The organism is Intrasporangium sp. Soil_C_50 (assembly GCF_057656595.1).
In genome coordinates this window covers 113,893-344,578 of sequence record NZ_JBDGKB010000003.1, presented here as the reverse complement: position 1 = coordinate 344,578, position 230,686 = coordinate 113,893, and the positions used below count along the sequence as shown (strand labels likewise).

Sequence of the window (230,686 nt, the reverse complement as noted above, 5' to 3'; positions counted from 1 at the left end):
CCAGCGCCTCGACCGCCGCCTTGCTGGCGCCGTAGTAGGTGTCCGGCGCCGGCAGCGGCATCCCCACGGGGGTGGCCGGGTCGCCGACGGGCACGTAGCCGGCGGCGTGGACCGAGCTCGCGAGCAGGACGCGTCCGACGCCGGCCCGAACCACCGCGTCGAGCACCGCGCGCGTGCCGTCGACGTTCACGGCGAGCAGGTCGTCCCACGGCCGCTCGTCGGACAGGCCGCCCAGGTGCACCACCAGCTCGGCGCCGGCGAACGCCTCGGCGTGCGCCTCGACATCGCGCAGGTCCGCCTCGACGACCCGCTCACCGGGCCCCGCATCGGGCACGGGCACGGCGTCGAGCAGGACGAGGTCGTGCCCCGCGGCGTGCAGGCGCGGCCGCAGCGACGTCGCGATGCGTCCGGCGGCTCCGGTCAGCGCGATCCGGGCCATGGCACCGGCATACCCGACGACCGCACCACAGACGCGACGACGCGCCCGCACCCAGCCGGGGGACGGACGCGTCGGGCGACGATCAGGCGACGACCGGGTGTCAGAGGCCGTCGACGACGACCGCGGCCATCTCCATGCAGGCGTCGTGCGTCTTCTTGCTGATCTTGAGCGGGTCGAGGTGCAGGCCCGGGGCGAGCATCGGGTCGTAGGGGATGTCGACGACGCCTCGCACCCACTGCTCGAAGTGCTCGCGCGTGTGGACGCCGGCGCCGATGTCGTTGCCCTTGGCCGACGTGTGCGAGATGACGCAGACGGCGTTGCGCACGAGGTCGCCGCGGCCCATCGCGACGAGCGCGTCGAGGTTCTTGGCAGCGACGACGGAGGTGTCGTCCTTGAGGGAGGTGGCGAAGACGAGCATGTCGGCGCGGGCGGCCGCCGCGAGCCAGTTCGGCGCGAGGCGGTTGTTGCCGGTGTCGACGATGATCATCCGGTAGAAGCGCGAGAGCTGCGTGTGGAGGTCCTCGAACTCCTGCTCGCCGATGATGCGCATCGCCTCGTCGTCGTCGGCCGAGGCCAGCACGTCGAACGAGAGGCCCCGCTGCTCGCGCACCCAGTGCTCGAGCTCGGACGTGCCGGCGTTCGGGTCGCCGGCGATGGTCGGCAGCGCACCGAGCAGGTCGACGACCGTGCGGTGGTGGCTCTGCGACGGCGCGCGCATGCCGAGCGTGCCCTCGGTCTCGTTGTTGTCCCACGCGAGGACCGAGCCGGAGCGGTACCGGCCGAGGTAGCTGGCCAGCATGAGGGTGACGAGGGTCTTGCCGCCACCGCCCTTGGTGTTGATGACCATGATCGTCTTGCGGCCGTTGAGGGGCCGGGCGATGCGGTCGATGCGGTCGCGCTCGAGCAGCTCCTTGCTGCTCGGGCCGAGGCCGAAGGCCTTGCGCAGGCCCGAGTTGGCCTTGACCTTCTGGCGCTCACCCTTGGAGCGGGCCGTGATGAGGTCCTCGGCGCTCGGGCGGTCGGAGTTTCCGGCGCGGTCGACCGGCGTGAGGTCGTAGCTGTGCCCCAGTTCCTCGGCCGCCGCGGCGACGTCGGGGTCGACGGCCGGCGTGGCCGCGAACGCGTCTCGGGCGCTCGAGTGGTCGGTGGAGAAGCGGCTGGTCGGCGCGTCGGTGTCGGTCGAGGTGCTCGAGCGGTCAGAGGACGACCCCGCCGGGACCCAACCGGAGTACTCCTCCTGCGAGGCGTCGGCCACCTCGGCGTCGTGCTGCAGGGACTGCCAGTGGCGCGTCGACTCGTCGGCCTCGGTGCTGCCGCTGCCGGAGTCCCACGTGGACCAGCCGTTCTGCGTCGACCCGTTCGGCGCGTATCCGCCGGAGTAGGAGGAGTCGTACTCACCCTCGTAGGCGCTGAAGTCGCCGGCCGTGCCGGTCGAGCCACCCGAGCCCGACGCGTCGTCGGCCGCCGAAGACGTGCCCTCGCCCGCGGCGTAGGGGTCGCTCCACGTGTTGCCGCCCGACGCCTCCGGTGCGGTCTGCTCGGACGCGGCCTCCTCCGACTGCCACGAGTCGTCGTCCCACGTGGTGGACCACGGGTCGCTCGAGGGCTGGTCCTCGGGCGAACCCGTCGCGACGGGAATGGGCAGCGCGAACCCCCCAGGGACCCGGTTGTTCGAGGAGAAGCCGGGGATGCCCTGGCCCTCGGTGTTGCCGGTCTCGTCGTTGCTCATCGAGCGCTCCTTGCTGGCCTGCCACGTGCGGGGCCCGCTCACGGACCCTCCGCGATGGTCCCATGCTTCCGCGACACATCAAACCTGCTGACCACGCGTGGCGTGGGGCGAAACGGTCTTTCCGGACCCTTACCCACCGCCCGTCGGTTGGGGCCTTGCACGGGTGACCCGGTTACGATGAAGCGCCCAGCGGCAAGCGCGCATGACGAAGGAGGAGACGGCGTGGGACTCATCAACCGTGTCGAGCACGGTCTGGCCAAGGCTGTCCATGGTGCCTTCGCGAAGGCGTTCAAGTCTGAGGTCCAGCCCGTCGAGATCGCCTCGGCCATCCGGCGCGCGATGGACGACCGCGCCGCGATCGTCGGTCACGGCCGGGCCATGGTGCCCAACCTCTACACGATCGAGCTCAGCCCGACCGACTACGAGCGCCTCGGTGACTACGAGGACGACCTCACCGACGACCTTGTTGCGGCCGCCCAGGAGCACGCCGACTCCCAGGGGTACCAGCCCGGCGGCCCGCTCGAGGTCGACCTCGTCGAGGGCGAGGGCCTCGAGACCGGCGTCTTTCGCGTCCGTCCCGCCACGGCCAAGCGAGCCGGCGGCGCAGCCGGGTCGTCCGGGGCTCCCGGGGCTCCGGCGCGCGAGCCCGCCCCCGCCCCTCGGCCGCAGACGCCGAGCGGCACGATGGTCGACGAGCCGCCAGGGCCGCGTCCGGGTGCCCGGAGCAACCCCTCGGCCCGCCCGTGGCTCGACATCAGCGGCGACCGCTACCCGCTCCTCGGCGCGCTGACGACGCTCGGGCGCGACGACTCCGCCGACATCGTCGTCGACGACCCCGGGGTGTCCCGGCGCCACAGCGAGATCCGCGTCACCACCGATGGCCCGCACCTCGTCACCTCGATCCGCGACCTCAACTCCACGAACGGCACGTTCGTCAACGGCGAGCGCATCGCGAGCCAGCGGCTGCAGGACGGGGACCGCCTCACCCTCGGGCGCACCACCGCCACCTTCCGGGCCGGGCGGCGATGACCCACGTGACCACCCCGACGACACCTGGTGATGCATGAGTGAACTCACCCTGACCCTGCTGCGGCTGGGTCTGCTCGCGCTGCTGTGGATCTTCATCTTCAGCGTCGTCGCCGTGCTGCGCACCGACATCTACGGCACGTCGGTGAGCCGCCGGACCAAGCGCAAGGCCGCCAAGGCCCAGGAGAAGGCGCAGGAGAAGGAGCGGGCGCGCGCCAGGCGCCAGCCCGCCGCCGTCGGGGGCGCGGCAGCCGGTGCCGCGGGTGCGGCCGGCGCTGCGGGTGCGGCCGCAGGTGGCGCGGCCGGTGCCGCGTCACGTCGGCCCCGGGGGCGCAAGACGATCCCGACCACCCTCGTCGTCACGGAGGGACCGCTCACCGGCACCTCGCTGCCGTTGCGCAGCAGCGGCATCCTCATCGGCCGCAACCCCGAGTGCGCGCTCGTGCTCGACGACGACTACGCGTCGGGCCGGCACTGCCGCATCTACCCCGACCCGGGCCGCGACGGCTGGCTCGTCGAGGACCTCGGCTCGACCAACGGCACGTTCATCGGCCGCGACAAGCTGACCGGCTCACGCCCGGTCGAGGTGGGCACGACGCTGCGCATCGGCAAGACGGTCCTCGAGCTGCGGGGCTGACCGGATGGCCATCGCCCTGCGCTACGCCGCGCGCTCCGACCTCGGTCTGGGACCCAAGTCCCGGAACGAGGACTCCGGCTACGCCGGCCCCAACCTGCTCGTGCTCGCCGACGGCATGGGCGGCCACGCCGCCGGCGACGTCGCCAGCTCGATGATCGTGGGCGAGCTCGCCCCCCTCGACGAGGAGGACGTCACCGCCGACCAGGCCGTGCCGCTGCTCGAGGAGGCACTGCACTCGGCCAACGCCAAGCTGACCCGCGCCATGCGCGAGAACGCCGACCTCGCCGGCATGGGCAGCACGACCATCGTCATGCTCCGCACCGGCAACAAGCTGGCCATGGCGCACATCGGCGACTCCCGCGCCTTCATGCTCCGCGGCGACACGTTCTCCCAGATCACGAAGGACCACTCCTTCGTCCAGCAGCTCATCGACGAGGGCCGGATCTCCCGCGAGGAGGCCGGCACCCACCCGCAGCGCTCCGTCGTCACACGCGTCATGACGGGCCAGCCCGACGACGAGCCGGACACCTCGCTGCGCGAGGCGAAGATCGGCGACCGCTTCCTCCTGTGCTCCGACGGCCTGTCCGACTTCGTCGGCGCCGACGTCATCGAGGAGATCCTCCGCGAGGCCCGCACGCCCGACGACGCCGCCGACCGCTGCATCGAGGTGGCGCTCAAGGCCAGCACCCGCGACAACGTCACGGTCATCGTCGCCGAGGTCGTCGACGCCGACGGGGACGACCTGCCGGTCACCGTGCCGCAGGTCGTCGGGGCGGCGGCCAAGCGCCTTCCGAACCGCACCCGCGCCATCCCGACCTCGCCGGCCGAGAAGGCTGCGGCGCTCTCGCGCGCCGCCACGGGCCGCGACAAGGCCACCGACGACGACGAGTCCCACGTCGAGCTCGCCGAGGGCCCGGCCCGCTCGCGCCGGGCGAAGGTGGCCCGACGCTCGGTCGGCGCCGTGGTCGTCGCGGCGATCCTCGGCGCCGGCGGCTACGCCGCGTACGCGTGGTCGCAGAAGCAGTTCTACGTCGCGGCGAGCAACGGGCACGTCGCGATCTTCCGGGGCGTCTCGGCCGACCTCGGCCCGGTCGCGCTGTCCAGGGTCGAGACCGAGTCTGAGGTCCTGGTCAGCGACCTGCCCTCCGACGTGCAGGGCTCGGTGGACAACACGATCCCGGCCCGCGACCTGCCCGACGCCGAGGGCAAGGTCGACCGTCTCCGCGACGAGGCGATGCGCTGCCAGCACCTCGCCATCACCGGCACGCCGTGCGGCACCACCCCGCAGCCGACGCCGACACCGACGCCGAGCACGCCCTCCCCGACGACGCCGGCGCCCACGACGCCGGCCCCGTCCACGCCCACGCCGCGTCCGTCGACGACCGCGAAGCCGGCCGCGCTTCCGACGCTGCCCTCGACGGGCTCCGTGACACTCTCCACGGCGGTGACGACGGGGGTGCCGGCATGACGACGACCGTCGAGCCCCTGACGTCGCGCACGCGCCGCAACGCCGAGCTGGGGCTGCTGATCCTGGCCATCGGCATCGTCCTGCTCGCGTGGGTCACCACCGACCTCAACCGCAACGGCACGGTGCCGGCGAACATCATCCCGGTGGCCGGCGGCTTCACGCTGCTCACCGTCGCCGTGCACCTCGTGCTCCGGTGGAAGGCCGCCTACGCCGATCCGGTGCTGCTGCCGATCGCCACGGTCCTCAACGGCCTCGGCCTCGTCATGATCCACCGCCTCGACCTCGCCCGCGGCAAGCTCGGCACCGACGGCGACGCCTACCGCCAGATCATCTGGACGACGCTCGCCGTCGTGCTCGCCGTCGCCGTCATCGTCGCGCTGCGCGACCACCGGCTGCTGCGCCGGTACACGTACGTGTCGATGGCGGCCGGGCTCGTGCTGCTCCTGGCGCCCCTGGTGCCGGGCCTCGGCCGGTCGATCAACGGCTCGCAGATCTGGATCTCCATCGGCCCGATGAACTTCCAGCCGGGCGAGTTCGCCAAGATCGCCTTCGCCGTCTTCTTCGCCGGCTACCTCGTGCAGACGCGCGACGTCCTGTCACTGGCCGGCAAGAAGGTCCTCGGCTTCACCTTCCCGCGTGGACGCGACCTCGGACCGATCGTCGTGGCCTGGGTGATGTGCCTGCTCATCCTCGTCTTCCAGAGCGACCTCGGCACGGCGCTGCTCTTCTTCGGCCTCTTCGTCGCCATGCTCTACGTCGCCACCGAGCGCACGTCGTGGATCGTCATCGGCCTGCTGCTGTTCGCGGCGGCCGTCGCGTTCGCGCTGTCGGCGTTCTCGCACTTCACCAAGCGCGTCGACCTCTGGATGGACCCGTTCTCCCAGCAGAGCCTCGACATCTCGAACCAGCTGGCCAACGGCCTGTGGGGCATGGCGGCCGGTGGCCTCACCGGCACCGGGCTCGGCGCGGGACGCCCGTGGCTCACCTCCTTCGCCGAGAGCGACTTCATCTTCCCGAGCCTCGGCGAGGAGCTCGGCCTCTTCGGCACCCTCGGCATCCTCGTGCTCTACATCATCTTCTGCGAGCGCGGCGTCCGCACGGCTCTCGGTGTGCGCGACGGCTTCGGCAAGCTCCTGGCCATCGGACTCGCCTTCTCCGTCGCCTTCCAGGTGTTCATCGTCATCGGCGGCGTCACCCGGGTCATCCCGCTGACCGGCCTGACGACGCCCTTCATGTCCCTCGGTGGTTCCTCGCTGCTCGCGAACTGGGTCATCACCGCGCTGCTGCTGCGCATCTCCGACCAGGCCCGACGCCCGATGCCGGAGATCCCGGTCGGCGTCGCGGTCGACGACCCCGCCCCGGCCGAGGTCACCCAGGTGGTGAGGATGCCGTGAACACCCCGATCCGACGCCTCTCGCTGCTCATGGCGGTGCTCTTCACGGCACTGCTCGTGTCGGCGACGGTCATCCAGTTCGTCCAGGCCAAGTCGCTCGGCTCGATGGCCGCCAACAAGCGCTCGCTGCTGGACAGCTACTCGCGCGAGCGGGGCTCGATCATCGTCGGCGGGCAGGCCGTGGCGAAGTCGATCCCCGTCGACGACCAGTACAAGTTCCTGCGCCAGTACCCGCAGGGCGAGCTGTACTCGCAGGTCACCGGGTTCTACAGCTACGTCGTGGGGGCGCCATACGGCCTCGAGCACGCTGCCGACGACCTCCTGACGGGCGACTCGGACTCGCTCTTCGTCCGGCGCGTCACCGACCTCATCACCGGGCGCAAGACCGCCGGCGCGACGCTCGAGCTGACCATCGACCCCAAGGCGCAGAAGGCCGCCGACCAGGCCCTCGGCAAGAGCAAGGGCGCCGTCGTCGCGCTCGACCCGAAGACCGGCGCGATCCTCGCGATGGTGAGCCACCCGCAGTACGACCCGAACCCGCTCTCGAGCCACGACCTCACCAAGGCCTCCAGGGCCTGGCAGAAGCTCGCCGGCGACCCCGACAAGGCGTACGTCAACCGGGCGCTGAGCAGCCTCTACCCGCCCGGCTCGACGTTCAAGGTGGTCACGGCGGCCGCGGCCCTCGAGAACGGTGTCGTCACCGACGAGAACTCCAAGGTGCCGGGGCCGGCCGAGCTCAACCTGCCGCTCACGAGCACCAACCTGCCGAACGAGACCGGCCAGCCGTGCGGGCCGAACAACCAGACGACGCTCATCCACGCGCTCGAGATCTCGTGCAACACCGCGTTCGGCTCGCTCGGGCTCGACCTCGGTGGCGAGAAGCTGCGCGCCCAGGCGGCCAAGTTCGGCTTCGGCGACTCCATCCAGGTGCCACTGCGCGCCGCCTCGAGCTCGGTCCCGGCCGACATGAACGCGCCGCAGTCGGCGCAGGCCGCCATCGGCCAGTACGACGTCAAGACGACCCCGCTGCAGATGGCCATGGTCGCGGCGGGCATCGCGAACAAGGGCCGCGTCATGACGCCCTACATCATCGACTCGGTCCGCAGCGCCAACCTCGACGTCATCTCCTCGACGCCCGACCCGACCGAGCTGTCGCAGGCCGTGTCGGAGCAGACCGCCTCGATCCTGACGAAGATGATGGTCTCGGTCGTCGACAACGGCAGCGGTGCCCGCGCGCAGATCAACGGCGTCCAGGTGGCCGGCAAGACCGGCACCGCGCAGCACGAGAAGGGCAAGCCGCCGCACGCCTGGTTCATCAGCTTCGCCCCGGCCGACGACCCGAAGGTCGCCGTTGCCGTCGTCGTCGAGGACGGCGGCGTCACCGGCAGCGAGGTCGGCGGCGGACGCGTCGCGGCGCCGATCGCCAAGGACGTCATGGAGGCGGTGCTCGGCCGATGAGCCTCCTCGAGCCCGGCACGACGCTCGGGCAGCGCTACACCCTCGACACGAGCATCGCGTCGGGCGGGATGGGCGACGTCTGGGAGGCCACCGACACCGTCCTCGAGCGTCCGGTGGCGGTCAAGGTGCTGCGTCCGGCCGACCCCGACGACACGACGTTCATCGACCGGTTCCGCGACGAGGCGCGCGGCAGCGCCGGCCTGCACCACCCGAACATCGCCGCCGTGTACGACTACGGCGAGGAGGCCGACGTCGCCTACATCGTCATGGAGCTCGTGCCGGGGCGCACCCTCGGCACCCTGATCCGCGAGAGCGACGGCGGGATGGCGCCCGACGACGTCCGTTCGATCCTCGGCCAGGCCGCCCTCGCCCTGTCGGCGGCCCACGAGGCCGGCGTCGTGCACCGCGACGTCAAGCCCGCCAACATCATCGTCACCGGTGAGGGGCAGGCCAAGCTCACCGACTTCGGCATCGCCCGCATCGGCGACGGCTCGGGCCACACCCGCGCCGGCGAGGTCCTCGGCACCCCCGACTACATCAGTCCCGAGCAGGCGCTCGGCGAGCCCGCGACGGCAGCCAGCGACATCTACTCCCTCGGCATCGTGGCCCACGAGATGCTGACCGGCGTCAAGCCGTTCGACATGGGCACGCCGGTGGCCACGGCTCTCGCGCAGGTCAACGAGCCACCACCGCCGCTGCCCGACACCGTGCCGCAGGACCTCCGCGACATCGCCGAGGCCTGTCTGGCCAAGACCGCCGCCGATCGTCCGCGCGCCGTGAGCGAGGTGGCCGCTGCCGTCGGCATGCCGCTCGGCGCCCTTCCCGGCGTCACCCCGGCACCGCTCGGCGCGAGCGACGCCACGGCGCCCCTCGCCGCCCTGGACCCGACGCGCGCCTTCACCGCAGCCCACCCCCGCACCGATGCGTCGGCCCGGGTCGGCGCGGCGGGCGCGGCGGGCGCCGCAGGAGTTGCGGGGGCAGCGGGAGTCGCGGGGGCAGCGAGAGCCGCCGTGGCGGGACTGCCCGAGGCCCCGACGCACCGGGGCGACACCCCCAGCTTCGGCGACCCGGGCGGCGCCGGACGCGGCAGCGACCGCGAGCGCCGTGCCGTCCCGCCGCGCTGGGCCTGGCTCGCCGTCCCGCTCGTCCTGCTCGTCGCGTGGGGCTCCTTCGCCCTCGGTGGCCGGATGGGCGCCGCGCCCGACCCGGCCCCGTCGACGCCGGCGGTGACGAGCCCGGGCGGCGCGGGCGCGTCGACGAGCACCTCGACCCCGACGACACCCACGAGCACGCCCACCGCATCCGCCAGCACGTCCACCACGGACCAGTCGCCCACCCCGCCCGGCAAGAAGAAGGGCAAGGGGAAGGGCAAGGGCCACGGCGAGGACCAGGGGAACTGACATGACCGACCGGCCCGACGAGATGGCACGACGAGCGGACGACGATGACGCAGCATTCGACGAGGCAGCACCCGACCGAACGAGGGCCAGCGACGTGACCACTTCCCCCCGGATCCTCGGCGGACGCTACGAGGTGGGCGAGCTCATCGGCCGTGGCGGGATGGCCGACGTCCACATCGGCCACGACACCCGCCTCGGGCGCACCGTCGCCATCAAGATGCTGCGCTCGGACCTCGCGCGCGACCAGAACTTCCTCATGCGGTTCCGTCGCGAGGCGCAGTCGGCTGCCGGCCTCAACCACCCCTCGATCGTCGCGATCTTCGACTCCGGCGAGGACGACACCTTCATCGACGGCCCGAACGGCACGCGGACGCACCTGCCGTACATGGTCATGGAGCACGTCGACGGCCTGACGCTGCGACAGAAGCTGACCGAGCACCAGCAGCTCGACCCCGCGGAGGCGATCCGGGTCACCGAGGGCGTCCTCGACGCGCTGGCCTACAGCCACCGCATGGGCATCGTCCACCGCGACATCAAGCCGGCCAACGTCATGATCACCGACGACGGCACGGTCAAGGTCATGGACTTCGGCATCGCCCGGGCCATCGCCGACACCGCGGCGACGATGACCCAGACCCAGTCGGTGGTCGGCACGGCGCAGTACCTGTCGCCCGAGCAGGCCCAGGGCCAGACGGTCGACGCCCGCTCCGACCTCTACTCGACCGGGTGCATGCTCTTCGAGCTGCTCACCGGCCGCCCGCCCTTCACCGGCGACTCGCCGGTGGCCATCGCCTACCAGCACGTCGGCGAGCTGCCGCAGCCGCCGAGCGTCTGGAACGACGCCGTGGGCGGCGACCTCGACGCCGTGACCCTGCACGCGCTGGAGAAGGACCGCGACGCCCGCTACCAGGACGCCGCCGCGTTCCGAGCCGACCTCGAGAACGTCCGGCTCGGACGTCCGATCAGCGCGGCCGCCCTCGGCACCGGCGCGGCCGTCGGCGCCGCGGCGACCCAGACGCTCCCGGCGTCCTACGCCGCCGCGGGCGCGCCCACGGCGGTGCAGCCGGTGACGCGTCGGTCCCAGTACGGCAACACCGCCGGGCTGCCGGCCGTCGGCCACGACGAGGACGAGGAGCGCAAGGGCAACAAGGGGCGGGCCGCGCTCGTGACCGTCCTCGCGCTCGTGCTGCTCGGCCTCATCGGCTGGCTCGCGGTCACGTGGTTCGGCAACCAGACCCCCGACGTCAAGATGGTCGCGGTGCCCTCGATCGTCAACATGCAGGAGGCCCAGGCCACCCAGACGCTCGCGGCGAACAACCTGCGCGGGGAGAAGTCGACCGCCCCGAGCACGACCGTGCCCAAGGACAGCGTCATCAGCCAGGACCCCAAGCCCGGTGGGCAGGTCGCGGAGCAGTCCGTCATCCGGTTCGTCGTCTCGACCGGCCCGGACAGCGTGCAGATGCCCGACGTCACGGGGATGAACAAGGACGACGCCCGGACCGAGCTGGAGAAGCAGGGCTTCAAGGTCGTCAAGTTCGTCCAGGAGAACACCCCCGACCAGGACAAGAACAAGGTGACCAAGACCGACCCGGCGGCCAACTCGACGGTCGCGGCCGGCTCGGACGTCACCATCTTCTACGCCACCGGCAACGTGAAGGTGCCGGACGACCTCGTCGGCAAGGACTGGACGCAGGCCGTCATCTCCCTGCAGAACGCGGGCCTCAACCCGAAGAAGGAGCCGGTCGACTCCGACAAGCCGGCCGACCAGGTGCTCGACGTCGAGAACGCGGGCAACGTCGTCAAGGCCGGGTCGACGATCACCGTCAAGGTCGCCAGGACCCCGACGCCCCAGCCGTCGACGACGACGGTCACGGTGCCGCCGCCCTCGCCCACCACGACCGAGACGACGACGCCCCCGCCGATCCTGCCCTGACCGTGGCACCCTGAGCCGCCGCCCGGCGCGCCGACGAGAGGGCCCGTCCGACCGCATGGTCGGACGGGCCCTCTCTCGTGTGTTCAGACGGCGGCGGTGACGAGCGGGCTCAGGCCCGCCGACCGGGCGACCGCCCCGGTGTCGCCGCACATGGCGAGGAAGTTCGCGAGCATCCGGTGACCGCCCTCGGTGAGGACGCTCTCGGGGTGGAACTGGACCCCGTGCAGGGGCAGGTCGCGGTGGCGCACCGCCATGACGACACCGGAGTCGGTGTGGCCGGTGGCGACGAGCTCGTCGGGGAGCGTCGCCGGGTCGATGGTCAGCGAGTGGTAGCGCGTCGCGGTGAACGGCGAGGGAAGGCCCTCGAGGACGCCGGTGCCGTCGTGGTGCACGAGGGAGGTCTTGCCGTGGAGCAGCTCGGGGGCCCGGTCGACGGTCGCGCCGGCGACGACACCGAGCGCCTGGTGGCCGAGGCAGACGCCGAACATCGGGGTGCCGAGACGCGCGCACTCGCGGATGACGTCCATCGAGATCCCCGCGGCCTCGGGCGTGCCCGGGCCGGGGGAGACGAGGACGCCGTCGTACTCGGCGACGGCGCCAGGTTCCACGGCGTCGTTGCGCACGACGACGCACTCGGCGCCGAGCTGCTCGAGGTAGCCGACGATCGTGTAGACGAAGCTGTCGTAGTTGTCGACGACGAGGATGCGGGTCATGCGGGCCTCACGGGTGCTGCGGGTCGGTGGTCGGGTCTCGGGCGGGGTGGCCGGTCAGCGGATCGGGGCCGCGTACTGGAGGTCGACCGTGCCCGAGTATGCCGGGAACTCCAGGGAGGAGTGGGTCTGCACCCCGTAGCCGAGACCCACGGCGTCGACGTACTGCTTGTAGATCTGCACGGTCTGGTCGTTGTCGAGGCCGAGCTGCAGCGACTGGACGTCGCCGATCGCCTTGATGCGGTAGGGCGGCGAGTAGACGCGGCCCTGGAGGATCAGGGTGTTGCCGACGCACCGCACGGCGCTCGTGGAGATGATGCGCTGGTCCTGGATCATCATCGCCTCGGCGCCGGACTGCCACAGGGCGTTGACGACGCCCTGCACGTCCTGCTGGTGCACGACGATGTCGTCGGCGGTGAACCCGTCGGGCAGCGAGTCGGCGCTGCGGTGCGCGTCGTCGAGGGTGACCTCGACGGCCGGGCCGGAGACCTTGGTGTCGGCGGCGGTGTCGGCGAGCGCGTCGCCCTTGGCGGCGAGGGTCGAGAGCCGCTTGTCGTAGGGCGCGTTGGCCTTCGACAGGGCGTCGACCTCCTTCTGGAGGGTGTCGAGCTGTGCGGCCTTGTCGGCGACGCGCGCGTCGCCGTCCATGATGAGCTGCGGCAGGTCGCGGTCGGCGCGGAGGTCCTGGCCCTGCGCGGCCACGAAGCTCATCGAGAACATGATGCCGGCCACGGCGGTGATGACGGGCACGAGCGCTCGCCACGTGAGGCGCGGCCGCCGGCGCGGCTCGGGGGCAGCGGCATCCGGCCCACCGTCGGGGGCGGGCTCGTGCACCTGTGCCTCGTCGGCCCTCGGCTCGTCCGTCATGCCTGCGTCCTCCACGGGCGCGGCCGTTCCGCGCCCACCGCCATTCTGCCCTGACTCACGCCGGACTCCTGACTCGCTCACCCCGAGCGTGCGAGCGAGCGTGGCTCGAGGAGGGCGCGTTCACGGCGTCACGCACTACGCTGGGCCGCACACGACGCAAGGAGAGAGCAAGTGCCCGAGTCCAGAGGCCGCGACCACAAGGCCACCGCCTACACCCCGCCGCAGAAGAGCAAGGCGGCCGAGCCCAACCCGACGTGGTGGGCCCCGGTCTTCATCACGCTGCTCGTCGTCGGGCTGCTGTGGATCGTCGTCTACTACGTGACGGAGTACAAGTACCCGATCGGCTCGATCGGCGTCTGGAACCTCGGCGTGGGCTTCGTCCTGCTCATGGCCGGCTTCATCATGACGATGCGCTGGCGCTGACCTCGTCGTGCCGCGGCCGCCGGCCGCGCTCGGACCGCTCACGGCCCGTCCCTGATCCCGGGGGCGGGCCGTTCGTCGTCCCGGGGATCGACGACGGCCTCCGTCCGTCGTCGGGGGACCGTTCGTCCACACGCGCCCACACGGTGTTGACATCTTTTCCACACGGTTGTCCCCAGCTGGGGATGAATGACATGCGTGTAACTACATCCACAGGTTTATCCACACCGGTGGACAACTCGAGGTGGGGATACTTGTGGAATCCGTGCTCAGTCGGCATGTGGAACCGGTTGTCCACAGGATGTGGATCCTGTGTGCAGGACCGGCGCCCGGGAGCAATCCGGCCCTGATCGCGGACTGGCTCGTCGACGAGCGCCCGGAGCTGTGGACAAACCAGTCGAGCGCCAGTGGACAACCGTGCGCCGTGCGGCGTCAGCGGCCGAAGGCGCTCGAGTCGATCATCCGGACGGCCTCCGGGAGCGATAGGTACTTGACCACCGCTGCGGCCACGACGACGGCGAGGACCGCGCCGAGGGCCAGCCAGACGAGGTGGCGAATGCCCTGGCGTCGGAACGCGATGATGACGGCGGCGCAGGCGAGCCCGGTCACGAGACCGCCGAGGTGGGCCTGCCAGGCGATGCCGGGGTAGATGAAGCCGAAGGCGGCGTTGATGGCGATCGTCGCGTACATGAAGGCCGACGAGCGGCCGAGGTGCCGGTTGAGCACGAGGAGGGCGCCGAAGAGGCCGAAGATCGCTCCGGAGGCACCGACGACGGGGGTCAGCCACCCGACATCCTGGCCGGCGACCAGCCCGGACATCGTGGGGGACCCGGCCAGCAGGACGACGCCGACCTGCCCACCGATGCCGCTGATGAGGTAGAGCGCGGCGAAGCGGGCCCGACCGAGCAGCGGCTCGAGGTACTGCCCGAGGCTCCACAGCGCGAACATGTTGAGCAGGATGTGGAAGATCGTCTCCGGCGAGTGGAGGAAGGCCGCCGTGACGAAGCGGTACGGCTCGGTCCAGCCGAGGGCGGGGCGAAAGGCGAACTGGTCGGTCAGGGGCGGGTAGGCCCGCTGGAGCAGGTAGACGACGGCGCAGATCGCGATGATCGTGTAGGTGACGACGGGGGTGCCGGCGGTGGCACGGCCACCGAAGACGGTGCGCGCGCCAGGCATGGCGCGCGACGCCTCGCGCACGCAGTCGACGCACTGGATGCCGACGGCCGCGGGCCGCTGGCACTCGGGGCACGCGGGGCGTCCGCAGCGCTGGCAGCGCACGTACGCCTCCCGATCGGGGTGACGCGGGCACACGGACGGACCGGCAGCAGGCTGCGGCACCCCCGGCTCAGCGGGGGGTGGAGCGGTCGGGTTGTCGGACAACGGGATTCCCCCTGCCGGTCTCGTCCGTGCGTACGGGTTGAGCTGGTGGAGCGGGGCGCTCAGGCCTCGATCGTCACCGAGTTGATGACGACGTCCTCGACCGGCTTGTCGTTCGGGCCGGTGGCGACGGCACCGATCTTGTCGACGACGTCGCGCGAGGACTGGTCGGCGACCTCACCGAAGATGGTGTGCTTGCCCTGGAGCCACGTGGTGGGCGCCGTGGTGATGAAGAACTGCGAGCCGTTGGTGCCCTTGCCCATGCGCTTGCCGGCGTTGGCCATGGCGAGCACGTACGGCTTGGTGAAGTCCTTGTCGGGGCTGATCTCGTCGTCGAACGTGAAGCCCGGGCCACCGAAGCCCTGACCGAGCGGGCAGCCGCCCTGGATCATGAAGTTGGGGATGATGCGGTGGAAGATCAGGCCGTCGTAGAACGGGGTCGGGTTGGTGCGGCCCGCCTCGTCCTTGTACTCCTTCTCGCCCTTGGCGAGGCCGACGAAGTTCTCCACCGTCTTCGGGGCCTGGTGCTCGAAGAGGTCGACGACGATGTCGCCGTGGTTCGTGTGCAGGGTTGCCTTCATGGGCCCAATCCTCGCACGACGCGTGAGCCCGTCCGCTGTGTGGCGACCGTGCGACCGATGTGCCCTCGGGGTACGTGGCCCGCACGGACGGGGAACGCCGGTGCCGGACCCACCGTTGGCCAAGAAGACACGAGACGAAGGGCGGTGCAGCGATGTCGTTCCTGGACAAGCTGAAGCAGAAGGCCGAGGAGCTCGACCTCGAGACCAAGGCCCGGCAGCTGCAGGAGGCTGCGACGCTGGCGGCGAAGCAGGCCCAGCAGAAGGCCGGTGAGTTCACGACCGAGAACCGCGAGAAGATCGACGGCTACGTCGACGCCGCGAGCAGCACGATCGACGAGAAGACCCACGGCAAGTACACCGAGAAGGTGGCCAAGGTGCGCGCCGGCGTCGAGAAGGGCATCGACAAGGTCGCCGAGGGCGGCTCGGCCGCGGGAGCGACCGGTGCGGCCGCGGCCGCCGGGGCCACCGACGCCGGCCCGTTCCCCGCTGACCCGGAGGCGCCGGCGCCCGACACGATGGGCCGACCGTGACCGACGTGCCGCCACCCACCCACGAGGCCGTCGCCGACTCGACGCTCGAGGACACCGTCCTCGGCCTCGACACCGCGGCACCCGTCGAGCAGTCGACCGAGCAGCCGACCGAGCCGGCCGTCGAGCCGTCCAACGACGCCGACCCGACGCGTCCGGCCCGTACGGCGGGCTGAATCGGGACACACCCACCGACCCGTCCCGACCCTCCTGTCCCCGGTTCTGCGGGGCGGGTGCGGCTCGTGCCCGATGTTGGCAGGATGGGTAAGGACGACAGGACTTAGGAGGACGCATGTTCCGCACCAAGCAGTCCCGCGCCGAGGCCGCGGTCGACCAGGCGCGCGCCGCCGCCGTCGACCTCGGGTCGACGGCCGGCGACCAGTTCGAGACCGTCAGGGACGGTGCCGCCGACGCGGCCGCCCAGGCGTCGAAGGCGGCCCGCAAGCAGGCCGAGCACGCGTCGCAGGTGGCTCGCCAGCAGGCGGCCGAGGCCTCAGCGGCGGCCCGCAAGCAGTTCGAAGCCGCCCGTGAGGCCGCGGCACCCGCGGTCCAGGACGCCGCAGAAGCCACCCGGGAGCGGCTCGTCGAGGCCGCGGCCGCGGCCCGCGACGTCGCCGGCGAGGCTTTCCACGAGGCCACCGAGCGGGCCCGGCCGAAGATCGAGCACGCCCAGGACACGCTCGTCGACACGGTGCTGCCGAAGGTCGGGGCGGCAATCGCCACGGCGGCGGCGGCCCTCGCCGCGGGCGCCGAGCAGGCCCGTGAGTCCGCGGCTCCGCACCTCGAGTCGGCCGCGGCGCAGGCTCGTGAGGCGGCGACCGTCGGCGGGCACCGGGCCCACGATGCGTACTCCGTGCTCAAGGGCGACGCGGTCGCGAAGAAGCGGGGCGGCAAGGGCAAGTGGCTCATCGTCATCGGCCTCACGGCCGCCGGCGTCGCCGCGGTCGCCGCCTACCGCAAGCAGAAGCAGGCCGACGACCCGTGGGCCACGCCCCTCGACACGAGCGCCGGCACGCCGGGCACCTCGTTCAAGGACAAGGCGAGCACCCAGGTCGAACACGCCAAGGAGGCCGTCTCCGAGGCTGCCACGAAGGCCAAGGAGAAGGGCTCCGAGCTCGCCGACGCTGCCAAGGACAAGGCCGGTGACCTCGCCGCCAAGGGGCAGGCCGCCATCGCCGATGCCAAGGACCGCTCCGACGATGCCGTCGCCACGGACGTCACCACAGACGCCCCCACCACCGGCGCGGCCGACCCGCTGAGCGGCACCAGCGCCGCCGAGGGCCAGGTGACCGACGCCGAGCAGGCCCCCGGTGCCGACGCCATCAGTGACGACGCGCTCGAGGGCGGCGCGGTCAACGGCGCCTCGACGAAGACCTCGCCGCGTGGCTCGTCGCGCCCGAGGAGCTCCAAGGAGGAGACCGGCAAGGGCTGAGCACCGCGCCCCGAAGGGGAACGCCGCAAAGAGAAGGACCCGGATGCCATCGGCATCCGGGTCCTTCTCTGCTTGAGCTGGCTCGCACCGACAGGGGGACAGTGCGAGCCAGCACATGCAGAAGGGCTGGGCGCGGTTCGTGCGGGCCCAACCCTTCGCTCCTCCCAGTCTAACCCCGGACCGGGGGACTGCGCGAGGGGTTGGGTGAAGTTTCTATTACGCCCTCGAGCTCGAGTTCGCCCTTTCCACGCCATTCGCCCGAGCCTCCGCCTCGTCGACCCGCTGGCCGACGACCCGGAGAACTACTGCTCCACCGAGCATGGCACCAGTCGGCCCGGCGCGCCAGAGGAACGCACGGTGGATTGCAGGTGGGCTTGCGCGGGGGCCTGGCGACCACCCGCCGCGCCCGCCGCGCCCGCCGCGGTGCCCGCTCCGGATGTCCTGGCCGATGCGTCCCTTTCGCCCCGATCTGTTGACGCTCACGACACGAGCCCCTACGGTCCTCACCAAGAGCGTGACTGATTGTGATCGAAAGGATGCCTTAATGCGCAGTTTCAGACACACAGTCCGACGATGGGTGGCCGCCGCCGGAATCGGTGCGGTCGCCCTCTCGGGACTCGTCGCCCACGCCGGCCCCGCGGCCGCGGCCGACGGACACCTCGGTGACGTCACCGGCTTCGGCCGCAGCGGCGACACCTACACCTTCGCCTCCGGCACCGCGAAGGTGCGCGTCGAGGTCGACGACGCCTCCCTCGTCCGGGTGCAGCTGGCGCCGGACGGCACGTTCACCGACCCGGCCAACGACGACCCGGCCGACGCGTCGGTGCCCGATGCCGACATCGTCGTCGGGCGGCACCGCGTCGCGGGCAGCTCGAGCGTCACCGAGACGCCGGACGCCTACGTCCTCAGCACCGCCAAGGCCCGGCTCACCGTCAACAAGCACCCGTTGACGATGCGCCTGCAGGACGCGTCGGGCCGCGACCTCTGGCGCGAGACGGCGCCGCTCTCCTGGAGCAGCGCCGGCACGACGCAGACGCTCGCCCAGGGCGCGCAGGAGCAGTTCTTCGGCGGCGGTATGCAGAACGGCCGCTTCAGCCACCGCGACACCTCGATCACCATCAGCCGCGACTACAACTGGGACGACGGAGGCAACCCCAACGCCGCCCCCTTCTACCTCTCGAGCGCCGGCTACGGCGCCCTGCGCAACACCTTCGCCCCCGGGACCTACGACTTCCACGCCCCGGTGCGCACGACCCACCAGGAGCAGCGCTTCGACGCGTACTACTTCGTCGGCGACACGCGTCAGGTCCTCGACGGGTACACGCGCCTCACCGGGCGCCCACTCATGCTGCCGATGTACGCGCTCGAGGTCGGTGACGCCGACTGCTACCTCCACAACGCCAACCGCGGCGAGCGCCGCACGCTACGCGACTCGACGACCGTCGCCGACGGCTACACCGCGGCGGACATGCCGCTCGGCTGGATGCTCGTCAACGACGGCTACGGCTGCGGCTACGAGCAGCTGCCCGAGACCCACGAGATGCTCCAGGGCCACGGCTCCGAGCTCGGCCTGTGGACCCAGGCCGACCTCACGAGCCAGCCCTCCGAGGTGGCCGCCGGCGTCCGCGTCCGCAAGACCGACGTCGCGTGGGTCGGCCCCGGCTACCGCTTCGCGCTCGACGCCTGCGAGAAGGCCCGCGACGGCATCGAGTCCAACAGCACCGACCGCGCGACCGTCCTGACGATCGAGGGCTGGGCCGGCACGCAGCGCTGCGGCGCGATGTGGAGTGGTGACCAGTCGGGGTCGTGGGACTACATCAAGTGGCAGATCCCGACGTACGCCGGCTCGACGCTGTCGGGCCAGCCGGTGACGACGGGCGACATCGACGGCATCTTCGGCGGCAGCGCGGACACCTACACGCGTGACCTCCAGTGGAAGATGTTCCTGCCGATGACGTACGCGATGAGCGGGTGGGCGGCGAAGGACAAGCAGCCCTACCGCTACGGCGAGCCGTACACGTCCATCAACCGCAGCTACCTCCAGCTGCACGAGCGGCTGCTGCCCTACCTCTACACGCACACCGTGAACGGGTCGAAGAACGGCCTCGGCCCGACGCGTCCGCTCTACGTCAACTACCCGGACGACCCGGCGACATGGGGCGACCAGGCGAAGTACGAGTTCCTCGCGGGCGACGACTTCCTCGTGGCGCCGGTCTACTCCGACACGACGGTCCGCGACGGGATCTACCTCCCCGCGGGGACGTGGGTGGACTACTGGACCGGGCGGCTCTACTCCGGCAAGCAGACGCTGAACGGCTACAAGGCGCCGCTCGACCGGCTGCCGCTGTTCGTCCGGGCCGGTGCCGTGGTGCCCCAGTTCCCGAAGGGCACCCTCGACTGGACGGCGGGCAAGGCCTCCGGCCGTCTCGACCTCGACGTCTACCCCTCGGGCACCTCGACCTTCACCAACTACGAGGACGACGGCCGCTCGCAGGAGTGGGCCGCGGGGCGCAGCGCGACCCAGCGGTTCGACGTCGCCGCCCCTGTGTCGGGCAAGGGCCCGGTCACCGTGACCCTCGGGTCGGTCGACGGCGCCTACGCCGGCAAGGCGGCCACTCGTGGCTACGGGCTCAGCGTCCACACGAACACGGCGCCCTCCGAGGTCGCCGTCGACGGAACCGTTGTGTCGCAGGCGAGCTCGCAGGCTGCGCTCGACGCAGCGACCGACGGGTGGTTCTACGACGCCGCCACGGGCGTCGTCCGCGTCAAGACCCGGTCGGTGCCGACGGCGTCGACGCACACGGTGCGCCTCACCGGCGCCGGCGCGGTCGGTGGTGCCCAGCCGGGCGAGCTCGACGCGACCCTGGACGTCAAGGCGCCCGTCATCTCGGTGCCGGGCGAGGCCCGCGAGGTGGCGGCGACGTTCACGAACTCGACCGGCAAGCCGGTCCAGGTGACCGCGACGTCGGTCGGCGTCCCGGCCGGCTGGACGGCCACGGCGTCGGGTCCGACGACGGCCACCGACCTCAAGGTCGGCGCGTCGTTCACGGCCCGCTTCGCCGTGACCCCGCCCGCGGGAGCCAAGCCGGGGTCGTACCCGATCACGGCGTCCGCTGCCTACACGGTGCGCGACGTGTCGCACACCCTGACCGACGCGACGACGACGCGGCTGGCGTTCCCCTCGCTGGCGAGCGCCTTCAGCAACGTCGGCGTCACGGCGCTGGCTGATCCAGCGAAGGGCAACATCGACGGTGGGGGGTCCAGCTTCATCGCCGAACGCCTGGCCGCACAAGGTGTCTCGCCCGGTGCGAAGGTCTCGGCCAACGGGTTCGACTTCACCTGGCCCTCGTCGCAACCGGGCACGAAGGACAACGTCGCCGCCGCCGGTGAGACGATCCAGGTGTCGGGCAAGGGCAACGCCCTCGCCTTCCTCGGCACGGGCACGAGCGGGTCTGCCGGTGGCGCGGCGACGGTGCACTACGCCGACGGCTCGTCCACGGCGGTGACGGTCGGCTTCCCCAACTGGTGCTGCCTCGCCACCGACACGTACGGCGCGAAGACGGCGGTCACGACGATGGGCAAGAACACGCCGACCGGCGCGGCCTACCCGACGACCGCGTACCGCCTCTACACCAAGACGGTGCGGATCGACCCGACCAAGGAGGTGGCCGCGGTGACCCTGCCGGCCAACTCGGCGGTGCACGTCTTCGCGCTGACCGTCGGCACCGAGGACGTCGTGCCGCCGCCGGTCGCGGACGGGCAGTACTCGATCGGCAACGTCGGCTCGGGGCTCGCCCTCGAGGCCCCGGGGTCCGACTCCTCGCAGCTGGGGACGGCGCCGGTCAGCTCGTCGGCGTCGCAGAAGTGGGTCGTCACGCTGCAGGACTCGGGCGCCTACGAGGTGAAGAACGCCCAGAGCGGGCAGTGCATGGACGTCTTCTACAGCTCGCAGACCTCGGGAGCGGTCGTCGGGCAGTACACGTGCACGGGCACGACGAACCAGCAGTGGACCGTCACCCGGTCCGGCACGCAGCTGACGCTCAAGGCCAAGCACAGCGGGCTCTCACTCGCGGTCGACGCGTCCGGCAAGGTCGTGCAGGTGACCGACACCGGCGCGGCGACCCAACGCTGGACGGCCACGGCCAACTAGGCCGCACCGCCCGGGCCACCAGCCCGGTCCGCACCGGTCGAGGCCGGCCGCACACCGTACGCGGTGTGCGGCCGGCCTTCGCGCGCTGCGCCGTGTGGTGGCGGCGCTGCATGAACCTGCAGCGCCAACGGCGGATTCGGCCCTTGCCAACCCTGCTTGCTGTCGCTCCGCGCTGCTACGTTCTGCTCGCCTCGGTAGCAGCCGCGGCACAGGGGACTCACAGAGAGCACTCACATGCGTTCAGCACTGAAGCGCGTGGGCGTCGCACTGGCCGGGGCGCTGCTCGCGTCGTCGGTCGTCGTCGCGCCCGCCCAGGCCGAGCCGGCCACGCTGTCCGGAACCGTCGTCGACGCGTCGGGCGCGCCCGTCTCGGCCTGCGTCATCGCGTACGGACTCGACTACGGCTACGTCGACCAGGCGTGCACCGACGAGACCGGCGCCTGGTCGATGTCCGCCGTCGAGAGCGGCACCACCTACAAGCTGGAGATCCAGCCCTCGGACGGGGTGCACCTGTCCGAGTGGGCCACCGACGCCGACTCCTTCGACACCGCCGCCGAGATCGTCGCGCCTGCGACCGTCCCGGTGCAGGTCGCACAGGGCGCGGTCGTCACCGGGCACCTGACGAAGGCCGACGGCTCACCGGCCGACGGCGTCTCGGTGGCGCTGTGGCCCGAGAACGGCTCCGCCGCAACGGGATCCGCCTACGTGTCAGACGGTGCATGGCAGGCCCTCGTGGCCCCGGGCAGCTACCAGGTCGAGTTCTCGCAGCCCCCGTTCCACCAGTGGGCCACCGGCTCCGCCGACCGGGCCGGCGCCGCGACCTTCTCCGCCACGGTGGGGAAGGAGACCGTCGTCGACGACGTGCTCACGGTCGAGGAGCCGATGTCACTGCACGGCACGATCACCGACGCGCGCACCGGTGACCCGGTCGACGGGTGCGTCAACGTCTACACCGCCGACACCTACGACTACGCGGCGTCGGCCTGCTCCGGCTGGGAGGAGTCGGACAGGGGACGGTGGAGCGTCTACGGCCTGCCGGCCGGTGCCACCTACAAGGTCGAGGTCACCTCCTACGACGGCGTCCACCTCGGTCGGTGGGCACGCGACGCCAGCGACTTCGACTCCGCCGACGTGTACACGACCCCCGCGACCGTCGACGTCACGCTGCCCACCGGCAGCACCCTGACCGGGACGCTGCGGGGCACGGACGGTCGGCCCGTCGACAACGGCTACGTGTTCATCGAGCCGGTCGACGGCTCGCCGGCCGCGTACGCGTCGATCGACCCCGACGGGACGTGGCGTTCGACCGTCGCTCCCGGCGACTACCGCGTCCAGCTCCTGTCCGGTGGCGCCAGCCAGTGGGCGGTCGGCGCGTCGACGCGCGAGGAAGCCACCGTCTTCTCCGTCGCCGAGGGTGAGACCGTCGACGCCTCCGACCAACTGCTCCCCGGGGCCAGCGTCACCGGAACGGTCACGAGCTCGGCGACCGGCAAACCCGTCGCCGGCGCCTGCGTCGACATCATCCGGATGCCGGTCGTCGACTGGGCCGAGACCGTCGCGCAGAGCTGCACCGACGCGAGCGGCCACTACACGGCGGACCTCTACGAAGGTGGGGGCAGCTTCACCGCGCGCATCTCCGACCCCGAGGGCCGCTTCGTCCAGGAGTACTACGACGACCGCGCCAGCCTGGACACCGCCGACGCGTTCACGGTGACCCGGGGCCTGCCGACGGTCGTCGACGCCGCCCTCGCCCCCGGTGCGACGATCACCGGCCTCGCCGTCGACGCGAAGCTCGGCACGCCCCTGCAGGGCGCCTGCCCCGACGCGTACGTCGGTCACGCCGGCGCGCGGGTCGACGGACAGGTGGCGACCTGCAGCGACGCCTCGGGCCGCTGGACGATCGCCGGGCTCCCGGCCGGGTCGTACGCCGTGCACCTGGGCATGGGGTACGGCCCCTACCCGTCGGGCGACGTCTGGGCGTTCAAGGCCGACACGCAGGCGCAGGCCGACCTCGTCACCGTCAAGACGGGCACGACGAAGACGATCCGCAACGTCAAGATCGACCCGCCGGTGACGATCTCGGGCCGGATCACCGACCCCTTCGGCAACCCGGTCGAGGGCGCCACGGTCAACCCACGCGGGCAGCTCATGGACCGCAGCGGCGAGTGCTTCGACTGCGCCACGACCGACGCCGACGGCCGGTACACCGTGGGCCCGCTGGCCGCCGGCAGCTACCGGCCGGTCGTCTACGCGGGCTACGGCGACGCCCTCGCGCCGCAGTGGTCGGGCCACTCGACGACCTTCGAGGGCGCGACGCCGATCACCATCAAGCCCGCGAAGTCCGCGTCGTTCTCGGCGCAGCTCGTTCCGGCGAGCACCATCGAGCCCGCGCTCGTGGCGCGCGACGGCTCGCCCGTCGACGGCTACTGGACCGGGTTCATCGAGAGCCCGACCGGCGTGCACATGGGTGACTTCGACATCCACGACGGCGCCAGCTACGGCCGTCCGGCCCTCCCGGCGGGCGAGTTCGTCGTCCACCTGGAGAACTCCGAGACCGGTCAGGAGGTCTGGTTCGACGGCGCGTCGTCCGCAGCGGACGCCACCCGGGTCGTCCTCGCCGAAGGTGAGCACCGGACGCTGACGATCCACCTGCCCTGACGGGCGTTCCGGCTCGAGGCCGGCCGCACACCGTACGCGGTGTGCGGCCGGCCTTCGTACGTGTGCCGGGCCGGACGAACCTGCAAAGACCCTGTATCGGACGGGCCGCCCGCGCGTACTGTTCTGGAAACGGCATGTGCGAGGTGGCGAGATGCGCGCGACGGTCGTTCTGGCCTTGTCGGAGTCGGGGGCGGATGACCTGCGCCTCGACTCCCTCCACCGGCAGCTGCGCACCGAGCTGGGCGACCTCGACGAGGTGGAGCCGTTGCCGAGCACCGGGTCCACGCCGGCCGCGGTCGAGCCCGGTTCGCGCGCCGTCGACCCGGCCACCGTGAGCGCCCTGGCCGTGGCGGTGTTCGGCTCCGGCGGCCTCACGGCCCTCCTCGCGTCACTGCGGGGCTGGCTGCGGCGCGGCAGCGGCGATGCCCGGTCGGTGCGGATCGAGGTCGGCGGCGACGTGTTCGAGCTGACCGACGCGTCGGCCGAGGAGCAGGACCGGCTCCTCCAGGTGTTCCTGCGGCACGTGGACGGTACGGAGGCCCCGGCGTGACCGGGCGACGCCGCGCACTCGTCGTGGCGACCGACACCTACGACCACGCGGCACTCGGCCAGCTGCGGTCCGCGGCCGCCGACGCCGTGGCCCTGAGCGAGGTGCTCGGCGACCCCGAGGTCGGCGGCTTCGAGGTCGACGTGGTGCAGAACGCTGCCTCGCACGAGGTGCAGGCCCACATCGAGGACCTCTTCGCCGACAGCGGCCCCGAGGACCTCGTCCTGCTGCACTTCTCCGGGCACGGGCTCAAGAGCGACTCCGGCGAGCTGTTCATCGCGGCCCGCAACACGCGTCCGGACCGGCTCGCGTCGTCGTCGGTTCCGGCCGACTTCGTCCAGCGGTGCATGCGCGGCTCCCGTGCCCACAGCATCGTGCTGTTCCTCGACTGCTGCTACGGCGGGGCGTTCGGCGAGGGCGTCACGGTGCGCGCCGCCGGCCCGGTCAACGTCATGGACGCGTTCCCGAAGGGACGCCTCGGCGGCGGGCGCGGGCGGGCGGTCATCAGCGCGTCGAGCGCCATCGAGTACGCCTTCGAGGGCACGACGCTGACGGCCGAGCACGAGGCGCCGCCGTCGGTGTTCACCTCGGCCGTCGTCCACGGCCTGCGCACCGGCGACGCCGACCGCGACGAGGACGGGCTCGTGTCGCTCGACGAGCTCTACGACTACGTGTTCGACCGCGTCCGGGAGGCCAACCCGAAGCAGACGCCCGGTCGCGACATCGAGATGTCGGGGGAGATCTACGTCGCCCGCACCCGCCGACGACGCCTCAAGGCCGCACCGCTGCCCGACGCGCTGGCCACGGCCCTGCGCAACCCCGACCCGACCTACCGCCGCGGCGCCGTGCTCGAGCTGCGCGACCGACTAGGCCATCACGATCTTGCCGTCGCCCTCGGTGCGCTCGAGGCGCTGCGGGCCGTGGCTGCGGGTGACGTGCGCGCCGTCGCCGACGATGCCCAGGCGGCGATCGACGCCGCCCGCCCGTCGGTGACGCCGGCCTCCCTCGACCTCGGAGAGGTGGACGCCGACGCCTCGGTCGACGTCGAGCGCACCCTGGAGCTCGGTGGTCTCCCGCTCGCGCGCGAGGTGTCGGTCGAGGCCGACCCACCGCTGTCCGCCGAGGTCGACGACGGCGCGGTCGTCGTGACGTTCTCGCCCACCGGGCGGCCCTTCAGCGGGACGCTCGTCCTGACCGCCCCCACGGGAGCCGTCACCGTGCCCGTGACGGCACGTGTCGCCGGCGCGCCGCTGCCCGATGCCGCCCCCGCCGAGGCACACGTCTCACCGGGCGCCAGGCGGCTCGTCCCGGCGCCGCCGGAGGTCGCCCACGAGCAGGTGACCACTGACGCGTCCCCGGCCGCCGACCACGCCGGTCCGCCCGCCGTAGACGTTCCCGCGACTCCCGCCGCAGCCGAGCCCACTACAGCGGGTCCTGCAGCAACGACCGACGGATCGACGAGCGGGGATCCTGTGGCACGGGTACGGGGGGTCCTCGGCTGGCTCGCGATCACGGCGGGGCTGCTCGGGCTCGTCGGCGGCCTGCTGCTGCCGTGGGGGGCCGACGACTCCACCGCCAACCCGCAGGACGACCTGGTCGTGCAGGTGGTGTGCTTCCTCATCCTGGCCCTCGCCTCGGGGATCGCCTTCCTCGCCCGCAGGGCCTCACCGGCGGTCGGCCTGGGGCTCACCCCTCCGACCGCCGCCCTCGGCGTCCTTCTCGCGCTCGGTGAGATCGGCCTTCTCCGGGACGGCACGACGTCGGCGCCCGGGCCCGGGTGGTGGACCAGCTTCATCGCGGCCGCCTGCATGGCCGTCGTCGCCGTCGTCTCGCTCGCCTGGCGGCCGCTGCGGTCGAACCTCGTCCGCGCCGAGATGCGCTGGACCGACCCGGCCGTTCTCCTCGTCATCGTCGCCACCGCCGTGGGGGTCCTCGTCCTGCTCGACTACGCGATCTACATCCAGCAGGACTCGAGCCTCGCGAGGTTCTGGGTGGCCTGGTTCTGGGCGTGGGCGCTCGTCGCGGCCGCCCTCGTCGCCGTCGGGCTGGTGCTCGGGCCGCTGGTCGCCGGTCGGGCCTGGCTGATCGCCTCCGGCGTCGTCCTGCTGGACCGACCGCTCTCCTCGGGGCTCTTCGCGAGCAACCACGGCACTGACCCGCGGTATCTCGCACTCGGTGTCATCGCAGCGATCGTCGTCATCGTCGCCGCACCGCTCGTCGGCCGGTGGCCTCGTCCGGCCCCCGACGCCGAAGCGCCCCGACCGACCGCGCAGAGCAGTCACCCGGATTGACCACCCAACCGACCACGCCCGAGCACCGACGATCGACGAGGAGAACGCATGGGCATCGTGACGCCGGGCTTCCGCGGACGAGGACGCGATGAGGCCGTCGAGCTGCCACCGGGGCAGTACCTGACGCACGACTTCCCGGTGCTGCAGGCGGGACCGACCCCACCCGTCGAGGTCGACGACTGGTCGTTCACCGTGACGACCGAGGGCGGGCAGCAGCACGCCTGGTCGTGGCCGGACATGCAGGCGCTCCCGCAGGAGACGCCGACCGTCGACATCCACTGCGTGACGAAGTGGTCCAAGCTCGGCACGTCGTGGCGCGGCGTCTCGCTCGACACGTTCCTCGAGGACGTCGAGACGGCAGCGGACTTCGCACTCGTGCGCTGCTACGACGGGTACACCACGAACCTCCCGCTCGAGGACCTGCTCGACGGGCAGGCCTGGGTCGTCCACGAGTTCGACGGCGAGGCCCTCGAGCCGTGGCACGGTGGCCCGGCCCGGCTCCTCGTCCCCCACCTGTACTTCTGGAAGTCGGCCAAGTGGGTCAGCGGCATCGACCTGCTCCTCGAGGACGAGCCCGGCTTCTGGGAACAGCTGGGCTACCACGAGTACGGCGACCCGTGGCGCGAGCAGCGCTATGCCGGCGACTGACGGCGCCGAGAGGACCAGGATGGCGCGCGTGACGTGGCAGGTGGCCTACCTCGTGTCCCGCAGGGACGAGACGCCCGACGCGGTGACCCTCGTCCTCGGGGTGCCCGAGTGGCCCGGGCACCTGCCGGGTCAGCACGTCGACGTCCGCCTCACGGCACCCGACGGGTACTCGGCGCAGCGCTCCTACTCCCTCGCCGCTCCCGACCACGGCGCCCAGGTGGAGCTGACGGTGCAGGTGGTGGCGGACGGGGAGGTCTCCTCGTTCCTCGCCCGCGACTACGCCGTCGGCGACCCCATCGAGGTGCGCGGACCGGTGGGAGGCTGGTTCGTGTGGCGTCCGGACGCCGGTGCGCCCGCCGACCCGGTGCTGCTCGTCGGTGGCGGGTCGGGGGTCGTCCCCCTCATGGCCATGGTGCGGGCCCGGCACGAGTCGGGCAGCGTGGCGCCGATGCACCTCGTGTACTCCGTGCGCACGCCGGCCGACGTGCTGTACGCCGCGGAGCTCGAACGCCGCGCCCGCCTCGACGACGGGCTCACGGTGACCCTCGCGTACACGCGGTCCGCCGTCGAGGGCGATCCGCGGGGAGCGCACCGCATCACGCCCGACGAGCTGGCGGCCTGGGCGCCGGTCCGAGCGGGTCAACGGGTCTACGTCTGCGGTCCCACGGGATTCGTCGACGCGGTCGCCGACTCGCTCGTCGACCTCGGTCACGACGAGCACACGATCAGGACCGAACGCTTCGGCCCGAGTGGAGGGTGACATGACGGTTCACGACGACGGCCGGGCCACACCGGCCCTCGACGGCAACGTGCTGGCGGGACAGCTCGGGGAGGTGTTCGGCGTCGACGTCACGAGCGCGACGGTGCTGTGCGTCGGGTGCGGGCGAGCGCAGTGCGTCGCCGAGCTCGTCCTCTACGAGACCGGCATGGGGTCGACGGCCCGCTGTCGCGGATGCGGAGCGGTCGTGCTGCGAGCGACCGTGATCCGCGACGAGGTCGTCCTGGACCTCCGGGGCACGCGCACCCTCCGCGTCCCACTGCCCGCGAGGGACTGACGCCGGTCAGGACCCTGCGCGGGGCAGGAGCAAGCGGTAACGCATAGCGGTCGCGGCACCGTTCGGTGGGCCTCGCTCGTGACGGTCGAGCTCGAGCCGGCCACCGGGGAGGACGACGGCGAGGCGACCGAGCTGACGTGGACCGAGCAGGTGGCCCTGCTCGTCCCGAGCGAGGGCGACGGCAGCGTCGACCTCGCCCACTTGCGCGGCGGCATTCAGCTCCGCCTCAAGCCCTGGCCCTCGCGGTGACCTGACCGCGCCCGGTGTGTGGTCGGCCGCAACAGGCGCCTGCACCGGGCAGGCGAGGCTGAATGAACAGGCACGGGCCGGGTGACCAGCCATGACTCGGCATTTCCCGGACTGGTGGGCTCACTCCTGGCAAGCTGCGTCGGTGACCACAGGGGACGGCAGTCTGCTTGAGGGGCTCTACGAGAGCCTCATCACCAAGGCCCTCGAAGCGCGGCTCGAGAGCGCTACGGCCCTCGACGTGCGACGGGGGTCCATCGACGACGCCGACCAGCCTGAGGTCTTAGCACGGCACATCGGTGAGGTGGCCCTCCGAGCTCTGCGCGAAGAGAGGCGGCCCGAGCGTCGCCTGGACCTCGTCAACCGGCTCGTCGAGACGGTGGGTGCCGTGGAGTACTCCTTGTCCGCTGCGCACCAGCTGCTGGCGGTCTCCACGCCCCCGGGGCCTGACCACCGGACGCGAAGCACCGAGCGCCCCTCGACACCGTTGTCGGACGCAGCGCTTCTGACCAACGCTTCGGGCGAGCCAGGGCTCGGTCACGAGGTAAGGGCGGAGTTGGCGAGCGCGGACCACGTCGATGTGATCATGGCCTTCGTCAAGTGGTACGGCCTGCGACTGTTCGAGACGCAGCTGGTGGCTCTGCGAGCCAGGGGAGTGCCCCTGCGCGTCATCACCACCACCTACATGGGGGCGACGGAGCGGGCAGCCGTGGACCGGCTGGTCCGGGACTTCGGCGCCGAGGTCAAGATCCAGTACGACGCCCAGCGCACGAGGCTGCACGCCAAGGCGTGGCTCTTCCGGCGCAACACCGGCTTCGACACGGCCTACGTGGGCTCGAGCAATCTGTCGCGCGCCGCGATGCTCGACGGCGTGGAATGGAATGTCCGGCTCTCGGCCATCTCCACCCCCGCTCCGCTCGCGAAGTTCCGCGCCACGTTCGACAGCTACTGGAACGACCCGTCGTTCGAGGCCTACGACCCGGATGTCAACCGCGATCGGCTGGACGACGCCCTTGCCGAGGCGGCCGGCAGACGCGTGCACGATCGCGTGACGCTGACGCTGTCCGGCTTGGAGGTTCGACCGTACGCCTACCAGCAGGAGATGCTCGATCAGCTGGACGTCGAACGCGTCGTCCACGACCGTCATCGAAACCTGGTCGTCGCGGCCACCGGCACGGGCAAGACCGTCGTGGCCGCACTTGACTACCGCCGGCTCGCGTCATGCTCCGCCGCGCCGCCCCGCCTCCTGTTCGTCGCACACCGGCGCGAAATCCTCCAACAGTCGCTTCGCACGTATCGCGAAGTACTGAATGACGCCGGATTCGGAGAGCTGTACGTCGACGGGCTCCGCCCCGAACGGTGGGACCACGTCTTCGCCTCCATCCAGTCGCTGTCGTCCTACGGAGTCGGCAATGTGCCGCCGCACGCGTACGAGATCGTGGTCATCGACGAGTTCCACCACGCCCAAGCGCAGACCTACCGACGCCTCCTCGAGCATCTACAGCCACGGGAGCTGCTCGGCCTGACTGCTACCCCCGAGCGCGGCGATGGCCTCGACGTCCGCACGTTCTTCGAGGGCCGAACGGCCGCCGAACTGCGCCTGTGGGACGCCCTCAAGGCTGACCTGCTGACCCCGTTCCACTACTTCGCGATCGCGGATGGCGTGGATCTCACCGGCGTGGACTGGAAGGCCGGGGCCTACGACGCCGCCAACCTGTCGAACCTCTTCACCGGCAATGACGCCCGCGCGCGCATCGTGCTCAAGGCGGTCCGGGACAAGATCGCCGATCTGAGCACGATGAAGGCGCTGGCCTTCTGCGTCTCCCGGGACCACGCCCGGTACATGGCCCGAGTCTTCAACGCGGCCGGCATTGCCTCCGCCGCAGTCCTGGGTGACACTGCGACGCCCGAGCGGGACGCGGCCGTGCAGGGACTGAGGGACGGCAGTGTTCAGGTCCTGTTCGCTGTGGACGTCTTCAACGAGGGCGTCGACGTGCCGGCCATCAACACCGTCCTGTTCCTCCGCCCGACCGAAAGCTCCACCGTCTTCCTTCAACAGCTGGGGCGAGGGCTGCGACGTGCCAGGGACAAGGCGGTCCTGACAGCCTTCGACTTCGTCGGCCACCACCGCAAGGAGTTCCGATTCGATCGGCGATTCCGCGCGATGACCGGCAGTACGCGCGCCGCTCTTCAGCGCGACATCGAGCACGGCTTTCCCTTCCTGCCTTCAGGCACGCAGATCGTGCTCGACCAGCAGAGCCAAGATCTCGTGCTCGAGAACATTCGTAGTCAGGTCACGACCCGCTGGACTGCGATCGCGGCTGAACTCCGTGCGCATCCGACGGAGGACCTAGGCACCTTCCTCGCGGAGTCCGGAGTCGAACTGTCCGACGTCGTACGGGCGGACCGCTCATGGACTCGGCTGCGGCGTGAGGCCGGCATGGACGTCCCTCGCGGTGGTGCCTACGAGAAACATTTGCTCAAGCGGGTGCGCACTCTCTGCCACGTCGATGACCCCGAACGCGCCGCTGCCTATCTCGTCTGGCTCGGCCCAGAGGCACCCCGCTACGACGACGCCGACGCGGCGCTGCAGGCGTACGGACGCATGCTGTTCTTCTCGTTGTGGCCCGACGGAGGGGACTTCGATTCGTACCAGGCGGGCCTGACGGCCCTGCGCAGCGAGCGCGCGGTTGTTCAGGACCTCGAGGCTGTCATCGCGCTGGGTCTGCGCTCCGCGGAGCGGATCACTTCGGGGCTGAGCGGGAAGCTGGCGCCACGGCCACTTCGGGTGCACGCCCGTTACACGCGTGAAGAGTTGGTTGCTGCCCTTGACTACGTGGCCATCGACGGCCGTAAGCCAAACAGCTTCCGCGAAGGGGTGCTCTTCGCTCCCGAGGCGAGGTCTGACGCCTTCCTGGTCACCCTCAACAAGTCCGAGGCCGACTACTCCCCGACCACCATGTATCAGGACTACGCCATCAGCCCTGAACTGTTCCACTGGGAATCCCAATCGGGGACGAGGGTGGCGTCCGCCACCGGGCAGCGGTACCTGCACCACAAGGCACGTGGCAGTCATGTGCTGCTCTTCACGCGTCCACGGAAGGTCACCGCCCTCGGCACCGGCGCGCCATACCTGTTCCTGGGCGAGGCCGACTACGTGGAACACCGAGGGGAGCGCCCGATCGCGATCACCTGGCGGCTACGCACGCCGATGCCGGCGGCAGACTTCGCGACGGCTAGCGTCGTCGTGTAGCCGCCACTACACCTGCGGCGGATAGACGTCGCCGCGGGGCCCGGGGACGCAGACGAGGCCTGCCCCGGCGGCGGGACAGGCCTCAAGATGGTGGAGCCAAGGGGACTCGAACCCCTAACCCCCTGCTTGCAAAGCAGGTGCGCTACCAATTGCGCCATGGCCCCTGGCGCGCCGGACGCGTCCGGCGGGTGAAGCAGGGAGGATCAGGACGACGTGGTCACCTCGTCGCGGCTGACCGGGGCGTCGGGCGTGACCGGTGACGCTGCCGGAGCCGAGACGTCGTCGGTGGCCTGCGTCCACAGGTCCTGCTCGGCCTGCTGCTGCTTGGCCTTGCGTCGCACGAACACGATGCCGGCGACGACACCAGCGATGAGGGCGAGACGCTTGAGCATTCGGTGGATCCTCTCCGTGGTGACGGTGATGGTGGGCCTAGGAGGACTTGAACCTCCGACCTCTTCCTTATCAGGGAAGCGCTCTAACCGTCTGAGCTATAGGCCCATCGTCACCTTCGCGCGCCTGGTAGAACCCGTCGGGATCCGACGTCTGGGCTGATGTCCGGGCGCGATGGGAAACGTTACCGGATGCCCCCAGCTGTCTCCAAAACGGCCCCCACCCAAGCGGGCGGGGGCCGTCAGGACGGGCTGGCTACGAGCTCGATCCGACGCGTCAGTCGTCGGTCAGCGTCAGCTGCACGCCGCCGACGAGGGCGGAGCAGATGTTGTAGAGGAAGGCCATGACGGTCGCGATCGCCGTCATGAGGATGACGTCGATGACGCCGATGACGATCGACAGCGACACGACGCGGCCGAAGCCGACGTAGTCCTTGATCGAGAACGGGTCGGACGTCGTGGTCTGCAGCGACTGGAGCACGCCTTCGATGTCGGTGAAGACGTTCATCGTCGACAGGATCATCCACAGCACGGCCGTGAGGACGACGCCGGCGATGCCGAGCGCCACCGAGAGCAGGAAGCTCATCTTCATGACCGACCACGGGTCGACGCGGGCCACCGCCAGGCGGACGCGTCGGGGACCCTTTGCCTTGCGGGCGGCACCCGTGGGGCGCACCGCGGCGGTGGCGGCCGTGGCCGGACCCGTGCCCGAGGTACCCGAGGCACCGGACGCGCCGGCTCCACCCACGCGCGGCTGCGGGCTGGTGCGCGTCGTGACCGCGCCCCGCGACAGTGACGTGTCGTTCGCGCCGGCGGAGCGAGCCGCGCCCGAGGCGCCGCTGGAACCGGAGGAGCCACTCGTGCTGCTGAAGGCGGTCGTCGATCCGGAAGAGTACGGCGCACCGCTGCCGTAGTAGTCGGCGCCCGAACTCATCGTCGCGTCGTTCGTGCCCGCGGATGCGGCCGGCGACGCCGACGAGACCGAGGGCTGCGAGGCCGACGAGGACCCCGAGGAGCCGGCCGCAGAGGGCGTCGAGCCGCCCGAGGTCGGGCTGCCGTTGCTCATGGACGGACCCGCGCCGTACCCCGTCGCCCCGAGCGGGCGGTCAGAGCTCGTCGCGCTCATGCGTCACCTCCGTTGTCACCATCGGACGAACCATCCTCGTCACCCGAGGTTTCGTCCGACGGTACGCCATCGGGGCCTGGAACCGTAGCGGGCGCACTGGGAGCGGTCGCTCCTGGCACGCCGCCGGTGCCCGATCCGTCGTCTTCGCCCGACGCGTCCGCTTCGCCCACCACCGCGGCCTCCTCCTTCTCCGGGTTGCGGGCGATCGCGACGACGCGGTCGTTCTTGCCCGGCTTGACGAGGATGACGCCCTGGGTGTTGCGGCCCTTGCGTGCGATGCCGGCCGTCGTGGCGCGCACGAGGTTGCCGCGCTCGAACACGACGAGCAGCTCGTCGTCACCGGTCGTCGTCAGCGCCCCGGCGAGGTCGCCGTTGCGGTCGGTGATCTTGGCGACGGCGACGCCGAGCGTGGCCCGGCCCTTCGGGTTCCACTCCGAGGCTGCGGTGCGCTTGGCCATGCCGTTCTCGAAGACGACGAAGACGTCGGGCTCGGTGCCGGCCTCGATGACCGCCATCGCGAGCAGCTCGTCGTCGCCGCGGAACTTCATGCCCGTGACGCCGGAGGTGGAGCGGCCCATGGGGCGCAGCTGGCCGTCGGTGGCGTGGAAGCGCACCGACATGCCCTTGCGGGACACGAGGAGCAGGTCGTCCTCGGCGCTGACGAGCGAGGCACCGACGAGCTCGTCCTCGTCGCGCAGGTTGATGGCGATGAGACCACCCGAGCGCGGCGAGTCGTAGTCGGACAACCGCGTCTTCTTGACGAGGCCCGCCTTCGTCGCGAGGACGAGGTAGGGGGCCGCCTCGTAAGAGCGCAGCGCCATGACCTGCGCGATCTGCTCACCCGGCTGGAAGGCGAGGATGTTGGCGACGTGCTGGCCCTTGCTGTCGCGGCTGCCCTCGGGCAGCTCGTAGGCCTTGGCCCGGTACACGCGTCCGAGGTTGGTGAAGAAGAGCAGCCAGTGGTGCGAGGTGGTCGCGAAGAAGTGCTCGACCATGTCCTCGCCGCGCAGCGACGCGCCCCGGACGCCCTTGCCGCCCGGCTTCTGCGCGCGGTACTGGTCGACGCGCGTCCGCTTGGCGTAGCCGCCGCGCGTGATCGTGACGACGACGTCCTCCTCGGGGATGAGGTCCTCCATCGACATGTCGCCGTCGAACGGGATGATCTCGGTGCGCCGGTCGTCGCCGTACTTGTCGACGATCGCTGCGAGCTCCTCGGACACGATCTGCCGCTGCCGCTCGGGCGAGGCGAGGATCGCGTTGTACTCGTCGATGAGGGCCTGCAGCTCGTCGTGGTCGGACTGCAGCTTCTCGCGCTCCAGGGCGGCGAGGCGGCGCAACTGCATGTTGAGGATCGCGTTGGCCTGGATCTCGTCGATCGAGAGCAGCTCGATGAGCCCCTCGCGGGCGATGTCGACGGTGCGCGACCCGCGGATGAGCGCGATGACCTCGTCGAGCATGTCGAGGGCCTTGAGCAGCCCACGCAGGATGTGGATGTCGGCCTCGGCCTTGTTGAGCCGGAACTGCGTGCGCCGGACGATGACCTCGATCTGGTGGTCGACCCAGTGCCGGATGAACCCGTCGAGCGGCAGCGTGCGCGGTACGTCGTCGACAAGGGCCAGCATGTTGGCGCCGAACGTCGTCTGCAGCTGGGTGTGCTTGTAGAGGTTGTTGAGCACGACCTTCGCGACGGCGTCACGCTTGAGCACGATGACGATGCGCAGACCGGTGCGTCCCGACGTCTCGTCGCGGATGTCGGAGATGCCCGCGATCTTGCCGTCCTTGACGAGGTCGGCGATCTTCAGGGCGAGCATGTCCGGGTTGACCTGGTAGGGCAGCTCGGTGACGACGAGGCACTGGCGGTTCTGGATCTCCTCGACGTTGACGACCGCGCGCATGATGATCGAGCCGCGGCCCGTGCGGTAGGCGTCCTCGATGCCGCGGTGTCCCATGATGAGCGCACCGGTCGGGAAGTCCGGGCCCTTGATGATCCCGAGCAGCGCCTCGAGCAGGTCCTCGCGGGTGATCTCCGGGTGCTCGAGGTAGTACTGCGCGCCGGCCGCGACCTCGCGCAGGTTGTGCGACGGGATCTGCGTGGCCATGCCGACCGCGATGCCGGCCGAGCCGTTGACGAGCAGGTTGGGGAAGCGGCTCGGCAGGACCGACGGCTGCATCGTCTTGCCGTCGTAGTTCGGGACGAAGTCGACGGTGTCCTGCTCGATGTCCCGCACCATCTCCATGGCGATCGGGGCCATCCGGCACTCCGTGTACCGCGGGGCGGCCGCGCCGTCGTTGCCGCGCGAGCCGAAGTTGCCCTGGCCCTGCACGAGCGGGTAGCGCAGCGACCAGTCCTGCACGAGACGGACGAGGGCGTCGTAGATCGCCGAGTCGCCGTGCGGGTGGTAGTGACCCATGACGTCGCCGACGACGCGGGCGCACTTGTTGAAGCCGCGGTCGGGGCGGTAGCCGCCGTCGTACATGGCGTAGACGATGCGGCGGTGCACCGGCTTGAGGCCGTCGCGCACGTCCGGCAGCGCGCGCGACACGATGACCGACATCGCGTACTCGATGTAGCTGCGCTGCATCTCGGTGTTGAGGTCCACCGGCTCGACACGGTCGTGCTGACCCGGCTCGCGGGAGACGACCGCGCGGGCGTCGGCGTTCTCCTCGGGTGTCTGGGTGACGTCGTCCCCGTCGGCGGGCGGCTCGTTCGGCGGCTCGGTGGGGGGCAGGTCGTCGCTCACGTCAGATCCTTTTGTCTGTCAGTGGGATTGGGATGCGTGTGGGAGGCCGAGGGGCGGACAGCCTGACGTTTCACGTGGAACGTCGTGGGTGAGGTCCGCCGACCGTCGGCCTGCAGGTCAGATGTCGAGGAACTTCACGTCGTGCGCGTTCTTCTGGATGAACGTGCGGCGCGACTCGACGTCCTCGCCCATGAGGACGGCGAAGACCTCGTCGGCCTTGGCCGCGTCGTCGAGCGTGACCTGGAGCAGGGTGCGGGTGCTCTGGTCCATCGTCGTCTCGCCGAGCTCCTGGTAGTTCATCTCGCCGAGGCCCTTGTAGCGCTGGATCGGGTTGTCCTTCGGCAGGCGCCAGCCCTTCTCCTCGCCGAGCTTCTTCAGGCCGTCGCGCTCCTTGTCGGAGTAGGCGAACTGGTGGTCGACGCCGCCGCTCCAGCGCAGGCGGAACAGGGGCGGCTGCGCGAGGTAGACGTAACCGGCCTCGATGAGCGGGCGCATGAACCGGAACAGCAGCGTCAGCAGCAGGGTGCGGATGTGCATGCCGTCGACGTCGGCGTCGGCCATGAGGACGATCTTGTGGTAGCGCGCCTTGGCGATGTCGAAGTCCTCGCCGATGCCGGTGCCGAACGCCGAGATGAGTGCCTGGACCTCGTTGTTGGCGAGGATCTTGTCGATGCGCGCCTTCTCGACGTTGAGGATCTTGCCGCGGATCGGCAGGATCGCCTGGGTGTGCGGGTTGCGAGCCTGCGTGGCCGAGCCGCCGGCGCTGTCGCCCTCGACGATGAACACCTCGGAAATGCTCGGGTCCTTGCTCTGGCAGTCCTTGAGCTTGCCCGGCAGGCCGCCCGACTCGAGCAGGCCCTTGCGGCGCGTCGCCTCGCGGGCCTTGCGCGCGGCCATGCGGGCCGCCGCGGCCTGGACCGACTTGCGGACGATGTCCTTGCCCTCGCTCGGGTGCGCCTCGAGCCAGTGGCCGAACTCGTCGGTCATGGCCCGCTGGACGAAGCCCTTGACCTCGGAGTTGCCGAGCTTGGTCTTGGTCTGGCCCTCGAACTGGGGCTCGCCGAGCTTGACCGAGATGACGGCGGTCAGGCCCTCGCGGATGTCGTCGCCGGTGAGGTTCTCCTCCTTCTCCTTGAGGAGGTTCTGCCGGCGCGCGAAGTCGTTGACGAGCTTGGTCAGCGCCGCACGGAAGCCCTCCTCGTGGGTGCCGCCCTCGTGGGTGTTGATGTTGTTGGCGTAGGTGTGGACCGACTCGGAGTAGGCCGTGGTCCACTGCATCGCCAGCTCGAGGGAGAGCATCCGCTCGGAGTCCTCGGTCTCGAGCGAGATGACATCGGGGTGCACCGGCTCGCTGCGCTTGCTGCTGTTGATGTGGTTGACGTAGTCGACGAGGCCACCGTCGTAGCGGTAGGTGACCTTCTTGGCCGTGACCTTCTTCTTCTCGCCGGCGCCGCCCGACGCGTCGGCCGCGGTGTCGTCCTCGTCGCTCGCCTCGACCTCGGTGAGGTCGGACTCGAGCTGGTCGAGGTCGACCTCGCCCTCGCCGGACGCGTCGACGCGCTCGTCGGTGAGGCTGATCGTCAGCCCCTTGTTGAGGAACGCCGTCTGCTGGAAGCGCGCCCGGAGCGTCTCGTAGTCGTAGACCGTCGTGTCGAAGATGTCGGCGTTGGCCCAGAACGTGATCGTCGTGCCGGTCTCGTCGGTGGCCTCCTCCTGGCGAAGCGGCCCGTCGGGCACGCCCATGGAGAAGCTCATCCGGTGCACGTGGCCCTTCTGGCGCACGGCGGCCTTGAGCGTCGTCGACAGCGCGTTGACGACCGAGGACCCGACGCCGTGCAGGCCGCCGGACACCTTGTAGCCGCCGCCGCCGAACTTGCCGCCGGCGTGCAGCTGGGTCAGGACGAGCTCGACGGCGCTGATCTTCTCGACCGGGTGGATGTCGGTGGGGATGCCGCGGCCGTTGTCCTTGACGCGGACGCCGCCGTCGGCGAGGAGCGTGACGTCGATCTGCGTGGCGTAGCCGGCGAGGGCCTCGTCGACCGAGTTGTCGACGATCTCGTAGACGAGGTGGTGCAGGCCGCGCTCACCGGTGGAGCCGATGTACATGCCCGGACGCTTGCGGACCGCCTCGAGCCCCTCGAGTACCGTGATCGCGCTCGCGTCGTAGTCGACGCCGTTGGGCCTGAGGTCGGCCGGCGCCGCCACCACTGCGTCGGCCGAGCCGGCCGAGCCGGCCGACTCGGCCGGGGTGATTGCCGAGGCCGCGGGGTCGATGGGATTCTGGGGCGTCTGGTCGGCCTCGGACACGTCTCTCCTCTTCACACGTCGACGCGGGTGCGCCACGTCACGCCGGCGACCCGCGTCGTGCCACCGGTCGGTGACATCGGGACGGCCCGCCCGTGTCAGACGGCACGGTCGAGCCGAGTCACTCTCATTCTACCGGTCCGAGCCCTCCGACTGTGCCCCGCAAACGCCCGGGAGGGCACTTTTCCGGCCCGAAACCCCGCCGATCCGGGGGGAGGATCACGACCCGGCCCCCCAGCGCGCCTCAGGTGCCTTCTCACGACTCGGCACCCCCGACCGGTCCGCGTCTGCCCCCGACCCGCGGAATCACGCCGAATCGGCCAGACTCCGGTGACAACGCCGACGGCGTCGCGGGCGTCATGACAGGTGCCGGCAGCCGCCGGCGCCGTGACCCGGCAGGCACCTCCGCAGCGCCGTCGGGTCGGACGACAGGGGACAGCATCCGATGGACGACGCCGACCGGCGCGACGACTTCACGGCCTGGGTCAGGTCGCGCGAGCAGGCCCTGGGCCGGCTCGCGTACCTGCTGACCGGCGACCGCGACGCCGCCGAGGACCTCCTGCAGAACGCCCTCGCCAAGGTGTACCGCCACTGGGAGCGTGTCCGGGCCGCCGATCTGCCCGACGCGTACGTACGCCGGCTCATGGTCAACGAGAACAACTCGCGCTGGCGCCGGCTGCTGCGCCGGCCCGAGTCGCCGGGCAGCCACGTGCTCGAGGTCATCGCGCCGCCGGCGCCGGCCGGGCTCGACGCCTCGGAGGCGCTCGACCTGTGGCGCCACGTGCAGGCGCTGCCCACCCGGCAGCGGGCCGCCGTCGTGCTGCGCTACTACGAGGACCTCACCGAGGCCCAGACCGCCGACGTCCTCGGCTGCTCGGTCGGGACGGTCAAGAGCCACACCAGCCGCGCCATCAGTGCGCTGCGCGCGAGGATGAGCGAGGTCACGGCATGAGCCACTTCGACCCGGAGCTGAAGGACGTGCTCGACCGCCGGAGCGAGGGCGTGCAGGTCGTCGCCGACCTCGCCGAGCGCGCGATCCGCAGAGACGCCCGGCTGCGCCGCCGTCGCACGGCAGCGGTGGGTGTCGCCGCCGCCCTCGTGCTGGCCGTCGGCGTCCCGGTCGGGTGGGCGGCGCTGGCCCCGACGCCGGACCGGACCGTCCCGGTCGGCCCCTCGACGACGAGGCCCACCGACCTGCCGACGCCGTCCCTGCCGGTCACGCCCCCGGCCTCCACGGCGCCGAGGCCGACCTCGACGCCGACGCTCACGGCGGACGGCTCTCCCGTGCCCGCGAACCTGCGGCCCGCGACCGGCGGCCCGACCGCCACGACCGAGATCCCGTACCTCGTCGACGGCGTCATCCACGACGGGACGAAGGAGCACCCGCTCGGCAGCTCCGTCTCCCGCGAGAACCTCGCGAACCTGCCCGGAGGACGCTGGCTCGTGCAGCAGGCGAAGACCGGCGTCTACGAGGTGCTGCAGCCGCTCGGCCTGCCGACCATGCACCTCGGCAGCGGCAAGGCCACCGTCGCCGCCGACGGCCAGCTCATCGTGGTCGAGAGGCTCGGCACGTTGCGCGTCTACGACGGCAGTGGCACGTGGGTCCGGACGCTGCCGGCGGCGGCCTGCGACTGCGCCGAATCCGGCTCCGGCGCGTCCTCGCCCGGTTTCGAGGCCGTCGGCGTCATCGGCTCCGTCGTCTATGCCAATCGCGGGTCCCGCGGTGACGCCGTGGCCTGGGACGTCCTCGACGGTGACATCAGGCCCGTGGCTCACCGGCTCGCGCTCGTCGACGCGGCGACCGGCACGGCGCTCGTGGCCCCGGACCCGACCAAGCCGACGGCGCGGATTTGCCACGCCCTCGTCGACCTCGCCAACGACCGCACCCGGTGGCGGCTGTGCGGCCCCCTGCTGTTCCGATCCTTCTCTGCGGACGGTCGCTACCTCCTCGCGACCGGCGAGATGGATGGCCTCGACAGCTCCCAGCTCAACCCCGACCGGTCCTTCAGGTACGGCGGGCTCGTCGTCGTGCGCACCAGCGACGCCGCGCTCGTGCTCGAGGGCCGCGGCGACGTGGCCACCGGGGTCGGCTCCCCGGTCAGCTACCGGATGGGCGCGGACGACACGATCACCGTGCAGGTCGGGTCGACCGGCGGAACCCGCAGCCTGCAGCGGTGCACCCTCGATGGGTCCTGCGAGGTGGTGGGCCGAGCACGACCGAGGGACCAGGTCGACATCCCCGAGGGCGACGACCCGTACCACCTCTCCACCAACTGAGCCCTGCCGACAGGGCCGGGGCCGACGTGGCCCCGGCCCGCCACGCCGGTCAGCTCTCGGGGTCGGACAGGGTGCGCTCGAAGAGGGAGTGGATCGCCTCGGGCAGGTGCGGCTCCTGGATCGTCACGTCGCAGCCGGCCTCGTCGCACACGACGGAGTAGATGAACGCGTCGGGGTGGGTGCCCTCGGTCGAGTCCGCGATCTTCTGGAGAGTCGGAGCCGCGAGCAGGTGCTGCCAGTCCTTCTGGTCGCGCTCGGACAGCTGGCCGATCGTCACCCGCCGCTCGCGGACCTGCCCGGCGAACCCACCGGTGCGCCGCAGCACCACCTGCGCGTCGGCACTCGGGGGCGTGGTGGTGCCGGTGTCGCCTCCCGCCTGTCCTCCCGCCTGTCCTCCCGCCGACCCGGAGCCACCGGACGCCGGAGCCTGGCCGCCGGCGGCGAGCACGCCGACCTGCTGCCACGCGTCGCGCACCGCGGTGTGCTGCGTCGAACCGTCACCGTGGGTGGTCGCGGCCGCGTCGACGGTGAGGGTCGCGAACGTCTCGAAGTCGCAGGTCGGCTTGATCGCGTCGCCCGACACGACCGCGTACCAGATGTGCCCGGCGTCCTCCCACGCGTTGCCGCCGATGGCGAGGGCGGCGAGGGTGAAGGCCCGGTTCGGGATGCCGGAGTTGATGTGGACGCCGCCGTTGTCGTCCTGGGTGTCGACGTAGTGGGCCATGTCGGCGGGCTGCGGGTCCTTGCCGAGGCGCGGGTCGTCGTACGCGGTGCCCGGGTTGCGCATGTCGCGCAGCGCCCGCCCCTTGACCGAGCTGTTGAGCAGGTCGGCGCCGACGAGCCAGTCGGCCTGGTCGGCGCTCTGCCCGAGCTGGTGCTGCTTGACGAGAACCCCGAACACGTCGGAGATCGACTCGTTGAGCGCGCCCGACTGGCCCTGGTAGTTCAGGCCCGCCGTGAGCTCGGTGACGCCGTGCGCGAGCTCGTGCCCGATGACGTCGACGCTCTTGGTGAACCGCTCGAAGATGACGCCGTCGCCGTCGCCGAACACCATCTGGGTGCCGTCCCAGAACGCGTTATCGTAGTTGCGGCCGTAGTGGACGGTCGCGAGCAGCGGCAGGCCCTGGCCGTCGAGCGAGTTGCGCTGGTAGGCCTGCCACCACAGCTCCCAGGTGGCGCCGAGCCCGTCGTAGGCCTCGTTCACCGCCGGGTCGGACGAAGCAGCCTCGCCCTCGCGCCGCACCGTGGTGCCGGGGGTCGTCTGGGCACCCTTCGCGTCGGCGATGGTGCGCTCGGGCGCGGGCGTCGACGGCGTCGAGGTGTCGGGCGTACCGGCCGGTGTCGAGCCGGGCCGGTGGTGCCGACGCTTCTTCGCCCCGCCCGTCGGTGCGCTGCGCAGCTCGCGGACCGACGCGTCGTGGCGCAGCGCCTGGCGCGCCTGGGCCGCGACCGCGGGCTCGCCGCTGCGCGCCAGCTCCTCGAGCATGTAGGGCGGGACGATCATGCAGCGGTGGGTCGGCGTCGCGGTCATAGAGCTAGTGTGCGACGGGTCGCTGACAGTCGCCCGGTGAGCGGGGCGGCGGGCGGGTCCGACGGTCAGCCGTAGGTGTCGCGCGGGCCACGGGAGTCGGGGGAGCGCCGGGCGCCGCGGTTCCACGACGGCGCGCTCGGGCCGACGACCCGCAGCTCGCTCACGGCGCCGACGCCGACCTCCTCCTCGATCCGGGCGAGCAGCGACGACGCGAGCAGGCGCATCTGCGTGGCCCAGGCCGTCGAGTCGGCCCGCACGGTCAGCACGCCGTCGACGAAGGTGGCCGGCTCGACGTGCGCGGCGATGTCTGGCCCGACGATCTCGGGCCAGCGCCCCATGACCGACCCGACGGCGACGTCGACGCGCCAGCCCCGGTCGAGCAGCAGTCGGTCGAGCTGGTCGCCGAGCAGCGTCGGGTCGCGCCCGTCGCGGCTCGACCCCGACAGCGTCGGTTCGCCCATGGGCCGTCGCCGCTTGCGCGGCTTCATCCCCGGCCGGAGCCCCTTCTCCGCCGCGGCGGCCCGGGCTCGCGCCAGCGCCGAGGCGGCGGCGTCGGCGATCCGGGTGTCGGTGTCCGACGGGGTGGCGTCCTCGAGCGTGCCGGCCGAGCCGGCGTCTCCCTCGGTCCCTCCCGCCGGAGGGTTCGCGTCGTCGGCACCCGGTGCCGCCCGGTCGTGGTCCGAGGCCCCGACGTCCGGCCTGCTGTCGTCAGCCATCGGTCGCCGGCTCCCCGTCCGTGGTGGCCGGAGCCCCTGCTCCCGTTGACGCGCCGGCATCGGGGGGTGGATCGGCGGCGTCCGCGTCGGGGACCTCGGCGTCGGGGACCTCGGCGTCGACCAGCACCTCGCCCGACGCGTCGGCATCGGACACAGCCCCACCCGGCGAGGCGACGGCGCCGAGCTCGACGGCGAAGGTCGCCCCCCGCTCGCGGAGCCGGTCGGGCACGTCGGCCCCGACCGCCGCGGTGATGAGCACCTGCTCGCAGTCGTCGACGAGCGCGGCCAGGCGCTCCCGCCGGCCGGAGTCGAGCTCGGCGAAGACGTCGTCGAGCACGAGCACCGGGTCATCGCCCAGGTCGCGCCGCAGCAGCCGGTAGGCCGCGAGGCGCAACCCGAGCGCGAACGACCACGACTCGCCGTGGCTCGCGTACCCCTTGGCCGGCAGCTCGCCGAGCGACAGGACGAGGTCGTCGCGGTGCGGCCCGACGAGTGTCACGCCCCGCTCGACCTCGTTGCCGCGCACCTGCGCCAGGGTCTCGAGCATCCCCAGGCGCAGCTCGTCGACCTCCGGCACCTCGCCCGCCGCCAGGCGCGCGGCAAGGTCCTCGTGCAGCGAGCTGCGGTACACGGCCCTGGCGTTCGAGGCCGCCGCGCTCACCGCGTCGTAGCACTCGGCGAGGTCGGGGACGAGGTCGCGCAGCAGCCGCAGGCGGGCGTAGACGAGCTGGGAACCGACGCTCGCGAGGTGGTCGTTCCACACGTCGAGCGTGTGCAAGGCCGCCTCCCGAGCCTCGTCGCTGCTCGGGTCGCCGGGCCGCGGCCGGTAGCGGGCGCCCTTGCGCAGCACCGGCGCCGCCGACTTCAGCAGGGCGTTGCGCTGCCGCAGGATCTTGTCGTAGTCCGAACGCACCCCGGCCCATCGCGGCTGGCGCTGCACGAGGAGGTCGTCGAGGAACCGACGCCGCTCCGACGGGTCACCCTTGACGAGAGCGAGGTCCTCCGGTGCGAAGAGCACGGTGCGCACCGTGCCGAGGACGTCGCGCGGCTTGACCGGCGCCCGGCCGAGACGCGCGCGGTTGGCCCGGCCCGGCGTGATCTCCAGCTCGACGAGTGTCTCGCGGTCGTCGCGCACGACGGCCCCGCGGATGATCGCCTGGCTCGCCCCGAACCGCACGAGCGGCTGGTCCGTGGCGACCCGGTGCGACCCGAGCGTCGCGAGGTAACCGACCGCCTCGACGAGGTTCGTCTTGCCCTGACCGTTGAGACCGACGAGCGTCGTGACCCCCGGCGACAGCGCGAGCTCGGCGCTCGGGTAGCTGCGGAAGTCCTTGAGGGTCAGGTGCCGGACATGCAACGAACCGGGCCTTGCGCTCAGGCCTTCTTGGCGGCGCGCTTCTGGCCGCGCACCGTGTCAGCCGTGTCGGTGGCCTTCGAGGCCGCCTTGCGCCCGGACTTCGCCGACGTCCTCGCCGTCGCGACGTTCGCCTTGGACGCCGTCGCGGCGGCACGCTTGCTCGCGGCCTTGGTGGCGGCGCGCTTCGTCGCACCCTTCTTCGCGGCCGCCTTCTTGGCCGGGGCCGCGGGCGTGGACCCGGTGCGCAGGGCCTCGCCCTCGGCGATCGTCATGACCTGGTGGCCCCCGAACTGGCCGCGCAGCGCCGCGACGGCCTGCATCGTCGGCGAGCTCTCCTGGCGGGAGGCGAAGCGGGCGAAGAGCGAGGCCGAGATGACCGGCATCGGCACCGACAGCGCGATGGCCTCCTCGACGGTCCACCGACCCTCGCCGGAGTCGTTGGTGTAGTCCGAGACGTCGTCGAGGTGCGGGTTCTCCTCGAGCGCCTTGACCATGAGGTCGAGCAGCCAGGACCGTACGACCGTGCCACGGCTCCACGCCTTGAAGGCGCCGGGGACGTCGGTGACGATGTCCTTCTTCTCCAGCAGCTCGTAGCCCTCGGCGTAGGCGGCCATGAGGCCGTACTCGATGCCGTTGTGGACCATCTTCGTGTAGTGCCCGGCGCCGACCTTGCCGGCGTGGACGAAGCCCTCCTCGCGGGGGCCCTCGGGGCGCAGCGCGTCGAAGATGGGCATCGCCTTGTTGACCCACTTCTTGTCGCCACCGCACATCAGGCCGTAGCCGTTCTCCAGACCCCAGATGCCGCCGCTGACGCCGCAGTCGACGTAGCCGATCTTCTTGCCGGCGAGCAGCTTGGCGTTCTCGAAGTCGTCGGTGAAGCGCGAGTTGCCGCCGTCGATGACGAGGTCACCCGGCTCGAGCAGCTCGGCGAGCTTGGCGACGGTTTCACGCGTCGGGTCGCCGGCCGGGACCATGACCCACACGACGCGGGGCGCCTCGAGCTTCCTGACGAGGGCCGCCATCGTCGGGACGTCGCGCACGGCCGGGTTGAAGTCGAACCCGACGACCTCGTGGCCCGCGCGACGCACCCGCTCCCGCATGTTGCCGCCCATCTTGCCAAGACCGATCAGACCGAGCTGCATGTCGGGAGCCTTTCTGGGGGAGTGCAGGGAGCGAGGTGCGGCAGGGAGTGCCGGTGGAGCACGAGCGGTTCGAGGCTACGCCTGCCGGAGCATCGGGTGCACCGCCGGGCTCGCCCGTGGTCGGACGGCGCCGGGCCCGTCACCCCGGACCGTCTTCCCGTGGGTGGGCGACGGCGCAGGACAGCGGGTGAGTCAGCTGGCGAAGCGGACCGGCATGAGGACGTACCGGTACGTGCCGTCGGGCTCGCCGTCGACCTCCTCCTGGCCGGACAGCACCGCGGGGCGGCTCGGCTGGGTGAACGACAGCCGACTGAAAGCGGTGCCGACGGCGTGGAGTCCGTCGAGGAGGAACTGCGGGTTGAACGCGATCTGGATCTCGGGGCCGGTGAGGGTGGCCTCGACCGCCTCGGAGGCCTGGGCGTCGTCGCCCGTGCCGGCCTCGATGGCCACCTGCCCGTCGGTGAACTTCAGCAGCACCGGGGTGTTGCGCTCGGCGACGAGGGCCACGCGCTTGACCGCCTCCTCGAGCGCGGCGGTCTCGACGACGGCCTCGGTGTCGACGCTCGTCGGGAAGATCGAGGTGACCTTCGGGTACTCGCCGTCGAGCAGACGGGTCGTGGCGCGTCGCTGGCCGGCCTCGAAGCCGATGAGGCCGTCGCCGCCCGCGCCGAACGCGAGCGACACCGAGCCGGACGCGCCGAGCGCCTTCGCGGTGTCGGACAGCTGCCGGGCGGGCACCAGCGCCACGTGGCTGGCGTCTGACTCGCTCGGGGTCCACGTCAGCTCACGCATCGCGAGGCGGTAGCGGTCGGTGGCGAGCAGCGTGACCTTGTCGCCCTCGATCTCGACGCGGACGCCGGTGAGGATCGGGAGCGTGTCGCCGCGGTCGGCGGCGATGGAGACCTGCGCGACCGCCTGGGTGAAGGTGTCGCCGGCGATGGTGCCGCTGGTCTCGGGGGCCGCCGGGAGCGTCGGGTAGTCGGCCACCGGCATCTCACGCAGGCTGAAGCGCGACGAGCCGCACGCGACGTTGACCTTCGTGCCATCGGTGCTGACGTCGATCGGCTTGTTCGGCAGGTTGCGCGAGATGTCGGCAAGGAGGCGGCCGAGCACCAGCACCTGACCGGACTCGGCGACGTCGGCCGGCACGGTGATCTTCGCGGAGACCTCGTAGTCGAAGGCCGACAGCGTCAGCGAGCCCTCCTCGCTGGCCTCGAGGAGCACGCCCGCGAGCACGGGCACAGGAGGGCGCGCCGGCAGACCGCGCGCCACCCAGGTCACGGCCTCGGCCAGGACGTCTCGCTCAACCCGAAACTTCACGGTGCTCTCACTTCGACAGGTTGGACATGGGGGCTCAGACACTAGTCCCTGCGCCCGAGGTGGCACCACAAACACGCCACAAACGGTCGGGGGCCCGGCACCTGCCGGCGGGCCGTGTCGGGGGGAGTCTTCCACCGGCCCTCCCCGGCGCAGCCGTCGGGTCGCTCGAGACCCTCGTTGTCGGGGCATCTCTCGTCATCGGGGTACTCGTCATCGTCATAGGTGCTGTGGATCCTGTGGACAACCCGCGTCGACGCAGGTCAACGCGTCGTTTCGCGTGTGCAGGGGGTGTGGGTGGTCGACGTGGCCGGCCAGGGGGCGCTGTGGACGCGTTCTCGTCGTTCACACGGCGCTCACAACCTCGGTGCAGTTTTTCCGCAAGATTTCCGGTCTCGTCCACACCTGTCCACAGTGCCTTGTGGAAACAGCCGGAGGCCATGTCCGTTTTGTGTGCATTGGTGGCTAGTCACCTGTGGATGACGGATCACGCCACTTCCACAGAGTTGTCCACAGGAGTGGATAACCACAGCTGGGGGTAGAGCCTGTGGGTTGCGGACGACCCGGTCACGAGCGGGTCTCGCTGTGCACACAGCTGTGGACGCCGATGTGGACAGCTGTGGACGTCCGTGTTGCTGCGGGGCTCCTGCGCCGTCGCAGCGCAGTCCGGTCTGTGATGACTAGTCACGACTGCCCGTTTCGTTCGGCTCGTCGGACCGCGCCCGCCACCCTGCCCCAGCGGGTCAGTCCGTGACGACGAGGCGTCGCGACACGGCGACGTGCCAGGCGAAGAGGGCCTCGGCGTCCGGCACCGGGCCGAGCTGGTCGAACACCTCGCTCGTCACGGCACCGAGGACCAACGTCCACGCGCTGAGTCCCTGCGCCAACACCGACGCGTCGATCGCCGTGCCCGCGAAGAAGGCGTCGTCGAGGAAGGCCCCGACCGCCGGCCCGGCGAGGTGACCGAGCGCCGGCGTCGGCACGGGGTCGCGCCCGGTGCGGGCGGCCGCGTCGACGATGCGTGTCACGAGGGCGAGGACGGCGGTGCCGGGTTCGGTCGTGCGGTCCGCGGGTGCGGTGTAGTCCGGTACGGGTGAGCCGTACAGGAGGGCGAAGTCGTGCGGGTTCTCGAGCGCCCAGGCGCGAAGGGCGTGCGCGACCGCCTCCCACCGGCCCCCGAGGTCGTCGGGGTCGACGTCGTCGTGGGCGGTGGTGACCGCCGCGGCGAGAGAGGTGTAGCCGTCGACGATGAGCCGGGTCAGCAGCTCGTCGCGGCTCTCGACGTACCGGTAGATGCCCGAGCTGACCATCCCCAGGTCACGGGCGACGGCCCGCAGGCTGAGCGCTGCGGCCCCCGAGGTGGCCAGATGCTGGCGTGCGACGCGGAGGATGTCGGCCTCGACGGCGATCCGGTTGCGGGCGCGTCGGCCCAGCGGCTGCGCGGCGGTCGGCTCGGCGGTCGGCTCCGTGGTGCTCATAGACCGAGCCTGACACAGCGGGGGAGAAAATGTGAGCAGTGCTCTTGCTTTTTCGGTGGCACAGCGCGCATCCTTGAAACGTGAGCACCGCTCACATTCGCGGCACGGTCACGACCCTCGACCCACGATCGCCCTTCAGGAGTCCCCATGTCCCACCACCTCGTCCTCGGGGCCGGCGGCGTCGGTCGCACGACGACCGCAGCCCTCGTTGCCGCCGGCCACACCGTCACCCTCGCGTCGCGCTCGGGCCGGGTCACCGAGAGGCCTTGGGAGAACGCGCACCCCGACGCCGTCGAGGTCGTCGCGGCCGACGCCGCAGACGCATCCCGGCTCACCGAACTCGCCCGCGGCGCCGCGAGCATCGTCAACGCCGTCAACCCGCCCAGCTACACGACGTGGGACACCGACTGGCCGCCCGTCGCCGCGGCGACCCTGGCTGCCGCCGAGGCCACCGGCGCTGGCCTCGTCATCATCGGCAACCTCTACGGCTACGGCCGGGTGGAGGGCCCGATGAAGGAGGACGACCCGATGCGCCCCGCCGGTCACAAGGGCGCCCTGCGCGCCGACATGTGGACCGAGGCCCTCGCGCGCCACCGGGCGGGCCGGATCCGGGTCACCGAGCTGCGGTCGAGCGACTACTTCGGCCCCGGTACGACCCCGCGCACGAGCTACCTCAACGACGTCGTCGTCGACGCGCTCCTCGCCGGCCGGACACCCCTGGTCCCCGCGGGACGTTCGGACGTGCCGCACTCGTGGACGTACGTGCCCGACGTCGGTGCCCTTGCCGCCCGCGTCGCGACGAGTGACCCTGGCGGCGACACATGGGGTCGGGCCTGGCACGTGCCGACCTCGGCGCCACGGACGTTCGACGAGGCAGCCCGAGACGTGGCGCGACTGGCCGGCGTCAAGGCGCGCAGGGTGCGGGTGATGCCGCGGCCGCTCGGGACCGCGGCTGGGCTCGTCGTGCCGTTCATGCGTGAGCTGCGCGAGACGCGTCACCAGTTCGAGCGGTCGTTCGTGCTCGACACGACGCTGACCGAGCGCACCTTCGGGCTCGCGCCGACGCCGTGGGACGACGCGCTCGAGGCCACCATCGCGGCCCGTCGCCGCTGACGCGCCGGTCAGCGGGACGCGTCGGTCAACGACCTCGGTCAGTGGGACTGCTGGCGGATCCGGTTCGTCAGCTCGGTGACCTGGTTGTAGATGGCGCGCCGCTCGCCCATGAGCTCACGGATCTTGCGGTCGGCGTGCATGACCGTCGTGTGGTCGCGGCCGCCGAAGTGCTGGCCGATCTTCGGCAGGGACAGGTCGGTCATCTCGCGGCACAGGTACATCGCGATCTGACGGGCCGTGACGAGCTGGCGCGAGCGGCTCGAGCCGCAGAGGTCTTCGAGCGTCACGGCGTAGTACGCAGCGGTGACCGCCATGATCGTCGCCGCCGTCACCTGGTTCGGCGTCTCGTTCGGCAGGACGTCCTTGAGGACGATCTCGGCGAGCGGGAGGTCGACCGGCTGGCGGTTGAGGTTGCTGAAGGCCGTGACGCGGATCAGCGCGCCCTCGAGCTCGCGGATGTTGGTGCTGAAGTTCGTCGCGATGTACTCGAGGACGTCGTCCGGCACCTTCATCCGGTCCTGGATCGCCTTCTTGCGCAGGATCGCGATGCGGGTCTCGAGGTCGGGCGGCTGGACGTCGGTCAGCAGTCCCGACTCGAAGCGGGTGCGCATCCGGTCCTCGAAGCCCGACAGCTCTCGCGGGGGCAGGTCGCTGGTGATGACGATCTGCTTGTTCGCGTTGTGCAGCGTGTTGAACGTGTGGAAGAACTCCTCCTGGGTCTGCAGCTTGCCCTGGAGGAACTGGATGTCGTCGATGAGCAGGACGTCGACGCTGCGGTAGCGGGCCTGGAACGCGCTCGCCTTGTCGTCGCGGATGCTGTTGATGAAGTCGTTGGTGAACTCCTCTGAGTTCACGTACCGCACCCGGACTCCGGGGAACATCGTGCGGGCGTAGTGCCCGATGGCGTGCAGCAGGTGGGTCTTGCCGAGACCGGACTCCCCGTAGACGAAGAGCGGGTTGTACGCCTTGGCCGGCGCCTCGGCCACGGCGACGGCGGCCGCGTGGGCGAAGCGGTTGCTCGCGCCGATGACGAAGGTGTCGAACGTGTACTTCGGGTTCAGACGCGTGTCGCCGACGACCGGGGGCTCGGGCCGCTGCTGGCGCAGCGGGCCGCTCTCGCCGCCCGCGCGGAGCGGGTCGATGCCGCCGTGGTCCGGGGCCCGATAGGTCTGCGGGCGCGGCTCGTCGAGGTCGGCGCCGTCGAGCGCGGGGGCGCTCTCGGCGAGGTCACGCAGCGGGTTGGGGTTCGCCGCCGCCGGGTGCACCTGCGAGTACGGGCTGCCGAGCGGCGGCTGGACCGGGGCGGTGTGCCCGTTCGAGCCGGCGTGCGCGACCGGCGCGCCGGACATCCCGCCGGGCATCGGGGCGCCGGAGGTACCGGTGCCGTGGTTGATGCCGTGGTGCGGCAGCTGACCCATCTGGCCCTGGTGCCCCTGTGGTCCCGGGTGCCCCTGGCTGCCCGGCGTCGAGGCGAAGGGGTTCGACGAACGGGCGCCGTCCGAGAGCGCGGGCTGGCCGGTGGGCTCGTCGCTGATGAGGCCGAGGTCGGTCTCGAGGGTCTCGTCGACGGAGACGGCGAGCTGCACCGGGTGACCCAGCTGAGCGCCGAGCGCCGCGTGCACCTGCTCGCGCATGCGCGTCTCGAGGAAGTCCTTGGTGAAGTTGTTCGGCACGCGCACGAGCGCCACCTGGTCGAGGACGCCGATGAGCCGGCAGAGCCGCACGAACGCGCGCTCGCGGTTGGTCAGTCCGACCGAGTCGAGCGTGCGGAGCGTCTCCTGCCAGATCTGTGCGTAGTCGACGCCTGCCTCGGCCACCTGGTCCCACCTACCCCTGAGTCAAGTCCTCGGGCCCGTCGGTCGGGCACGTTCCGGTACACACCCCGGGGCGGCTGGCGTGCCGCACTTCCGGGCTGGACGGCCCTCCGCCGTCCGCTGTCCGGGTGAACGATGCCTTGTTGTCCACATGTTTGTCCACAGCCTGTGCATGGGTGGACCAGGACCGTAAGCACCGAAACCTACAACTCGAGGGCTGCTCTGACAATCGTCAGGTGCACGGATTCGGCCAACTCCCGGCGTGTCGGCTTGAATCCGTCCTGGAACGCCCGAAGATCGGTCGGTTCGGCAGGACGCATGCTGCGCGACTCCCTCGGTTTGACCCTCCTTCCGGCGCTCCCGTATCGTTGACCGAGCGTGTCTGCGACCTCTTTCGCATGCCCATGGCGCTCCGCGCCGCGCCCGGTCCGCCGGGTCGACGCCGAGGCACCATGGGCTTGCCGATTGCGGTCGCCGAGACCACGCCCTGCCCCATCACCACGGGACGCGGGTCGACGAGAGTCGCCCGGCCCCGCGACCAACGGAGAACCTCGTGAGCAAGCGCACCTTCCAGCCGAACAACCGTCGCCGCGCCAAGACGCACGGCTTCCGCCTGCGCATGCGCACCCGCGCGGGTCGCGCCATTCTCGCCGCCCGCCGTCGCAAGGGCCGCGCCGAGCTCTCGGCCTGAGCCGCCGAAGGCCTCGGCGTGCTGCCGGCACGTCACCGTCTGCGTGAGAGCGCAGACTTCGCGTCGGCAGTCCGCGGGCCTGGCGCCAGCAGAGCGGGCGGGCGACTCTTCGTCGTGCATGCCAACCGGACCGATGCGCGTGCGGACCTTCCGCCGCGCGTCGGTTTTGTTGTCTCCAAGGCCGTCGGCAACGCCGTCGTGCGCAACCGCACCAAGCGTCGGCTGCGGGCCAGCATGGCCGGTCACCTCGACCGTGTCCCGGCCGGCTGGGACCTCGTCGTCCGTGCGAATCCCGCTGCGGCACAGGCGTCCTGGGTCGATCTCGATGCCGCTCTGGGTCGCCAGCTCGAGAAGGTGACCTGCCGGTGAGTGTCACGGTCAACCAGGTGCTCGCGGCCCCACTCGTGCTCGCGGTCCGCATCTACCAGCGCTTCATCTCCCCGCTCACCCCGCCGAGCTGCCGCTTCTACCCGAGCTGCTCGTCCTACGCGGTCACCGCGTTGATGCGCTTCGGCCCCCTGCGTGGCGGCTGGCTGGCGGCGCGGCGCATCGGCCGGTGCCACCCGTGGAACCCGGGTGGCGTCGACGACGTTCCGCTCACGTGGGCCAGCCGCAACGACGTCCGTCCCGAGGACTTCCGCCCGAGGGACGCCGAGGCCGACGCGGACGCCGGGCCCGACGTCGCAGCTGACGTCACGCCCGGGCCCGACCCGGCGCTCGGCACCGCGACGCGGCATCGGCACCACCACGGAGCACCCACCACCTGACCACGCGGCATATCGTTGCCGACCAGTGGTGACCGGACCGAAGGCATGGCCGGCTCACCGGACGACAGAGGACACACGTTGAGCGAGTTCTTCAACACCCTGCTCTACCCGATCAAGCTGGGTGAGGCATGGGTCATGTACGCCTGGCACTGGCTGTTCGACGCGATCGGTCTCAACGGTGACCTCGCCGGCTGGGCCTGGGCCTTCTCGATCGTCGGTCTGACCGTCGTCGTCCGGCTCCTGCTCATCCCGCTGTTCGTGCGCCAGATCCACTCCTCCCGCCGGATGCAGCTCATCCAGCCGGAGATGCAGAAGATCCAGAAGAAGTACAAGGGCAAGCGCGACCCGGAGAGCCAGAAGGCTCAGCAGGCCGAGATCATGGATCTCTACCGCCGCACGGGCACCAACCCGTTCAGCAGCTGCCTGCCGATCCTCATCCAGAGCCCCTTCTTCTTCGCGCTCTTCCAGCTGCTCAACAACCTCAAGGCCCAGGCCGAGGGCAAGCAGCCCGGCATCGGCCCGATCACCAACGAGGTCGCCCGCGCCATCGAGAGCTCGACGATCTTCGGCGCCAAGCTGTCCGACTCCTTCGTCTCGAGCGACCAGCTCAGCGTCAAGATCCTCACCGCGGTGCTCATCGTGCTCATGTCGGCGACGACCTTCACGACGCAGTACCAGCTGATGCGCAAGAACATGCCGTCCGCGGCGCTCGACAACCCGTTCGCGAAGCAGCAGAAGGTGCTGCTGTACCTGATGCCGATCTTCTTCGCGATCTCCGGCATCAACTTCCCGATCGGTGTCCTCATCTACTGGCTCACGACGAACCTCTGGACGATGGGGCAGCAGTTCTACGTCATCCGGAACATGCCCGCGCCGGGGTCCGAGGCCGAGGCCAACCGCCGCAAGCGGCTCGAGCGCAAGGGAAAGACGTTCGAGGAGCTGACGGTGCCCGGGCTCGACGGCGCCGACGCTGCCGAGGATGCCCCGAAGGCCGGCCAGCGCCAGCAGCCGAAGAGCAAGAAGCGCTCGAAGACGACCGCTCCGAAGAACCGCCGCTGAGGCGTCCGTCCACACTCTTGTCCATACCTGCTGAGCCCCTGACCTGCAACGACGCGAGTTGTCCACAGGCCTGGGCCGGTGAACGAAGGAGCATCCCATGAGCGACACCCAGGCGACCGGCGACGTGGCCGTCGAGACCACCGTCGACAGCGCTGAGACCACGACGGCCGCAACCACCGACACCACCGACGCGACCGGCACGAGCGACGCCGCCACGAACGACGTGGCGGCCGAGGGCACGGCCCCTGTCACCGAGCAGGCCGAGTCCGCAACCGAGGCGGGCGACGCCGACGCGGCATCGGACGACGACGCCGACGACGCCGACGACTCGGCGGAGAAGTCGGACAAGCCGTCGCGCGTGCGCCAGCTCGAGCGGGAGGGCGAGGTCGCCGCGGACTTCCTCGAGACGCTCCTCGACATCGCCGACCTCGACGGGGACATCGACGTGGACGTCGACGGCGACCGCGCAGCGGTCGCGATCGTCGACTCCGAGGACGGACGCGTGCCGCGCCGTCTCGTCGGCCCCGGCGGCAAGGTGCTCGAGGCCCTCCAGGAGCTGACTCGCCTCGCGGTCCAGGTCGAGACGGGTGAGCGCAGCCGCCTCATGCTCGACATCGCCGGCCACCGGGCCGAGCGTCGCTCCACCCTGGTCGACCTCGCCCAGACGGCGATCGACCAGGTCAAGACGACGGGTGAGAAGTCGTCGCTCGAGCCGATGTCGGCGTTCGAGCGCAAGGTCGTCCACGACGAGGTCGCCGCCGCCGGTCTCGTGTCCGAGTCCGAGGGTGTCGAGCCGAACCGCCACGTCGTCATCCTGCCGGCCTGATCGCCCACGCGTTTCACGTGAAACGGGGCGGCCCGAGTCCGGCGGCCGCCGCTGACGACGCAGGACTAGGAGCACGGCGTGGCTGACGAGGAGAGCGGGTCGAGCGGACCCCCGGTCGTCCCGGCCACCCCGGATCTCGCCGCTTCGGTGTTCGGGGAGCGGCTCCCGCTCGCGGAAGAGTTCGTCGCGGTGCTCGCCGACACGGGCATCAGCCACGGGCTCATCGGTCCGCGTGAAGCCCCTCGTCTCTGGGACCGACACGTGCTCAACTGTGCCGTCGTGCACACCGCGATCCCGGTGGCGCAGGACGGCCAGCAGGTCATCGACGTCGGGTCCGGCGCGGGGTTGCCGGGCCTCGCCATCGCCATCGCGCGACCGGACCTGCACGTCCACCTCGTCGAACCCCTGGCGCGCCGGACGGGATGGCTGTCGGGCGCGATCGCGCAGCTCGGCCTCGGGAACGTCACCGTGCACACCGCGCGGGCCGAGGCGCTGTGGGACACCGTGCACGCGCCGTGGGTCACGGCCCGCGCGGTGTCCGGCATCGTCCAGCTCGCCGAGTGGACGCTTCCCCTGCTCACGCCGAACGGGAACCTCCTCGCGCTCAAGGGGTCCCGCGCTCGGGACGAGCTGGAGGAGAACCGCACTGCCCTCACTCGTCTCGGTGTCGTGGACGCGTCGGTCGAGGAGTACGGCACCGACGTCCTCGCCGACCCGACGATCGTCCTGCGTCTGACGATCGGTGAGGCGGTGGACCGCCGCCGGTTCCGCTCCCGTGCGCCCAGCAGCGCAGGATCGGCGCGACGACGTGCGGATCGACCGCGTGGTTCGCGGCGCACCGGCCCGGCGTCCGACAGACGTCGGCCGCATCAGACATGATCGTGTCGAGACCTTTTCGGCGGTGGATGCGACGGGCCGCCCGTTCCGCGCCACCGCCACCCTCGCCCGCGATCCCCGGAGGTGCACTCCCCGTGACGATGTCGACGAACCTGGGGTGGCCCAGCGAACCCGAACCGTCGCCGGAGCACCGTCGTCTGGGCTGGCTCGCCCGCATGCTCGGCGGTGTTTCACGTGAAACCGCGCAGGCGCCGGGCCCGGCAGAGCCGGCCGCAGCCTCGGTCACGCCGGGCGGCGAGGCCCCTGAGGCCGCGGTCGTCGATGCAACCCTCGTCGCCGACACGAGCGTGGTGACGGACGGCCGGGTGGAGGGCGGCACCGCTGACCCGGGGGAGCGCCGGCCCACGGTTGCCGATGAGCCCGGGCGCAGCGACGTGGACCGCGCAGAGCCGGGTGCGGTGGAGGCACTAGCCGACGCCGGCGAGGGCGCATCCGAGAGCGTGGCTCGGGACGCGAGCGAGGCGCAGAGCGGTGGCTCCGCCCCGGGGGTGCTCGCCTCCGAACCCGCTCCGGTCGACGAGGATCCGGATCACCAGGGCGACCAGGCGGACGAGACAGACGAGGCGGTCGACGACGACCGCGAGGCGGCCTCAGGGCCCGACGACAACACGGATGATGAGGAAGAACGACCTGTGGACAACACGGTGGACGACGCGCCCGAGATCACGCTCTCCACGCAGGAACCGGGGGTGTCAGCGGCTGGGGACAACGTTGTGGACGACGAGGCCCGCCGCCGCGCGTACGCCGATGGACATGCCGACCGCGAGGCGATCGTCGCCGCCCTGCCGAAGGCCGACGACGACACCCCGCTGGCTCGCGAGCTCGCCGAGAACGCCCGTCGTCGTATCCAGCTCACCGGGCGGCCCTTCCCCAAGCCGGCCGCCCCCCGGGTCCTCACCGTCGCGAACCAGAAGGGGGGCGTCGGCAAGACGACGACCACGGTCAACGTCGCCGCCGCCCTGGCACAGTCAGGACTGACGGTCCTCGTCATCGACCTCGACCCGCAGGGCAACGCGAGCACCGCCCTCGGCATCGATCACCACGCCGAGGTGCCGTCCATCTACGACGTCCTCGTCGACGGGACGCCGCTGCTCGACGTCGTCCAGCCGTGCACCACCGTCGACAGCCTCTACTGCGCGCCCGCGACCATCGACCTCGCCGGCGCCGAGATCGAGCTCGTCTCGTTGGTGGCCCGTGAGACGCGGCTGCAGAAGGCGATCGCCGCAGCAGGGGAGGCGGGCCACAGCTACGACTACATCCTCATCGACTGCCCGCCGAGCCTCGGGCTGCTGACGGTCAACGCGATGGTGGCCGCGAGCGAGGTCTTCATCCCCATCCAGTGCGAGTACTACGCCCTTGAGGGCCTGTCGCAGCTGCTGAAGAACATCGAGCTGGTCCGAGCTCACCTCAACCCGCCGCTGCACGTCTCGACGATCCTGCTGACGATGTACGACGGTCGCACCCGGCTGTCGGCACAGGTGGCCGAGGAGGTGCGCGAGCACTTCCCGGAGCAGGTCCTCAGGACGACGGTGCCGCGTTCCGTGCGGATCTCCGAGGCCCCGAGCTTCGGGGAGACGGTCATGACGTACGACTCGACGAGCAGTGGCGCCCTGGCGTACCTCGAGGCCGCCGGCGAGATGGCCGATCGGGGTGCCGTCGGGGTTGCCTGACGGATCCTTGTTCACGTCCGATGACGGCGCCGCCCCGGAGGGGCGGCGCCGTTTCACGTGAAACGGGCTGGGCGGCCGCGGCGGGTGGCGGAGCGCTTGCGACGGCGAATCGGTTTCACGTGAAACGACGCGGCGGGTCGGAGCACCTGCGACGGCGAATCGGTTTCACGTGAAACGACGCCGCGCCTCAGATGCTGCGCCTCCGCCGCCGTGTCTCCGAGCCGCGCTCCCGTGACCTCGGGGAGCCGACCGGCGCGACCCGAACGAGCCCTCGAGCGGACACGCGCCACCGTCGATGCTCGAGCAGCCCGCCGCCAGGGGGCATGGTCTGACGGTGCACCATCTCACCGAACGACAGGCTGAGGCCCCACGGGGTCGTGGCGCCGGCATCGAGCAGATGCTCAGCCGCGACCTCGACGGCGGCATCGTCGAATGGCTCTCCGCCCGACGGGGGCCCGGCAGCCTCGAGCTCCACCGGTTCGCCGTCGTCGACGAGGGCGCCGATGCCCTCGTCGACGTCAACGAGTTCCGACCCCCCGACGCCGGCGAGGACCCGGGGAGGGCGTCGTCATCGCCAGCTTCGAAGGGACGCGGGATCCGCTCGAGGCTGTGACGAGCGAGGGGGCTCGTCCTGATCACTGGGTCAACGAAGGCGTGAAACAGGACGAGTACGCAACGCTCCGCAGCAACTGGCGGTAGGTCGCCGGGAGCGCCGCCCGATGCATCCAGCACGTCGCACCTGTTGTGCCGGGTCTCGGTGGTCGGCGCCCGGTACCGGTTTCACGTGAAACGAGCCCCCGCACCGGAGCAGCCGCACCCTCACGTAGCTCATCGCCGTTTCACGTGAAACGAGGCCGAAGCACGCCTGCCGTGATCAGGGGCAGGCGTGCGTGGCGTTTCACGTGAAACGCCCACTGCCGCAACGGGGGTTGCCTGCGCGTCTCACCGGTGACGAGCACCTAGACTGAGCGCCGGACGCGAGGGTCGCGCCGGACATGGGCAGAGGATGTTGAATGGCGGAGAAGCGTCGCGCACTGGGTCGGGGTCTCGGAGCGCTCATCCCGAGCGCACCGAGTGGGGGAGCGGGTCGACCGGTCGACGTCTTCTTCCCGGAGCAGAAGCGCGAGGAGGACGGCGGTGGCATTGCCCTCGCCACCGAGGAGTCACCCGAGGCCCCCGTCGCGCCGGTCGGCGGAGCCGACGCTGCCCCCGCCGCATCGCAGCCGGCCCCGCCTGCGGACGGTTCCCAGCTCGCGGTCGTCCCCGGCGCGGAGTTCGCCGAGCTGGACATCGACTCGATCCGGCCCAACCCGCGCCAGCCGCGCACGGTCTTCGACGAGGACCACATGGGCGAGCTCGTCCACTCGATCCGCGAGATCGGCGTCCTGCAGCCCATCGTCGTGCGTCGCATCCCGGACGACCAGCTGGGCGAGGCCGAGGGCAAGCGCTACGAGCTCATCATGGGAGAGCGGCGCTGGCGGGCGTCGCAGCAGGCCGAGCAGGCCACGATCCCGGCGATCATCAAGGACACGAGCGACGACGACCTCCTGCGCGACGCGCTCCTGGAGAACCTGCACCGCAGCCAGCTCAACCCGCTCGAGGAGGCGGCCGCCTACCAGCAGCTGCTCGACGACTTCGGGTGCTCGCACGAGGAGCTCGCGACGCGCATCGGGCGGTCACGTCCGCAGATCTCGAACACGCTGCGCCTGCTCAAGCTGCCCCCGCTCGTCCAGCGGCGCGTCGCAGCGGGCGTCCTGAGCGCCGGCCACGCCCGGGCACTGCTCGGCCTGCCGGATGGTGCCTCCATGGAGCGGATGGCTCAGCGCATCGTCGCCGAGGGGCTGTCCGTCCGCACGGTCGAAGAGCTCGTCGCCCTCGGTGAAGGGGGCCAGGCCCCCAAGCCGCGCCGCCCGCGGGCGGGATCGCGCCATCCTCAGCTCGAGGAGTACACGTCGGGGCTCGCCGACCACCTCGAGACGCGGGTGGCCATCGCCCTCGGGCAGCGCAAGGGCAAGATCACGGTCGAGTTCGCCTCGGTCGAGGACCTGCGGCGCATCCTCGGCCTCATGGGCGTCGACGGTCAGAACCGCTGACCGCGAGAACGAGCTCCCCAACGGCAGAGCGGCGTTCGGCAGGCGCGCGACTCAGAGCCAGGCCGGTGGCCCCGGCACCCTGACACCGATCGCGCCACTGACGCGCACCACCGGACCGGCCGGCGTCCGGGCCTTCAGCTCGCTGCACTGTGCCGGGGAGCACCAGTGCGTGACGATGCCGCCGTACTCGTAGAACATCATCTGGATCGCACCGGCGACCGCGTCACCCCTGATGGTGCGGCGCACTGAAGGGTCCTGGTAGAGCACGACGTCGCGGATGCCGGTGCGCTGCTGAGCGGTCACGGCGGCGTCGATGATCGCGGCATACTCGCGGCGGGTCTGCTGGTGGGCCGCGACGTCGGTACGCCACTGGAAGAGACCCGTCACCGACAGGGCCACGAGCGCGGCGACGCCCACCCACCGGGCCCACCCGTCGCTCGCGAGGAGCAGTCCGGCCGGGACGACGGCCAGCAGCCAGCCCCAGAGCAGGCCGCGCGGGTTGGTCGCGACACCGGTGACGACGGTCTGCGCGCCGTCCAGGGCGACGATGACGGTGAAGCCGGTGAGGACGCGCAACCACGGTGCCCGCGTCCGCCGGTCGAGGAGTGCCACGACGCCGAGCACCCCGATCGCACAGAGGGCGGCCCAGCCCAGGGCCTTGGCGAGCGAACGCATGTCCCCGACGTACCGGCGGGTGTTGACCACGAGATCGTGCAGGTTGTGAGCCGTGTTGGGGTGGCGCCAGGCGGCGATCCGGATCCCGAAGTGGCGGAACGCGATCCAGTTCAAGAGGTAGATGGCCAGGATGCCGAGCCCGTAGCCCACGACGAAGACCACGCAGACTCCGATGGTCGTGCGCCACGAGGGAACCCTCAGGTGGACCAGCGCCGCCACGAGCAGCACCGGCGCCATCGGCGGATACGTCAGCACGCACAGCACCGTGGCGAGGCCCATCCAGATCCCCAGGCGGGCGCGCGTCGTCGAGGCGCGGGGGAGGGACCACACGGCGAGGGCCGCCACGACGACCGACGGGGTCAGCGTGGCCGGCCAGTAGACCAGCCGCTCCCACAGCGGCGAGGCGAACACCGCCAGGGCCATCAGCCCGGTCGCGAGCCGGCCGCGAACCGCGAAGAGCCGCACGAACCCGACGACGAAGAAGCCATAGGCCAGCGCGTAGAGCAGCGAGGCCACGAGAGGCGTCTCGTGCTGACCCACGACGAGCCACCACGCATAGTTGAGCCAGCGGCCCTCCGTGAGGTTCTTGTGCCAGACATCGGACCCGCCCGGGGCGTGCGCCGGCAGCATGTAGGGCCAGTCGTCGCGCCGGATGAACGGCGTGACCACCTGAGCCGCGTAGCCGCTACCCAGCACGCCGAGGACGACGGCGAGCACCGACACCCACACGGGCACCCGACCGTCCGTGACCTCGCGGATCTCGGCCGCGGGATGTTCGTCGGTGTCGTCCTGCACCCGCCTGACATGCACGGAGCCAGTCGCCATGTGCTCTCCTTCTCGGAAGCCGCCGGCGACTGCTGTTCCCCCTTCGGCAACGATACGGTAGCCGCGGGCAGGAGGAGACCCTGACGTGACGGGCCGCCGATGGACCGATCACCCGACCGATGCGCGGAGGAGAGCAGTGCCCGAGGGCCACACGATCCATGCCTTGGCGGCTCGACTCGAGCGGGCGTTCTCCGGCCGCGTCGTGGGGGCGTCGAGCCCGCAGGGACGGTTCGCGGCCGACGCGGCACGTCTCGACGGCCACGAGCTGCAGGGCGCGCGGGCGCACGGCAAGCACCTCTTCGTCGACATCGGACCGTCGACGCTCCACGTGCACCTGGGGCTCATCGGCAGCTTCCCGGTGCGCCAGGCTCCGGGCGGCGTCGTCCCGGTGCCGTTGCCGACCGTGCGTCTGCGACTCGAGACCGAGTCCCACTACGCCGACCTGCGCGGCCCGATGACCTGCACGCTCGTCGACGCCGATCGAGAGCGTGAGATCGTGGGCACCCTGGGGCCCGACCCGCTGCGCAGACGTCAACGACCGGAACGCGCCCGGCTACGAATCAGCAAGAGCCGCAAAGGAATCGGCGAGCTGCTCATGGACCAGTCCGTGGTCGCCGGCGTCGGGAACGTGTACCGCAGCGAGGTGCTGCATCGCCAGGCCGTCGATCCGCTCACCGCCGGTCGAGACCTCTCGCCCGAGGCGTGGACGGCCCTGTGGGACGACCTGGTCCTGCTCATGCCGCTCGGCGCGACGTTCTCGCAGATCCTGACCATGCCCGACCAGGTCGAGGCTGCGCGACGGCTCCGCCGCAGCGGCGCGCCCGGGTCGTCACCGAGTCCCTGACGGGCGAGCGTCTCGGCGACCACTTCGAGCGTCGGTTTCTCGTGTACAAGCGCACCGGCCTGGCCTGTCCGCGCTGTGCGGCCACGGTGCAGGACCGTGCCGTCGCCGGACGCACGCTCTACTGGTGCCCTTCCTGCCAGGTGCGCCGCTGAGACAGCCACGGACTCGTGCTCACGCCTGCGACGTTCCCTGGGTTCACCACGTGCTGAAGGGAGCTCGTGCCCGGACGGGGATCTCGACGAAGTCGTGACAGCCGAGCACCGGCAGCATCGCGCGCGGTGGCTGCGGCATGCGTCGCAGCCCCTCCGACTCGTCGAGGAAGGTGGGGGTGCCGAGCGTCAGCAGCTCGTGGCGCAGGTGCATCCGGCCGCCGTGGGCGGCACGGAGGTTGGCCAGCCAGTCGACGCCACGGCCGTAGGTGAGCGCCACCGTGACGTGGTCACCGCCGTCGAAAGCCATGATCGGCACGCGGAAGACGCGTCCCGAGCGGCGGCCGACGTGCTCGAGCTCGACGAACCAGCCGTGTCCGGCCAGGTGTCGCATCGCCTTGTTGAGCACATCGCGGTTCACCGTGGTGACGGCTCGGGGAAGGGGCACTCTCGGTCTCCTCAGTCGGCGACGCCGTCGGTGACGAGGTCGAGGCGCAACCGCACGACATCGCCGAGGTCGACGCCCTCGGCCGTGCGCACGTGCGCCTTGATCGGGACGACGAAGCCGCCGTCCTTGGGGAACAACGACGTCCGGAACTCGGTGCGGCCGAGCCGACCGTGCACGGGCAGGCAACCCCAGCCATAGCTCGCGAACGACCACGAGGACACCTCGTCGAGCTCGGGCTCGGGAACGACGACGAAGTGGTATGGCGAGGGCCCGCGCCAGTAGACGACCTCGCCCGTGAAGTCGACGCGGAAGAGCCCTGGGGCGGTGGGTGCCACGACACCCAGCATCCAACGCACCGACCCCCATCACAACGAGGCGCACGGTCGTAGATTGACGTCATGGTCTTCACGGGGAGCCGACCGGCGCCGACGCACGTCCTCGCCCACCTGTCCGACACGCACCTCATCGCGGGTGACGGACTGCTCCAGGGGCACATCGACACGGTCACCCAGCTGCGCCAGGCGCTGGAGAAGGTCGAGGCCTCGGGCGAGCGGTTCGACGCCATCGTGCTGTCCGGCGACCTCACCGACAGCGCGCAGCCGGAGGCGTACGCGCGTCTCCGCGAGCTCGTCGAGCCCGTGGCCGAGCGGCTGGGCGCCACCGTCGTCGTGACGGGAGGCAACCACGACGAGCGGCGCCCCCTCGCACTCGGGTGGTTCGGACGCGACACGGACGAGCCCCAGGACACCGTGACGGACGTGGGCGGCTTGCGGATCGTCGCGGTCGACTCGGCCCTGCCCGGCTTCCACCACGGCGGCTTCTCGGACAGCCAGTACGCGTGGCTCGCCGATGTCCTCTCGACGCCGGCCGAGCACGGGACCGTGCTCGTCATGCACCACCCGCCCATCACCTACCGGTCCCCGGTCATGCAGCTGCTCGACTTCGACGACCCCGGCCGGCTGCGCCGCGCGCTGGCGGGCTCGGACGTGCGTGCCATCCTCAGCGGTCACCTGCACGTCACGAGCTTCGGCACGCTCGGCACCGTCCCGGTGTTCGTCGCGGGCGGCGTGTCATACGTCGACGACGTCGGCGCCCCGCGCGAGCTGCTCATGGGGGTCGACGGCCCGCAGTCGTGGAACCTCGTCGAGGTGCACGGCGACCACGTCGTCGCCACGGTGGCCCCGGTGGCGCAGCACCCGACCTGGCCCAGCCTCAGCGACGCCGTGGTCGACTACATGGCCACGGTCCCCGAGGAGGACCGGCGCACCGTCTTCTCGACGAAACACTGACCTTTTGACAATCGAAATGTCGAGGCCGGCCGATCCAGATCGACATGGGGGTGACGGCCACCGGGACCACCCGGAACCACCAGCACCCGCCACCCCGCTGACAAGGAGCACGACATGTCCTTCCAGGCCTACCTCGACGCGATCGAGACGAAGACCGGCCTCGCCCCGCAGGAGCTGCTCGAGCAGGCGGCCGCGAAGGGCTACGGCCCCGACACCAAGGCCGCGGTCGTCGTCAGCTGGCTCGCCGCCGACCACGGACTGGGTCGGGGTCACGCCATGGCCCTGTTCCACGTCGTCAAGAACGGCGCGGAGATCAGCGACAGGCACGTCGGCACGACAGGCACCCACCGCGACGCCTCGACACGGCTGCACCTCGACGGCATCGCGCACCGCTAGCGCAGACATGCTCGACATCCAGCACACGAAAACGACCATGCGACAAAGAGTTTCGACAGGAGACCAACGATGAGCACAACCCCGACCACTCCCACCACGGTCCGCACCGCTCAGTCCGCCGACGGCACGACGATCGCCTTCGAGGCGTACGGCAGCGGCCCCGTCGTCGCGGTCGTCGGCGGCGCGTTCTGCGACCGGGGCGCGTTCCGGGACCTCGCCCAGGCGCTCGGCGACCTCGGCTTCACCGGCGTCACCTACGACCGACGCGGCAGGGGAGACAGCGGTGACACCTTGCCCTACGCCGTGGCGCGTGAGGTCGAGGACGTCACGGCTGTCATCGAGGCGGCAGGCGAATCCGGCTCTGCTGCCTACGCGTTCGGCATCTCGTCCGGAGGCGCTCTCGTCATCGAGGCCGCCGCCGGAGGGGCACCGCTGGCCAAGGCTGCGGCCATGGAGGTGCCCTACCGCACCGCTTCCTGGCCGCCACCGCCCGCCGACTACATCGAACGCCTCGAGGCGTACGAGGAGGCCGGCGACCGCGAGGGGATCCTGCGCTTCTTCAACCGCGAGGCGGTGGGAATGCCGGACGAGATGGTCGACGGGCTCAAGGGAACCCCGATGTGGGAGCCGATGCTGTCGATGACCTACACGGTGAAGTACGACGGGTTCTGCCTCGGTGGCGACGATCAGGACATCCCCGCGGAAACCTTTGCCCGCGTTGGGATCCCGTTCCTGTCAGTGTGCAGCAGCGGCACGCAGATGCCGTGGCTCCACGACGCCGCCCAGGTCGTCGCCGACGCCCTGCCGAACGCCACGGCCGTGGAGCTGCCGGGAGAGTTCCACCAGGTCCCGGCGTCGACACTCGCGCCGGCCCTCGCCGAGTTCTTCACGGGCTGAACGGATCCCGAACTGCGGTAGGTGGGTTCCTCTGGCAGGCAAAGGGGCCCACCTACCTGAGCGTCACAGCAGGGACAGCGCCGGATTGTGGTCGGGTCGCACGGGCTCACGCACCGGGCCGGGTGGCGTGCCGTCGCCGAACGGCGTGCCACCGAGCGCCTCGCGCCCGTGCGGCGCGGCCCAGCCCTCCAGGGCGGGCCCGAGTGGCACGATCCCCGTGGGGTTCACGTCACGGTGCACGAGGTAGTAGTGCCGCTTGATGTGCGCGAAGTCGACGGTGTCGCCGAACCCGGGCGTCTGGAACAGGTCGCGGGCGTACGCCCAGAGGACCGGCATCTCGGCGAGCTTGTTGCGGTTGCACTTGAAGTGCCCGTGGTACACCGGGTCGAATCGCACGAGCGTGGTGAAGAGGCGCACGTCGGCCTCGGTCACGTGGTCCCCGACGAGGTAGCGGCGCGTGGACAGGCGCTCCTCGAGCAGGTCGAGGTGCCGCCACAACCGCGTGTAGGCCTTCTCGTACGCCTCCTGCGTGCCGGCGAAGCCGCAGCGGTACACGCCGTTGTTGACGAAGCGGTAGATCGGCTCGCTCACCGCCTCGATCTCGTCGGCCAGCGCGTCGGGGTAGAGGTCCGGGGCGCCCTCGCGGTGCAGGTCACGCCACTGCGTCTCGAGGTCGACGGTGATCTGCTTGAAGTCGTTCGTCACGACCTGACCCGTGGGCACGTCGACGATGGCGGGCACCGTGATGCCGCGCGGGTACTCGGGATCACGACGAAGGTAGGCGTCCTGGATGCGCGGGATCCCCAGCACGGGGTCGCGGCCACCGGGGTCGAGGTCGAAGGTCCAGCTGCGGCTGTCGTGGGTCGGCCCGCAGATCCCCATCGACAGCGCGTCCTCGAGGCCCAGGAGCCGGCGCACGATGGTCGCGCGGTTGGCCCATGGGCACGCCCGCGACACCACGAGCCGGTACCGGCCGGCCTCGACCGGCCAGCCGTCACGCGCGTCACGGGTGATGCGCGTCGTGATGTAGTTCGTGTCGCGCTTGAAGCTCTTCTCGACGTATGTGCCGGGTTCGCTCATGCCCTTCACCCTAGGTGCGCCGACGCGTGGCCCGGCGACGTGGCCGACGCAACGCCAGCGCGTCCGGCGGGCACGACGCGTCGCGGTCGGGTCAGAATGGGGCCATGCCCGGAACGAGGACGCGTGAGCTGCTCCCGCTCACGCCCGAGCGCGTCGGGGACCTCGTCGGTCCGTGCGCGCCGTGCACGTTCTGGCAGACCGTCCCCCACAACGGGCACGGCCGGCCGACCGACCCTCTGGACCTCCTGACGGGCTGGGTCGAGCAGGTCACGGCGGACTGGGGGCCCCCAGGACGCGTCGCCTACGTCGACGGCCACGCGGTCGGGCACGTCATCGTGGCCCCGGCCCGACACGTGCCCCGCCTCGCCGCCTTCCCCACCTCACCCTCGGACCCGGCGACGCTCATGCTCGTCACCGCGATGACGGCGAATCCCCGCAGCGCGGTCGACGGCGTCGCCCGCGGCGGCAAGGCGCTGCGCAAGACGCTCGTGCAGGCGGCGGCGAAGGAAGCACTGAACCACCGGGTGCGCTCCCTCGACGTCGTCGCGGCGCGACCCCTGGCTGTGCACCGGCACACCTGCGTGCTCGAGGCGTACCTGCTCGAGGAGGCCGGCTTCCGGGTCGAGCGGGACCACCCGACCTACCCCCGGCTGCGCATCGACCTGCGCACCCTCGTGACGATCCGCGACGAGGCGGCCGAGGCGGTGCGCCGAGCGCTGGCCAAGGTGCCCGGGGTGCGCCCGGTGCCGGAGACGCACCCGAACGGCTCGAGCCACGCCTGACGCGTCAGGTGCCGGTGCGCGGCGGTGAGGCGTCGGACCCGACCTGCTGGCGTCGCATCGCCTCGAGGTGGCGGCGCAGGTCGTCGAGGCGCAGGACGCCGGTGCGGGTCGTGTCGGCCTCGCCGAAGTACATCCGCTGGAGCGCGACGACGACGGCCTCGGCGATGGCGTCGAGGGTGCGCGCGTCGGACAGCGCCGTCGCGTCGGCCTCGTTGTTGAGGTAGCCGAAGTCGAGGCGCACGGCGGGCATCCGCGTGCGGCGCAGCAGCGACCAGGTGCGGGCGTGGGTGCGGCAGTCGGTGAGACCGGTGCGGGCCACGATCTCGCGCAGCAGCAGGTCGGCGAAGTGCTCGCCGGTGGTCGACCAGCCGGCGCCGTCCGCGTGGCCGTAGAAGAACGTGGCGACGCCGTGCGCCGAGCCGGTGGCGCTGTGGTCGGCGTGCAGCGACAGGACGAGATCGGCGTCGCAGGAGTTGGCGAAGGCGGCGCGCTCCTCGTCGGTGCCTGCGTCGGTGGCCGCCGTGCGGGTGAACACGACGCTGACGCCGTGCGCCGAGAGGCGACCCTCGATGCGCCGGGCGAGGTCGAGGGCCACCTGGGCCTCGACGAGTCCGCCGTGTCCGGTGGCACCGGCGTCGCGGCCGCCGTGGCCCGGGTCCAGCACGATGGTGCGCCCGCCCAGGGAGAACCCGCTGCGGCGGATGTGCTCGCGCTCGCGCAGGGCGTTCGCGGAACCGCCGACGACCGAGCGGCGCAGGCCGGCAAAGGCGCGCATCGTCTCCGGGCCGACGACACCGTCGGGCACGAGCCCGACCGCGGCCTGGAAGGCTCGCACGGCGGCGTCGGTGTCGGGGCCGTGGAGGCCGTCGACCTTGCCGGCTGTGAAGCCGAGCTCGGCGAGCCGGGCCTGCAGCGCCACGACGTCATCGCCCTCGAGGAAGTGCTCGGGCAGGTAGCGAAGGACGCGGTCGCCCAGGGCCCAGCGGGCACCGTCGAGCGCTGCGAAGGTCGAGAGCCCGACGACGCCGTCGACGAGCAGCCCGCGCCGCTGCTGGAAGGACTTGACCGCCTTCTCGACGCTCTCGTCGTAGATCGGGTCGCCGAACCGGTCGACGTGGCCGGCGCCCCCGGGCAGGTCGCCGGTGACGACGAGCCGCTCGCACACGGCCGCTACGGCGGGACCGGAGTCACCGCGTCGGAGCACGACGATCGGGAGAGGGGTCATGACGGCTCCTTCCGGTGGAGGAGGCCCGAGCACGGGACGCTGAGGTGACGCGAGCGGGCGGGGTGAGGTGGCCTGGAGGGCACGTGTCTCGACCCAAGGGCAGCGTAGTACGCGAAGGGGGTGGGGCCACACGGCCGACCACCCCCGACAACGTACCCGATCAGGCGATGAACTCCTCGAGCTCACGCAGCAGCTTCGGCTTCGGGTGGGCACCGACGATCGTCTTGACGACCTCGCCCTTGACGTACACGTTGAGCGTCGGGATGGACACGACGCCGTAGCGGGCGGCCGTGTCGACGTTGGCGTCGGTGTCGAGCTTGACGATCTCGATCTTGTCGCCGTACTGCTCGTTGATCTCCTCGAGGATCGGGGCCACCTTGCGGCACGGGCCGCACCACGTCGCCCAGAAGTCGACGAGCACGGGCTTCTCGCTCATGAGGACGTCGTCGGCGAAGGTGGCGTCGGTCGTGTTCTTCAGTGCCATGGAGATTCCTTCTCGGGTGCGGGTGGCGAGGTGGGTGGAGCGCTGGGTCGGGCTGGCGCGGGGCCGGTCAGGCGTCGTGCAGGTCAGGCGTCGGCGCCGACGGTGGCGCGCGGGTCGGGGATCGCGCCGGAGTCGGTGTCGTCGATGGCGGCGGCCTCCGCGGCGGCATCGGCGCTCGAGGAGGTGTCCTCGAGCGCGGCGAGGTAGTGCTCGGCGTCCAGGGCGGCCGCACAGCCGGAGCCGGCCGCGGTGATGGCCTGGCGGTAGGTGTGGTCGACGAGGTCGCCCGAGGCGAAGACGCCGGGCAGGTTGGTGCGGGTGGAACGGCCCTGGACGAGCACGTAGCCGGCGTCGTCGGTGTCGACGATGCCCTTGACGAGCTCGTTGCGCGGGTCGTGGCCGATGGCGACGAACAGACCGGTGACCGCGAGCTCGCGGGTGTCGCCGGTGACGGTGTCGCGGAGCGTGACGCCGGACAGCTTGCCCTCGCCGTGGATCTGCGCGACCTCGGAGTTCCACGCGAAGCGGATCTTGTCGTTGGCGAAGGCGCGGTCGGCCATGATCTTGCTGGCGCGCAGCTCCTCGCGGCGGTGGACGATCGTGACGGTCCGGGCGAACTTCGTCAGGAAGGTGGCCTCTTCGATGGCGGAGTCACCGCCGCCGACGACCGCGATGTCCTGGTCGCGGAAGAAGAAGCCGTCACAGGTGGCACACCACGAGACGCCGTGGCCCGACAGCTCCTTCTCGCGGGGCAGGCCGAGCTCGCGGTAGGCCGACCCCATCGAGAGGATGACGGCCTTGGCGCGGTGCACGTTGCCCTCGCCGTCGGTGACGGTCTTGACGTCGCCAGTGAGGTCGACGGCCGTGACGTCGTCGGTGACGAGCTCGGCGCCGAAGCGCTCGGCCTGGGCGCGCATGTTCTCCATGAGGTCCGGGCCCATGATGCCGTCCTGGAAGCCCGGGAAGTTCTCGACGTCGGTCGTGTTCATGAGCGCGCCGCCGGCGGTGACGGCGCCCTCGAAGACGAGGGGGGCCAGGTTCGCCCGTGCGGCGTAGACGGCGGCCGTGTACCCGGCCGGGCCGGAGCCGATGATGATGACGTTGCGCACGTCGGACATGTCGGACACTGGAACTGCTCCTCGATGACGCTCGATGACACTCTCGCTGGCACAGGTGAGGCGCCGGACGCCCCGTCGTGTGCCCACGGGTCCGCGCACCGAGTCGGCGCCGCGGGCCTCATGGGCCTCAACCGATCCTAGGCGGTCCTTGTTCCCGCGCCTCCCAGCACGCCGACGCGTCAGGGCACGGGGGTCGCAGGGTGCAGCACACCCGGTGCCTGCGCCGAGCACGAGCGCTCGACCGCCCACACGCTGCTCACGCCGTCGCGCGTCACGACGACGACCGCGGCCGGACGCCCCTCGAACGTCGCGAGGTCGGCCGACACGGCGCTAGGGGCCGAGGGGGCGACGCCCAGGCCCTCGAGGCACGACGCGAGACCCACCTCGGTGCCGATCGGGCCGATGGCGGGTGCCTCGGCGGCACCCGGGCGCAGCGGGGCGCCCGGGTGGTCGAGCAGGTCGCGGGCCTGGGCACCGAGGGTGGCAGCCGCGTAGGCGGTGCTGCCGAGCTGGATGTGGACGCCCGAAGCGGCGGGCCCCGGCGACGCCGACGTGGCGGCAGGGGTCGAGGAGCTGAACCCGCCGCCGATGACGGCGGTGCTGTTCGGGCGCTTCGTCAGGTGCAGCGCCGACGCACCCGCCGCGACCACGAGGGCGGCTGCGGCGACCGCAGCGGCCAGGTAGTACGGACCGCGGCGACGCTGCGGCCGGCGCAGCTCGAGGACGGTGGCGTGCTCGTCGTGCGGGCCAGCCGGCGCCGACGCGTCGGCGAGCGGACCCCGGTCGACGCGGAGCCGGGCCTCCTGCGCGAGGGCGACCGCGATGCGTTCGGCGACGGCGTCCGGCATCGGGCCGGGATCGGGGTCGGGCGCCGCGAGCAGGACACGGACGCGGTCGTCGAGCTCGGCGTCCGCTCCGTACGGGCCGTACGCGTCGAGCTCGGTGTCCTCGTCATGGGCGTCGTGCACGTGGTCGGGCGCGGGCTCGGTCGGTTCGTCGGGGTCGAGGTGCGGCTCAGGGGAATGCCTGGACTCGTCCACGGGGTGGGTCCTTCGTCAGGTGCGTGCAGGGTGGTGCCGGGGGCCGTGCAGAGCGTGCTGGTGCACGGTTCCGTACCCGGCAGGGACCGGGCGTGGATAGCCGTACGCCGGGGTTTCGACGCCCTGACACCGCCCCCCGGTTCCACCCGGATTCAACCATCGTGGCCTGAAGGGGGGATCCGGCCGACCGCCGTGGCAGCGAGCCGGGCGGTGACCGGACGGCGGGCTCAGGCGTCGGCGGTGGGCCGCCGGCCCGGCGTCAGCCCGAGGTGCTGGGCCAGGGCGGTGCGCCCGCGGGCGCAGCGCGACTTGATGGTGCCCTCGGCGACGCCGAGGATCTCGGCGGCCTCCGCCACGGGCACGGCGTGCATGTCGACGAGGACCAGGGCCGCCCGCTGGCCCTCGGGGAGCCGCTCGAGGGCCTCCCGGATGTCGAGGCGGACCTCGGTGGAGGCGTGGTCGTCGTGCCGGTCGGCGAGCTCGTACTCGGGCAGCTCGCTCGTGGGCTTGCGGCGCCGGAGCCGGTCGAGGCAGGCGTTGACGACGATGCGGTGCAGCCACGTCGTGACGGCGGCCTCGCCCCGGAAGGAGTCGGCGCGTCGGAACGCGGCGATGAAGCCGTCCTGGACGCAGTCGGCCGCGAGCTCGGGGTCGCGCACCGTGCGCAGCGCGACGGCCCACATCCGGTCCTTGTGGCGGCGAAAGAGCTCACCGAAGGCGTGGTCGTCACCCTCGACGTGCAGCCGGAGCAGATCCCGGTCGCTCAGCTCGGCGAACGGGGCGCCAGGGCCCCCGTCCACCTCAGCGCACCGTCACTTCGTTGATCTGGGCGCGGAAGTGCTTGGGCGCCTCGTCGGGGGCCGCCTTGGTGATGAAGACGATGATCTTCGTGGCCGGCTGGAGGTCGCCGGACGCCTTGATCGTCACAGTGCCCTGCGCGCCGGACTTGGAGCCGACCTCCTGGGCGCCGGTGCGTGAGTCGCCGCTGGTCGCGTAGACCGTGACGTCCTGCTGGGCCGGGAGGACGAGCGTGACCTCCTTGACCTGCGTCGGCTGGTTGAGGGTCAGGATGAGGCCGAGGCCGTCCTTGCCGCCGTTGTAGTCGGCGCTGCCGTACCAGCGGGAGCGCCAGCCGGTGCTCGGGTCGCCGTCGAAGGCCTTGCCGGCGTTCTGGTCGGCCTCGTTGCCGTCCTGTTCGTCGTAGCCCTTGCCGCTCGTGATCGAGACAGCCGTCGCCGGTGGCGCCTGGTTGCTCGTGCTAGGCGGCGCCTGCGTCGTGGAGCCTCCCTGGCTCTGCGACAGCTTGCGGGTCTGGGTGACCGTGACGGTGCCCCCGGCGCCGCTCGGACCGTCGTGCTGGCCGATCATGGCGACGTTCTTGATCCCGACGAAGAGCCCGATGAGCACGAGGATCCCGACGACGGCGAGGGCGATGCGCGACTGGGCGCCGCTGGGCCGCTCGGGGGTGTCGCGGCCGAAGACCGGCACCGGCGGCTCGAGACGGCCGGTGGGCGCCTCCTCGAGGGCGTCGGACAGGTGGATGTCCTCGCCGTCGAAGTCGTCGTGGCCGCCCCGCCGCTCGGCGGCCTTGGCGGCGGCCTTGTCGGCGGCGGCCCGGGCGAACGAGCCGACCTTGTCGCCGATCGTCCCGGCGACTCCCACGGCGGCCGCACCGGCGGCGGCGATCCCGGCCTGGGCGCGGGCGCTCGCCGAGTCCTCGCGGACCGTGGCGGGTGAGCCGCTCGAAGCCCCGTTGGCCGGGCGCTCCAGGAACTGGGTGTGGGCGTTCGAGGGTGCGGACGTGGCACCGGCGACGGCCTGCGGCATCTCCTCGGTGCGCTCACCGGTGCCGAGTGCGTCGTGCGTGGTGGTGGGGTCGCCCGCGTACGACTGGACGTCGGCGGCTCGCTCGGCAGTCCGCTCGGCGGTCGGGTCGGAGCCGAACGGGCTGAACGCGGCGGTGTCCTCGCCCGAGCCCGAGCCCGACGCGGCAGCTATGCCGTAGCCGGCTCCGGCTGCCGCACCGACGGCCATGGCGCCGGCGCCGAGGTCGGAGACCGCGGGGAGCACGCGCGTCGGCTCGAAGTCCTCCGGCGTCGGTGTGAGCCGGATGCCCGAGGCGCCGTCGGAGGCCGGCGGCTGCGAGGGCCAGGGCGCGATCTGCAGGGCGAGGTCGCCCGGCGACACGGGGCCCCGGTGGCCGCCGCCGAGCGTCATGCGGCAGATGAGGTCGAGATCGTTCGGGACGCCGACGGCGATCTCGGACGGCGCCGCCACGCCGCCGACGATCGTCGGGGCGGTCTCGAGGCCGACGGAACCGCCGGCCGGGATGAGCCCGCCGTCGACGGCGACGAGGGGCCAGCGCCCGGTGAGGCCGGCGTAGGCGATCTTGACGAGGCCCACGGCGTCGGCGCGCGACGCACGGTCGTCGGACAGTCGGTCGGCCCCGGTGAGGGCGGCCTCGGTGGCCAGGCCACGGACCTTGACCTCGCCGTCGGGCATCCGCAGGACCGCGCTCGGCGTCAGCGCGAGGTGGTGCAGGCCACGGTGGCCGGCCTTGTCGAGCGCCGTGGCGGCCTCGCCGGTGAGGCGCCGCACCTCGTCGGCCGACAGGCCGCCCATCTGGAGCAGGTGCGACAGCGGGAGCGCGCCGGTGAGCGGCTCCTCGACGATGAAGCCGACGCCCTGGTCGGTGCCGACGTCGAGGACGCGCACGAGGCGAGGGTCCTCGATGCCCGCGGCGCGGCGTGCGGCGTCGAGCGCCGGCGCGGCGACGGGCGAACCGCCGGGGAAGACGACGACCACGACCTCGCGCTCGAGCGTGTGGTCACTGGCGCGCCACCGTTCGTGGTGCTCGCCCTCGGAGGTGCGCAGCGTTACCGCGTAGCGACCGCCGAGGACCGTCCCGGGTCCAACTCCCTGCACGTGCGTCACCCTCCCTCGTCGTCGTCCGGATTGTCTGGTGTCGTCGCGTTCTGGTGCCTGCTCGTCGGTCGCGACAGCGCGCAACCTGCCCACATCCTAGGCGGAGTCAGTCGCGATCCCCGTCCTCGACAGCCTCGTGCGCCGCGGTGACGGCCTCGATGTCGGGGATCTCGTCGACGCGCGAGGTGCCCTTGAGCACGGCCCGGACGATGCCGGCGAGCAGGACCAGGCCCACGAGGATGCCACCGACCCAGTAGATCGCGCCGTCGATGGGGTTGGCCGACACGGCGATCTGGGCCGGCGTGCCGATGACGGTGCCGTCCGCCGTCGTGAGCCAGGCCCGGATCTCGGCCTTGCCGGCGGCGACGGCCGCCACCTCGACCTGCACGTTGGTCCGCGACGAGGGACCGATGGTGATCGGACCGGGGTCGCTGACGACCTGGACGCGCGGGTTGGTCGGGGCGAGCCGGAGCCGCAGGTCGGTGACCTCGTAGTCGAGGCCGTTCTCGACGGTGACCCGCAGCGTGCCGTTCTCGGCGAGGAGGTTGACGGTGCCGCGCGGCTGCACGACCTTGAGGGCCTGGGTGGCCGCCCGGACGTCGGCCGTCACCGACGCCGACAGCACGACCCAGCCCTTGGGGTTGTAGCGCCACCGCGCGCTCGCGAGCTCGTCGAGCACCTCGCGGTAGACCCGCTCGAACTCGGCCCCGTCGGCGAGCACGGCCGCCACCGACAGCAGCGTGTCGCGCTGCTCGGCCATGTAGTCGAGGCGTCGGGCGTCGAGCACCGGGCGCGGGGCGGCCGGGGCGACGGGGCCGGCGGGCTTCTGCTGGGCGGTGGCCTTGTCGCTCGCGGTGTCGGTGAGCAGGGACGCGGCGTCGACGCCGTCGAGCCACGGCGCGTCGGCGACGGCACCGAGGAACGCGGAGAGGTCGTCCGGGTCCGGGTCGTAGGTGCGTGGCGCCGTGACGAGGACCGACCGGGCCATGCCGGGACGCTCACCGAGCAGGACGAGGGACTCGGCCAGGAAACGCTGCGTCGGTAGGACTGCGCTCGCGTCGGTGCGTTGCGGCAGCAGGACCGACAGCCGCGGGTCGTAGGTGAGCAGGCGCGTGCCGCCGGTGGCGATGCGTGCGGCGCTCGGCGTGTACGGCGAGGCGGCGGTGACCGCGTTGCGGTTGACCACGATGCCGGCGGCCTTCTTCACCGTCGTCCCGGCCAGCAGGGTGCGGATGCCGGTCTCGCGACCGGGGGGCAGGAGCCCGTCGATGGGCCAGACGACATCGCCCCGGACCGGCTGGTGGACCCGGGCTGCGACGGCGGCGCTGCGGCTGACGAGGTCACGGATGAGGGCGTTGGCCGGGTCGGTGCCGACCGCGGCCGCGATGTCGGCGTCCGTGTAGGGCAGCGCCCAGAGGCTGCGACCGGCGAGGCCCGCCGCGAGGGTGTCGCCGAGACGGGAGATGTCGCGGGCCGCGGCCGAGACGGCCGCCGGCTGGCCACCGCTGTCGGTGGGCTGGTCGGTGGGCGTCGGCGTGCCGCTCGTACCGGTCGAGCCCGTGGCCGGTGGGGTCGGGGTCGTCCCGCTCGGGGTGCCGGTGCTCGTGCTCGTGGCCGTCCCCGTCGGGGAGCCGGAGGGCGCGCCGGCCGGTGAGGCGTCGGGGCCGAAGACGGACGGGTCGACGGCGAGGGTCACCGGGTGCCCCGCGGTGCCCGACACGATGCGGTCGACGCGGGAGCCGGGGCCGATCGTGCGTTGCCACGCCGCGAGGCGCACGTCGTCGTCACGTGAGAACAGGGCGGTGTCGGGGTTGAGCGTCAGCGGCACCACCGTCGCGAGGCGCAGCGGCACGTACTCCTTGCGGTTGTTCCACGCGAGGAACGTGCGGGTGGCGCCGGCGGGCGCCGAGGCACCGTCCTGCACCACCTCGACGGCGATCGGGAGCGCGGCGAAGGCCGCCTTGTCGTACAGCTTCACCGAGGGGAGCGTGATGCTGAAGCTCCGGGTGCTTCCCGACGCGACGTCGGGCAGCGTGCGCGTCGCGACCGTGGGGCCGTCGGCGGGCGTGCGGCCGGAGGCCCAGTCGTCGAGGGCGGTGCGCTGGTTGACGGTCACGCCACCGCGAACGACGCGCACCGTCGGCCCGGTCAGTGGCCCGGTCAGTGGCGCCGTGACCGTGCCGGTGATCCTGACGTCGGTGCCGGCTCGCACGACGCTGGGGCTCAGCGAGTCGAGGACGATGACGGCACGGTCGCGCGCGGGCGTGACGCGGGGCGTCGTGTCGGAGGTCCCGCGCTCACCGACGGCCGGGTCGGCGGTGTCCGACGTCGCCGGGGCAGACGCGGCCTGCTGCGCAGCGGCCGTGCCGAGGGGTGCGACGGTGGCGCCGAGGATGGCCGCGACGCCGAGGGGCACCGCCATTCTGCGCACGAGCCGGGTCGCGCGGCGTCCGTTGGTGCCCGGACGTCGCGACCCCCACCGGGTCACGCGGTGCCTGCCAGCCGGTTCCACGCCGCCTGTGCGATGCGGCGCTCGTTGGGGAAGGTCAGCCGGCGGTGGACCTCGTCGAGGCGCATCCACGCGACGTCGATGGCCTCGTGGTCGGGGTCGTTCTCGATGGACAGCTCACCCCCGAGGGCCTCGAGCAGGTAGTGGTGCACGAACTTGTGCACCCGTTTGGTCGATGTGGCGAACCAGTAGTCGATGGTGCCGAGCTCGACGAGCACGCGGCCGATGATGCCGGTCTCCTCGGCGACCTCGCGCATCGCGGTCTCGACGAGGGTCTCGCCGGGCTCGACGTGGCCCTTGGGCAGGCACCACTCGACGCGCCCGGCCCGGTTGCGGCGGGCGATGATGGCGATGATCGCCTGGCCGTCGCGGACGTCGACGACGATGCCTCCGGCAGAACGCTCCTCGACCGCGGGCAGTCGACGGCCAGGAACCTGGCTCGGGATCGGCTGCGCGCTCACATCGTCACCATAACGGGCACGGGGCCGGGGGTCCTCGTCGTCGGGACCGACGCGGCCGACGAGCCCGACGAGTCCCAGTGCCGCGCTCACCTAGGCTGGTCCGGTGCTCGAACGACCTGACCCCACCCCCGCCCGGCCGGCCGCCGACGCCGGGCCGGCCCTGCTCGAGGCGGCCGTCGCGCGCCTCGCGCCGGTCCTGCCGATGCTCACCGAGCTCGGCGAGCGGTTCGTGGCCGCGGGACACGAGCTGGCCCTCGTCGGTGGCCCGGTCCGCGACGCCTTCCTCGGGCGCGTCTCGCCCGACCTCGACCTGACGACCGACGCGCGCCCCGACGCCATCCTCGGCGTCGTCCGCGGCTGGGCCGACGCGCACTGGGACATCGGCCGCGACTTCGGCACCATCGGCGTCCGCAAGGGCAGCCACACCATCGAGATCACGACGTACCGCGCCGACACCTACGACCGCACGAGCCGCAAGCCGGAGGTGATGTTCGGCGACGCCCTCGACGGCGACCTCGTGCGCCGCGACTTCACCGTGAACGCCATGGCGATCCGGCTGCCGAGCCTCGAGTTCGTCGACGTGCACGGCGGCCTGCCCGACCTCGTGGGCCGCCGCCTCATGACGCCGGCCGCCCCGGAGGAGTCCTTCGCCGACGACCCGCTCCGGATGATGCGCGCCGCGAGGTTCGCCGCCCAGCTCGGCTTCGACGTGGCGCCGGAGGTGCGGGCGGCGATGGAGGAGCGGGCCGAGACGCTGACGATGATCTCGGCCGAGCGCGTCCGTGACGAGTTCTCCAAGCTCGTCCTGTCGCCCGACCCGCGTCTCGGGCTCACCCTGCTCGTCGACACCGGCCTGGCGTCGGTGTTCGTGCCCGAGCTGCCGGCGCTGCGCCTCGAGGTCGACGAGCACCACCGCCACAAGGACGTCTACGAGCACACGCTGACCGTCCTAGAGCAGGCGATCGCCCTCGAGGGCCCGGCCGACGGCCCGCCCGAGTCGGTGCCGGGCCCCGACCTCGTGCTGCGCCTCGCGGCGCTCTTCCACGACATCGGCAAGCCGCCGACGCGTCGGTTCGAGAAGGGCGGCGGCGTCTCCTTCCACCACCACGAGGTCGTCGGCGCCAAGCTGACGAGCAAGCGGATGAAGGCGATGCGCTTCGACAAGGACACGACCAAGCAGGTGTCCCGCCTCGTCGAGCTGCACCTGCGCTTCCACGGCTACGGCGACGGGCAGTGGACCGACTCCGCGGTGCGTCGCTACGCCACAGACGCGGGGGCGCTGCTGCAGCGGCTGCACCGGCTGACCCGCTCCGACTGCACGACCCGCAACGTCCGAAAGGCCCAGCGGCTCTCCCGCGCCTACGACGACCTCGAGGTGCGCATCGACCGGCTCGCCGCCGAAGAGGAGCTGGGCCGGGTACGGCCCGAGCTCAACGGCAACGAGATCGCCGAGGCGCTGGGGATCCGGCCGGGCCCGGTGCTCGGCGAGGCCTACGACTACCTGTTGTCGGTGCGCCTCGACGACGGTCCGATCGGCAAGGACGCCGCCCGCGAGAAGCTCCTCGCGTGGTGGGCGGCCCGCGCCGACGCCTGACCCGACGCGAGAGCCGCCGCCTGACCGGAGCGCCTGACCGGAGGTGACCGGAGGCCCGACCACGGGCACCCGGCGATCTGCCCGTGGCGGGGAGTTCTCCCCATCGCGGCGTCGCCCGGCCAGGCCTAGGCTGGGGCGGTCCGGAGCCGGTCCCGGTGGCTCGGCTCCGGTCCGGTCCGACCCGTCCGTCGGTTCCGAGCTCCGGCGCTGCAACGGCTCGCCCACGGTTCGCGGGTCGCCGACGACCGATCTGACACCCTTCGCGGTGTTTGATTGACTGACCGCGCCGTCCCCGTCCCCTGCGGGAACGACCGAAAGGAACCGTGCATGACCATCCTCGCCTACCCGAGCGCCGACTTCCCGGGCCTGCCGGCCGTGGCCCTCGAGGTTCCCGAGGAGTGGGAGCCGGTGCACGCACCCGGCACGACGATGGCCGCGCGGCTGCCGCGCGACGGTGCCTTCGCGCCGAACGTCGTCGTCAGCATCGAGCAGTGCGGCCCGGCGTTCCGGGTCGAGGAGTCGCTCGAGCAGGTCGCCGCGATGGCACGCTCGCGCGGCGGTGACGTCTCCGAGCCGTACGCCGCCGAGCTCGCCGGCGCGGCGTTCGTCGGGTGCGACGCGACGTGGCCCGACGCCGACGTCGACACCGTCCTGCAGGCCAACCTCTTCCACGTCGTCCCGTCCGGTACCGACGCCGGGCGCCCCGCCTTCCTCGTCCAGCTGACCGGTGCGGTCGGCGGCGCGTCCGCCGAGACCGACTACGAGCTGATCCGCGAGGTCATCACCTCCGTCCGCGTCACGCCCTGGTCGGGTGCCGGAGAGGCGCCGGTCGCGACCGGCGTCCGCAAGGCCGGGGAGTGACCGCCGTGCTGCCGACCATCTCCGTCGGCGTCCGCACCGACGTCGGACGCGTCCGCAAGCACAACGAGGACAGCGCGGGCGCCGAGGGCACGGTCTTCGTCGTCGCCGACGGCATGGGCGGCCACGCCGCCGGCGAGGTCGCGAGCCGCATCGCCGCCGAGGCGGTCGTCGAGCTGTCCAGCCGCCCGGTGCTGCAGGTCCGCGACATCGTCGCGCAGGTCGCCGAGGCCAACCGGCGCATCCTCGAGTCGGCGGCGCGGCATCCCGAGCAGACCGGGATGGGCACCACCGTCGCCGGGCTCGCGGTCGTGTCGGTCGGCGGCCAGCGGCACTGGGCCGTCTTCAACATCGGCGACTCGCGCGTCTACCGACTCCTCGACGGCTCGCTCAACCAGGTGACCGTCGACCACTCCGAGGTGTGGGAGCTCGTCGAGCGCGGCCTCATCACGCCGGAGGAGGCGCACCGCCACCCGGCCCGCAACATCGTCACCCGGTCCCTCGGCCGCGACCCGATGGGCGTCGTCGACACGTGGGTGTTCCCGCCCTACCCGGGCGAGGTCTTCGTCATCTGCTCCGACGGTCTGAGCAACGAGCTGTCGCAGGAGCGCATCGAGGCCATCCTGCTCGCGCACCCCGACGCCGATGCCGCCGCCGCCGCGCTCGTCGCGGCGGCCGTCGAGGCCGGTGGCCGCGACAACGTCACTGCTATCGTCGTCGGGTTGCTGGGGCAGGAGTCCGACGACGACGTCGACGAGGACACCACCCCGCGCGAGACCGTGAACGGCTCATCAGGGGAGAGCAGGTCGTAGACGTGAGTGGCCCGACCGTCGTCGTGGACTGGGCCCCCGAAGGCTGGACGCACATCGGGGGCCCTGGCATGCACCTGCTCATCGGCCTGCACGAGGAGGACGAGCAGACGCTCCACGCGAGCGACGCCGCCGACGGCGGCGACCTCGATGACGTCCTCGAGGTGCTCACCGCGGGTGGCATGCGCCGCGCCCGCCACTTCGTCGGCGTGCACACCGGCGACACGACCCGCATCGTCGCGTTCGGGCCGGTGGCGGCCGTCGTCACGCTTGCCGACGGCTCGGAGCACGACGTGCGCGCGACGAGCGCCCGCGTCTGGGCCGACGTCGACCTCGCGGACGCGCCCGAGCGCATCGTGCTGCGGGTGCTCGAGGAGTCCGAGCGCGAGCAGCCCGCGCCGCCGCAGACGCTGACCTCGGCCGGTCCCCTGGAGGCCGCGGCTCCGGCCGCGCCTGGCGGCACGCCCCGGCCGGACGCGTCACCCACGGAGGGTTCCGGCGCCGACGCCGCCTCGGGCACGGCCTCGCCGTCGACCCCCTCTGCCGTACCGCCCACCCCGGCTCCCGACGCCGAGACCCGCGGACCCGAGTTGCTCGACGAGCCTGCCGAGCCCGGCGAGGCGGACGCTCGCGGCGCGGGTGCCGACCGCGCGCCTTCTCCTGCCGTGCCGACGTTCGGGTCACCCGCTGCGGCGAACGAGCCGGGGCGGGCGACCTCGTCCTGGGGCCGCAGCTGGGCCCACCGCGACGACCCGGCCGCCGGCACCGATGAGCCCACGCTCGTCGAGGCCACGCCCGACGTCGCGCAGCCCGGCGCGACGCCGCCCACACCGCCCGCTCCTCTAGGCGGAGCCCAGAGCGAACCGCCCGACGCTCCGGACTTGCCTGTGGCGCAGAGCGACTCGACCTCCTCCGTCGGATCCGAGCCGGACGCCGGGACGAACGGCCTTGCAGCACAGGCGGGCCCGCTGTCCGCGATGCCGTCCCTCCGCTCCTGGGCCTCGGCACGACCCGCGGTGCCGGTCCGTGGTCAGAGTGCGCCGAGTGCGGATGCCCCCGCCCCCGCACCGATGGTGACGCCGCCTCCTGTAGCGCCGGCCGACGCCGCGTCGAACTCGGATCCCGTTGCCCCCCAAGCGTCGTCGGATCGTGCACCTACGGCGTCCGCGGCTCCGACGCCACCCGAGCCGGTCTTCGAGGTCCCGGTCTCGCAGGCACCCGCCGCTCCCCAGGTTCCGGAGCCACAGTCAACGACGGCTGCCCCTGTCGCAGGCGACCTCCCCACTGCCGACGCCGGCCGCGACTTCGAGTCCACATGGGCCTCGCGGCCCGAGGCTCCCGAAGAGCCGAAGCCCGCTGCCGCGAACGCGACGCCCCAGCCCGTCGTTCCGCAGCCGTCGCCGCCGAGTACCGTCGGCGCGCCGGATGCCGACGACGACGTGTCGCCTGCGGCGCCGAGCTACGACTACCTCTTCGGCCACACGACCGCCGTCGACGAGCACCGGCGAGTCCTCGCCGAGCTGACGAAGGTCGACCGGGGCGACGACCACCACGACGACCACCACGACGGCCACCCAGACGACCAGCCCGAGAACTCCCCCAACCCCGGGAGCCCCGACGCGGCGGCCGCAGCCCCGCACCTGGCCGACGCGGCGCCCGCGCCGGTGACCAACCCGGTCCCGGACGCCCCGGTCGCGCCCGCCCAGCCGGTCCCCGGCAGCTCCGGCGGCCTCATCTCGGCGGTGCCGTGGGCGACGTCCTCGCCCGCACCGACGGCACCCGGCGGCACGACCCCGTCGACACCGTCGGCCGCGCCGGTCGACACCCCGACGTTCGCGGGCCGTCACACGCCCCCGCCTGCACCGAGCCTCCTGCCGCCGGTGCACACCCCGCCGCCCGGCGTCCGTGCGCCACAGGCCACCCCGCTCATCTCCACCGGCCCGCCACCCGCCGCACCAGCGGTGCCCACCGCACCGGCCGCGGCTCCGCCGGCCGCGCCGACGCCGTCCTCCGCGCCCGCGCCTGTCCCACCTCCCGCGTCCGTGGCGCCGGTTGCGACGGACCACCCGGCGCCGGCCGTCCCGCCGACCCAGCCGATCCCGACCAGCGACCCGGGCCACGCGGCCCCGCACGACACCCCGAGGCTCGAGCAGCACCACACCCCGCGCCTGGCCGCCGCCACCGAGGACCTCGACGAGGTCGACGAGGCGGAGCAGACCGTCGACCGCAGCGCCCTCCTCGAGGCGCGCCAAGCCGCCCAGCTGGCCAACCCGACCGGCCCCAGCGTGCTCGCGGTGCTCTGCGCCTCCGGCCACCCGACCCCGCCGCACGGTGACGCGTGCCGCGTCTGCGGTACGTCCATCCCGCCGCAGGAGCCGTTCACCATGCCGCGGCCGCCGCTCGGCGTCCTGCGCCTGTCCACCGGAGACGTCGTGACCCTCGACCGCAGCGTCCTGCTCGGCCGCTCGCCCAAGCTCGGCGACGGTGTCGCCGCCACCGACCGGCCGCACGTCGTCAAGGTGCCGAGCCCCGAGCGCGACGTGTCCCGCAACCACGTCGAGGTGCTCCTCGAGGGCTGGCACGTCCTCGTCCGCGACCTCGGCACGACGAACGGCACGACGATGGCGCTGCCCGGCGAGGCACCGGTGCGCCTGCGCGCCAACGACCAGCAGGTGCTCGAGCCGGGATCGGTCGTGTCGATGGCCGACGAGGTCTCCTTCACCTTCGAGGCCGCGCTCTGATGGCATCGCGCAAGGGAGCGCCCCCGAAGATCCCGGGTCTCGTCTTCGTCCAGCCCCTCGGCTCCGGTGGTTACGCCGACGTGTTCCTCTACGAGCAGCAGAGCCCGCGCATGCCGGTCGCGGTCAAGGTGCTCAAGCCCGAGGGCCTCACCGACGCGCTGCGCCGCCAGTTCGTCGAGGAGGCCGACACGATGGCGGCCCTCGGCGACCACCCCTACATCGTGCAGGTCTTCCGTTCCGGAACCTCCGACGACGGCCGCCCCTACCTCGTCATGAAGTACTACCCGCCGCCCAACCTCGCGATGCGGGCCCGGGCCGAGCGGTTCTCCGTCGAGGAGGTCCTGCGCACCGGCATCCAGATCGCCAGTGCCGTCGAGACCGCGCACCGTGCCTCCATCACCCACCGCGACATCAAGCCGGCCAACGTCCTCGTCAGCGCCTACGGCGCCCCTGGGCTCACCGACTTCGGCATCGCCGGACGTGGTGCCCGCGAGGGTGACGTCGAGCCCGAAGCCACCGATGACGTCGGCGTCTCCGTGCCGTGGGCGCCGCCCGAGGTGCTCTACGGCCAGAGCAACGGCGACGTGCGCTCGGACGTGTACTCCCTGGCCGCGACGCTGTGGCAGCTGCTCGTCGGGCGCTCGCCCTTCGAGGTGCCGGGCGGCGACAACTCGGCGTACGCCCTCATGCCGCGCATCCGCAACACACCGGTGCCTGCGACCGGGCGCACCGACGTGCCGGGCGGCCTCGAGCGGCTGCTCGCCCAGTCGATGGCCAAGGACCCTTCGCACCGGCCGGCCTCCGCCCTCGAGCTGGCCCGCGCGCTCCAGGCCGTCGAGCAGCAGCAACGGCTCGCCCGCACCCCGATCGTCGTCCTCGACGAGCAGGGCCACACGACGCTGGTGAGCCAGACCCACGGCTCGCCCTCCGGTCGCGGCGGCGAGGAGGAGGACCGCACCCGCGTCAAGGCCCCGCAGACCGTCATCGCCCAGCCGGCCGCGCCTGCCGCCCCGAGTGCGCCCACGGCGTACTCCGCACCCTCGTCCGCACCGGTGGAGGACGAGACGCGCCGGCGTGACCACGGCCACGGGCATCCTTCTCCCGCAGCGGTTCCCGGCGGTCAGCCGGGCTACTCCTACGGTGCTCACGCGCCGGCGAGACCCGCGTCCGCCACCGACGTCGTCGCGTCACCGGCCACGTCACCGCTCACCCACGGCGGCGACGGGTCCGACGAGGCCACGGTCCGGCGGGCCGCCGGGACCGCCGACCCCCAGGCGCCGGCCGCCGCGGGCCCGGCATCGCCGCTGACGCGTCCGGGCGTCGTGTGGGGCCTGGCGGGCGGCGTGGTCGTCCTCGTCGGCCTCGTCGTCTTCCTCGTCCTGCGCGGGGGGTCCACCCCGCCGGCCGACGTGGGCCCGACGCCGAAGCAGACGGTGTCGATGCCGGGCGACGACAGCGCCGTGGGCAACCCGGTCTTCGACCGGCCGGTCGTCACCGCACAGTCGGGCGCCGGCACGGTCACCTTCCGGTGGACCTACCCGGAGCCGGACAAGAAGGACACCTTCCGCATCCAGTACGCGGCCTCCCGCGACGAGGCCGTCGGGAACCAGTCGAAGATCGTCACCTCGACGAAGCCGACCTACACGTTCACCGTCCCGAAGGGCACCAAGGTGTGTGCCGGCGTCGTCGTCGTCCGGGCCGGCAACGGCTCACCGCCCGGCGGCCCGGAGTGCGAGACAGCCCGGTGACGGCCCGGTGACGGCCCAGTGACGGCCCGCGCACGCGGCGGGCGTGCACCCGACCACCACCACTGAGTACGACGGCGGATCGACACGCGACCCGCGAAGAGGAAATCTCGACCCAGACAGCACCAAACCACCACACACGTCCGTAACGCGGCAGAGTTGCACGTCGTTAGCCGCGAGCGCAGGGCATCGCCGTGCGCAGTCGACCGGGTTAGGGGACCTGATCGTGATCCACAGCAAGGTGACCGTCGTGTTCTGCGGCGAGGAGTACTCCGTGTCACCGGAGGCCGGGTTGACCATCGGTCGTACCGGCGATGTCGAGGTCGACGACAACCCGTACCTGCACCGCACCTTCCTCTTCGTCTCGCACGAGGCGGGCTTCTGGTGGCTGAGCAACACCGGGTCGACGCTGACCGCGACCGTCGCCGACGAGCAGGGCCTCTTCCAGGCCTTCCTGAACCCCGGCGCCCGTATCCCGCTCGCGATGAAGAAGCTCGTCGTGTGGTTCACCGCCGGCTCCACGACCTACGACTTCGAGATCCACGTCGCGAGCCCCGTCTTCAAGACGGTGACGGCAGAGCCGCCGGCCGCCGAGGACGCCGACGAGGTCGGCGCCGCCACGGTCGGACGCGTGTCGTTCACGCCCGACCAGAAGCTGCTCGTCGTCGCGCTGTGCGAGCCGTTCCTCCGGCGCCGTGAAGCGGGTACGAGCCAGATACCCTCCTCTGCCGCTGCTGCCGAGCGCCTCGGCTGGACCCTCACCCGTTTCAACCGCAAGCTCGACAACGTCTGCCAGAAGCTCGCCGACGCGGGGACGCGCGGCCTGCACGGCGGCGTCGGCAAGCTCGCGACCAACCGCAAGGCCCGGCTCGTCGAGCACGCGCTCTCGACGAAGATCGTCGTCGAGGAGGACCTCGTCCTGCTCGACGACCTCACGACCGCCGACGTCCAGGCGTCCGCATCGCCGGCACCGCACGCACCGAAGGCCGCCGTGGCGGTCGAACAGGGGAACGCATGAGCACCGCCGCCACCAAGCGACGGATCGGCATCGTCTCGACCGTCGTCGTCGCGCTCGTCGCGAGCCTGCTCGTCTGGCTCGCCACGAAGAGCGAGGGCGAGATGGCCCGCAAGGCCGACCTCAACGACGGCGGGATCTGGGTCACCAACTCCGAGCAGTCGCGCTTCGGACGCATCAACAAGGCAGCCGGCCAGCTCGACGCCGGCGTCTACGCCGACGTGGGCGCCAGCTCCGGCCTCGACATGTTCCAGGACGGCGCGGCCGTCCTCGGCTACACCAGGGCGAGCAACCAGGTCGTCCCGATCAACCCGTCGGAGGGCACGCTCGCCTCCGAGCAGGCGGTCCTGCTGCCCAAGCCCAGCACGGCGACGGGCAACCGGGTGTTCACCGCGCCGCCGCTCGACCTGCGCGGCGGCAGCGTCGCCATGATCGACCCGGCCACCGGCGAGCTGCGCGCCCAGCGCGTCGACGACCGGGCCGGGTTCAGCGGACTCGACGGCCTGCAGACGCAGGCCAAGCCGCTCGCCAAGGTCGGCGGCAACGCCGCCGTCGCCGTCGGAGTCGACGGCACGGTCTACGCCGTGTCGGCCGAGAAGGGCACCGTCACGGTCGTGCGGCCCAAGGGCCGGACGGAGTTCGACAAGCCGGTCACCACCGACCTCAAGTTCTCCTCGAAGTCGGCGCAGGTCACCGCGGTCGGCTCGCACTGGGTCGTGTGGGACTCCGGCACGGACAAGCTCTACTCCGACGCCCTGAGCGAGCCCGAGCAGCTCTCCGTCGGCAACGCCGAGCCCGGCAACCCCGCCTACGCCGCGTTGCAGCAGCCCGGCCCCGACGCGGCCACCGTTCTCGTGCAGGACGGCTCGCGCCTGACGCAGGTCGACCTCACCGGCGACGGCGGCCAGGCTGGCGGCGTCGCGCTCGCGCAGGGCCAGGCCGGCGCGTCGGGGCAGGACCTCATGCTGTCCCAGCCGGTGCGGCTCGCCGCGTGCGTGCACGCTGCGTGGGCCGGCCCGTCGAACGTCTACTACGGCCGCAACTGTGGCTCGCCGGCCGACGCCGGCACCGTCGACCTCGGGGCGATGAAGAAGGGCGTGCGCGCCGACGGCGTGAAGCTGCGCGTCAACCGTGGCCTCGTCGTCCTCAACGACCTCGACTCCGGTGACGTCTGGGACGTCGACCGCGACCGCGTCAAGATCGACAACTGGAACTCGGTCATCCCGCCGCCGCAGACGGACAACAAGAACAAGAAGAAGGACGAGAACCTCATCGACGACCAGCAGACGCGGACGCCGCCGAAGGCGCAGCCCGACGTCATGCAGGTGCGCCCGGGGCGCACGTCGACGCTCCACGTCCTCGACAACGACTCCGACAGCCAGGGCTCGATCCTCGCCATCTCCCCGGGCGACGTCACCCAGCCCGACGCGGCGGGCATCAGCGCGACGCCGTCGGCCGACGGTCAGACCGTGCAGGTGACGGTCCCCGACGAGCCGGGCGTCGAGGGCTTCACGTTCTCCTACACCGTCAACAACGGCACGACGGCCAAGAACGGCCGCGCGACGGCGAAGGTCACCGTCAAGATCGTCACCGACGACGTCAACACCGCGCCGAAGCTGCGTGCCGGTCAGGCCCGCCTCGCCCAGGCGTCCTACCCGGTCGTGGCCAACGGGTCGGTCCGCGTCGGTGTCGTGGCCGACTGGCGCGACGCCGAGAACGACCCGATCCAGGTGTCGCCCGTCGACGTCGAGACCACCGGCGTCGACGGCTCGGGCGCGCTGACGATCAAGGCGCAGGGCGAGAAGGGCGACCAGGTCGTCAAGTACGTCGTCGACGACGGCCGCGGCGGCACCGCCGAGTCCTCGGTCTCCCTCGACGTGCTGAGCGAGGACGACGAGAAGCCGGTCCGGCCGCGCACCCAGCCCGACGTCGTGCGCGCCGTCGTCGGCAAGCCGGTGCAGCTGCAGCCGCTGGGCAACGACATCGCCGGCGCCGACCCCACCGATCCCGAGGCGCGGATGCGTCTCGCGCAGGCGGTCCGCGGCCCGGGCCAGCTCAAGCTCGACACCAACCTCGACACCGGCGTCGTCACCGTCACGGGCCAGACGCCGGGCACCTCCGTCGTGACGTACACGGCGCAGGTCGGTGCCGGCGTGGCCACCGGCCGCATCCGCGTCGACATCCTCCCCGACAAGGACAGCGACGCCCCGCCGGTCGCGACGCCCGACGCCGCCGTCGTCCGCGGCCAGACGCCGGTCATCGCCGACGTCCTGTCCAACGACTACAGCCCGCGCAGCGACGTCCTCGTCGTGCAGCGCGTCGAGACCTCGCAGGCGTGGCTGCGCCCGTCGATCGTCCAGGGCCGGTGGGTCCGGGTCGTCGCGACAGCCCCGGTCACCGGCAACGAGACCCGCCAGGGCACGGTCCGGTACACGATCTCCGACGGCACGAAGACCGCCGTCGGCGAGCTCTCCGTCGTCCAGAAGCCCGAGCCCAAGGACAAGGTCCTGCCGACCGTCGTCGACGACGTCGCCACGGTCCGCGTCGGCGACGCCGTGACCATCCCGGCCCTCGACAACGACTCGATGAGCGAGGGCATCCCGCTCAAGCTCGCCCCCGAGGTGCGGGTGCTCTCCGGCGGCGGCCAGGCGTTCGCGTCGGGCACCGTCGTGCGGTACGTGCCCGAGGTCGCCCCGATGGCGGGGCCGAAGACCGCCATCCTCGAGTACACGACCTACCCCGAGGGGATGCGGTCGCGCGGCCAGACCGGCCGCATCACGGTGACGATCAACCCACCGCCGGACGCCGTGAAGAACCCGAACCAGCCACCGCAGGCCCGCAGCTTCAGCTCGAGCGTCACGGCCGGGGACACCCTGTCGATCACCGTGCCGACGAGTGGCGTCGACCCCGACGGTGACCTGACGTTCGTCAGCGGCATCGTCGGCGACGACGGCGGCCCGGTCGACCTCGAGCTCGGACGCGTCGTCGGCTACGGCGCCGCGACGATCCGCTACGAGGCCTACCCGCGCAGCGCGGGCACCGAGGTGATCCGCTACCAGCTGCGCGACCGCTTCGGCGGGACGAGCGACGGTTTCGTCCGCGTCGGCGTCGTGCAACCGGGCGACCCGCAGCCGCCGGTGGCCGTCGAGGACGACGTCGTCGCCGCCCCGGGCCGCACCGTCCGGGCGGACGTGCTGTCCAACGACCTCATCGCCGCGGGCGACTCGGTCTCCTTCACGGACCTGTCGACGCTCAACGACGCCGCGACGCTCAAGGACTTCCAGCGCCAGAAGGACGACACGTTCAAGGTCGGCGCGCCGGAGGTCGGCCCGGCCAAGGTACTGACCTACGGCATCACCGACGGCCTCTTCGACCCGTCGAAGTCGACGTTGACGGTCCGCGGCCAGAAGGACTTCAACAACCCGCCCACCGCCGTCGACGACACGGGGTCGGCCAAGCCCGGCGAGACCTCGATCGTCGTCGACGCGCTCGCCAACGACCGCGACATCGACGGCGAGCAGTCGCAGCTGAAGATCGTGAAGTTCTACGGCGACGGCGTCACCCGTCAGGGCCGCAAGCTGGGCATCCAGCTGCGCCCGCAGGCGCGCGTCGTTCCCTACGTCATCGAGGACGCCGACGGCGCGCAGGCGATGGCTCTCATCTACGTCCCGGCGGGCGACAACGGCCTGCCGTACGTCGTGTCGGGCAAGACGGTGAAGATGGGCGCCGACTCGACCGTCAAGGTGCCGCTCGGCGACTACGTCCTCGACCCGCGCGGCGGAAAGGTGTCGGTCACCACGCAGGACACGGTGTCGACGTCGCCGGCCGACGACCTCCAGTCCGCCGTCACGTCGGGCACCGAGCTCGCGCTGACCTCGACGAACGGCTACGTGGGTCCGGCCGCGCTCATGCTCGAGGTGACCAACTCGACCGGCCCGAACGACAAGGCCGCTCAGACGACGTTCGTGACGATCCCGGTCCAGATCGGCCCGGACGTGCCGGTGCTGCGCTGCCCCGACCACGAGGTGGTCCTCGCGGCCGACGGTCCGGCGCGCAGCTTCGACATCCCGCGCCTGTGCCACGCGTGGCTGCCCGACGGGATGGACGGCAGCGCGGCGGCCTACGAGGCCACGTGGGACCCGGCCGCCGACCGCGTCGACCTCGCCCAGTCCGGGCAGGGCGGGCGCCAGGTCGTGCTCAAGGCCCAGGCGGCTGCGACGGCCGGCACGACCGGTGCCGTCGCCGTCAAGGCCAAGGGCGGCGCCGAGACCTTCAAGATCCGGGTCCGCGTCACGAGCGCACCCCCGATCGCGACGATGCGCCCGGTGCTCGTCGAGGGCCTCATCGCCGGCACGAGCCGCACGGTGAACCTGGCCCAGTACCTCGACAGCCCCCTCACCGCGCCGCAGTGCTCGGTGCAGGAGAGCCAGGTCGTCTCCGGTGTCGGCGTCACGGCGTCGGCGAGCGGCTGCCAGCTGACGGTGTCGGCGTCCGACAAGGCGCGCAACGACACGAAGGTCCAGGTGCGCGTCATCGACGCCCCGGGCCGCCCGGCCGCGCTCGGCCAGGTGACCGTCACCGTCCGCAGCAAGCCCGACCCGACCGACGCCCCGGTGGCCGTCGCCGACCGCATCCTCGGCAGCACGGCCCGCGTCGACTGGCGCCCGCCGGCCTACGACGGCGGCCTGCCGATCCAGCAGTACGAGGTCATCGCCAACGGTGGCGAGGTGCGACAGATCTGCGCCAGCTCACCGTGCACCATCACCGGCCTGACCAACGGCAAGGACTACTCCTTCACCGTCCGCTCGCAGAACCCGGTCGGCTGGTCGGACGAGAGCCCGAAGAGCAACACGGTCCGCCCCGACACCAAGCCGAAGGCCACGGTCATCAGCAACGTCGTGCCGGGCGACCAGAAGCTCACCGTCAACTGGACGATGCCGCCGAACGAGGGCAGCGAGGTCACCGACTACCGCGTCCAGTACGTCGACATCGGCACGAACGCCGGCTCCGGAAGTACGGTGCCCGTCAAGGCGCCGGCGCTGACCAAGACCCTCTCCGGTCTCGTCAACGACGATGCGTACAACATCCGCGTGCAGGCCAAGAACGGCGCCGGCTGGGGTCCCTTCGGCCCCACCGTCAAGGCGCAGTCCTTCGGCAAGCCGGCCAACGTGCCGGCCCCGACGCTGAGCCCGCGCACCCCGACGCCGGGTGACTCGAACGCCCAGGTGAGCATCAGCTGGCCGGCCACCGACCCCAACGGCCCGCCGATCACGCAGTACGACGTGTACCGGCGCACCGGGGGCGGCGCGTGGAACCACATCGCGACCCGCTCGGGCGGCGAGTCCCGCACGGCGAGCGACACGATCCCCTACCAGGGACAGCGGGTCGAGTACACCGTCACCGCGACGAACGGCGGGCCGGCGACCTCCGACAAGGCGAACTACTCCGGGTACACGGCCGACGGCATCCCCGAGACCCCGACCCTGCGGTCGGTCGCCACCCCGCGCAAGGACTACTCGGCCGACGCGTCGTTCACCCTCGGCGACTCGCGCTCGCGCGGCTATGACAAGGTCAACTGGCAGACGTCGGCGGGCCGCAGTGGCTCGTGGTCCTGCTCGGGCGGCTGCTCGGGCGGCAAGGCCGGCAACCTCGGCACCACCCAGCAGTCGATGCAGATCCAGGCCTGCAACGTCGCCGGGCAGTGCTCGCCGTGGAGCAACAGCGTCGGCTACCACCCGTACGGCCCGACGAACGGCGTGCCGAACCTGCGCGAGTCGCACGACGACAACAGCATCACGTTCACGTGGGGCACCACGCAGAGCGAGGGCCGCCCGATCACCGGCTACGAGATCCAGGGTGACCGGAACCAGACCGTCGGGGCGGGCACGCACTCGACGACGTTCGGCGGTCTCGGCTACTCGACCTCCCGCAAGATCCGCGTGCGGGCCATCGCCCAGGACTCCGGTCCCGGCCCGTGGACCGGCTACGTCACCGGCACGACGAACGCCAAGCCGCCGCCCCCGGCGCCCAAGGTCGTCAGCGTCTACAAGGGCACGGCCTGCAGCCCGAGCAACTGCTACGACCCCTACCAGGGCAAGCAGTGCGGCACGAACTGCAACCACATCGGATACGAGCTGCAGAACTTCCAAGGTGCCATCAGCTGCTCGATCAGCGGCTGGTCCACGCCCGACGACGGCGCGAACAGCACGCACCGGCCCACGAACGGACGCAACAACTCCGGCAAGTTCCTCGGCTACCCGTTCCAGTCGGTGACCGTGACCTGTACCGGGTCCAACGGCCGGGACTCGGCGACCAAGAACCCCTGGGGCTGAGCCGCGCACTGCGCGGCGGCCCCGCTCGCAACCCAGCACTTCGCACGAGACCACTTTCACGAGAAGGAAACCCATGAGCGTCACGCAGGACCAGGTGACCTGGTTCGCCCACACCTTCGACCAGCTCGTCGGCAACATCGAGAAGGCCGTGCTCGGCAAGCAGCACGTCACGCGCCTCGCGCTGACCTGCCTGCTGTCCGAGGGGCACATGCTCCTCGAGGACTTCCCCGGCACCGGCAAGACCCAGCTCGCGCGCGCCCTGTCGGCGACCGTGCAGGGCACGCACAGCCGCGTCCAGTTCACGCCCGACCTGCTCCCGAGCGATGTCACCGGCGTGACGATCTACGAGCCGACGAAGCAGTCCTTCGAGTTCCACCCGGGCCCGATCTTCGCCACGATCGTGCTCGCCGACGAGATCAACCGCGCCTCGCCCAAGACGCAGTCGGCGCTGCTCGAGGTCATGGAGGAGGGCCGCGTCACCATCGACGGCACGCCGCACTCGGTCGGCGAGCCGTTCATGGTCATCGCGACGCAGAACCCCATCGAGCAGGCCGGCACCTACCGGCTGCCCGAGGCGCAGCTCGACCGCTTCCTCATGAAGGCGAGCGTCGGCTACCCCGACCACGAGGCGACGATCGCCGTCCTCGCCGACGCCAAGACGCGCGACCGCGCCAAGACGCTGCAGCCGCTCATCGCGAGCAACGTCATCGTCGACATGTCGCGCCTGGCCGACGAGATCCACGTCGACCCGGCGATCCTCGGCTACGTCAGCCGCATCGCCGAGGAGTCGCGCCGCCACCCGAACCTCAAGCTCGGGCTGTCGGTGCGTGGGTGCCTCGCCTACGTGCGCTGCGCCAAGACGTGGGCGGCCAGCCAGGGCCGCACCTACGTCGTCCCGGACGACATCAAGATCCTCGCCGAGCCGGTGCTGAGCCACCGCCTCCTGCTCAACGCCGAGGCCCAGTTCGCCGGCACGACGGTCGAGCAGTGCATCGACCAGATCCTCGGGGACATCGCCCCGCCCGCGGAGCGCGCCTCCGCCTGAGCGACGGCCGCACGACCGGACACCACGGCACGCGAGGGCGAACGCCCGACGAGAGCCACGACGAGGGGTAGGGATGGCCGAACAGGTCAAGGAGCGGCAGGCGCCCACCGGCGCGTCCGCGAACGCACCGGCGAGCGGATCGGGGGGCGCGTCGGCGGGCGCGTCGGCGGGCGCGTCGGCGGGCGTGAAGGGTCGGGCGGCGGCCCGTGCCGCGCGCGGCTCGACGAGCCGCGGCATCCGGCACGTCACGGAGCCGATCACGCAGACGATCGGGCACGCCACCGGACGCGTCGCCCGGCGCACGGAGGGCGTGTGGCGGCCGGTCGCCGGTGTCCTGCACTGGGTCTCGCCGCTCGGGTGGACGATCCTCGCGCTAGGCCTCGTCACGTGGTTCGTCGGCGCCCGCTGGGGCTGGACCGAGCTGCTCATGGTGGCCGCGGCCGCCCTCGTGCTCTTCCTCGTGTGCTTCGTCCTCGCCCTCGGGCGCACCAAGGTTCGCGTCGTCGCGGAGGTCGACCCCCGACGCGTCGTCGTCGGCGAGCCGGCCACCGGTCGCATCGTGGTGACGAACGAGGCGCGGGCCCCGATGCTGCCGATCCTCGTCGAGCTGCCCGTCGGTCTGTCCGCGGCGCGGTTCGTGCTGCCGGCCCTGACACCGGGCAGCGCCCACGAGGAGCTCTTCGTCGTGCCCACGTCGCGCCGCGGCGTCATCCAGGTCGGGCCGGCCACGACCGTGCAGGGCGACCCGCTCGGCCTCATGCGGCGCACCCTGACCTGGACCGAGCGCACCGAGCTGTTCGTCCACCCCCGCACCGTCGCGCTCGAGTCGCTCGGCGCGGGCCTGCTGCGCGACCTCGAGGGCAGCACCACCGAGGACGTCTCGATGAGCGACCTCGCCTTCCACGCGCTGCGCGAGTACCAGCCGGGCGACGACCGCCGCTACATCCACTGGCGCAGCTCGGCCAAGGCCGGGCGCCTGCTCGTGCGCCAGTTCCTCGACACCCGGCGCTCGCACGTGACGATCGTCGTCGACCCGGACCCGGAGCAGTACCGGTCCGGTCACGGCAGGACCGGGCGCACCGACCGCGACGTCGAGCGCGACGTCATGGCGGCCAACGCCCCGACCGCGCTCGAGGCCGACGTCGAGACGGCGATCTCGGTCGGCGCCTCGATCATGGTCCGCGTCATGCTCGACGAGCAGGACTGCACCATGGTCTGCGGCCGGCAGAAGGTGAGCCGGTCGGTGCCGCAGGTCGGGCTCGACGCCATGGCACGGGTCGATCCCGGCCCCATCGACCTCTTCGCGGTGAGCCTCGATGCCACCGACCTCGCGCCCGACACGTCGACGGTCTTCATCGTCACCGGACCGCACCGCCCGTTCATCGAGCTGCAGCGCGCGGCCGGGCAGTTCCCGCCCGAGGTCACCCGGGTCATCGTCGTCGTCGACCCGCTGGCCGACCACGGCATCCGCCGCGGCGGTGGCCTGACGATCCTGACGCTGAGCGCGCTCGAGGACCTCCGCTCCCTCCTGTTCACCGGAGTCGCCCGATGAGCCAGACCGGTATCTCCGCCCCGCCGCCGAGCGCCCTCGTGCAGCCGCCGAGCGCCCGCGAGCGCGTCGGTACCCAGCTGGCGAAGCTGCGCCCGACCACCCCGATGCTCGTCGACGCCGGCTTCACCGTCGCGCTCGTCGGCATCGCGCTCGTCGGCTTCCGCACCACCTTCTTCGGCCTCGGCTGGCTCTGGGTCGGGCTCGCGGGCCTGCTCATCGGACTGCTGGTCGCCTACGCCGGTGCGGCGTTCCGGGCCCTGGGCGTCGTGACGCTGCTCGTGGCCGCGGGCGCCTACCTGCTCCTCGCCGGCCCGATCGCCGTGCGCGAGGACCTCGTCGCCGGGTTCCTCCCGTCCGGGGCCACCTTCTCGACGCTCGTGCACATGGCCGTCCCCGGCTGGAAGGAGCTCCTCACGGCGCTGCCGCCGGTCGACTCCGAGGGCCCGTACATGGCGCTGCCGTTCCTCTTCGGGCTCGCTGGTGCCACCCTGACCTACGGTGTCGCCCGACGCTGGCCGAGCGCCGTCCTCACGCTCGTCTCGCCGGTCGTGCTCCTCGTCGCCTCGATCGTCCTCGGCACCCCGACGCCGGCCGCCGTGCTCGTCCAGGGCGCGGTCTTCGCGCTCGTGGCCATCGGCTGGACCGCCCTGCGCAGCAACCGCAACCGGCCGGCGCTGCAGAACGGCGCCGGTCGCACGACGCGCGCCGTCACCACGGCCGGGCTGCTCGCCGTCGCCACGGTCGGCGGGTTCTTCGTCGGTCCGATGCTGCCCGGGGCCGACCACACCCGTACGGTCTTCCGTTCCGCGCTCACGCCGCCGTTCGACGTCAGCCAGTTCGCCTCGCCGCTCGCCGGGTTCCGGCAGTACACCGAGCCGAACGCGGCCCAGCAGTTCGACAAGACGCTGCTGACCGTGAAGGGCCTGCCGGCGGGGGTCCCGCTGCGGTTCGCGGCTCTCGACTCCTACGACGGGTTCGTCTGGGGCGCAGGCAACTACGCAAACCTCGGCGACGGGCCCGACCCCGAGGGCACCAGCTTCCGCAAGGTCGGCACCCACATCGCCGCCGAGGGGCCGGGCCAGGAGGTCACGGCCACCGTGGCCGTCCCGGCCGACGGCTACAGCGACGTCTGGCTGCCGACGTTCGGCACGGTCACCGGTCTCGACTTCGTCGGGGCCCGCAAGGACACGCTCTCCGACGACCTGCGCTTCAACGTCGACACCAACACCGGCGTCCTGCCCGAGAAGCTCGCCGCGGGCGACCAGTACACGGTGACCGCCTACGTTCAGCCACCCTCGAAGGAGCTGCCGAAGACGGCCGACGTCGCCGACGGCACGACGGTCGACGCGTCGGCGCTCGGCTTCCTCGACGACAAGGTGACGCCGTGGACCGATCGCGTCGACGGTCAGTGGGAGAAGGTCGCGGCCGTCGCCAAGGCCCTCCAGGACGGCGCGTACACCGACGGTGGCACGCCCGGCGACTACCAGAACGTCTTCCTGCCCGGCCACAGCCTGCTGCGGATGAGCCAGTTCATGAAGTCCACGCAGCTGGCCGGCAACGACGAGCAGTACGCGGCCGCCTACGCCCTCGTCGCCAACCGGCTCGGCGTCCCGACGCGCGTCGTCCTGGGCGCGGTCCCCGAGGCCGGCGGCGTCGTCAAGGGCAAGGACGTGCGGGCGTGGGTCGAGGTGAAGCTCGCCGACGACTCGTGGCTGCCGATCCTCGCGTCGCAGTTCGTCCCGGACCGCAACAAGAAGCCGCAGCAGCTGATCCGCAAGTCCGAGGAGAAGAAGACCGGCGCCCAGGTGCCGCCGCCCGCGGCGAACAACCCGCCGAGCGTCCTGCAGGGCCCGGACCAGGCGCAGAACGCCACCCAGCTGCGCAACCCGCCGAAGGACGACAACCCGCTCAACCCCGACAACTGGCCGGACTGGCTGCGCTGGCTCGTGTTCTACGTGCTCCTGCCGCTCGCTGTCCTGCTGTGCATCTACGGGGCCATCCGTGGCGCCAAGTGGCTGCGCCGGCGCCGCCGCCGCACCACAGGGACGACGGCCGCTCGGGTCACCGGCGGGTGGCGCGAGATCATCGACACCGCGCGCGACCTGCGAATGCCCCTGCCGGCGAAGGGCACCCGCCTCGAGCAGGCACGCGCGCTCGAGCTGCACGTCGACGGTCCGCCGCCGCGGAAGCCGAGCGTCGTCGTCGACGGCGCGCTCATGGGCGCTCCGGTCCCGGCGAGTGGGCACGTGGCCCCGTACACCGACACGGAGCCCATCCCGGTCGAGGGGGGCGAGGTGCCCCATCGACCTGGCCTCACGCTCGTGCCGCTCGCGGCCGCCGCGAACGGGCACGTCTTCGACGTCGACGAGCCGAGCCACGAGGCCGTCGCGGACTTCTGGTCCGGCGTCGCCGCGGCCCGGCGACGGCTGCGCTCGGGCCGGTCGTTCTGGCAGCGGCTGCGCGCCGACGTCTCGCTGCGCACGTTCCGCGACCACCTGCCCACCGGCTCGGGCCTGGCCCCGGCGGCGCGCCGCACGTCGCGTTCGGGGTCGACGCCGCGTCGAGGCCGGGCCTCCTCCTCGAAGGCGGGCATCGGCACGGCCGCGCCGACCACGAGGTCGGGCCGGCGCGGGCCGTCGGGTCGCTCGGGACGTGCGGCCGACTCCGGCCGCCCGGGGCCCCCGGGGCGCGGTGAGCGCACCACCCGCGGGGCGTCGAAGGCCCCGAAGAACACGAAGAACGAGACCACGAAGGGTGACGCGTGAAGCTGAAGTTCGTCCTCCGGTCCGGTGACCGGGAGACCGACCTCGTCGCGACGACCGACTCGGCCACGACCGTCGGCGACCTCGCCGGCTACCTCGCGGCCGCCGACCCGAACCGCAGCAGCGTGCTCGGGGTCGACGCCGCGATGACGCTGGCGCTCGTCGACCAGGAGATGCGCGGGCTCGACCCGCGCGCCACGGTCGCCGAGAGCGGTCTGCAGTCGGGCATGCGGGTCACGGTGACGCGGGCCGGTGAGGGCTTCGTCGACCGCGGTCGTCCCGCCGCGGTCGCGGTCATCCGCTCCGGGCCCGACGCGGGCCGCGAGTTCCCGCTGTCGCGCGGGACGGCGTACGTGGGTCGCGGCCGGGGCTGCGAGGTGCAGCTGGCCGACGAGTCGGTCTCGCGCCAGCACGCCAAGCTCGTCGTGCAGGAGGTGGTCGAGGTCGTCGACCTCGGCTCGGCCAACGGCATCACGGCCGGCGGGCAGCAGGTGACCCGCGCCCACCTCAAGAGCGGCGACGTCATCCGCCTCGGCGACACCGAGCTCGAGGTGCACCTGACCGGCGACGGCGCCGTCACGCGTCCGGGCAGCGGCGTCCTGTCCGGCGACGCCGGCACCGTGCAGTTCTCGCGGTCCCCGCGCGTCGCCCCGCTCTTCCCGGGTCAGGAGTTCCAGGTCCCCGACCTGCCCGAGCGCGGCAAGACCAACCCGATGCCGCTCGTGGCGATGATCGTGCCGCTGCTCATGGGCGTCGTGATGTTCTGGATCACCAAGAGCCCGTTCTCCATGGTCTTCATGCTGATGATGCCGATGATGATGGCCGGCACGTACTACGAGGCCCGGCGCCAGCAGCGCAAGGACTTCGAGCAGGCGATGAAGGACTTCGCGGAGGACCTCGCCCTGCTCTCCGACCGCATCCGCGCCTCCCTCGAGCGCGAGGGCCACGTGCGCCGCGGCGAGCAGCCGAGCGGCACCGACTGCCTCGTCGCCGTCCGCGACCGCAGCGCGCTGCTCTGGACGCGTCGCCGTGACGGCAACGGGTTCGGCGAGCTGCGGCTCGGCCTCGGCACCCGTCCGTCACGCTCGCCCATCACCATGCCCGCGGTCGGCCGGTCCAAGGCCGAGGCGTGGCTCCAGGTGTCCGAGCAGCTGTCCGGCCTCGAGGTCGTGCACGACGTGCCGGTCGTCGCGACGCCCCTCGTGTCCGGTGCCGTGGGCGTGGCGGGTTCGCGGCAGAACGCCCTCGGCGCCGCCCGCTCGCTCGTCGTGCAGGCCGTCGCGCTGCACTCGCCCGCCGAGCTCGCGGTCTGCTCCTTCGCCTCGGGCAGCTCGGCCCGCGACTGGGACTTCCTCAAGTGGCTGCCGCACACCAGCTCGCCGCACAGCCCCATCGAGGTCGGCCACCTCGCCGGCAGCGCCCCCGCGTGCTCGGCGCTCGCCGACGCGTTCGAGGACCTCATCACGGCCAAGGGCAGTGCCAAGGCCAGTCCCAAGGAGCAGGACGAGGCGAGTGCCGGCCGTCCGTCGGTGCTCGTGCTCGTCGAGAGCGACGCCCCGATCGACCGCAGCCGGCTCGTCGCCATCGCCGAGCGCGGGCACGCGCACGGCATCATCGTCGTGTGGGTCGCCGAGACCCAGCAGCTGCTGCCTGCGGCCTGCCACACCTTCCTCGTCGTCGAGGGCGACGAGCGGTCCCTCGCCGGCTTCGTCCACGAGGGCGACGAGGTGGAGCCGGTCGCCGTCGACCGCATCGGCTACGACGAGGCGATGGCCTGCGCCCGCGCCCTGTCGCCGGTCGTCGACGCCGGTGTCCCGGTCGACGACGCGAGCGACCTGCCGCGCGCGGTGTCGCTGCTGACCCTCGCCGGCACCGAGCTGGCCAGCGCCGAGGAGTCGGTCATCGAGAAGTGGGGCGAGTCCCGCTCGATCCTCACCGGCCCCTACGCGCCGGAGGTGCTGCCCCGCAAGCCCGGCAACCTGCGCGCCGTCGTCGGCCAGTCGAGCCAGGGCACGTTCTCCGTCGACATCCGCTCCGACGGCCCGCACGCCCTCGTCGGCGGAACGACCGGCGCCGGCAAGTCCGAGCTGCTGCAGGCGTGGATCCTCGGCATGGCCGCGGCGCACTCGCCGCAGCGGGTCACCTTCCTGCTCGTCGACTACAAGGGCGGCTCGGCGTTCCGCGACTGCGTCAAGCTGCCGCACACCGTGGGCCTGGTAACCGACCTCTCGCCGCACCTCGTGCGTCGCGCCCTCGCCTCGCTCGCGGCCGAGCTGCACTACCGCGAGCACCTGCTGGCCCGGTTCAAGGCCAAGGACCTCGTCGAGCTCGAACGCCGCGGCGAGGTCGAGGCACCGCCCTCGCTCATCATCGTCGTCGACGAGTTCGCGGCGCTCGTCCAGGAGGTGCCGGAGTTCGTCGACGGCGTCGTCAACGTCGCCCAGCGCGGCCGCTCCCTCGGCCTGCACCTCATCCTCGCCACGCAGCGACCGGCCGGCGTCATCAAGGACAACCTCCGCGCCAACACCAACCTCCGCATGGCGCTGCGGATGGCCGACGAGAACGACTCCGACGACGTGCTCGGCAGCAAGGAGGCGGCGTTCTTCGACCCGGCGCTGCCCGGTCGCGCCGTGAGCAAGACCGGCCCGGGGCGCCTCGTGCCGTTCCAGACGGGCTACGCCGGCGGCTGGACCTCCGACGTGCCGCCGCCGCCGGACATGAAGGTCGAGACGCTGACGTTCGGCTCGGGCACCGAGTGGGAGCCGCCGCGCCGCGAGGACGGCGACGACAGCGCCGACCTCGGGCCCACCGACATCCAGCGCCTCGTGGCGACGCTCGGGCGGGCCGCCCGGCGGGCCGAGCTGCCGCGCCCGCGCAAGCCGTGGCTGCCCGACATGCGCCCGGTCTACGACCTCGCGACGCTGCCGACCCAGCGCCGCGACGACGAGCTCGTCTTCGGCGTCGCCGACGACCCCGACAACCAGGCCCAGCCGGAGGTCGCGTTCCGGCCCGACCGCGAGGGCAACATCGCCGTCTACGGCACGTCGGGCTCGGGCAAGTCGGTGTTCCTGCGCACCATCGCCATCGCGGCCGGCTACACCGTTCGTGGCGGGCCGTGCCACGTGTACGGGCTCGACTTCGGCAACCGTGGCCTCGCGATGCTCGAGGCGCTGCCGCACGTCGGCTCGATCGTCCCGGGCGGCGACCACGAGCGCGTCACGCGCCTCATCCGGATGCTGCGCGCCACGATCGACGAGCGGGCCTCGCGGTACTCGGCCGTCAGCGCCGCGACGATCACCGACTACCGACGCCTCTCGGGCCGCACCGACGAGCCGCGCATCATGGTGCTCATCGACGGCATGACGGCCTTCCGGCAGGCCTACGAGGTGGGCGGGCGCTTCCAGTGGCTTGACATGCTCGCCGGCCTCGCTGCGGACGGCCGCCCGGTCGGGGTCCACTTCGTCATCGCCTCCGACCAGCGCACCGGCCTGCCGACGAACCTCGCGGCGGCCGTGCAGGGCCGGATCATCCTGCGCATGAGCAACACCGACGACTACTCGGTGTTCGGCGTGCCCGGGGACGTCCTGACGATGGCCTCGCCCGCGGGTCGCGGCCTCATGAACGGCGCCGAGGTGCAGGTGGCGGTGCTCGGCGGCTCCTCCGACGTCACGGTCCAGGCCGCTGCGGTCGAGGCGTTCGCCGACGCGACGCGCAAGGCCGGGGTCTCCCAGGCGCCGGCGATCGAGTCGCTGGCCGAGCTCATCCCGATCGGCGACCTGCCGTCGGAGCACGGCGGGCGTCCCGTCGTCGGCGTCGCGTCGTCATCGCTCGAGCCGCACGGCTTCGACCCCAAGGGCACGTTCGTCATCACCGGTCCGTCGGGGTCGGGCCGCACCACGGCGGTGGCCGCGACGGCTGCGGGCCTCTACCGGTTCAGCTCGCAGTCGGCGCTCTACCTGATGACGCCGCGTCGCAGCTCCGAGCTGCTCGACCTCGGCATCTGGGCCGAGACGGCCGTCGGCGGCGAGGCCACCTCCAAGCTCGCCGCGCGCCTCGCGTCGGACATCGAGGAGGGGCGCATCACGCGTCCGGTGGCGGTGTTCATCGAGCGCGTCGACGACCTCGCGCCCTCGGGCGCCGAGAACGCGCTGACGACGCTCGTCAAGGCCTGCGTCGACAACGACCAGCTCGTCGTCGCCGAGGGCGAGGCCGCGTTCTTCAGCAGCAACTTCGGCCTGCAGGCGCTGCTCAAGACCTCGCGCTCCGGGCTCGCGCTGCACCCCGACGGCAACGAGGGGCTGTCCGTCTTCAAGGCGAACCTCCCCGCCCTCAACCGGGCAGAGCTGCCCGAGGGGCGCGGGTTCATCGTCGAGAAGGGCAAGTTCGAGCTGCTCCAGGTCGCGCTGCCGTGACGCCGCGTCGGGTGCGAATAGCACTGTCGGACAGGCGAACTGGCCTGTCCGATGCGGCGCGCCCGCTCACCACCCAAGACCCTCCGCGGTCATGGGGAGTCCTCCCCATCGACGTGGGGGAGGTGCTGCCATAGGTTCATGCATGTCGACGAACGGTGCGACACGGGTGGAAACCCCCGAAGCACCGCGAACGTCACGAGAGGTACAGGGCCGGCCGACAGGGGTGGCCTGAGAGCACGAGACTTCCCGACGTACTCGGGGGAACACGGCAAAGGAGAAGGTCATGGCTTGGCTCGGAATGAACGACGATGAGGTCAACGCCCAGGGCAACGTCCTGCAGCAGCAGGCTGAGGCCATCCAGAAGCTCATCACGAAGGTCGACCAGGAGGTCGAGTCCCTCAAGCAGAACTGGCAGGGCGACGACTCCAAGCAGTTCGAGCAGGAGTGGACGGGCACGCACCGTCCCGAGCTCCAGAAGGCTCAGAAGCTGCTCACCGAGATGAAGACGACGATCGACCACGAGGTCCAGCAGCAGCGCCAGACCTCGTCGCAGTACTGATCGCCCACCACTCATCCACGCAACGCAGACTTCTGAAGGGGAACTGACATGGCTGTTTACAAGAAGGGCATGAACGCGGACGCGGTGTCCGCGTCCGGTGACAAGCTCGTCGGCTACAAGGGCGAGCTCGACGGCATCGTCGAGGCCGTCAACAGCGCCGTCTCGCAGATCAAGAGCAACTGGGGTGGCTCGGACGCCGACCGCTTCCAGAGCGACTGGCACGGCCAGCGCCAGGTCGTCTCGGCCGCCGGCGACAAGCTCGACGCGATGGGCAAGAAGTGCAAGACCAACGCCGAGTCGCAGAAGAGCACGTCGGCCAAGTGAGCCGGCGCCGGCGGGCGTCGTGACGTCCGCCGGCACCACGAACCACCGGAGGGTGGTCGTCCTCTCAGGGGAGGGACGGCCACCCTTCGGCGTGCCCGGGGTCCGAAGGCCCCTGCAGGACTGTGGGCCGTCTCATGTCGAGGCGGCACGAATTGGCGTTTGCGCTGCCCGTGCCCGTAGATTCTTCGACAAGAAAGCATCAACGCCGAAGTTTCTCCGGACAGGAGGCCCCTCCGTGAGCCTGTTCCCCTCCGTGGCCGTCGTCGCCGACCGGCCCGCCCTCACCGACTCCCTCACGTCTGGCCTGGCCCACCGCGGCTGCGTCGTGGCGGCCTCCGAGGCCGCCGACGTCCTCGTCGTCGACGCCGCCCGCGCCGCCGATGCCGTGGCGACCGACGCGCTCGCCGCCGGTCGCGGCGTCGTCGTCCTCGGCGCCCCCGCTGCCCCTGTCGCCGGCATCGGGACCGACGCGTCCGTCGCTCCCGCGGGCCGCCTGACCTCCGCGATCCGCGTCGAGCGCGACACCGAGCTGGGGGAGGACCTCCTCGCCCGCGTCGACCTCACGGCCCTGGGCGCCACCGGCGCCCTCGACGTCGAGGCCCCGGCCCGGCCGCTGCTGCTCGCCGGCGGCGTTCCGGTCGCCGCCGTGCGCACCGACGCCGACGCCACCGGTCGCGTCGTCGTCCTCGCCGTCGACGCGTCCGCGCCCTCGGCCCCGTCCGTGGAGGCGGGGGAGCGGGCCTTGGCCGACCTCGTCCACAACGCCGTCTCGCACGTCGGGCCCCGCCCCGAGCGTCGCGTCGCCGTCGCGAAGCACCCGCTCGTCGAGACCGACGCGTGGATCTCCCTCAAGGCGTCCGTCACCGGCCTGCGGGCGCTGCAGGCCTCCGACGGCTCGGTGCCCGACACCGCCGACCACGCGGCTGCCGCCGCGCACGTCGGCCGCGTCGTCACCGGCATCCAGGCCCTCGCGCCGCACCTGCCGCACGACGCCGACTACCTCGAGGCGCTCGTCAAGGACTTCGGCCGCTGGACCGACGGCGGCTTCGAGGTGCCCGACTTCTACGACTCGCTCGTCGCGTTCGCGCCGGCGCAGCACCGGCAGGACGGCCTGCCCCACCTCATCGTCTTCCCGATGTACACCCAGAACGGCAACCCGCACCGCCAGGTCGAGGCCGTCCTGCTCGAGGTGATCTGGCCCGACTTCGTCGCCGACCTCGAGGGCGGCGACTACTCCAACGCGCTCTTCCTGCCGATCCGCTTCCTCGACTTCACCGAGGGCTACGACACGAACTCGGCCGTCCTCTTCCCCGAGACCGTCGCGATGCGCGAGGTGCCGGCGTTCACGTGGGGGGGCATCTTCGCCGACCGCGAGGCCGCCCGCTTCCGCCGCGTCATCTCCGAGGCCGCGTCGGTGACCCGCCTGTCGCTGCCGCCGGACGCCGCACGCCTGCTCGCCGACCAGCAGCTGGCCGAGCACACGTTCGTCATGTGGGACCTCATCCACGACCGCACCCACATGCACGGCGACCTGCCGTTCGACCCGTTCATGATCAAGCAGCGGATGCCGTACTTCCTCTACTCGCTCGAGGAGCTGCGCTGCGACCTCACGGCGTTCCGTGAGGCCGTCGCGCTCGAGGCCCAGGGCCACCCGTACGCGCGCCTCGTGCAGTACGCCGTGCTCTTCGACCGCATCTTCCGCTTCGCCATCACCGGCGACCGCACCCGCAACTACGACGGCCTCGGCGGCCAGCTGCTCTTCGCGTGGCTGCACCAGAAGGGCGTGCTGCACTGGACCGACAACCGCCTCACGATCGAGTGGGAGAAGGTCGCCGAGCCGGTGCTCGAGCTCGGCCGCGCCGTCGAGGACCTCTACTGGCGCTCCATCGACCGGCCGAAGATCGCGCACTGGCTCGCCGCCTACGACCTCGTCGCCGGGGTGCTGACGCCGCACCCGCTGTCGGCGTGGGCCCGCCACCGCGACGGCGACCTCACGGCGCTGCCGCTCGACGGCCCGCCGAAGGGTCTGACCGACCAGGTGCTGCCGGACGAGTTCCCCCTGTCGATGTTCTACGAGGCGCTCGCCAAGAAGATGAAGGGCGTCGTCGAGTCGACGTCCGGCATCACCGGGGCGAGCGCGTGACGGCCGACGGACAGCGCGTCGTCGTCGTCACCGGGGCCACCGGGGGGACCGGCCGCGCGACCTGCGGGGCGCTGGTCGAGCGGGGCGAGCGCGTCGTCGCGGTGGGTCGCGACGACGCCTCGCTCGCCGCCCTCGCCGCCGAGGTCGGCTCGGACCTGCTGATGACCCGGGTGTGCGACCTGCTCGACGGCGACGCCGTGCGGGCGCTCGCCGCCGAGCTCGTCGACACCTTCGGTGGCGTCGACGCGCTCTTCCACCTCGTGGGCGGCTGGCGCGGGGGAAAGCTCTTCACCGAGTCCACCGATGAGGACTGGGCTTGGCTCTCGGGCAACCTCGTCGACACGCTGCGGCACACGACGCTCGCGCTGCACGACGCCCTCGTCGCGTCCGGGCGCGGACGCGTCGCCATCGTCGGCGCGGCCGCCGCGTCGACGCCGACCGCGGGCAACGCCGCGTACGCCGCCGCGAAGGCGGCGGCCGAGACCTGGCTCGCCTCCCTGGCCGACTCGTTCGCCTCCGCGGACGTGACCCCCGGCTCGGCGGCGAGCACCGGTGTGGTGAAGTGGATCGGCGAGGGTCGCACCGCGACCCGACCCGCCGAGGTGGCCGCATGGCTCGTGAGCCTCCTCGACGGCGAGGCCGCCGCCCTCAACGGGGCGCGCGCCGAGCTGTGGCCTGGCGCCGAGCGCGCCTGAGCCAGAACGCCTTCCGCCGCCTCGCGGCAGAACACCTGACCGAGTGACGAAGAGGACCGCGTGACCACCCTGCACGACACCGCGAAGCGCGGCTTCGCCTCGGACAACTACGCAGGCCTGCACCCGGAGGTGCTCGCCGCGCTGGCCGCCGCCAACGGCGGCCACGAGATCGCCTACGGCGAGGACGCGTACACGGCGCGCCTCCAGGAGGTCATCGCAGGCCACGTCGGCACCGCCGCCACGACGTGGCCGGTGTTCAACGGCACCGGTGCCAACGTCGTGGCGCTGCAGGCGCTCCTGCCGCGCTGGGGCGCCGTCGTGTGCGCCGAGACCGCGCACATCAACACCGACGAGAACGGCGCCCCCGAGCGGATGGGCGGCATCAAGCTGCTCACCGTGCCGACGCCCGACGGCAAGCTGACCCCCGAGCTCGTCGACCGGCAGGCGTGGGGCTTCGGCGACGAGCACCGCGCGCAGCCGCTCGTCGTGTCGATCACCCAGACCACCGAGCTCGGCACGTGCTACACGCCCGCGGAGGTCCGGGCGATCACCGAGCACGCCCACTCGCTCGGCATGCGCGTCCACCTCGACGGCGCCCGCATCGCCAACGCCGCGGCCACGCTCGGCACCGACCTGTCCGCCTTCACCGGCGACGCCGGCGTCGACGTGCTCAGCCTCGGTGGCACGAAGAACGGCGCGCTCGCCGCCGAGGCGGTCGTCGTCGTGGACCCCGAGCTCGCGGCCGACCCGGCCCTCGGCCTCGTCCACGTGCGCAAGCTGTCGATGCAGCTCGCCTCCAAGATGCGATTCGTGTCGGCGCAGCTGCTCGCCCTCTACGACGGCGACCTGTGGCAGCGCTCGGCCTCGCACGCCAACGCGATGGCCACCCGCCTCGCCGCCGGCGTCGAGCCGCTCGACGGCGTCACCATCCAGCGGCCCGTCGAGGCCAACGCCGTGTTCGCCGTGCTGCCTCGCGACGTCGCCAACGCCCTGCGCGAGCGGTTCCGGTTCTACGACTGGGACCCGGCCACGGGCGAGGTGCGCTGGATGTGCTCGTGGGACACGACCGAGGCCGACGTCGACGCCTTCCTCGCTGAGCTGACCCGCCTCCTGCGCGCCTGAGCCGAGCGACGGGAGGCGACCACCAGGTCGGCCCGGCGTGGCCGACAGTGGCGTCTGGGAGGCTGCGCGGATGGATGCAGCGCGAGGGACCGCCGACCACGACATCCCCGGCGGGTACGCCTCGGTGCGCGACGCCTACGACACCGTCGCGAGCGACTACGCCGCCTACTTCCCCGACACGTGGGCCGAGACGCCACTCGACCTCGCCATGGTCGACGCCTTCGTCGCGGCGGTGGGTGCGGCCGGCGACGGTGGCGAGGTGCTCGATGCCGGGTGCGGCGCCGGGCGGATGAGCCGCTACCTCGCCGACCGGGGCCTGTGCCCGCAAGGGCTCGACCTCTCGCCCGGCATGGTGGCGATGGCGCGCCGGGACCACCCGGACCTGAGCTTCGAGGTCGCCTCGCTCGACGCGCTGCCCCTGCCCGACGCGTCGGTCGACGGCGTCCTGCTCTGGTACTCGGTCATCCACACGCCGCCGTCCGGGCTGCGGCGACTGCTCGCCGAGGCGGTCCGGGTGTGCCGTCCGGGCGGTCACCTGCTCGTCGCCAGCCAGTCGGGCCGCGGGGTGCGCGACGTCGCCCCCAGCTACCGCCGGTTCGGCCACGACATCACCCTCGAGCGTCACCTGCACACCGCCGGCGACCTCGCCGCGGGACTCGAGGCCGCCGGTGCCGTGGAGGTGGCGCGGCTCGTCCGGAGGGCCACGGGCGTCGAGCGCGACGACCAGGCCGCAGTCCTCGCACAGCGGGCCTGACGCGTCGGTCGGCCTGACGCACAAGGGTGGTCAGCCCGTCGGGGGTGACCACCCTTGTGGTGCAGACAGTCTCGGGCTCTCACCCGTTGCGGGTCAGACCGTCGCGGTCGTGTACCGCAGGTAGGGACGGACCTCTTCGACGGCGTCGGCGCCGAAGCGCTCCCGCGCGTCCGCGGTAGACAGCGTCGGGGCGACGATGACGCGCTGGCCCTCGCGCCAGTCGGCCGGCGTCGAGAAGGGGCCGCTGTCGGTCAGCTGGAGGGCGTCGACGGCGCGGACGATCTCGTCGAAGTTGCGGCCGACGCTCTTGGGATAGGTGAGGCTGAGGCGCACCTTGTTCGCCGGGTCGACGATGAAGACGGAGCGGACGCTCGAGGTGTCGCCCTCGCCGGGGTGGATCATGCCGTAGAGCTCGGAGACGGTGCGGTCCTCGTCGCCGATGATCGGGTAGGCGACGGACGCGCCGCCGACCTCCTCGATGTCGCCCTTCCACTCGTCGTGCCTGTCGGTCGGGTCGACCGACACGGCCAGCACCTTGACGTTGCGCCGTGACCACTCGTCCTCGAGCGCGGCGACGCGGCCGAGCTCGGTCGTGCACACCGGCGTGAAGTCGGCCGGGTGGCTGAAGAGCACGGCCCAGCTGCCGTCCTTCCAGTCGTGGAAGCTGATCTGGCCCTCGGTCGTGTCGGCGGTGAAGTCGGGGGCGACGTCGCCCAGTCGCGGTGATGCCATTGGCTCGTCCTCTCGCGGTCGGGCGCACTCCACGCCCCGGATTGCGAGCCATTCTTTCCACGAAACCATGCGTTGCGTTATGGGTGTCCAAATGTTGTGACGCGTCACGTGTCGCAGTGGGCAGGTACGGGTGCTCACGTGCAGGCCCGACCACCCGTGCTGTGATGAGTCATGGCATCGCATGCACACCGTGCCAGCGCCCTGCCGGCCCTTCCGGTTCTGGCGTTCGGGCACTCGACCGTCGCCGCGGCGGGTGTCGCCACCGTCACCGTTCTCATCGTCGCCGGCACACAGCCGGATGCCGAGCTCGAGGCTCTCTACACGAACGTCGGCATCCTCCTCGCCGCTCCGGTCACCGCCTTCTCCGCCGTCGCCGTGACCTGCCTCAGGCGGTCGCGGACCGCCCCCGTCCGGGCGACTCGGCTGTCACTCGGCCTGGCAGTGACCGAGCTCGCCGTCGCGGTGGCCCTCCTCGGTGGCGTCGTCGTCGCCGTAGAGGGCTACGAGGAGTTCGCGCCCTGGCGCTCGCCGCTGCTCGTCCCGGCGCTGCTGCTCGCCGGCCTGGGCGGCGCGGCCCTCACCAACGCGCTGCGTGTGATCAAGACGGCCCGCTGACCCGACGCTCACGTGGCTCGTGCACACGTGGTCCGACGACGTCCCGCTCCCGCCGACACGGCCACGCGCCGTCGCCGTCAGCCGAGCTCGAGGTCGACGACGACGGGCAGGTGGTCCGACGGCACCGGGTCGAGGCGGGTCACGTCGACGACGCGCGCGTCCGTCGAGACGAGGTCGCGCGTCGTCAGCACCCAGTCGATGTGCGGGCCGCCGGGCTGCGCGGGCCCGAGGCCGGTGAACGTCCCGGGCGTCACGTCGGTGACGTGCGGCGCGACGGCGTCGACGAGCCCGGCCTGGGCCAGGGCCGTGTACGGCTCCGACGAGCGCGCCTCCGCGTTGAAGTCGCCGAGCACGACGCTCGGGTCGTGCCCGAGGCTGCCGCCGAGCAGGCGGGCCCCCTCGAGGCGGGCCTCTGCGCTCACGTGGTCGAGGTGGGCGTTGACGAACATGTAGGCGGTGCCGTCGCCCGCATCGCGCAGCCGGACGGTCGTCGCTGTGCGCGGGAACGCCGCGCCCCACGCCGTCGACCCCGGCACCTCGGTGCGGTCCGAGAGCCACCACGTGTGCCACGAGAGCAGGTCGAACCGCGCCGTGTCGTAGATGACCGCCGTGAACTCGTCGTTGCGCGCCCCGAGCCGACCCTCTCCGAGCCACGCGTACCGGCTCGGCAGGTGCGCCGCGAGGTCGTCGAGCATCCGCGCGGACGCCTCCTGGGTGCCGAGCACGTTCGGCGCCTGCTCCTCGATGACCGACACGACACCGGCGAGGCGGTCGGGCCAGTGCGGGGGCTCGAGGGCGGTCTCGGTGCGGAGGTTCCACGTCATGACGCGCATCGTTCGATCCTGCCCCACGGGGCCGCATCCCGACAGCGGCAGACGCCGGGTACCGCTCGTCGGCATCGGGTCGCTGGGTGTGGGATGCTCACGCCCCGTGAGCCCTTCCCCGAACGGCGAGGACACGATCTCCTCGCCGCCGTACCAGCTGCCGCCGTCCACCGCGGGCAGCCCTCAGGTCCCGCCTGCACCCATCGCCTCTCCGTTCGTGGCTCCGGGGGCCGCACCCGCCGTGCCCGCCCTGCCCGACGCCACGGGCGGGCAGCCGTACCCCGGCACGACCGCCCTCGATGCGTCCTTCCCCGACGTGTACGCGTCCTTCCCCGGCGCGCCCGCGGAGCCGGTGCCGCCCGTGCCGCCCGGCCACGACCAGCGCGAGTACCGGCCCGGCACCAACGGCCTGGCCATCGCCGCCCTCTGCTGCGGCATCGCCGGCCTCCTGCCCATCGCGGCCGTCGTCGGCATCGTGCTCGGCATCGCCGCCCTGAACCAGCTGCGGCGCGTGGTGCAGGGCGGTCGGGGGCTCGCGATCGCCGGTATCGTGCTCGGCTCCCTGTGGCTGCTCGGCTGGGCCGCGCTCATCACCATCGGCGTCCTGGCCGACGACCCGGTCTCGTCGACGTCCAGCGGCGCCGGATCGGGTGCCTCGTCCTCGTCGTCGACCTCGAGACCTGGCGAGCGACGGGTCGAGGTGGGCGATCTCAAGGCGGGCGACTGCTTCAACGGCGGTTCGGTCGGGTCCGGCACCGACGTCGGCGAGGTGTCCGTCGTGCCCTGCTCGACGCCGCACTCGAGCCAGGTCATCACGGTCTTCGAGCTGCCGCGCGGGCGCTACCCCGGCGAGGACAAGGTCGTCGACGCGGCCGACAAGGGCTGCTCGGACAAGGCCGACCCCCTTGTGCGCGAGAGCCGCATGGACGAGGTGGACCCGTCCTTCCTCTACCCGGCCGACGCCTGGACCTGGGCGAACAGCCGGGCCATCCAGTGCACCGCCGACGCCAAGTCGGGCACGGTCACCGGCAGCGTCCTGAAGTAGTCGCCGCCCGGCTCACCGCCGGGGCGTGCCCGTGGGCGTGCCCGTGGGCGTGCTGCCGCCCTTGGTCGGTGGGCTCGTGGCTGCGCAGACCGGGTTACCGCGTCAACACCCGGCCCGTCGACGCGCGGGAAAGTCGCTGAACGGGCCCGACGGCGCCGTTGTGTGTGGAAGGCTCCCGGCTCGTGAGCCCTTCGTCGCCGAACGAGGAGGACACGGCCTCCTCGCGCTTCCAGCTGCCGCCGCCGCCCGCGCCGGGCCCAGGCGCACCCGCGTCCATGGCGTCACCGGTGCCCACTGGGTCACCGGTGCCCACTGGGTCGCCGGTGCCCACTGGGTCGCCGGTGCCCACTGGGTCGCCGGCCTCCTTCGCGTCGCCCACCGGGTACCCGGCCTACCCCGGCTACCAGGCCGCGCCTCCCGCTCCGCCCGGCCCCGACGACCGCGAGTACCGGCCCGGCAGCAACGGCCTCGCCATCGCCGCCCTGTGCTGCGGCGTCCTCGGGCTCGTGCCGTTCGCCTCCATCGCCGCGATCGTCCTCGGCATCGTCGCGCTCAGCCAGCTCAGGCGCGTGGTGCAGGCCGGCCGCGGCATGGCGATCGCGGGCATCGTGCTCGGGTCGCTGTGGATCGCCGGCATTCTCGCGTTCTTCGTCTTCGCCGTGACGAGCTCCCCGGACCGCGAGGGGTCCACGGGTGCACTGGTCCCCGGCCAGGCGGTGGACATCTCGGACTTGCGGGCGGGTGACTGCTTCGACGGCGTGCCTGCCGCCGGCGGAACGTCCTTGACGAAGGTGACGAGTGTCGCGTGCTCAGACCCGCACGAGGCCCAGCTCGCCGCGACCGTCACGCTGCCCGCGGGGCCGTGGCCCGGTCAGCAGGATGCCGCCCTGCGGGCCGAGTCCACGTGCACCACCGCTGTCCCCTCCGGGGTGCGCGCCGCGGACGTCGACCGGGTCCAGCTCATGTACCTCTACCCGAGCACCCAGGCGTCGTGGCGCATCGACCGCGGCGTCGCGTGCGTCCTCGTCGACCCCGACGGTGGCCACCTGACCCACTCGGTCCTCAACCCCTGACCGAGGGCGCCCGGTCAGTACTTGTGGAAGTACGCGGTCAGCGACGAGCGGCTGTTGTAGCGCGAGCAGACGAGGTCGAAGTCCTTGCTCGGGATCCACCACTGGGACAGCACCACTCGGCCGCCCTGGAACGAGGCCCGACCACACTCTCGCTGGGCAGTCACCATGGACGACTGGCCTGTCGTGTGCCACTCAGGCATCCCGTACCGGGCCGATCCGAAGATCGACCGCCACTGGTACCCCGTCGAGTACACCCCGACCCGGTAGCCGGCCGCACGGTAGGCGCGGGCGGCACCCTCGAGGACGGCCCGGTTCGCCGCGACACTCTTGGACCACGGCGTCTTCTTGTAGAACTCGACGTCGATCCACACCACCGGTGAGGCCAGGCCGACCTTGCGCATCGTCGAGATGTTGTACCTCGCCTGAGCCCAGCCGAAGTTCGACAGGCTGCCCAGCGAGTCCCGGGTGCGGTACGGGCCAGCCGTGGCGTACCGCTTGATCTGCGCCGGCAGGGGCGGGACCGTTACCGCGTAGGCGGCGGCGTACACGTGGTGCGACTTGGCCCACCCGACCTGGGCAGGCAGGCACTGGCTCGCGGAGAACGCCGGTCCGGCGGTCAGGCCGATGACCAGCATCCTCGTGCCGGGGGCGGGCATCGGCTTGACCCGTGTGCGCCGGGTGGGCCTCGATCCCTCGACGGAAGGCACGAGGCCCCCTCCCGTGCGGGAGGGGGCCTCGTCTTTCACGCGTGGTTCACGCGTCGTCCACGCGGTGCGGGTGCCGCTGGGTCAGCGGGGCTCCTCGCCACGGATGAAGGCCTCGAGCTTGGCGCGGCCGATCGTGTCCTCGCGCTGCTCCGGCGGGGACTTCATGAGGTAGGACGACGCCGACAGGAGGGCGCCACCGATGCCACGGTCCTTGGCGATCTTCGCCGCGCGGATGGCGTCGATGATGATGCCGGCCGAGTTCGGCGAGTCCCACACCTCGAGCTTGTACTCGAGGTTCAGCGGCACGTCGCCGAAGGCGCGACCCTCGAGGCGGACGTAGGCCCACTTGCGGTCGTCGAGCCACGCGACGTAGTCCGACGGGCCGATGTGGACGTTGCGGTCGTCCTTCTTGCCGGCGAGCGGGCCGGTGAGGTTGGACGTGACGGCCTGCGTCTTGGAGACCTTCTTGGACTCGAGGCGTTCGCGCTCGAGCATGTTCTTGAAGTCCATGTTGCCGCCGACGTTGAGCTGGTACGTGCGGTCGAGCACGACGCCGCGGTCCTCGAAGAGCTTGGCCATGACGCGGTGCGTGATCGTCGCGCCGACCTGGCTCTTGATGTCGTCGCCGATGATCGGCACGCCGGCGGCCTCGAACTTCGCGGCCCACTCGGGGTCGGAGGCGATGAAGACCGGGAGGGCGTTGACGAAGGCGACACCGGCGTCGATGGCGCACTGCGCGTAGAACTTGTCGGCCTGCTCCGAGCCCACCGGCAGGTAGGACACGAGCACGTCGACCTCGGCGTCCTTGAGCGCCGCGACGATGTCGACGGGCTCGGCGCCCGACTCGTCGATCGTCAGCTTGTAGTACTTGCCGAGGCCGTCGAGGGTGTGGCCGCGCTGGACCGTGACGCCCGTGGTCGGCACGTCCGCGATCTTGATGGTGTTGTTCTCGGAGGCGTTGATGGCCTCGGCAAGGTCCTTGCCGACCTTCTTGTCGTCGACGTCGAACGCGGCGACGAACTCCACGTCGCTGACGTGGTAGTCGCCGAACGTCACGTGCATGAGGCCGGGGACGGTGCCGGTGGCGTCAGCGTCCTTGTAGTACTCGACGCCCTGCACGAGCGAGCTCGCGCAGTTGCCGACGCCGACGATGGCGACGCGTACGGATCCCATGGATCACTCCTTGTTGTTGTCGGTGGTGCTGGGGGTGCTGCCGGATGTGGTGCCGGGGGTGGTGCTCGATGTGGTGCTCGATGTGGTGCCGGCCGGGTTCGAGGGGGCGGACTGCGGGTCGTCGTAGGCCGACGGGCCGGGGTCGAGGGCTGCGCGCCGCTCGGCGACGATGAGCTCCTCGAGCCAGCGGACCTCACGCTCGGCCCGCTCCTCGCCGTGCTGCTGGAGGGCGAGGGTGTAGCTGTCCATCCGCTCGCGGTTGCGGGCGGACGCGTCACGGACGTTCGCCAGGCGCTCCTCGAGCCGGGAGCGCCGGCCCTCGAGGATGCGCAGGCGCACCTGCGCCTCGGTGCGCGAGAAGAAGGCGAACCGCACGTCGAAGTCGTCGTCGTCCCACGCGTCGGGGCCCGGGGCGGCGACGAGGTCCTGGAAGTGCTCCTTGCCGTCGGCCGTCAGCTCGTAGGTGATGCGCGGCCGCTTGCTGCTGCCCGGAGCCTCCTCGGTGGTCTCGTGGATCCAGCCGGACTCGACGAGGCTGCGCAGCGCCGGGTAGAGCGAGCCGTAGGACAGCGCGCGGAAGATGCCGAGGGCCGTGGTCAGCCGCTTGCGCAGCTCGTAGCCGTGGAGCGGACCGTCGTGCAGGAGCCCGAGGACGGCGAACTCGAGCAGCGCGGCTCGGCGGCTCGTCGGACGCGATGGCTTCGGCACGAACCACACACTACACGTGAGATATATCGGCGCGATACATCGCCGTCGCGTCTGGGAATCGAAAGAGCAGTTCGTCCGCGTCCTGCGCGACGGCTGGGTCGAGCGTCAGGGGACGAACTGCTCTTTCGATTCCGTCGTGCGCGACCGTTGGGTCGAGCGTCAGGGGACGAACTGCTCTTTCGATTGACGTGTGAGGGGCTTGGCGTCAGCGCTCCGGGACGTAGACGGCGACGAAGGCCGTGCCGAGCGGAGCATGGCCCTCGGTCCGGAGGCCGACGGTGCCGGCCCCCCGGGCCGGCTGCGGGATGGTCTGCCACCCGCCGCTCGTGGCCCCCGCCTCATGGTCCAGACCCGTGACGTACGTGGTGCCCGCGTTCGGAGAGGTGTCCGAGCCGGTCGAGCCGGCCGTCACGAGGAACGGCACGCCGGCCGGCGTCGCGAGGTGGGGCAGCGGCGTCGTCGCACCGGGGCCGGCCTGCATCGCGAAGAACCGGTACCGGTAGCCCTGGTGCTCCAGGACCGCGGGCAGCGACGCGACGGCCCGGCCGGACGCGTCGACGACGTCCTGCCGGGCACCCTGCTCGTACACGGCGCCGGTCAGCTGCACGCCGTCGACGGCTGCCGGCTTCTGCGTGCGGGCGTCGATGAGCTGGACCCGGAGCCTGGCGGTCTTGCCGACGACCAGCTCGGGCCATCCCTGGCCGGGCTCGCCCGGCGTGGCCCCACCGGGCGGCAGGTCGCGCTGGGCGGGTCGGCCGCCGGAGCACGTGCTGCCGAAGAAGCCGGTCGTGCCCTCGAAGCCCACCTTGACCATGTAGCGGACCGCCTGCTCCTGGGTCAGGCCCGGCAGGAAGCACTCCGCGCCGATGGAGGTGTGCGTCGTCGTCGGATCCCAGGCGATCGTGAACTGTCCCTGGCCGGCGTCGCCGATGACGCCGGCCGCGAGCGTGTCGTCGCCGACCCGGGCCCGGTAGCGCAGACCGTTCTTGACGACGTCACCGCTGGCGTCCGGGACGTCGCGGTACGGCATGCCGTCCGGGCCGATCATCGGGGCGGTGTTCGAGGCGGTGCCCGACCTGCCGGCAGGGACGGTCGGGCTCGGGCGCCCGATGTCGGTGAGGACGCCGACGGCCAGGGCGGTGACGGCGAGGGTGGCAGCGGCACCCGTGGCGGCGCGTCGGCGCTTCGTGCGGCGGACCCGGGCGGCGACGCCGGCGCGGAAGTCGGGGGCCGGGCCGAGGTCGTCGGCGTGGACGGTCAGCTCGTCACGCAGGTCGGTGAGGTTCATCGGGCACTCTCCTCGGCGGAGTCGGTTCGCAGGCTGGGGTCGATGCGGAGCTTGGCGAGCGCCCGGCTCGCCTGGCTCTTCACGGTGCCGACCGAGCACTGCATGATCTCGGCGGTCTCGGCCTCGGAGAGGTCCTCGTAGAACCGCAGCACGACGACGGCGCGCTGCCGCTTCGGCAGCCGCTCGAGCGCCCGCCACAGGTCGGTCCGGTCGTCGGCGCGGACGTCCTCGCCGCGTCGGGCGTCGTGGCGCTCGGGGAGGTCGGCGGTGGCCTCCTCGCCGTTCCAGCGGCGTCGCCACCAGCTCGAGTACGTGTTGACCATGATCCGGCGCACGTAGGCCTCGGGCCGGGTCTCGATGCGGGTCCAGGCGAACCAGGCCTTGGCGAGGGAGGTCTGCACGAGGTCCTCGGCGAGGCCGCGGTCGTGGGTCAGCAGGTAGGCGGTACGCAGCAGCGCGCTCGAACGCGCCTCGACGAAGGCGTCGAACTCCTGCCGGTCCACGGCGCCCCCTGTACGGCTCGTGAGTCGCGGTGGTGCGGCGTCGGTCCCGCCCGCGAGGTCCAGTGTGGTCGTCACACCCGGAACGACTGGCTGGACCCGCCGGGAGGTTGCACGCGAACTGCAGCGCTTCGTCGACGCCCTCCGGTCCGGTGGTCGCGGGTTCGGAGGGCGGGCCGGCACCGGCCGGAGCAGGCGGTCGGCCGACGCGCTCAGCGTTGCTCCTCCCCATGAGCCGCGTCCGAGAGGCGTCGTCCCGATCCGACCTCTGGCTCACCACGCGGAGCAATGCTGAGGGTGCCGCACGAGGGCGTCGGCACGCGGAGGAGGACGACGCCTCGTCCGTGATCGAGTGGTCCTGCGTGCGGTGCGGGCGGTCAGGCGACGACGAGCGTCAGGGTCACGCTGTGCGTCGCCCCACCTCCCGTGCCGGTCACCGTCACCGTGTACGTGCCCCGACGCGTCGTCGACGACGGCTTGATGTCGAGGCGCGAGGTGCCCGGCGCGGCGACCGGGTTGACGGTCCACGACGACGTCGCACCGGCCGGCAGGAGCGACCGCGACAGCGTGACCTTGCCGGTGAACCCGCCGGACGCCCCGACGGCCAGCGGGTAGCTCGCCGTCTGGCCTCGCTTGACGGTGCGTGACGTCGGCGAGGCCGACAGCGTGAAGTCAGGGGCGGCGGTGACGCCGAGCGTCACGGTCGCGGTGCGCGTCAGCCCGCCGCCGGCCGCCGTGACGGTCAGCGGGTAGGAGCCCGGCACGACGCCGGTGCCCGTGGTGACCGCCAGTGTCGAGCTCCAGGCGCCCGCCCCGAGCGTGACCGGCGAGAACGTGCCGGTCGCCCCCGGCGGCAGGCCCGTGACGGACAGGGACGTCGTGGAGGCGAAGCCGTCCGCGGGCGTCGCCGTCACGCCGAACGTCACGCCGCCGCCGGCGCGCGTAGACGCCGACCCCGGAGCGACCATCAGCGCGAGGTCGGGGGTGGGCGCGGGAGCGGTGGCGGCCCACGCGTCGGCAGCCGGCACGTCGACCCGCCCGGCGCCGTACCGGTCGTCGGCCCCGGCGGTGCCGAGGTCGTGGGCGGTCGCGACGAGGCCCTGCTCGAGCGTCGACGCGGCGAGGTCCGGGTGCGCGCCGAGCAGCAGCGCCAGCGCCCCGGTCACGTGCGGCGCGGCGACCGACGTGCCCGACGCGTACGTGTACGTGTCGTAGCGGTCGGCGACGAGCAGCGAGACGCCCGGGGCCACGACGTCCGGGAAGACGCGCGTGCGCCCGCCGCACGTCGATGGCCCCGAGCTCGAGCCCGACCAGATCGTGTCGGTGGCCGACACCGCACCGACCGACAGCGACTCGGGGTAGTTGGCCGGGCTGGCGCTCGTCGAGGCGGACGGGCCGAAGTTGCCGGCCGCGAAGACCGGCACGATGCCGGCAGCGCGCAGGGCGCGGACGTCCGGCTGGAAGGAGAGGTCGCACCCCGGCCCGGCGCCGAGGACCCACGACGCGTTGACGACGCGCGGTGCGTCGGCCGTCGACGGGTCGTGGTCGGGGTCGAGGACCCACTGGAAGGCCTGGTGGATCGCCGTGGCGCTCGCGGCGCCCCGGTCGTCGAACACGCGGGCCGCGATCCACGACGCCCCGGGCGCCATGCCGTAGGAGGTGCCGGCGCCGTCGCCGCCGACCACGAGGCCGGTGGTCGCGGTGCCGTGCCCGCTGGGGTCGACGGGCGTCGCGTGCTGGCCGTAGGGGTCGAACCAGCTGTTCGACCCGCCGCGCCACCGGGACGCCAGGTCGGGGTTGCTCGTGTCGACGCCGCTGTCGAGGGTCGCGACGACGACTCCCTGCCCGGTCTGGCCGGTGGCCCACAGCGTCGGCGCGCCGACGGCGGTGAGGTTGGGCTCGGCGGGCGCCGCGACCGGGGTCACGGTGATGGCGTCGGGGGTCACGCTCGCGACGTCCGGCCGCGCCGCGAGCTCGCGGACGGCCGCCGGCGAAGCGGTGACGGCGACGGCGTCGGTGACCCACAGCGGCGTCTCGGCGCTCACCTCACCGACGGCCGCCAGCGCGTGCAGCCGCGAACGCAGGGGGGCCTGGCTCGTGCTCGCGTGCCCGCGCAGCCGCTGCACGACGGCGGCCAGCCGGCGGTCGCGTGCCTGGGCCGGCAGGCCCGAGAGGTCGGCGCGGTCGCGGAGCGTGACCAGCACGCGGATGCGCCCCGATGCCGGCGTCGTCCCGAGGGCCCGGGCCAACGCCGCCGACACGGCGGTGGGCGCGGACGAGCTCGAGCCCGAGTCGCTATGGGCGCCACGGGGACTCGCGGTCGCCGGAGCGGCCAGCAGTGCGGCGACAAGCGCCGCGGCACCGAGGGCGGTTGCGCCGAGCGCTCCGGCGCGGGGCCGGGGAGCCGGGGTCGGCAGGTGAGCCGACGGGTGGCTGGACGGCTGGTTCAACGGGCGGTTCATCGGCTGGTTCATCGGGTCATCGCCTTCTCGAGGTGCTCGTCCTTGCTGCCCGGACCGGGACCGGCGCCACCGACTCCCGCGGGGGTTGACCAGGGGGAGGGGGAGTCGGTGGCGCGGGGTCGGCGCCGAACGGCGACGACGGTCGCGAGCGCGAGGAGCATCGCGACGGCCAGGCCGCTCGTGACGAGCTCGAGCGGAGTGACGGCCCCGGCCGCGGCGGTGGACCACGGGACGAGGACGACGGAGTCGGGGCGCCCCGACCGGTGAACGACCACGGCCGCGGTCCAGTCGGCGCTCGCGGGCACGGCGGCGGCACCCTCCCAACGTCCGGGTTCGACCGGGCGGAGGGTGACCGTGCCCGCCGGGGCGAGCCCCACCTCGACGCCGGAGGGCGGCGCGGGCAGCGGCCGGACGACTGCCTCGGTGCGCACGACGAGGCGCAGCTGCTCCCCGGTCGGGACGGCCTCGAAGGTGACGAAGAGTCCGTCGACGGTGGCGCTGTGGGGCGCGGTGACCGCTGCCGCGGCCTGCACCTCGCGCGCCGTGGGCACCGACGTCATGAGCGCGGCCACGGCGACCGCACCTGCCAGGACGAGGGCCTCGACGGTCACGGTCACGGCGAGCCGGCGCCGCCGCGGACGCCAGCCGGCACCGAGGTGCAGCACCCGGCCGACGCGGGCCGAGACCGCCGGGTTGACGAGCACCGTGTTGTAGCCCGCGAGGGCGAGTGCCACGACGACGAGGAGCAGCTTGGCGAGCACCCCCGTGCCGTAGACGCTGCGGGCGGCGGTGGAGACCGACTCGACGTGCCGCCCCGCCTCGTAGAGCCCCGTCCCGACGAGGACGACGGTGGAGGCGGCCGCGATCGGGCTGAAGGCCCGCCAGGCCCGCGGCGACACCGAGCGGCGGGTCGCGGCGTCGAGGCGCATGAGCGGCACCACCGTGACGACGAGGACGAGCAGTCCGCCGGCCCACACCCCCGCCGCCAGCACGTGCAGGGTCGCGGCGAGCGCGGCCGGCACCGAACGGGCCGGCAGCGTCGACGCGTGGCCGGCGAAGCCGTCGAGCGACGCGGCGACGACGAGCGCGCCGAGGGCCACCCGGGCCGGACGCGTCCAGCCGCGCGGTATCGGCGGGCCGTCAGCGGGCGTGTCGTCAGCGGCCGTGTCGGCCGTGTACCCCTCGGACGCCGACCGGCGGGTCGCGACGACGAGGCCGACGAGCCCGGCTGCGACGGCGAGCAGCCGCAGCACCCAGAGGAGGCCCCACGTGCTGCCGAGGAGGACCTCACGCACCGCGGACGTCAACGAGGCGCTCTGTCCGGGCGCACCGGCCGACGCGTCGAGGCCGGCCCGTGCGGTGAGCACCGGTACGGCGGCCGCGGCCGAGAGGGACACCGCCGCCCCGAGGGCCCCGAGCCGGAGCACTCGCCGCCGTAGCCGTGCACCGGTGGCCCCGAGCCCGGTGAGGACCCGGCCGGCGACGGCGAGGGCGCCGAGTGCGAGGAGGGTGCCGCCGAGGTCCGCGAGGCGGGCGAGGACCTGGGCAGGGTCGGGCACGGGCCCGGACGCCCCGGCCGGCACGCCGTCGGGCCGGAAACCGGCACCGAAGACCACGGTGCCGCGCGTCGCGTGGCCGTCGAGGGCCACGACCGACCAGGCGATCGTGTACGTGCCCCGCTCGAGCGGCGGGGTGCGCAGGTGGACGACGGCACCCGACGCGTCGAGCGTGGCGGTCGCCGGGACGGGCGGGGCCGACGCGTCGCTCGGCCGGACGGTGAAGGCGCTGCCGGAGGCGGACACGGGCTCGCCGAACCACAGCGTCAGGTTGGTGCGGCCGGTGGCGACCATGCCGCCGTTCGGCGGGTCGGAGCGCTCGAGGGCGCTGTGCGCCGACGCCGAGCCGGCGCCGGCGACCAGTGCGACGAGCACGAGCAGCGCTGCTGCGACGGCGGCCCGCAGGATGCCCGGCGCCTCCGTCACCCTGCTGCGCCGCGTCGGGAGGTTCGCGGTCGGCAGGGTGAGGAGGCGCCGGGTCGGCCTGCAGGACAGGGAAACCCACGGCGCGGGTGACGACGTGGTGGGGCGGGCGGCCCGCCGGGCAGCGGGCGCACGACGGGCCGCGGCGGTCATGCGCGGGCCACCACGTGCTCGAGGCGGACGTCCCCGACGATGACGGTCACCTTCGTGCCGTCACGCACCGCGTTCTGGGTGTTGGCCATCATGAAGAAGTACGTGCCGCCGAGCTTGAGGTCGGCCTTGTGGTTGTGGGGCCGCGACAGCATGACGAGCGTCGCGCCGGTGTCCTCGGCGACGAGGATCGGGCGCCGGTCGTCCTGGTGCAGCAGCAGGCTCGCCTTGTCGGGGTCGACGACCTGGTAGCGGAACTCGATCATCCCGCCCTGGGCCGTGACGCCGAGCAGGGAGAGGTTGACGCCCGTGGCCGCCGCGAACTCCTGCGCGTTGACGGCCCGGGTCCCCGAGCGCACGTCGTCCGCCGCCCGGACGGCCGCCCGCGTCCCGATGGCGATGCCGAGGGCGAGCAGGGCGACGACAACGAGGACGATGACCGCCCTGGCCCGTCGGCGTGGGCGGGCCCGACCGGGATCGGCGGAGTCGCGCGGGTCCGGTGCGGTGAGGGTGGGGGCGGTCATCGCCTCGCTCCTTCCGACGGGGCGCCGGCCCGGGGTGGCCGGCGCCCGTCTCGGGTCAGCGGATGTCGAACGCGTCGACGTCCAGGTTGGAGTTGGTCATGCCGTGCAGCGAGCCGTCGAAGTACGTGCTCCACGTCGTGCCCGTGCGGTGGATCACGTCCTCGTCGGCCGCGGTGCCGAGGCCGGTGACGACGGCGTCGGCGCTGAAGGACAGGTAGTAGTCCGTCGGGCTGACCCACGTGACGCCGTCGACGTTGGCGGTGGCCGGGATCCCGACCGTCGTCGCGTCGAGGACCCGCGTGTACGTGCTGTTGCCGTTCCAGCGGTAGACGTCGGCGTCGTCACCGGCCCCACCTGCTCCCGGCGGCGTCGTGTTCGTCGCGAGGGAGAGGTAGAGGGTGCCGCCGACGACGCTGATCGCGTCGACGTTGGCGGTGACGCCGCGGGCCGAGCCGTCGTAGAACAGCGTCCACGTCGTGCCGTTGCGGTAGAGCACGTCCTCGTCCTGGACCGTGCCGAAGCCGGTGACGTTCGTCGTGCCGGCGAACGAGACGTAGAAGTGCGTGTCGTCCACGCGGCTGTAGCCATCGACGTTGGCACTCGTCGGGACACCCATGGTGCTCAGGTCGTGCAGCCGCGAGTGGGCTGCGCCGTTGAACAGGTAGATGTCCGCGTCGTCGGCCGTGCCGGCCACCCCGGGCGGGTTCGTGTTGCCCGCGGTCGAGTAGCGCAGCTGGTGCGTGACGGTGACGGTGCGGGTCACGACGGCGCTCCAGTTGCCGGCGGCGTCGCGGACCCGGAAGGAGAGGGTCGTGGCGGCGTCCGGGAAGCCGGAGGTGTCGATGGTGCCGCTGATGGCGCCCGCCGCCGTGATCGTCAGCGCGGTGCCGTTGCCGGCGCCGGGGTCGGCGCCGCGGAACCACTCGACGTTCGTCAGCGCGGACCGGGCGTCGGTCGCGGTGCCGGACACCGTGATGGTGTTGGCTGCCGCGTTCGGCGTCGCCGTCAGGGTCGTGATCGACGGGGCGGTCTTGTCGACGTGCAGCACGACCTGGCCGGCCGCACCCCAGTTGCCGGCGGCGTCGCGCCCGCGGACCCACAGCGTGTGCGAGCCCTCGGTCATCTGGCGCACCGTGGCGAGCGGGATGTCGAGGTAGACGTTCTCCATCGGGCCCGACCACGCCCCGTCCGAGGCCTCGACCGGGATGCCGGAGCCGAGCGGCCCGAGCGTCTCGACGAAGGCCTCGCCGGCCACGACGGTGCTCTGCGCGGCGCCGACGGTCGACGCGGGATCGGTCAGGGTCGCCGACAGGCGCACCGACGGCGTCGCGCCGTTGACCGGCTGCAGGCCGTTGTTCGGGTCGGGGTCGACCGCGAGCGCCGACGCGGTGGGACCGGTCTTGTCGACGACGAGGGTCGCCGTCGCCGGGTCACCCCAGTTGCCGACCGAGTCCTGCGTGCGGACCGAGACCGTGTGGCTGCCCTCGGCGAGGAGGTTGACCGTGGCGGCCGGGATCGTGCCGGTCACGCTCGCCACCGGACCGGAGGTCGCGACGGTCATCGCGACGGCGGTGCCGCCGTCGATCGACAGCTCGGCCGCTCCGATGGCGTGCCCGCCCGAGGCGGAGTCGTTGCCGGTGGCGCTGACGGCCACGGCGACCGAGCCGTTGGTGCGGTCGGGTGCGAGCACGACGCCGCTCGTCGTCGGTCCGACGACGTCGTTGCCCGTGACGAGGACCGAGCTCCACGGACCCCAGCTCCCGCCGGCGTCCTGGCCGCGCACGTACAGGACGTGCTGGCCCGACGCGACGGCGACGGGAGCCGTGACGGTGACGGTCGGCGTCCCGAACGACCCGCTCATCGCGGTCGCGGTGGCCGCGACCGAGTCGAGCCGGTACTCGGCGGCGGCGACGCCGCTGCCTCCGGTCGTGACGTCGCTGACCGTCGCGGTCAGCGTGCCACCCGCCCACGCGACGCCGGTCGTGACCGGCCCCGCCGCGTCGGGGGCGGCGACGCCGGTCCCGGCCACGGCGACGACGGCGAGCATGCCGCCCGCGCCGGCCGTGTTCGAGTTGTGCAGCGTCAGGCTCGCCTCGTAGACGGCCAGCCGACGGTCGGTCGCGGTGGCCGGCAGGGTGACGATGGCGTCGGCGGTCTGCCCGGGACCGAACGTCTCGGCGACGTAGCTGCGCGAGATGTCGGTGGACCCGTTGCGCAGCTGGCTGCCGTCGACGCCGACGAGCCGCTGCGAGCCACCGAGGACGCCCATCGAGCGGTAGGAGAGCCCGGCGTTGACGTAGCGCAGGAGCAGCTTCTGCCCCGACGCCGCGGCGATCGGCGCGTTCTGCGGGTGCACCTTGCCGTTGACGGTGAAGTAGCGCGGCTTGAAGTTGCGGAGGTCGAACCCGCCCGGGTTCGCGCTGGCGTTGAGCGCCGGGTCGATCTCGCCGAGCACGACCGGGGCCGACGCGTCGAACGCCGTGCCGGCGTCGTCGTAGGCCTGGGCCGGGTTCGTGGCCCGGACGACGAGGGCCCCGTAGAGGCCCATGGCCACCTGGTGCTCGCTGTTCGGGGTGAGGCCCGCCTCGTAGAGGTAGGTGCCCGGGCGGTCCGCCGTGAACGTGTACGTGCGGGTGCCGCTCGGGATGCCCGTGGTGTCGGGCACGAGCGACTGGCCCCCGATGTGCAGGGCGGTGTTCTCCGGCAGCGTGTTGTGCAGGGTGATGGTCACCGTGTCGTGCTCGTCGACGGTGAGCACGGGACCGCCGGGAGCGGTCACCGTCGAGCCGTCCGAGCTGTAGCCCCAGACGGTCAGCGGGGAGGCGAGCCCGGGAAGGCTCGTCGAGCCGCTGACGGCCCAGAGGTCGATGGAGCGGTCGGCGGCGTGCGCCGAGCCCGCCGGGCCGAGCAGCAGCCAGGCCGCGGTGAGCAGGCCTCCGGTCGCGAGCGACCGGATCAGGACGCGCGGTGCGCGGGTGCGTGTCGTCATCGGATCCACCTCTTCCTCAACCGCACGTGTTCGGGGCCGGCGGTTCGATCCGCATGTACGTGATGGGACCGGTCATCGTCACGCCCCACGAGGTGATCTGGTACAGCGCGTGGTTGTGGCTGATGATGTAGTACTCGCCGCACTGGTTGAGGGTCTGCACCCCCGGCGGCAGGGCCTGCGTCGAGCCGAGGTACGGGCTGCCGCTGTAGAACGTGCCGACGACCTGGTTGGCGAGGCTCGGGACCGTCACGGTCACCGGGTTGCTCGGGCTGTAGCCCTCGGCGTCGAACCACTTGAAGAGCACGTCCCACGTCTGGCCGGGGCCGATGTTGATGGCGAACTTCTCCATCGACAGGTCCCCACCGGAGGGGCTCTTCAGCGGGTGGCCGTCACGGCCGACGACGAGCCCGTTGTTGCCGTGCGGGTGGAACGGGTAGTCCTCGCTGCCGACGCTGAGGTAGCGGGCCAGTCCGTTCAGCGGGTGCGTCACGGGGTCGTAGGGCTTGACCGTGGCGAGCGAGCCGTACGGCTGGTTGGGCAGCCACGACGCGCCGTTGTCGGCGATGCTGTCGGGGTAGCCGCGGCCGTTGATGAGCCAGTACCGCGCCTTGTAGTTGTTGAGGTTGAAGGTCTTGTGGGCCTCGGCCGCCTGGTGCTGGTAGGGGTCGATCTCCGAGAGCAGGACCATGAACTCCTCGGTCGGGTTGAACCGGCTGTCGGCGGAGTCGTAGGCGTAGTCGTCGCCGAGCGTCGGACGCACGATCAGTGCTCCGAACAGGCCCATCCGCACCTGCTTCTCCGGGTTGGTGCCCGACTCGTAGAGATAGGTGCCCGGGCGGGAGGCGGTGAACGTGTACGTCCTCGTGCCGGTCAGCGCGGCGGCGCCCGGCGCCAGGCTCGTCACGAGGCCGGTGCCGTCGACCTGCGGCTGCGAGGCGACCCCGTCGGCCCGGACGTCGTCCATGCCCGGGAAGACGATCGAGGTCGGGTCCTCGAGGGTGTTGTGGAGGATGACGGTGACCGTGTCGCCCTCGTGGACGCACAGCACCGGACCGGGGTGCTGGAACGGGTCGAACCCGCTCGAGTAGCCCCACATGTACGCGGTGTTGCCGTCCGGCAGGTCGATGTAGCCGGTGCGCGTCGTCAGGTCGAAGACCGGGTTGCCGGGTGCGGATCCGCCCGAGGTGCAGACGATCCCGTTGCGCGGCGGGGCGTCGGCCGTGGCCGGTGCGCCCTGGACGACCGCCGCACCGACCGCGCCGAGCGCGGTGACCGTGGCGGCGGCCAGCACGCGTCGCAGGGAGGCCCCGCGACGCCGGAGACGTGGTGTGAGGCTCATGGCTCAGTTCCCCCAGTCGTTCGGGTAGCTCTGCGGACCGACGCCGCTCGCGTACACCCGGATCTCGGTCGCCTGACCGCCGAACCCGCCCGGTGCGAGGTTGTTCGAGCGGTTGAACGCGCGGTTGTAGAGGTAGTACGTGTCGTAGGGCCCCGACCCCGTCTTCGGCGGGGCCGTGAACACGACGTCGTAGCTCTCGCCCGGGCCGATGTTGAGCGTCTCGGTCTCGTACGAGGTGTCGGTGCCGTCGCGGCCGCGCATCGGCGTCGCGTCGCGGCCGACGACCCGCATCCGGATGCCGCTCGTCGTCATGGCCGACTCGCGGAACCCGAGGTTGGCGAACCTCAGTGCCACCCGCTCGCCCGAGTTGCACCGCACGAGAGAGGAGTTCGGCTGGTACTGGAGGTCCGGGCGTCCGGTCGGAGGGATGAGGTCGCCGTTCGGGTCGAACGTGACGCCCGACTCGGTGTGGAAGGCGTTGACCGACGGGCCGTTCGGCTCGAGCGTGTCGGGGTAGACGCGTCCGTTGAGGAGCGCGAAGTCGGCCCGGTAGTCGCTCCACTCCGGCAGCTGGATGTGTGCGTCGGCCCAGTGCGCCTCGGCCCACACCTCCGACAGGAACATCGCGAACTCGCGGTCGTGGCCGGTCGAGCCGTCGCCGTCGTTGTAGAGGAACTTCGTGTACGTGCGGCCCTGGTAGGTCTTGCTCTGGCCGTCCTGCAGGGGCCGGACGAAGACGAGGCCCGTCATGCCCATGTGCACGTGCTCGACGTCCTCGACGTGGCAGTGGAACATGTACGTCCCGGGGTCCCGCGGGCGGTAGACGTAGGTGAACTCGCGCCCGGCCGGCACCGACACGGACCCCGTCGGCTCCCCGTCGAAGAACGGGATGACGTTGCGGAACCCGTGCCAGTGCAGGGTGTGGGCATCGAAGAGGTCGGGCCGCAGGGCGAGGCCGAGGTTGGTCAGCTGGACGCGGAACTCGTTGTGCGCGTTGGGGTCGTACTGGTCGACCCAGAAGAGCGGCGCCGAGTGCTGCGCCTTGTTCTTCTGCGCGAGCCGCTGCGTCGTCGTCATGCCGGTGACGTTGCGGAAGCCGAAGACGTAGGTCGTCAGGCCCGCCGGCGCGAGCGGGTCCGGGTGGTACGGCGGGATCGCCGGCGTCGGGGGCAGGTGGATCCAGCCGTCGGTGCCGGCGAGGTAGAGGTTCGCCGGCGCGTCGGCCGCGGAGGCCACCTGCTCGGGCGCGAGCACGCGCCCGCTCCAGGCGCCGACGCCGGCCACGAGGGCCGCGCCCCCGGCGAGGCCGAGGAACCGGCGCCGGCTGACGCCGTGTCCTGCCTCGGCGGCCCCGCCGGGAACGTCGCCGGTTCCGGCGGGTCCGGTGGGTCCGGTGGGTGCGGTGGCGAGGGTCGCCACCGCGTCGGGCGTGGGCACGCCCGGCTCGGTCGGGTGGAGCGTGTCCATGGTGTCCCCTTGTCGTGAAGGAGCGGTGAGCTGCAGGTGCGGCTCGGGGCCGGGGCGGCCGGTCATCGGACCGGCCCCCCGATCCCGGGAGCGGGGCGGGCGCCGGCGCGAGCCGCGGCGGCCGCGGGTGCGGTCGCACCCGTCGGCAGCGAGAACGCGTCGATGTCGTGGTCGGCCGCGGTGAGCCCGCGGGCGGTGCCGTCGAACCAGACCGACCACGTGCCGAGGGAGGTGGCGCTCCCGCTCTGCCAGAGAACGACGTCCTCGTCCTGGACGGTGAGCGAGCTGAGCCCGCCGGTGAGGATGAGGTTGTTCGTGCCGTCGAACGAGAGGTAGACGTGCGTGGCGTCCACGTACGTCGCCGCGTCCACGTGGGTCAGCGGCAGCACGCCGTGCACCGAGGCGTCCCAGACCCGTGCGTAGGCCGTGCCGTTCCAGCTGTAGAGGTCGTTGGCGTCGGTCGTGCCGCCGACCCCCGGCGGACGCTGTGCCCCGGCGGTGCCGAAGTACAGGACGCCGCCGCGGACCGTGATCGAGTCGACGTCGAGCTGGGCCGTGGTCATGCCGTGGGCGGTGCCGTTGAAGAACACCGACCAGGCGCTGCCGTTCCAGTAGACGACGTCCTCGTCCTGGACCGCCCCGAGGCCCGGGAGGGTCGTGTCGTTGCTGAACGAGGCGTAGAAGTGCGTCGCGTCGACCATCGACAGGCCGTCGAGGTTGGCCGCCGCGGGCACGCTGTACGGTGCCGCGGTCACGTCGATGCTCCGGCTGAACGTGTTCGACGGTGTGTTCCACGCGTAGACGTCGGCGTCGTCGGCGGTTCCCGTGACTCCCGGCGGGTTCGTGTTGCCGGTCGTCGAGAAGTAGAACGCCGGTGTCGAGGGCGGCGGCGTGACGGTGCCGCCCGGCGACTCGTCGGATCCTGCCTCGTAGCCGCCGTTCGACGGACGGCCGTCGCCGTCGATGTCGGTCGTCGGCATCGAGACACCACCGGCCGAGGCCGCGCCGAGGTTGCAGGCCGGCGAGGCCGACCCGGTCGCGCACGACGCCAGGTGGTAGTCGCCCATGAGGTCCGGCGGCTGTTCCACCGCGACGACGTTCGCGTCGACGAAGGCCGGGTTCTGGCGCCACGTCGCGAACGACACCGACAGGGCGTACGGCCGCACGACCTGCGGGTCGGTGAACCGGTTCGTGGCGCTCGTGGTGTACGGGTGCGACGCGTCCTGCTGGATCACCGAGCTGGTCGGCGCGAGCAGGCCCGTGCCGTCGGCGTTGCCGACCGCCCACTCGTCGACCGGCGAGGCGTCACCGGCCAGGCCGATGCCCGTCACGGTCGTGCCCGCACGGGTGCCGGCACGGTTGTCCCACAGGATGTTGTCGAACATCAGCGGCTGGCTGAAGACGGGCGAGCCCGCGGGCAGCGTCGCCTGCAGCTGGTCGCTGTTGGTCGCCGTCGAGACACCGGCCGGGGCCGGCAGCCCGTTGGACGTCACGGCGGTGGCCGTCGTGATGTTGCCCATGATCGTGTTGCCGTAGATCCGCACGTTCGGCGCGTCGTCGATGGCGATGCCGCCGCCCTCGTGCGTCGAGACGTTGTTCGCGATGACGTTGTTGTATACGTTCATCGGGAAGTTGCCCGACATGAGGAACCGGATGCCGCCGCCGTCGTCGTTGGCGAGGTTGCCCTGGATCTGGTTGTTGTTGATGGTGACCGCGCCGGAGCCGGGCGACAGCGTGGTCGGGTCGGCGGGCAGCTGGCCGGCGATCATGATGCCGGCACCCTCGTCGTTGGAGTTGTTGAGCGTGATCCGGTTGTGGTGCACCGAACCGCCCGGGCTGTAGCCGTAGACGCTGAGCCCGGCGCCGTACTCGAGGGTGAAGTTGCCGCAGATGTCGTTGCCGGCCACCTCGTAGCCGTCCGAGCCCGCGAAGAGCCCGATGGCCCCGGCGAGGTTGGTGCCGGCGTTCTGCACGATGCGGTTGTTCGCGATCCGGACGTGCTCGTTGTGCTGGTTGGTGTCGGGCGCCAGCAGGTCCGGCGTCCCGATGCGGATGGTGCCGTAGCCGCCGCCGTTGTTCTCGACGACGTTGTTCGTCACCTGCAGCTGGCGCACGTAGGCGTTGGCGAAGATCGCCCCGCCCTGCGTCACGATGTTCGGCGGCAAATTGGTCAGCTGCCCGGTGAGGTCGTTGAGGTTGCCCGGGAAGCCCTGCTGGTCGCCGCCGCGGATGTCGAACCCGTCGACGGCCGGCTTGAAGGCCGAGCCGGTGTCCGGGAACGTGTTCGCCTGGGCGAGCAGGTAGATGACCGCGCCGTCGTTGACGGCCTGGTTGCCGGCCCACGTCATGGCGTCGACGCGGGTGAACCAGTCGGTCGCGAGGTCGGTGTCGCCACCGAACGCGCTGCCGTCGATGATGGTGCCCTGGATGTGCGGGCTCGTCGGGGTCGACCCCTGGAACCCACCGGCACCGATGCCCTGGAGCTTGACCGGGGCCGACACCACGAGGTTCTCGTAGTAGGCGCCGCGCGGGTTCGTCACGGGCACAGCGGTGTTCGGGTACACGACCACGAGGTCGGTGCCGGGGCTGGTCCGTGCGTCGTCGAGCGCGTTCTGGATGGCGTGGCTGACGCCTGCCGTGCCGGTCTGGCTCGCCGTGCTCGCGGGGTTGTACCGCGCGTTCGAGGCGAGCGCGCCCGGGCCGACGGTGTAGACGTTCGGGCTGTACCCCGTGCCGAGCACGTGGAAGGTGATGCCGTTGACCGTCTTCATCCCGTTGGACGCGGTGATGACGAGCGTGTGCGGGCCGGCCGTGACGTTCGTGGCCGGGTTGGTGCCCACGGTCGGGATCGCCAGCTGGATCGTCGTGTCGCTCCAGGACTGGTAGGCGCTCGTCGGCAGCGCGACGCCGTCGAGGGTGACCGTGCCGGTGGTGCCCCGGGTGGCCCCGAAACCGAGTCCGTTGATGCTGACGTTGCGCGCCGTGCCGGTGTCGGTGCTGCGCACGAACGGCCTGGACACCGAGAACAGCTGCGGCTGCACCGGGTCGACCGGGCAGGACACGGTCGTCGGGCTCGTTCCCGGCGTGCCGATGCTGACGCCCACCTGGGTCGGCGCGAGGTCGGTCGGGATGGTCACCCCGGGCATCGCCTCGAACTCGGTCGCGATGGTGCGGAACCGCGGGTTGTAGTCCTGGTTGAGCGCGCCCGGCACGCCGGGGTCGTTGCCGACGAACCGGTACATGCCCGTGCAGACACCGGACGGCGTCGGGCAGGAGATGTGGTCGGTCGAGGGCATCAGGACGTCGTAGATGCCGTTGAAGTCCGAGTGCGCCGTGTAGACGAGCCGGTTGGTGAAGTCGTAGATGCCGACCGGGGCGTAGGGCACGCCGGCCTTGTCACCGAAGCCGGTCGTCCGCTTGTCGACGGAGAAGTTGAGGTCGTCGACGATGAGCCCGCGCATCCGCGAGGGCAGCGGCACGTCGGTGAAGACGTTGAACATCGGCACGATCGACTTGCCGTTGTTGAGGTCGACGAGCTTCTGGTCGCAGCGCGGCTTGGCCGTTCCCTCGTAGGGCGAGCCGCCCATGTCGACGAACGGGTTGTTCGACACCGGCGAGGACGCCGGCACGGTGACACCGGTGGGAAGGCCGTTGGTGCCGTCGCCGGTCTTGGCCGGGTAGCCGTCCGTGCCGTCGCCGGCGACGTCGACGGTGTGCAGGGAGCCGACGCACGCCGGCGGCGGCACCTGCGGCACGACGGTGTCGCCGCGGGCGATGTTGATGTCCTCCTCGGAGGTCACCGAGTACATCGGGTTGCCGCTCTGGTCGTTCGGCAGGTCGATCTGCACGAGGTAGCTGTGGCCGCCCGGCAGCGCGGTGAACGTGTTGTTGCCGGAGGTGTCCGTGCACGTCGGGTTGGCCGGGTCGGACGCGTCGAGCGTGCCGGTGAAGCATCCGTCGCCGAAGCCGTAGTTGCCGTCGACGGCGGCGCCGAAGTTGGCGTCCGGCGTGCCCTGGTCGGTGGCGTACGGCCCGACCTGGACGCCCTGCACGAGGGCCGCGAGGCACTCGCCGGTGGTCGCCTGGTCCGGCACGAGGACGTCCTCGTCGGCCGGGTGCGCGAAGGGCTTGCCGTCGGCGTCTCGGGCGACGCAGCCGGTGGGCCGGCTCCACGACTCGGACAGGTAGGTGTTGAGCAGCTTGCCCTGCTTGTACGAGCCGTCGGCGGCCAGCGCGTACGTGTCGGTCGAGTCGCAGGGCAGCGAGCCGTCGGCCGGGCAGTCCACGGTGTCGTAGAGCTTGACCGGGACGTTCGGGACGCCCGGCTGCCAGTCCTCGGCCGCCGCGTACTGCGGGTCCAGCTCGTTGCGGGTCGTGTCGTAGCTGATCGACCCGACGATGCCGCCGTTGCGCGGGCCGCCCTTGGTGCCGGCCGCGTCGTACTTCTGCACGCCCCAGTCGACGGTGCCGGACAGGCCGATGATCGGCAGCAGGCTGACGTCGACGCCCGAGCCCTTGACCGTCGTCGGCGTCGGCTGGTTGTCGGCCTGGTAGGTGACGCCGGTCGTGTAGAAGGAGTCGGAGTAGGCCTCGAGGATGAACCACTCGGCCAGCGGGTAGCCACTCTCGAAGCGGTAGTAGCCGGTGCTGTCGGTGGACACCGCGTTCGAGCCGCGGTCCATGAGCGAGTTGTCCTTCTTGCGCAGCGTCAGCGGGAACTGGGCCACGCCCTGCTCACCCGGGTCGCGCTTGCCGTTCTTGTTGTCGTCGAGGAAGACGTGGCCGGTGACCTCGGTCCACCATCCGTTGATCGGCAGCTGCTTCATGTCGACGGCCTTGCCGCCGGACACGGTGACGTTGACGAGCATGAGGATGTAGTCCTGCGGCTCGTCCCACCACGTCAGCTGGTAGGTGCCGTCGGGCACGTGCGGGATGGTGAAGCTGCCGTCGTTGTTGCCGCGGCCCACCCACACCGCCTGGTCGCCGTTGTCGAGGTCGTTGAGGGAGAGCACCGGGTTCGCGATCGGCTTGTCGAGCTTGCTGCCCGTCATGCCGTTGTAGAGGTTGAAGCTGCCACCCACGGGCGGGTAGTACTGCTTGGCCGCCACGACGACGCCGGTGATCGAGCCGGACGCGGTGCTGCCGAGGCTGTTGTGCGGGTGCACGAAGCCGAACTGCGGCGTCGGGACCGGCTCGCCGGCCACGGTGAACTCGGTGTCGTAGCCGGTCGAGCCCTCCATGAGCCAGGTGTCCCAGTCGTGGTTGCCCTCGAGGGTCGTCGTCTGGATCCAGTCGGTCCCGTCCGGCGGCGTGATCGTCGTCGTGTAGCGGTTGGTGCCGAGGTGCGGCACCGCGACCATGCCGGTCGAGTCGCTGAAGCACTTGCCGCCGACGGTGTCGACGATGGGCAGGCCGTCGGCGTCACGGGACGTGCTGTTCCACGGGATCATGTGAGTGTCGGGGTTCTCGCCGACGTACGTCGTGCACAGCGGGTTGCCGTAGATGTCGGTCGTGACCTCGCCGAGCGTGTCGTTGATGTGCGCCTGGAAGCCGGCGAGGCCGTCCTCGCCGTTGTCGATGGCGCCGTTGGTCGAGGCCTCGTCCTTGAAGACGTAGGCCCGCAGGGTGGCGTCGGGCAGCGGGTCCGGCTGGACGCCGATGTCGACCGTGCCGTTGTCGCTCGGCACGCTGAAGTGCGCGCCGTCGATCTTGTAGCCGTCGGCGAGCACGGTCACGAGGTAGTTGCCGTCCGGCAGGGTGAGCGAGGCGTCGTTCGCGAAGTCGGCGCTCGTGCCCTGGCGGTAGATCGGGGCCGCGCCCGGGTCCTCGAGGATCGAGGGCCACGTGCAGCTGGCCGGGTAGCCCGCGTCCTCGGCGGAGCAGCCGGAGCCCGGCTGAGGGCCACCAGCGGGGTCGCTCTTGCCGCTGTTGTCGACGTTGATCATGTAGCGGAAGTCGGGCACCGGACTGCCCTCGGTGACGGGTGGGGTCGCGTGCGCCTCGCTCCGGGCCGCGTGCAGCTGCACGTGGACGGCGTTCGTGGCCGCGTGCGCGGGGACCGCCGCGAGCAGGGGCACGGACACGAGCGTGCCGACCGCGAGTGCCATCGCACCAACGGCCGACACCACGCGTCGTGCTGGGCCGCCGCGCAGGCCGCGTGGACCACCTCGTCCACGCGGTCGGACGCGACGGCGTCCGGCGTGCCGGGCGCGTGCGCCGACGGTCCGGGCGCGCCGGGAGGTCGGCGTCGTGCCGTCCGTCCCCTGCGTGCCGATGGTCGCAACCTGGCCGTGTTCGTCCATCCGACTCACCTCTGCCCTCCGAGCACCCGCCCCGGGCGCTCGCCTACGGGTCATGTCACCGCCCGGCGCAGGCGGCGCAGCCCGGAACCCGGCGGGCCGTCAGCGATCCGTGTGGGCTGTGTCACCGCGGCGTCAGGCGCGGCGTCACGATGCGTCAGGTGGGGGTCAGCGACGCCTCACCCCGCCGTCAGGAACCCGTCAGGTGGGCGGACGGGTGGGCGGACGGGGTGGGCGGACGGGGTGGACGCGTCGGGGGCCGTGCGGTGCACGCGCGAGGGTGGGTGCGGGTGGGCGGGTACGTCTGTCGCAGGACCTCGGGAGCACCGGTGGACAGCCTGTGCAGCCTCTGTGAGGCTCGCCCTCTCGTTTGGGTTTCCGGCGGCGCGTCGCGTCATACTGATGAGCGGCCCGGGGCGGAAGCCCGGGCCACATCGCTGAAACGGAGTGGATGAGTGAGTCAGAGCAGGCACGAGGTCCGTGCCGCCCAGCTGTCGGCCACCAAGGCCGGCGGGCGTGGTGGCGGTGGTCGGAGCAGCGGCGCTGACGGCGGACGCACCGGCTGGAAGAAGTGGGTGGTCGGAACCCTCAAGTGGGGCTCGATCGCCGGCGCCGTGCTGTTCGTGCTCGGGGTCGTGGGCGCCTTCATCGCCTACAACAAGATCACCATCCCGGCCGCGAACGAGATCGCCAACCGACAGGTGTCGATCGTCTACTACAGCGACGGCAAGACCGAGATGGACCGCATCTCCTCCCAGGACGGCAACCGCGAGTCGGTCAAGCTCGCCCAGGTGCCGAAGTTCGTCCAGGAGGCGCACATCGCCGCCGAGGACCGCACCTTCTACGCCAACAACGGCATCTCCGTCGGCGGCATCCTCCGCGCCGTCAAGACGAGCGTCACCGGCGAGGCCCAGGTCGGTGGCTCGACCATCACCCAGCAGTACGTCAAGAACTACTTCCTGACCCAGGACCGCACGATCAGCCGCAAGGCCCGCGAGATCCTCCTCGCCATCAAGATCGACGGCCAGCGCAGCAAGTCCCAGATCCTCGAGGACTACCTCAACACCATCTACTACGGCCGCGGCGCGTACGGCATCCAGTCCGGCGCCAAGGCCTACTTCGGCAAGGACGTCGGCAAGCTCACCGTCCAGGAGGGCGCGGTGCTCGCCGCCATCATCAACGCGCCCTCGCTCTACGACCCTGCCAACGGCGCGAAGGCGAAGGCCAACCTGCAGCAGCGCGTCGGCTACGTCCTCGACGGCATGGTCACCGAGGGCTGGCTCAGCCAGGCCGAGCGCGCCAAGTACACCGGTCTGCCGAAGATCCTGCCGTTCAAGCCGAACCAGTTCTCCGCCGGCCCGAACGGCTTCATCACCGCCCAGGTCAAGCGCGAGCTCATCGCCAAGGGCCTGACCGAGCAGGACATCGACCAGGGCGGTCTGCGCATCACGACGACGATCGACAAGAAGGCTCAGGGGGCCGCGATCCAGGCGATGCAGGACAACCTCCCCAAGAAGGTCCAGGGCGGCCTCGTGGCGATCAAGCCCGGCGACGGCGCGGTGCTCGCGATGTACGGCGGCGCCGACTACCGCAAGAACCAGTTCAACTCGGCGACGCAGGCGATCATGCAGGGTGCCTCCAACTTCAAGCCGTTCGCCGTGCTGGCGGCGGTCCGCGACGGCATCTCGACGAAGACGAAGTTCGACGGCGACCAGCCGCAGGACATCGCCGGCACGACGATCACGAACTTCGGTGACCGCTCCTACGGCATGGTCGACATGCGCCGGATGATCGGCCGCTCGATCAACACGGCCTTCGTCAACCTCAACAACACGATCACCCCGAAGCTGACGCGCCAGGCGGCCATCGACGCCGGCATCCCGGAGCGGACGCTCGGCCTCGACACCACGCTGACCAACGTCCTCGGGACCGCCTCGCCGCACGTCATCGACATGGCGAGCGCGTACTCGACGATCGCAGGGCAGGGCGTCCGGTCCAAGCCGTACTTCATCAAGAAGGTCACCTCGACGACGAGCGACTTCAGCTACCAGGCCAAGCCGGAGACGCGTCGGGCCTTCGACAAGGACGTCACGGCCGACGTCACCGACGCCATGACCTACACCGTCAAGGACGGCGGCACGGCGACGAAGCTGCAGCGGCTGAACCGCCCGATCGCCGGCAAGACCGGTACGTCGTCCTACGCCAAGTCGATCTGGTTCTCCGGCTTCGTGCCGCAGCTGGCCGTCTCGATCGGCATGTACAAGCCCGACGCCAACGGCAGCCCGCAGCAGCTGACCAGCTCCGAGGACACCAACCTCACCGGCGGCACGGTCCCGGCCGACGTCTTCTACGACTTCATGAAGATCGTCATGGACGGCGTCCCGGTCCAGGACTTCCCGCCGCGGGCGGGAGTGGGTGACGACAAGGTCCCGACGCCGACGACGACGACCACCCCGACGCCGACGACGACGACCACGACGACCACCCAGGCCCCGACCACGACGACCGAGACGCCGACGCCGACGAAGACGAAGGGCACCGGCAAGCCGACGCCCACCGTTCCTCCGACCGGCACCGGCACGTTCACGCTGCCCTTCCCGTCACCCTCGCAGACCGGTCCCGGCGGCGGCGGCGGGGGTGGGGGCGGCGGTGGCGGCGGCGGTGGCGGCGGTGGCGGTGCCGGCGGGTGACGTCCCGGTGATGCGCGTCTCCGCCCGCCGTGACGACCCGGTCGTCACGGCGGCGTCGGAGGTCATCGGCGGACCTCGCGGCCGCTACGCCACGGGTCGCGAGCTGCCCTGGGTCCTCACCGCGTCCATCCTCTCCGCGCTCACCGCGGTGACCGCCGGGCTCGGCATCCTGCTGCGGGCGCCGTGCCTGCGCACCGGCTTCACCGGCGACACCCAGTTCTGGAGCGCCTGCTACGCCGACCTGCCCAACGCCTACCGCGACGGCAACGTCAAGGCGGGGCTGGCCGCCTTCCTCCAGGGTGGGTCCCAGGCCCCGACCACCGGCCAGCCGCCCCTGACCGGCCTGGCCCTGACCGCCGTCGCGAGCCTCGTGCCCGACGACGGGTCGCTGCGCACCCGCGCCGCCTGGTACTTCGCGCTGTGGTCGGTGCTGCTGACGCTGCTGCTGCTCGTCGTCGTGTGGTGCGTGGCGTCCTCGGCGTTCTCGGCGTGGTCGGCCGCGCACGTCGCGCTGTCGCCCGTCGCGGCCCTCGTCGGGTTCGTCTCCGCCGACCTGCTCGGCGTCGCGCTCGCGAGCGCCGGCCTCTGGGCGTGGTCGCGCCGCCGTCCGACGCTCGCGGGCGTGCTGCTCGGTGCGGCGATCGCCGCGCGCAGCTACCCCGTGCTCCTCGTCATCGCGATCGGGCTGCTGTGCCTGCGCTCCGGCCGGATGCGCGCCTTCGGCCGCCTCGCGCTCTACACGTTCCTCACCTTCGGCGGCATCCTGTCGCTCGTCTCCTTCCTCAACCCGGCCGCGGCCGCGTCGGCCTACCTCGGGTGGTCCTCCGCGCCGGCCGGCTACGGCTCGCCGTGGCTGCTGCCCCAGCTGGCCGGGCACGCGATGCCCGACGGCGTCGTCACCGCCCTCGCGGCCGTCGGGTGGCTGCTGGCCCTGCTCGCCGGTGCGGTGCTCGCGCTCGCCTCCGCCCGCCGGCCCACCGTGGCCGAGGTGTCGCTCGTCATGGTCGGCATCGTCCTCGTCACCGGCAAGTCGTTCACGGTGCAGAGCTCGCTGTGGTTGCTGCCGCTCATCGCGTGGTGCGCGCTGCAGTGGCGCGACCACCTGCTGTGGGCCGGCGCCGAGGCGATGAACTTCGTCGCCGTGTGGCTGACGATCGCGGCCACCACCGTGCCCGACCGCGGCCTCCCGCCGGCCTGGTACGCCTTCTTCTCGATGCTGCGCGTCGTCGCGGTGCTGTGGCTCGTCGCCGTCGCGTGGCTGCGGGCCCGCGACCGCTGGGGGCGTCGCGGCACGGCCGACGACCCGGCGCCCGAGCACGACGACCTCGCCGGCCCGATGACCGGCGCCGAGGACCGGCTCATCGTCCGCTTCGCCTGACGCGGGGAGCCGGTACGGCTGCTCGTTGCGCGGGACACCTCCTCGTGCAATGTCGCCGGAGTGGCGAACTGCCGACCGCACCATGGGCGCGTGGATGACGCAACCACCGTCCGCCTCGTCCTCGTCGACGACCAGCCCGCCGTGCTGCACGGCGTGCCGAGCATGCTCGCGCTGGGAGGCATCGACCTCGTCGTCGTGGCGGCCGGCCCCTCGGTCGGCATCATCGGCGAGCTGCAGCCCGACGGCGTCGACGTCGTGCTGCTGGAGCTCGTCGACGCCGACCCAGAGCCGGAGGCCGCGGTGGCGGCGTTGGTCGAACGCGGCTTCCGGGTCCTGGTGTTCACGCGCGAACGCCGACGCGGCATCCTGCGCCGATGCGTCCAGGCGGGAGTAGCGGGCATCGTGCCGAAGAGCGCCGGTGCCGAGAGGCTCGCGGAGGCGGTCAAGGCCGTGGTGGGCACCGGGGCGCCCACGGCGCTGCCGCTGGCGGACCTGCTCGTCACCGCCCCATCCTGGGACGGGCCGACGCTGACGGGCCGGGAAGCGGAGGTGCTTCGCCTGTACGTCTCTGGGCTGGCCCTCAAGTCGGTGGCACGGCGTCTCGGCATCTCCTACGACACCGCGCGCGAGTACCTGATCCGGGTCCGCACGAAGTACGCCGCCCTGGGCCACCCCGCCTCGACGCGGTCAGAGCTGTACTTCCACGCCGTCGAGGACGGCTTCGTGCCGCTGGGCCGTCCGGTCGCGGGGTAGGTGCCTGGCCCGCTCCGGGGCCTGCCCAGGGCCGGCTCAGGGCCGGCTCAGGCCTGGCTCGAGGAGAAGAGCACGGTGCTGCCGATGGCGTCGAACATCGGCAGCAGCTCGTCCAGGTAGGCGACGCTCAGGGTCTCGAAGTGCAGGAGCCCGACTGTGCCCCGGTCGAGGGGGACGGCGTAACGGGCGACGGCCATGACCGGTGCCGCCGCCGGTGTGGCCAGCTCGACCGCGGCGCGGAGGAGCGTCGAACGCAGAACAGGTCCGTTTCGGGCTGGAACGGTCACGACCAGAGCCTCGGAACCGTCGTAGGGGCCGCTGCGCAGCAGCGCCTCGAGCTCCTCCGGGCCCGCGACCGTGAGCGACTCGACCGACACGGCGCAGACGGCCGCCACCATCGCGGCGTCGGCGGGGACCGCGTGGGCGAAGGCGGCGACGGCGTCGACCCCGGCCCGCCGAAAGGCCCGCACCAGCGGTGTCAGGGCTGCGTCGACGCCGCGCCGCAGCGTGTCGTCCGTGACAGCGTCGGTCAGGGAGCGGACCGACGCGGTCGGGTCCGAGGTGGTCACGGCCGACCACGTCGGCGGGAAGGTCACCGTCATCCCGGTCATGCACCACCACCGTCCTGAGCGGGCTCCGGTGAGGCCGCTTCGCGCCGGAGCCAGTGGGTTGCGGCTCCGGCGATCGCATCGGGGACGGCCTCGCCGTCACCTGCCACGAGATGGCCGACCACCTCGACCGTGCCGTCGGCGGCGTCGTGCACCGCGTCCTCGAGCGCCGACGCCGACACGGCGTGGTCGCCCAGGACGTCGTGCGGCACCGGCGACGCCGCGAGGTTGCCGGGGAGGAACTGTCCCGGCCCGATGCGACCGTCCGCGAGGAGGGACCGCAGCATCCGCGTGCCGCTGTTGGCCCGGGCCGCCTCCTCGACCGTCGAGGGGAGGATCCGGAGCGTCGTGGCGCCCTCCACGGTGATCGAGGACGAGAGCGCCGCGGACGTCTCGGCGATGGAGGCCGCCACCGCCGGGTTCCGGTTGGCCCGCGACAGGGCGCCTCGCACCGCCGCGCCGCCGCCCCACGCCAGGCCGGCCGTGACCGAATGTGACAGGAGTGCCTCGCCACCGCTGCCAGCGCCGTGCAGCGTGGTCGTTCCTCCCACGTCCACGACGACGGCAGCGGCCTCCAGACCTCGCGCCGCTCGCACGAGGCCTCCGAACGCCGTCGCCGAGGCGAGCACCCCCAGGCCGGTGACGACTGCGTCCAAGGCGTCGTCAGGTGTTGCGTCCGGGTCGGCGGCCAGGTCGAGCAGGCGGACACCGAGGGCGACGCCGCCGAGGACCAGTCCGAGCGGCACGAACACCTCGGGAGCCACGAGCGAGGCCACCTGGCACAGTGAGGCGCCCAGCTCGAGCGACTCCACGAGTACGGGCCCGTACGTGACGATGGCGGTCCGCCCGTCCTCGGCCCAACGCTGCCACGCCTGGGGCAGGTGACCGGCCTTCTCCGCGGTCCCCAGCCTGGCGACGGCCTGCCCGGCGGCCGCGGCGATCCGGTGGCGGATCGCGTCGGCGCGTCGGCGCTGCTCGCTCAACAGCTGGCGAGCCTCCTCCTCCGCGCCCTCGTGGCGCCGGACGTCGCCCTGCGCCGCCGCGAGGTCGCGTTCGGCGGCCGCGAGTCGTCCCCGGGCCTGCGTGAGCTCGCTTCGGGCCGCGTTCTGAGCGGTGGGGTCGGTCGCCGAGGCCACACGGTGCACACCGGAACGGACCGACTCCGCGGCACTGTTCCGCCGCGAGGACAGGGCTCCGGCCACCTCACGCCCCTGTCGAGACGCCCGTGCGTGGGCCTCGGCCCGCGCCTCGGCCTCGAGCGCGGCCGCGAGGACGGCGCGCGCCTGGCGCTGCTCGACCTGCAGGACCACGAGGTAGCCCCGGACGGCGTCTGCCGCCTGCTGGTGGCTCTGCGCGGCCGACCGCAGGTCGGGCGGCAACGTGTGGAGGGTCTCGCGGAAGCGCTCGGCGGCCCGGCCCCGCCACTCGTGGGCTCCGAGCCGGTCGGAGCTCGCGGTCAGGTCCGCGGTGATACGGCCCACCTCCGTGGCGACGCGGTCCAGAGCTTTCGCGACACGCTCGATGGACTCGGGACGTCCGGGTGCGGGGTCGCCGCCGAGCAGTTCCCACTGCTCTGTCATGTGCCCTGCTCCTTGCGCTGGGTCTCTTCGACGAGCAGGTAGTTGGCCATGGCCTGGTTCAACCGGTCCGACAGGTCGACCAGCTCGTCGCCCAGTCGCTCCGCCTGCCATCGCCACGCCTCGACGAAGCCGCGTGTCGCCCGACCCAGGCGCTCGTCCCCGAACTCGGCCAGGTCGAGCGACCGCGCCTCACCCCACGCCAGGTCCAGGTCGCCGGCGAGCACGACCAGCCGACGTGCCAGGTCGCGGCCGCGCTCGGGGTCGACCGTGAACCCCATGGGCGTGGACATGCTCAGGACCGGCGCATGAGACGCGTGTTGGCGTCCTCCATCTGAGCGGCGTTGGTGGCAGCACCGTGCAGCAGCTGGCTCAGCGCCTCGAGGCTCTCGCGCAGTCGCTGAGCGGACAGGTGCCACTCCCGCCAGAGCTCCTGGAAGCCGTTTCCGGCCTGGCCCTGGAACGCCTGGTGGAGGGGCTCGATCCGTGCGCTGAGCGAACCGAGCTCGTTCTGCACGTGCGCGGAGCCGGCCGCCAGGTCACGGCTCGCGCGCTCGAGGGTCTGGGGGTCGTAGGTGAAGCCGGGGCTGCTCATCTCTGTCTCCTTGTTTCGTGGTCGTTCTCGGTGGTTGTCCAACTCGGTGGTCGGTCACCGTCCGGACGGGCGGTGACCGCTAGCCGTGCAGGGGTACCTGCACCAGTTCGTAGGCGCCCCCTGAGCCCAGATAGGCCCGGCCCGGGACACCGCTGAAGGCCTGGGCGCGGCCGATCTGGGCCCCGATGACCTCGCCGCCGTTCAGCGCCGGTGAGAGCAGGAGGCCGGTCGCTCCCGTGCGCAGCCGCCCCTGCCACCCGAGGAACTCGAGCGCCGAGGGCTCCACGGCGAGGCACACGGTGACGTCGGGACGGTTCCAGAGGTCGAGGACGAGACCGTCATGGGGCGAGAGCCGGTGCGCGTCGTCGATGAGCACCAGGCCCCCGTCCGGCACCGCGTCGGCGCTCGCCACGTCCACGACGCCCGGGCCGAGCCGGCCACGGTCGGTGCCGGCGACGTTGGACGCGTAGACGGGCCGCCCCCCGGCCACGGACTGTCGCGCGATGACGGCCAGGGCGTTCGTGCGGCCCGAGCGGGACGGGCCCGCCACGACGAAGGGGGTCGACAGGGACCCGAGGTCGACGCGTCGAGGGGTGAGGTCGTCCCCACCGACAGCGACGAGAACGCCGTCGCTCGGCGACTGCCCGACCTGCTGGCGAGCGAGCGCTTCGGCCAACGTGATGACGTCGGGCATCTCCTCGATCCGCATCGGCTCGAACCGGACGGGCGGCCGCAGCTGCGCGGCGCACGCCTTGAGCGACTCCCCCTGCCCCTCGGCCGTCGTGGGACCGGCCAGGACGCCGATCTGCACCGCATCGCTGGTGCCCGACCTGAAGGCGCGTCCGGGCGGCAGGTCGTGCGGCAGCTGACGGCTGGGGACCCCGAAGGACGCGAGGTCGTCGAGCTGCTCGAAGCGAAGGACGAGCAGGTCGGCCAGCTGCGTGGTGAGCCGACCGCTGGCCATCGACGGGCCCCCCGCGACGACGACCTGGAGCCCGAGCCCCGGCCCCTCCTCGCACAGCCGCACGATGCTGTCCCTGGCGTCCTCCCCGTCGGTCCCCGCGGTCAGGGCGTCCCAGCCGTCCACGAGCAGGACGAGGCGCGGTGGCACGTCGACCCCGGCGCTCCGGGCCTCTTCGAGCGTGCCGTGGCCGGTGCGTCCGAGGAGGCCGGCACGAGCTGTGAGCTCCTCCGCCAGCCGCTCGAGAAGACGCTGGACCACGTGTCTTCGAGCCCTCGTCGCAACGACGCCGCAGTGCGGCAGCCGCGAGAGGACGCGCAGAGTCGGCGCCGGGGTGTAGTCGATGGCGTGCAGGTGGAGCTCGTCGGCGTCGAACTGCCGCACCAGTGCCACCGAGAGGGTCCGCAGGGCCGTGGAACGACCACTGCCGCGGCCCCCGGCGATCCCGAGGTTGCCGCCACCGACCGGGAAGCAGAGCGGTGGCTGGGACTGCTGGCGCGGCCGGTCCTCCAGGCCGAAGGCCACCTCGGAACGCTCCGTCAGCAGGTCGTCGAGGTGGACCAGCTCGGGCAGAGGCGGCAGCCACGGGCGTCGCGGCGGGGTGCCACCGCGCTCGTCGGCCGCCTCGGTGAGCAGGGTGACGAGCTCGACCAGGTCGGTCTGCATCTCGTCGCCCCCCTCCGCGCGCCGGCTGTCGGGGTGCGCCGTGCCGCAGTCGGTCCACGGCAGGACCGTCACGCGGGGCGGGGGGACGTCCTCGCCGCCAGCGAGTCGGGACGGTGCGGTGAGGAGGGCGGACTGCACGACGACGGGAGGCTCGTCACCCATGGCGACGACGGCCCGGCCCCTGGCGCGGTTCGGGAAGGAGCCGGCGACCGGAGTGCGCACGAGGTCGGTGCTCGTGCCGCTGTCGAGGACGCGGAGGCAGATGCGCAGGTTGGCGTTGTCGCGGATCTGGGGAGTGATCACCCCGGCCGGCTGCTGCGTCGCCAGGACGAGGTGCACCCCCAGGGAACGCCCGACCCGAGCGACGTTGACGAGGCCCTCGACGAAGTCCGGCTGCGCCTCCTTGAGCTCGGCGAACTCGTCGACCACGATGACGAGCCGTGCGACGGCCGGTAGGCCTGTCGCCCGCGCTGCCCGGGCCCGTCGGTAGGCGGCGAGGCCCTCGGCGTGACCTGCGGTCTTGAACACGGTCTTGCGGTGGTCGAGCTCGGCCTTGAGCGAGTCGAGCAGCCGGTTGGCGAGGACGCCCCCGATCGACAGGTCGTCCGCGTAGGCAACGACGTGGGGCAGCGAACGGAGCTTGCCGAACGCCCCGCCGCCCTTGAAGTCGATGAGCATGAAGGACAGGTCCTCGGGTGGGGCGTTGACGGCGAGGCCGGCCACCATGGTGCGCAGGAGCTCGCTCTTGCCGGATCCCGACGTGCCTGCGACGAGGGCGTGGGGGCCGTCGGACACCAGGTTGACCGACACGACGTTGCCGTGTTCGTCGACTCCCAGCGGCGCGTCCCCCTCGGTGCCTTCGACCCAGCGCACCATGACCTGTGACCCGCGGCCCTCCCGGAGGTCGACGAGGTCGAGGAAGCGGACCGACGAGGGCAGGGACACCTGGTCGCCGCCTCCGAGGGGCCGCAGCGACGCCATGGCACGGGCGGACTCCTCGCACGCGTCGGCCGCCATCCGGTCGAGGAGGATGCCGGAGGTCGTCGCGCCGCCCTTGAGCTCCAGCGTGGCCCCTGACGTCCCCTCCGCAGCCGCGACGAGCCGGGCGGTCGCCTCGGCAGGCAGCTGCGACACATGGGTGTCGACGGCGATGACCGTGATGCCGACGCCTCCGCCGTTCTGCAGGAGGTTGACGACGCCCGACCGGCTGCGCAGGGCTCCCGCTCCGTCGAGGACGACGACGATCTCGGGCAGAACGAGCTCCTGTCGCTGCGCGAGAGCCTCCGACCGCGCAGCGATGAGGCTCGACAGCTCGTCGAGCCGCGCCCTGAGGGCGGTCGGTGACGTCGTGACCGTGTGCGTCTGCTCCAGCAGCCCGCGGGTGTGGGGCAGCCACCGGAGCCAGGACCACTCGGCGTGGGTCTCGCCGGTGCACAGGTGCACGACATGGAGGTCGGCCGGGCTGCGCGTGGCGACGATCTGGTGCACGAGGGCGCGAGCCGCTCCACGGGTCGCGGCCGGGTCCCCGGCGATCCCGAGCACCCGGTGTCGCCGGAGGTCGACCACCACCGGTGCTGCCGGCACGTCCGGCGGGTCGACACGCTCGGTGCCGATGGTCTGCGCCACGGCGCTCGCGGGGCGGGCCTTCGTCCCGACCCGGACCTGGAGCGCCCCCTCGTCCGCGGGGTCGCGCGACCACAGGTCTGACGTCGGTCCGAGCGCCGCAAGCCGAGCGCGGACCGGGTCCAGGGTCTGGGCCCAGAGCACGTCCCCCTCGGTGTCCGCTGCTGCGACCAGCAGGCGGAGCGCCTCTTCGCGCTGGGCGCGGACCGCCGCACGGCGCTGCTCGAAGCCGCGTCGGGTCCGGTGGTGCACCACGGCCGTCGTCGTCATGAGGACGAGTGGTCCGACGGCGCCGAGAACGGCGAAGAGCGGGTTGCCGGAGGCGAGCGAGGAGACGACCCCTGTTCCGAGCATGGCGCCTGAGCCGACGTACTGCGGCACGGCTGAGCTCGTGTCAGGTGCCTCGAGCTCTGCCGGCAGCGTGATGCGCGCCGGAGTCGCCTCCGACGGGTACACGTGGACGCGGTTGAAGGGGCGCTCGCCGTCGGTGACGGGTGCGCCGAGCGTCGTCGGTGCCGCGGGCGCCAGCAGCTGCATGACCGCTGGTCCCAGGGCGAAGCGCTCCCCGAACCGGACGAGGGCAGAGGCGGACCCGGTGAGCCGGTGCCGGGCCACGACCGTGCCGTTGCTCGACCCCAGGTCGGTGACCCGCAGCCCGTCGTCCACCAGCTCGACGCAGGCGTGCCGGCCGGACACCGAGGGGTCGTCGACGACGAGGTCCCCGGCACGCCCGACGACCCAGGCGCCGGGCGTCAGGGTCAGGACCTGGCCCGCGGCCGCTCCTGAGACGACGGCCAGACAGGCCGACGTCAGGGGCCAGCCACCCCGCGGCACCGGTGTCCCGACGGCGACGACGTCTCCGCTCACGATGGCGCCGCCACCGAGGGGCGCCTCGAGCGAGCGCAGCTCGCCGTTGACGTAGACGGGCTCGCCGGCGCGAACGTACTCCGCCAGTGCCTCTGCCCACGACGACGAGGGGTGGCCGGCGACGACGAGATCGCGGCGGACACCGGTGCGGGCGAACAGGGTGAACTCGGCCCTCATGATCGCTCGGCCTCGAGGATGGTCACCGGGCTACTCGCTGCTCGGCGTGGGCACGGGCACCTCGCTCGGGACGCCGAAGAGCTGGGCGTCGCCGTAGACCGCCGACCAGCGGGTGTCCGTGCACTCGGAGAGGCCGGTGGCACGCAGCTGCAGGCGCAGGACCCCGGTGACGTCGACCGTGACGGGCCGGGTCTTGCCCAGGACGGCGTCGAAGGTGAACAGCGGCCGGCCGTCGCCGAGCACCTCGAACCGGACCTTGGAGTTGCTCGCACTCGTGTCGTCGACGCCCGCAGTGGCCTTGAACTGCCGGTAGTGGCGCCCGAGGTCGTACTGGGCACTCATCGAGTCCTCGCCCGAGAAGCAGCTGGGCTCACCGAAGTGGACGGCGTGAACGAAGTCCTTGCCGTTCATGGTGGACGTCGCGGCCTCGATCGAGCCCTCGACCGGCTGGAGGTCCGCGAGGAAGGTGCCCACCGACTTGCGGCTCACCGTCAGGAGGACCTTGTGGTCATCCGGGAGCGGCCCGCCGGCTGCCGGGCTCTGGCTGACGACGAGGTTGTCGGCCTTCGTGTCGTCGAGGACCTCCTTGACCTCCACGGCGAGGCCCGCCTGCTGCATGTCGGTGGTCACCGGGTCCAGCTCGCGGCCCACACCGGCAGGCACGGTCGGTGTGGGAGTGTCGGAGGTCGGCGCCGACGACGTCGTCGAGGCGGAGGGCTCGACGGGCGCGGACGGCTGCCCCGCGTCGGTCGGGACCGAGGGTTGGTCCCGACCCAGGCCGGCCGCAGCGGGGGCGACGGCGCCTGCATCGTCGCGGTTCACGAGCAGGTAGGTGGCGCCACCACCCAGGGCCAGAACCCCGACGAGTCCGGCGACGAGCAGGGGCGTGGCCACGCGACGTCGGCGAGCAGGCGTGTCGGGAACGATCGTCGGCGCCGCGGCGGCGCCCACCACGGTGGCGTGGACCGGGACGGCCGCCGCAGGTGGCTCCGTCAGCGCCGTCAGCGCGTCCCGTCCGGCTTCGTCGGGCGCCACGGCGGCCAGGTGTTCGCGCACCTCCTCGGCGGTGGCCGGCCGGTCCGACGGGTTCTTGGCGAGCAAGCCGGCGACCACCCCCCACAGCGCGTCGCTGATCCCGGTCGGTCGGCCGGGTGGTTGGTCAACGTGCCGACGCATGACCGCCAGCGGGCTCCCTCCGGCGAACGGCGTGATGCCGCAGAGCAGCTCGTAGAGGACGATGCCGACGGCGTACAGGTCGCTGGCCGGGGTGGGGGCCTGCCCGTCGGCCACCTCCGGCGAGATGTAGTCCGGCGTGCCGATGACAGCGGTGCTGTGTGCGGCTGGGCCCTGCTCGATGATCCGGGCGACCCCGAAGTCGGTGATCCGGGGCTCGAGGTCGGGTCCGGGAGCCAGCAGGACGTTCTCCGGCTTGAGGTCGCGGTGCACGATCCCCGCCGAGTGGATCGCGCCCACGCCGGCGAGGATCCGGTCGGTCACGGCGATGGCGGCAGCACTGGGCAGGGGACCCCGGGCGGTCATGGACTGACGCAGGTCCGGCCCGTCGACGAGGTCCATGACGATGGCGATCCGTGAACCCTCCGCCACGAGGTCCCGCACGGCAACGACGTTGTCGTGGCGCACGCGCGTCAGCAGCTCGGCCTCCTGGAGGAAGCGGCTCACGAAGGCGGGATCCCTGGTCAGCTCCGGCCGGAGGACCTTGATCGCCACCGGCTCTCCGGCTCGGGTGGTCCCGCGCCACACCTGGCCCATGGCTCCGGCACCGATGCTGCTGCCGAGGAGGTAGCCGCTACCGACCGGCTGGCCCTCGGCGATGTCGGAGGTGTCTGGACTCACGTTGTGCTCCCCGCGTTCGTCGCGGTGCCGATGCAACCGCGAGGTGAGGGGCGCTGGCCGGCCCCGATCGCTGACCCCAACGTAGAAAGTGCGGTACCTGCGCGTCTGTCCCCTTTTCGGGTGACGTCGTCCAGGCTGCGCACCCGGCGGTTGCCGACCAGCGGCGGTGGCGGCCGCGGGGACGCGCCGATTTCGCCGGGGGTGGGCCCGCCCGGTACTCTTGCCGGGTTCGCCGTGCGCCCGGTGGCCTGTGGAGAAGCCCGACCCCTGTCGGACCGATCTGGTTGGCTGTCACCCGTGGCTCACGGCGGGACGTTTGCAACCCTCCTGTCACGGGAGAGACCCGTGACCGCCGAGACCAGAGGAGGTGGGTAGAAGCATGCGTCAGTACGAACTCATGGTCATCCTCGACCCCGAGACCGAGGAGCGCACCGTCGGCACGACGATGGACCGCTTCCTGACCGTCGTGAAGAACGGTGGCGGCACCGTCGACAACGTCGACATCTGGGGCCGTCGTCGCCTCGCCTACGACATCAAGAAGAAGTCCGAGGGCATCTACACCGTCGTCAACTTCACCGCCGAGCCGGCCGTGGCCCAGGAGCTCGATCGTCAGCTGAACCTCAGCGAGTCGATCATGCGCACCAAGCTGCTCCGCCCCGGCGCCTGATCACGCACCTGATCAGCACCTGATCGACCGCCGATCTCCACCCCGAGCGTTCGCTCCGATCACCCAGCGAAGGACTGATCCATGGCAGGCGACACCGTCATCACCATCATCGGCAACCTGACCGCCGACCCCGAGCTGCGTTTCACGCCGTCCGGTGCAGCGGTCGCGAACTTCACGGTGGCCTCGACGCCCCGGATGTTCGACCGCCAGAGCAACGAGTGGAAGGACGGCGAGACGCTGTTCATGCGCTGCTCGGTCTGGCGCGACGCGGCGGAGAACGTCGCCGAGTCGCTCCAGCGCGGCATGCGTGTCATCGCCTCCGGTCGCCTCAAGTCCCGGTCCTACGAGACCAAGGAGGGCGAGAAGCGCACCGTGGTCGAGATGGATGTCGACGAGATCGGTCCCTCGCTGCGCTCGGCCACCGCGAAGGTCAACAAGACCCAGCGTGGCGGCGGCGGTGGCGGTTTCGGCGGCGGCCAGCAGGGCGGCGGCTGGAGCGGCCAGGGTGGCGGCCAGGGCGAGGACCCCTGGGCGACCGGTGGCGGCCAGGCGGCCCAGCAGGGTGGCGGCAGCCAGGGTGGCGGCTGGAGCGGCCAGGGTGGCGCCCAGGGCGGCCAGGGTGGCGCCCAGGGCGGCGGCACCCAGGGTGGTGGCTGGGGGCAGGCTCCCAGCTACGACGAGCCCCCGTTCTGATCCACCCGTCCTGATCAGGCGCTGATCGTGACGCCGGCACCGACCGGCAACCGCCGCCTCGCGCGGCACCTCTGGATCATCTAGATCATCAGACCCATCCCGGGGCGCAGAACCCCGGGCTCTCATCACGAAGGAGAGCACCACGATGGCAAAGCCCGTTGTGCGCAAGCCCAAGAAGAAGGCCAACCCGCTCAAGGCGGCGAAGGTCGAGAACATCGACTACAAGGACACCGCGCTGCTGCGCAAGTTCATCTCCGACCGCGGCAAGATCCGCGCGCGTCGCGTGACCGGTGTGTCCGTCCAGGAGCAGCGTCTCATCGCCACGGCCGTCAAGAACGCCCGTGAGATGGCTCTGCTGCCCTACTCGAGCTCGGCTCGCTGAGCCCGGCCTCGAGAACCAGGAGAACTGATATGAAGCTCATCCTCACGCACGAGGTCTCCGGCCTCGGTACTGCTGGTGACGTCGTCGAGGTCAAGGACGGCTACGGCCGCAACTTCCTGCTCCCGCGTGGTCTCGCGACCCCGTGGACCAAGGGCGGGCAGAAGCAGGTCGACGCCCTGACGAAGGGCCGCGAGGTCCGCTCGATCAAGGACCTCGACACCGCCAAGGGCATCAAGGGCCAGCTCGAGGCCACGGCCGTCAAGGTCGAGGCCCGCGCCGGCCAGTCGGGTCGCCTCTTCGGCGCCGTCAGCAACGGTGACATCGCCGACGCGGTCAAGTCCGCCGGCGGTCCCGAGCTCGACAAGCGCAAGATCGAGGTCAAGCAGGCCATCAAGACGACGGGCTCGTACGAGGCCACCGTCCGCCTGCACCCCGAGGTCCTCGCGACCCTGAAGTTCGACGTCGTCTCCGCCTGAGCGACGCCTGCACGGCCGAAGGGGCCGGGACCTGCACCATGCGGGTCCCGGCCCCTTCGTCATACGTGCCGGATACGTGCCGGATACGTGCCGGGGACTGGCTGGTCAGCCCCGTCGGACCGCGGCGACCTGCGCCGAGAACCCGTTCCACGGGGTGTTGCCGGCGCCGTCGGTCACCGCGACGTGCCCGTTGACCCACGCGCGACCGGCGCGGAGCGACCCGGCCGGGGCCGTGAGCGTCCATCGGCGGGTTACCCCGTCGCACGTGAGCCCCACCTGGCCGGAGGCGACGACGCCGGTGCTGTCGGCGAGCTCGAGGCCCAGGGTCCCGGGGCCGGTCGGCGTGAGCGGGTCCGGCACGATGCACGAGTACGTGCCGGCGAGCGTCACGGCGCCCGAGGCGAGCCGCGCCTGGCGGTCGACGGTCACGGTGCTGAAGTCGGGTGCGCCGCCGGCCTGGGCCGGGGCGACGGCGAGCGTCGTCGCGGCCAAGGCGCCGACGGCTGCGAGAGCGGCGGCGGAGAGGGTGCGCGTGATGGTCATGGTGGAGCCCCTGTCGGTACGAGGAGCCCGGTGGTCGGGCTCTGCTCATGAGGACCATCGGGAGCGGCGGCAGGTTGTCAGCGGAGTCCGGGATTCTCGGCGATGGCCAGGGACCCCGCGTCGGGTGCGGAACGCGTCAGGTGGAGTCGCGCACGACGAGACGGGTGTCGAGGACCCGGACGCGCTCGACCTGCTCGCCGCCGAGCAGGCGCAGGAGTGTGTCGGCCATGACGACGCCCATGTCCTGGGCCGGCTGGGCCACCGTGGTCAGGCCGACCCTGCCGCGCGTCGCGTAGGGGCTGTCGTCGAAGCCGAGCACGGCGACGTCGCCAGGCACCGAGAGCCCGCGCTCCTCGAGGGCCAGCAGCACGCCGCTGGCCATGAGGTCGCTCGCGACGAAGATCGCATCGAGGTCGGGGTGCTCCTCGACGAGGGTCAGGGCCGCACGGATGCCACCCGCCTCGGTGAAGTCACCACGCGCGAGCCGGTGGTCCGACAGGCCGGCCGCTGCGAGGGCGTCGCGCCAGCCGAGCTCGCGGTCGACGGAGGCGGGCATGTCGGCCGGACCGGTGATCGTCGCGATCGCCCGGCGTCCGCGCGCGACGAGGTGCTCGACGCCGTGCCGTGCGCCGGCCCGGTTGTCGACGTCGACGTAGTAGTCCCCGGGGTTGGCGATGTCGCCGAGCGGGCGACCACCGAAGACGACCGGCAGCGAGCGGCCGAGGGAGGCCAGGAAGTGGTCGCCCGAGTGGTGCGACACGACGAGCGCGCCGTCGACGTTGCCGCCGAGCAGGTAGCGACGCGTCTTCTCCGACGGTGAGCTGGGGTGGGTCAGCTGCAGGTTGAGGACGTAGTCGCTCTCGTCGAGGCGGTCGCTGATGCCCTGCACGACGTCGGCGAAGTACGGGTCGCCGAAGAAGCGGTGCGCGTCCTCGGGCACGACGAGCGCGATCGACATCGTCGCGCGCGCCACGAGCGAGCGGGCCGCCCGGTTCGGCACGTAGTTGAGCTCGGCGATGGCCCGCTCGACGACCGCGAGGACGTCCGGGCTGACCCGCGGCGAGCCGTTGATGACGCGCGAGACAGTCGCCCGGGACACGCCGGCGACGCGCGCGACCGCCTCGAGCGTCGGGCGCCCGGATGCGGCGTCCGCGTCGACGATCGGCGGCGTGGCCGGCGTGCCCTGGGTCATGCCTCGTGCTCTCCTGCTCGTGCGTCGGTCCCGACGGCGTCGGCATCGGTGGACGGGTGGCCGGTCGGCAGCACCCGGGTCGCGATGATCCGGGCGAGGTCGAGGGCGCTCGCCTTCGGCGTCCGCACCTGGGTGTCGTAGTCGACCCGGACGATACCGAAGCGCTTGGCGTAGCCCCACGCCCACTCGAAGTTGTCGAGCAGCGACCAGTAGAAGTAGCCGCGCACCGGCACTCCGGCCTCCGCGGCGTCGAGCACCGCGCCGAGGTGGGCGCGCACGTACGCGACGCGGTCCGTGTCGTCGACGAAGCCGTCGGGGTCGGGCACGTCGTCGAAGGCAGCGCCGTTCTCGGTGACGTGCAGCGGCACGCCGGCCGGGCCCGTGTAGTCGTGGTGGAGCCGTTGCAGCAGGCGCGTCAGGCCCTCGGGCTGGATCTCCCAGTCCATGGCGGTCACGGGCAGGCCGCGTGGGTGGCGGAACGAGGAGTCTGCGGCGGGGAAGGGCGAGCGGGTGGTGCGCCCCCCGTTGACGTTGTCGTCGAGGGCGACCGCCGGCCGCCAGTGCGCGATGGCCTCGCCGTTGTAGTAGTTGACGCCGAGCACGTCGACCGGGGTGGAGATGATCTCCAGGTCACCGTCCACGACGTGGTCGGTCAGTCCCAGCCCGCGGACGTCCTCGAGCAGGTCGGCCGGGTAGGCGCCACGGAAGACGGGATCGAGGAAGATGCGGTTCATCTGGGCGTCGACGCGTCGGGCGGCGTCGACGTCGCGCGCGTCGGCGGGGTCGAGCGGGTCGGCGACCGTGAAGTTCAGCGTCAGTCCGAGCTCGAGCGACGCGTCACGCGAGCGCAGCTCCTGCACGACGCGTCCGTGCCCGAGGAGCAGGTGGTGGGCGGCGGCGAGGCCGTCGGCGACCGACGTGCGGCCAGGTGCGTGCATGCCCGCGGTGTAGCCGAGGAAGGCCGCGCACCACGGCTCGTTGAGCGTCGTCCACGTCCGCACGCGGTCGCCGAGGCGGTCGTGCACGACGCCGGCGTACTCGACGAACCGGTCGGTCGTGTCGCGCACCGTCCAGCCGCCGCGGTCCTCGAGGGCCTGGGGGAGGTCCCAGTGGTAGAGCGTCAGCCACGGCGCGATGCCGGCGCCGAGCAGCTCGTCGACGAGCCGCTCGTAGAAGTCGAGCCCCGACGCGTTGACGGTGCGCCCGTCGGGCACGATCCGCGACCACGACGTCGAGAAGCGGTAGGACTGCAGCCCCAGACGTCGCATCAGGGCGACGTCCTCGCCGAACCGGCGGTAGTGCTCGCACGCGACGTCGCCGGTGTCGCCGTCGACGACCGCGCCGGGCGTGTGCGAGAAGGTGTCCCAGATCGAGTCGAGCCGGCCGTCCTCGTGGCGGGCGCCCTCGATCTGGTAGGCGGCCGTGGCGGCGCCGATGACGAAGCCGGCCGGAAGCGGGCGACCTTGGGGCACCACGAGATCGGTGGCGGTGGGGTGGTCTGGGTAGGACCTGGACGCGGGCTCGGATGCGATGCCCGGCGTGGTCGTGGTGGTGGGGACGTTCATCCCTTGACTGCTCCTTGCATGATGCCGGACACGAGCTGCTTGCCGGCGAAGACGAACAGGACGATGAGGGGGAGGGCCATGAGCACGACGCCGGCCAGCACGAGCGAGTAGTCGACGAAGTAGGCGGCCTGCAGCTGCTGGAGCGCGACCGGCAGGGTCGGGTTGCCCGGGTCGAGGATGATGAAGGGCCAGAAGAAGTTCGTCCACGTGGCGATGAAGGTGAAGAGGCCCAGCATCGCGGCGCCCGGCCGCGCGGCGGGCAGCGCGACGGACCAGAAGGTCCGCAGCGTCGACGCGCCGTCGACGCGGGCTGCCTCGATGAGCTCGTCGGGCAGCGCCTCCTGCAGGTACTGGGTCATCCAGAAGACGCCGAAGGCGCTGACCGCGCTCGGCAGGATGACGGCCCAGAGGCTGCCGATCCAGCCGAGCGTGCTCATGACGATGAAGAGGGGCACGATCCCGAGCTGGGTCGGCACGGCCATCGTCGCGATGACGAAGACGAGCAGGCCGTTGCGCCCCCGGAAGCGCAGCTTGGCGAACGCGAAGCCGGCCAGGGCCGAGAAGAGCACGACGAGCGCGGCCACCGTCGTGCTGACGAGGATGCTGTTGCCGAGGGCCTTCCAGAACGGGATCGTCGTGACGACGGTGCTCGCGTTCTGCAGGAAGTGGCCGCCCGGCACGAGGGAGTAGGGGTCCTGCACGATCGCCGCGGAGTCCTTGCTGCCGATGACGAACGACCACCAGAGCGGGAACGCCGAGCCGAGCAGCACGACGAGGAGGAAGGCGTAGGCCACGGGGCTGGCCTGGGTGCGCCGGACCAGGCGGGAGCCGCGGCCGGTGCGCCGGGGGAGGGCCGGAGTGTTCGTCGCGGTGTTCGTCGCGGTGTTCGTCGCGGTGGTCATCGCTGTCCCTTCGAGGCGATCCGTCGGGTGACGAGGAAGTTGAGCAGCGCGAAGAGGACGACGACGAGGAAGAGCATCCAGGCCACGGCGGCGGCCCGGCCGAAGTTCTTCTGCGTCCAGCCGAGCTGGTAGAGGTAGAGCGTCAGCGTCTGCCACTGTCGGTCGGCGCCGCCGAGGCCGTACTGGTCGTACATCCGCGGCTCGTCGAAGATCTGCAGGCCGCCGATCGTCGAGGTGATGACGACGAAGATGATCGTCGCGCGCAGCTGCGGCACGGTGATCGAGAAGAAGGTGCGGACACGTCCGGCGCCGTCGATCATCGCGGCCTCGTAGTAGTCGCGCGGGATGGCCTGCATCGCGGCCAGGAAGATCAGGGCGTTGTAGCCGGTCCAGCGGAAGTTGACCATCGTCGCGATGGCCAGGTGGCTCGGCAGCACCTCCTTGTGCCACTGGACGGGGTCGATGCCGACGAGGCCGAGCAGGTGGTTGACGAGGCCGAACTTGTCACCGAACAGGTCGCTGAAGATGAGCGCGACGGCCACGGGTGCCACGACGTAGGGCAGCAGCACGCCCATCCGCCAGAAGGTGCGGGCCCGCAGGCCGCTGTCGAGGGCCGCGGCGATGAGCAGAGCGGCGATGACCTGGGGCACGCTGGAGAGCAGGAAGATGCTGACGGTGTTCTTCAGCGCGTTCCAGAAGTAGGGCTGGGCCAGCACGTCGGCGTAGTTCTTGAGACCGACGAAGTCGCCCTGCCCACCGATGAGGCTCCACTTGTGGAGCGAGACGTACGCCGTGTAGAGCAGCGGGAAGAGGCCGACGACGCCGAAGAGGATGAAGAACGGGCTGACGTAGGCGTACGGCGAGGCCTTCTCGTCGACCTTCGTCAGCCCCCGGCGCCACCCGGCCCGCGGGGAGATGGGGGATCGGAGGGCGGGTCCGGCTGCCTCGGCGGCGGGTGCGCGCGTCGCCCCGTCGGTTGCCTGTGAGGTTGCCTGGGAGGGGGACTGGGAGGGGGACTGGGAGGGGGACTGGATGCTCATGCGGTGGTCCGCTCGTCGGGGTGGGCGGCCCGGTGCCGGCGGTGGTACCGGGCCGCCCACGGCTCAGCGTGGGGCGGTCAGCCGAGGGCCTTGACGTCGGCCACCCACTTGTCCCACGACTCCTGCGGCGCGGTGCCCTGCTCGACGCGGGTCAGGGCCTGCTGCATGGCGTCGTTGATGGCGAAGTAGTGCGTGCCCTTGTACGGCGAGACCGTCACGGCCTTGGCGCGCTCGGCGAAGATCTGCCCGGTGGGGGCGTTGTTGAACGAGGCGACCTTGAACGCGAGGAGCTCGGGGTTGGTGAGCGCGGCCTGCTGGCTCGGGAAGGCGCCGACCTTCTTGAAGGCCTTGACCTGCTGCTCCGGCGCGGTCAGCCAGTCGGCGAGCTCCTGGGCCTCCTTGGGGTGGGCGCTCTGCTTGGGCACGACGAGGTAGCTACCGCCCCAGTTGCCGCCGCCCCCGGGGAAGGTGTTGGCGACGTCCCAGCCCTTGACGCCCTTGGCGTTGCCCTCGATGACACCGACCATCCAGCCGGGGCAGAGCATCGTGGCGAACCCGTCCTTCTGGAACGAGGCGGTCCAGTCGTCGCCCCACTGCTGGAGCTTGGCGGAGAGCCCGTCGGTGATGCCGGCCTGGACCACCTGGTCGTAGAGCTTCTTGACGTCCGCGTTCGTCGTGGCCGTGATGGTGTCGTCGGCCGGGTTCTCGTAGGCGGCCTGGACCTGGTTGACCATGCCCTGGTAGGTGGCGCCGATGCTGTCGAAGAACGGGACCTTGGACTTGGCGGCGAACTGCTTGCCGGCGGCGAAGTAGCTGTCCCAGGTGGTGCCGAAGAGCTTGGCGACGGACTCGCGGTCGCTCGGCAGACCCGCCTTCTTGAAGAGGTCGCTGCGGTAGCAGATGGCCTCCGGGCCCGAGTCGGTGCCGTAGCCGATGAGGTGGCCGTCGGCGTCGGTGGCGGCCTTGGCCTTCCAGTCGAGCCAGCGACCGTCGGTGTCGGCGCTCTTGAGGTCGGTGAACTTGTCGGAGTACTGGAGCATCTCGGGCAGCCAGTCGACCTCGACCGCCTCGACGTCGGCCATGCCGCTGCCGGCGGAGAGGCGGGTGAAGAAGGTGTCGCGGGCCTCGTTGGAGGTGGCGGCCTTCTTGTGGGTGACCGTGATGTTCGGGTGGGTCTTCTCGAACTCGGGGATGAGGTCCTCGTAGCCGAACTGGTTGAAGGTCGCGAGGGTGAGGGTGACCTTGCCGCCGGCGCCGCCGGCCTGGGTCGAGGGGCCGTTGTCGGCGCTGCTCGAGCTGCACGCCGAGAGCGCGAGCAGTCCGACGGTGAGGGTGGCGAGCGCGACGTTCCGGGGACGCGTCAGGCGGGTGCCGGTACGAGTGGTGCGGGCTGTCATCGGAGAGCTCCTTCGGTCTCTGCCCAGTGTGGGTGTGGGAGCGCTCTCCCTGCGTGAAGCCGGGCCGTGAGAGCGCTCTCACGGGAGAGAATGACGGGACGCCGCGGCATCGGTCAAGACCCGTGACCATTCCGTGACCACGGCGGGCCGGTGCCCGTCGGGCGCCGCTCGGCCCCCGCGTCCGGGTGCTCTGCCGCCGCGAGCCGTCTAGCGTTGACCCATGGGACCGTCGCACGAGGCCCGGGGCGAGGGCGCCCACCGCGCGAGTCACGACCTCGTGGCCATCGGTCGCGTCGGCGTCGACCTCTACCCGCTCCAGCACGGGGTGACGCTCGACGAGGTGCGCAGCTTCGAGAAGTTCCTCGGTGGCAGCGCGGCCAACGTCGCCGTCGCGGCGGCCCGGCACGGACGTCGCTGCGCGCTCGTCAGCGCCACTGCAGACGACGCGTTCGGTCGCTACGTGCACCGCGAGCTGCTGCAGCTCGGCGTCGACGACGCGTACGTGCAGACCGTCGTCGGCGGACCGCCGACCCCGGTGACCTTCTGCGAGGTGTTCCCGCCGGACCACTTCCCGATCTGGTTCTACCGCTACCCCATCGCGCCTGACCTCCTCATCACCACGGATTCGATTCCGCTGCAGGCGATCCGGGACGCCGAGGTGTACTGGGCCACCGTCACCGGGCTGAGCCAGGAGCCGAGCCGTGAGGCGCACTTCGCGGCCTGGCGAGAGCGGGGCCGGCGGCCGCTGACGATCCTCGACCTCGACCACCGGCCGACGCTGTGGCCCCGGCCCGACGAGGCGCCCGGGCTCGTGCGGCAGGCCCTCGAGCACGTCACCGTCGCCGTCGGGAACCTCGACGAGTGCGAGGTCGCGACCGGCGAGCGCGACCCGGAGCGGGCTGCGGCCGCGCTGCTCGACGCGGGGCTCGAGATGGCGGTCGTCAAGCTCGGCCCGGGCGGGGTGCTCGCCAGGACGCCGGAGGCGACGGTGCGCGTTGCGCCCTTCCCGGTGCAGGTGGTCAACGGACTCGGAGCGGGCGACGCGTTCGGCGGGGCGCTCGTGCACGGGCTGCTGGCCGGATGGGACCTCGAGCGGGTCGTGCACTTCGCGAGCGTCGCGGGGGCCATCGTCGCCGGGCGGCTGGAGTCCTCGACGGCGATGCCGACGACGGCCGAGGTCAGCGCGCTGCTGTCCGACGTCGCCGTGGCGGAGTGGGCCGGCTGACGCGTCGCTGGGCCTCCGGGCGGGCGGGTCGTGCGGGCCCGCCGTGCGGGTCGTGCGTGCGTGCGTGACGTCGGGCGCGGGCAAAGAAAAACCCGCCCCCGCTGGTCACGTCGCCGAACTCGACCAGCGGGGGCGGGTGCCCTTGACGCGGTGATCCGACAGGGGGAGGAGATCACCGAGTCGCACAGGAGCAACTCACGAGAACGACTATGACTCGCGCACCTTAAAGAACCCTGAAAAGGGCGTAGCAGTTGGCTAGGACTGTCGGGCTGCCTCACGGGTGGACCCGGCAGCGGGCGGTCAGCGGGCGCCGACGACCATCCAGTCGTCGCGTCGGGCCCGCCACCACAGCCCGGCGCCCCGGATCACCATGAAGGCGGTGAACGCGAGCCAGAGCACGACCACGTCGCGCACCGGCGAGCCGCTCGAGCCCCATGCGCGGACCGTGAGGATCACGGGCAGGTACGCGACGAAGGTGAGGACCATCCCCCAGGCCAGCCACCGCCCGTCACCGGCTCCGATGAGCACGCCGTCGAGGACGAACACGTAGCCGGCCACCGCCTGCCCCAGCCCGACCACGACGAGCGCCGCCCCGAGGGCCTCGCGCACGGCGGGGTCGTTCGTGAAGAGGCTGGGCAGCACGCCGTGCAGCGCGGCGACGACGAGCCCGACCACGAGACCGCCCCAGACGCCCCAGCGCACCATCGTGGCCATCGTGACCCGCACGCCCTCGCGGTCGCCGGCGCCGAGAGCGCGCCCGGTGATCGCCTGGGCGGCGATGGCGAGCGCGTCGAGGGCGAAGGCGAGGAAGGACCAGACCGTCATCGCCACCTGGTGGGCGGCGAGCGGCACGTCGCCCAGGGACGCCGCCACCCATGTCGTGACGAGGAGCGTCGCACGCAGCGCGAGCGTGCGCACGAGGAGCGGGACGCCGGTGCGCGCGGCGCCGAGGACGCGTCCGGGGTGGGGGCGCAGCCGCGCGTGGCGCGCGTGTGCCTTGACGAGCAGGACCGCGACGAGGCCGGCCGCCATGCCGGTCTGGGCGATGACCGTGCCCCAGGCGGATCCGGCTATGCCCCAGTGCAGCCCGTAGACGAAGACGATGTTGAGGGCGATGTTCGCGCCGAAGCCCACGGCCGACGCGACGAGCGGGGTGGTGGTGTCCTGCAGGCCGCGCAGCACGCCTGTGACGGCGAGGATGACGAGCATCGCCGGCAGGCCGAGCGCCGAGACGCGCAGGTAGGTGGTGGCCTGCTCGAGGGCCTCGGGCGAGGCGCCGAACGCCGCACAGATCGGACGGGCGGCCACGGCGGTGACGATCGCGGTGACGGCGCCGAGGCCGAGTGCGAGCCACAGCCCGTCTATGCCGGCCCCGATCGCGGCGCGGTCGTCGCCGGCGCCGAGGTGGCGGGCCACGACGCTGGTCGTACCGTAGGCGAGGAAGACGAAGATGCCGGCGGCGGTGACGAGCGCGCCACTGGCGACCCCGAGCCCGGCGAGCTGTGCCGTGCCCAGGTGGCCGACGATGGCGGAGTCGGCGAGCAGGAAGAGCGGTTCGGCGATGAGGGCGAGGAAGGCCGGGACCGCGAGGCGCAGGATCTCGCGGCGGTGCGCCGTGGGGGCCGCCGTGCTCGTCCCGACCCTCATGACGGCGCCCCCGGCAGCGACCGCACCCGCGCAGCCGCTCCGAGGTGCTTGAGCGCCTCGCGTCGGGACAGCCCGGACAGGGTGGGGTGGTCGGCGACGAAGCCGCGTACCCAGTCGGGGTCGTGGCGCGCGTGGTCGCGCAGCGCCCAGCCGATCGCCTTGCGGATGAAGAAGTCGCGGTCCTCGAGGTTCGGCTCGACGACGTCGGCCAGCAGGTCCTGGTCGAGGCGCGCACCGGCCCCGACCTGGCTGATGATCGAGGCGCGCCTGACCCACAGCGAGTCGCTGCCCGACCAGTCACGCATCCGCAGCCCCTCGACCTGCGGGGCCGCGAGGAGAGTGTCGCGCACGAGGTGGGCGGCGATGTCGTCGACGACGTCCCACCAGGCCCCCTCGCGGATCAGCCTCTCCCACAGAGGCATCGCATCACTGTCGACCCACTGCCGGTAGGCGCGGTGGCGTGCGAGGGCGATGGCGGCATACCACTGCTCGCGGTGCGTCGCCGTGCTCCAGAGCTGTTCGACGGTGGCGGCCCACTGTTCGCGCGAGTGCATCGCCAGGCCGGGGTCGCGCAGCAGCGGCGTGAGGGCCGCCTTGAGCTGGGGCGAGGTGAGGCCGAAGTAGGGCATGGCCGACTTCATGTAGCGCTGCTGGCCGGCGGCGCGCTCGGGGTCGGCGCTCGCGAGGAGGGCGGCCCGGACCTCCGACGCGAGGTCGGGGTGCGGGTCGGTCGTCATGGGGTCAAGGTAGCCGCCGCCCCCGCCGGCGCGTCGGGCTGGTCGCGCTACGGTCGCCGCGCTTTACACATCGTCAACGATTGTCAATCGGCTTTACATCTTCTACGGTCATGTAAACCAACGACGCGGAGGCTCCCATGACGGCAGTAGGAACGGTTCCGACCGGCACGACCGAGCAGTGGCGCGACCCGAAACGACACCTCTGGCTCATCGGGCTCGTCGTCCCGTCGCTCGCCTTCGTCGGGCTCGGGATGCATGCGGCCACCGGGTGGGGCATCTGGTTCTGGATCGGCCCGATCGTCATCCTCGGGATCGTCCCGCTCGTCGACCTCGTCGCCGGCCTCGACCGCAGCAACCCGCCCGACGAGCTCATCGAGGCCCTCGAGAACGACCGGTACTACCGCTGGATCACCTACTGGTTCCTACCGATCCAGTACGTCGGCCTCGTCGCAGCCCTGTGGGTCATCACCCACGCCGGCCTGACGACCCTCGACAAGGTGGGCCTCGCCGTCTCCATCGGCTGCGTCGGCGGCATCGGCATCAACACCGCCCACGAGCTCGGCCACAAGAAGGAGAGCCACGAGCGCTGGCTCGCCAAGGTCGCCCTCGCGCAGAGCTTCTACGGGCACTTCTACATCGAGCACAACCGTGGCCACCACGTGCGCGTCGCAACGCCCGCCGATCCCGCGAGCAGCCGGGTCGGGGAGAGCTTCTACGCCTTCTGGCCGCGCACCGTCGTCGGGTCGCTGCGCAGCGCGTGGCGCCTGGAGAAGCGACGCCTCGCCCGTCGGCGGCTGCACCCGTGGCGGTGGTCCAACGACGTCGTCAGCGCGTGGCTGCTGTCGGCGCTGCTCTGGGGTGCGCTCGTGATGTGGCTCGGCGTCGGCGTCCTGCCCTACCTCCTCGTGCAGGCGCTCGTCGGGCTCTCGCTGCTCGAGGTCGTCAACTACATGGAGCACTACGGGATGTTGCGCCAGGTGGTCGGCCAGCCCGGTCGGCAGCGGTACGAGCGGGTCGACCCCAGCCATTCGTGGAACAGCAACAACATCGCGACCAACGTCCTGCTCTACCACCTCCAGCGGCACAGCGACCACCACGCCAACCCGACGCGTCGCTACCAGACGCTGCGCGACTACGCGGAGTCGCCGGTGCTGCCGACGGGATACGCCGGGATGATCGTCCTCGCGCTCGTACCGCCGCTGTGGCGTCGCGTCATGGACCCCAGGGTGCTCGCGCACTACGGGGGCGACGTGCGCCTCGCCAACGTCCAGCCCTCGCGGCGGGTACGCGTCCTCGCCGCGTACCCGCCGCCCGACGCGCCCGACGCGCCCGACGGGCCCGACGCGTCGCGCGGCCGGGGTGCTGACGCGTCTTCCGCGGTCGATGCCGTGGGTGCCGATGCTTTGATGGCCGGGAGCGGCGCCCGTGCGGGTGGCCGGCACGCCTGCCCCGGCTGCGGCTACGTCTTCGACGAGGCGGACGGCGATGTGCGACAAGGCTTCCCGGCCGGCACCACGTGGGCCGAGGTACCGGACGACTGGTGCTGCCCCGACTGCGGTGTGCGCGAGAAGGTCGACTTCGTCGCGGCCGCATCGACGTGACGGGAGCGGTCGCCGGGCGCGGTCTGCCTACGATGACCCACATGACGACGACGCCCACGCTGCGCGAGCGAATCGTCGAGGAGGCCGCCAAGCTGACGGCCGAGGTGGGCTGGGCCGCCGTGACGATGGGGGCGCTCGCCGCGCGGGTCGGGGTGTCGCGCCAGACGGTGTACAACGAGCTCGGCTCCAAGCCTGCGCTCGGCGAGGCGATGGTGCTGCGCGAGCTCGAGCGGTTCCTCGGCGTCGTCGGCGAGGCGTTCGACGCGCACCCCACCGACCTTGACGCGGCGGTGCGCGCGGCGGTGCGCTCCGTGCTCGACCTCGCCGCCGACAGCCCGCTGCTGCGGGCGCTCGCGACCTTCACGCACGGCGGTGACACCGAGCTGATGCCGCTGCTCACGACGCGTTCGGACGTGCTCGTCGACGCCGCGTCCGACATGGTGCTCGGCCGTCTCGAGGGCTACGAGGTGACGCTCCCGTCGCGTCGGCGCCGGGCCGCGGTCGACGTCGTCGTGCGCGTCGTGCTCAGCCACGTCGTGCGACCGGGAGGCTCACCGGCGCAGGTTGCCGACGACATCGCGTGGGTCGCCGGACGCGTCCTGCGACCCGTGTGACGGAGTGCTCACTCGATCGAGAGGGCGTGCTCACTCGATCGGGACAGAGTGCTCACGCGACGCCCGGGGCGCCCCTCTCCTTGCTCATCGAGTGAGCACTCCGTCCCAGGTGTCACTCCAGCCCACCCGCGTTGCTGTGACGGGTGAGGTTGCGTGCTCACTCGATGGGGAGGGGGAGGGGGAGGGGCGAAGGGGTCGGAGCTAGCGCTTGACGGCGTGGCCGAGGTAGCCGAACGTCCACGGCCGACTGAGCCGCGGCAGGGGCGCGTAGGCCCGGTCGACGTCGACGAGCTCGAGACCGGACTCCGCAATGATGCGGTCGATGGGGCGGGTCAGGTGGCAGCCGTCGAAGGCTCGCTTCTGGATCGGCTCGAGGCGGCGCTGCCACCGCCGGACCCCCTCGTCGGGGGCGATGCCGTGCTCGAGGAAGTGCAGCGCGCCGCCGGGCCGGAGCACCCGACGCACCTCGCGGAGCGCGGCCGCGACGTCGGGGATGGTGCAGAGCGTGAAGGTCGACAGGACGGCGTCGGCGCTGTCGCCCGGCAGGTCGAGGCGCTGGCCGTCGAGGCCGCCGCGCTCGATCGGGACCGTGCTGCCCGCGCGGCGCTTCTCGCCCAGGTGCCAGCCGACGTCCGAGGGCTCGATCGCGACGACGCGGGTGACCTCGGCCGGGTAGAGCCCGACGTTGCCGCCGCTGCCGAACCCGAGCTCGACGACCTCACCCCTGAGGCCGGCGCAGGCTCGTCGACGCAGGGCGATGACGGCCTCGCTCTCGCCGCCCGCCACGAGCCGCGGCGTCACCTGCCTCGCCCAGAAGCCCATGGCCCGAGCGTAGGGCCGGGTCGCGTCCGGTGCAGTGTCTCGACACCGGAGCGACACCGGAGCGACACCGGAGCGACGCCGGAGCGGGGCCGGACTCAGCCGCGGCGCAGCGTGACGACGGGTACCTCGGGTGGGGCGAGCACCCGGACCGGCGGTCCCCACGCCCCGGCGCCGCGGCTCGTCAGGACCGGCACGTCGCCGACGGTCGCGAGCCCGTCGAGGACCGGCTGCTGGAGCGGCACGAGGTAGCGAAACGGCCACACCTGGCCGCCGTGCGTGTGCCCCGCCAGCTGGAGGTCGACGCCGCGGCCCTGCACGTTCTCGGCGGCCTTGGGCTGGTGGGCGACGAAGACCGTGAACCCCGACGGGTCGACGCCCTCGAGCGCACGGGCTGCGTCGCTGGCGTCGGTGCCCCGCCCGGTGAGGTCGTGGACCCCGACCAGCGTCAGGCTCGCCCCACCCCGCTCGATGCCGACGTGCTCGTTGCGCAGGACGCGGATGCCGAGGGTCTCCCAGTGGCTCAGCCACGCGTCGGCCTCCTGGGAGATGAACTCGTGGTTGCCGCTCACCGCGTAGACCCCGAGCGGGGCGCGGAGGTCGGCGAGTGGGGCCAGCACGTCGCCGACCTGGGAGACGCGGCCGTCGACGAGGTCGCCGCCGAGGACGACGACGTCGGGCCGCTGGGCGTTGACGAGGTCGACGACGCGTCGGGTGAACGACGCCTCACGGATCGGTCCGGCGTGCAGGTCGGTGACGAGCGCGACACGCAGCCCGTCCAGGCCCGGCGACAGGTCGGGGTCCGTGACGGTCACCGCGGTCACCGACGGCTGCGACGCCTCGGCCAGCCCGTAGCCCGTCGCGCCGAGTGCCGCGACGACGACGAGAGGGGTGCCGACCCGCAGGAGCGGGCGGCGCAGGTCGGGGCGCCGTACGAGTCGCGCTGCGAGACAGGCGATCCCGATGACGGCAAGACCGAGCAGCAGGTACCAGGCGACGACGAGCCACGTCATCCCCGCCCACGCGACCCACCGACCGCGCCGGGGGTCGAGGGCGCCGGACTGCATGGCGAACGCGGTGAGGGTGAGCAGCCAGGTGAGGCCGAGGAGGAGGGCGGAGGCGAGGCGGACGCCGCGGGGCCAGCCGGGGGCGACGGCGAGACGGCGGTGCAGGGCGAGGGTGAGCAGCGCGAGGAGCGCCGCGAGGACGGCGACGAAGATCGACACGGGAGGGCAGGCGGGGGCCGCGGGTCGGCGAACGGGCGCTGGAGCCGGTGCGGGTGGCGGGCCGGTCAGGCGGGCGTTCCGAAGCGGACGGCGTTGCGCTCGCGCGCCTTCTGCCGCTCGACCTCGCGGTCCTTGGGTGGTGCGCTCGTGGTCAGGTGGTCGAGCAGGTGCTGGGTGGCGTGGGCGATCGCTTCGACGGCCTCGTCGAAGGCGTGCTGGTTGGCCTGGCTCGGCTTGGTGCTGCCGCTGACCTTGCGGACGTACTGGAGGGCGGCGGCGCGCACCTCGTCCGACGTCGCGGCGGGCTCGAAGTTGTGGAGCTGTCGGATGTTGCGGCACATGCCCCGAGCGTATGTCGGCCCACCGACGCATCGCGGCCGGCGGATGGCGTCGAAGAGACGGCCGGGAAGTTTCTGCGCCGGAACGCTTGCGCGATTGGAAGTTAGTAAACTTTACTAACCTCTGTGACCACCGCCCTCTCCCGCGCCCGACGGCTCTCGCCGCGCACCGCCGTGCTCCCCGCCCACGGCCGCCGGCACAACCTGTCGCTCGTGCTCCAGCTGCTCTACTCCGTGGGCGCCATGAGCCGCGCCGACCTCGCGCGCCGCCTCGGGATGAGCAAGGTGACCGTCTCCGACCTCGTCGCCGAGCTCATCGACACCGGTCACGCCGTCGAGCTCGGCCCCTCCGACGAGGTGCGCCCCGGCAAGCCGGCCACCCTCGTCGACGTCAACCGCACCGGCCTTCAGGCCATCGGGCTCGACCTCGCCGCCCACGAGGTCCTCCGCGGCGCGGTCCTCGACCTCGACGGCAACATCCTCGTGCGCGCCGAGCGGCCGATCGCCGACGCGACCGGCCAGACGGTCGTCGACACCGTCCTCGACCTCGTCCACGAGCTCGTCGCCGCGGCCACCGCGCCGCTGCTCGGCATCGGCGTCGGCACCCCCGGCATCGTCGGCCCCGGCGGTGTCGTCGACACCGCGCCCAACCTCGGCTGGACCGACGTGCCGCTGCGCGACGTCGTCGCCGAGGCCACCGACCTGCCCGTCTTCGTCGTCAACGACGCCGACGCCGCGGTCCACGCCGACTACACGCTCGGGGACGGCGGCGACGACCTCGTCCTCGTCAAGATCGGCCGCGGTGTCGGTGGCGGGCTCATCGTCGGTGGCCAGCGCGTCCGCGGCGCCCACTTCGCCGCCGGCGAGATCGGGCACGTCACCGTCGGCACCGACGGCGGTGCCCGCTGCCGCTGCGGCAAGGTCGGCTGCCTCGAGACGTGGCTGTCGGCCCCCAACCTCGAGAAGGCGCTCGACGCGTCGGGCGGCGACGCGCCGCTGCGCGAGGCCGGCGAGCGGCTCGGCATCGCGCTCGCCCCCGTCGTGGCCGCCCTCGACCTGTCGGAGGTCGTCCTCTCCGGGCCGGAGCACCTGCTCGGGGGCGTCCTGCGCGACGCCCTCGAGGAGACGCTCCGCGCCCGCCTGCTCGCCCGGCCCGAGGCACACCTGGCCGTACGCCTCGCCGACCGGTCCGACGACATCGTCCTGCGCGGCGCCGCCGTGCTCGTCCTGTGGGACCAGCTCGGCGTCGCCTAGGCGCCCGCCCCACCACCAGCAGCACACCGCACCACACACCGCACCACCTCGCGACGACGCGACAACCGGTCCGCCACCGCGGCCCTCGGAAAGGAAACGGAATGAACAAGACCCTCGGTCTCGCCGTGGCCACGGCCGCGACGGCGGCCCTCGTGCTCACCGCCTGCGGCGGCGGCGCGAACGGCACGACGACGGGCTCCTCGGGTGCCCCCGCCGGCACCGCCGGCAACGCCGGGAAGTCGATCACCCTGTGGCTGGCCGGCACCGACACCCCGAAGGAGCTGCGGACCTATCTGCAGGACACCTTCAAGGCCAAGACCGGTGCCACGCTCAAGATCGAGGAGCAGGCCTGGCCCGACCTCGTCACCAAGCTGACGACGGCCCTGCCCGACCCGAAGAACACCCCCGACGTCACCGAGATCGGCAACACGCAGAGCCCGACCTTCACCAACGTCGGCGCCTTCAGCGACGTCAGCGACCTCTACGACCAGCTCGGCGGCAGCAAGCTGCTGCAGTCCTTCGTCGACGTCGGCTCGGTCGACGGCAAGAAGTACGCGCTGCCGTACTACTTCGGCTCGCGCTACATGTTCGCCCGGGCCGACCTCTGGAAGGAGGCGGGCGTCGCCGCGCCGAAGACGCTCGAGGAGTTCAACACCGCCGTCAAGACCATCACGGCCAAGAACCCCCGGAACATCAAGAACTTCAGCGGTTTCTTCCTCGGCGGCCAGGACTGGCGCAACGGCATCTCGTGGATCTTCGCCAACGGCGGCGACCTCGCCAAGAAGGAGAACGGGCAGTGGGTCTCGACGCTGTCCGACCCGAACACCGTCAAGGGCCTGACCCAGCTCCAGGACCTCTACCGCAACGCCTCCAAGGCCCCGGCCGACGCCAAGGACCAGACGCCGTGGCTCTACGTCAACGACGCCGACGAGATCCTCGACGAGAACCAGAAGGTCACCGGCAAGACGTCGCTCGCGGCCGCGACGATCATGGCCCCCGGTTGGGCGCACTGGTCGATCGGTGACCTGAAGGAGAAGGACGGCAAGAAGGTCCGCGAGTGGAACGACGCGACGTTCACCGCGTTCGTCCTCCCGGGCACCGACGGCAAGCCGGCACCCGTCTTCGCCGGTGGCTCCAACATCGCGATCTCCAAGGCGAGCCAGAACCAGGAGCTCTCGCGCGAGCTGCTCAAGATCATCTTCTCGGCGGGCTACCAGAAGAAGCTCGGCGGCGCCGGCCTCGGCCCGGCCAACTCCGACTACGTCAGCTCCCTCGGGACCGACGCGTTCGCCAAGGCGCTCGTCGAGTCGGCGTCGAACTCGAAGCTGACGCCGGCCGCCCCGGGTTGGGCGGTCGTCGAGTCGAAGATGGTGATGGAGGAGTTCTTCTCCAAGATCAAGGACGCGTCCGACCTCACGGCCCTGGCCAAGGAGTACGACGCGAAGATCACGCCGCTGCTCAACCTCTCGTGACGGCCCTCGCCGCACACCAGCCGGCCTGACAGGCTCCGGCGGCCGGGACACCCCTCCACCCGGCCGCCGGCCCCTCCCGACCTCAGGCCCGAAAGGCCAGTCATGACCACGACGGCATCTGCTCCGCCCGACACCTCCCGGACACCCCAATCGGTCACCGCGCCCCGGCGACCCCGCCGGCCCCGACGCGTCACCCCCGCCCTGCTCACCGTCCCGACGCTGCTCGTCCTCCTCGTGGCCCTCGGCTACCCCGTCGGCTGGCAGGTCGTCACGAGCTTCCAGAAGTTCGGCCTCGCCCAGCAGTTCGGGCAGCCGCCGGAGTGGGTCGGGCTCGACAACTACGTCGCCCTGTTCACCGACGCGAACCTCTGGCTCGTCGTCGCCCGCTCGCTCGTCTTCTGCGTCGTGTGCGCGGTCGTCACGGTCGCCGTGGGCCTGGGCCTCGCCCTGCTCATGGGCGCCGTCGGACGCGTCGGGCGGCTCTGCCTGCAGGTGGCGCTGCTGCTCGCATGGGCGATGCCGGTGGTCGCCTCGATGACGGTCTGGACGTGGATCGTCAACTGGCGCAACGGGTTGCTCAACTGGCTGCTCGAGCAGGTCGGCATCGACGCCGCCGGGCACAACTGGCTCGTGCAGCCACTGTCGTTCTTCGTCATCGCCGCCGTCATCGTCGTGTGGATGAGCGTCCCGTTCGTCGCGCTGTCGATCTACGCGGGGCTCACGCAGCTGTCGCCGGAGGTGCTCGAGGCGGCGCAGATCGACGGCGCGGGCGGGTGGCAGCGGCTGCGCCACATCATCCTGCCGCTCGTCGCGCCGGTCATCTCGATCGTCCTGCTGCTCCAGCTGATCTGGGACCTCCGGGTGTTCACCCAGGTCAAGCTGCTCCAGGACGCCGGTGGCGTCGCGAACGAGACCCACCTGCTCGGCACGTACATCTACCAGCTCGGCACGGGCGCCGGTGACTTCGGCTCGGCCAGCGCGGTGTCGATCCTCATGCTGCTCATCACCGTCGGGGTCAGCTGGTACTACGTCCGCTCCCTCATGAAGGAGGAGTCCCGGTGAGCGCCCACGCCACCCCACGGACCTCGACGCGCACCCGGTCGGGCCGCTCGTCGCGCACACCCTCGCGGCGCTCGACGCGTCGCTCGCTCCTCACGGTCCTCGCCGTCGCGCTCGCCCTCGTCTGGGCCTTCCCGGTGTACTGGATGCTCAACTCGGCCTTCCTCGACACCGTGACGCTCCAGCGCAGCACCCCGACCTTCCTGCCGTTCGGCGGCTCCCTCGACAACTTCCGGACCGTCGTGACCGACCCGGGCTTCCTTCGCGCCCTGGGCATCTCGCTCGTCGTGACGCTCACGACCGTGGCCGCCGCGATCGTCATCGCCTTCCTCGGGGCCCTCGCGATCAGCCGGTTCCGGTTCCGGGGCCGCCGCACCTTCGTGCTCGCCCTGCTGCTCATCCAGATGCTGCCGGCCGAGGGGCTGTTCATCGCGCAGTACAAGATGATGAGCTCGGTCGGCCTGCTCAACAACGTCCTCGGCCTCGCGATCCTCTACACCGCCGCCGTCGTGCCGTTCACCGTGTGGATGCTCCGCGGGTTCGTCGCCGGCGTGCCGGTCGAGCTGGAGGAGGCCGCGATGGTCGACGGGCTCTCACGCACCCAGGCGTTCCTGCGGATCACCTTCCCGCTGCTGGCCCCCGGCGTCGTGGCCTCCGGCGTCTACGCGTTCCTCCAGGCATGGAACGAGTTCACCGTGGCCCTCGTGGTCATGACGGAGGAGCAGGCCCGGACGCTGCCGCTCTGGCTGCGCGGCTTCGTGCAGGCCAGCGCGACCCGCGAGACCGACTGGGGCCAGGTCATGGCCGCCTCCACCGTCGTCGCCGTGCCGGTCATCATCTTCTTCCTGATCGTGCAGGGGCGGATGAGCAACGGCCTCGTCGGCGGGGCGGTGAAGGGCTGACATGACCACCTCCCCGGAGGCGCTGCGGCGCCTCGTCCTCGGGACGCTCATGCCCGGGTTCGTCGGCACGACGCCGCCCGACTGGGTCGCCCGTGAGCACGCGTCCGGCCTGGCCGCCGTGTGCCTCTACGGCGCGAACGTCGTCGACCCCGACCAGCTCGCGACCCTGTGCGCCGACCTGCGCGCGACCGCCCCCGGCCTGCTCGTCTCGGTCGACGAGGAGGGGGGCGACGTGACCCGGCTGCACTACCCGACCGGGTCGACCCAACCGGGGAACGCCCTCCTCGGCCGCCTCGACGACACCGGCCTGACGCGTCGGTCGGCCTCGCTCATCGGTACCGAGCTCGCCTCCTACGGCATCAACCTCGACCTCGCGCCGGTCGTCGACGTCAACTCCGCTGACGAGAACCCGGTCATCGGGTCGCGCAGCTTCGGCGCCGACGCGGGCCACGTGGCCCGGCACTCGGCGGCCTACGTCGAGGGGGTCCAGTCCGTCGGCGTCGCCGCCTGCGCCAAGCACTTCCCGGGCCACGGCGACACCGTCACCGACTCGCACCTCGCGCTGCCACGCGTCGATGCCGGGCTCGACGTCCTCGACGTGCGCGAGCTGGAGCCCTTCCGTGCCGCGGTCGAGGCGGGCGTCGCGTCGGTCATGACCTCGCACGTCGTCGTGTCGGCCATCGACGCCGAGCGCCCGGCGACGTTCTCGCCGGTCGTCCTCGTCGACGTGCTGCGGGGGCGGCTCGGGTTCACCGGCGTCATCGTCTCCGACGCGCTCGACATGGCGGGCGCCTCGGCGGTCACGGGCATCCCCGAGGCCGCGGTGCGGGCGCTCGCCGCCGGCTGCGACCTGCTCTGCATCGGGTCGGAGACGACCGAGTCGGAGGTGCACGCGGTCGTCGACGCCGTCGTAGCGGCCGTCGGGGAGGGGCGCCTGCCGGTGGACCGGCTCGAGGATGCGGCCGGCCGCGTCGCCCTCCTGTCGGCGACCTTCCCGCCCGGGCCGGTGTCCTCGGAGCGCCCCGGCTCCGCCGGCGCCTGGGCCGATGCCCGGCTTTCCGAGGGGTTCACGACGACGCCCGCGAGCGACGCGTGGCTGGCCGCCGAGGGCGTGCCGTGCATCGTGCAGGTCGCCTCCGACCCCAACCTCGCCGTCGGACGCGTCGCGTGGGGACCCCTCGCGGCCGGGCTCACCGTGCCGGTGTCGGACGTCCCCGCCGGCGCCAAGGTGGCCGTCGCCGGCCGGGGCCTCGCGCCGACGCATCCGGCCTGGCACGTCGCGGACGAGCTTCGGGCGCAAGGACACCCGACGATCGTCGTCGACTGCGGGTGGCCACGCGGCGGCGCCGACCTCGTCGCGTACGGCGGGTCGGTCGTCGTGGCCCGGGCGCTCGGCCGCTACCTCGGGCTCGGCTCGTGAGCGCCGACGGCGATCGGGGTGCGCGGCTGGGGATCGACATCGGCGGAACGAAGACGGCGGTCGCGCTCGTCGCCCCGGACGCGTCGGTGCTGGCGCTGCGTACGACGGTGTCCGGGCGTGGCCCGCACGGTGTCGTCGAGGTCGCGGCGCGGCTCGCGCACGAGGTCGCGCTCGAGGCGGGCGGGCTGTCGCAGGTTGTCGGCGTCGGCGCGTGCATGCCCGGGCTTGTCGACCCCGCAACGGGACTCGCCCGGCACGCCGTCAACCTCGACGTCGAGGCCGTCGACCTCGCGGCCGAGCTCGGACGCCGGCTCGGGCGTCCGGTCGCCGTCGAGAACGACGTCAAGGCCGCGGCGCTCGGGGCCTGGCGGCTGCGCGCCGACGCGGTGGGTGCGTCGGGTGCGGCGGGTGCGTCGGGTGCGTCGGGCGCGTCGGCGCCCGGGGCACTGGCCTACCTCAACCTCGGCACCGGCCTGGCCTCGGCCGTGGTCCGCGAGGGCGTCGTCGTGCGTGGCATCGCCGGCGCCGCCGGGGAGATCGGGCACCTGCCCGTCGCCGGTGACGCGCCGTGCACGTGCGGACAGGTCGGCTGCCTCGAGACCGTCGCGTCGGGCTCGGCCCTGGCGCGACTCTGGCCGACGCGGACCCGGCTCGCCCCCGATCCCTTCGTCGCCGCCGCGGCCGGCGACTTCGCAGCCCGGATGGCCGTCGACGTGCTCGCGAGCGGCATCGGGCTCGCGGTGCAGGTGCTGGCGCTGGCGTCGGGCGCCGAACAGGTGCGCGCCGGAGGAGGACTCGCCGGTCTCGGCACACCGCTGCTCGAGGCGGTGCGGGCCGACCTCGAACGGCGCTCGCGCGCCTCGCGGCTCGTCGCCGCGCTCGACCTGCCCGACCGGTTCGGGCTGCTGCCCGCGACGCTGCCGGTCGCGGCGGTGGGGGCCTCGTTCCTGGCCGTCGGGCCCCACCGCGACGGCGTGGACGGTGCGGCCACGGCCCACCGGCCCGGTGAGAGGGTGGGCTGATGGAGGTCATCGTCCTGCCTGCACCCGCGGACGTCGCCCGCCGGGCCGCCGAGGTCGTCCTAGCCGGACTGCCCACCGACAGCTCGCCGGGCGCAACCGACGCTTCCCACGTCTCCGGTGCATCCGGTGCTTCGGGGCCGTCGCGTCGCGACCCGGTGCTCGGGCTCGCGACCGGGTCCTCGCCGCTCGGCCTCTACGCCGAGCTGGGGCGCGCCGTCGAGGCCGGGCGGCTCGACCTGACCCGCGCGCACGGCTTCGCCCTCGACGAGTACGTCGGCCTGCCCGCAGGCCACCCCGAGTCCTACCGCGAGGTGCTGCTGCGCGAGGTGTGCCGGCCGCTGCGCCTGTCGCCCGAGCATCTCTCGGTGCCCGACGGGTCCGGGACCACCGAGCGCGAGCTCGCTGCGGCTGCACTGGAGTACGAGCGACGGATCGCGGCCGTCGGCGGGGTGGACGTGCAGATCCTCGGCATCGGCGCCAACGGCCACCTCGGCTTCAACGAGCCCGGGTCCTCGCTCGCCTCGCGCACGCGCGTCAAGCGGCTCTCGGACCGGACGCGTCACGACAACGCCCGCTTCTTCGGCGGCGACGTCGACGCCGTGCCGACGCACTGCGTCACCCAGGGCCTCGGCACCGTCCTCGACGCGCGCCGGCTCGTCCTCGTCGCGTCCGGGGCCGGCAAGGCGGCGGCGGTCGCGGCCGCCGTCGAGGGGCCGTTGTCGGCCTCGTGCCCGGGCTCGGTCATCCAGTGGCACGCGGAGGCTTTCGTGGTCGTGGACGAGGCCGCCGCGGCGGGGCTGCGCAACCGCGACTACTACGACGCGTCGGCGGCCGGTTTGTCCGAATCGCCCACCCCGTGATCTATGCCGTGGTAAAGGGACAATCCCCAAATGTCAAAACCGATGCCCTTGTCCCGCTGTGGACAACTCACAGGCTGGTGGGAGTTCTCGTCCACACCCGGTGGACACACGTCGTCGCAGGTCAGGGCCTCCGTGGCTCCATGGGTCCGCCCGTGTGCCCACAGTTGTACACACACGTTCTCCACAGCTGTTGACGGCGTGTCGCGTTGTGCCGTCCACCGGTTGTCCACAGGCTCGGCACGACGCCACGCCGCTGAGGTTGTCGGTCGCCGCCGGGCCGCCCTACGGTTGGCCGGTGCTCCCGGGGAGGTGGCACGGCTCATCGGATCGGACGTCGGACCGGGTCCTGTCAGCGCCTGTCGGTGGATGGGTGTCTACTGAGTTGCACCGATGTAGTTACGTCAGTCAGGGGAAGGTGAGTTCGTGTCGCTCGACGAGCTGAGCACCAGCGCGTTCGCGTCGTCGGCGCGCGAGGGCGGGCCGCCCGACGACCGCCTCCCGCCGCAGGACGTCGGCGCCGAGCAGTCGGTCCTCGGGGGCATGCTCCTGTCGAAGGACGCCATCGCCGACTGCGTCGAGCAGCTCAAGGGCACCGACTTCTACCGCCCCGCGCACGAGCTCATCTACGACGCCATCCTCGACCTCTACGGTCGCGGCGAGCCCGCCGACGCCATCACCGTCAGCGACGAGCTGACCAAGCGTGGCGACCTCACCCGCGTCGGCGGTCAGGCCTACCTGCACCAGCTCATCGCCTCGGTGCCCACCGCGGCCAACGCCGGCTACTACGCCCAGATCGTCGCCGAGCGCGCCGTGCTGCGCCGCCTCGTCGAAGCCGGCACCCGCATCGTCCAGCTCGGCTACGCCCAGGGCGGCGGCGACGTCGAGGACATCGTCAACGCCGCACAGGCCGAGGTCTACGCCGTCGCCGACAAGCGCGGCGGCGAGGACTACCACGCCATCGGCGACGTCATCGAGGCCACCGTCGACGAGATCGAGGTCGCCTCCGGCCGCTCCGGCGAGATGACCGGCGTGCCCACCGGCTTCACCGACTTCGACGCCCTGACCAACGGCCTGCACCCGGGCCAGATGATCGTCATCGCCGCCCGACCGGCGATGGGCAAATCGACGATCGGCCTCGACATCGTCCGGTCGGCCGCCATCAAGCACAAGATGGCCTCGGTCGTCTTCAGCCTCGAGATGAGCCGCACCGAGATCACGATGCGCATGCTCTCGGCCGAGGCCGGCATCCAGCTACAGCACATGCGCAAGGGCACGATGCGCGAGGAGGACTGGACGCGTCTGGCCTCGACGATGGGCCGCGTCTCCGACGCGCCGCTGTTCATCGACGACTCGCCGAACATGTCGCTCATGGAGATCCGCGCCAAGTGCCGCCGGCTCAAGCAGCGCCACAACCTCAAGCTCGTCGTCATCGACTACCTCCAGCTCATGTCGAGCGGCAAGCGCGTCGAGTCGCGCCAGCAGGAGGTCTCGGAGTTCTCGCGTGCGCTCAAGCTGCTCGCCAAGGAGCTCGAGGTGCCGGTCATCGCCATCAGCCAGCTGAACCGTGGCCCCGAGCAGCGCACCGACAAGAAGCCCGCGATGAGCGACCTGCGTGAGTCCGGCTCCATCGAGCAGGACGCCGACATGGTCATCCTGCTGCACCGTGAGGCCGCCTACGAGCGCGACAGCCCCCGCGAGGGCGAGGCAGACCTCATCGTGGCCAAGCACCGAAACGGCCCGACCGACACCATCGTCGTCGCCTTCCAGGGCCACTTCAGCCGGTTCCAGAACATGGCCTCGAACTTCTGACGCGTCTGCCGCGGCACCGTGGCCGGCACGTCGTCGGCATCGTGGTCGGGCCCGCACCGGAGACGGAAGGGGCTCGCACAGCGGGCCCACACCCAACCGGAAGCGCAGTCACGGGAAACAGGCGTCCGCTGGGGGTGACAGACCTCGTGACACACCTTCGTGTCACCCACCCCAGGACGCGTCATGGTTGCTCACCACCCTCGCGGACGCACCCGGCTCGCCACCGTCGGTGCGGTGGCGGCCCTGTCCGCCTGCGGCGCGGCCACGCTCCTGGTCCACGCTGCGTCGCCGACGGCGACCGTCAACGGTCCGGCCGCGGCGGTCGACCCGTACGGGGGTTCCGGGGCCGCGACCGACGGACCCGGAACCGGGCACGGCGGGTGGCGCCACGGCCACGGACGGTTCGGCGGGGCTGGGATCGGTGGCACCGCATCGAACGGCGGCGGCTCCGGCGGCAGTTCGGGTCGCGGCTCAGGAGGGTCGGCGACCTCCGCCGCCCCGGTGCGCCCCGCGACCCGGGCGACCGCCGCTCAGACGGTCGGCGTGGTCAACGTCCTCACGATGCTCGACCACGGGCGCGAGGAGGGCGCCGGCACCGGCATCGTCCTGACGGCCTCGGGTCGCATCCTGACCAACGACCACGTCATCGCCCGTGCGACGTCCGTCTCGGTGGTCGACCTCGCCACGGGCCGCCGGTACCGGGCGAGCGTCGTCGGTGACAGCCCGACCGACGACGTGGCGGTGCTCCAGCTCGAGAACGCCGGTGGCCTGCGGACGGCTCCCCTCGGCGACTCGAGCACGGTCGCTGTGGGGCAGATGGTGACCGGTGTCGGCAACGCCGGTAACGCTCCCGGCACCTCGGCGGCCGTGGGCACCGTCACGGCGCTGGGTCAGGCGATCACGGCCCGTGACGTCGGCTCCCCACGGGCCGAGCGCATCACCGGCCTCATCGAGACGAGTGCCGACGTCCAGCCCGGCGACTCCGGTGGACCGCTGCTCGACGCGTCCGGCGTGGTCGTCGGCATGGACACGGCCGCGGCGACGAACCGGCGCACGGGTGCCACCGAGGCCGGGTACGCCATCCCGATCGACCAGGCCATCGAGGTCGCGAAGCAGATCGTCGGGGGCCGGTGACCCGCCACCGGGCCCCGCCCGCCGTGCTGCCTGACTCCCGCGCGCGCGAGAGTGCCCACTCGACCGTGAGGGTCGAGTGCACACCTTCGCGCGCTGGCGCGGAGAGGCGCTCAGACCTCGAAGATGTCGCCGAGGTGCACCGGCTGCAGGGACCGGGCCCGGATGATCTCGACGAGCTGTCCGTACACCTTCGTGACCGGCCGGTGGTTGGCGTGCCCGATGACGATGTGGCCGGGCAGCAGCCACTCCTCGGCGCTGGCGACGATCTTCTGCGGCGACACGACCGAGGAGTCCCCGAGATCCCCGAGCCACATCGTCACCGCGGGGTAGCCGAGGTCGGCGAGCTGGGCGTCGAGGGCCTTGTCGTGGGCGCCGTACGGCGGACGCATGAAAGGCCGTCCGAGCGTGCCGTAGGTGTTCTTGAGGAAGGCCTCGTTGCGGCGGACCTGGCGGGCGACCCGAGCCGGCGACAGGTGCAGCAGGTTCGGGTGCGACCACGTGTGGTTCGCCAGGAAGATCTGGTTGTCGTCGTGGAGCGGGCGCAGCAGGTCGGCGTGAGTCGTCCACCCGGAGTTGACGCCGTTGCAGAAGAACGTGAGCCGCAGGCCGGTGTCGCGAGCCAGCCTCGCGTAGCCCTCGATGACCGCCGAGCTCGTGCCGTCGTCGACCGTCAGCGCGACGGTACGTCCCTGGTCGGGGAGCTCGAACAGCGTCCCGTGCGGCAGCGGCACCTTCCGCAGCCCCTTGGGCGCGGCGAACAGGGTCTTCGTGCCTGTCGGTGAGCGGGCGGCCTCCGGCGACGGCTCGGTGCCGCAGCCGGCGAGCCCGGCGGCGACGGCTGCGGCGAGGGAGGCCAGGAACGTGCGGCGGTCCATCTTCTCGACGGTACGAACCGCCCCCGGACATCGACCGTGGACGCGCCGGGTGAGACCTGAGACCGATCGAAACTGCTGGGACGGACGTGGAGGAACCGGACACCTCAATTGCAAACAACTCTTTGCAAAGAGTTGTTTGCGGTTTATGCTCGTCCCATGAGCGAATCGTTCGTCACCCCGGGACCCGAGGCCCTGCGCGCGCTCGCGCACCCCGTCCGCCTCCGGATGCTCGGCATGCTCCGCGTCGACGGGCCGGACACCGCGTCCGGACTCGGCCGCCGCCTCGACCTCAACACCGGTGCGACCTCCTACCACCTGCGCCAGCTGGCCCGGCACGGCTTCATCGAGGAGGACGTCGAGCGCGGCAACGGGCGCGAGCGCTGGTGGCGTGCGGCGCATGCCTCCACCCGCACGCCCCGCGAGGAGGCGGGCCTTGCCCCGGCCGACCTCGACGCCCGCGACGCCTACCTGCAGGCCGTCGCCACGACGCACGCCGAGCTGCTCCAGCGGGCGGTGACGCAGCAGCGCCGGCTACCCGAGGCGTGGCGCGAGGCGGCCACCTTCAGCGACTGGGTCCTGCGGCTGACCCCCGCCCGCGCCGGAGAGCTGCGCGACGCGATGGTGGTCCTCCTGGCGGACTTCGCCGAGGCCGACCCGGACACCCCCGACGCGCTGCCGTACACGGTGAACGTCAACGCCTACCTGCACCCGGACGCCGGAGACGGCCTCGTCGCAGGGGGCGCGCGATGAGCCGCACCCCGCTCTACGGACTGCTCACGGCCGAGGCGATCTCGCTCGTCGGCACGCGGATCTCGATGATCGCCCTGCCGTGGTTCGTCCTGACGACGACCGGGTCGGTCACCCAGACCGGCCTCGTCGCGGCGGTCGAGATGGCGCCGCTCGTGCTGTTCAAGGTCCTCGGCGGGCCCTTCACCGACCGCCTCGGCGCACGCCGGGTCGCCGTGTGGTGCGACGCCGCCTCGGCCCTGACCGTCGCGGCGATCCCGATGCTGCACCTGGCCGGTCGGCTCGACCTGCCGGTCCTGCTCGTGCTCGTCGGGCTGGCGGGAGCCCTGCGCGGTCCGGGCGACGGCGCCAAGAGCGCCATGGTCCCGAGCGTCACGTCGGTTGCCGCCGTGCCGCTCGAGCGGGTCACCGGGCTGCACGGCGCCATCGAGCGGACCGCGTCGATGGCCGGCGCCGCGCTCGCCGGCGTGCTCGTCGGCCTCCTCGGGGCGGTGGGTGCTCTCTTCGTCGACGCCGTGTCGTTCGCGATCTGCGCGGCCGTCCTCCTCGCGACGACCGGTGCTCTGCCGCGGGTGCCCGTCGCGTCCACGTCCTCGGACGCGTCGACGAGCCCCGACGCGCCGAGGAGCCCCGACGCGTCGACGGGCGCCGAGGCGTCGACGAGGGCGGACGCCTCACCGGCGGGCACGGCGGCCTCGCCCCCCGCGACGTACGTGCAGCAGCTCCGCGAAGGCTGGCAGTTCCTGCGCCGCGACCCCGTGCTCGTCGCGCTCAGCGCCATGGTCGCCGCCACCAACCTGCTCGACATCGCGTGGACCGCGGTGCTCCTGCCCGCCTGGGGGCAGCAGAGCGGGGCCGGCGCCACCGGGATCGGCACGCTCCTCTCGGGCATGTCCGGCGCGTCGATCCTCAGCGCGCTGCTGGCCGCCCGGTTCGGTGCCCGTCTGCCGCGCTACCGCACCTACCTCGTCGCCTTCCTCGTGTCGGGGCTCCCGCGGTTCGTCGTGCTCGCGCTCGGAGCGCCGCTCTGGGCCTGTCTGCTCGTCTTCGCCGCGTCCGGGTTCGCCTCGGGCTTCCTCAACCCGATCCTCGGCGCAGTCGTCTACGAGCGGATCCCGCCGCACCTGACCGGTCGGGTGTCCTCGCTCAACTCGGCCCTGTGCTGGTCGCTCATGCCGCTCGGCGGCGTGCTCGGCGGCCTGATCGCGAGCGGCCTCGGCCTCGAGGCGGCGCTCTGGGTCGTCGGGTTCGCCTACCTGGCGGCGTCGCTCTGCCCGCTGCTGTTCCGGTCGTTCCGCGGCTTCGACACGCGCCCCGTTCCTGCCGCCACGGCGACCGACGGGTCCCCCGTCGGTGGCGCCACCCCGGTCGCCGTCGGCTGACGAAGCGGGTCGGCGCGGGCGGAAAAGCGCTCGTGCCGCCTCGCGGACCCGGCGATCATCATGGGGTGGCTGTAGAGGTGGGTGTCGAGGTCGAGGTGCCGGGCGGCGTGGTGCGTGGTCGGCAGGAGGCGGGGCTCGCGGTGTTCCGCGGCATCTCGTTCGCGAGCCTGCCCGAGCGGTTCGGGTCGCCGCGGCCGGTGCGCGGCTGGAGCGGCGTCCGCGACGCGTCGGCCTTCGGGCCCCCGCCGCCGCAGTCCGGCCCCGCCGCACCGACCGGTACGGCCGCCCCGGCCGGTGCGACCGGTGCTCCTGCCGGCGCGGATCGCGGCGACGACGCGTCGTCCACCGACCCGGGCTGGCTGACGGCCAACGTCTGGTCGCCCGACCTCACCGGCCGGCTGCCGGTCATGGTGTGGGTCCAGGGCGGCGCCTACGTCTTCGGCACGTCCGGCCTTCCGGAGTACGACGGCTCCGTGCTGGCCCGCGACGGCGTCGTCGTCGTGACCTTCAACTACCGGGTCGGGCTCGAGGGGTTCGGCCTCGTCGAGGGCACGCCGGCCAACCGGGGGCTGCTCGACCAGGTGGCCGCGCTCGAGTGGGTGCGCGACGCGGTCGGGGCCTTCGGCGGCGACCCGACGCGCGTCACGGTCTTCGGGCAGTCGGCCGGGGGCGGCTCGGTCGCCGCCCTCCTGGCGATGCCGCGGGCGCAGGGACTCTTCCGGCGCGCGATCGCGCAGAGCGTGCCCGGCACCTTCTTCACGCCGGCGCTCGCCGCCGACGTCACCCGCGTGTGCGCGACCGAGCTCGGCGTCGCGTCCGCCGACCTGCCGGGTGTCGACGCCGACCTGCTCCCACTTGCCCTGGATGCCGTCCTGGAGCGGGCCGAGCAGCATGCCGACCGCTGGGGCCGGGCCGCCCACGCGCGGGTCCCCGTCGCGCCCGTCGTCGACGGCGACGTCCTGCGGGCAACGCCGTGGGAGGGTCTCACCGGGCGAGTTCCCTTGCTGGTCGGTCACACCCGCGACGAGCAACGGTTGCTCTCGCTCCTCACCGGCGTGCTCGGCCAGATCACCCCTGCCATGGCTGCCGAGGCCGCGGAGGTCTTCGCCCCCGACCCGCAGGCGTACCGCGACCGCTTCGCCGACCCCGACGCGCTCCACGAGGTCGTCCGCTCCGACTGGCTCTTCCGGATGCCGTCGGTGCTGCTCGCGCGGGCGCAGCTCGCGGCCGGCGGCTCCGCGCACGTCTACGAGCTGACGTGGCCGGCGCCGGGGATGGGCGGCGCCCTCGGAGCCTGCCACGGTCTCGACGTGCCGCTCGTGTTCGGCAACCTCACCGCCGGGCAACCGGCGATGCTCATCGGCACGCCGGGGCCCGAGGCCGATGCGCTCTCGGCGCAGATGCGCCGGGCGTGGGTCGACTTCGCGACGACCGGTGACCCCGGGTGGCCGACCTTCGACGCGGGCGCGACCCGGGTGTTCGACGTCGAGCCGCGCGTCGTCGACTACCCGGAGCGGGCCTCGGTCGAGCTGTGGACCACCTACCCGGACGTCCTCGACCTCGTTTGAGCCGCAGGGCCGCTCGGCGCTTCGGGCCTCATCGTCAGCGCGCCGTCGTCAGCGGGCCACGTCAGCAGGGCGTGTCAACAGGGCGTTTCCGCGGGCCGCGTCCGCAGGCCTCGTCCGCGCCGTCAGTGGACGGGCTCGATGCGTCGGATGTCGGTCCAGCCGGTCCAGCCGCGCTCCTCGAGCAGCTCGAGCAGGCGGCCGGCGCACGCGAACGACTCGAGGAACGTCGTGTCGAGCAGCTCGATGAGGTCCGGGCTGATCGGGTAGTCCTCCTCGGCGCGGCCGGACTCGACGGCTTCGGCGGATGCGGCCTCGATGAACGCCGCGACGCGGTCGGCGAGTGCCGGCAGGCGCGGGTCGTTCGGGCCGGCGTCGACGAGGTCGCCGATGTCGAGGTAGAGCCGGCGCAGCACCGGGTGCTCGAGCTGGGTGTGCTTGATCTCCATGAGCGCCGGCACCTCGTCGGGCACCTGGGCCGCGATGAGGATCCAGCTGTCGCGCTCGACCTCGATGAGACGCTCGGGAAACCCGAGCTCGCGCATCCGCTCGACGTAGGCGACCGCCACCGGCGGCAGGGCCAGGCTCTCGCCGGCCGCCAGCTGGGCGATCCGCTCCCGGTGCCGCTGCCGTTCGCGGATCTCGGCTCGCAGGCGGCGGTCGATCTGCTCGACCGCCGCCGCGAACTCGACCTCGCCCGCGTCGAGCAGCTCGCTGACCCGCGAGAGCGGCACCCCGGCGTCGGCGAGCGTGCGGATCCGGACCAGCTCGACCACGGCCGCGGCGTCGTAGCGTCGGTAGCCGGAGCGGTCGCGCTCGGGCTCGGGCAGCAGGCCCTTGGCGTGGTAGTGCCGGACCGTGCGCACCGTGACTCCGGCGTATGCCGCGAGCTGGCTGATCGTCAGCATGGGCTCATTCTCCCGATCGGGTGGTGGGTGGCGACGTCGGACGCGCTGTGGGTGGTGGTGATGACGGGTGAGTCAGCCGACCTTGCGTCGGTAGGTGCGCATCGCGAGGACGTAGGCGACGACGAGGAGGCCGACGCACCAGGCGAGGGCGACCCAGCCGGTGCTCCCGACGGGCCGTTCGGCGAGCAGGTTGCGGATCGTGTCGACGATCGAGGTGACCGGCTGGTGCTCGGCGAACCACTGCACCGGGCCCGGCATCCCCTCCGTCGGCACGAACGCCGAGCTGACGAAGGGCAGGAAGATCAGCGGGTAGGAGAACCCGCTGACGCCGTCGACCGACTTCGCGGTGAGGCCGGGGATGACGGCGAGCCACGTCAGCGCCAGCGTGAAAAGGACGAGGATGCCGACGACGACCAGCCAGGCGCCGAGGCCGGCGCTCGACCGGAACCCCATGGCCAGCGCGACCGCGACGACCAGCGCCAGCGACACGAGGTTCGCCACGACCGAGGTGAGCACGTGACCCCAGAGCAGTGCCGACCGGGCGATCGGCATCGACTGGAACCGCTCGACGATGCCGGTCGAGACGTCGGTGAAGAGGCGGAAGGCCGTGTAGGCGATCCCCGACGCCACGGTGATGAGCAGGATGCCGGGTAGCAGGTAGTCGACGTAGCTCGCGCCGCCGACGTCGATGGCGCCGCCGAAGACGTAGACGAAGAGCAGCAGCATCGCGATCGGGGTGATCGCTGTCGTGATGATGGTGTCGGGGCTGCGCAGGACGTGGCGCAGTGACCGCCTGGTCAGCACGACGGTGTCGCCGATGGTGTCGCCCAGGGTGTGGGAGGGAGTGGGGACTGCGGCGTGGATGGTCATCGGTGGGCTCCCTGGGTGTCGGGCAGGTCGTGGCTGTCGGGGGTGGGCTTGTCGGGGGTGGGCTTGTCGGGGGTGGGTCGGTCGGTGGGCTGGTCCGGGGTGGGTCGGTCGGTGGGCTGGTCCGGGGTGCGGCCCGGGCCGACGATCGCGAGGAAGATCTCCTCGAGGGTCGGCTGCTTCTCGACGTACTCGACGGTGGCCGGGGGCAGGAGGGCCTTGAGCTCCGCGAGGGTTCCCTCGGCGATGATCCGGCCGTCGTGCAGGATCGCGATGCGGTCGGCGAGCTGCTCGGCCTCGTCGAGGTACTGGGTCGTCAGCAGCACCGTCGTGCCGCGGCCGGCGAGCTCGCGGACGGTCTTCCAGACCTCGATCCGCGACTGCGGGTCCAGGCCGGTCGTCGGCTCGTCGAGGAACAGCACGGCCGGCTCGCCGATGAGGCTCATCGCGATGTCGAGGCGGCGCCGCATGCCGCCGGAGTAGGTCCCGACGCGTCGGGACCCGGCCTCGATGAGGTCGAAGCGCGCGAGGAGCGCGTCGGCGACGGCGCCCGGGTCGGGGATGCGTCGCAGCTGGGCGACGAGGATGAGGTTCTCGCGGCCGGTGAGGATCTCGTCGACGGCCGCGAACTGGCCCGTCAGGCTGATCGCCGAGCGCACCTCGTGCGGCTCGGTGACGACGTCGTGGCCGTGGACGGTGACGGTGCCGGAGTCGGGCCGCAGGAGGGTCGACAGGATCCGGACCATCGTGGTCTTGCCCGCGCCGTTGGAGCCGAGCAGGGCGTAGATCGTGCCGGAGGGGACGCGCAGGTCGACGCCCTTCAGCACGGCGTTGTCGTCGTAGGACTGCCGGAGCCCGACGATCTCGATGGCGCTCTTCGTGGTCATGGGATGAGCGTCCAACCCTGACGCTGCGTCAAGGTCAAGCCCTCTTTCGGACGAGTTTCCAGAGGGATCCGGACGCTGCGCACGCCAGTCCTCCGTCGCGGCCGTTTTGGCGTGACCGGGGTTCGGGTCCCATGCTGTCCGCGTGGAGGTCAGCGGGTGGAGGTGAGCGCGTCGGTGCACGCGGCGGCGGCGTGGGTGCACGCCGTGCTGCTGTCGCTCGCTCCGGCCTCGCCCGCGGCCTTCGGCGTCCTCTTCCTGGCCGTCTTCGTCGCCGCGACGATGCTCGGCGTGCCCCGGACCGTCCTGACGCTCCTCGCCGGGTCGGCCTTCGGTCCGTGGGCCGGGTTCGTGCTGGCCTGGGCCGCCGCGGTCCTCGCGTCGGTGGGCAGCTACGAGCTCGCCCGGCTCACAGCGCGGTCACGCCGCCCCGGCGGACGCGTCGACCGGGTCGTGGGGCGGGCCGAGGCGGCCGTGGCCCGCGCCGCCGGTGAGCAGTCGGCCGGCGCCCGCGCGGAGCGGCTTGCGGGCATGGTGTCGTTGCGGCTCCTGCCGGTGCTGCCCTTCTGGATCCTCAACTACGGCAGCGGCGCGCTGGCCGTGCCGCGCGTCGCGTTCGTCGTCGGCAGCGCGATCGGCCTCGCTCCCGGCGCCGTGCTCTACGCCGTCGTCGGCGGTGGGCTCGACGCTCCCGGCTGGCTGCCGGTGCTGCTCGCCGCCCTCTCGACGACGGCACTCGGTGCCCTGGCGCTCGCCCGCTGGCGGTCGCGCCGGACCGACCCCGGCCTGACGCCCGAGGCCTGACCCCCGGGCCTGAGCCCGTCAGGGCCGGACGACGACCTTGCCGCGCAGGGTGCCGCGCTCCATGTCGGAGAGTGCGTCGGCCACGCCCTCGAGGCTGACAACCCGGTCGAGGACCGGCCGGACGGCACCCGTGGCAGCCAGCGCGCCGACCCGGGCGGACAGCCCGCCCGACTGCCTCGTGACGAACCACGACAGGTGCTGGCGCGAGAACGGGTCGAGGAGGCTGACGGCGAGGTTGCGGTGCAGGCCGCCGAGCCACCGCCCGCCACCTTCGCCGCCGACGATGACGAGCGACCCGGTCGGCGTCAGCACGCGGCGCAGCTCGCGCACCGGGCGGTTGCCCGCGATGTCGATGACCGCGTCGAAGGGGCCGTCGAGGTCGGCGACGGACGTCGTGCGGTAGTCGGCGACGTGCCGGGCGCCGAGGTCGCGGACGAGGTCGGCCTTGGCCGCGCTGCACACCGCGGTCACCTCGGCGCCGAGGTGCGCCGCCACCTGGACCGCGAAGGTGCCGACCCCGCCGGATGCGCCGAGGACGAGGACCCGCTGTCCTGCCTCGACGTGCGCGTACCGCTGCACGGCCTCGAGGGCGGTGCCACCGGAGATGCTCAGTGTCGCGGCCTGCGCATCGTCCACCGACGCCGGCGTCGGGGCCAGCTGGTCGGCGCGCGCCACGGCGTACTCGGCGAAGGAGCCCGGCGCGGTGCCGAAGACGCGGTCGCCGACCGTCAGCCCGGTGACACCCGCCCCGAGCGCGTCGACCTCGCCGGCCAGCTCGAAGCCGAGGACCGGCTGGCGCGGGCGCCGCAGCCCGAAGGCCGCCCGGGCGGCGTACGGGGTGCCGGTGAGCAGGTGCAGGGCGCCGCGGTCGAGCCCGGCGGCACGGACCGCGACGAGCACCTCGCCCGGCCCGGGGGCACGCCGGTCGACGTGCTCGACGCGGACCTCGTCGACGCCGCCGTAGGCGCGACGGGTCGCGGCCCGCATCCGGGTCGGCAGCGGCGTCGGGGTGCCGGCCGGGGACGAGGCCGTGGGCCCGGCCGGGGACGGAGTGGTGGAAGGGGTGTGGGCCGAGGGGTTCATTACGGAGACTCGCTCTCTTACGACGTAAGGTTCATGACGACGCTAGCATTACGCCGTAAGGCAAACAACCCCAGGAGACCTGATGCCCCCGCGCAAGCTGACCCGCGAGGGTGTCCTCGACGCCGCGGTCGCCGTGGCCGATGCCGAGGGCATCGGTCGCCTGACGATGCGCGGCCTCGCCGGCGAGCTCGGCGTCGAGGCGATGTCGCTCTACCACCACGTCGCGAACAAGGACGCGCTCCTGGACGGGATGGTCGACCGGGTCTACGACGAGGTCGTGCTGCCCGACGCGTCGGGCGACTGGCGCGCCGAGCTGCGTCGCCGGTCGGTGTCGGTGCGCGAGGTGCTCTCCCGTCACCCGTGGGCGCTGCCGCTGATGGAGTCCCGACGCGCGCCCGGGCCGGCCACCCTCGCCTACCACGACGCGAACATCGCCTGCCTGCGCGCGGCGGGGTTCACGCCCGAGCACGTGGCGCACGCCTATGCGGTCGTCGACGCCTTCGTGTACGGCTTCGTCCTGCAGGAGACGACGCTGCCGTTCGACTCTGGCGCGGAGGCCGCCGACCTCGTCAGCGCGGGTCCGCTCGCCGAGCTCGTCGGGGCCTACCCGAACATGGCGTGGTTCGCCGAGCACGTCGTGCTCGCGCCGGGGTACACCTTCGCGCGAGAGTTCGAGCCGGGGCTCGACCTCGTCCTCGACGGCGTCGCGGCCCTCCTGCCCTGACGCAGGGACGGGCGGGGTCGGCCGGTCGGCCGCGTCAGGGGCGCGCGGCGTCGCGGATGCGCTGACGCAGCTCGTGCAGCGCCGTGGCGGCCGCCGGAGCCGTGCGGACCGGGTCGGTGAGCCAGTCCACGAGGGGGTGGTCATCGCGCGTGACCCCGGCGAGGGCGTCCGCCGTGGCGGCGCCCATGAGGGCCCCGGTCCGCGGTACGGGCAGGGTGGCGCCGAGCAGCTCGTCGGCCCACGCGTCGGCCTGGTCGAGCAGCTCGTCGTCGACATGCGCCCGACGTGCGCCGGAGACCGCGTCGCGGGCTGCAGGAAGCGCGCCGACGGCCGAGTCGCCGGCGACCGACCGCACCTCGGTGACGAGCTCGTCGAGGTGCAGCTCCATCAGCCACGACGGCATGCCACGCCCGGCGAGGACGCCGGAGAGCCACCGCACCTGACGCGTCGCCCGGTCGGCGCCGAGGGGTGCGAGGGAGATGAGCCACGCGGAGTCGCTGCTCGCAAACCGGGATCCCCTCTCGCCGTAGCGGATCCGGTAGTAGGGCATGACGTCGAACGAGCGTTGGGCCGCCCGGACCGCGGCCCGCAGCAGCATCGCGTCGGTCGTCATCCGATAGGTGCCCGCGTCGGGGTTGATGACCCCGGCGTCGACCGACTGCCCCGACTCACGGCGCGCCAGGCCGGCGAGGACGTGCCGCTCGGCCTCGGCGACGAGGGTGGCCACGGCCTCGGCGTCCGAACCGGGAACGGGCCGGCCCTCGAGGGCGTCGCGCAACGTCTGCTCGTCGGTCGAGCCGGTGGCGACGACGAGGCGCTCGACCCCGACGACGGCCGCGACGAGGGCGGGGTCCTCGAGCGACCCCGACGCCGTCCGGTCGGTCTGGTCGTGCAGGAGCTGTCGCGCCTCCGTGGCGCGCGCGTCGGTCATCTCGGCATTGTGCCGCCCCGGGCCGTCCTGTGTCACAAGGGGTGTGGGCGGGGAGACGGGTCAGCCGGGACCGACGGCGTACCGCGCCCACGTGCTGCCCGCCGCACCGGTGACGACGCCGAGCGGCCGGACGCGGAGGGGCTCCCCGCCCTGCGGCAGTGGCGGGCCGTCGAGGAACGACGGCGTGCCGAGGCCGCCGACGAGTGCCGGGAACGTCACGACGTGCAGCTCGTCGACGAGGCCGGCCCGCAGCAGCGCCCCGTTGAGGCCGCCGCCGCCGTCGGACACGACGCACGTCGCCCCCAGCGTGTCGCCGAGCCGCTCGAGTGCGAGGGCGAGGTCGACGCGGTCGCCGCCGACGACGAGGTAGCCGACGCCGACCGCGCGCAGCCGGGCGAGGTAGCCGGGCGGCAGGCCACGCGGCGCGCCAGCGGTCGGAGACGCCCGGATCGAGGAGCCGTTCGGCCCGCGACGTGGTGATCCGGCCGTCGAGGCTCGCCGTGGTCGTGACGACGACGCGCGGGCGCGCCTGCCCGCCGCCTCGTGGATCGTCCATCCCGCGACCGTAGGCGGCCGGACCGACAGCCGACCCGGCCGATCGGCGGTGTCAGGCGCGGCGCGAGGGTGCGCCGCGGGGAGGCCGTGTGAGGCCGCCGACAGGGCGCCGCCGGCCATGACGCGCGCGGCTAGCGTGGAGGGAGAGGCGTGCGCCGAGCGCGCCGAGAGCGTCGCTCCGAGCGCGGGCCTCGTCGCCGAGGAGGTCGGTCGTCATGGGTGCACAGCGCGTCGCCGGTCGGGTCGAGGACAGGACCCGGAGCACCGGGGCGCCACCCGGGGCCGCGCTCGCCCTGCTGCGGGAGGGACCGCGGCTCACCGCCGCCCGGGTGCTGTCGCTCGCGGTCCTCGGCCTGATGCTCGTCCAGTCGCTCCTCGGCCTGCTCGTGCCGGGGCTCTACCCCGAGGCGCCGTGGGCGCTCGCGGCGCTGCGGGGCAACGACCTCGTGACGCTCGCGGTCATCGTGCCCGCCCTCGCGGTTGGCCTGTACCGCAGCGCGACCCGGGCCTCGGCGGCGTCGGTCGCCGTGTGGCTCGGGCTGCTCTTCTACGGGGTCTACAACTACGCCTACTACGCCTTCGGTGCGGCGTTCAGTGACGTGTTCCTCGTCCACGTGGCCGCGTTCTCGCTGTCGACGTACGCCGTCGTGCTGCTCGGCTCGAGCCTCGAGGTCGATGCGGTGGCGGCCGGCATCCGCACCGGCCGGGTCGCGCGGGTCGTCGCGGCCTTCACGACGCTGCTGGGTGCCGGGCTGGTCGTCGCCTGGGGGACCTTCTCCGTCCGGTTCGCCCTGACCGGGCTGCTGCCGGCCGACGTCATGCCGCCGGCGGCGATCCACCTCGTGTACGCCCTCGACCTCGGGGTCCTCGCGCCCGCGTTCCTCGTCTCCGGCATCCTGCTCTGGCTCCGCCGGCCGTGGGGCGCGGTGCTCGCGACGGCGGCCAACGTGTCGGCTGCCGCCTACCTGCTCGTGCTCGAGGTGGGCAGCGGCTTCCAGTCGGACGCCGGGATCGGCTCGGCCACGTGGGCGTCGGCGCCTGCGATCGGCGGCACCGTGCTGTGCCTCGTCGCCGCGGTCACGTTGCTCACCGGCAGGACCCGAGCAGTCGCGCCACCTGCGCCTTCTCGCCCACGGTGACCCACAGGTGGTAGCGGGTCTTCACCGCCACCTGGCGCGCCACGTAGGTGCAGCGGAAGGCACGGTTCGGCGGCAGCCAAGACGCGGCGTCGGAGTCGCCCTTGGCACTGTTGGTCGGGCCGTCGACGGCGAGGAGGTTGAGCGGGTCGTTGGCCAGGGCGGTGCGCTGGGCGGGCGTCAGCTGCTGGGCGCCCTTGACCCACGCGTCGCCGAGCGCGACGACGTGGTCGATCTGGACCCTCGACGACGTCGCGGTGCCGCGCTCGAAGGCGATGACGCGTCCGGTGTAGGGGTCGGCGAGCCGGCCCGCGAGCACGACGCAGCCGTGCGTGCCCGGCTTGAGGCGCTCGTTCGTGAGGTCGCGGCGGAGCACGTCGTTGCGGGTGTCGCAGCCGTTGTGGCCGCCGGCGACGTCGACGTCGTCGGTCCAGGAGGGGCCGAAGCGGTCCCGCGCGTAGCCGGTCTTCGGCGCCCGGCCCTTGACCGGCAGCCGGTCGAGCTGGGCGAGGGCGGCCCGGGCCTGCGCCGGCGTCGTCAGCGCCGTGCTCGTGCGCGACGTGCCCGACGTGCCGGGCGTGCCCGTCGTGCTCGTGGCCGAACCAGGCTCGCTGCCGTCGATCGTCGTCGACGCGTGCGGCTGCGCCCCGGGCGAGGTCGCCGTCAGGGCGGGGAGCCCGCACCCGGCCAGGAGGGCCGTCAGGGCCGAGACGACGAGGGCGCGGGAGAGACGGTGAGAGCGAGGCACGATGGGACACCCTGCCACACAGTCGAATCCGCACCCACGTGCCTCGCCGACCGGGTCGCGGGAAGGCGCGCGGCGTCCGGCCCACGAGTTCGCAGCACGCACCTCCATGCCGCCCCGTCTGGGTGCTCTGTGTTGCTCCACGTGGTGAGCCGATCGGGCGCCGACCCGGCCCGCGGAGGGCTTGGCTCGTGTGGCGGAGCAAGGCAGAGCGTGTGGGCGTGACCTGCCCGGTCTTCAGGTCACGGGTGCCTGTTCCCGGCCGCGCGGGCTGCGGACGCCGTTCGTCCGGAACCGGCTCTACCGTCGACGGCATGACGACGTACACGGCACCCGTCGAGCGGCCGTGGGAGCCGCCCTTCGCCGGCACCGACCTCGAGCACCTCCTCGGCGCCCTCGACCGGATGCGCACGACGTTCCGCTGGAAGGCGGACGACCTCGACTCCGCCGGGCTGCAGCAGCGGGTCGGCGCCTCCACCCTGACGATCGGCGGCCTGCTCAAGCACATGGCCGCGAACGAGGACTTCAAGTCGCTCGTGCGGCTGCACGGCGCGCCGCTCGACCCCGTCTGGGACCACAACGGCTGGGACGTCGACGACGACTGGGAGTTCACCTCGGCCGCCGACGACACCCCCGACCGGCTCTACGCCCTCTACGACGGGGCCGTCGCGCGCTCGCGGCAGCGCTTCGACGCCGCCATCGAGGAGGGCGGGCTCGACGCGGCGACCCATGCCACGGGCCCGGACGGTGAGCCGGTCAGCATCCGTCGGATCCTGCTCGACCTGCTCGAGGAGTACGGCCGTCACACCGGCCACGTCGACCTGCTGCGCGAGGCGGTCGACGGGCGAACGGGGGAGGACCCGCCCGACGGCTGGCAGCCGGAGTCCGGCAGCTACGCCTTCCACTGACCGGCCTGCACCGACCGGCCTGCACCGACCGGCCTGCACCGACCGACCGACCTGCACTGACCGGCCTGCCCCGACCGGCCGCATCGACGCCCCGGTCAGTCGGCGGCGTCGAGGAACCGGCGACCGAGCGCGCGCACGGCCTCCCGCAGCTCCGGCCCGTCCACGACGCGGAACGGCGCGGGCAGCCGGGCCAGCTGCTCGGCGTACCAGAACGGGTTGCCCGTCGACCCGGCCAGCCGCGTGCGTTCGGCGTCCACCGCCTCCAGCCGCCCGAGCCCGCGCGGCATGGCGCCCCTGACCTTCTCGATCGGTGCCTCGACGACGACGTCGGTCGCGAACTCCCAGCCGACCGCGAGGTGCTCCTCGAGCATCGCGACCGGCTCGAGGTCGGCGGGCGGGCTGAAGGGCTCGTCGAGCACCTCGACGCGTCGGACCCGGTCGACGCGGAAGGTGCGCACCTCGCTGCCCGGGCGTCGTCGGCACAGCACGTACCAGCGCCCGTGGCGCACGACGACGGCCCACGGTTCGACGTCCATGTCCCACTCCGACCCGGCCTCGGACCGGTAGGCCAGTCGAACGCAGAGGCGGTCCGCACACGCGCCGACGAGGGTGCTCGTCGTGCCGGGGTCGGGACGCACGGCGGCGCGGTCAGGGGCCGGGGCTGTCGTGCGGCGCACCGCCTCGGCCTGGCGGGCGACCGGCTCGGGCAGGGCTCGCACGATCTTGCCGAGCGCACTGCCGACGGGGTCGGTCGGGTCGCCGGCCTCGTGGTGCCCGTCGAGGACGGCCATGACGAGGCCGAGCGCCTCGGGGGCGCTGAAGACGAGCGGCGGCAGGCGCAGCCCACGCCCGACGCGGTAGCCGCCGTAGGGGCCGCGCTCGGACTCGATGGGGATGCCGGCCTCGCGGAGGATGCCGACGTAGCGCCGGGCCGCCCGCTCGGACACGTCGAGCTTGTCGGCGAGGCGGTCGGCGGAGATGCCGGGGCTGCCCTGGATCAGCTCGAGGGCGAGCAGTGCCCGGGAGGTCGGGCTCGTCTCGTCGCGCACGTCGTCCCTCCGATCCGGACGGGGATCGCCCGGACCGAGCGTAGTGCCAGGCCCATCCGGTCCGGCCGACTCTGGTGAACGTCGTTGGCGCAGGAACCGGGACGGTCGGCGGCACAGCCGACGCGGCTAGCCTGCCCGGATGAGCAGGAGCGTGCGCGGCCTCGACCGACCCGGCGACGACGACCTGCTCCAGGCCCTGCTCGAGACCGACCCCGCCTACGCCGAGCGGGTCACGGGCTACCCGCCCGGGCCGAGCGACGGGTACTCGACGCTGACCGCGGTCCCGCCCGACTTCGACCCCGCCGACAAGCACGTCATCGGCCTCTTCGACGGCGAGCGGCTCGTCGCGGCAGTCGACGTGCTGCACGGCTACCCGGTGGCGGGCACGGCGTTCGTCGGGCTGCTCCTCGTCGACGGCACGAGCCGCGGCGCCGGACTGGGCCGGGCCATCCACGACGAGGTGGTGCGTCTGGCCCGCGAGTGGGGCGACGTCGGCACCCTCCGCCTCGCCGTCGTCGACACGAATGCCGAGGTGGCCGCCCCGTTCTGGGAGCGCCTCGGCTACCGACCGACCGGCGAGACCAAGCCGTGGGTGTACGACCGGCTCGAGTCGACGGCCCGGCTCTGGGAGCGTCCGCTCGACGGCTGAGGATGCGACGGTTGAGGCTGCGACGGCGGAGGCGGCGACCGGTGATCCCTTTCACCCCACTCCCGCCGGTGGACGCGTGTGCCGGGCGTAGTGTCGAGCGCACCGCACCCAGCTTTCCGAAGGAGTCCGCATGCCCCGTGACCTCGCCCCCGACGTCCTCGAGCGGTTCGCCAAGGCCTTCGACGCCGACCCGACAGCACGGCTGCTGCAGAACGCGGTGACGAAGACGCAGGTCGACGACGTCGCCCTCGACCGCCGCGTCGTGACGAGCATCGACCACTCGGTGTCGCACCTGCTCGACGACTGGGGCGCGACGTCGCAGGAGAAGAGCGGGCGCTGCTGGCTCTTCGCCGGCACCAACCTGCTGCGCGCCGGCGCGGCGAAGAAGCTCGGCGTCAAGGACTTCGAGTTCTCCCAGAACCACCTGCTCTTCTTCGACAAGCTCGAGAAGGCCAACCACTGGCTCGAGTCGATCCTCGCCACCGCCGACCGCGACGTCGACGACCGCACCGTCGCGCACCTGCTCGCGACGCCGAGCGAGGACGGCGGGCAGTGGAACATGTTCGTCGCCCTGGTGCTCAAGCACGGCCTCGTTCCCAAGAGCGCGATGCCCGAGACGGCGTCGTCGAGCAACACGCGGCAGCTGAACCGCGACCTCGCCACCGTGCTGCGCCAGGCCGCGCGCGACGTGCGCGCCCGCGCCGCCGCCGGAGCCACGGCCGAGGAGCTGACCGAGGCCAAGGAGGACGTGCTCGGCACCGTCCACCGCCTCCTCGCCATCCACCTCGGCACCCCGCCCGAGTCGTTCCTCTGGCAGTGGAAGGACTCGGACCAGGGCTTCCACCGCGAGGGCACCATGACGCCGCTCGAGTTCGCCGACGCGTACGTCACCGTGCCGCTCGCCGACTACGTCTGCCTCGTCAACGACCCGCGTCCGGCCAACCCGTACGGCCGGACGTACACCGTCGAGCACCTCGGCAACGTCGTCGGGGCCCCGCCGGTCACCTACCTCAACGTCGAGACCGACCTCATGAAGAGCCTCGCGTCGCAAGCCATCGTCGGCGGCGAGCCGGTGTGGTTCGGCTGCGACACCGGCCAGATGAGCAACGCCGACCTCGGCCTCTGGGACGCCGGCCTCTACGACCGCTCCGCGGTCTACGGCACGACGCCCGACCTCGGCAAGGCCGACCGGCTGCTGCACCACGAGTCGCTCATGACCCACGCGATGCTCTTCACCGGCGTCGACCTCGTCGACGACGTGCCGCGGCGCTGGCGCGTCGAGAACAGCTGGGGCACGGAGAAGGGCGACAAGGGCTTCATGACGATGAACGACAACTGGTTCGGCGAGCACGTCTTCGAGGTCGCCGTGCCCCGGGACGCCCTCCCGGAGGACCTGCGTCCGGCCCTCGACGCCGAGCCGGTCGTCCTGCCGTCGTGGGACCCGATGGGGGCGCTCGCCGGGTCGTGACGCGTCGGGGCCGGCACGAGCAGGTCGGAAGCACACGTGTCACATCTGTCACACGGGTCACGCCGAAACCATGCGTCTCAGCGGATCCCGCTGTCCCGCTCACGAATTCGTCGACCGGTCGCGCCGATCCGCGAACTTTGTCCGATCTTGCAGGACTCTTGCGGAAATTCTGAGCGGTTCCCCGGGTGCGGCTTGCGGTTCGTCCGTAAAAGTAGTGGTCAACGGGGAGGGAACGAACCGGGTGCCGACCGGGGTGGGATCGGCGCCAGGGGGGACATCGTTCCGGCTCCTGGGGGTGGGGGAATGTGAACGGGGTGGGTTCCGCAGGGGGATGCGGACCCACCCCGTACTCATGTCCGGACCGGCGCGTGTGAGGGCGCGCGTCAGCGCAGGTGGGCCTCGAGGAACGCCGCGGTGCGCCGGATCGACAGCGGCCACTGCGACGTGAACGTGTGCCGCTGACCCGGGTAGACGTCGTAGGTCACGTCCTTGCCGGCCGCCCTGAGCGCGCGGACCGTCTCGGCCGACCACGCGATGGGGCAGTCCTCGTCGGCGGTGCCGTGGTGGATGAGCAGCGGCTCGGTGATTCGCGAGAAGTACGTGCGCGGGCTCGTCGTCGCCCACCGCACCGGCTGCGCCTCGGGCGTGCCGAGCCGGGCGATGACCTGCCGTGCTACCCCGGACCGGTCGGTGTCGCGACGCACCCACCGGTCGAAGTTGTCCACGGTGTCCGAGCTCACCGGTGACTAGGCGACTGCCGCCCGGAAGAGGGCCGGCCGCACGACGAGTGCCGAGTACACGACCCCGCCGCCCATCGACCGACCGATGAGCGCGATGCGGTCGGGGTCGACGACCCGGGCCTTCTTCAGGGCGAGGGCGGCGTTGATCGCATCGGCCGTGTAGCCCGCGCGCAGGTCGGCGTCGTTGGCGGGGTCGCGGTCGGACTCGGCGTGGTTGCGGTAGTCGATGTGCAGCGTCACGTAGCCCCGCCGGGCCAGGAAGTCGCGCTCGCGCAGCATCGTCTCGCCGTTCGTGTACTCGGCCGGGTCGACGTAGCCGTGCGCGAGGACGACCGCGGGGAACGGGCCTGTCCCGCGGGGGATGTTGATGCGCCCGCTGATCGTCAGGCCGTTGCTCTCGTACGTCGCGTAGTACTGGCGGTACGCGTCGGTGCTGCCCCGCTCGCGGCCCAGACGCAGGTTGCCGCCCTCGTACCGGGCGGCGATCTGCGCGGGGATCGAGGCCGGGTCGGGTGGCGCAGCCGGGCGGGTGGCCGTCGGGGCCGGGCCTGCCGGAGTGGACGGGCTCGGGCTAGGGCTGGCAGGGGCACCGGTGCCGGTCGACGCCGGCGGCCCCGACGCGCTGGCGGTGCCCGTCGAACCCGGTGCGGCCTCGCCCGAGGGGGACGGGGCGCTGCAGGCCGAGAAGGCGAGGGCGGCCACGACGAGACCGGACGTCACGACCGTGGCGGGGGCGGCGCGTCGGGCTCTCATCCACCGAGTCTCACCCGACATCCAGCGGATTCCCAGCGCCGTGACCGACCCGAGACGTGCCACGGCGCCCCGGCGTCACCGGGAGGGGGCGTCGCATAGCCTGCGAGCCGTGACCTCCCAGCGCACGACGCCCGGTCCGACCGCCGACGCCGAGGTGCCCGGTTACGTCGAGGCGCTCGGGCTGCCCGGCCTGGCCGACGTGCACGTCCACTTCCTGCCGGACGCGATGCAGCGCAAGGTGTGGGGTTACTTCGACGCCGCCGAGGACCACTACGGCCGGCCCTGGCCGATCGCCTACCGCTCCGGCGTGCCGGAGCGGCTCGCGACGCTGCGGACGCTCGGCCTGCGTGCCGTGCCGGCCCTGAGCTACGCGCACCGGCCGGGCATGGCGCAGTGGCTCAACGAGTGGAGCGCCGCCTTTGCGGGCCGGGTGCCCGAGGTCGTGCACTGCGCGACGTTCTACCCCGAACCCGGGGTCGGCGCCTATGTCGACGAGGCCCTCGCGTCCGGGGCGCGCCTCTTCAAGCTGCACGTGCAGGTCGGTGGCTTCTCGCCCGACGACGACCGGCTCGGACCGGCCTGGGCGGCCCTGGAGGAGGCGCAGGTGCCGGTCGTCGTGCACGCCGGGTCGGCGCCGATCCGGGGGCGGCACACGGGCCCCGACGCCGTCGCCGCGGTGCTCGCGCGCCACCCCGACCTCGTCCTCGTGGTGGCCCACCTCGGCATGCCCGAGTACGACGCGTTCGCCGACCTCGCCGAGGCCCACCCGCACGTGCGCCTCGACACGACGATGTGCGCCACCGACTTCACCGAGTCGTTCGCGCCGATGCCGCCCGGCTACCGCGACCGGCTCGCGGCCCTCGGTGACCGGGTCGTGCTCGGTTCGGACTTCCCGAGCATCCCCTACCCGTACGCGCACCAGCTCGAGGCGCTCGCCCGGCTCGACCTGGGGGACGACTGGATGCGGAAGGTGCTGTGGCGCAACGGGGCCCGGCTGCTGGGCCTCGACCCCGACACCGGCGAGCGGTTGCCGGCCTGACGCGTCAGGACTGGAGGCCGTCCCACGACCACCGGGGCAGCGCCAGGCCGTCCGGCACGTCGTCGGCGGAGTGGTGGTAGCGCGACATCGTCGTCGTCGTGGTCCACGCGAAGTAGTCGTGCAGGGCGGTGCGCAGGCGCTCGTCGGCGATCCCGACGTCGTCGAGGGCGGTGTCGAAGCAGGCGATCGCCCGCCGGTCCATCTCATCGTGCGGGCCGTTGCCGCTGTGCAACCGCACGACGTACGACTCGTCGCCGTACCGGTCGCTGTAGGCGGGCGGGCCACCGAGCGCCTCCGTCCAGTAGGCGGCCAGGCGCGGCGTGTGGTCCTGCTTGAAGCCGTGGCTGAACGCGTGCGCCACGACCTCGTCGGCGAGGACGCGCTCGTGCCACGCGTGCGCGAGCTGCAGCATCCCCTCCTCGCCGCCGGCCGCCTCGTAGAGCGTCTCCATCAGCCCAGCATGGCAGCGGCACGTCTCCGATCGGGGCCGAGCAGCCGGGCCGTTGCGCGGGTCCGTTCGCCACCGGCCGGGGTCAGGCGAGGCGCGCCGCGGCCTCGAGCACCGTCCAGGCCTGCAGCTGCGGCGCGAGCTCGAGCGGGTCGGCACCCGAGAGTGCGACCGAGGCCGGACGGGTCGGGTCGGGGGAGAACACCGTCGCACCGGCCACGGCGCCTCGACCGACGTGGCGGCCTGTGTGGCGACTCGGGTCGCGCCCGTCCCAGAAGGCGTCGGCGGTGTCGCGGATGAGGCGGGACGCGATGGCCCGCGCGGCCGCGTCGAGCTGGTCGGTGTCGGCGGCGAGGGCGAGGTAGCGGGCCAGGATGCCGGTGAACAGGCCCCCGTCGCCCGCGCCGTGGGTCCGCAGGACGCGTCGCCCACCCGACGCGTCGGGCGCCGGGGTCGATGGGGCCGCCGTGGTGAGGCGCGTGTCGACGGCCTCCACGAGGGCGGCGGCGCGCTCGAGGCTCTCGGGGTCGCCGATCGTGACGAGCGCCCCGAGCACGGTGCCCTGGTTGTAGCTCCACACGTCGGGCACGAGCACCTCGGCCCCGCCGCGCAGGCGGATGCCGTCGGCGAAGAGCCCGGTGTCGGGCGACCAGAGACGGGCGTAGGCCCAGTCGAGGATGCGGCGTGCCGCGTCGAGGTCGCCGAGCCGGGCCAGGTGCAGGGCGGCCGGGCCGCTCGCGGGCACGTTCTTGAAGTCGCGCTCGGTGCTCCAGAAGAGGCCGCCCCCGGCTTCGTCCGTGAGGGCGGAGCGCAGCTCGGCCGTCAGCGTCCGCCGTGCCGACCGGAGCCGCCGGTGGCCGCGGCGCCGCTCGAGCAGCCGGTGCAGGCGGCCGAGGCGCCCGGCGGCGAGCGCGAGCCAGGCCATGTCGTCGTAGAAGTCGTTGGTCCAACGGACCCGGTTGCGCAGCCGGACGGTCGCGAGGACACGGTCGGCACGGGTCGCGGTCGCGGACGCAGCGGCGAGGTCGCCGGATCGGAACCGGCGCAGGCCCGCGTCGACGACGGCGTCGAGGTGGTGCGCCTGCCACCAGTAGTGCCAGGGCCCGCGCAGGCCACCCAACGAGGGGTCGCGGTGCCCGGATGGGGCATGGACCCGCGCGAGGGTCGTGGCCGGCAGCGCCGCGAGGGGCCGGGCGAAGAGCAGGGCGACCGAGCGCTCGGCCTCACCGGCCCGCGCCGCGGCCACGACCGTGTCGGTTCGGGTGTCGGTTCGGGTGTCGGTTTGCGCGTCGGTCCGCGCGTCGGCTCGTGGGTCGGATGCGGGGCTGGGGGCGGGCGTGGGTGCGGGGGCGTCGGCCACGCCCCGACGCTACCCGCGCGACGCGTCCCAGCACCGCTGACGGCAGCGGCGGCGTCGTTGTGCGAGGCTCGCGGCAGAGGACGACGGCCTGGGCGACGACGAGCCGGGGACACTGCGGCGTGGTGCTGTCGAGCGGGCCGTCCCGGTTCCGACGTCCCGGGTGAGGCCGGGGCGTGCCCGGCGACCACCGAGGAGGGCCCGTGAAGTACCTGCTCATGATCTACAGCAACCCGCGCTCGTGGGGGCACCCGATCTTCCTGCGCACCGCCGAGGCGCTCGAGCTCGACGACGCCGGCCGGGCCGGCCTGCTCGCCGACTTCGAGGCCCTGCTCGCCGAGATCAGCGACAGCGGCGAGCTCGTCGGCGCCCAGGCGCTCGCCGACCCGCTGACGAGCCGGGCGGTGCGGGTCCGCGACGGCGAGCGGGTCGTCACCGACGGGCCGTTCGTCGAGTCGAAGGAGCAGCTGGCCGGCTACTTCGTCGTCGACTGCGCGACCCCCGAACGGGCCGAGGAGATCGCGGCGCGGTTCCCCGACGCGCGGTTCGCGGCCGTCGAGGTGCGCCCGCTCATGGACGGGTCGGCGCCGGACCTGTGATGCCCGTGCAGCCGACCGGCGCCCCTGTGGGCCATACTGCGGGGATCGTGGCCGACGACGTGTGGCGCGCTGCGACCCCGCAGGTCGTCGCCGCCCTCGTGCGCCGCTACGGCGACTTCGACCGCGCGGAGGAGGCGACGCAGGAGGCGCTGCTCGCCGCGTCGGTGCAGTGGCCGCGCGACGGCGTCCCGGACGACCCGAAGGCGTGGCTCGTGCGCGTCGCCTCCCGCCGGCTCGTCGACGCCTGGCGCAGCGACACCGCGCGGGAGCGGCGGGAGACCGACGACGCGGCCCGCCTGCCCGCGGACGCGCACGTCGCCGAGGCCGCCGACGCATCGGCCGGCACGAGCGACAGCGGGGGCGACGTGATCGCCGCGGCGTCGGGCGACGACGACACCTTGACGCTGCTGCTGTTGTGCTGCCACCCGGCCCTGACGCCGCCGGCGCAGATCGCCCTGACCCTGCGGGCCGTCGGCGGCCTGACGACGGCCGAGATCGCGCGGGCCTTCCTCGTGCCCGAGGCGACGATGGCGCAGCGGATCAGTCGGGCCAAGGCCCGCATCCGCGAGGAGGGCGCCCGCTTCGAGATCCCCTCTGCCGCAGACCTGCCCGCGCGCATGGGTGCCGCGCTCCATGTGCTCTACCTCGTCTTCACCGAGGGGCACACGGCCACGAGCGGCGAGCAGCTCCACCGGGTCGACCTCACCGCCGAGGCGATCCGGCTGGCCCGCGTCGGGCGGCGGCTGCGCCCCGCCGACGGGGAGGTGGCCGGCCTGCTCGCGCTCATGCTCCTCACGGAGGCGCGGCGTCCGGCCCGCATCGACGCCCAGGGCCGGCTCGTCCTCCTCGCCGAGCAGGACCGCACCCGCTGGGACCAGGCCGCGATCGCCGAAGGGGTCGCACTGGTCGAGGCCGCGCTGACCCACACCGCTCTCGGGCCCTACCAGGTGCAGGCGGCGATCGCGGCGGTCCACGACGAGGCGGCGACGGCCGCCGACACCGACTGGCCGCAGGTGCTCGCCCTCTACGACGTGCTCGAGGCGCTCACGCCGGGGCCCGTCGTCGCCCTCAACCGGGCCGTGGCGCTCGCCATGGTGCACGGACCGGCCGAGGGCCTGCGCGTCGTCGACGCCCTCGCCACCGACCGGCGTCTCGGGCGCCACCACCGGCTGCACGCCGTGCGCGCCCACCTCCTCGAGACCGCGGGTGACACCGACGCGGCCCGCGACGAGTACGCCCTCGCCTCCCGCCTCGCCACGAGCATCCCCGAGCAGGACCACCTCCGACGAAAGGCCGAGTCGCTGTGACCGATCCCGTTGTCCCCGAGCCGACCCCGACGCCAACTCCGTCCCCCGAGGCGTCGAGCGACGCGGCCGCCCCGGTGGTGCGCGAGCTCGACGTCGCCGGCCCGGACGGTGCCGTCCTGCACGCCTACGACACCGGCATGCCCGACGGCGTCGACGACCCACTCGTCGTCGTGTGGTTCCACGGCACGCCGAACATCGGGCCGCCGCCGGCCCCGCTCTTCGACGCCGGCCGCCGCCACGGCATCCGGTGGGTCGGCTACGACCGGCCCGGCTACGGCGGGTCGACGCCACGCCCGGACCGGTCCGTGGGGTCGGCGGCGGGCGACCTCGCCCGCGTGCTCGACCACCTCGGCATCGACCGGTTCGCGGCCATGGGCCACTCCGGCGGCGGGCCCCACGCGCTGGCCGCGGCGGCCCTGATGCCGGAGCGCATCCGGTCCGTCGTCGCGATGTCGCCGGTCGCGCCGTACGGGCCCGTGACCGCCGACGGCGTCGACTGGTTCGCCGGGCTGGCACCCGCGGGCGACGCGTCGCTGCGCGCGGCCGTCGCCGGCCGGGGGGCGAAGGAGCGGCACGAGGCCGCCGTCGCCGACGGCCCCGAGCAGTCGGCCGAGGAGATCGGGTTCCTGCCCGTCGACGAGGCGATGTTCGCCGGCCCGTGGCGCTGGCTCGGATCCGTCGTCGGCCCGGCGATGGCCGCCGGGGCGGGCCCCGTCGTCGACGACGACCTCGCCTACGTGCGCGACTGGGGCTTCGACCCCGCCGACGTCACGGCACCGACGCTCGTCGTTCACGGCGATGCCGACGGCATGGTCCCGGCGTCGCACGGGCGCTGGCTGGCCGCGCGCGTGCCCGCTGCTGAGCTGTGGGTCGAGGCCGGCGGCGGGCACATCTCGGTGCTCTCGCGTGCTGAGGACGCGCTCGACTGGCTCGCCGAGCACGCCCGCGGCTGAGGCCGATCCGGTCAGCTGCCGGGGACGTCCCCGTCGCCCGCCGACCGCTGGGCGAGCAGGGCGTCGAGGGCGCTCAGGCCGCTCTGGTCGAGCCCCGTCGGTCACTCGCGCCGGCTCACGCGTCCTCCACCGGCCGCTTCTCCACCGGCCGCTTCTCCACCGGCAGGTCCGTTGACGCTTCACCCGTGTCGAGGCGGACGTCGCGCGAGGGTGGCGGCTCGGCGACGAAGACGTCGAGCGGGCCCCACGAGGTGTCGACGTGAGTCGGGCTGCGGGCGAGCGCTCCGGCGTCGACGTGCACCCCGATCGCGCCGAGCACCTCGGCGAGCAGCGGGAGGTCGGACGCGTCGACGACGACGTCGAGGTCGCCCGGCGAGCCGGTGCCGGTCGTGAGCCACCGGGCCGTGCTGCCGACGACGACGAACCGGGCGCCGTGCCGGGCCAGCAGGGCTGCGAGCGTCGCGGGTCGGCCGCGCAGGCCGGACAGGTCGGTCGGGCTGCTCATGCCGCCCACCCTAGGCAGCCGGACCGTCGGTTGCCGGGGTTGCGTTCGAGCGCGCTCGAATGCCTAGCGTCGAGGGCATGACGAAGACATGGTTCATCACCGGCACGTCACGCGGGTTCGGGCGCGAGTGGCCCTCGCCGCCCTCGAGCGCGGTGACAGCGTCGCCGCCACCGCCCGTGACACCTCGACCCTCGACGACCTCGTCGCCGCCCACGGCGACCGCATCCTGCCCATCGCCCTCGACGTCACCGACCGCGACGCCGCGTTCGCCGCCGTCGCGCAGGCGCACGAGCGCTTCGGCCGCCTCGACGTCGTCGTCAACAACGCGGGCTACGGCCACTTCGGCTTCGTCGAGGAGCTGAGCGAGCAGGACGCCCGCGACCAGATGGAGACCAACCTCTTCGGCGCGCTGTGGGTGACCCAGGCCGCGCTGCCGTTCCTGCGTGAGCAGGGCTCGGGACACATCGTCCAGGTCAGCTCGATCGGTGGGATCTCGGCGTTCCCGCTCGTCGGGATGTACCACGCGTCGAAGTGGGCCCTCGAAGGGCTCAGCCAGTCGCCGGCCCAGGAGGTCGCCGGGTTCGGCATCCACGTGACACTCGTCGAGCCTGGCGGGTTCGCCACCGACTGGGCCGGGGCGTCGGCCCGGCACTCGGAGCCGCTGCCCGCCTACGACGCCTTCCGCGAGGAGACGAACAAGGCCCGCGCCGCGCGCAACACCTCCGGACCCGGCGACCCGACCGCATCGGCGAAGGCGATCCTGGAGGTCGTCGACGCCGAGGAGCCGCCGCTTCGGGTGTTCTTCGGTGCCGCCCCGCTCTCGATCGCCAAGGCCGACTACGCGTCGCGCCTCGAGACGTGGGAGAAGTGGGACCACGTGGCCCAGCTCGCGCAGGGGTGACCCGACCGGAGCGCGACGCCGGGGCGTGACGTGGACGGCTCCGGCGTCGTTGAGCACGCGAGACCGTCACCGGACGAAGGAGTCCACGTGCACCGCTCCACCCGTACGCCGTTGCCAGCACGCGTTGCCGCGGCGGCGATCGCCCTCGCAGCCGTCACCGGCCTGACCGCAGCCCCGGGAGCCTCGTCGGCGCCGTCGAGCGCCGGCTCCGGCGCCACGGCGAGGAGCGCAGCCGCCACGCGCCCGCACGTCGTCCAGCTCGGCGACTCGTACTCGGCCGGCAACGGCACGGGCACCTACGAGGAACGCACCTGCTACCGCTCGCCGGACAACTACGGCTCGCAGGTCGCGGCCACGCTCGGCGCGACGTACACCGACGTGGCGTGCAGCGGAGGCGTCGTGGCCGACATCCTCGAGCCGCGCGACCTCGGCGACCCGTCGACGCAGAGCGCCACGTACACGTTCGACCCGGCCACCTACCCCGACCAGCAGGCCGAGTGGATGCGTCGCGCCCAGATCGCGCGCCTCTGCGGCGTCCCCGCCCAGCCCGACTTCGCCTACCGCTACACGTTCGTCGCGGGTGCCGGCGTCGGCAGCCTCTACACCGGCACCGTGCAGTGCCAGCTCTACGCCCGGCCGCAGATCGACGCCGTCACCCCCGAGACCGACTACGTGTTCCTCACCATCGGCGGCAACGACATCGGCTTCTCGACGATCGTCACCGACTGCCTCGTGGCCCGCGAGCCGACGAGGTGCAAGACCGACCTCGACGCCGCACGCGCCAAGGCGCCGAGCATGGTCGAGCTGACCAAGGACGCCCTGCGCCAGGTCGAGGCGCGTTCCGGCGGCCGTGCCCAGGTGTACCTGCTCAGCTACCCGTTCCTCATCAACCGCGAGAGCTACGGCATCCCCGAGGTCGCCCCGACCTACGACGCAGGGTCGGCCCTCAACGACCTGCAGCGGGTCGGCGACACCCTCCAGGCGCAGGGCGTCGCCGAGCTGAACGCGGAGCTGAAGGGTGGGCCGGGTGCGGCCCGGTACCACTTCGTCGACACGGTCAAGCAGGCGTGGGGCGGCCGCGCCCACGGCCTCGACCCGCGCATCGTGGCCGACCAGTCGCAGGCGTGGCTCGTGCCCGTCGGCTCGCCCGGCCGGGACGTCGCCGAGTTCGTCCACCCGACCCCGCCCGGCTGGGACGCCACGACCTCGGCCCTGCGCACCGCCGTCACCACGGGCTGACACCGGCGCTCGGATCGGCCCACCCGACGCGACCACCCCACCGGACGCGTCGGGCGGGTCGACCGAGCCGCCTTGCGGGACAGGCATCGGGCGGGGACGGCGGTGTCAGAGCTCGAGGGTCATGAAGGTGCTGTGCGGGTCGAGGCGGTAGCCCCCGAACGGCCCGCACCCGGTGAACCCGTGCGCGGCGTAGAGGGCACGCGCCGGGGCGAAGAAGTCGGCCGAGCCGGTCTCGAGGCTGAGGCGCGAGAGCCCGAGCCGCCGGGCCTCGTCCAGCACTGCCTCGAGCACCGCACGGGCGACGCCCCGACGCTGCGCCTGCGGGCTCGTGCGCATCGACTTCACCTCGCCGTGGTGCGCGTCCAGCAGGGCGAGGGCCCCGCAGCCGAGGACCGTGCCGTCGGCGTCCCGGGCCACCCAGACGGTCACGCCAGGAGCGCGCAGGCCCTCGAGGTCGAGCGCGTGGGAGCTCTCGGGCGGGGAGATGCTCCGCAGCTCGGCGACGTGCCCGTCGAGCAGCGCGACGACGGCCGGGTCGGTGAGGTCGTCCCGCGCGACGGTGAAGCCGGTCATGGCGGCATTCTGGCGTGCCCCCGACCCCGCCCCGCTGTGCCTCCACCCTGCCGGCATCGCGTCGAGTGAGCACCCGGTCCCACCCGTCACACGGCCTCAGCGCCAGATGGCGGCCTGGATGCCGTCGGAGAAGACCTCGGGCGGGTCCGGGAGCGAGGTCGCGAGCCCCGACGCGTACCGTGCCGCCGTCCAGCCCACGGCGCACGCATCGATGACGTCGTCGGCCGCGTAGCCCGAGCCGTCGAGCACCGACGGGCGGGCGATGCCGGCGGCCGCCAGGGCGGCCAGACGCAGGTCGCGCCCTTCGGCGGTCTTCTTGCCGGGGACGATCGGCGCGCCCGTCATCGTCGCGAAGCACACCTCCGGGTGCACCTCGAGGACGCGGACGGTCGGCCGGGTGCGCAGCCAGGCGTCGACGTCGAGGATCTTGTCGCGGAGGGCGAACGCCTGGGCGCCCACGCCCTGGCCGACGAGCTCCCGGTTGACGGTGTCGGCCTCCGCTCGGGTCGGCGCAGCGTAGGCGGCTCGGGTCAGCGTCGTGAAGACCGACGACGCCTTGCCGCGGATCGCCTGTCGCGCCAGGGCGTCTGCCTGTCGCAGGCTGGAGTCGGGCAGCCCGATCGGGATGTCGATGCCGACGACGGCCAGCCCGAGCGACTCGCGGACCAGCTCGACCAGGCCCGCGATCGTCTCCGACACGACGACCCTGGGACGTGGCGCGCCCGGCTCGAGCACGGCGCCGACCCAGCCGGCTCGGCACGCGTCGACGCCGAGCACCGGCACGGTCACCTCGACCGGCGGCGGTACGGTCGGCGCGCTGCCCGACGCCGCCGCGACGCCGAGCGGCGGGGCCTTGGCACTCGAGCCGCGCGAGGTCGCGACGGGGTACCGCTCGGCGTTGCGTCGCGCCTTGGACGTGAGCGCGGCGTCGAGGTCGAGGTCGAGCACGTCGACGAGCCGCAGCAGGTAGGTCATGACGTCGGCCACCTCGTCGGCGACCTCGCCCGCACGCTCGCCGGCCATGACGGCGCGCGACTCCTCCGGCGTCATCCACTGGAACACCTCGACGAGCTCGGCCACCTCGACCGACAGCGCCATGGCGAGGTTCTTCGGGTCGTGGAACCGGCCCCACTCGCGGTCGTCGGCGAAGGCCCGGATGCGGTCGCGCCACGCGTCGGTGTCCATCGCCCCACCCAACCATCCCGTCGACCCCGACGACGACGCCGTACTCCCGGTGCTGGGTCCACGCGACGAGTCGGACATGTCCTGACGCGCTCCCACCGGACGAGCCGACGACCGGCCGCCGCTCGCCGCGACCGCACGTGAACTGCTGTCCCACAGGCACGCTCACGGCAACAATGGTGTGGTTCGCCCTCTGCAGGGAGGAAGCACATGGCCGTCGAGCCCGACGGGACGCGATCCTCCGACGTCGCGTCCGACCCGGCGCCGGAGACCGTGCCGGCCCGCCCACGCAGACCCGGGCTCGCCCGGGCCCTCGGCCTGACCTTCCTCGGCGCGGTGCTGCCCGGAGCCGGTCTGACGCGGACCCGACTCAAGTGGGTCGGGTGGGGAATGCTGGCCCTGGCCCTCGCCACCGGTGGCGCGCTCGCCTGGGCGGTGGTCGACCTCGGCCCCGCCCGGGCAGCGCTGGCGGTCGCGACCCGCCCGTCGCTGCTGCTCGTGGCCGTCGTCGCGTTGGCGGTGGGCGGCCTCGTGTGGTGCGCGACGATCGTCCTCACCGCCCTCGAGGCCCGACCGCGACACCTCGACCGACCGCGCACCCGGGTGCTCGCCCTGACCACGACGGTCCTCGTCGTCCTCGTCGCCGGTTGCTCGTTCAAGGGCGCCGAGTACGCGCTCATCACGCGCGTGACGGTGGGCGAGGTCTTCTCGGCTCCGCCCGCCCTCGTCCCGCCGACGGTGGCCGGTGCCTCGACGACCCAGGTGGACCGGAACCCGTGGGCCTCGAAAGGTCGCGTCAACATCCTGCTCATCGGGTCGGACGCCGCGTCCGACCGGGTGGGCACCCGGACCGACTCGATGATCCTCGCGAGCATCGACACCCGGAGCGGCCGCACGACCCTGGTCTCGCTGCCACGGAACCTGCGCAATGCACCCTTGGCGCCGGGAAGCCCACTGCGGCAGAGGTATCCATCAGGTCGCTTCGGCTATCCCGACCGCCTGTGCGCGCAGAACGGCCCCGGCGACAGCGGCCAGTGCATGCTGACGAACCTGTACCAGGAGGCGCAGGAGTACGCGGCGGCACACCCCGGCTCCTACCCGGCCGGGCAGCTGCCGGGGCGCGTCGAGATCCGGGGCACGGTCGAGCAGATCACCGGGCTGCAGGTCGACAACCTCGTCGTCATCGACCTGCACGGCTTCGAGCAGCTCGTCGACGCCATGGGCGGCATCGAGGTCAACGTCAAGAACGCCGGTACCGGTGGCCCGCTCCCGATCGGCGGGGAGGTCGTCGGTGGGCGGATCGTCGGCATCAAGGGCTACTTCACGCCGGGCCGCCAGCGCCTCGACGGGTTCCACGCCCTCTGGTACGCGCGCAGCCGGGCGGCTGACAGCGACACCTACCGGCAGGCGCGGCAGCGCTGCGTCGTCCGCGCCATCGTCCAACAGGTCGACCCAGCGCGGATGCTGGCCGGGTACGCCGACCTGGCGCGCATCGCGAGGAACAACATCTACACCGACATCCCCGTGCAGAGCCTGCCCGACTTCGTCGATCTCGTGGAGCGGATGCAGGGGTCGACCCTGACCAACGTCTCGCTCACCCCCGACGACGGCGTCCTCGACGGGAGCCCCGACTACGCCCTGGTGCGGCGACTCGTCAAGGTGGGCATCGAGCCCCCGAAGCCGAAGCCGGCTGCGACGGGCACCGCCACCGGCACGACGGGCAGCCGGGGCGCCCCGACCCCGACGGCGTCGTACGCCCGGTGCTGACCCTGCGCGTCCCCGACGCCTGACCCGTCGACACCTCACGGAACCGGACGTAGCGTGACGTGGTGAGCGACTTCTCCAGCGACACCACCGGCTCGAACCCCACCGGCTCCCGCCCCGCGACGCTGGGCGCCCTCCGCGCGTCTGGGCACGTCCATCGCAGCGTCAAGGCCGAGATCCGCGACAACCTCCTCGCCCGCCTCCGAGCGGGCGAGGACGCGTTCCCGGGCATGGTCGGCCTCGAGGACACCGTGCTGCCCGAGCTCGAGAGCGCGCTGCTCGCCGGCCACGACCTCGTCCTGCTCGGGGAGCGCGGCCAGGGCAAGACGCGTCTGATGCGCACCCTCGCGGGCCTGCTCGACGAGTGGAGCCCGGCCGTCGAGGGCTGCGAGATCGGCGACGACCCCGACCGACCGTCGTGCGTGCGCTGCCGGCGCCTCGCGGCCGAGCTCGGCGACGACCTGCCCGTCGTGTGGCGCCACCGCAGCGAGCGCTACACCGAGAAGCTCGCCACCCCCGACACCAGCGTCGGTGACCTCGTCGGCGACGTCGACCCGGTCAAGGTGGCGCAGGGCCGCACCCTCGGCGACCCCGAGACGGTCCACTACGGCCTCGTCCCGCGCAGCAACCGCGGCGTCTTCGGCCTCAACGAGCTGCCCGACCTCGCCGAGCGCATCCAGGTCGCCCTCTTCAACGTGCTCGAGGAGCGCGACATCCAGATCCGCGGCTACTCGCTGCGGCTGCCGCTCGACGTGCTCCTCGTGGCGACGGCCAACCCCGAGGACTACACCAACCGCGGCCGCATCATCACCCCGCTCAAGGACCGCTTCGGCGCGGAGATCCGCACGCACTACCCCATCGAGGTCGACGACGAGGTGACGCTCGTGGCGCAGGAGGCGGCGCTCGTGGCCGACGTGCCCGAGCACCTGCTCGAGGTCGTCGCCCGGTTCACCCGCGGGCTGCGCGAGTCGGCGTCGGTCGACCAGCGCTCGGGGGTGTCGGCGCGGTTCGCCATCGCGGCGGCCGAGGGCATCGCGGGCTCGGCGCTGCGCCGGTCGGCTCGGGCCGGGGAGGCGTCGGCCGTGGCACGCATCTGCGACGTGCCGACCGTCGTGCCGACGCTCCTGGGCAAGGTCGAGTTCGAGATGGGCGAGGAGGGGCGCGAGCGCGACGTGCTCGCCCACCTGCTGCGCGTCGCGACGGCCGAGACGTACCGGGCGCGGCTCGCCGGGCTCGACCTCACCGGGTTCACCAACCTCTTCGCCGACGGTGCCGTCGTCGAGACCGGCGACCTCATCCCGGGCGCCGAGCTGCTCGCGCAGGTCGGCACGGTGCCGGGCCTGTCCAAGGTGCTCGACCGGCTCGGTCACGGCGACGATGCCTCGCCCGGGCAGGTCGCTGCCGCAGTGGAGTTCGTGCTGGAGGGCCTGCACCTGACGCGTCGCATCGACAAGGACACGGTCGCCGGACGCACCGTCTACGGGGCCTGACTGCCGTTGCGTCGTCCCCTGGGGCTGTTTTCGGTGAGCGGTCCTCCGGGTACGTCCGGTCCATGGGTGACTACACCGCAACCACGACCGTGTCGCACGACGTGACCGACGCCTTCGACTACATCTCCGACCCGGAGCACCTGCCCGAGTACTTCCCGCGCATGACGGAGGCGCGCGAGGTGGAGGCGGGCACGGTGCGCACGACGGCGATCGTCGACGCCGACCAGGACGGCTCCGACGAGAAGGTCGTCTCCGACGCCTGGTTCAAGGCCGACGACGGCGACCACTCGATCAGCTGGGGCTCGCCCGGGGACAGCGCCTACCACGGCACGCTGCGCCTTGTTGACGACGGCGGATCCGGCACACGCATCGAGCTGAGCCTGACGACCCCGCACGACTTCGACGGCATGCAGCAGAGCCTCGACGAGTCGCTCGCGGCCATCGCGAGCCGCCTCGACGCCATCGCCGCCGACCAGGGCTAGGCCTGCGACGGTCCCGGCAGCTCTGGACGCACCGGTGGGTCGCGGACGTAGCGTGGGGTGGTGAGTCCCGACCAGCCCCGCGACCCGTACGCCGGCTCCGGCGGCCCGAGCGGCCACGGACGCTTCCGCTACGGGCCGTGGACGGGTGGACCGGACCCGCTCGCCCCGCCGTTCGACGTCCGGTCGGCCCTCGACGAGGTCGGCCGTGACGTCCTCGCCGGCGGCAGTCTGCGCGAGTCCCTCCGCGAGCTGCTCCGACGGGGCCTCGACGGCCGGCGCGGGCTCGACGACCTCGCCGACCGCGTCCGCCGCCTGCGCGAGGCGGCCCGGCGCCGCGGCGACCTCGGCGGCACCCTCGACCAGGTGCGGGCCATGCTCGACCAGGCGCTCGCCCAGGAGCGCGACGCCCTGGCCGGCGAGGAGGGCGACGCCGCGCGCCTGGCCGAGATGGACCTCGCGACGATCCCCGACGACGTGGCCGGGGCCGTCCGGGCGCTCGCCGACCACGAGTGGCACTCCGAGGAGGCGCGCGCCACCTACGAGCAGATCCAGCAGCTGCTCCAGCGCGAGGTCGTCGGCGCGCAGTTCGAGGGGCTGCGGCAGGCACTGTCCGGCGGAGACCCCGAGGCGATGCAGGCCGTCAAGGACATGCTCGCCGACCTCAACGAGCTGCTCGCCGCCCACGCCCGCGGCGAGGACACCGACGACCGGTTCCGCGACTTCATGGACAAGCACGGCGAGATGTTCCCCGAGAACCCGGAGAACGTCGACGAGCTCATCGACGCGCTGGCCCGACGCCAGGCCGCGGCCGAGCGGCTCCTCGCCTCGCTCAGCCCCGAGCAGCGCGAGCAGCTGGCCCAGCTCATGGCCGACGCGCTCGGCGACCCCGACCTCGCCTCGCAGATGGCCCAGCTGTCCGACAACCTCCGCGCGCTGCGTCCGGGCCTCGACCGCTCGACGCCGGTGCGTCCCGGGCAGGGACCGGAGTCGCTCGGCTGGGGCCAGGCCGTCGACGCCGTGGCCGAGCTCGCCGACCTCGAGCAGCTCGGTGAGCAGCTCGGGCAGTCCTACTACGGCGCGAGCCTCGACGACGTCGACGTCGAGCGCCTCGAGCAGTACCTCGGTGCCGACGCCGCCCGCGACATGGACCAGCTGCGCCGGCTCGAGCGCGAGCTCGAGCGCCAGGGCTACGTCTCGCGCGGCGACGACGGCCTGCGCCTCACCCCCCGCGCCGTCCGACGCCTCGGCGAGACCGCGCTGCGCCGCGTCTTCGAGCACGTCGACGCCACCGGGCGCGGCGACCACGACGACCGCAGCGCGGGGCAGGCCGACGAGCTGACGGGGCTGTCGCGGCAGTGGGAGTTCGGCGACGAGCTGCCCATCGACACCGTGCGCACCGTCTCGAACGCCCTGCGCCGCAACGCCGCTCACCCGAGTCCAACTGCCCACTCGACCGCGGGGGACACGTTGCGAACCGGGCACTCGAGCGGGGGGACCACCCGCTCTTCGTCGAGTGGGCACTTTCCCACGCGCGTCGACCTGCTCGTCGAGGACTTCGAGGTCGCGGAGACCGAACGTCGGGCCCGGGCGGCCGTCGCCCTCTGCGTCGACATGTCGTTCTCGATGGTCCAGGAAGGGCGGTGGGGGCCGATGAAGCAGACCGCCCTCGCCCTGTCGCACCTCGTGCAGACGCGCTTCCGCCACGACGCCCTCGAGATCATCGGCTTCGACCTCGCCGCCCGGCGCCTGTCGCCCGTCGAGCTGACCGAGGCCGAGCCCGACTGGGTGCAGGGCACCAACCTCCAGCACGCCCTCATGCTCGCCTCGCGGCACCTGCGGCGACACCCCGACGCCGAGCCGGTCGTCCTCGTCGTCACCGACGGCGAGCCCACCGCACACATCGACACCGACGGCCGACCCTCGTTCCACTGGCCGGCACTGCCCGAGACGGTCCGCGCCACCGTCGCCCAGGTCGACGAGCTGCGTCGGTCCGGGGCGACGCTCAACGTCTTCATGCTCGGCGAGGACCCTGGCCTCGCGCGGTTCGTCGACGCCGTCGCGCGCCGGGCCGGCGGACGCGTCTTCACCCCCGACGTGTCGCGGCTCGGGGAGTACGTCGTGGCCGACTACCTGCGCGCCCGCCGCGGACGCCGCTGACCGTCAATTCGATGGCCCTTCCGAGGGCGCGGTGCCATCCTCGCCGCATGACGACCTCCCGCGTGCGCAGCCTGCCGGGCCGCGCCGACCCGCGCCTGGCCAGGGTCGAGGCGTACTACGACCGCGTGCCGCGCGCGGTGACCACCGCCGAGGAGGTCGGCCCGTTCACGCTCTTCGTCGCCGAGGAGGGCACCGGGTGGCAGTACTACGCCCGGCCGCGCCTCGGCGGTCGTGCGGCGTTCACGGCCTCGGACGTCGAGCGGGTCCTCGCGCGGCAGACGGCCCTCGACGTGCCCCGCGCCGTCGAGTGGGTCGACGACGTGACGCCGACGCTGCTGCCCGCGGTCCGTGCGGCCGGGTACGAGCCGCGTCGGTACCCGCTGCTCGTGCTGCCCGCCGAGGTCGCCGTCGAGCCCGACCCGCGCGCCCGCGCCCTCCGCCCGGCAGAGCCGCACCTGGCCCTCGCCGTGGGGACCGTGTCCGCAGGTTTCGGCGAGCGCGACCTCGTCGAACCGAAGGACACCGGCAAGCGGCCCGAGCTGATCCAGCGCGGCGACCTCGTCGTCGTCGCCTCGTTCGAGGACGGGCGCCTCTGCGGCGCCGGGTCGGCCGCGCCCCGGGGCGACGTCGCCGAGCTCATGGGCATCGCCGTCCCGCCGAAGCACCGCGGCCGCGGCCACGGCAGCGCCGTCACCCGGACGCTCGTCGTCGCGTGCCGCGAGCAGGGCGTCGACCTCGTCTTCCTGACGGCCGGGTCCGACGCCGCGGCCGAGATCTACCGACGCGTCGGCTTCGTCGACGTCGGCACGGCCTGCATCCTCGACCTCGACGACTGACTCGCCGCGTTCGACGCGCGGGAGCCGGGTCAGACCTTGGCGGGGCGGAAGCCGGCCGCGACGGCGTCGTCCATCGTCGCGAAGCACTGCTCGGGAGCGGTGACGCCGTAGTACCGGTCGCCGGGCTCGTGGGCGATCATCGAGTTCTCGTTGCCCTTGACCGGACGGTTCCGGGGGCACGGGTGCTCGTCGCCGGGCAGTGGCCAGGCCCCGGTCGACGCGCCGGACCCGCCCGAAGCGTCCGAGCCGCCCGAGCCGCCCGAGCCGCCGACGATGCCGGCGGTGCTCCCGGGCGGGGTGCACGCGGCCCTGGGGCTCGCGGCGTCCGCACGCACGTAGGCCGCCTCGCGCGCGTGCCGCCCGTAGCCGTCGCGCGAGTCGTACCGGGCGATGGCGAAACCCTGCTTGACGAGCCGCAGCCCGGCGTCGACGCCGTTCACGTCGACGTAGCGCAGCAGCCGGCCGTAGCGGTCGACGTCGTCGCGGGCGCCGGCCGTCAGGGTGACGCGCTGGCCGCCGATGATCCCGCGCAGCGCGTTGCGGGCCTCGGTGAACCCGCACTGGCCCGTCTCCGGGGTGTCGATGCCGATGAAGCGCACCTTGGACCGCTGTCCGTCGCGCTCGACCCAGATCGTGTCGCCGTCGACGACCTTCGTGACCGCCCACGTGGCGGCGGCCGCCTTCGCCGTGCTTGCCTTCGCCGTGTCCGCTGCAGCCTTCGAGGCCGCCTCGGCATCGGCGGCCTCCTGTGGATCGGCGGCGGCGGTGGACGAGTCGGTCGTCGGGGCGACAGCGGTCGGCGCGTCGGGGGCGGAGGCGTCGGCGGGTGGCGTCGACCCGGGGGTGTAGGTGACGGTGACGCCGTTACCGCTGTCGGCGAGCCATTGCTCACCCGATGACCGGTTGGCCACGCCGGTGACGCCGGCGAACAGGGCGAGCCCGACGAGGACGACGAGTCCGTTGCTGCGTCGACGCATGTCCCTGGTCCCCCTGGTGTGCCGGCTGCCCCTGTGGCGGCGACGCGTTCACGGTAGGCGCGCGTCGGTCGGGTGTCCGGCGAACGGGCCATTCCGCGCCGTCGGTCGGCGAGGATGGCTGAAGGGGCGGACGACGCGAGGGGGAGCGATGGTGCAGGCAGGGACGATCGACGAGTACGTGGCCGGCTTCCCGGACGGCCCGCGGCAGGTGCTCGAGCAGGTCTGCGAGACGCTGCGTGCGGCCCTGCCCGACGCGGAGGAGAAGATCCGGTACGGCATGCCGGCGCTGATGTTCGCCGACCGGTACGGCCTCCACTTCGCGGGCTGGAAGAAGCACGTCGGCCTCTACCCGGTCGGCGTGCTCGACCCCGAGCTCGAGGCGCAGATCGCGCCCTACCGGGCGAGCAAGGACACCGTGCAGTTCTTCTACGACAAGCCGGTGCCGTACGAGCTCATCGGACGCGTCGCCGCGGCGCTCGCCGCGAGGCACCGGTCGACCTGACCCGACGCGTCCGTCACGCGGGGACCGGACCGGCCACGCCGGACACATCCACGGCAGCAGCCGTCTCGGCGTGCACCGGGCGCCCATGGCGGACGAGGGCCACGAGGTCGCCGACCACCTGGCCGGCCTTGCGGCGCGACGGCATGAACCGGAGGAAGAACGTCATCCGGAGCACCCAGGCCACCCAGCCGGTGAACGGCACCCCGTAGAGCTCGCTGACCGACCGGCCGAGCCCGAACGACGCCGCCTGCCCGAGGCCGCGGTACGTGAAGGGACGCGTGCGCCGGCGTCGCAGGGTGCGGGCCACCTGGCGTCCGACGTGGTCGCCGCCCTTGATGGCCCACAGCGCGTTGGCCGGCACCGGCTCGCCGGTGCGCACGTGGAGCACGCAGGCCGCGTCGCCCGCGGTCCAGACGCCGTCGGTGACGGAGAGGTCCGGACGCGTCACGAGCCGTCCGCGCGGGTCGCGCCACTCGTCCAGCCCGGGCACCTGCACGGGCCGCTGGCCGATGGTGCCGATGACGGTGTCGGCGGGGACGACGGTGCCGTCGGTGAGGACGGCCGACGTCCGGGTCACCGACGCGAGCCGGGCACCGAGCCGCACCCGGACGCCGAGGCGCCGTAGTTCGGACTCGGAGCGCCGCACCAGACGCGGCTGAGACTCGCGCAGCTCGGGCAGCAGCCCGTCCCCGGGGTGGACGATCTCGACACAGGCCCGCGCCCCGCACCGGTCGGCCACCGCCGCGGCCATCTCGACGCCGGCGATCCCACCACCCGCCACGACCACCCGCGCGCGCCGCAGGCCCCGGTGCGCGGCGTGCCCGGCGACGCGATCGGCGAGCACCGCGATGTCGCCCGGGGCACGGAGCGTGAAGCCGTACTCGGCCAGCCCGGGGACCGACGCGGCCGGCTCGCGGCCACCGGTGCCGACGACGAGCTCGTCGTAGTCGAGGACGTGCCGACCGCTGTCGCCCGGCACCTCGTACGCGACGAGCCGGCGCTGCGGGTCGACGTGGACGGCCCGCCCGGCGACGACGTGCGCCAGCGGCATCGCGTCGGTGAGGGGGGTCCGCGTCCGGTCGTAGGGGAGGAGCCCGGCGAGCACCTCGCCGGTGAAGCCGTGGAAGCTGTGCGCGTCGTCGGGGCTGAGGACGACGAGCTGGACGTCGCCGCGGCGCACGGCCCGGCCGAGGCGTCGGACGACCGACGCGTAGGCGTGCAGGGTCACGTAGCCGCCGCCGAGCAGGACGACGCGGTGGCGGGCTCGCAGCACCGGGGCGCTCACGACGCCACCGCCTCGGGCACGACGCGTCGTGCCGGTTCGGCAGCACGGCGGGGGAGGTGGATGGGCCGGCCGAACGACGTCGGTCGGGCGGCGCGGAAACCGAGGTGGGACAGGCCCGCCGCGAGCTCGCGGGTGCGGTCGACGAGCTCGACGTCGGGCACCCCGATGGAGAAGTGGCCGCGGTGGCCGGACAGGGCGAGCAGGGCGGTCTCGGCGAAGCAGGCGTAGGCGCGCCCGTCGGGCAGGCCGATGTCGCCGCCGACGAGCCGCAGCGACGGGATCGACACGACGCCGCCGTCGACGACGAGCACGTCGGGCCGGGCGTCCAGCAGGTCCGGGGAGGTGTTCCGCGGCTGCGTGCCGTCGAGGACGACGGCGCCGGGCTTGACGTGCTCGGGACCGAGCAGTGCGTCCGCGGACGCGGTCAGCAGCACGACGAGGTCGGCGTCGGAGACGGCGTCCATCGTCGTGGCAGCCGTCGTGGGGACGCGGCGACCGATCTCGGCCGCGAGCGCGTCGAGCCGCGGACGCGAGCGCGCCACGAGCGTCAGCCGTGCGACCGCGCGGTCGCGGGCGAGCAGACGCGTCAGTGCCGCCCCGACGCTGCCGGTGGCTCCGACGACCGCCACGTGCGGGTCCACCGAGGCGTCGACGGCCTCGCGCAGCAGGCGCCGCGCCTGGTCGTCGACGATCGCGGCGGTGAAGGCGTTGCCGTTCGTCACGCCGATGTCGGTGCGGCCGCGCAGCGACACCCCGCCCGCCGTGACCGTCGCCGTCAGGGCTCCGAGGCCCACGACGTCGCAGCCGAGGTCTCGGGCCTTGTCGACGGCGCGGTGCACGCGGGCGCGCCCCTCGCCGGGGGCCGCGAGCAGGTGCCGCGCCCCGAACGGGACGAGGAGGACGTGCCCGACGGGCTCGCCGCCGAGGCGGACGCCGGCCATCGCGTAGGGCGGCAGCGGCAGCCGGCGCAGGGCGGTGGCATACGCGCGCTCCGGCACCCGGCCGAGCGGTGCCCAGACACGGGCCAGGTCCTCGCCGATGCGGGCGCGGGGATGGACGGTGAAGGCGAAGGTGCCGGGAGCGGACACGGTCGTCCTCCTGTTCGGGCGGGCCTCGGGCGGTCCCTGGTGGACCGGTGGCGGCAGGTTGAACTGGAAGGGGGCCGGCCGATGCCGCTGATACCCGGCGCGCCGCAACCTCCCGAAATCCGAGTAGGCGTGCCTAGGATCGAGTCATGCCCACGGTTCCCACCGCACTGCGCGGGAAGTGGTCGATCGCCTCGCGCGACTCGTTCCTGTCCATCGGCTCCACCGGGTCGATCCTGTCGATCGGCAGTGTCGGCTCGATCCTGTCCGTCGGGAGCATCGGCTCGTTCGCGTCGCTGCTGTCGGTGGGGTCCTCGATGAGCGCCTTCTCGTTCCTGTCGAACATGTCGAGCGCGTCGGCGCTGTCGCACCAGAGCGACCAGTCGGTGCTGTCCTCGCAGTCGAAGCGGGCCGTGCGGGGCTACCGCGCCAACGGCGCCAAGCGGGCCGCCGACCGGCGGGCAGAGCGCAACGGCGACGCCGCCGACGCGCTCGTCAGCCCCGACGCGCCGCCGCCGGCCGCGTCGAACGGGCATGGTCGCCCGCAGCGACTCGACCGGGTGCAGGGCGTCAGCCGGGGCTGACCTCGAGGCCGAGCCACGTGGCGAGGTCGACGATCTCGCGATCGACGTCCTCGGCCATCCGCGCGGTGAACGGGGTGTCCTCGTGCACCGCGTTGACGACGAGCACGCCCGCCTTGCGGTCGGCTTGGGCGTCGAGCTTCCCGACGAGGCGGTCGCCGTGGAGGATCGGCAGCGCGAAGTACCCCCAGCGTCGCTGCTCCTTCGGCTTGTACATCTCGAGGTAGTACTCGAAACCCCAGAGCTGTTCGGCGCGGGTGCGGTTGTGGACGAGCTGGTCGAAGGGCGACAGCAGCGCGGTGCGGCCGGTGAAGGTCGCGCCCACGGCGTCGAGGTGCGGCTCGTGCACGCGCCACGTGCCCGGCGTACCGGCGACGGTGACCTCGATGCCGGCGTCGCCGACGTACGGCTGCTCGCCGGGTGTCTCGGGGCCGCTCGCGCGGGCGATGCCGAGGGCGGCGAGACGGCGCTCGTTGCGGAACCGGGTGGCGTCGTCGTGGCCGAGCGGCTCGAGGGGCGCCCCGTAGACCCGCTCGGGCAGGTCGAAGTAGCGCTGGCGGCCCTTGCGGCCGGCGATGGCGATGTGTCCGCGGCGGGCCATCGACTCGAGCATCTTGGTGACGTTGCGGTTGTTGGTCCAGCCGCTCGAGGGCCACGGGACGGCGCTGGTGTCGGGGATGTCGCGCGACAGGAGCGGGCCGTCGGCGTCGAGCCGGTCGAGGATGTCCTGGCGGAACTGCTGGTTGGCCTCGAGCCACTCGGTCATCGCCGGGTGGAACTCGCGGCCGACCCACTCGGAGACGACCGCGGCGACGTCGCCCGGCGGCCGGATGTAGGCGACGGTCTCGTGCAGGCGGCGGTCGTCGAGCGCCGCCGTGAGGTCGGCCGGCCGGTAGGACGAGCCGAGCCGCGCCCACAGCACGAGGTCGGCGCTCGGTGCTACCGCCGCGGTGGGGTCGATCTGGAGCATCGTCAACCGGTCGACGACGTCGAGCAGGTCGGTGGGGCGAGGGGCGTCGAGCAGCTGCGCGTGCACCGCGACGCGTCGTGCCTGGTCGATCGACAGCTCCGTCAGCGCCATGTCGCCGACCCTAGACCGATCCACCGACGCCGGGCGGGGCCAGGCGGGACTGCGCGGGTCTAGCCTCGTGACGTCCAGGCGTCGCATCCGGAGGTGGTCATGTCCTACGTCGTCGACTTCACCGAGGTCTCCACGGTGGGCCTCGAGTCCTCGCCGCACGCGGAGGCGCTCGCCGGCCTGCGGGCCAACGAGGCCCGTTACTACAAGAACAAGTACGACCACACCTTCACCACCGAGCCCGCCGCCGAGGCGAAGGACACCGTCGACTTCGTGAGCCGCGTCCTGGAGCAGGAGCGCGGCATCGTCATCGCCTCGCCGCCGCTGGAGGCCACGGCGTTCGAGGTCGACGGCATCCGGATGGCCTACGTCTTCTACGAGTCGGGCCTGTCGGTCAACGTCATGTACACCGTCGCCGACGGGGGCAAGCGCGCCGTCGGGTTCAAGCTCTGCGCCGGGATGGACGCGCCCGAGGAGCTGTCGTCGTTCAAGTTCGCGCGTCAGAAGTCCAAGCTCGCCGGCACGATCCGCGGCTCGTTCTTCGTCATCAAGGGCGAGTACTGACGCGCAGCGAGAGGCCGTCGCTCAGGGCTCGCCGGGCATCGCGGTGTCGACGCGTCGGCCGTCGACGGTGACGACGGCGGCGCGCCAGAAGCTCACGAGGTCCTTGACCGGCAGCGCGTCGTGGAGCGGGTCGGGGTAGGACCAGGCGACGTCGGGGGCGCCGTCGGCGCTGAGGTAGGACGCGACGCCCTTGTAGGCGCAGACGGTGTGCGTCTGCGACGGCGTCAGCAGGTCGAGGCGGACGTCCTCGCGCGGCAGGTACCAGCGCACCGGCAGGCCCGTCTCGACGAGCATCATCGGTCGTGACGACTCCGCCACGACGACCTCGCCGACCTCGACGCGCACGTGGCGGTCGCTGCGCAGCACGTCGATCCGCTTGAACGGGTCGTGCGGGTGGCCCATGACCGGCTCGTCCTCCTCGAGCCACTCGAACGGATGCCACTGCAGCAGCACCCGGCCGCCGAGCGCTGGGTCGTCGGGCCGGAAGGCCACCTCGCCGTGCCCGTCGAGGTGCAGCGAGCGGCCCGGCACCGTGTGCCACTCGTTGTGGCGCGGCGCGAGGACCGGCGCGCGGATCTCGGGCACCGGCGCGGGGTCGTGCTCGGTCAACGTCAGGTGGAGGTCGCCGGGTGGTACGGCGTACCAGGGCACGATGCGTCGGGGCTCGTACACGAGGAGGGCGTCACGGGTGTCCATGACGGTCCGGCCGTCGAGGAGCGCGCGCAACCGCTTCGGGGTCGCGGCGTAGCGCAGCTCGCCGAGGTCGCGGAACCACTGCTGGTAGAGGTCGATGGCCATGCTCCGAGCATGCGCACCATCCGCGGGGCGCGGCAAGGGAACGGAGGGGGTACGTCGGCGTGAGCCGGAAGGGACGCGTGCCGAGGGGACCTACTCGTCGCGTGTGTGCGTGTCACCGCCGTCAAGGCCCGGCGGCAGGGCGAGGCCCGGACGCTCGTCGTCCCACGCGACGGCGCTGATCCGCCACCCCTCCGGCGTCCGGACGAGCTGCACCGACTTCATGCCGCGGCCCGCGGTCGGCTCGCCGTCGTGGATGCCCTCCTTGGCGTAGGCCCCGAACCACGCCGCGACGTCGCCGAACACGTCGATGCGCCCGGCGAGCGACCACTCGTGGAAGTCGACGAGCGACCCGCCGGACAGGAGCGCCTCGCGAGGCGCGACGAACGACTCGACGTCGTACACGCCGAGGTCGAGGCCGCACGTGCGGACGACGACGGCCTGGGGCAGCAGCAGCGTCCGCAGCCGGTCGAGCCGCTGCGGCGACTCCGGGCCCGACCGGAACGCGTCGAGGAACGCGTCGACCACGTCGCGCACCGCCGCGCGGTCGGCGTCGACGTCGAAGAACGGATCTGCCTGCTGGCTCTGGCTGCTCACGCCCGAACGGTAACCCGCGGACGGAGCCAGAACCCGTGGACGGAGCCAGGCTCCCCTGACGCGGGCCGACCCCTCGGTCGTCTACGGCGCGAGCGAGGCGGCCGTCTCGATGGTCACCGTCCAGTACGCGAAGTCCGTGCCGGAGGTGAAGTTCAACGCCGTCGAGCCGGGAATCACCGCGACGGGGCTCGGCGGCGGGTCGCCGGGTAGCCACCCGGGTCGTCCGGCCGCGGAGAGTGCACGCGTCGTCGCTGAGCTCGCGCTCGTCGGTCCTGACGGCCCGACCGGCACGTATCGCGAGGATGTCGGCGAGCTCGGTTGGTGAGGGCGGCCGCTCGACGCGCCGCCCGACGCGCCGCTCGACGCGCTGCCCGACAGGGTGCCCGACGCCGGAGTGCCCGCTACGAGAGGCTGACCTGGAGCTCCCGGCCGAGGACCTCGCCGAGCCGACCGGCCTCGTGCCGGATGGACGCGTCCGGGCGCTTGCCGCGGTCGCGCCAGGTGACCGTCAGCGCGTCGCCCTTGCGGGCCCACGTGCCGCGGACGACGCCACCCACGACGAGTGGGTTGGCCTTGCGGGTCATGGCCTCCCGCAGAGGCGGCGGCACGACCTGTTCGTCCTTGGTGCCGACGCCCATGACCCACTGGTCGTGCCCCGGGAGGAAGCGCACGACGTCGGACGCCGTTGCGGCACAGAGCGACTCGACGTCCTCGCGCACGACGTACGCCGTCGTGCCCTCGACGTCGAGAGCGGCCAGCGCGTCGCCGAGGCCGGCGATCCACCGGTCGAGCCGCTTGCGCCCGGCGCTCAGGCCGCTGCCGAGCCAGTGGTGGACGTGCTCGAGCGTGGCCGGCCCGTACGTGCGCAGGTAGGCCGTGACGGCGCGCGGTCCGGCGTCGTCCAGGGCGGGGACGCCGGCCCACCGGGGGTTGGTGTCGAGGCGCTGGAAGGTGTGCCGCCCGTCGCGCGGCGGTCCGAAGCTCATGTCGCCCTGCCAGGTCAGCGGCTTGACCAGCGTTCCGGCGCCCTCGGCGAAGACCGGCTCGAGGTGGCGGTAGGCCTGGCGCCGCGTCACGGCGGCACCGATCTCACCGATCGTCAGCGGCCCGTCGGCCAGGGCGTCGCGGACGGCCGCCCGGAAGTCGGGCCAGTCCGACGCCGCGAGCCGGTAGTACTCCACCCAGCTCGGCAGCTCCCACTGCCGCCCGGCGGTGCGGATCGACAGGTAGATGCCGCCCTCCTCGGGGGAGAGGTAGTGCATCGACCCGCGGAACGCGAAGGCCTTGATGACGGTGCCGTCGGCGACGGCCGTGGCGAGGTCACCCGGACGTGCCGTCGTGCTCCGGACGCCGACGGCGAGGTCGGCGAGCGACTCGTCCATCGACAGCACCGCGCCGAGCCGGCGCACCACCTCGGCTGCCGACGCGGGCCCGACCGGGTCGAGCAGGTGCCGTTCCAGCCGCCAGCCCAGGGCCTGCGGCCAGGTGACGTGGACCTCGCTCGCTGCCGGTGCCATCGCCGGTGCCGTCGCCGGTGTCGCTGCCGGTGTCGCTGCCGGTGTCCTCGGGCTCATGTCGGCATGCTCGCACCGGTTCCGGACGAAAGGCGCCCGGAGGCCCGCCGCCTCGACGGACGAGCGCGAGCCCCTACCGGCGTGGGAGCTCGTGGAGCACGACCGGGTCGAGCGCACCCCCGTCGACGGTGGCCGTCATGTAGGTGCAGGTCGGCTGACGGCGCCGGTCCGTCGGCGAGCCGGGGTTGAGCAGCCGCAGGCCTCGGGGCGTGGCCGTGTCCCACGGAATGTGGCTGTGCCCGAAGACGAGGACGTCGAGGTCGGGGTAGGCCGCCTCGCACCGCGCCTCCCGACCCGAGGCCGCGCCGGTCTCGTGGACGACGCCGAACCTGACCCCCTCGACGTCGAACGAGGCGTACTCGGGCAGGCGCTCGCGGAGCACGCCGTGGTCGTTGTTGCCGACGACCCCGACGAGGCGCCGGGCCCGTGCCTCGAGCGCGTCGAGCGTCGCGACGTCGACCCAGTCGCCGGCGTGGACGACGAGGTCGGCGTCATCGACGGCCTGCCACACCTCGGCAGGAAGCTGCCTGGCACGCTTGGGCAGGTGGGTGTCGGCGAGCAGGAGCAGCCGGGTGGTCATGGGCCCAGTCAACTCCCCGGGCCGGCCGCAGGGGCGACACGCCGCAGACCTCGCACAGCCGACTTCTCGGGAATCCCTCGGCGTGCCGGCCCGGTCGGGGGGAGCATGGAGGCATGTCCCGTCTTCGGACGGTGACGCGTCGCCTACCCCTGACGAGCGCCCTCGTCGTCATCGTCATCACGCTGGCCGTCGTGACGCGGGCCCTGTGGGACCCGCTGCTCGACCGACCCCTCCACGCGTCGATCACCTACGGCCTGCCGGCCCTCGAGGACGGCGCCTGGTGGACCGTCGTCGTCGGCGGGTTCTTCGCCGCGAAGCCCTACCAGTACGTGCCGATCCTCTTGGGGCTCATGCTCTTCGGCGGGTTCGCGGAATGGCGCCTCGGCACCCGACGGGCGGCGATCGCGCTCTTCGCCTGCCACGTCGTGGCGGTCCTCGGCACGGCCGCGGTCCTCGCGGTGACCCGCGACCACGGCTACGTCTGGACCACGACCCTCGCCGTGGTGCGCGATGCCGGCCCGTCGGCCGGTTTCCTCGGGGCCGCGGCAGCCGCGTCGGTCACGCTGACACCGCCGTGGCGGGGCCGGGTGCGGGCCCTGCTCGTCGCCTACGTCGTGCTCTTCGTCATCCACATGGGCTCCCTCGCCGACGCCGAGCACGTGATCGGCGTCGGGTTCGGGCTGCTGCTCGGCCCCTACCTCGTGGGCCGGTCGCCCTCGTTCAGCGCCCGGCAGCTGACCCGGCGCGACTTCCGTCTCCTCGCGTGCGCGTTCTTCGCCGTCGCCGCGATCGAGGTGTTCCTCCACCCCTTCACCCACGCCGACGGACCGTTCGCCGTGACGATGTCGGCCGAGGCCCGTGCGCAGGAGATCAGCGACCCCGACTTCTGGTTCGGGGTCGTGCAGATCGTCCTGTGGCTGTGGCTCGCCCGGTCGCTCTACAAGGGGCGCCGACGCGCGTGGCGCTGGGCCGTGGCGCTGCTCGTCGTCGTGGTCGGCACCCAGGTCGCGAACTACGTGTGGATGATCGCCGTCGGCGAACCGGGCCTGCTCGCGGCCGGGTGGGACATCTTCGGCAACGCCCTGGGCCTCTCCGTGCTCCTCGTCGGGCGGCACGCCTTCCGCAACCCGTCGCCGCGACGGGCCCGGCGCACGACGGGCAGCCTCGTGGCCCCGGCCGACGACGACCAGCGCTCCCGGGCCACGGCACTGCTGCGCGCGCAGGGCACCGTCAACCGTCTCGCCTGGATGACGACGTGGCCCGAGAACCGGTGGTTCGTGCCGCGGGACGTGCCCGGCTACGTCGCCTACCGCGTCCACGCCGGCGTCGCCATCGGCCTCTGCGACCCCGTGGCGGCCACCGAGGCCGAGCGCTCGACGCTCCTCGGCAGCTTCGCCGACGCCGCCCGAGCGCAGGGTCTCGTGCCCTGCCTCTTCACCGTGACGGAGGAGGCGTCGCGCCACGCCCGGGCCCAGGGCTGGCACTCCCTGCAGGTCGCCGAGGAGGCGTGCATCGACCTGCCGACGCTCGACTTCGTCGGCAAGGCGTGGCAGGACGTGCGGACCGCCCTCAACCAGGCCGCCAAGCTCGGCGTGCAGTTCCGGCTCGGCACCCTCTCCAAGATGCCGCGTGGCCTGCAGATGCAGGTCAAGGCGATCTCCTCGGACTGGGTCGAGGACAAGGGGCTGCCCGAGATGGGCTTCACCCTCGGCGGGGTCGACGAGGCGCTCGACCCGCACGTCCGCGTCGGCCTGGCGGTCGACGCCGACACGACCGTGCACGGCGTCACGTCGTGGATGCCGTTCCACCCCAGCGGTGGCGGCGAGCCGGCCGGCTGGACCCTCGACGTCATGCGACGCCTGCCGGGCGGGTTCCGGTACTCGATGGAGTTCCTCATCGCCTCGGCCTGCCTCGCCTTCAAGGAGGAGGGGTGCGCCGTCGTGTCGCTCTCCGGGGCACCGCTCGCGCGCACCGTTCCCGCCGCCGAGGACGACACCCTCGACCGGGGCACGCTCGATGCGTTCCTCGACCGGCTCGGCGCCTCGCTCGAGCCGTACTACGGCTTCCGGTCGCTGCACGCCTTCAAGGCGAAGTTCCAGCCACGCACCGAGCCGCTCCACCTCGTCTTCCCCGACGAGGCGGCCCTGCCGCGGATCGGCCTGGCGCTGAGCCGTGCCTACCTGCCCGAGGCCGGCGTGCGCGACCTCGTGACGCTGGCCCGCTCCGGCCACCACTGATACGCGTCAGGCGCTGGGCGTCAGGCGCTGGGCGTCGGGCGTCAGCCGCGCGGTGGACGCCGCGCCCCTCCGAAACCCTGCCGCACCGAGACCCACGCGGCACCGACGAGCAGCAGCGCCGCGAGCGCCGCGAAGGCTGCGCTGAGGTCGACGACGCGGTGGGTGACCGTGACGTGCTTGGGGAGGTTGGCGAGCACCTTCGTCAGCCCCTCGGTGTCCTGCGCCGCGAAGTACTCGCCCCCGGTCGTCCTGGCGACCCCACGAAGCGCCGCCTCGTCGACGATGAGGAAGTTGCGCCCGCCGAGGTCGACCCCGCGCGACCCGAAGCCGCCGCTGACGTCGCGCCCGAAACCGGGCCCGGGCAGTCCGCCGTACTGGTCGAGGGTGCAGGCGAGGCGCGTCGGGTTCCGGGTGCCGAACCCGATCGGGTACACCCGGACGCCCCGCTCCGCCGCCTGCTCGGCCGCCTGGGCCGGGCTGACCCCGCGCGTGTTCGCGCCGTCGGTGAGCAGCACGACGATCTCCGGTGCCGGGGCCACCCGGGTCGCGCCGCCCGGCCCGTCGGGGCCGTCACCGGGCGACGACGGCGCGGGCGTCGGGGCCGAGGGGGCCGGCGTGCCGGCCCCGTCGGTCGACGGCCCGTCCACCGGGTCGCTCGGCGGCACGTTCGGGTCGAGCTCGGCGATGGCGTCGACGGAGCGGAGGATCGCGGCCCCGATCGTCGTGCCCCTGCCGGTCGTCACACCGTCGATCGCCTCGAGCAGCGCGTCACGGTCGTCGGTCGGCGGCACCGCGAGCTGCGCGAACCCGGAGAAGACGACGAGCCCGATCTTCGTGGCGTCGTCCTGGTGCTGCACGAAGTCGCGCACCGCCGCCTGGGCCGCGCTGAGCCGGTTCGGCGTCACGTCGGTCGCGCACATCGACCCGGACACGTCGAGGGCCAGGATGATCGTCGAGCTCGACGCCGACACGTCGGCCTCGACCGTCGGGCGGGCGCTGCCCACCCCGAGCACCGCGAGGGCGCCGAGCACGAGCGCCACGGGCACGTGCCGACGCCACGACCGACGCGTGGCGCCCGCCGCCCGCAGCAGCGCGACGTCCGGGAAGCGCACCGCCTGCCGCCGCCGACGCCGCAGCTGCCACGCGTACGCCCCGAGCAGCACCGGCACGGCGATCAGGAGGAGCAGCAGCAACGGCTGGCCGAAGGACACCTAGACCACCCGCCCCTGCCGCAGCACCGTGACGCTCGCCCCCGCGAGCAGGAGCAGCGCGGCCACCCCGGCGACGAGCGAGGTGATCTCGTGGGGCACCGACCGTGTCGTCCACTGCAGCTGGATCGAGTCGTACACGGCCGCAAGGGTGGCCGCGTCCGAGGCGCGCCGGTACGTACCGCCCGTGGTGTCGGCGATCCGTCGCAGCGCCGACTCGTCGAGCGCCGTCGCGATGCTGAAGCCGTCCACCTCGATGACCGTGCCGGCCGGCGTCCCCAGCCCCACCGGGTCGATCCGCACCCCGGCGGCGGACGCGAGGTCGGCGAGGCCCTGCGGGTCGGCGCCCGATGTGTTCTCCCCGTCGGTGAGCAGGACGATCGCCGTGCCGCCGTAGTAGCCGATCGGCGTCTCGTCACTCGCGCCGTTCTCGGTGTCGGACGGAGCGTGGATCGGCCGGCCGGCGATGGCGCTCAGGCCGCCGAGGATGCCGCCGGCCAGCGATGTGTCGCTCTGGGGCTTGAGGCGGGCGATCGCCGCGAGCACCGCCGACCGGTCGTCGGTCGGGCGCTGGGTCACGACGCCGTTGCTGCCGAACGCGACGACGGCGATGCGGACGCTCGGCGGCTGCTTCGCGACGAACCCGCGCGCCGCCGACTTCGCCGCCTCGAGCCGCGTCGGCTTGAGGTCGGCGGCGGCCATGCTGTTCGACACGTCGAAGGCGAGCACGACCGTGCCCTCCCGGTGCGGCTCGGCCACCGCCGCGACCGGACGGGTGAGCGCCACGACGAGCAGCGCGAGGGCGGCCAGCAGCAGGGCCGGGCCGAGGTGCCGGAGCCGGTCGCGCCGCTCCACGAGCACCAGACCCTCGGCAGCCATGGCGCGCACGCGGGCCGCCCGACCGGCGAGCAGCCGCCGGTAGGCGACGACGAGCACCGGCAGGACCGCGAGCCCCACCAGCATCCACGGCCAGGTCAGCGTCATCGTCGGCGCGCCCCGATCCGCCGGCGCCGCAGGGCCGCGATGCGCACGAGGGCACGGACGAGGTCCTCGTCGGTCGACACGTGGTGCAGGTCGGCTCCGGCCTGGCGCGTCAGCCGCTCCAGCTCGACCCGTCGCTCGTCGGCCAGCTGCCGCACCCGCACCCGGAACGCCGCGTCGTCGGTGTCGACGACGATCTGCTCACCGGTCTCGGGATCCTCGACGTAGAGCGTGCCGATGCTCGGCAGGTCGTGCTCGCGGGGGTCGCTGACCCGCATCGCGACGACGTCGTGGCGACGGGCGAGCCGCCCGAGCTCGGCGTCCCAGCCGGGCGTGCTGACGAAGTCGCTGACGACGACGACCACCCCGCGCCGACGCGCGAGCCCGGCCACCACCCGCAGGCCGGCGCCGAGGTCGGTGACCCCAGGTGGCTCGGGACGCGTCGGAGCAGCTCGCCGGCCCCGCGCCCGCCACCGGCCTCGGCGTCGTTCGCCGGTGGACTCGGTGGACTCGGAGGCGGAGGTTGCGGAGGTTGTCGCGGTCGTGGCCGCATCGGCCGCGTCGTGCGCCGCTCGACGCGCGAGCAGGGCTCCCGCGATCCGCAGCACCTGGGTGCGTCCGGACCCGGGTGGCACGACGGCCTCGACCCCCGCGTCGACGACGACGGCGCCGACGCGGCTGCCCCCGCGCGTCAGGAGGTGGGCGAGCGTCGTGGCCACCTCGGCCACGACGAGGTCCTTGTTGCGGTCGGCCGGGCCGAAGCCCATCGAGCGCGACGCGTCGAGGAGCAGCCACGCCGTCACCTCGCGGTCCTCGACGTACTCGCGCACCCACGGCTCGTCGAGGCGCGCCGTCACGTTCCACTCGACGTGCCTGAGGTCGTCACCCGGCTCGTACTCGCGCAGGTCGGTGAAGTCGAGGCCCGAGCCCTTGAAGAGGCTGCGGTAGTCGCCCTGGAGCAGGCCGTCGAGGCGGCGCACGACGCGCCACTCGAGCCGACGGAGCAGGCGCTCCGGCGTCAGGGTTGGGGCTGCGCCCATGACGAGTCCTCCGCGCCGCCGATGGGGGCGCCTGTGCCCGTGAGCCGTTCGCGGACGGGCACGGCCGGCACCGGGACCGCGGCGACGATCGGCGCGAGGACCTGGTCGGCCGACAGGTCCTCGGCGAGCGCCTCGTACGACAGGACGACGCGGTGGCGCAGCACGTCGTGCGCGAGTTCGTGGACGTCGGACGGCAGGGCGAAGTCGCGCCCGCGCAGGAAGGCCAGTGCCCGTGCCGCGAGCACGAGGTTGATCGACGCGCGGGGGCTCGCCCCGTAGGTGACGAGCCGCGACAGGTCGTCGCGCCCGACCGACGCCGGGTTGCGCGTGGCCGACGCGAGCCGTACGGCGTACTCGATGACGGCGGGGTCCACGTACACCTCGTCGACCTCGTGCTGGAAGCGGCGCAGCACGTCCGGGTCGAGCACCTGCACCGTCCGGGCCGCTGCGGCGATCTGCCGTTCGACGACGACGAACTCCTCTGCGGCGGAAGGGTATCCGATGAGGACCTTGAGCATGAAGCGGTCCACCTGCGCCTCGGGAAGCTGGTAGGTGCCCTCGGACTCGATCGGGTTCTGGGTCGCCATGACGAGGAACGGGTCGGGCGCGGGGTACGTCTGGCGGCCGATCGTCACCTGGTGCTCCTGCATGACCTCGAGCAGGGCGCTCTGCACCTTCGCCGGCGCGCGGTTGACCTCGTCGGCGAGGACGAGATTGGCGAAGACCGGTCCGAGCGAGACCTGGAACTCGCCGTCGCGCTGGTTCCAGATCCGGGTGCCGACGAGGTCGGCCGGCACGAGGTCGGGGGTGAACTGGATGCGCTGGAACTCCCCACCGACCGTGGCCGCCAGGGTCTTGATGGCCATCGTCTTGGCCAGGCCCGGCACGCCCTCGACGAGCAGGTGGCCGCGCGCGAGCAGGGCCACGACCATCCGCTCGAGGAGCACGTCCTGCCCGACGATGGTCCGCTTGACCTCGTAGAGGGCCTGCTCGAGGAGCCGGTGGTCGGCCAGGGTGTCCGACGCCGTTTCGAGTGTGGCGTCGGGTGTGGTGTCGGGTGTGGCGTCGGGTGTGGTCTCGGGTCCCGACTGTGTCGGGGCAGCAGGCCCGGAGGCCGGGCGGGTCTGGTCGTCCATGCTGTCTCCTGGGTCTGGTCGTATGGGTCTGGTCGTATGGGTCTGGTCGTATGGGTCTGGTCGTATGGGTCTGGTCGTATGGGTCTGGTCGTACGGGTCTGGTCGGGCACTTCAGTGGGGTGGGCTCCCGGCCGCGCTGCCGGCCGTCGCGATGGGTACGGCGAAGCCGATGCCGACGAACAGCGCCTGGTCGGTGGGGTTCGCGAGGCCCGTGACGATGCCGACGACGTGACCCGCCTTGTCGAGCAGCGGGCCGCCCGAGTTGCCCGGGTTGACGGCGGCGTCGAACTGGATGAGGTGCTGCAGGTGCCGCCCGTCCGGCACCGTGACCGTCCGGTCGAGCGCCGACACGACACCGGCCGACAGCGAGTCGGTGAGCCCGAGCGGGTGCCCCACGGCGAAGACCGGCGCCCCCACCTGGACACCGCCACCGAGGACGGCCGGCACGACGGTGCCCGGTAGCTGCGTCGGCACCAGGGTGGCGATGTCGTTCTCCGGCTGGCTCTTCAGGACCCGGGCGGGCGAGCTCGTGCCGTCGGCGAACCGCACGGTGATCGTGCCGGCCCCGGCGATGACGTGGTTGGCCGTCAGCACCGTGCCGGCGTCGTTGACGACGACACCGGCGCCGGTGCCCTCCTCGGTGCCCGTCGACGTCGTCGTCCGCGTCGAGACGACGACGAGCGAGGGCTCGATCGCGCGGTGGGCCCTGGTGGCGTCGGCGGGTGCGGCGGCCTGCTCCTCACTGTAGGCCTGGAGCCCGCGCTGGACGCTCGCGTCGACGTCGCGCTGGGTCAGGGCGGGCGGTTCGGGGGGCCGGGTCAGTGCGTAGGCGAGTCCCGCGCCGGCGAGGAGCAGCACGACGAGCACCGCGACCCAGACGCGTCGGGGCAGGCCGCGCAGCCGGGCGAACCGGCGCGTCGGCTCGGGTGCCGGGTCGGGGTCCGCGGGCTGCGCGCCCGGAGGCTGGGCCATCGACGGCGACATGAGCGGCGACGCGTACGCGGACGGGAAGGGAGACGCAGGCGGAGGTCCGGGCTGCGGCGTGACGCCGGGCGTGGACGCCGACGGCGCGGCACCGAGGGGGCCGGCCGGATGCACCTTCGGCGGATCGGTGACCCGTGCCACCTCTCGACTCTACGTTCCGCACCCGCGACCCTGCAGGCGTCTGTCCACGGTTCACAGGTCAGTCGGTTCACCGGTCCGCCGGCGCCCGGTGAGGGTAGACAGGACCTGTGCCCCCACCGCCAGCGGTCCCCGACCCGCCCGACGCGGGGCACCGGTGGCGTCCGGGGCGCGACGACCCCGCCGGTGAGCTGCTGCGCTGGTGGCTGGCCGAGCAGGTCCGGGCGGTCCGCGCCGCCGAGGGGCCGGGCGGCGGCGCACCCGACGTCCACGACCTCCGGGTCGCGATGCGGCGGGCCCGCAGCGCCCTCGCCACGTTCCGCCCGCTCGTCGACGCCTCCCGCACCGAGCCGCTGCGCGCCGAGCTGCAGTGGGCGGCGTCCGAGCTGGGCCGGGTGCGGGACGCCGAGGTCGTCCTGGAACGCGTGGCCGCCCACGCACCGGCGGCGGCCGGTGTCGCCGGCACCGGGCTCGCCCGTCGGGGGCACCGGGCCCTGACGCGGGCCCTCGAGCAGGACCTCGAGAGCCGACGCCCCCGCGTCGTGGAGGTCCTGACCTCACGGCGCTACCGCTCGGCCCTCGCGGCCCTCGAGGCCCTGGCCGCCGACCCGCCCCTGACCGAACGGGCCACCGCCCCGGCCCGAGGCGTCGCCCGACGGCGGATCCGCGGAGAGGCCACCCGCTTCGACCGTCTCGCCCGGGAGGCGCTCGCCGAACCCGACACGGACGGCCGCGCCGCCCTGCTGCACGAGGCGCGCAAGGCGGCCAAGCGCCTGCGTTACGCGGCCGAGGCCGCAGCGCCGGTCACCGGGCGTCGCGTCCTGCGCATCGCCGAGGCCGCCGAGCACGTCCAGGAGGTCCTCGGCGAGCACCACGACACCGTCGCCACGAGGGTCGCGGTCGCCGAGCTGGCGACGACGGGCGACGCCGCGACGGCCTTCGCGGTCGGCCGCGTCCACGCCCTGGAGGAGGCCGAGGCGCTGCGCCTCGAGGAGGTGGCCGAGGTCGCGGTCCGACGCCTCCGCCGCCGATCCGGGGTCTGAGGCACGCACCGGCGCCTATTCTCGGAGCGCAGGCCTCGCACCGGACGCAGGAGGCAGCCATGGACGAGCCCGTCGGTCGCCGCCGAGTCGCGCTCCTCGACCGCTTCGACCTCGTGCTGCTGTTCGTCCTCGTCGCGATCGTCACGCAGTCGCTCGTCGACGTGCGCTTCTCCTACACCGGCCGGTTCATCACCCACGCGGTCACCGGTGCGGCGCTCGTCGTCGCCACCCGCGCCTCCGGAGCGTCCCGACGCATGTGCCGGCTCATGGACTGGTTCGTCGGACTCAGCGTCCTCGGCAACCTTGTCATCATCCTCTTCGAGTCCGTGCCAGGGGCCGCGCGGCCTCCCGCCGCGATCCAGCCCGACGCGTTCTGGTGCCTCGCCGCCTTCGTGACGCCGGTCCTCTGCGCGGGCCGGCTCGTGTGGCACCAGCGGGTGACCCTCCAGACCGTCCTCGGCGCCGTCGCCGCCTACCTGCAGCTCGCGGTGGCCTACTCGCTGCTCTTCCAGACGATCGACGCGTGGACGCCCGACGTGCACTACTTCGGCGAGAACGTCTCCTCGACCGTCTACATGTACTTCAGCCTCACGACGATCGCGACGCTCGGCTACGGCGACTTCGTGCCGGTCACCGAGGTCGGGCGCCTCGCTGCCATGTCCGAGGCCGTCATCGGGCAGGTCTACCTCGTGACGTTCGTGGCCATGGTCGTGTCCCGCTTCGCCGCCGAGGCGCCGGGCAGCAACCGACGCCGGCGGCGCTGGTTGTCCGAGGAGGAGCAGCCCGGCGAGCAGCAGCCCGGCGAGCATCGGGCCGGCGAGCATCGGGCCGGCGAGCATCAGGCCGGCGAGCATCAGGCCGGCGAGCATCAGGCCGGCGAGCAGCCGAGCGGTGGGCAGTCGACTGAGGCCGAGCCGGGTGGCGGTCAGCGGGGTGGGGGCCGGCCGGGTGGCGGGCGGCCGGGCGACGCGCCCTAGCATCGCGGCATGCCGACCGAGAACCCGCAGCGCCCACCAGGTCCGGGCCGCGCCAGCCGCGTCGTGCGTGACGCCACGGGCGCCGACGCCGCGTCCTGCGCGCGCATCTACCGGCGGTACGTCCTCGACACGGCGATCACCTTCGAGCTGGAGCCGCCGACCGAGGCCGAGGTGGCGACCAGGATCGAGGCCGCCGTCGCGACGCACGCCTGGCTCGTCCTCGAGGAGGGCGGCGACGTCGTCGGCTACGCCTATGCCGGCCCGTTCAAGGCCCGCCCGGCCTACCGCTGGTCCTGCGAGGTGTCGGTGTACCTCGACCCCGAGTGGCACGGGAGTGGCGGCGGTCGGGCCCTCTACACGGCCCTGCTCGAGCGGCTCACCGAGCGTGGCTACCGGATGGCGGCGGCCGGCATCGCCCAGCCGAACGAGGCGAGCAACCGGTTCCACGCGTCGTTCGGGTTCGAGCCCGTCGGCACCTACCGCAGGGTCGGCTGGAAGAACGGCGCGTGGCACGACGTCGCGTGGGTGCAGCGGTTCCTCGGCGAGCCGCACCCGGGCTCCCAGCCGCCGCCCGAGCCGCACTGAGCAGGCCGGGCAGGACCTCCCCCCGGGGGGCTTCGGACATGCAGAGAGGGCGGGGCGACCGGGTGGTCGTCCCCGCCCTCTCTCGCGGGCGCACCGCTCAGGTCACGGCGCGTAGATGTACTTCATCCCCGACATGTTGGTGACGGTACGGGTGTTGTAGTTGTACGGGCCGGCCATCGCGTTCATCTCGATGATGGTGACCTGGTTGCCGTTGACGGCGGTGACCCAGGCGACGTGCCCGACGCTGCTCGAGCCGTTGACGCCGGGCTGCATGACGACGATCGAGCGGGTGCGCGGAGTGCCGCTGACGGTGTAACCCGCCCGCGCGGCGCCGGAGGCCCACTCCATGGCGT

193 protein-coding genes, 2 tRNA genes and 1 pseudogene (2 of these 196 running past the window's edge) are annotated in these 230,686 nt (G+C 72.6%); 105 read left to right on the top strand and 91 right to left on the bottom strand.

The features are described 5' to 3' along the window. Positions 1-439, bottom strand: the 5' portion of a protein-coding gene (locus tag AC3A5R_RS11125; protein ID WP_487620825.1) for an NAD-dependent epimerase/dehydratase family protein. Its footprint begins 386 nt before the window's first position; 439 of the gene's 825 nt are visible here — the first part of the coding sequence; it begins with the start codon at positions 437-439; its stop codon lies off the left edge, out of view. Between the two features lie 100 nt (positions 440-539). Further along, positions 540-2,168 carry a MinD/ParA family ATP-binding protein gene (locus tag AC3A5R_RS11120; protein ID WP_487620824.1) on the bottom strand — a complete coding sequence of 543 codons (1,629 nt, stop codon included), beginning with the start codon at positions 2,166-2,168 and terminating at the stop codon, positions 540-542. 222 nt (positions 2,169-2,390) lie between these two features. Between AC3A5R_RS11120 and AC3A5R_RS11115 the strand changes: the two genes are divergently transcribed. The 7 genes from AC3A5R_RS11115 (at position 2,391) to pknB (ending at position 11,483) form a co-directional block, all read left to right on the top strand. After that, a complete protein-coding gene (locus tag AC3A5R_RS11115) occupies positions 2,391-3,197 on the top strand; it encodes an FHA domain-containing protein (RefSeq protein ID WP_487620823.1) in 807 nt (268 codons plus the stop codon). Positions 3,198-3,231: 34 nt separating this feature from the next. Further along, positions 3,232-3,831, top strand: a complete 600-nt coding sequence (locus AC3A5R_RS11110; protein ID WP_487620822.1) for an FHA domain-containing protein FhaB/FipA — start codon at positions 3,232-3,234, stop codon at positions 3,829-3,831. A gap of 4 nt (positions 3,832-3,835) precedes the next feature. After that, complete coding sequence (locus AC3A5R_RS11105) at positions 3,836-5,299, top strand: PP2C family protein-serine/threonine phosphatase (protein WP_487620821.1); 1,464 nt, start codon at positions 3,836-3,838, stop codon at positions 5,297-5,299. Next, complete coding sequence (locus AC3A5R_RS11100) at positions 5,296-6,693, top strand: FtsW/RodA/SpoVE family cell cycle protein (protein ID WP_487620820.1); 1,398 nt, start codon at positions 5,296-5,298, stop codon at positions 6,691-6,693. The genes AC3A5R_RS11105 and AC3A5R_RS11100 overlap by 4 nt, the downstream gene beginning before the upstream one ends. Beyond that, positions 6,690-8,150, top strand: coding sequence for a peptidoglycan D,D-transpeptidase FtsI family protein (locus AC3A5R_RS11095; RefSeq protein WP_487620819.1), 1,461 nt, complete (start codon positions 6,690-6,692; stop codon positions 8,148-8,150). Before AC3A5R_RS11100 ends, AC3A5R_RS11095 begins: the two co-directional genes overlap by 4 nt. Further along, positions 8,147-9,550 (top strand): serine/threonine-protein kinase, encoded by a 1,404-nt coding sequence (locus AC3A5R_RS11090; RefSeq protein ID WP_487620818.1) that lies wholly within the window; start codon positions 8,147-8,149, stop codon positions 9,548-9,550. Before AC3A5R_RS11095 ends, AC3A5R_RS11090 begins: the two co-directional genes overlap by 4 nt. Before the next feature lie 94 nt (positions 9,551-9,644). Beyond that, on the top strand, positions 9,645-11,483 hold the full coding sequence (gene pknB, locus AC3A5R_RS11085) for a Stk1 family PASTA domain-containing Ser/Thr kinase (protein ID WP_487620817.1): 1,839 nt from the start codon (positions 9,645-9,647) through the stop codon (positions 11,481-11,483). A gap of 83 nt (positions 11,484-11,566) precedes the next feature. On the opposite strand, the gene AC3A5R_RS11080 is transcribed toward pknB, so the two are convergent. Beyond that, on the bottom strand, positions 11,567-12,196 hold the full coding sequence (locus tag AC3A5R_RS11080; RefSeq protein ID WP_487620816.1) for an aminodeoxychorismate/anthranilate synthase component II: 630 nt from the start codon (positions 12,194-12,196) through the stop codon (positions 11,567-11,569). A 54-nt stretch (positions 12,197-12,250) separates the two neighbouring features. Next, positions 12,251-13,060, bottom strand: coding sequence for a DUF881 domain-containing protein (locus AC3A5R_RS11075; RefSeq protein ID WP_487620815.1), 810 nt, complete (start codon positions 13,058-13,060; stop codon positions 12,251-12,253). A 171-nt stretch (positions 13,061-13,231) separates the two neighbouring features. Between AC3A5R_RS11075 and AC3A5R_RS11070 the strand changes: the two genes are divergently transcribed. After that, on the top strand, positions 13,232-13,483 hold the full coding sequence (locus AC3A5R_RS11070) for a cell division protein CrgA (RefSeq protein WP_076264151.1): 252 nt from the start codon (positions 13,232-13,234) through the stop codon (positions 13,481-13,483). Positions 13,484-13,912: 429 nt separating this feature from the next. Here the strand turns inward: AC3A5R_RS11070 and AC3A5R_RS11065 are convergent, their stop codons facing one another. Next, the gene (locus tag AC3A5R_RS11065) at positions 13,913-14,758 is read right to left on the bottom strand and encodes a rhomboid family intramembrane serine protease (protein ID WP_487620814.1); all 846 of its coding nucleotides are present in this window, start codon (positions 14,756-14,758) and stop codon (positions 13,913-13,915) included. Positions 14,759-14,919: 161 nt separating this feature from the next. Beyond that, entirely contained in the window at positions 14,920-15,438 is a 519-nt protein-coding gene (locus AC3A5R_RS11060; RefSeq protein ID WP_487620813.1) for a peptidylprolyl isomerase, read from the bottom strand. 152 nt (positions 15,439-15,590) lie between these two features. Here AC3A5R_RS11060 and AC3A5R_RS11055 point away from each other — a divergent pair, with 152 nt between their 5' ends. The 12 genes from AC3A5R_RS11055 (at position 15,591) to AC3A5R_RS11000 (ending at position 32,245) form a co-directional block, all read left to right on the top strand. Next, the gene (locus AC3A5R_RS11055) at positions 15,591-15,968 is read left to right on the top strand and encodes an antitoxin (RefSeq protein WP_487620812.1); all 378 of its coding nucleotides are present in this window, start codon (positions 15,591-15,593) and stop codon (positions 15,966-15,968) included. After that, a complete protein-coding gene (locus AC3A5R_RS11050; RefSeq protein WP_487620811.1) occupies positions 15,965-16,141 on the top strand; it encodes a hypothetical protein in 177 nt (58 codons plus the stop codon). Before AC3A5R_RS11055 ends, AC3A5R_RS11050 begins: the two co-directional genes overlap by 4 nt. Before the next feature lie 116 nt (positions 16,142-16,257). Next, entirely contained in the window at positions 16,258-17,397 is a 1,140-nt protein-coding gene (locus tag AC3A5R_RS11045) for a hypothetical protein (protein ID WP_487620810.1), read from the top strand. A gap of 577 nt (positions 17,398-17,974) precedes the next feature. Further along, on the top strand, positions 17,975-21,547 hold the full coding sequence (locus tag AC3A5R_RS11040; RefSeq protein ID WP_487620809.1) for an RICIN domain-containing protein: 3,573 nt from the start codon (positions 17,975-17,977) through the stop codon (positions 21,545-21,547). A gap of 234 nt (positions 21,548-21,781) precedes the next feature. Beyond that, positions 21,782-24,205, top strand: coding sequence for a carboxypeptidase regulatory-like domain-containing protein (locus AC3A5R_RS11035; protein WP_487620808.1), 2,424 nt, complete (start codon positions 21,782-21,784; stop codon positions 24,203-24,205). A gap of 151 nt (positions 24,206-24,356) precedes the next feature. Then, a complete protein-coding gene (locus AC3A5R_RS11030; RefSeq protein ID WP_487620807.1) occupies positions 24,357-24,755 on the top strand; it encodes an effector-associated constant component EACC1 in 399 nt (132 codons plus the stop codon). Then, positions 24,752-27,043 (top strand): caspase, EACC1-associated type, encoded by a 2,292-nt coding sequence (locus AC3A5R_RS11025; protein ID WP_487620806.1) that lies wholly within the window; start codon positions 24,752-24,754, stop codon positions 27,041-27,043. The genes AC3A5R_RS11030 and AC3A5R_RS11025 overlap by 4 nt, the downstream gene beginning before the upstream one ends. A 48-nt stretch (positions 27,044-27,091) precedes the next feature. Next, positions 27,092-27,691 carry a sulfite oxidase-like oxidoreductase gene (locus tag AC3A5R_RS11020; RefSeq protein ID WP_487620805.1) on the top strand — a complete coding sequence of 200 codons (600 nt, stop codon included), beginning with the start codon at positions 27,092-27,094 and terminating at the stop codon, positions 27,689-27,691. Positions 27,692-27,710: 19 nt separating this feature from the next. Then, positions 27,711-28,451: a ferredoxin reductase gene (locus AC3A5R_RS11015; protein ID WP_487620804.1), complete on the top strand. Its 741-nt coding sequence runs from the start codon at positions 27,711-27,713 to the stop codon at positions 28,449-28,451. A 1-nt stretch (position 28,452) separates the two neighbouring features. After that, entirely contained in the window at positions 28,453-28,746 is a 294-nt protein-coding gene (locus AC3A5R_RS11010; protein ID WP_487620803.1) for a DUF6510 family protein, read from the top strand. A 78-nt stretch (positions 28,747-28,824) separates the two neighbouring features. Next, positions 28,825-28,995 carry a hypothetical protein gene (locus AC3A5R_RS11005; RefSeq protein WP_487620802.1) on the top strand — a complete coding sequence of 57 codons (171 nt, stop codon included), beginning with the start codon at positions 28,825-28,827 and terminating at the stop codon, positions 28,993-28,995. Between the two features lie 163 nt (positions 28,996-29,158). Then, entirely contained in the window at positions 29,159-32,245 is a 3,087-nt protein-coding gene (locus tag AC3A5R_RS11000; protein ID WP_487620895.1) for a DEAD/DEAH box helicase, read from the top strand. An 88-nt stretch (positions 32,246-32,333) separates the two neighbouring features. On the opposite strand, the gene AC3A5R_RS10995 is transcribed toward AC3A5R_RS11000, so the two are convergent. The 6 genes from AC3A5R_RS10995 to gyrB form a co-directional block, all read right to left on the bottom strand. After that, positions 32,334-32,409 (bottom strand) — tRNA-Ala (locus AC3A5R_RS10995). A gap of 39 nt (positions 32,410-32,448) precedes the next feature. Continuing rightward, positions 32,449-32,637: a DLW-39 family protein gene (locus tag AC3A5R_RS10990; RefSeq protein ID WP_487620801.1), complete on the bottom strand. Its 189-nt coding sequence runs from the start codon at positions 32,635-32,637 to the stop codon at positions 32,449-32,451. A gap of 29 nt (positions 32,638-32,666) precedes the next feature. Beyond that, a tRNA-Ile gene (locus tag AC3A5R_RS10985) sits at positions 32,667-32,743 on the bottom strand. Positions 32,744-32,911: 168 nt separating this feature from the next. Next, positions 32,912-33,760 carry a DUF3566 domain-containing protein gene (locus tag AC3A5R_RS10980; RefSeq protein ID WP_487620800.1) on the bottom strand — a complete coding sequence of 283 codons (849 nt, stop codon included), beginning with the start codon at positions 33,758-33,760 and terminating at the stop codon, positions 32,912-32,914. Then, positions 33,757-36,501: a DNA gyrase subunit A gene (gyrA, locus tag AC3A5R_RS10975; protein ID WP_487620799.1), complete on the bottom strand. Its 2,745-nt coding sequence runs from the start codon at positions 36,499-36,501 to the stop codon at positions 33,757-33,759. Before gyrA ends, AC3A5R_RS10980 begins: the two co-directional genes overlap by 4 nt. A 117-nt stretch (positions 36,502-36,618) precedes the next feature. Next, entirely contained in the window at positions 36,619-38,808 is a 2,190-nt protein-coding gene (gyrB, locus tag AC3A5R_RS10970) for a DNA topoisomerase (ATP-hydrolyzing) subunit B (RefSeq protein WP_487620798.1), read from the bottom strand. A 442-nt stretch (positions 38,809-39,250) separates the two neighbouring features. On the opposite strand from gyrB, the gene AC3A5R_RS10965 reads away from it, so the two are divergent. Together AC3A5R_RS10965 and AC3A5R_RS10960 are read left to right on the top strand one after the other, a co-directional pair. After that, entirely contained in the window at positions 39,251-39,757 is a 507-nt protein-coding gene (locus AC3A5R_RS10965) for a SigE family RNA polymerase sigma factor (protein WP_487620797.1), read from the top strand. After that, entirely contained in the window at positions 39,754-41,082 is a 1,329-nt protein-coding gene (locus AC3A5R_RS10960; RefSeq protein ID WP_487620796.1) for a hypothetical protein, read from the top strand. Before AC3A5R_RS10965 ends, AC3A5R_RS10960 begins: the two co-directional genes overlap by 4 nt. Before the next feature lie 49 nt (positions 41,083-41,131). Here the strand turns inward: AC3A5R_RS10960 and AC3A5R_RS10955 are convergent, their stop codons facing one another. The 6 genes from AC3A5R_RS10955 to AC3A5R_RS10930 form a co-directional block, all read right to left on the bottom strand. After that, on the bottom strand, positions 41,132-42,613 hold the full coding sequence (locus AC3A5R_RS10955) for a protealysin inhibitor emfourin (RefSeq protein ID WP_487620795.1): 1,482 nt from the start codon (positions 42,611-42,613) through the stop codon (positions 41,132-41,134). Between the two features lie 65 nt (positions 42,614-42,678). Beyond that, positions 42,679-43,329, bottom strand: coding sequence for a DciA family protein (locus AC3A5R_RS10950; RefSeq protein WP_487620794.1), 651 nt, complete (start codon positions 43,327-43,329; stop codon positions 42,679-42,681). Further along, positions 43,322-44,686 (bottom strand): DNA replication/repair protein RecF, encoded by a 1,365-nt coding sequence (gene recF, locus AC3A5R_RS10945; RefSeq protein WP_487620793.1) that lies wholly within the window; start codon positions 44,684-44,686, stop codon positions 43,322-43,324. The genes AC3A5R_RS10950 and recF overlap by 8 nt, the downstream gene beginning before the upstream one ends. Before the next feature lie 17 nt (positions 44,687-44,703). Beyond that, on the bottom strand, positions 44,704-45,828 hold the full coding sequence (gene gnd / locus AC3A5R_RS10940) for a phosphogluconate dehydrogenase (NAD(+)-dependent, decarboxylating) (RefSeq protein ID WP_487620792.1): 1,125 nt from the start codon (positions 45,826-45,828) through the stop codon (positions 44,704-44,706). A gap of 192 nt (positions 45,829-46,020) precedes the next feature. After that, on the bottom strand, positions 46,021-47,148 hold the full coding sequence (gene dnaN, locus AC3A5R_RS10935) for a DNA polymerase III subunit beta (RefSeq protein WP_487620791.1): 1,128 nt from the start codon (positions 47,146-47,148) through the stop codon (positions 46,021-46,023). A 740-nt stretch (positions 47,149-47,888) separates the two neighbouring features. Further along, on the bottom strand, positions 47,889-48,623 hold the full coding sequence (locus tag AC3A5R_RS10930; RefSeq protein WP_487620790.1) for a TetR/AcrR family transcriptional regulator: 735 nt from the start codon (positions 48,621-48,623) through the stop codon (positions 47,889-47,891). Positions 48,624-48,770: 147 nt separating this feature from the next. On the opposite strand from AC3A5R_RS10930, the gene AC3A5R_RS10925 reads away from it, so the two are divergent. Next, positions 48,771-49,736, top strand: a complete 966-nt coding sequence (locus AC3A5R_RS10925) for an NAD-dependent epimerase/dehydratase family protein (protein ID WP_487620789.1) — start codon at positions 48,771-48,773, stop codon at positions 49,734-49,736. A 38-nt stretch (positions 49,737-49,774) separates the two neighbouring features. On the opposite strand, the gene dnaA is transcribed toward AC3A5R_RS10925, so the two are convergent. Continuing rightward, positions 49,775-51,553, bottom strand: coding sequence for a chromosomal replication initiator protein DnaA (gene dnaA / locus AC3A5R_RS10920; RefSeq protein WP_487620788.1), 1,779 nt, complete (start codon positions 51,551-51,553; stop codon positions 49,775-49,777). A gap of 550 nt (positions 51,554-52,103) precedes the next feature. On the opposite strand from dnaA, the gene rpmH reads away from it, so the two are divergent. From rpmH to AC3A5R_RS10875, 9 genes are all read left to right on the top strand, one after another. Beyond that, positions 52,104-52,241, top strand: coding sequence for a 50S ribosomal protein L34 (gene rpmH / locus AC3A5R_RS10915; protein WP_010849920.1), 138 nt, complete (start codon positions 52,104-52,106; stop codon positions 52,239-52,241). A gap of 18 nt (positions 52,242-52,259) precedes the next feature. Then, positions 52,260-52,610, top strand: coding sequence for a ribonuclease P protein component (gene rnpA / locus AC3A5R_RS10910; protein ID WP_487620787.1), 351 nt, complete (start codon positions 52,260-52,262; stop codon positions 52,608-52,610). Beyond that, positions 52,607-53,008 (top strand): membrane protein insertion efficiency factor YidD, encoded by a 402-nt coding sequence (gene yidD / locus AC3A5R_RS10905; RefSeq protein WP_487620786.1) that lies wholly within the window; start codon positions 52,607-52,609, stop codon positions 53,006-53,008. Before rnpA ends, yidD begins: the two co-directional genes overlap by 4 nt. Before the next feature lie 78 nt (positions 53,009-53,086). Further along, positions 53,087-54,067, top strand: a complete 981-nt coding sequence (gene yidC / locus AC3A5R_RS10900; RefSeq protein WP_487620785.1) for a membrane protein insertase YidC — start codon at positions 53,087-53,089, stop codon at positions 54,065-54,067. A gap of 97 nt (positions 54,068-54,164) precedes the next feature. Then, positions 54,165-54,893: a Jag family protein gene (locus tag AC3A5R_RS10895; RefSeq protein ID WP_487620784.1), complete on the top strand. Its 729-nt coding sequence runs from the start codon at positions 54,165-54,167 to the stop codon at positions 54,891-54,893. A 78-nt stretch (positions 54,894-54,971) separates the two neighbouring features. Then, positions 54,972-55,772 (top strand): 16S rRNA (guanine(527)-N(7))-methyltransferase RsmG, encoded by an 801-nt coding sequence (rsmG, locus tag AC3A5R_RS10890; RefSeq protein ID WP_487620783.1) that lies wholly within the window; start codon positions 54,972-54,974, stop codon positions 55,770-55,772. A 650-nt stretch (positions 55,773-56,422) separates the two neighbouring features. Continuing rightward, positions 56,423-57,460, top strand: coding sequence for a ParA family protein (locus AC3A5R_RS10885; protein WP_487620782.1), 1,038 nt, complete (start codon positions 56,423-56,425; stop codon positions 57,458-57,460). 334 nt (positions 57,461-57,794) lie between these two features. Continuing rightward, complete coding sequence (locus AC3A5R_RS10880; RefSeq protein ID WP_487620781.1) at positions 57,795-58,073, top strand: hypothetical protein; 279 nt, start codon at positions 57,795-57,797, stop codon at positions 58,071-58,073. A gap of 400 nt (positions 58,074-58,473) precedes the next feature. Continuing rightward, complete coding sequence (locus AC3A5R_RS10875; protein ID WP_487620780.1) at positions 58,474-59,553, top strand: ParB/RepB/Spo0J family partition protein; 1,080 nt, start codon at positions 58,474-58,476, stop codon at positions 59,551-59,553. Positions 59,554-59,604: 51 nt separating this feature from the next. Here the strand turns inward: AC3A5R_RS10875 and AC3A5R_RS10870 are convergent, their stop codons facing one another. Continuing rightward, positions 59,605-61,053 (bottom strand): hypothetical protein, encoded by a 1,449-nt coding sequence (locus AC3A5R_RS10870; protein ID WP_487620779.1) that lies wholly within the window; start codon positions 61,051-61,053, stop codon positions 59,605-59,607. A 163-nt stretch (positions 61,054-61,216) separates the two neighbouring features. On the opposite strand from AC3A5R_RS10870, the gene AC3A5R_RS10865 reads away from it, so the two are divergent. Next, the gene (locus tag AC3A5R_RS10865; protein ID WP_487620778.1) at positions 61,217-61,897 is read left to right on the top strand and encodes a DNA-formamidopyrimidine glycosylase family protein; all 681 of its coding nucleotides are present in this window, start codon (positions 61,217-61,219) and stop codon (positions 61,895-61,897) included. Between the two features lie 41 nt (positions 61,898-61,938). Further along, on the top strand, positions 61,939-62,049 hold the full coding sequence (locus AC3A5R_RS10860; protein WP_487620777.1) for a zinc finger domain-containing protein: 111 nt from the start codon (positions 61,939-61,941) through the stop codon (positions 62,047-62,049). A gap of 43 nt (positions 62,050-62,092) precedes the next feature. Here AC3A5R_RS10860 and AC3A5R_RS10855 read toward each other — a convergent pair whose 3' ends face one another. Together AC3A5R_RS10855 and AC3A5R_RS10850 are read right to left on the bottom strand one after the other, a co-directional pair. Continuing rightward, complete coding sequence (locus AC3A5R_RS10855; protein WP_487620776.1) at positions 62,093-62,494, bottom strand: PNPOx family protein; 402 nt, start codon at positions 62,492-62,494, stop codon at positions 62,093-62,095. Positions 62,495-62,505: 11 nt separating this feature from the next. Further along, on the bottom strand, positions 62,506-62,829 hold the full coding sequence (locus AC3A5R_RS10850) for a DUF1905 domain-containing protein (protein ID WP_487620775.1): 324 nt from the start codon (positions 62,827-62,829) through the stop codon (positions 62,506-62,508). A 63-nt stretch (positions 62,830-62,892) separates the two neighbouring features. On the opposite strand from AC3A5R_RS10850, the gene AC3A5R_RS10845 reads away from it, so the two are divergent. The 3 genes from AC3A5R_RS10845 (at position 62,893) to AC3A5R_RS10835 (ending at position 65,076) form a co-directional block, all read left to right on the top strand. After that, positions 62,893-63,783, top strand: coding sequence for a metallophosphoesterase family protein (locus AC3A5R_RS10845; RefSeq protein ID WP_487620774.1), 891 nt, complete (start codon positions 62,893-62,895; stop codon positions 63,781-63,783). A gap of 114 nt (positions 63,784-63,897) precedes the next feature. Then, on the top strand, positions 63,898-64,179 hold the full coding sequence (locus AC3A5R_RS10840; protein WP_487620773.1) for a DUF4287 domain-containing protein: 282 nt from the start codon (positions 63,898-63,900) through the stop codon (positions 64,177-64,179). Positions 64,180-64,248: 69 nt separating this feature from the next. Further along, a complete protein-coding gene (locus tag AC3A5R_RS10835; RefSeq protein WP_487620772.1) occupies positions 64,249-65,076 on the top strand; it encodes an alpha/beta fold hydrolase in 828 nt (275 codons plus the stop codon). A 63-nt stretch (positions 65,077-65,139) separates the two neighbouring features. Here AC3A5R_RS10835 and AC3A5R_RS10830 read toward each other — a convergent pair whose 3' ends face one another. Beyond that, the gene (locus tag AC3A5R_RS10830) at positions 65,140-66,156 is read right to left on the bottom strand and encodes a glutathione S-transferase family protein (protein WP_487620771.1); all 1,017 of its coding nucleotides are present in this window, start codon (positions 66,154-66,156) and stop codon (positions 65,140-65,142) included. Between the two features lie 104 nt (positions 66,157-66,260). Between AC3A5R_RS10830 and AC3A5R_RS10825 the strand changes: the two genes are divergently transcribed. Continuing rightward, positions 66,261-66,938: a GNAT family N-acetyltransferase gene (locus AC3A5R_RS10825; RefSeq protein ID WP_487620770.1), complete on the top strand. Its 678-nt coding sequence runs from the start codon at positions 66,261-66,263 to the stop codon at positions 66,936-66,938. A gap of 4 nt (positions 66,939-66,942) precedes the next feature. Here AC3A5R_RS10825 and AC3A5R_RS10820 read toward each other — a convergent pair whose 3' ends face one another. The 8 genes from AC3A5R_RS10820 to AC3A5R_RS10785 all read right to left on the bottom strand — a co-directional run bounded on the left by AC3A5R_RS10820 (position 66,943) and on the right by AC3A5R_RS10785 (position 76,700). Continuing rightward, the gene (locus AC3A5R_RS10820) at positions 66,943-68,163 is read right to left on the bottom strand and encodes an N-acetylmuramoyl-L-alanine amidase (protein ID WP_487620769.1); all 1,221 of its coding nucleotides are present in this window, start codon (positions 68,161-68,163) and stop codon (positions 66,943-66,945) included. A gap of 160 nt (positions 68,164-68,323) precedes the next feature. Beyond that, positions 68,324-68,647, bottom strand: a complete 324-nt coding sequence (gene trxA / locus AC3A5R_RS10815) for a thioredoxin (protein WP_207556001.1) — start codon at positions 68,645-68,647, stop codon at positions 68,324-68,326. An 83-nt stretch (positions 68,648-68,730) separates the two neighbouring features. Then, positions 68,731-69,765: a thioredoxin-disulfide reductase gene (gene trxB, locus AC3A5R_RS10810; RefSeq protein WP_487620894.1), complete on the bottom strand. Its 1,035-nt coding sequence runs from the start codon at positions 69,763-69,765 to the stop codon at positions 68,731-68,733. Positions 69,766-69,944: 179 nt separating this feature from the next. Then, positions 69,945-70,805 carry a hypothetical protein gene (locus AC3A5R_RS10805; protein ID WP_487620768.1) on the bottom strand — a complete coding sequence of 287 codons (861 nt, stop codon included), beginning with the start codon at positions 70,803-70,805 and terminating at the stop codon, positions 69,945-69,947. Positions 70,806-71,032: 227 nt separating this feature from the next. Continuing rightward, positions 71,033-71,605: an RNA polymerase sigma factor SigM gene (gene sigM, locus AC3A5R_RS10800; protein WP_487620767.1), complete on the bottom strand. Its 573-nt coding sequence runs from the start codon at positions 71,603-71,605 to the stop codon at positions 71,033-71,035. 1 nt (position 71,606) lies between these two features. Further along, complete coding sequence (locus AC3A5R_RS10795; protein ID WP_487620766.1) at positions 71,607-73,739, bottom strand: protein kinase family protein; 2,133 nt, start codon at positions 73,737-73,739, stop codon at positions 71,607-71,609. 97 nt (positions 73,740-73,836) lie between these two features. Then, positions 73,837-76,152 (bottom strand): DUF6049 family protein, encoded by a 2,316-nt coding sequence (locus tag AC3A5R_RS10790; protein ID WP_487620765.1) that lies wholly within the window; start codon positions 76,150-76,152, stop codon positions 73,837-73,839. Between the two features lie 62 nt (positions 76,153-76,214). Continuing rightward, complete coding sequence (locus tag AC3A5R_RS10785) at positions 76,215-76,700, bottom strand: NUDIX hydrolase (RefSeq protein ID WP_076263003.1); 486 nt, start codon at positions 76,698-76,700, stop codon at positions 76,215-76,217. A gap of 103 nt (positions 76,701-76,803) precedes the next feature. Between AC3A5R_RS10785 and AC3A5R_RS10780 the strand changes: the two genes are divergently transcribed. The 17 genes from AC3A5R_RS10780 (at position 76,804) to AC3A5R_RS10700 (ending at position 107,162) form a co-directional block, all read left to right on the top strand. Continuing rightward, the gene (locus tag AC3A5R_RS10780; protein WP_487620764.1) at positions 76,804-78,294 is read left to right on the top strand and encodes a CCA tRNA nucleotidyltransferase; all 1,491 of its coding nucleotides are present in this window, start codon (positions 76,804-76,806) and stop codon (positions 78,292-78,294) included. 327 nt (positions 78,295-78,621) lie between these two features. Further along, a complete protein-coding gene (locus AC3A5R_RS10775) occupies positions 78,622-79,155 on the top strand; it encodes a hypothetical protein (protein WP_487620763.1) in 534 nt (177 codons plus the stop codon). After that, positions 79,152-79,964, top strand: a complete 813-nt coding sequence (locus tag AC3A5R_RS10770; RefSeq protein ID WP_487620762.1) for a PP2C family protein-serine/threonine phosphatase — start codon at positions 79,152-79,154, stop codon at positions 79,962-79,964. Before AC3A5R_RS10775 ends, AC3A5R_RS10770 begins: the two co-directional genes overlap by 4 nt. A gap of 2 nt (positions 79,965-79,966) precedes the next feature. Then, entirely contained in the window at positions 79,967-82,702 is a 2,736-nt protein-coding gene (locus AC3A5R_RS10765; protein ID WP_487620761.1) for an FHA domain-containing protein, read from the top strand. Beyond that, positions 82,702-84,450 (top strand): serine/threonine-protein kinase, encoded by a 1,749-nt coding sequence (locus tag AC3A5R_RS10760; RefSeq protein WP_487620760.1) that lies wholly within the window; start codon positions 82,702-82,704, stop codon positions 84,448-84,450. Before AC3A5R_RS10765 ends, AC3A5R_RS10760 begins: the two co-directional genes overlap by 1 nt. A gap of 223 nt (positions 84,451-84,673) precedes the next feature. After that, entirely contained in the window at positions 84,674-85,465 is a 792-nt protein-coding gene (locus AC3A5R_RS10755; protein ID WP_487620759.1) for a hypothetical protein, read from the top strand. Further along, complete coding sequence (locus tag AC3A5R_RS10750; protein ID WP_487620758.1) at positions 85,462-91,794, top strand: Ig-like domain-containing protein; 6,333 nt, start codon at positions 85,462-85,464, stop codon at positions 91,792-91,794. The genes AC3A5R_RS10755 and AC3A5R_RS10750 overlap by 4 nt, the downstream gene beginning before the upstream one ends. 73 nt (positions 91,795-91,867) lie before the next feature. Further along, positions 91,868-92,839, top strand: coding sequence for an AAA family ATPase (locus tag AC3A5R_RS10745; protein WP_487620757.1), 972 nt, complete (start codon positions 91,868-91,870; stop codon positions 92,837-92,839). A gap of 73 nt (positions 92,840-92,912) precedes the next feature. Beyond that, on the top strand, positions 92,913-94,391 hold the full coding sequence (locus AC3A5R_RS10740) for a DUF58 domain-containing protein (RefSeq protein WP_487620756.1): 1,479 nt from the start codon (positions 92,913-92,915) through the stop codon (positions 94,389-94,391). Continuing rightward, the gene (locus tag AC3A5R_RS10735; protein ID WP_487620755.1) at positions 94,388-97,156 is read left to right on the top strand and encodes a transglutaminase TgpA family protein; all 2,769 of its coding nucleotides are present in this window, start codon (positions 94,388-94,390) and stop codon (positions 97,154-97,156) included. Before AC3A5R_RS10740 ends, AC3A5R_RS10735 begins: the two co-directional genes overlap by 4 nt. Continuing rightward, on the top strand, positions 97,153-101,565 hold the full coding sequence (locus AC3A5R_RS10730) for a type VII secretion EssC family protein (RefSeq protein ID WP_487620754.1): 4,413 nt from the start codon (positions 97,153-97,155) through the stop codon (positions 101,563-101,565). Before AC3A5R_RS10735 ends, AC3A5R_RS10730 begins: the two co-directional genes overlap by 4 nt. Before the next feature lie 283 nt (positions 101,566-101,848). Beyond that, positions 101,849-102,124, top strand: a complete 276-nt coding sequence (locus tag AC3A5R_RS10725) for a WXG100 family type VII secretion target (RefSeq protein WP_083707499.1) — start codon at positions 101,849-101,851, stop codon at positions 102,122-102,124. 48 nt (positions 102,125-102,172) lie between these two features. After that, the gene (locus tag AC3A5R_RS10720) at positions 102,173-102,448 is read left to right on the top strand and encodes a WXG100 family type VII secretion target (RefSeq protein ID WP_207556097.1); all 276 of its coding nucleotides are present in this window, start codon (positions 102,173-102,175) and stop codon (positions 102,446-102,448) included. An 841-nt stretch (positions 102,449-103,289) separates the two neighbouring features. Continuing rightward, complete coding sequence (locus AC3A5R_RS10715; RefSeq protein ID WP_487620893.1) at positions 103,290-104,591, top strand: DUF6421 family protein; 1,302 nt, start codon at positions 103,290-103,292, stop codon at positions 104,589-104,591. Beyond that, a complete protein-coding gene (locus AC3A5R_RS10710; RefSeq protein ID WP_487620753.1) occupies positions 104,588-105,286 on the top strand; it encodes an SDR family oxidoreductase in 699 nt (232 codons plus the stop codon). Before AC3A5R_RS10715 ends, AC3A5R_RS10710 begins: the two co-directional genes overlap by 4 nt. Before the next feature lie 60 nt (positions 105,287-105,346). After that, the gene (locus tag AC3A5R_RS10705) at positions 105,347-106,408 is read left to right on the top strand and encodes a threonine aldolase family protein (RefSeq protein ID WP_487620752.1); all 1,062 of its coding nucleotides are present in this window, start codon (positions 105,347-105,349) and stop codon (positions 106,406-106,408) included. A gap of 70 nt (positions 106,409-106,478) precedes the next feature. Next, positions 106,479-107,162 (top strand): class I SAM-dependent methyltransferase, encoded by a 684-nt coding sequence (locus AC3A5R_RS10700; RefSeq protein ID WP_487620751.1) that lies wholly within the window; start codon positions 106,479-106,481, stop codon positions 107,160-107,162. A gap of 93 nt (positions 107,163-107,255) precedes the next feature. Here AC3A5R_RS10700 and AC3A5R_RS10695 read toward each other — a convergent pair whose 3' ends face one another. Next, on the bottom strand, positions 107,256-107,894 hold the full coding sequence (locus tag AC3A5R_RS10695; RefSeq protein WP_487620750.1) for a peroxiredoxin: 639 nt from the start codon (positions 107,892-107,894) through the stop codon (positions 107,256-107,258). Positions 107,895-108,065: 171 nt separating this feature from the next. Between AC3A5R_RS10695 and AC3A5R_RS10690 the strand changes: the two genes are divergently transcribed. Next, complete coding sequence (locus AC3A5R_RS10690) at positions 108,066-108,509, top strand: hypothetical protein (protein ID WP_487620749.1); 444 nt, start codon at positions 108,066-108,068, stop codon at positions 108,507-108,509. A 77-nt stretch (positions 108,510-108,586) separates the two neighbouring features. On the opposite strand, the gene AC3A5R_RS10685 is transcribed toward AC3A5R_RS10690, so the two are convergent. Then, positions 108,587-109,333 carry an endonuclease/exonuclease/phosphatase family protein gene (locus AC3A5R_RS10685; protein WP_487620748.1) on the bottom strand — a complete coding sequence of 249 codons (747 nt, stop codon included), beginning with the start codon at positions 109,331-109,333 and terminating at the stop codon, positions 108,587-108,589. A 106-nt stretch (positions 109,334-109,439) separates the two neighbouring features. Here AC3A5R_RS10685 and AC3A5R_RS10680 point away from each other — a divergent pair, with 106 nt between their 5' ends. Continuing rightward, positions 109,440-110,378, top strand: a complete 939-nt coding sequence (locus AC3A5R_RS10680) for a DUF4190 domain-containing protein (RefSeq protein ID WP_487620747.1) — start codon at positions 109,440-109,442, stop codon at positions 110,376-110,378. Positions 110,379-110,719: 341 nt separating this feature from the next. Next, the gene (locus tag AC3A5R_RS10675) at positions 110,720-111,451 is read left to right on the top strand and encodes a DUF4190 domain-containing protein (RefSeq protein ID WP_487620746.1); all 732 of its coding nucleotides are present in this window, start codon (positions 110,720-110,722) and stop codon (positions 111,449-111,451) included. A 14-nt stretch (positions 111,452-111,465) separates the two neighbouring features. Here the strand turns inward: AC3A5R_RS10675 and AC3A5R_RS10670 are convergent, their stop codons facing one another. The 12 genes from AC3A5R_RS10670 to AC3A5R_RS10615 form a co-directional block, all read right to left on the bottom strand. After that, positions 111,466-112,107, bottom strand: coding sequence for a hypothetical protein (locus AC3A5R_RS10670; RefSeq protein ID WP_487620745.1), 642 nt, complete (start codon positions 112,105-112,107; stop codon positions 111,466-111,468). 132 nt (positions 112,108-112,239) lie between these two features. Next, positions 112,240-113,331 (bottom strand): inositol-3-phosphate synthase, encoded by a 1,092-nt coding sequence (locus tag AC3A5R_RS10665; protein ID WP_487620744.1) that lies wholly within the window; start codon positions 113,329-113,331, stop codon positions 112,240-112,242. Between the two features lie 3 nt (positions 113,332-113,334). Further along, positions 113,335-114,039: a PadR family transcriptional regulator gene (locus AC3A5R_RS10660; RefSeq protein WP_487620743.1), complete on the bottom strand. Its 705-nt coding sequence runs from the start codon at positions 114,037-114,039 to the stop codon at positions 113,335-113,337. Positions 114,040-114,244: 205 nt separating this feature from the next. Then, positions 114,245-115,327: a hypothetical protein gene (locus tag AC3A5R_RS10655; RefSeq protein WP_487620742.1), complete on the bottom strand. Its 1,083-nt coding sequence runs from the start codon at positions 115,325-115,327 to the stop codon at positions 114,245-114,247. After that, positions 115,324-115,830, bottom strand: coding sequence for a SigE family RNA polymerase sigma factor (locus AC3A5R_RS10650; protein WP_487620741.1), 507 nt, complete (start codon positions 115,828-115,830; stop codon positions 115,324-115,326). The genes AC3A5R_RS10655 and AC3A5R_RS10650 overlap by 4 nt, the downstream gene beginning before the upstream one ends. A 374-nt stretch (positions 115,831-116,204) precedes the next feature. Continuing rightward, positions 116,205-118,301, bottom strand: coding sequence for a S8 family serine peptidase (locus tag AC3A5R_RS10645; RefSeq protein WP_487620740.1), 2,097 nt, complete (start codon positions 118,299-118,301; stop codon positions 116,205-116,207). Continuing rightward, positions 118,298-120,271, bottom strand: coding sequence for a copper resistance protein CopC (locus AC3A5R_RS10640; protein WP_487620739.1), 1,974 nt, complete (start codon positions 120,269-120,271; stop codon positions 118,298-118,300). The genes AC3A5R_RS10645 and AC3A5R_RS10640 overlap by 4 nt, the downstream gene beginning before the upstream one ends. A 146-nt stretch (positions 120,272-120,417) precedes the next feature. Beyond that, complete coding sequence (locus AC3A5R_RS10635; protein ID WP_487620738.1) at positions 120,418-120,942, bottom strand: hypothetical protein; 525 nt, start codon at positions 120,940-120,942, stop codon at positions 120,418-120,420. A gap of 55 nt (positions 120,943-120,997) precedes the next feature. Further along, positions 120,998-123,931, bottom strand: a complete 2,934-nt coding sequence (locus AC3A5R_RS10630) for a multicopper oxidase domain-containing protein (RefSeq protein ID WP_487620737.1) — start codon at positions 123,929-123,931, stop codon at positions 120,998-121,000. Positions 123,932-123,947: 16 nt separating this feature from the next. Beyond that, positions 123,948-125,270 carry a multicopper oxidase domain-containing protein gene (locus AC3A5R_RS10625; protein ID WP_487620736.1) on the bottom strand — a complete coding sequence of 441 codons (1,323 nt, stop codon included), beginning with the start codon at positions 125,268-125,270 and terminating at the stop codon, positions 123,948-123,950. Between the two features lie 3 nt (positions 125,271-125,273). Then, the gene (locus AC3A5R_RS10620; RefSeq protein ID WP_487620735.1) at positions 125,274-126,737 is read right to left on the bottom strand and encodes a multicopper oxidase domain-containing protein; all 1,464 of its coding nucleotides are present in this window, start codon (positions 126,735-126,737) and stop codon (positions 125,274-125,276) included. A 62-nt stretch (positions 126,738-126,799) separates the two neighbouring features. Further along, positions 126,800-132,844: a hypothetical protein gene (locus tag AC3A5R_RS10615; RefSeq protein WP_487620734.1), complete on the bottom strand. Its 6,045-nt coding sequence runs from the start codon at positions 132,842-132,844 to the stop codon at positions 126,800-126,802. A gap of 647 nt (positions 132,845-133,491) precedes the next feature. Here AC3A5R_RS10615 and AC3A5R_RS10610 point away from each other — a divergent pair. The 3 genes from AC3A5R_RS10610 (at position 133,492) to AC3A5R_RS10600 (ending at position 137,857) form a co-directional block, all read left to right on the top strand. Next, positions 133,492-135,726 carry a transglycosylase domain-containing protein gene (locus AC3A5R_RS10610; protein ID WP_487620733.1) on the top strand — a complete coding sequence of 745 codons (2,235 nt, stop codon included), beginning with the start codon at positions 133,492-133,494 and terminating at the stop codon, positions 135,724-135,726. Between the two features lie 10 nt (positions 135,727-135,736). After that, positions 135,737-137,104: a glycosyltransferase 87 family protein gene (locus AC3A5R_RS10605; protein WP_487620732.1), complete on the top strand. Its 1,368-nt coding sequence runs from the start codon at positions 135,737-135,739 to the stop codon at positions 137,102-137,104. 90 nt (positions 137,105-137,194) lie between these two features. Beyond that, on the top strand, positions 137,195-137,857 hold the full coding sequence (locus AC3A5R_RS10600) for a response regulator transcription factor (protein ID WP_487620731.1): 663 nt from the start codon (positions 137,195-137,197) through the stop codon (positions 137,855-137,857). A 47-nt stretch (positions 137,858-137,904) separates the two neighbouring features. On the opposite strand, the gene AC3A5R_RS10595 is transcribed toward AC3A5R_RS10600, so the two are convergent. The 6 genes from AC3A5R_RS10595 to AC3A5R_RS10570 all read right to left on the bottom strand — a co-directional run bounded on the left by AC3A5R_RS10595 (position 137,905) and on the right by AC3A5R_RS10570 (position 146,785). Then, entirely contained in the window at positions 137,905-138,468 is a 564-nt protein-coding gene (locus AC3A5R_RS10595) for a hypothetical protein (protein WP_487620730.1), read from the bottom strand. Beyond that, positions 138,465-140,045: a hypothetical protein gene (locus AC3A5R_RS10590; protein WP_487620729.1), complete on the bottom strand. Its 1,581-nt coding sequence runs from the start codon at positions 140,043-140,045 to the stop codon at positions 138,465-138,467. The genes AC3A5R_RS10595 and AC3A5R_RS10590 overlap by 4 nt, the downstream gene beginning before the upstream one ends. Further along, positions 140,042-140,335, bottom strand: a complete 294-nt coding sequence (locus AC3A5R_RS10585; protein WP_487620728.1) for a hypothetical protein — start codon at positions 140,333-140,335, stop codon at positions 140,042-140,044. The genes AC3A5R_RS10590 and AC3A5R_RS10585 overlap by 4 nt, the downstream gene beginning before the upstream one ends. A gap of 2 nt (positions 140,336-140,337) precedes the next feature. Beyond that, on the bottom strand, positions 140,338-140,637 hold the full coding sequence (locus AC3A5R_RS10580; RefSeq protein WP_487620727.1) for a WXG100 family type VII secretion target: 300 nt from the start codon (positions 140,635-140,637) through the stop codon (positions 140,338-140,340). A 79-nt stretch (positions 140,638-140,716) separates the two neighbouring features. Then, a complete protein-coding gene (locus AC3A5R_RS10575; protein WP_487620726.1) occupies positions 140,717-144,931 on the bottom strand; it encodes a type VII secretion EssC family protein in 4,215 nt (1,404 codons plus the stop codon). A 30-nt stretch (positions 144,932-144,961) separates the two neighbouring features. After that, a complete protein-coding gene (locus AC3A5R_RS10570; protein WP_487620725.1) occupies positions 144,962-146,785 on the bottom strand; it encodes a protein kinase domain-containing protein in 1,824 nt (607 codons plus the stop codon). A gap of 379 nt (positions 146,786-147,164) precedes the next feature. Between AC3A5R_RS10570 and rpsF the strand changes: the two genes are divergently transcribed. The 4 genes from rpsF to rplI all read left to right on the top strand — a co-directional run bounded on the left by rpsF (position 147,165) and on the right by rplI (position 149,003). Further along, positions 147,165-147,452: a 30S ribosomal protein S6 gene (rpsF, locus tag AC3A5R_RS10565; protein WP_323095592.1), complete on the top strand. Its 288-nt coding sequence runs from the start codon at positions 147,165-147,167 to the stop codon at positions 147,450-147,452. 81 nt (positions 147,453-147,533) lie between these two features. Beyond that, positions 147,534-148,145 carry a single-stranded DNA-binding protein gene (locus tag AC3A5R_RS10560; RefSeq protein WP_487620724.1) on the top strand — a complete coding sequence of 204 codons (612 nt, stop codon included), beginning with the start codon at positions 147,534-147,536 and terminating at the stop codon, positions 148,143-148,145. Between the two features lie 145 nt (positions 148,146-148,290). After that, positions 148,291-148,527: a 30S ribosomal protein S18 gene (gene rpsR / locus AC3A5R_RS10555; protein WP_013494395.1), complete on the top strand. Its 237-nt coding sequence runs from the start codon at positions 148,291-148,293 to the stop codon at positions 148,525-148,527. Positions 148,528-148,556: 29 nt separating this feature from the next. Beyond that, the gene (rplI, locus tag AC3A5R_RS10550) at positions 148,557-149,003 is read left to right on the top strand and encodes a 50S ribosomal protein L9 (protein WP_487620723.1); all 447 of its coding nucleotides are present in this window, start codon (positions 148,557-148,559) and stop codon (positions 149,001-149,003) included. 105 nt (positions 149,004-149,108) lie between these two features. Here the strand turns inward: rplI and AC3A5R_RS10545 are convergent, their stop codons facing one another. From AC3A5R_RS10545 to AC3A5R_RS10520, 6 genes are all read right to left on the bottom strand, one after another. Beyond that, the gene (locus tag AC3A5R_RS10545) at positions 149,109-149,546 is read right to left on the bottom strand and encodes a DUF6299 family protein (RefSeq protein ID WP_487620722.1); all 438 of its coding nucleotides are present in this window, start codon (positions 149,544-149,546) and stop codon (positions 149,109-149,111) included. A 136-nt stretch (positions 149,547-149,682) separates the two neighbouring features. Then, entirely contained in the window at positions 149,683-150,738 is a 1,056-nt protein-coding gene (locus AC3A5R_RS10540; RefSeq protein WP_487620721.1) for a LacI family DNA-binding transcriptional regulator, read from the bottom strand. Then, entirely contained in the window at positions 150,735-152,303 is a 1,569-nt protein-coding gene (locus AC3A5R_RS10535; protein ID WP_487620720.1) for a GH1 family beta-glucosidase, read from the bottom strand. Before AC3A5R_RS10535 ends, AC3A5R_RS10540 begins: the two co-directional genes overlap by 4 nt. Further along, positions 152,300-153,205 (bottom strand): carbohydrate ABC transporter permease, encoded by a 906-nt coding sequence (locus AC3A5R_RS10530; RefSeq protein ID WP_487620719.1) that lies wholly within the window; start codon positions 153,203-153,205, stop codon positions 152,300-152,302. Before AC3A5R_RS10530 ends, AC3A5R_RS10535 begins: the two co-directional genes overlap by 4 nt. Next, positions 153,202-154,245, bottom strand: a complete 1,044-nt coding sequence (locus tag AC3A5R_RS10525) for a carbohydrate ABC transporter permease (protein ID WP_487620718.1) — start codon at positions 154,243-154,245, stop codon at positions 153,202-153,204. Before AC3A5R_RS10525 ends, AC3A5R_RS10530 begins: the two co-directional genes overlap by 4 nt. Before the next feature lie 77 nt (positions 154,246-154,322). Continuing rightward, positions 154,323-155,642, bottom strand: coding sequence for an ABC transporter substrate-binding protein (locus AC3A5R_RS10520; RefSeq protein WP_487620717.1), 1,320 nt, complete (start codon positions 155,640-155,642; stop codon positions 154,323-154,325). A 220-nt stretch (positions 155,643-155,862) separates the two neighbouring features. Between AC3A5R_RS10520 and iolC the strand changes: the two genes are divergently transcribed. Continuing rightward, positions 155,863-156,867, top strand: a complete 1,005-nt coding sequence (gene iolC / locus AC3A5R_RS10515) for a 5-dehydro-2-deoxygluconokinase (RefSeq protein ID WP_487620716.1) — start codon at positions 155,863-155,865, stop codon at positions 156,865-156,867. A 300-nt stretch (positions 156,868-157,167) separates the two neighbouring features. Here iolC and AC3A5R_RS10510 read toward each other — a convergent pair whose 3' ends face one another. Next, positions 157,168-158,514: an MATE family efflux transporter gene (locus AC3A5R_RS10510; protein WP_487620715.1), complete on the bottom strand. Its 1,347-nt coding sequence runs from the start codon at positions 158,512-158,514 to the stop codon at positions 157,168-157,170. Beyond that, positions 158,511-159,251: a DNA alkylation repair protein gene (locus AC3A5R_RS10505; RefSeq protein ID WP_487620714.1), complete on the bottom strand. Its 741-nt coding sequence runs from the start codon at positions 159,249-159,251 to the stop codon at positions 158,511-158,513. The genes AC3A5R_RS10510 and AC3A5R_RS10505 overlap by 4 nt, the downstream gene beginning before the upstream one ends. Positions 159,252-159,388: 137 nt before the next feature. Here AC3A5R_RS10505 and AC3A5R_RS10500 point away from each other — a divergent pair, with 137 nt between their 5' ends. Together AC3A5R_RS10500 and AC3A5R_RS10495 are read left to right on the top strand one after the other, a co-directional pair. Next, complete coding sequence (locus AC3A5R_RS10500) at positions 159,389-160,852, top strand: fatty acid desaturase (RefSeq protein WP_487620713.1); 1,464 nt, start codon at positions 159,389-159,391, stop codon at positions 160,850-160,852. A gap of 41 nt (positions 160,853-160,893) precedes the next feature. After that, on the top strand, positions 160,894-161,466 hold the full coding sequence (locus AC3A5R_RS10495; protein ID WP_487620712.1) for a TetR/AcrR family transcriptional regulator: 573 nt from the start codon (positions 160,894-160,896) through the stop codon (positions 161,464-161,466). Between the two features lie 201 nt (positions 161,467-161,667). Here AC3A5R_RS10495 and AC3A5R_RS10490 read toward each other — a convergent pair whose 3' ends face one another. The 3 genes from AC3A5R_RS10490 to AC3A5R_RS10480 form a co-directional block, all read right to left on the bottom strand. Further along, positions 161,668-162,288 (bottom strand): class I SAM-dependent methyltransferase, encoded by a 621-nt coding sequence (locus tag AC3A5R_RS10490; RefSeq protein ID WP_487620711.1) that lies wholly within the window; start codon positions 162,286-162,288, stop codon positions 161,668-161,670. 95 nt (positions 162,289-162,383) lie between these two features. Beyond that, on the bottom strand, positions 162,384-163,511 hold the full coding sequence (locus AC3A5R_RS10485; protein ID WP_487620710.1) for a metallophosphoesterase: 1,128 nt from the start codon (positions 163,509-163,511) through the stop codon (positions 162,384-162,386). 65 nt (positions 163,512-163,576) lie between these two features. After that, the gene (locus AC3A5R_RS10480) at positions 163,577-163,852 is read right to left on the bottom strand and encodes a DUF2277 domain-containing protein (protein WP_487620709.1); all 276 of its coding nucleotides are present in this window, start codon (positions 163,850-163,852) and stop codon (positions 163,577-163,579) included. A gap of 123 nt (positions 163,853-163,975) precedes the next feature. Between AC3A5R_RS10480 and AC3A5R_RS10475 the strand changes: the two genes are divergently transcribed. From AC3A5R_RS10475 to AC3A5R_RS10435, 9 genes are all read left to right on the top strand, one after another. Further along, on the top strand, positions 163,976-165,103 hold the full coding sequence (locus AC3A5R_RS10475; protein ID WP_487620708.1) for an ROK family transcriptional regulator: 1,128 nt from the start codon (positions 163,976-163,978) through the stop codon (positions 165,101-165,103). Between the two features lie 101 nt (positions 165,104-165,204). Beyond that, positions 165,205-166,575, top strand: a complete 1,371-nt coding sequence (locus AC3A5R_RS10470; RefSeq protein WP_487620707.1) for an extracellular solute-binding protein — start codon at positions 165,205-165,207, stop codon at positions 166,573-166,575. Between the two features lie 102 nt (positions 166,576-166,677). Further along, positions 166,678-167,637, top strand: coding sequence for a carbohydrate ABC transporter permease (locus AC3A5R_RS10465; RefSeq protein WP_487620706.1), 960 nt, complete (start codon positions 166,678-166,680; stop codon positions 167,635-167,637). Beyond that, positions 167,634-168,536 carry a carbohydrate ABC transporter permease gene (locus tag AC3A5R_RS10460; RefSeq protein ID WP_487620705.1) on the top strand — a complete coding sequence of 301 codons (903 nt, stop codon included), beginning with the start codon at positions 167,634-167,636 and terminating at the stop codon, positions 168,534-168,536. The genes AC3A5R_RS10465 and AC3A5R_RS10460 overlap by 4 nt, the downstream gene beginning before the upstream one ends. A 1-nt stretch (position 168,537) precedes the next feature. Beyond that, the gene (gene nagZ, locus AC3A5R_RS10455; protein WP_487620704.1) at positions 168,538-169,956 is read left to right on the top strand and encodes a beta-N-acetylhexosaminidase; all 1,419 of its coding nucleotides are present in this window, start codon (positions 168,538-168,540) and stop codon (positions 169,954-169,956) included. Next, complete coding sequence (locus AC3A5R_RS10450) at positions 169,953-170,978, top strand: ROK family protein (protein WP_487620703.1); 1,026 nt, start codon at positions 169,953-169,955, stop codon at positions 170,976-170,978. The genes nagZ and AC3A5R_RS10450 overlap by 4 nt, the downstream gene beginning before the upstream one ends. Beyond that, positions 170,978-171,838, top strand: a complete 861-nt coding sequence (locus AC3A5R_RS10445) for a glucosamine-6-phosphate deaminase (protein ID WP_487620702.1) — start codon at positions 170,978-170,980, stop codon at positions 171,836-171,838. The genes AC3A5R_RS10450 and AC3A5R_RS10445 overlap by 1 nt, the downstream gene beginning before the upstream one ends. A 423-nt stretch (positions 171,839-172,261) precedes the next feature. Then, positions 172,262-173,647: a replicative DNA helicase gene (gene dnaB, locus AC3A5R_RS10440; protein ID WP_323095636.1), complete on the top strand. Its 1,386-nt coding sequence runs from the start codon at positions 172,262-172,264 to the stop codon at positions 173,645-173,647. 183 nt (positions 173,648-173,830) lie between these two features. Continuing rightward, the gene (locus AC3A5R_RS10435) at positions 173,831-174,781 is read left to right on the top strand and encodes a S1C family serine protease (protein WP_487620701.1); all 951 of its coding nucleotides are present in this window, start codon (positions 173,831-173,833) and stop codon (positions 174,779-174,781) included. Positions 174,782-174,891: 110 nt separating this feature from the next. Here AC3A5R_RS10435 and AC3A5R_RS10430 read toward each other — a convergent pair whose 3' ends face one another. Continuing rightward, on the bottom strand, positions 174,892-175,656 hold the full coding sequence (locus AC3A5R_RS10430; protein ID WP_487620700.1) for a polysaccharide deacetylase family protein: 765 nt from the start codon (positions 175,654-175,656) through the stop codon (positions 174,892-174,894). Between the two features lie 156 nt (positions 175,657-175,812). Here AC3A5R_RS10430 and AC3A5R_RS10425 point away from each other — a divergent pair, with 156 nt between their 5' ends. From AC3A5R_RS10425 to AC3A5R_RS10415, 3 genes are all read left to right on the top strand, one after another. Further along, entirely contained in the window at positions 175,813-176,406 is a 594-nt protein-coding gene (locus AC3A5R_RS10425; RefSeq protein WP_487620699.1) for a helix-turn-helix domain-containing protein, read from the top strand. Further along, positions 176,403-177,785 (top strand): MFS transporter, encoded by a 1,383-nt coding sequence (locus tag AC3A5R_RS10420; RefSeq protein ID WP_487620698.1) that lies wholly within the window; start codon positions 176,403-176,405, stop codon positions 177,783-177,785. The genes AC3A5R_RS10425 and AC3A5R_RS10420 overlap by 4 nt, the downstream gene beginning before the upstream one ends. Positions 177,786-177,850: 65 nt before the next feature. Continuing rightward, positions 177,851-179,353: a carboxylesterase/lipase family protein gene (locus AC3A5R_RS10415; protein WP_487620697.1), complete on the top strand. Its 1,503-nt coding sequence runs from the start codon at positions 177,851-177,853 to the stop codon at positions 179,351-179,353. 122 nt (positions 179,354-179,475) lie between these two features. On the opposite strand, the gene AC3A5R_RS10410 is transcribed toward AC3A5R_RS10415, so the two are convergent. The 3 genes from AC3A5R_RS10410 to AC3A5R_RS10400 all read right to left on the bottom strand — a co-directional run bounded on the left by AC3A5R_RS10410 (position 179,476) and on the right by AC3A5R_RS10400 (position 182,012). Next, a complete protein-coding gene (locus tag AC3A5R_RS10410; protein WP_487620696.1) occupies positions 179,476-180,258 on the bottom strand; it encodes a MerR family transcriptional regulator in 783 nt (260 codons plus the stop codon). Positions 180,259-180,330: 72 nt separating this feature from the next. Continuing rightward, positions 180,331-181,128 (bottom strand): ABC transporter permease, encoded by a 798-nt coding sequence (locus AC3A5R_RS10405; RefSeq protein ID WP_487620695.1) that lies wholly within the window; start codon positions 181,126-181,128, stop codon positions 180,331-180,333. Continuing rightward, positions 181,125-182,012, bottom strand: a complete 888-nt coding sequence (locus tag AC3A5R_RS10400) for an ABC transporter ATP-binding protein (RefSeq protein WP_487620694.1) — start codon at positions 182,010-182,012, stop codon at positions 181,125-181,127. Before AC3A5R_RS10400 ends, AC3A5R_RS10405 begins: the two co-directional genes overlap by 4 nt. Positions 182,013-182,174: 162 nt before the next feature. On the opposite strand from AC3A5R_RS10400, the gene AC3A5R_RS10395 reads away from it, so the two are divergent. After that, the gene (locus AC3A5R_RS10395; protein WP_487620693.1) at positions 182,175-182,813 is read left to right on the top strand and encodes a TVP38/TMEM64 family protein; all 639 of its coding nucleotides are present in this window, start codon (positions 182,175-182,177) and stop codon (positions 182,811-182,813) included. 18 nt (positions 182,814-182,831) lie between these two features. Here the strand turns inward: AC3A5R_RS10395 and AC3A5R_RS10390 are convergent, their stop codons facing one another. After that, positions 182,832-183,896, bottom strand: coding sequence for an NAD(P)-dependent alcohol dehydrogenase (locus AC3A5R_RS10390; protein WP_487620692.1), 1,065 nt, complete (start codon positions 183,894-183,896; stop codon positions 182,832-182,834). An 82-nt stretch (positions 183,897-183,978) separates the two neighbouring features. Between AC3A5R_RS10390 and AC3A5R_RS10385 the strand changes: the two genes are divergently transcribed. Beyond that, positions 183,979-184,620: a TetR/AcrR family transcriptional regulator gene (locus AC3A5R_RS10385; protein ID WP_487620691.1), complete on the top strand. Its 642-nt coding sequence runs from the start codon at positions 183,979-183,981 to the stop codon at positions 184,618-184,620. Positions 184,621-184,654: 34 nt separating this feature from the next. Here the strand turns inward: AC3A5R_RS10385 and AC3A5R_RS10380 are convergent, their stop codons facing one another. Both AC3A5R_RS10380 and AC3A5R_RS10375 read right to left on the bottom strand, forming a co-directional pair. Then, entirely contained in the window at positions 184,655-185,551 is an 897-nt protein-coding gene (locus tag AC3A5R_RS10380; protein ID WP_487620690.1) for a hypothetical protein, read from the bottom strand. A 60-nt stretch (positions 185,552-185,611) separates the two neighbouring features. Next, a complete protein-coding gene (locus tag AC3A5R_RS10375; protein ID WP_487620689.1) occupies positions 185,612-186,226 on the bottom strand; it encodes a dihydrofolate reductase family protein in 615 nt (204 codons plus the stop codon). Positions 186,227-186,321: 95 nt separating this feature from the next. Between AC3A5R_RS10375 and AC3A5R_RS10370 the strand changes: the two genes are divergently transcribed. Then, on the top strand, positions 186,322-187,245 hold the full coding sequence (locus AC3A5R_RS10370; RefSeq protein ID WP_487620688.1) for a hypothetical protein: 924 nt from the start codon (positions 186,322-186,324) through the stop codon (positions 187,243-187,245). Here the strand turns inward: AC3A5R_RS10370 and AC3A5R_RS10365 are convergent. Further along, a complete protein-coding gene (locus AC3A5R_RS10365; RefSeq protein WP_487620687.1) occupies positions 187,193-187,990 on the bottom strand; it encodes an HNH endonuclease family protein in 798 nt (265 codons plus the stop codon). The two genes, AC3A5R_RS10370 and AC3A5R_RS10365, sit on opposite strands and share 53 nt — an antisense overlap. A gap of 311 nt (positions 187,991-188,301) precedes the next feature. Here AC3A5R_RS10365 and AC3A5R_RS10360 point away from each other — a divergent pair, with 311 nt between their 5' ends. Beyond that, positions 188,302-188,895, top strand: coding sequence for a mycothiol transferase (locus AC3A5R_RS10360; protein ID WP_487620686.1), 594 nt, complete (start codon positions 188,302-188,304; stop codon positions 188,893-188,895). Positions 188,896-188,990: 95 nt separating this feature from the next. Here the strand turns inward: AC3A5R_RS10360 and AC3A5R_RS10355 are convergent, their stop codons facing one another. Beyond that, complete coding sequence (locus tag AC3A5R_RS10355) at positions 188,991-189,944, bottom strand: helix-turn-helix transcriptional regulator (protein ID WP_487620685.1); 954 nt, start codon at positions 189,942-189,944, stop codon at positions 188,991-188,993. A gap of 139 nt (positions 189,945-190,083) precedes the next feature. Here AC3A5R_RS10355 and AC3A5R_RS10350 point away from each other — a divergent pair, with 139 nt between their 5' ends. Both AC3A5R_RS10350 and AC3A5R_RS10345 read left to right on the top strand, forming a co-directional pair. Next, complete coding sequence (locus AC3A5R_RS10350) at positions 190,084-190,593, top strand: GNAT family N-acetyltransferase (RefSeq protein WP_487620684.1); 510 nt, start codon at positions 190,084-190,086, stop codon at positions 190,591-190,593. Between the two features lie 130 nt (positions 190,594-190,723). Beyond that, a complete protein-coding gene (locus tag AC3A5R_RS10345; RefSeq protein WP_487620683.1) occupies positions 190,724-192,061 on the top strand; it encodes a C1 family peptidase in 1,338 nt (445 codons plus the stop codon). Positions 192,062-192,444: 383 nt separating this feature from the next. Here AC3A5R_RS10345 and AC3A5R_RS10340 read toward each other — a convergent pair. Beyond that, positions 192,445-193,554 (bottom strand): annotated as a pseudogene (locus tag AC3A5R_RS10340) (alpha/beta hydrolase family protein). A 109-nt stretch (positions 193,555-193,663) separates the two neighbouring features. On the opposite strand from AC3A5R_RS10340, the gene AC3A5R_RS10335 reads away from it, so the two are divergent. After that, complete coding sequence (locus AC3A5R_RS10335) at positions 193,664-194,593, top strand: amidohydrolase family protein (RefSeq protein WP_487620682.1); 930 nt, start codon at positions 193,664-193,666, stop codon at positions 194,591-194,593. A 4-nt stretch (positions 194,594-194,597) separates the two neighbouring features. Here AC3A5R_RS10335 and AC3A5R_RS10330 read toward each other — a convergent pair whose 3' ends face one another. Both AC3A5R_RS10330 and AC3A5R_RS10325 read right to left on the bottom strand, forming a co-directional pair. Continuing rightward, on the bottom strand, positions 194,598-195,044 hold the full coding sequence (locus AC3A5R_RS10330; RefSeq protein ID WP_487620681.1) for a group II truncated hemoglobin: 447 nt from the start codon (positions 195,042-195,044) through the stop codon (positions 194,598-194,600). A gap of 82 nt (positions 195,045-195,126) precedes the next feature. Continuing rightward, positions 195,127-196,401 carry a glycoside hydrolase family 76 protein gene (locus AC3A5R_RS10325; RefSeq protein WP_487620680.1) on the bottom strand — a complete coding sequence of 425 codons (1,275 nt, stop codon included), beginning with the start codon at positions 196,399-196,401 and terminating at the stop codon, positions 195,127-195,129. Between the two features lie 200 nt (positions 196,402-196,601). On the opposite strand from AC3A5R_RS10325, the gene AC3A5R_RS10320 reads away from it, so the two are divergent. Genes AC3A5R_RS10320 through AC3A5R_RS10310 form a run of 3 tightly spaced genes read left to right on the top strand, consistent with a single transcriptional unit; the run spans position 196,602 to position 199,257 of the window. Next, positions 196,602-196,997 carry a YciI family protein gene (locus AC3A5R_RS10320; RefSeq protein WP_487620679.1) on the top strand — a complete coding sequence of 132 codons (396 nt, stop codon included), beginning with the start codon at positions 196,602-196,604 and terminating at the stop codon, positions 196,995-196,997. Positions 196,998-197,044: 47 nt separating this feature from the next. Beyond that, positions 197,045-198,304: an RNA polymerase sigma factor gene (locus AC3A5R_RS10315; protein WP_487620678.1), complete on the top strand. Its 1,260-nt coding sequence runs from the start codon at positions 197,045-197,047 to the stop codon at positions 198,302-198,304. Then, entirely contained in the window at positions 198,301-199,257 is a 957-nt protein-coding gene (locus tag AC3A5R_RS10310; RefSeq protein WP_487620677.1) for an alpha/beta fold hydrolase, read from the top strand. Before AC3A5R_RS10315 ends, AC3A5R_RS10310 begins: the two co-directional genes overlap by 4 nt. Positions 199,258-199,372: 115 nt before the next feature. Here the strand turns inward: AC3A5R_RS10310 and AC3A5R_RS10305 are convergent, their stop codons facing one another. Further along, positions 199,373-199,762: a hypothetical protein gene (locus AC3A5R_RS10305; RefSeq protein WP_487620676.1), complete on the bottom strand. Its 390-nt coding sequence runs from the start codon at positions 199,760-199,762 to the stop codon at positions 199,373-199,375. Between the two features lie 88 nt (positions 199,763-199,850). Here AC3A5R_RS10305 and AC3A5R_RS10300 point away from each other — a divergent pair, with 88 nt between their 5' ends. Together AC3A5R_RS10300 and AC3A5R_RS10295 are read left to right on the top strand one after the other, a co-directional pair. Then, a complete protein-coding gene (locus AC3A5R_RS10300; protein ID WP_487620675.1) occupies positions 199,851-200,663 on the top strand; it encodes an SDR family NAD(P)-dependent oxidoreductase in 813 nt (270 codons plus the stop codon). Between the two features lie 87 nt (positions 200,664-200,750). Further along, the gene (locus AC3A5R_RS10295; RefSeq protein ID WP_487620674.1) at positions 200,751-201,902 is read left to right on the top strand and encodes an SGNH/GDSL hydrolase family protein; all 1,152 of its coding nucleotides are present in this window, start codon (positions 200,751-200,753) and stop codon (positions 201,900-201,902) included. A 105-nt stretch (positions 201,903-202,007) separates the two neighbouring features. Here AC3A5R_RS10295 and AC3A5R_RS10290 read toward each other — a convergent pair whose 3' ends face one another. Together AC3A5R_RS10290 and AC3A5R_RS10285 are read right to left on the bottom strand one after the other, a co-directional pair. Continuing rightward, positions 202,008-202,475, bottom strand: coding sequence for a GNAT family N-acetyltransferase (locus tag AC3A5R_RS10290; RefSeq protein ID WP_487620673.1), 468 nt, complete (start codon positions 202,473-202,475; stop codon positions 202,008-202,010). A 96-nt stretch (positions 202,476-202,571) separates the two neighbouring features. Beyond that, positions 202,572-203,660 (bottom strand): DUF429 domain-containing protein, encoded by a 1,089-nt coding sequence (locus AC3A5R_RS10285; protein WP_487620672.1) that lies wholly within the window; start codon positions 203,658-203,660, stop codon positions 202,572-202,574. 207 nt (positions 203,661-203,867) lie between these two features. On the opposite strand from AC3A5R_RS10285, the gene AC3A5R_RS10280 reads away from it, so the two are divergent. The 5 genes from AC3A5R_RS10280 to AC3A5R_RS10260 all read left to right on the top strand — a co-directional run bounded on the left by AC3A5R_RS10280 (position 203,868) and on the right by AC3A5R_RS10260 (position 210,386). Then, positions 203,868-205,424, top strand: a complete 1,557-nt coding sequence (locus AC3A5R_RS10280; RefSeq protein ID WP_487620671.1) for an LCP family protein — start codon at positions 203,868-203,870, stop codon at positions 205,422-205,424. Between the two features lie 62 nt (positions 205,425-205,486). Next, the gene (locus AC3A5R_RS10275) at positions 205,487-206,911 is read left to right on the top strand and encodes a sigma 54-interacting transcriptional regulator (RefSeq protein WP_487620670.1); all 1,425 of its coding nucleotides are present in this window, start codon (positions 205,487-205,489) and stop codon (positions 206,909-206,911) included. A gap of 62 nt (positions 206,912-206,973) precedes the next feature. Beyond that, the gene (locus AC3A5R_RS10270; RefSeq protein ID WP_487620669.1) at positions 206,974-207,393 is read left to right on the top strand and encodes an SRPBCC family protein; all 420 of its coding nucleotides are present in this window, start codon (positions 206,974-206,976) and stop codon (positions 207,391-207,393) included. Between the two features lie 60 nt (positions 207,394-207,453). After that, a complete protein-coding gene (locus AC3A5R_RS10265; protein WP_487620668.1) occupies positions 207,454-209,550 on the top strand; it encodes a hypothetical protein in 2,097 nt (698 codons plus the stop codon). A 47-nt stretch (positions 209,551-209,597) separates the two neighbouring features. Next, on the top strand, positions 209,598-210,386 hold the full coding sequence (locus AC3A5R_RS10260) for a GNAT family N-acetyltransferase (RefSeq protein WP_487620667.1): 789 nt from the start codon (positions 209,598-209,600) through the stop codon (positions 210,384-210,386). Between the two features lie 29 nt (positions 210,387-210,415). On the opposite strand, the gene AC3A5R_RS10255 is transcribed toward AC3A5R_RS10260, so the two are convergent. Then, a complete protein-coding gene (locus AC3A5R_RS10255; protein ID WP_487620666.1) occupies positions 210,416-211,363 on the bottom strand; it encodes a thermonuclease family protein in 948 nt (315 codons plus the stop codon). Between the two features lie 148 nt (positions 211,364-211,511). Here AC3A5R_RS10255 and AC3A5R_RS10250 point away from each other — a divergent pair, with 148 nt between their 5' ends. Beyond that, positions 211,512-211,865 carry an iron chaperone gene (locus AC3A5R_RS10250; RefSeq protein ID WP_487620665.1) on the top strand — a complete coding sequence of 118 codons (354 nt, stop codon included), beginning with the start codon at positions 211,512-211,514 and terminating at the stop codon, positions 211,863-211,865. A 13-nt stretch (positions 211,866-211,878) separates the two neighbouring features. On the opposite strand, the gene AC3A5R_RS10245 is transcribed toward AC3A5R_RS10250, so the two are convergent. Next, positions 211,879-213,150, bottom strand: coding sequence for an NAD(P)/FAD-dependent oxidoreductase (locus AC3A5R_RS10245; protein WP_487620664.1), 1,272 nt, complete (start codon positions 213,148-213,150; stop codon positions 211,879-211,881). Beyond that, positions 213,147-214,238 carry a saccharopine dehydrogenase NADP-binding domain-containing protein gene (locus AC3A5R_RS10240; protein WP_487620663.1) on the bottom strand — a complete coding sequence of 364 codons (1,092 nt, stop codon included), beginning with the start codon at positions 214,236-214,238 and terminating at the stop codon, positions 213,147-213,149. Before AC3A5R_RS10240 ends, AC3A5R_RS10245 begins: the two co-directional genes overlap by 4 nt. 146 nt (positions 214,239-214,384) lie before the next feature. On the opposite strand from AC3A5R_RS10240, the gene AC3A5R_RS10235 reads away from it, so the two are divergent. After that, positions 214,385-214,819, top strand: a complete 435-nt coding sequence (locus tag AC3A5R_RS10235; RefSeq protein WP_487620662.1) for a hypothetical protein — start codon at positions 214,385-214,387, stop codon at positions 214,817-214,819. On the opposite strand, the gene AC3A5R_RS10230 is transcribed toward AC3A5R_RS10235, so the two are convergent. Beyond that, positions 214,806-215,897: a DNA glycosylase AlkZ-like family protein gene (locus AC3A5R_RS10230; protein ID WP_487620661.1), complete on the bottom strand. Its 1,092-nt coding sequence runs from the start codon at positions 215,895-215,897 to the stop codon at positions 214,806-214,808. The genes AC3A5R_RS10235 and AC3A5R_RS10230 overlap by 14 nt on opposite strands. A 99-nt stretch (positions 215,898-215,996) precedes the next feature. Between AC3A5R_RS10230 and AC3A5R_RS10225 the strand changes: the two genes are divergently transcribed. Then, complete coding sequence (locus AC3A5R_RS10225) at positions 215,997-216,458, top strand: phage tail protein (RefSeq protein ID WP_487620660.1); 462 nt, start codon at positions 215,997-215,999, stop codon at positions 216,456-216,458. 21 nt (positions 216,459-216,479) lie between these two features. On the opposite strand, the gene AC3A5R_RS10220 is transcribed toward AC3A5R_RS10225, so the two are convergent. Both AC3A5R_RS10220 and AC3A5R_RS10215 read right to left on the bottom strand, forming a co-directional pair. Further along, positions 216,480-217,256, bottom strand: a complete 777-nt coding sequence (locus AC3A5R_RS10220; protein WP_487620659.1) for a DUF427 domain-containing protein — start codon at positions 217,254-217,256, stop codon at positions 216,480-216,482. 90 nt (positions 217,257-217,346) lie between these two features. Continuing rightward, complete coding sequence (locus AC3A5R_RS10215; protein ID WP_487620658.1) at positions 217,347-217,850, bottom strand: DUF4440 domain-containing protein; 504 nt, start codon at positions 217,848-217,850, stop codon at positions 217,347-217,349. Between the two features lie 109 nt (positions 217,851-217,959). Between AC3A5R_RS10215 and AC3A5R_RS10210 the strand changes: the two genes are divergently transcribed. Continuing rightward, entirely contained in the window at positions 217,960-218,175 is a 216-nt protein-coding gene (locus AC3A5R_RS10210; protein WP_487620657.1) for a hypothetical protein, read from the top strand. 76 nt (positions 218,176-218,251) lie between these two features. On the opposite strand, the gene AC3A5R_RS10205 is transcribed toward AC3A5R_RS10210, so the two are convergent. Next, the gene (locus AC3A5R_RS10205) at positions 218,252-219,424 is read right to left on the bottom strand and encodes a DNA glycosylase AlkZ-like family protein (protein ID WP_487620656.1); all 1,173 of its coding nucleotides are present in this window, start codon (positions 219,422-219,424) and stop codon (positions 218,252-218,254) included. A 73-nt stretch (positions 219,425-219,497) separates the two neighbouring features. Then, entirely contained in the window at positions 219,498-220,004 is a 507-nt protein-coding gene (locus tag AC3A5R_RS10200) for a metallophosphoesterase family protein (protein WP_487620655.1), read from the bottom strand. A 113-nt stretch (positions 220,005-220,117) separates the two neighbouring features. Between AC3A5R_RS10200 and AC3A5R_RS10195 the strand changes: the two genes are divergently transcribed. Beyond that, positions 220,118-222,241 (top strand): bifunctional lysylphosphatidylglycerol flippase/synthetase MprF, encoded by a 2,124-nt coding sequence (locus tag AC3A5R_RS10195; RefSeq protein WP_487620654.1) that lies wholly within the window; start codon positions 220,118-220,120, stop codon positions 222,239-222,241. A 41-nt stretch (positions 222,242-222,282) separates the two neighbouring features. On the opposite strand, the gene AC3A5R_RS10190 is transcribed toward AC3A5R_RS10195, so the two are convergent. The 5 genes from AC3A5R_RS10190 to AC3A5R_RS10170 form a co-directional block, all read right to left on the bottom strand. Next, entirely contained in the window at positions 222,283-223,452 is a 1,170-nt protein-coding gene (locus AC3A5R_RS10190; protein ID WP_487620653.1) for a VWA domain-containing protein, read from the bottom strand. Further along, positions 223,453-224,433: a vWA domain-containing protein gene (locus AC3A5R_RS10185; RefSeq protein ID WP_487620652.1), complete on the bottom strand. Its 981-nt coding sequence runs from the start codon at positions 224,431-224,433 to the stop codon at positions 223,453-223,455. Further along, positions 224,430-225,470, bottom strand: a complete 1,041-nt coding sequence (locus AC3A5R_RS10180; RefSeq protein ID WP_487620651.1) for a DUF58 domain-containing protein — start codon at positions 225,468-225,470, stop codon at positions 224,430-224,432. The genes AC3A5R_RS10185 and AC3A5R_RS10180 overlap by 4 nt, the downstream gene beginning before the upstream one ends. Next, complete coding sequence (locus tag AC3A5R_RS10175; RefSeq protein ID WP_487620650.1) at positions 225,449-226,606, bottom strand: AAA family ATPase; 1,158 nt, start codon at positions 226,604-226,606, stop codon at positions 225,449-225,451. The genes AC3A5R_RS10180 and AC3A5R_RS10175 overlap by 22 nt, the downstream gene beginning before the upstream one ends. A gap of 111 nt (positions 226,607-226,717) precedes the next feature. Then, on the bottom strand, positions 226,718-227,731 hold the full coding sequence (locus AC3A5R_RS10170) for a S1C family serine protease (protein ID WP_487620649.1): 1,014 nt from the start codon (positions 227,729-227,731) through the stop codon (positions 226,718-226,720). A gap of 107 nt (positions 227,732-227,838) precedes the next feature. On the opposite strand from AC3A5R_RS10170, the gene AC3A5R_RS10165 reads away from it, so the two are divergent. From AC3A5R_RS10165 to AC3A5R_RS10155, 3 genes are read left to right on the top strand one after another with little or no spacing between them, the layout of a single operon-like run. After that, complete coding sequence (locus AC3A5R_RS10165) at positions 227,839-228,771, top strand: CHAD domain-containing protein (RefSeq protein ID WP_487620648.1); 933 nt, start codon at positions 227,839-227,841, stop codon at positions 228,769-228,771. 59 nt (positions 228,772-228,830) lie between these two features. After that, positions 228,831-229,748 (top strand): potassium channel family protein, encoded by a 918-nt coding sequence (locus tag AC3A5R_RS10160; RefSeq protein WP_487620647.1) that lies wholly within the window; start codon positions 228,831-228,833, stop codon positions 229,746-229,748. 9 nt (positions 229,749-229,757) lie between these two features. Next, positions 229,758-230,333, top strand: a complete 576-nt coding sequence (locus AC3A5R_RS10155; protein WP_487620646.1) for an N-acetyltransferase family protein — start codon at positions 229,758-229,760, stop codon at positions 230,331-230,333. 102 nt (positions 230,334-230,435) lie between these two features. Here AC3A5R_RS10155 and AC3A5R_RS10150 read toward each other — a convergent pair whose 3' ends face one another. Next, positions 230,436-230,686, bottom strand: partial view of a CHAP domain-containing protein gene (locus tag AC3A5R_RS10150; RefSeq protein WP_487620645.1) — the 3' portion only. It continues 604 nt past the right edge of the window; only the last 251 of its 855 coding nucleotides appear in the window; the start codon falls outside the window, past its right edge; the stop codon is at positions 230,436-230,438.

Excerpts from the sequence above, each read along its gene's own strand:
- AC3A5R_RS11120 (WP_487620824.1), bottom strand. The coding sequence starts at position 2,168 with ATGAGCAACGACGAGACCGGCAACACCGAGGGCCAGGGCATCCCCGGC.
- AC3A5R_RS11110 (WP_487620822.1), top strand. The coding sequence starts at position 3,232 with ATGAGTGAACTCACCCTGACCCTGCTGCGGCTGGGTCTGCTCGCGCTG.
- AC3A5R_RS11105 (WP_487620821.1), top strand. The coding sequence starts at position 3,836 with ATGGCCATCGCCCTGCGCTACGCCGCGCGCTCCGACCTCGGTCTGGGA.
- AC3A5R_RS11100 (WP_487620820.1), top strand. The coding sequence starts at position 5,296 with ATGACGACGACCGTCGAGCCCCTGACGTCGCGCACGCGCCGCAACGCC.
- AC3A5R_RS11090 (WP_487620818.1), top strand. The coding sequence starts at position 8,147 with ATGAGCCTCCTCGAGCCCGGCACGACGCTCGGGCAGCGCTACACCCTC.
- AC3A5R_RS11080 (WP_487620816.1), bottom strand. The coding sequence starts at position 12,196 with ATGACCCGCATCCTCGTCGTCGACAACTACGACAGCTTCGTCTACACG.
- AC3A5R_RS11075 (WP_487620815.1), bottom strand. The coding sequence starts at position 13,060 with ATGACGGACGAGCCGAGGGCCGACGAGGCACAGGTGCACGAGCCCGCC.
- AC3A5R_RS11060 (WP_487620813.1), bottom strand. The coding sequence starts at position 15,438 with ATGAAGGCAACCCTGCACACGAACCACGGCGACATCGTCGTCGACCTC.
- AC3A5R_RS11055 (WP_487620812.1), top strand. The coding sequence starts at position 15,591 with ATGTCGTTCCTGGACAAGCTGAAGCAGAAGGCCGAGGAGCTCGACCTC.
- AC3A5R_RS11045 (WP_487620810.1), top strand. The coding sequence starts at position 16,258 with ATGTTCCGCACCAAGCAGTCCCGCGCCGAGGCCGCGGTCGACCAGGCG.
- AC3A5R_RS11035 (WP_487620808.1), top strand. The coding sequence starts at position 21,782 with ATGCGTTCAGCACTGAAGCGCGTGGGCGTCGCACTGGCCGGGGCGCTG.
- AC3A5R_RS11030 (WP_487620807.1), top strand. The coding sequence starts at position 24,357 with ATGCGCGCGACGGTCGTTCTGGCCTTGTCGGAGTCGGGGGCGGATGAC.
- AC3A5R_RS11020 (WP_487620805.1), top strand. The coding sequence starts at position 27,092 with ATGGGCATCGTGACGCCGGGCTTCCGCGGACGAGGACGCGATGAGGCC.
- AC3A5R_RS11015 (WP_487620804.1), top strand. The coding sequence starts at position 27,711 with ATGGCGCGCGTGACGTGGCAGGTGGCCTACCTCGTGTCCCGCAGGGAC.
- AC3A5R_RS11010 (WP_487620803.1), top strand. The coding sequence starts at position 28,453 with ATGACGGTTCACGACGACGGCCGGGCCACACCGGCCCTCGACGGCAAC.
- AC3A5R_RS10990 (WP_487620801.1), bottom strand. The coding sequence starts at position 32,637 with ATGCTCAAGCGTCTCGCCCTCATCGCTGGTGTCGTCGCCGGCATCGTG.
- AC3A5R_RS10980 (WP_487620800.1), bottom strand. The coding sequence starts at position 33,760 with ATGAGCGCGACGAGCTCTGACCGCCCGCTCGGGGCGACGGGGTACGGC.
- AC3A5R_RS10965 (WP_487620797.1), top strand. The coding sequence starts at position 39,251 with ATGGACGACGCCGACCGGCGCGACGACTTCACGGCCTGGGTCAGGTCG.
- AC3A5R_RS10960 (WP_487620796.1), top strand. The coding sequence starts at position 39,754 with ATGAGCCACTTCGACCCGGAGCTGAAGGACGTGCTCGACCGCCGGAGC.
- AC3A5R_RS10955 (WP_487620795.1), bottom strand. The coding sequence starts at position 42,613 with ATGACCGCGACGCCGACCCACCGCTGCATGATCGTCCCGCCCTACATG.
- AC3A5R_RS10950 (WP_487620794.1), bottom strand. The coding sequence starts at position 43,329 with ATGGCTGACGACAGCAGGCCGGACGTCGGGGCCTCGGACCACGACCGG.
- gnd (WP_487620792.1), bottom strand. The coding sequence starts at position 45,828 with ATGCAGCTCGGTCTGATCGGTCTTGGCAAGATGGGCGGCAACATGCGG.
- AC3A5R_RS10930 (WP_487620790.1), bottom strand. The coding sequence starts at position 48,623 with ATGAGCACCACGGAGCCGACCGCCGAGCCGACCGCCGCGCAGCCGCTG.
- AC3A5R_RS10925 (WP_487620789.1), top strand. The coding sequence starts at position 48,771 with ATGTCCCACCACCTCGTCCTCGGGGCCGGCGGCGTCGGTCGCACGACG.
- AC3A5R_RS10895 (WP_487620784.1), top strand. The coding sequence starts at position 54,165 with ATGAGCGACACCCAGGCGACCGGCGACGTGGCCGTCGAGACCACCGTC.
- AC3A5R_RS10875 (WP_487620780.1), top strand. The coding sequence starts at position 58,474 with ATGGCGGAGAAGCGTCGCGCACTGGGTCGGGGTCTCGGAGCGCTCATC.
- AC3A5R_RS10870 (WP_487620779.1), bottom strand. The coding sequence starts at position 61,053 with ATGGCGACTGGCTCCGTGCATGTCAGGCGGGTGCAGGACGACACCGAC.
- AC3A5R_RS10845 (WP_487620774.1), top strand. The coding sequence starts at position 62,893 with ATGGTCTTCACGGGGAGCCGACCGGCGCCGACGCACGTCCTCGCCCAC.
- AC3A5R_RS10840 (WP_487620773.1), top strand. The coding sequence starts at position 63,898 with ATGTCCTTCCAGGCCTACCTCGACGCGATCGAGACGAAGACCGGCCTC.
- AC3A5R_RS10835 (WP_487620772.1), top strand. The coding sequence starts at position 64,249 with ATGAGCACAACCCCGACCACTCCCACCACGGTCCGCACCGCTCAGTCC.
- AC3A5R_RS10830 (WP_487620771.1), bottom strand. The coding sequence starts at position 66,156 with ATGAGCGAACCCGGCACATACGTCGAGAAGAGCTTCAAGCGCGACACG.
- AC3A5R_RS10825 (WP_487620770.1), top strand. The coding sequence starts at position 66,261 with ATGCCCGGAACGAGGACGCGTGAGCTGCTCCCGCTCACGCCCGAGCGC.
- AC3A5R_RS10820 (WP_487620769.1), bottom strand. The coding sequence starts at position 68,163 with ATGACCCCTCTCCCGATCGTCGTGCTCCGACGCGGTGACTCCGGTCCC.
- trxA (WP_207556001.1), bottom strand. The coding sequence starts at position 68,647 with ATGGCACTGAAGAACACGACCGACGCCACCTTCGCCGACGACGTCCTC.
- trxB (WP_487620894.1), bottom strand. The coding sequence starts at position 69,765 with ATGTCCGACGTGCGCAACGTCATCATCATCGGCTCCGGCCCGGCCGGG.
- AC3A5R_RS10790 (WP_487620765.1), bottom strand. The coding sequence starts at position 76,152 with ATGGCGGTGCCCCTCGGCGTCGCGGCCATCCTCGGCGCCACCGTCGCA.
- AC3A5R_RS10775 (WP_487620763.1), top strand. The coding sequence starts at position 78,622 with ATGACCATCCTCGCCTACCCGAGCGCCGACTTCCCGGGCCTGCCGGCC.
- AC3A5R_RS10760 (WP_487620760.1), top strand. The coding sequence starts at position 82,702 with ATGGCATCGCGCAAGGGAGCGCCCCCGAAGATCCCGGGTCTCGTCTTC.
- AC3A5R_RS10750 (WP_487620758.1), top strand. The coding sequence starts at position 85,462 with ATGAGCACCGCCGCCACCAAGCGACGGATCGGCATCGTCTCGACCGTC.
- AC3A5R_RS10745 (WP_487620757.1), top strand. The coding sequence starts at position 91,868 with ATGAGCGTCACGCAGGACCAGGTGACCTGGTTCGCCCACACCTTCGAC.
- AC3A5R_RS10740 (WP_487620756.1), top strand. The coding sequence starts at position 92,913 with ATGGCCGAACAGGTCAAGGAGCGGCAGGCGCCCACCGGCGCGTCCGCG.
- AC3A5R_RS10735 (WP_487620755.1), top strand. The coding sequence starts at position 94,388 with ATGAGCCAGACCGGTATCTCCGCCCCGCCGCCGAGCGCCCTCGTGCAG.
- AC3A5R_RS10725 (WP_083707499.1), top strand. The coding sequence starts at position 101,849 with ATGGCTTGGCTCGGAATGAACGACGATGAGGTCAACGCCCAGGGCAAC.
- AC3A5R_RS10720 (WP_207556097.1), top strand. The coding sequence starts at position 102,173 with ATGGCTGTTTACAAGAAGGGCATGAACGCGGACGCGGTGTCCGCGTCC.
- AC3A5R_RS10700 (WP_487620751.1), top strand. The coding sequence starts at position 106,479 with ATGGATGCAGCGCGAGGGACCGCCGACCACGACATCCCCGGCGGGTAC.
- AC3A5R_RS10695 (WP_487620750.1), bottom strand. The coding sequence starts at position 107,894 with ATGGCATCACCGCGACTGGGCGACGTCGCCCCCGACTTCACCGCCGAC.
- AC3A5R_RS10690 (WP_487620749.1), top strand. The coding sequence starts at position 108,066 with ATGGCATCGCATGCACACCGTGCCAGCGCCCTGCCGGCCCTTCCGGTT.
- AC3A5R_RS10685 (WP_487620748.1), bottom strand. The coding sequence starts at position 109,333 with ATGACGTGGAACCTCCGCACCGAGACCGCCCTCGAGCCCCCGCACTGG.
- AC3A5R_RS10670 (WP_487620745.1), bottom strand. The coding sequence starts at position 112,107 with ATGCCCGCCCCCGGCACGAGGATGCTGGTCATCGGCCTGACCGCCGGA.
- AC3A5R_RS10665 (WP_487620744.1), bottom strand. The coding sequence starts at position 113,331 with ATGGGATCCGTACGCGTCGCCATCGTCGGCGTCGGCAACTGCGCGAGC.
- AC3A5R_RS10655 (WP_487620742.1), bottom strand. The coding sequence starts at position 115,327 with ATGAACCTCACCGACCTGCGTGACGAGCTGACCGTCCACGCCGACGAC.
- AC3A5R_RS10645 (WP_487620740.1), bottom strand. The coding sequence starts at position 118,301 with ATGAACCAGCCGATGAACCGCCCGTTGAACCAGCCGTCCAGCCACCCG.
- AC3A5R_RS10635 (WP_487620738.1), bottom strand. The coding sequence starts at position 120,942 with ATGACCGCCCCCACCCTCACCGCACCGGACCCGCGCGACTCCGCCGAT.
- AC3A5R_RS10630 (WP_487620737.1), bottom strand. The coding sequence starts at position 123,931 with ATGACGACACGCACCCGCGCACCGCGCGTCCTGATCCGGTCGCTCGCG.
- AC3A5R_RS10625 (WP_487620736.1), bottom strand. The coding sequence starts at position 125,270 with ATGAGCCTCACACCACGTCTCCGGCGTCGCGGGGCCTCCCTGCGACGC.
- AC3A5R_RS10620 (WP_487620735.1), bottom strand. The coding sequence starts at position 126,737 with ATGGACACGCTCCACCCGACCGAGCCGGGCGTGCCCACGCCCGACGCG.
- AC3A5R_RS10615 (WP_487620734.1), bottom strand. The coding sequence starts at position 132,844 with ATGGCACTCGCGGTCGGCACGCTCGTGTCCGTGCCCCTGCTCGCGGCG.
- AC3A5R_RS10605 (WP_487620732.1), top strand. The coding sequence starts at position 135,737 with ATGCGCGTCTCCGCCCGCCGTGACGACCCGGTCGTCACGGCGGCGTCG.
- AC3A5R_RS10595 (WP_487620730.1), bottom strand. The coding sequence starts at position 138,468 with ATGACCGGGATGACGGTGACCTTCCCGCCGACGTGGTCGGCCGTGACC.
- AC3A5R_RS10590 (WP_487620729.1), bottom strand. The coding sequence starts at position 140,045 with ATGACAGAGCAGTGGGAACTGCTCGGCGGCGACCCCGCACCCGGACGT.
- AC3A5R_RS10585 (WP_487620728.1), bottom strand. The coding sequence starts at position 140,335 with ATGTCCACGCCCATGGGGTTCACGGTCGACCCCGAGCGCGGCCGCGAC.
- AC3A5R_RS10580 (WP_487620727.1), bottom strand. The coding sequence starts at position 140,637 with ATGAGCAGCCCCGGCTTCACCTACGACCCCCAGACCCTCGAGCGCGCG.
- AC3A5R_RS10575 (WP_487620726.1), bottom strand. The coding sequence starts at position 144,931 with ATGAGGGCCGAGTTCACCCTGTTCGCCCGCACCGGTGTCCGCCGCGAT.
- rpsF (WP_323095592.1), top strand. The coding sequence starts at position 147,165 with ATGCGTCAGTACGAACTCATGGTCATCCTCGACCCCGAGACCGAGGAG.
- AC3A5R_RS10560 (WP_487620724.1), top strand. The coding sequence starts at position 147,534 with ATGGCAGGCGACACCGTCATCACCATCATCGGCAACCTGACCGCCGAC.
- rpsR (WP_013494395.1), top strand. The coding sequence starts at position 148,291 with ATGGCAAAGCCCGTTGTGCGCAAGCCCAAGAAGAAGGCCAACCCGCTC.
- rplI (WP_487620723.1), top strand. The coding sequence starts at position 148,557 with ATGAAGCTCATCCTCACGCACGAGGTCTCCGGCCTCGGTACTGCTGGT.
- AC3A5R_RS10545 (WP_487620722.1), bottom strand. The coding sequence starts at position 149,546 with ATGACCATCACGCGCACCCTCTCCGCCGCCGCTCTCGCAGCCGTCGGC.
- AC3A5R_RS10540 (WP_487620721.1), bottom strand. The coding sequence starts at position 150,738 with ATGACCCAGGGCACGCCGGCCACGCCGCCGATCGTCGACGCGGACGCC.
- AC3A5R_RS10535 (WP_487620720.1), bottom strand. The coding sequence starts at position 152,303 with ATGAACGTCCCCACCACCACGACCACGCCGGGCATCGCATCCGAGCCC.
- AC3A5R_RS10530 (WP_487620719.1), bottom strand. The coding sequence starts at position 153,205 with ATGACCACCGCGACGAACACCGCGACGAACACCGCGACGAACACTCCG.
- AC3A5R_RS10525 (WP_487620718.1), bottom strand. The coding sequence starts at position 154,245 with ATGAGCATCCAGTCCCCCTCCCAGTCCCCCTCCCAGTCCCCCTCCCAG.
- AC3A5R_RS10520 (WP_487620717.1), bottom strand. The coding sequence starts at position 155,642 with ATGACAGCCCGCACCACTCGTACCGGCACCCGCCTGACGCGTCCCCGG.
- iolC (WP_487620716.1), top strand. The coding sequence starts at position 155,863 with ATGGGACCGTCGCACGAGGCCCGGGGCGAGGGCGCCCACCGCGCGAGT.
- AC3A5R_RS10510 (WP_487620715.1), bottom strand. The coding sequence starts at position 158,514 with ATGAGGGTCGGGACGAGCACGGCGGCCCCCACGGCGCACCGCCGCGAG.
- AC3A5R_RS10505 (WP_487620714.1), bottom strand. The coding sequence starts at position 159,251 with ATGACGACCGACCCGCACCCCGACCTCGCGTCGGAGGTCCGGGCCGCC.
- AC3A5R_RS10500 (WP_487620713.1), top strand. The coding sequence starts at position 159,389 with ATGACGGCAGTAGGAACGGTTCCGACCGGCACGACCGAGCAGTGGCGC.
- AC3A5R_RS10495 (WP_487620712.1), top strand. The coding sequence starts at position 160,894 with ATGACGACGACGCCCACGCTGCGCGAGCGAATCGTCGAGGAGGCCGCC.
- AC3A5R_RS10490 (WP_487620711.1), bottom strand. The coding sequence starts at position 162,288 with ATGGGCTTCTGGGCGAGGCAGGTGACGCCGCGGCTCGTGGCGGGCGGC.
- AC3A5R_RS10480 (WP_487620709.1), bottom strand. The coding sequence starts at position 163,852 with ATGTGCCGCAACATCCGACAGCTCCACAACTTCGAGCCCGCCGCGACG.
- AC3A5R_RS10470 (WP_487620707.1), top strand. The coding sequence starts at position 165,205 with ATGAACAAGACCCTCGGTCTCGCCGTGGCCACGGCCGCGACGGCGGCC.
- AC3A5R_RS10465 (WP_487620706.1), top strand. The coding sequence starts at position 166,678 with ATGACCACGACGGCATCTGCTCCGCCCGACACCTCCCGGACACCCCAA.
- nagZ (WP_487620704.1), top strand. The coding sequence starts at position 168,538 with ATGACCACCTCCCCGGAGGCGCTGCGGCGCCTCGTCCTCGGGACGCTC.
- AC3A5R_RS10445 (WP_487620702.1), top strand. The coding sequence starts at position 170,978 with ATGGAGGTCATCGTCCTGCCTGCACCCGCGGACGTCGCCCGCCGGGCC.
- AC3A5R_RS10435 (WP_487620701.1), top strand. The coding sequence starts at position 173,831 with ATGGTTGCTCACCACCCTCGCGGACGCACCCGGCTCGCCACCGTCGGT.
- AC3A5R_RS10430 (WP_487620700.1), bottom strand. The coding sequence starts at position 175,656 with ATGGACCGCCGCACGTTCCTGGCCTCCCTCGCCGCAGCCGTCGCCGCC.
- AC3A5R_RS10425 (WP_487620699.1), top strand. The coding sequence starts at position 175,813 with ATGAGCGAATCGTTCGTCACCCCGGGACCCGAGGCCCTGCGCGCGCTC.
- AC3A5R_RS10420 (WP_487620698.1), top strand. The coding sequence starts at position 176,403 with ATGAGCCGCACCCCGCTCTACGGACTGCTCACGGCCGAGGCGATCTCG.
- AC3A5R_RS10410 (WP_487620696.1), bottom strand. The coding sequence starts at position 180,258 with ATGCTGACGATCAGCCAGCTCGCGGCATACGCCGGAGTCACGGTGCGC.
- AC3A5R_RS10405 (WP_487620695.1), bottom strand. The coding sequence starts at position 181,128 with ATGACCATCCACGCCGCAGTCCCCACTCCCTCCCACACCCTGGGCGAC.
- AC3A5R_RS10400 (WP_487620694.1), bottom strand. The coding sequence starts at position 182,012 with ATGACCACGAAGAGCGCCATCGAGATCGTCGGGCTCCGGCAGTCCTAC.
- AC3A5R_RS10390 (WP_487620692.1), bottom strand. The coding sequence starts at position 183,896 with ATGAACCCCTCGGCCCACACCCCTTCCACCACTCCGTCCCCGGCCGGG.
- AC3A5R_RS10385 (WP_487620691.1), top strand. The coding sequence starts at position 183,979 with ATGCCCCCGCGCAAGCTGACCCGCGAGGGTGTCCTCGACGCCGCGGTC.
- AC3A5R_RS10380 (WP_487620690.1), bottom strand. The coding sequence starts at position 185,551 with ATGACCGACGCGCGCGCCACGGAGGCGCGACAGCTCCTGCACGACCAG.
- AC3A5R_RS10375 (WP_487620689.1), bottom strand. The coding sequence starts at position 186,226 with ATGGCCGGCGGCGCCCTGTCGGCGGCCTCACACGGCCTCCCCGCGGCG.
- AC3A5R_RS10370 (WP_487620688.1), top strand. The coding sequence starts at position 186,322 with ATGGGTGCACAGCGCGTCGCCGGTCGGGTCGAGGACAGGACCCGGAGC.
- AC3A5R_RS10360 (WP_487620686.1), top strand. The coding sequence starts at position 188,302 with ATGACGACGTACACGGCACCCGTCGAGCGGCCGTGGGAGCCGCCCTTC.
- AC3A5R_RS10350 (WP_487620684.1), top strand. The coding sequence starts at position 190,084 with ATGAGCAGGAGCGTGCGCGGCCTCGACCGACCCGGCGACGACGACCTG.
- AC3A5R_RS10345 (WP_487620683.1), top strand. The coding sequence starts at position 190,724 with ATGCCCCGTGACCTCGCCCCCGACGTCCTCGAGCGGTTCGCCAAGGCC.
- AC3A5R_RS10330 (WP_487620681.1), bottom strand. The coding sequence starts at position 195,044 with ATGGAGACGCTCTACGAGGCGGCCGGCGGCGAGGAGGGGATGCTGCAG.
- AC3A5R_RS10305 (WP_487620676.1), bottom strand. The coding sequence starts at position 199,762 with ATGAGCAGCCCGACCGACCTGTCCGGCCTGCGCGGCCGACCCGCGACG.
- AC3A5R_RS10300 (WP_487620675.1), top strand. The coding sequence starts at position 199,851 with ATGGTTCATCACCGGCACGTCACGCGGGTTCGGGCGCGAGTGGCCCTC.
- AC3A5R_RS10290 (WP_487620673.1), bottom strand. The coding sequence starts at position 202,475 with ATGACCGGCTTCACCGTCGCGCGGGACGACCTCACCGACCCGGCCGTC.
- AC3A5R_RS10285 (WP_487620672.1), bottom strand. The coding sequence starts at position 203,660 with ATGGACACCGACGCGTGGCGCGACCGCATCCGGGCCTTCGCCGACGAC.
- AC3A5R_RS10280 (WP_487620671.1), top strand. The coding sequence starts at position 203,868 with ATGGCCGTCGAGCCCGACGGGACGCGATCCTCCGACGTCGCGTCCGAC.
- AC3A5R_RS10270 (WP_487620669.1), top strand. The coding sequence starts at position 206,974 with ATGGGTGACTACACCGCAACCACGACCGTGTCGCACGACGTGACCGAC.
- AC3A5R_RS10260 (WP_487620667.1), top strand. The coding sequence starts at position 209,598 with ATGACGACCTCCCGCGTGCGCAGCCTGCCGGGCCGCGCCGACCCGCGC.
- AC3A5R_RS10255 (WP_487620666.1), bottom strand. The coding sequence starts at position 211,363 with ATGCGTCGACGCAGCAACGGACTCGTCGTCCTCGTCGGGCTCGCCCTG.
- AC3A5R_RS10250 (WP_487620665.1), top strand. The coding sequence starts at position 211,512 with ATGGTGCAGGCAGGGACGATCGACGAGTACGTGGCCGGCTTCCCGGAC.
- AC3A5R_RS10235 (WP_487620662.1), top strand. The coding sequence starts at position 214,385 with ATGCCCACGGTTCCCACCGCACTGCGCGGGAAGTGGTCGATCGCCTCG.
- AC3A5R_RS10230 (WP_487620661.1), bottom strand. The coding sequence starts at position 215,897 with ATGGCGCTGACGGAGCTGTCGATCGACCAGGCACGACGCGTCGCGGTG.
- AC3A5R_RS10225 (WP_487620660.1), top strand. The coding sequence starts at position 215,997 with ATGTCCTACGTCGTCGACTTCACCGAGGTCTCCACGGTGGGCCTCGAG.
- AC3A5R_RS10220 (WP_487620659.1), bottom strand. The coding sequence starts at position 217,256 with ATGGCCATCGACCTCTACCAGCAGTGGTTCCGCGACCTCGGCGAGCTG.
- AC3A5R_RS10210 (WP_487620657.1), top strand. The coding sequence starts at position 217,960 with ATGGTCACCGTCCAGTACGCGAAGTCCGTGCCGGAGGTGAAGTTCAAC.
- AC3A5R_RS10205 (WP_487620656.1), bottom strand. The coding sequence starts at position 219,424 with ATGAGCCCGAGGACACCGGCAGCGACACCGGCAGCGACACCGGCGACG.
- AC3A5R_RS10200 (WP_487620655.1), bottom strand. The coding sequence starts at position 220,004 with ATGACCACCCGGCTGCTCCTGCTCGCCGACACCCACCTGCCCAAGCGT.
- AC3A5R_RS10195 (WP_487620654.1), top strand. The coding sequence starts at position 220,118 with ATGTCCCGTCTTCGGACGGTGACGCGTCGCCTACCCCTGACGAGCGCC.
- AC3A5R_RS10185 (WP_487620652.1), bottom strand. The coding sequence starts at position 224,433 with ATGACGCTGACCTGGCCGTGGATGCTGGTGGGGCTCGCGGTCCTGCCG.
- AC3A5R_RS10180 (WP_487620651.1), bottom strand. The coding sequence starts at position 225,470 with ATGGGCGCAGCCCCAACCCTGACGCCGGAGCGCCTGCTCCGTCGGCTC.
- AC3A5R_RS10175 (WP_487620650.1), bottom strand. The coding sequence starts at position 226,606 with ATGGACGACCAGACCCGCCCGGCCTCCGGGCCTGCTGCCCCGACACAG.
- AC3A5R_RS10160 (WP_487620647.1), top strand. The coding sequence starts at position 228,831 with ATGGACGAGCCCGTCGGTCGCCGCCGAGTCGCGCTCCTCGACCGCTTC.
- AC3A5R_RS10155 (WP_487620646.1), top strand. The coding sequence starts at position 229,758 with ATGCCGACCGAGAACCCGCAGCGCCCACCAGGTCCGGGCCGCGCCAGC.